Origin of the sequence: Candidatus Poriferisocius sp. (assembly GCF_965219775.1) — a bacterium.
GTDB lineage: Bacteria > Actinomycetota > Acidimicrobiia > Acidimicrobiales > Bin134 > Poriferisocius.
Genome location: NZ_OZ244793.1, coordinates 1,545,867 through 1,776,552, shown reverse-complemented (window position 1 = coordinate 1,776,552; position 230,686 = coordinate 1,545,867). Strand labels below are relative to the sequence as shown.

The following is a 230,686-nucleotide window of genomic DNA, read 5'->3' as shown; positions in this document are numbered from 1 at the left end:
GGCTGGGCAGGCTGTTCACTTCCAACACGTAGAGGTTGCCCTCGTCGTCGAGGCGCAGATCCACCCGGGCGCAGTCGTACAACCCCAGGGCGCGAAACGACCGCACGGCGATGTCCTGAGCTTCGGCGGTGAGTTCGTCGGAGATCGGTGCCGGACAGACGGGCTCGATGCTGCGCCCGCTGCGGCCCGTCTTGTCCTCGTAGGTGTAGATTTGGGGACCGTCGACGCCGAACGACAGCTCGACCGGGGGGAAGGGCTCCGGGGGGCAGTTGCCGAGGATGCCGACGTTGATTTCGCGGCCCTCGATGAAGCGCTCCACGAGCACCGGCTGGTGGTAGGCCTCGAATATCACCCCGGCGCCTTCTCGGAGTTCGTCGTCGTTGTTGACCACGCGGAGGCCGAAGGAGACCGCTTCGTTCTTGGGTTTGACGATGGCCGGGTAGGCCACATCGCCGGGGATGGGGGCTTCGGGGGTTTCCAGCACGGTGAACTCCGGGGTCGGGATGTTCTGCTGGCGCAGGATCATCTTGGTGACCACCTTGTCCAGGGCCAAGGAATGGCCGAGCGGCCCGGAGGCGACGTAGGGGATGCCCACCATCTCCAGGATGCTGGGCACGTGGGTGTAGCGGGCTTGGCCCTGCAGCCCATAGGACACGTTGAACACCATGCCGGGCTGTTCGCCCTTGATCACCCGGGGCATGAACTCTTCCAGTCGGTTGATGAGTTCCTTGTCGGCCTCGAACGCCTGCACCTGGTTCCCGCCGCTGGTCAACGCCTTGGTCAGGCGTCCGATGGTGCGCATGCCGATCTTCTCCTGGTTGGGCGCACCGAAGAGGTTGATGACGTTCTTGCTGTCCCGGTTGTAGACGACCGCTACCTTCACGGGTCCACCCTATCCCTTGGGCCCCAACGTCCTTTGGGCGCTGTCACTCGGGGCCGCCCGTGATCGAGCAGGTCAGGGGCAATGAACCAGCGGCGGTTTCGGCCGGGGGACCGTGCGGCAACGTTGATGGGTGCCAGGATGCCTCGGTCGACCAGTGCCGTCAGGGCGCCGTGGGCGGTGCGCTCGCTGACGCCGAGGAGCTCGGCCACGTCGGCGGCGCTGATCAGCGGGTGGGCAGGCAGACGAGGGAGCAAGGCTCGAGCGGAGTGGTCCGCGCGCAGGCCGGCTGTCGCCTCTGCCCAACGGGACAACAGTGCTTCGGTCTCCTCGATAGTCTCCATCGTGGTGGACGCGGCCTTTTCGGCGGTTTCGGCGAACCACCTGACCCACTGGTCGAGCGATCCGAGTTCGAAGAAACGGAGCCCGGCCAGATATCCGCCGGGATCGCGAGCAATGGCCATGCTCATGGGAGCGGTCGAGCGGTTGGCCACGCCCAGGCGACGAAGGGTTCGGCTGATCAACGCCCGACCCAGGCGCCCGTTGCCGTCGCCGTAGGGATGGATGGCCTCGAACTGGGCATGAATGATGGCCGCATGGGAGACCGGATCGAGTTCTTGGGGCTCCCGGTCGGCGAAGGTGATCAGGTCGTCCATCAGGTCGGAGATTGCCGAGGGGGGTGGGGGGACGTAGGCCGCGTTCCGGGAAGTCTGACCGCCCACCCATCCCAGTGAGGGTCGGAAGACCCCTACCAGGTCGGGTGGCAGCGTCCCGTGTTGCATCAACTGCCGATGCCATGCGTTCAGCAATTCCACCGTCAACGGTTCATGGGCGGTGTTCAGGGCCCAGTCGATGACGGCCAAGTTGTCGGCCACCCAGCCTGCAGTGCCGCCCATTCCGGTGCGGCCTGCGATCAACACCGCCTCCATGGGTTCACGCAACCCCTCGATTCTGGAGGAGGCCACTCCCTCGCTCCGCAGCAGGAGCCGAGCGAGCGGTTCCCAGCGCTCGGGCAGCCGGGCGTCGGCCAGGCTCAGAGCAGCATGCGCCCTTTCGCCGGCTCGTGCCGTGGAGGCCGATACGTCCAATGGGCGATCTCGAAGGCGGGCCGGAACCCACGCCTCAACGGGATGCCCGTTCCACTCGACAACGACCGTGTGCCCGGCCACACCCGGTGTGTCTTGGCTCATTTCCGAAGGATAATCCCCTAATCTTCAGAATCAAACCTCATTTCAGAAGGATAAGCTCATAAAGTTCAGAAATAGGGCCAATTTCGGAAGGAAACCGGGATTGCGCTCTTGTTGCCCCGCAATGGCTACGGCGCTTGGGCTGAGGCCGCTCGTAGTGGCTGATTGCCGTGGTGGTGGGTGGCTGGGGGTGTGGGTCCGCGTCGGTGCTTCTTGGGGTGGCCGTGGTGGTGGTCGTGGCGGTGGGTTTTGCGGTGGCAGGTGGGGCAGAGGAGGACGAGGTTGTCGATGTTGGTGGGGCCGCCGTGTTCCCAGGGTTGGATGTGGTGGATGTCGCAGGCTTGGGCGGCCAGCCCGCAGTCGACGCAGGCCTGGTCCCTCGCGTACAGGGCGAGGCGTTGGGCTTGGTTGGGGGCTCGTTGGGTGCGGCCGAGGTAGAGGGGTTGGCCGTCGGTGCCGAAGATGGCCGGAATGATGTCGGCGTCACAGGCCAATCGGCGGAGTTCTTCGACCTCGATGGGGGTCCCGTCGATGAGTTCGGCGTCTTGGAGCACCCCGTAGATGGGATCCCATTCGGCGGTGACCACCAAAGTCGTCTTCTGCGGGGTAGGCCCGCAATCGGCTCCGCCTGCAGACTCCCCCTCGGTAGCGGGGCGGCTTGCTGCGGGTTGTTGGGTGATGAGGGCGACGAGGGCATCGGCGTTGCGTTGCTCGAACGACCGTTCCTGGCCGACTTGGCTGTCGTGGTGGAGCAGCCGGGTGCTCATGGCCCCCAGGGCGGTCTTGACGCGTTGGCCTGCGATGGCGTCCAACTCGGCGTGGACGATGACCATGTCGTTGTCCCCCTCGAACACCTTGGCGGTGCGCCGGGCGTGTTGGCGTTCGGTGCGGGTCATCCCACCGGCGGCCAACCGTTGGTTCTCCATGGTTGCCAACGACCGGCGGAACTGGTCGAACGACTGGGTGAGGGCCAGCTTGACCAACTCGTACCCGTCCCCATCACGCAGGGGGGCGCGTTCGTGGGAGGCGGCGATCAACTCGGCGTGGTCCATGGTGATGAACCCGTCGCGGGCGGCATCCAACACATCCGGCAGTGCCCGCAACCCCTTGGCCGTCTTCGCCTGACGCTTGGCCTTGCGGGAAGGCAAACCGAACTGCTGGCACACCGCCTCCACGGTGTCGTCGCCGGCGAGTTCACCCAACCGGACCAACAACCCGGCCAGGTGCGCCTCGACCTGACGGCGCACCATGTCGGCTTCCAACACCCTCTTGATCACCCCAGGGGCGTCCAACTCCGAATAATCCTGCAACTCGAACTCAGCAACCATCGCCGCCACCGCATCCCGAACCCCGCCCGGCGGGCCAGAACTTGTGCTGGTGGAAGAATCAAACTCCATGCATGCAAGTATACCGGGCCGGGTGACATAACCGGACAAGAAATCCTACAATAGAGCGATTATTTCAGGATTATTTCAGCAAATGTAGAGCATCGAGAAAGCTGTAACGATACGTGGTCCAAAATGTACTCAGAAGTGCATCGAGGTTGATTTCAGAGAAGCGTTCCATCCTGATCGCTCCTTCCAATTGATTCATGGGAGCAGCCGCTCGGGGAGGTGGTCAGGGCGGGGTTTGGCGGGGGTCGGTGTGGCCGAGGATGTTGACGTGGCGGAGCTCGCGTACTTGGTCGGAGGGGAAGGCCTCGCGCTGGTGCATCGTCTGGGTGTTGAGCCAGAGTGCGGCGTCGCCCACGGTCCAGTGGTGCTCGTAGACGTATCGGTCCTGGGTGCAGTGAGCGAACAGGTCGGCCAACAGGGCGTCCCCTTCGTCGGGTTCGCAGCCCGTGACCTCGGCGGCGAAGTCGGGGCCGGTGTTGGGCCACACGCTGCGGCGACCGTTGCGGGGGTTGGTCTGCACCAGGGAGATGCAGGTGCGGTCGGCCAGCAGAGCCTGGCCGTCGGTGGCCTTGAAGTAGCTGCCGAAGTCGAGTCCGTCCCGAAGCCGGTAGACCACACCCAGGTCGTCGATTTGGCCCTTGGTGGCGTCGTCGAGATCACGGTAGGCGGCCACCAGGTTCACCCACTTGGTGGTGCCACCCGATGACGGCAACCGCACCGCGTCCAGATACAGGAACTCGATGAGCGGTGGGGTGAAGCTGAGATCGGAGTGGTAGGTCACCACGTCGCTCCCGCCGGTGCCGACCACGCCGTCGACGTCCACGTTGGACACCCGGTTGATGCCGGGGAAGCCGGGCAGGCGGGATTTGTCGGCCAAGGTGGGTCGCAGCGGTCCGAACCGCTCGCAGAAGTTGGTGATCTGGGCCGGGGTGGGTGGTTCCGGGTTGCGAAAGAGCAGGAGCAGGTGCTCGTCCACCGCGCCCTGGAGTTGGGTGGTGATCTCGGGGTCGGCGGGGGCGGCGAAGTCGAAACCGGACACCTCGGCGCCCAGCGGGGCATCCAGTGGCGTGATGACCAGGCTCATCGGGGGCTGCCGATCAGCTTGGTGCGCTCCACTTGGGGGTAGCCCTCCACCCAGGTGGACGGGTCGTCCCATCGACCCAGCGGCGGCGGGTACTCGTCGGGGTCGAGCTTGTCGTAGGGGCCGAGGCTGAAGAAGAGGTACTCGCAGCCGTCGGGCCCGGCCCGCTCCGGCCCGTAGGCGAACCCGCCCCGCACCCACCGCAGGTCGCCCGTCCGGTAGGGCTCCTCGCCCTCCACGATGAACTCACCCTTGGTCACCAGATAGACGGTGTCGGACAAGTGCCAGTGAGCCGCGGCGTTGCGGCCCGCCCACGACTTCACGTGCATCACCCGATTGCCCGAGGCCGGGTCCACCAGCCACCGCACCAGCGGCCCCGGCGCCCGGCCCGGCTCGTTGGGATCGGAGTAGTCCTCCCACGGGACATCCTCGATGCGGATCGGCCGCCGCTCCCCGATCGCCTCGCTGCCCTCCGTATCCCCCATGGAATTGCCGCTCACGGGCCTCACGCTACCCGCGGGCGACATCCCCGTCGGGGGCCGGGCCGTGAACAGCCGCGATGAAGTCCAGGATGCGGCTCGGGGGAAGGTACTGCTCGGTGATGGTGGCACCCCAGGGGGCCAAGGCGTCCTCGATGGCGTTGCACAACGCCGCAGGGGCACCGATGGCGCCGCCCTCACCCACACCCCGCCAGGGCACGTCGCCCTGAGAGGGGCCCTCCAGGTGTTCGATGTCGATGCGGGGAATCTCGGCGGCGGTGGGCAGCAGGTAGTCCATGAACGTGGAGGTCAGGCACTGGCCGTCGCCGTCGTAGACGATGCGCTCGAACAGCACGCTGCTGATCCCCTGGGCCACCCCTCCCCGGATCTGTCCCTCCACCACCGCGGGGTGGATCATCTCCCCGCAATCCTCCACCACCAGGTAGCGGGGGACGGTCACTTGGCCGGTGCCGGGGTCCAGCTCCACCCAGCACACGTGGGTGGACTGGGTCCACCCACCTGCCGGCGTCTCGAAGTCGAACGAGGCGTCGAAGCCGTCCCCCAGGTCTTGGTGGAGGGTGAACGGCGCCAGGTAGGACAGCCGGGCCACCTCGGCCACGGTCCTGTGGCGATCGGGGGAGCCCCGCACGGCCACCACGCCGTCGGTGATCTCCAGATCGGCCGGGTTGGCCTCCAGTAGGGCGGCCACCACCGACAGCAGTTTGTGGCGCACGATGCGGGCCGCTCCCTGGGCGGCCCCGGCGCCGAGGGTGGCCGCCCGGCTCCCGCCGGTGCCCACCATGTTGAACGGCGCAAGATCGGTGTCGCCGACTGCCACCCTCACCTTGTCGATGTCCACCCCCAACTCGTCGGCCACCACTTGGGCCAAGGTGGTCTCGTGGCTCTGGCCGTGAGGCTGCTGGCTGGTGTACACGGTGACCGCCCCATCGGGCTCCAGCTTGACCCGGGCCCGTTGGAGGGAACGCTGTTCGTAGGTGAATCCCAGGGCCTGCCCGTAGTCGGTGGGGCCGGGGCCGGGCTCCAGGTAGGTACACAGCCCGATGCCCAGATGCCGGCCCTGGCCCCTGGCCTCGACCTGAGCCTGCCGGAAGCCGTGGTAGTCGGCCAGCTCCACGGCCCGGTCCAGGGTCTGGTTGATGGTCATGTACTCCAGCGATGGTCCGGTGAGCATGGTGCCGGGGAATTGGTCGTCGCCCCGGTAGTTGCGGCGACGGACCTCCAGCGGGTCGAGGTTGAGACGACGGGCGATGAGATCCATGAGCCGCTCCCGCACCCAGCACTCGATCTCCCACGGCCCCCGGTAGGCCACGTACGACGCCTTGTTGGTGGCCACCACCGACCCCCGGAAGCGGTAGTGGCGCACCCGCAGCGTGCCCGGCAACAGCACCTTCACGATGTTGGCGAACAGTGACAGCGGCAGGTTCAAGAAGGGGTAGGCCCCGTGATCCATCACCAGCTCGGCCTGTAGTCCGGTGACCACCCCGTGTTCGTCGAGGGCGGCCTGCACCCGCACCTGTTCCTCGCGGGCGTGGCCCCCGGCCACCAGGTTCTCGGCCCGGTCGGCCACCCACCGCACCGACCGGCCCAGGTGCCGGGCGGCGGCGCACACGGCCACGTCCTCCCGGGTGGGGTTGGACTTGAGGCCGAACGACCCGCCGATGTCGGGGCAGGTCACCCGCAGTTGGGAGGCGGCGATGCCCAGGATGGCGGCGAGGTGAAGCCGCAGGGCGTGAGGGTTCTGGTGTGACACCTCGTAGTGGAGGTTTCCGGTGGACGGGTCGAAGTGGGCCACCCCGGCCCGGGCCTCCAAGGGGGCACAGGTGTGGCGGTGCTGGGAGAGGGTCTCGGAGATGACGTGGGCGGCCGAGGCGAACGCGGTGTCCGGGTCGCCCCAGGTCGCCTCATCGGACCAGAGCACGTTGTCGGGGGCTTCGTCCCAGACCGGCACTGCGCCTTCGGCCCTCTCAGCGGTGGTGGTCACCGGGGGTAGGGGGTCGATGTCCAGCACCACCGCGTCGGCCCCGTCCTCGGCGCCCGCCCGGCTGGTGGCGATGACCAGGGCCACGGGGTCGCCCACGAAGCGAACCCGGTCGCCGGCCAGGGGATGGTGAGCAGGCACGATGAGGGGCCCCGCGCTCGCCGACGCCATCGGGGCGCAGCTTCGGGCCAGGTGCTCGGCGGTGAGCACGGCTACCACCCCGTCGACGGCGGTGGCGTCGTCGGTGGTGACCGACAGGATCCGACCGTGGGCCACCGGGCTGCGCACGAAGGCGGCCTCCAGCAGGCCGGGCCGGTCGATGTCGTCCACGAAGCGCCCGGCACCGGCCAACAGGCGGGGATCCTCTCGGCGGGCAACGCGGGCGCCGGTGAACCGCATGGCCGCCGAGCGTAACTTGTCGCCGATGCCGGCGGTCAAAGTTCACCGGGCGGCCACTTTGGGGCAATGTCCGGTAGCTCGGGCGTTTCCCCAGGTCACATAGTCTTTTGACTGTGACATACGCCTGATCCCCACGACGCTGTTGCTTATCCCTTCCGGCGCAGCGTCCCACTGGACCTTGGTGGGGTGCCTGTGACACCCTCCACCAGCACCCCGCCAAGGTTCCCAGTCCTGTTTCGATCGCGGCAAGGACCAACCTGTTGACATGGCGGGCAATCTGACCGAACCAAACAGAACATGGCCGGTGGAGTGTGACGTCACCCTTGCCTCGAGGCGGGGGAAGTGAACGGCACAACGTGACTGAAGTGGTGAAGGGAATGGAGTTGTCCCGCAAGCTGGTGGCCGAGTTTGTCGGCACGGCACTGTTGCTGATCGGGGTGGTGGGGTCGGGGATCATGGCCGAGCGGTTGTCGCCCACCGACGTGGGGCTGCAGCTCCTCCAGAACGCGGCAGCCACCGCGGGGGTGCTCTACGCCATCATCTTGATGTTCGGCCCCGCCTCGGGGGCCCATTTCAATCCGGCGGTGACGGTGGCCGACTGGGTGTTGGGCGACTTTCCCGGGCGCCGTATCGCCCCCTACGTGGCCGCCCAGGTGGCCGGAGCGGTGGTCGGGACGGTGTTGGCCAACCTCATGTTCGACTTGGGGGCGGTGGACTGGAGCACCAAGGACCGTTCCGCCGGTCACCTGTGGCTCGGCGAGGTGATTGCCACTGCCGGGCTGGTGGCGCTGATCTTCTCGTTGGTGCGCACCGGGCGGCTCCGGTTCGTGGCCGGGGCGGTGGCCGCCTACATCGGCGGGGCCTACTACTTCACGTCGTCCACCAGCTTCGCCAACCCGGCGGTGACCGTGGGACGTATGTTCTCCGACACCTTCACCGGCATCCAACCTTCCTCGGCCCCTCTGTTCATCGTGATGCAGGGGACAGGCCTGGTGGCCGGAGTGCTCCTGATTCGACTGGTCTATCCCACCCCCCAGGCCACCGGCGGTGGCTCGCCCTCGTCGGAGGCACCCGAGGAGGCCGGGTAGCCTCAACCCGTGACCCGGCGACGGACGTGCCAGGCCGGGTTCGAGCCGGGCGCTTGGGTAACCTCGGCCCGTGAAGATCGAGTTGGGTGGCCCGGTGCTGGCGGTGGATATCGGTGGCACCAAGGTGGCCGCCGGCGTGGTCGGGCCCGACGGCCGGGTGCGGTGCCATCGCCAGGCGCCCACGGCATCGCCCGACGGGGAGGCCCTGTTCGCCAAGTTGGTGGCGTTGGCCGAGGCCACGTTGGCCGAGCACGACGGGCCGGTGGGGGCTTGCGGGGTGGGCAGCGGGGGACCGGCCCGGGACCATCACCGGCTGCTGTCGCCCCTCAACATCGACGTCTGGCGGGACTTTCCCCTGCAGGAGCGGCTGTCGGCGGTGCTCGGGCTGCCGGTGGCGGTGGACAACGACGCCAAGGCCCTGGCTTTGGCCGAGGGATGGGTGGGGGCCGCGGTAGGGGAGGACAACTACCTGGCCATGGTGGTGTCCACCGGGGTGGGGGGCGGCATCGTGTTGAACGGACGGCTGCTCGACGGCGCCGACGGCAACGCCGGCCACATCGGCCATGTGTTCGTGACCGAGGGCGGGCGGGCCGACGCCGCCGGGGCGGTGGGCCTGTTGGAGGGTCAGGCCTCGGGCACGGCCATCGCCGACCTGCTCGACGGCGTCGCCCCGGCCGAGGCCCCGCCGGAGACGCGCCGCCGGGTGGGCACGCTGGTGGGCCGAGGGGTGGGCTCGGTGGCCAATCTGTTGGACTTGCGCCTGGCCGTGGCCGGTGGATCGGTGGCGCTGGGCTACGGCGATGACTTCTTCTCGGCCGCCCAGGCCGAGATCGACCACATCTGCCGGTTGATCCACTCTCGGGGTACCCGCATCGTGCCCAGCCCCCTCGGCCCTCACGGTGGCCTCATCGGCGCCGCCGCCGTCGCCGCCCGACTCCTGGGGTGAGCCCGGGCCCTCTACTGAGCAAACTCGCAGCTCGCTACTGAGCAAACTCGCAGCTAGCAACTGAGCAAACTCGCAGCTCGCAACGTGACAAATTCGCAGCACACGCCCACGGGTGTCGATGTCCATGGGTGGGGAGCGGCTAGTCGCTGAAGGTCTGGATGCGGAGGTGGCGCGCCATGGCGGAGCCCGCGGGGCCGAGGAGCATCTGGGCCCGCAGGTTGCGCTTGTGGAACAGCGTGACCAGGGCCTCGTCGAATCGGTCGGTGTCGGCGTTTGCCAGCACGAACTGCTCCAGCTCGGCCTCCCCGGTCAGCCACGACTCGGGGCGGTGGCCCAGCAGCTCGTGCAGGTCGTCGAGGTCGGCCTCGGACACGGCGTCGCCGATCTCGTCGATGCGGGCCGCGTGGCGGGCCATGCGGAACATGGTGCGCAGCTTGTAGCGGAGGTACTCGTCGTCGATCTGCACGGTGCGCAGATTGCGGACCAGATGGTCGAGCACCACCTCGGCCCGGGACTCCCGGGGCTCGGGCAGCTCCACGGTGGGCAATTCCACGTCGAGGATCTCGGCCAAGGCCTCGGTGGCGAACAGGTTGGTCTCATAGCACCACTGGAGGTTGGTCATCAGATCGGAATCGGGGGTGGGCCGGCGACACGCAGCCCCCAGCGGTAGCTGGTTGGAGAGCGTGAACATGAAGTGGTGGCGCTGGATGGCCTCCAGGTCCACCGGCTCCCCGGCCAGCTCGCCGTAGCGGTCGTAGAGCTTGGCGAAGTTGCCGAACCCGAGCACGGTGTCACGCTGGCGCCAGGCGGCCAGATCCATCATCGGGTCGCCGATGTGGCCGATCTCCACGTCGAGCACGGCCAGGATGCGGTTGTTGTCGTGGTGGAACTGCCCGGTGTCCCACACGATGACCGACTCCCGTCCCCGCGAGAACGGGGGGTTGCGCCTCAGCCAGCCCAAACAGAACTCCAGGAACGGGTCGGGAAGTTCCTTTTGGCTGCGATACAAGTCCTCGTAGCGTCGCAGGCCCAACAAGCCCGACTCTTCGGGCCGTTCGGCTCGGCTGATGCCCGCGGCGGCGAAGGGCTCCACGTCCAGGGCGTGCATGCGGGCCAGGATGTGCAGGTAGTCGTCCACCACCGCGTCGCGCTCGGCGTCGGTGGAGTTCTCGAAGTGGTTCTCACCGGGCACCCGGTCCATGACGTAGGCCATCGGGTCGTCGATCCACCCGTAGACCTGCGCCACCGGGATGCCGTGTTCGCCGAGCAGTTTCTGCAGGCGCATCTCGTGATCCAGCGGGAATACCAGTCGCATGTCGGTGCGGTCCCCCCGCACGCACAGCTCCAGCCGCTCGCCGTTGCGCTCCAGGTCGGCGAACCACACCGGCCGCCAGCGGGCCTGTCGGGAGATGTCGGTGACCGTGCCCCCCAGGTTGGCCTCCAGCCAGGCCACCACCTTCTCGGTGGCGGCGTCGGTGTCCATCGGATCCTTGGTGAGGGTCATCGGTGGTCTACTCCTTTGTCAAGCCAAGTCGGTTGGCGATGTTGTTGCGCTGAATGGCCGACGAGCCGCCGATGATGGGCATGGCCAGCACGTCGCGCACGTAGCGCTCCATGTCGAAGTCTTCCACGTAGCCGTAGGCGCCCATCACCCGCTGCATCGACAGCACGATTTCGGTGGCGGTGTCGCACACGAACAGCTTGGCCATGGAGGTCTCCACCCCGGCCGGCTTGTCCTCATCCAGCAGGCGGGCGGCGTGGTAGGTCATCAGGCGGGCGGCCAACAGCCGGGTGCGGCCCTCGGAGAGCATGTGGCGGATGGACTGGTGGCTGCTGACCGGCCTGCCGAACTGCACCCGCTCCTGGGCGTAGGCCCAGGCGTCCTCCACCGCCCCGGTGGCGATGCCCAGCGCCATGGCGGCCACCTCGATCTTCTCCACGTCCAACCCGGGTCCGGCCAGCTTGGCCCACCCCTGGTTCCAGCCCTGGTCGCCGCCCACGATGTTGGTGGCGGGCACCTCCACGTCGGTGAAGGTCACGTCGGTGGTCATCGAGCCCTTGAGGCCCATGGCGTGCTGGGGCTCGATGGTCACCCCCGGCGACCGGGGCGGGATCAGCACGAACGAGAGGTTGCGGTAGCGCTCGCCGTCGGGGTCGGAGTTGACCAGAGTGTAGATGTAGTCGGTGAAGGTGGTGCCCGAACAGAACCGCTTCGCCCCGTTGATCCGCACCACCTCGCCGTCGCGCACCGCGGTGGTGGTCACGCCGGCCAGATCGGAGCCCACGTCGGGTTCGGTCAGGCCGTAGGAGAACAGCATCTCGCCACGGGCCACCAGGGGCAGCCACTCCTGGCGCTGGGACTCGTCGGCCGACTCCACCAGGTTCATGCCCGCGTAACAGGCGCCGTAGATGTAGGCGCTGCCGATGGCGGTGCTGCGCCGGCAGAGCTCCTCGATCACGATCATGGTGGCGGTGATGTCCCGACCCGACCCGCCGTAACGCTCGGGGATGGTGATGCCGAACAGGCCGAGGTCGGCCAGCTTGGTCAGCACGCTGCGATCGATTTGATTGTTGCGATCCCACTGGCGGGCCAGCTCCCGGGGCATCTCCGCCTCCACGAACCGCCGGACGGTGGATCGCAACAGCTCGTGGTGCTCGGCTTCGGGAAGATGGTCCACGGTGGTGCCTGGGGTCAGCGCCGGTTGGGCGCGGTCGTCGGGGCGGGGGGAGTCTCGGTCACGACCGGTCAGCGGCCCACGAAGGTGGGAGGTTCCTTGGCCAGGAAGGCGTCGAGGGCGATCACGAAATCCTCCGACATCATGGTGAGCCCCTCGGTGGAGGCGGCCCGGTCGGCCACTGCCACTGCGGCCTGGCGCAGGCCGGCGTTGATGGACGCCTTGGTGAATTTGATGGCCATGCGGGCCCCGTCGCGCATGCGCTCGGCCATGGCCTGGGCGGTGTGGTCGAGTTCGTCGGCGGCCACGCACTCGGTGATGAGCCCGATGTCGGCGGCCTCCGGCGCCGGGATCAGATCGCCGGTGAGCAGGTAGCGCCGGGCCCGGGCGTAGCCCACGAGTTGGGGCCACAACAGAGCACCCCCGTCGCCCGCCACCAGGCCCACCGATACGTGGGGATCGCCGAACACCGACCGCTCCGAGGCGTACACGAAGTCGCAGAACAGCGCCAGCGTGCATCCCAGGCCCACCGCGGGCCCGTTCACCTTGGCCACAAGGGGCTTTTCCAGGGCCAGCGCCGACTCGGTGATGCGCCGGTCGGCCCGGATCACCCGCTCCACCTCGGTCAGATCGCCCGCCAGGCTGCGCAGCCATGCGATGTCGCCACCGGCACAGAACGCCCCTCCGGCCCCGGTGAGGATGGCCACCTCGGTGTCGGGATCCTCGTCGAGGTCGGTGAACACCCGGGTCAAGTCGGCGTGGAGCACCGGATCGATGGCGTTGCGGTGCTCGGGCCGGTTGAGCACCACCGTGGTGATGCGATCGACGGTGGACACCTCCAGGGCGCCGTAGTCGTCGGGGTTCATCAGCACCTCCTCCAGGTCTTGGGGTGCATCGGCGGTTTGATACCGAATTTTCCCGCTCCACAGTGCATCGGCCCAGCAATAGTGCCAGACTTCGAGCAAGCCCGACGCTTTCAAGGAGGAGAGGCCAATGGCGACCTGCCAGCCGGCAATTTTCGACGAAATGGGCAAGTACCAGTGGTACGTGCATCTCAGCCGGGGCGACGGCGCTGACCTGGGCGCCATCAAGTCGGCGATCTCCGACTGTCGCAGCAACTGCGCCGCTCAGGGGATCAACCTGGTCCTCGGACTGGGCCCCACGCTGCTGGCCGACTTGACCGACGACATCCCCGACGACTTCCAGCCGTACCACACGGTGGAGTCCATCGACGGCAGTGGCCGCGAGGCCAAGGGCACCCAGGAGGAATTGCTCCTGTGGATGACCCACGACGAGAAGGACCTGGTGTGGAAGGCCCAGTGGGACGCCCGCCAGGCCCTGCAGGCGGCCGGGATGAGCGTGGCCCGGGAGACGCCCACGTTCATTTACGGCGAGAGCCTGGACATGACCGGGTTCATCGACGGCACCGGCAATCCCGCCGATGAGGATCAGCCGGCGGTGGCCATCATCCCCGACGGCCAAGCCGGAGCGGGCGGCAGCTTCATCATCGCCCAGCGCTGGGTACACGACCTCGAGGCCTGGGAGCAGCTCGACGTGCCCACCCAGGAGGTGAACTTCGGTCGCACCAAGGCCGACTCCACCCGCCTGGCCAACCAGGCCCCGCATTCGCATCTGTCCCATGTGGAGTTGCGCGACGGCGAGACCGCCGACGACTCCAAGCCCAAGCGTGACGAGATCGCCCGCCGGTCCACCCCCTACGCTTTCCACGACGGCACGGTGGGGCTCTACTTCATGGCCTTCTGCAGGACCCAGGCCCCGTTCCGGGAGCGGATGGACGCCATGTACGGCCGCAACGGCCAGGTGCGCGACATGCTCACCGACTACTCCAACCCGGCCTCGGGCAGCTACTACTTCGCCCCGTCGGTGGAGTGCCTGGACGCCTCCCTGGCCTAACCGGCCTCAATTGACCTGAATCCGGGTCAACTGATCTGAGCCCCGTCAACCACCGTGCTCGTGGTTGACGCCATGAACGTGATCGGAAGCAGGCCCGACGGTTGGTGGGCCGATCGCGACGGCGCGCTCATCCGGCTGGTGGACGACCTGGTCGACGCCGGGGTGACCGCCATGGTGGTGGCCGACGGTCGGCCGGTAGCTGAGTTGCCCGCCGGGCGCCACGGCCCGGTCGAGTTGTTGTACGCGTCCCGCCGGGGCCCCAACGCGGCCGACGACCGCATCGCCGCCGAGGTGGCCGCCATGGACGACCCGTCCTCGGCCACGGTGGTGACCTCCGACGCCGAATTGGCCCGTCGGGTTCGCCGCCACGGCGCGGTGGTGGTGGGCGCCCGAGCCTTCCGTACCCGCCTGGACCGCCGCCTGGGCTGAGTTGCGGGGGCTCTCCGGCACCGGCCCCGTGGCGGTGGCAGCGACCGCTCCCTCCGGTGAGTAGGGTTGGCACTCTCGATCGAAGCCCAGGGGAGGAGGCCCGGTGTTCCCGTCACGATTCGAATTCGTCGCGGCCACCACCGTCGCCGAGGCGGTGGAGGCCAAGGTGGCCGCAGGAGAAGGGGGTCGGTTCCTGGCCGGGGGCCAGAGCCTGCTTCCCATGATGAAGATGCGGGTGGCGTTCCCCGACACCCTCATCGACATCAACGGCGTCGCCGGTCTGGATGCCATCGGGCGATCCAACGGCCATCTGCAGGTGGGGGCGCTGGTGCGTCACGCCGACGTGGTGGCCTCGGATGCCACCTTCGGCGCCGTTGCCGCCGCCGCTCCCTGGGTGGCCGACCCCTTGGTGCGCAATCGGGGGACCATGTGCGGCTCGGTGGCCCACTGCGACCCCGAGGGCGACTGGAACTCGGTGCTGTTGGCCACCGGGGCCGAGGTGATGGCGCAGGGGCCCGGTGGTCAACGTTCCATCCCCATCGGCGAGTTCGTGGACGGGGCGTTCACCTCCACGTTGGCCGAGGATGAGATGGTGGTGGGGCTGCGCATCCCCGTGCCCGCGGGCCGCGCCGGGGGGGCTTACCTCAAACTGGAGCGCAAGATCGGCGACTACGCCACCGTGGCGGTTGCCACCCACCTGGAGTTGGACGACGCCGGGGCCATCGCCGGGGCCGGGCTGGCCCTCACCTCGGTCAATCCCGTCAACACCAAGGTGACCGATGCCGAGGCGCTCCTGGTGGGCCAATCGCCCTCCGAGGAGCTGTTCGCCGAGGCGGCCGAGTTGGCCGTAGCCGCCGCCGAGCCCCGTGACGATGTTCGGGGAACCGCCGCCTGGAAGCGCCAGGTGGTTCGCACCTACACCCGCCGGGGGCTGGCCGCCGCCGCCCAACAGGCCAACGAGAACCAAGGGAGCTGAGATGGAAATCACCGTCACCATCAACGGCGCCGATCACGCCGCCGACGTGGAACCCCGCACCCTGCTGGTGGACCACATCCGGCGCACCGTCGGACTCACCGGCACCCACGTGGGCTGCGACACCACGAGCTGTGGGGCTTGCACCGTGCTGCTCGACGGCAAGCCGGTCAAGTCCTGCACCATGTTGGCCGTTCAGGCCGACGGGGCCACGGTCACCACCGTGGAGGGCCTCAAGACCGCCGAGGGACTGCACCCCATCCAAGCGGCGTTCTCCGAGGATCACGGCCTGCAGTGCGGATTCTGCACGCCGGGCATGATGCTGGTGGGGGCCTCGCTCATCGCCGAGAATCCCGACCCGTCCGACGACGAGGTGCGGTGGGCCATCTCGGGCAACCTGTGCCGGTGTACCGGCTACATCAACATCGTCAAAGCCATCCGCACGGCTGCCGGCCGCGTGGCCGCCGACCAATCCAACGGAAGCTGAGGAGTCCCCATGACCGAACCAACCACTCCGGCGGAAATCGGCGGCATCGGCCACAGCGTCCAGCGCAAAGAGGACGCCCGGCTCATCGAAGGCCAGGGCAACTTCCTCGACGACATCGAGCTGCCCAACATGTTGCACATGGCCATCCTGCGCTCGCCGCTGGCCCACGCCCGCATCAACGGCATCGACTCTTCGGCGGCCCAAGCCGTGGACGGAGTGGTGGCCGTGGTCACCGGGGAGCTGATGGACCAGCACGGGCTGGCGTGGATGCCCACCCTGTCGGGCGACACCCAGGCGGTGTTGGCCACCGACAAGGTGCGCTATCAGGGCCAAGAGGTGGCCGCGGTGATCGCCACGGATCCTTACATCGCCACCGACGCCCTGGAGCTGATCGAGGTGGACTACGACGAGCTGCCCCCCATCACCACCCCCCAGCAGTCGCTGGAGCCGGGGGCGGCCATGATCCGGGACGAGAAGGAGGGCCAGACCGACAACCGGGCCTACACCTGGGAGACCGGCGACAAGGCCGCCACCGACGAGGCCTTTGCCCGGGCCGACCGGGTGGTCACCCTGGAGACCCACTACCCCCGCTCGCACCCTGCGCCGCTGGAGACGTGCGGCGTGCTGGCCGACGTGAACTCGGTGACCGGACAGGCCACCATCTACCTCACCTCCCAGGCCCCCCACGCCCACCGCACGCTGTTCGCCATGGTGGCCGGGCTGCCGGAGCAGAACATCCGCATCGTCAGCCCCGACCTCGGGGGCGGATTCGGGAACAAGGTGCCCATCTACCCCGGCTACGTGGTGGCCACCGCCGCCTCGCTGCTGTTGGGCCAACCGGTGAAGTGGGTGGAGAGCCGCACCGAAAACCTCATCTCCACCGGGTTCGCCCGCGACTACTACATGAAGGGCGAGCTGGCCCTCACCGACGAGGGCCGCATCCTGGGCCTGCGGGTGGACATGCTGTCGGACCAGGGCGCCTTCTACTCCGACGCCCAGCCCACCCAGTTCCGCGCCGGGCTGTTCCACGTGGTCACCGGCAGCTACGACTTCCCGGCCGCCCACATCAACTGCGAGGGGGCGTTCACCAACAAGGCCCCCGGTGGGGTGGCCTACCGGTGCTCGTTCCGCATCACCGAGGCCTCCTTCCTGATCGAGCGGCTGGTGCAGAACGCGGCCTACGAGCTGGACATCGACCCGGCCGAGATGCGGCTGAAGAACTTCATCCAGCCCGAGCAGTTCCCCTACGAGACGGCCACCGGGTTCGTGTACGACTCCGGCGACTATCCCACCGCCCTGCGCACCGCCCTGGACGAGGTGGGCTACGAGGACCTGCGCCGCCAGCAGGCCGAAGCCCGCGCCGAAGGGCGGCTGATCGGCATCGGCATCGCTCACTTCACCGAGGCGGTGGGGGCGGGACCGTCGCGCACCTACGACATCGCCGGGCTGAAGATGATCGACTCGGCCGAGCTGCGGATTCACCCCACCGGCAAGGCCATCTTGAAGCTCGGGGTGAAGACCCAGGGCCAGGGCCACGAGACCACCTTCGCCCAGATCGTGGCCGAGATCCTCGGCATCCCCGCCACCGACATAAAGGTGGAGCACGGCGACACCGACCACACGCCCTACGGCCTGGGGACGTATGCGTCTCGGTCCACCCCGGTGGGGGGCGCGGCCACCGCGGTGGTGGCCCGCAAGCTGGCCGACAAGGCCCGCAAGATCGCCGCCCACCTGCTGGAGGCGGCCGACGACGACATCGAGTTGGCCTCCGGGGTGTTCTCGGTGGCGGGCAGCCCCGACCGGTCGGTCACCATCCAGGACGTGGCCCTGGCCGCCTACACAAACCTGCCCGAGGGCATGGAGTACGGCCTGGAGGACGTCACCTACTACGACCCGCCCAACCTCACCTACCCCTACGGGAGCTACATCGTGGTGGTGGAGGTGGACCCCGACACCGGGGAGTGGGAGGTGCAGCGCATGGTGGCGCTGGACGACTGCGGGGTGCGCATCAACCCGATGATCGTGGAGGGGCAGATCTGCGGTGGCCTGACCGAGGGGTTTGCCATGTCGTCCATGCAGTGGATCACCTTCGACGACGACGGCAACTGCATCGGCTCCAACTTCATGGACTATCTGGTGCCCACCGCCTGGGAAACCCCCCGCTTCGAACTGCTGGCCACCGAGGTGCCCTCCCCCCACCATCCCATCGGGGCCAAGGGGGTGGGTGAGTCGGCCACCGTGGGGTCGCCCGCCGCGTTCGTGAACGCGGTGATCGATGCGGTGGCCCACCTGGGGGTGCGCAACATCGACATGCCGGTGATGCCCGACCGGGTGTGGACCGCCATCGACCAAGCCGGGTAGCGGTGCCCGCGGTGCTCTCACCGGGAGCGTGAGCCCGTGAACGTGGAGGTGATGGCCCGGGCGGTGGCGTTGCGATCGCAGCGCCGGCCGTTCGTGCTGGCGTCGGTGATCTGGCGGCGGGGGCCGTCGTCGGGCCAGCAGGGTTCGCAGGCCGTCATCCTGGCCGACGGTGCGGTGCGGGGCTGGCTGGGTGGCGCGTGCGCCGAGCCCACCGTGGTGAGCGAGGCGTTGCGGTGTCTGGACGACGGGGAGCCCCGGCTGCTGTGCCTGGGCTCGTCGCCGGGGAGGGAACGCTTTCGGGATTCGGACGGAGGCCACGAAGGCGACGGGACTGAGAACGGCAACGGGATGCGGGTGATGGCCATGAACTGTGAATCGGAGGGGGCGATGGAGATCTACCTGGAGCCCAGCCTGCCCGCCCCCCAGGTGGTGGTGATCGGCCGCACCCCGGCGGTGGACGCCATTGCCCAGGTGGCGGAGGCCATCGGCTGGGACGCGGTGGTGATTGACGACGGCGGGGTGGCCGACGACCACGCCCGACCGGAGCTGGTCCGCACCCGCTTGGACCTTGACGGTCTCACCGTGGATCGGGCCACCGCGGTGGTGGTGGCCACCCAGGGTCACTACGACGACGTGGCCCTGGCCGCGGCCCTGGGCACCGACGCCGGCTACATCGGCCTGGTGGCGTCGGCCAAGCGGGCCGACGCGGTGCGCGAGCACCTGCAGCGCCAGGGGTTCGGCGCCGACGACCTGGCTCGCATCAGCGCCCCGGCCGGGCTGGACCTGGGCCGCATCCCCAACCGGGAAATCGCCGCCGCGATCATGGCCGACCTGGTGGCCCGGCGGGCCGACGGCACCCTGGCCGCCGACGCCGCCCCAGGCGCCGAGGATCGCCCGGTCGAGGCCATCGACCCGGTGTGCGGAATGACCGTGATGGTGGCGAGCAGCCGCCACCGCGCCACCCACGAAGGGGTCGACTACCACTTCTGCGCCCCCGGCTGCCGGGAGCGCTTCGACGCCGATCCCGGTGCTTATCTGGCGGCCACCGATTCGGCCAGCCACTCCTCGTAGCCCGGACCGCAGTGGCTGAGCGGTAGGGCCGCGATGGCCGGGAGGTCGTAGCTGTGCAGCTCGGCAATGGCTGCGCAGACGGCCTCGAAGCAGGCGTCGGTGGTCTTCATGAGCACCAGGTGCTCCCGGTCGTGGTCGATGTCGCCGTCCCAGCGAAAACAACTCTCGATGGGCCAGGTCTGAGCGCAGGCGGCCAGCCGCCGCCCCACCACCGCCTCCATGATGGTGCGGGCCTCATCGGCCGTGGCGCAGGTGACGGTGACCTCGATGGGGTTCACGTCAGGCCGCGGGGTGCAGCACCACGTCGAGGGTGACCGGCGAGCGGAGCACGATGCCGGTGTCGGGGGGCACGTCGCCCGCGAACTCGAAGTGGTCGAACCGTTCCAGCAGGTATTCGAGGGTGCGCTCCATCTCCAGTTTGGCCAACAGCGAGCCGGTACAGGTGTGGGGGCCGCCGCCGAAGGCCCGCACCGGTCCGATGGGGGTGTAGTTGGGCCGCTCCTGGCCCTGGAAGCGGCCCACGTCGAACTCGTCGGGGTTGTCGAACCGGGACGGGTCGTGGTTGGCGCTGGACACGAACGACATCACCTTGCTGCCCGCGGGGATGGAGGTGCCGTCCACGGCCAGATCGTGCTTGGCCATCCGGATGGTGACGTGGACGGCGGGCCGGTAGCGCAGGATCTCGGTGACCGCCGAGCTGACCAGCTCGGGATCGGCCCGGAGGCGCTCCCACTGCTCGGGCTGCAGGATCAGGTGTTTCACCAGGTTGGCCAGGGCCCGGTCGGTGGTCTCGATGCCCGCCGACAACAAGAAGGCGGTGAAGCTGCGCACCTCGTCGTCGGACAGTCGCTCGCCCTCGTACTCCATGGAGCACAGGTCGGACAGCAATTCGTCGCCGGGGCACGTCCGCCGCTCCTCGATGCTCGGGGTGACGAAGGCGTAGAGCTCGTCGCGGGCGGCCTCGCCCCGGGCGTGGACCACCGGGTCACGGGTGACGTTGGAGGTGCCGGCGGCCACGATGTCGTTGTACCAGTTGCGAAAGTTGCTGGCCTCGCCCATGTCCATCAGCTCGGCGATGGCGCCCAGCGGCACCGGCTCGGTCAGCCCGGTGCGCAGGTCGGCGGCTTCGGGGGCCACCGGCAAGCGTTGGCCGTACTCCTGGACCAGTCCCGAGACGATCTCCTCGATGGTGGAACCGAGCTGGCGGGGGCTGCGCAGGCGCTTGGCGATGATGGCGTCCTTGCGGCGGTGTTCGTCGCCCGACATCTGCAGGATGGCCCGTCCGAAGATGCTGGAGGTGCCCGGCTGGTTCATCAGCGGACCGAACGACTCGCCGTCCTCGAGCATGTTGGTGATGTCGTCCCAGCGGGTGAGCACCCATGCCTGGAGGGGCTCGACCCACAGGGCCGGGGCGTCTTCTCGCATCCGGGCGAAGATCGGGAAGGGGTCGGCCCCCTCGTTGTCGGCCAGGTAGGCGGTGAACTGCTCGGTGATCGAGTTGACATCCGACATGTGGTGTACCCCTTCTGCGGTTCCTTGGGAGAATAACGCAACCGGCCGCCGACACCGCCCCGATGAGGCAGTGCCGGCGGCCGGCTCGAAGAGTTCAGTTGGTCAGCCGCGGGCTGCGGCCGAGGGGGCTAGCCGATTTCGATGCCGTACTCGCCGTCGAAGCCAGCGCCGTAGAAGTCGAACGGGTTGGCCGCAACCATGCCGCCGGTGCCCGCGTCCAGCGAGAACGCCGCCCCGCACGGGCTGTGGTAGGGCGCCGAGGTCCAATCGATCGGGCAGGTGATGCCCATGGTGTCGTAGGTGCCCTTGAGCGCCTCGGTCAGGCTCTCACGGCTCAACTCGCCGGTCTCGGCGGCCCGCAGTACGGCCTGCTCGAACACGTAGCCGTTCAGGAAGCCGTGGGCGAAGTTCAAGGTGAGGTGCTCACCGTCGTAGCCGGCCAACGAGGCGCAGCGCTCCATCTCGGCGGCGGCCTCGATGTCGTTGTTGGCGGTGAGGAACGAGTGCATGCCGAAAGTCTGGTCGCTGACCGACTCCGGTCCCTCGGTCCAGATGGAGTTGGCGGCGATGCCGTGGATGCCGATGATGGGGAGGTCGGTGATGCCCGCGTCGGCCATGCCCTGCATCACCACCAGGCCAGCGGCGGGGGAGCCGTGCAGGGTCACGTAGTTCACGCCTTCCTCGTCGATTCCCCGCTGCAGAGCCACCATCTGGGCGGTGACCTCGGTGGCGCCCGGGGCCACGTAGAGGGTGTCCAGGTAGGTGCCACCTCCGTTGGTGACCGACTGCTCCACGTAGGCGGCGAACTCGGTGCCGGAGGGCACCTCGAGGCTGATGCCCATGACCACGGCGTTCTCGATGCCGCCCACGGAGGCGGCGATGTGCCCGGCGGCCAGGTCGGCCTGGTCGCCGTAGTGGGCCAGGTTGTTGAAGTACTGGTCGCCCTCGAGCTGGATGTCGATGGTCTGGGGCGGGCCGATCACCGGCAGGTTCAGAGTCTCCACGTCGGGCTGGAGCTGGGTGCTGATGTGCGAGCCACCCAAGCCGACGAGGGCCAGGACTTTGTCGTCCTCGGTGAGCTTGGTGAAGTTGATGGCCGCGGCCTCGGCACCGAACTGATCGTCCTCGGGCAGGTACTCGAACATGCGGCCCAGCACGCCGCCCCGCTCGTTGGCGCACTCGAAGTAGGCCTCGCTGCCGTGGCTGTTGAAGGACTGCGACGATGCCGTCGGGCCGGTCAGGTCGCCCATCCAGCCCACCTTGATCGAGCTGGAGGTGACGCCGTTGTCCGGGTTGTCGGGCACCGTTATCTCAGCCGGTGCATCCTCGGCCGGGGCTTCTGCGTCCGGGGCGGGCGCATCCGCGGCTGGCGCATCTTCTGCAGGGGCTTCCTCTGCAGAAGCCGGAGCTTCGGTGTCGGCCTGATCAGTTGAGTCCGCCGGGGCGGGCGCAACATCAGCATCATCGTCGTTGCCGCACGCCATGGCGATCAGTGAGATCGCGACTAGGGCGACGACAAGTTTCATCCAGCGTCGGGACATGGGTTTTCCCCTCCTGTTGTCAGCAGTTGTCGGCTTGAAAGGCAATCACGTTCGCTACAAGCCGGGGCTCACCGTAACCCACGGTGCCTGCCGGGGTCTACCTTTGGCCATCACCGACCGTCGGCGGCGAGTTCGGTTCCCAGGTAGGCGGCGACGACCCGCTTGTCCTGTTGCATGGCCGCCGGCGTCCCTTCGGCGATCTTCTGGCCGAAGTCCAGCACCATCACGTGGTCGGCAATCGACATCACCACGCCCATGTCGTGCTCGATGAGGAACACCGTCATGTCCAGTTCTGCCTGGGCGGCGTAGATGTAGCGGATCATGGCCTGCTTCTCGTCCACGCTCATGCCCGCCATGGGCTCGTCCAGCATCAACAGCTCGGGCTCCATGGCCAGCACCCGGCCGAACTCGATGCGCTTCTGCACGCCGTAGGGCAGATCACCCACTGGCTCCCGGCGAACCTCCCGCAGGTCGAGCAGGTCGACCACCCGTTCAATGGCCGCCCGAGCGGCCAATTCCCGCTTGACCGCCCGACGGGTGAACAGGCCGCCCTCCATGAGCCGGGTGTGCTCATGGACATAGCGGCCCATCAACAGGTTGGTGAGCACGTTCTCGCCCATGAACAAGCCCAGGTTCTGGAAGGTGCGGGCCACCCCCAGCCGGCTGATCTGGTAGGGGCGGTACCCCAACAGATTCTCGGTGGCCTTCCCGTCGGGGTGAAAGTCCACCCGTGAACCGGCCAGGGGCTTGTAGACGCCAGAGATGGCGTTCACCAGGGTGGTTTTGCCCGCGCCGTTGGGGCCGATCAGGGCGAACAACGATCCTCGTTCCACTTGACCGCTGATGGCGTCGCACGCCCGCACCCCGCCGAACTGCACGGTGACCTCGTCAAAGCTGAGGATGACGTCGCTCATGACTCCGACCCCGATGGCGACCGCCGTTGGGAAGAAGCCCGGCGCTGGGCGGGCCTCGGGATGGCCGCGTAGGAGTTTTGGGCCTCATCCCCGCCCCCCAGATACAGCTCCTGCACCATGGAGTTGCCCCGCAACTCGGCCGCGCTGCCCTGGATCAGCACCCGGCCCAACTCCAGCACGTAGGCGTTGGCGGCGTGCTGCAGGGCCAGGTTGGCGTTCTGCTCGATGACCAGGATCGACGTGCCCCGGGTTTCGTTGATCTCGGTGAGCAACTCGAAAAGCCGGTGGACGATCCTGGGGGCCAGCCCCAGCGACAGCTCGTCGCAGATGAGCAGGGCCGGTTGCGACATCAGGGCCCGGCCCACGGCCACCATCTGCTGCTCCCCTCCCGAGAGCAGCCCGGCGGTCTGGTTCAACAGGGGGCGGAGCTGGGTGAACAGCTCCAGATTCTGCTCCAGCGACTCATCGATGCCGCTGATGTCGTTACGGCTGGCCGCCCCGCACAGCAGGTTCTCCTTGACGGTGAGATTGGGGAAGAGCTTGCGCCCCTCGGGCACCTGGGCCACCCCGGCCTGCACGATCTCGAAACTCTTCTTGCCCAGGATGGACTGGCCGCCCAGCGTGATGCTGCCGCGGCGCACCCGTCCCTTGTGCAGGTAGAGCAAGCTCGTGATCGACCGCACCAGGGTGGTCTTGCCCGCCCCGTTGGCCCCTAGCACCGACACGAACCCCCCGGCGGGCACGGTGATGTTCACGTCGGCCAAGGCGGTGACCCCCCCGTAGGCCACCTCTAGGCCGGCAACCTCTAGCTCGAGCCCGGCCGGGTTCATGTTCGGCTCCCGGTCAACGATCGGCTCACCCAGGCCTTGAAGTCCTTCCATATGCCGGCCAGCCCCTCGGGCTTGAACACCAGGATGATCACCACCAGGACACCTCTGATGGCCACGTCAATCTCAGATGCGTAGGTGCTGAGGAAGTCGATGTCGCGAATCAACCAAACCTCTTCGCGGGCCCACTCGAACCACTCCGGCAGCACCCAATAGAAGATCGATCCGAAGATGGCGCCCTGGATGCTGGAGAAGCCCCCCACCACGATGATCACCGCGTAGTTGAGCACCGTTTCCACGTTGAAACTGTTCTCGTCCCGGGCGCCGATGTAGAACGAGCCCAGCACGCCCGACATGGATACCACCGCCGAGGACAGGGCGAAGGCCAAGAGTTTGGAGCGGGCCACGTTGATGCCCATCAGCGAGGCCGACACGTCGCGGTCGCGCACCGCGGCGAACGCCCGCCCTTCCCGGGTGCGGATCACGTTGACCATGAACAACAGCGAAACCACGGTGATGGGCATGATGACCCAGTACCAGCGAAACTGGCCGGTGATCACGAACTCGCCGTTGGCGTCGGCCTCGATGTTGGGCAGCCAGTGCAGCCACGAGGCGATGCGGGGGGAGGCCTCCCCCTTGAAGCGGATGCCGACGAAGCCGAAGTACTTCTGCAAGTACTCCCGCCATGCCAGCATCATCACGAAGTGGAACCCGAAGGTGACCAGCAGCAGGTAAAGGTGCTTGAGCCGCAGGGCGGGAAGTCCCACCACGGCACCGATCACCGCCCCGGCCACGGCCGCGGCGGGCAGGGCCAACCAGAAGTTCCCCCCGCTCCACTGCACTCCGACGACGCCCCCCACGATGCTGCCCAGGGCCAAGAAGGCCACGTGGGCCAGGCTGATCTGGCCGGAGTAGCCCACCAGCAGGTTGAAGGCTGCCGCGCCCAACGCAAATATCAGCACTTGGTTGGTCACGGTGAACCAGGTGGCCCACGGGAAGTCCATGGGCGGGGTGAAGTCGGACGCCAGCACGAAGGGCAGCACCAGCAGCCCGAAGGTGGTGACCGCCGCCCAGGAGCGGTCGCTGGGCGTGCGCCACAGACGCATGTCCTCGCGATGGGTCAGCTCCCCTCGGGGCGTCCAGCTCCAGGCCATCCGGGCCACGACCGCCATGACGGCCGCAATGATCAGGGCCTTCCACCCAAACCACATGTTCTCGGTCATCGATCCCAACACGAACGGGATGACAACGGCGATGGCAAAGGGCAAAAGACGCTGCAGCGTCGTCGGTCGGTAGGTCTCGGTCATGCCCAGGGGTGCGGGGTGGTCGGTGGCGGTCACACCCGCTCCAGATCCTTGCGGCCCCACAAGCCAGTGGGGCGTACCAACAGCACCACTGCCATCACCGTAAAGGCCACCGGTTCCCGCCACTTGGTGCCCAGGTGCAAGCCCGCGAACTGCTCGATCACTCCCACCACCAGACCCCCGACAATGGATCCACCCAGCGAGGTGAGGCCCCCGATAACCGCGGCGGGGAAGGCCCGCAGACCGATAGCGGCCAGATTTTGGTCGATGGACCCGGTAACGTGGCCGAACAGCACCCCCGCCAGCCCGGCCATGGCCAGGGCGGCGGCCCAGGTCATGGCGTAGACCTTGTCGGGGTCGATGCCCATGGCGGCGGCGGCCTCGATATCGTCGGCCACCGCCCGGATGTGCAGGCCCCTCCGGGTGTACTGGAAGAAGGCGAAGAAGGCCAGCACGCACAGCGCCACCACGCCGAGGCTGATCATGTCCACATATTCCACTCTTGCCCCGCCGATCCAGAATTTGCCCTGGGGCAAGACGGATAGGCGGCCCCGCTCGGTGGACCCGTAGAAGATCCGCAACAGGGCGCGGATCACCGTGGCAATGCCGATGGTGGCCAGCACGATGGCGAAAAAGCCCTGGCCCACCATGCGGCGCATGATGCCGTAGTGGAGGAACAGGCCGAACACCAACATGACGGCCAACACCACCACCAATCCCAGGAAGAAGTTGAGGCCTTCCGACACCAGGAACGTGACCGCGAAGTAGGCCCCCAGCATCACGAACTCCCCGTGGGCCAGGTTCAACACGGCGGTGCTCTTGTAGACCAGCACGAAACCCAGGGCCACCACGGCGTAGATGGCTCCCAGGGCCACCCCCTCGATCAGCAGTTGCAGGTTTTCGCTGGGATCAGCGGTGAAGTTGCCGACAGCAAAGAGCATGGCCCCCCTTGGGCCGGCCGGGGATTGCCGACCAGCGCACGGCGACGGTAGTTTTCTCGGGCCGATGCGCGCAAGTGGCCACCGGTTGGGCGGGCAGGCCCAGTCCGGTTCGGGCCGCCTGATCGCCGCAGAGAAGGGGTGCTGTATGTCGATGAGTTCTTCGCCATCGCCGGACTTGTCCGAGAGGATTGCCCAGCTTGAGGCCCGCGAGGCCATACGGGACTTGGTGGCCCGCTACGGCATGGCCGTGGACGACCGGGACATCGATGCCGTGGCCGACATGTTCACCTCCGACGCCGAGTTCGGCCTGGCCGACGGCATGGTGTCCAACCAGGGGCGCCAAGCGGTGATCGACTTCTACACCGAGCGCCTGACCGCGTTCGGGGCCACTTACCACTATCCCCACAGCCACCTGATCGAGCTGGATCCCGACCGGCCCGACCACGCCACCGGCACGGTCAACGCCCACGCCGAGTTGGCCCTGGACGGGCGCACCCTGGTGACCGCCCTGCGTTACGACGACCGATACCGAGTGGAGGACGGTTGCTGGCGGTTCGTGGAGCGAAAGGTGGCCATGCTCTATTACATGGACATGGCCGAGTTGGTGGACGGCGGCCTGTGCGAGCCCGACCGCAAGCGGTACTTCGGCACGGTGGGACCTTCGGAGTTGCCGGAGAGCCTCGATACCTGGAGGCGGTTCTTCGCCGAGGCCGGCTGAACGGCGGCTTGCCCAGGCCGCCGGTTTGGCCTGGCCTGCTCAGGCGGCCGACATGCCGCCGTCGATCACGATGGCGGTGCCGGTGGTCCACGACGACTCGTCGGAGGCCAGGTGCAGGGCGAGCTGGGCGATGTCGGTGGTGGTTCCCAGCCGCCCGATGGGGTGGCGCACCTTGGCGGCGTCGATCAGCTCGTCGACGGTGGCGTCGGCGGGCGCGTTGGCCGTGGCCGAGAATCCCCCCCGCTTCTCGTAGGTGGCCCGCACCAGCGGGGTGGGCACCGTGCCCGGGCAAATGGCGTTGACCCGGATGCCGTCGGGCCCGTAGTCCACCGCCATCTGGCGGGTGAGGCCGATCACCCCCGCCTTGGCTGCCGCGTAGGAGGCGATGCCGGGCACGCCGATCACGCCGCCCACGCTGGCCTGGAGTACCAGCGATCCGCCCCCGGCGGCGATCAGGTGGTCGATGGCGTACCTCACCGACAGCCACACCCCGGTGAGGTTCACCCCGATGACCCGGTTCCACTCGTCGATGTCGAGGTCGCCCGCTCGCCCCGGTCCGTCCACCCCGGCGTTGGCGTACACCGCGTCGAGGCCCCCGAAGGCGGACACGGTCTGGTCCACCATGGCCTGGCAGTCGGCGGGCCGGGACACGTCCACCGCTAGGCTGATGGCTCGCTCCCCGATGTCGGTCGCGGTGGCTGCGGCGGCGTCGCCGTTGATGTCGGCGCACATGACGTGGGCCCCCTCGGCGGCAAACAGCCGGGCTGCGGCCTGGCCGATGCCCGATCCGGCCCCGGTCACGATGGTTCTCTTTCCTGACAGTCTTCCGGTCACGGTTGCGAACTCTAGTGGCGGCTCCAGCCCTTGTTGTCCTGTGCCCTCCGGTCCCCTTGGGCGGGCGGGCCGGAGGTGGGCCGAGATACGGTCAGGCCATGGCGCAGGAGTTGGTGTTGGACCAGGCCGACGTGCAGGAGGAGTTCTTCGCCCGGGGATGGACCGACGGGCTGCCGGTGGTGCCGCCCACCGGTGATCTGGTGGGGGCCATGCTGGACCACGCCGGGGTGGTGGCGGGCGACATCGTGGGCACGGTGCCGGAGCGTTCCCGGGAGGTCACCGCCGAGAAGGCGGCCGTCAACGCGGTGATGGCCGGGTGCCGCCCCGAGTACTTCCCGGTGGTGTTGGCCGGGTTGTCGGCCATGTTCGATCCCCGGTTCGGCTGCCACACCGTGGTGACCAGCACCGGCGGGGCGGCTTTGTGCGCCGTGGTCAGCGGCCCTCTCACCGCCGAGTTGGGATTCAACTCCGACCGCAACGCCTTGGGGCCGGGGAATCGGGCCAACGCCACGGTGGGGCGAGCCCTGCGGCTGGTGGCCATGAACGTGCTGGGGGCCCGGTCCGACAGCTTGGACGGCTCGTCGCTCGGCCACCCCGGCAAGTTCACCATGGTGATCGCCGAGGAGCCGCCCCCCGAGGGCTGGCCGCCGTTGCGAGTGGAGTTGGGCCATGGCCCCGGCGACACCACCGTCACCGTGTTCCCTTCCGAGGGGCCCCACCAGGTGGCCAACCATCTCAACGGTGATCCCGAGGGCATCTTGTTGACGTTTGCCGCGGCCATGACCAACCCGGCCACGTTCGGGGTGGGCAAGAAGCACCAAGTGCTGCTGGTGCTCGGCTACGAACATCGCCGGATTCTGGCCGAGGGCGGGTGGACCAAGCAGGCGGTGCGGGAGTTCTTGGCCGCCCACTCCCGGGTCACCCCCGAACACCTGGCCGCCGCCGGGGTGTTGTCGGAGTTCACCGCACAAAACGACATGACCCCCGACGCCGACGGCAAGCTGGCCACGGTGCCGGGTCCCGACGACATCTTCCTGGTGACCGCGGGCAGCGCGGGCGCCGGGTGGTCGGCCTACATCCCCAACTGGGCCCCGGCGGTGCACTCGGTGGCCGTCACCCGCAGGGTGGCCGCCCCCGGCGCCGGCCTCCCCGTGGTGTGAGCCACTGCCACTCTGCCGCCAGGTGCGCTACTGTGGGATTCGAGGAGGTCGTGCTGTGTCGTCAGTAACCGTCTTGTCTCCTGAGTACGAGCAGCCGCAGGTGGCCGAGGTGGCCATGGCCCCTCGGATGATGCCCACCGAGCCGGTGGTCATCGGGGTGATCGACAACGCCAAGGCCAACGCCAAGGAGTTGCTGACCTACGTGGCCGAGGGCCTGCGTGCCCGCCTGCCGGTGTCCGACGTGGTGGTGCACTCCAAGTCGGCTGCGGGCAAGCCCATCGACGCCGATGCCGCCGAGGCGCTGGCCGCCCGGTCGCATCTCATCATCTCCGGGCTGGGTGATTGAGGGGCCTGCACCGCGTGCAGTTTGCACGACGCCGTCCACATGGAAGGCCGGGGCATCCCGTCAATGCTGGTGATCACCGAGCCGTTCCAGCCGGTGGTGGACGCTTTCGCCCCCACGGTGGGCATGGACGCCTATCCGGCGGTGGCCGTGCCCCATCCCGTCTCCACCCTGGACGACGAGGCCCTGCAGAAGCTGGCCACCACCATCATCGACCAAGCCGTCACCCGCCTGACCACGCCTTAGCGCCCAGATGGTTCGGCCACGAGCGGGCCGGTTATTTCCAGGGGTCGCGGAGGAAGGCTTCGAATTGGGTGGCGAGGTCGTCGCCGGTGGGCAGTAAGTCGTCGGCTTCGTCGATCTGGCGTTCGAGCTGCGCCACGTAGTTCTTGAGATCGTCGTCACCGGCCACCGCGGTGTCCACCCGCTCCCGCCAGGCGGCGGCGGCCTCGTCGAGTTCTTCGTGGTCGGTGATGATGCCGGTGATCAGCTCGAAACGCTTGAGCAGCGACCGGGTGGCCTCGGGATTGGGCGGTCCGGGCACGTAGTGGGGAACCGACACCCGCAGGGAGATGACCGGAACGCCGGCCTGGTCGAGGGCGTCGTGCAGCGCGCCCACCAGACCGGTGGGGCCTTCGTAGGAGGGTCGACCCAGCCCGAACATCCGGGCCAGTTCGGCGTTGGTGGAGCTGCCCACCACGCCCAGGGGTCGGGTGTGGGGAGCGAGGCCGACCATGGCCCCCAGGGTGACCACCAGCCCGGCCTGGCATGCGTGGGCCACGTCCACCAGGTGGCGGGCAAAGGACCGCCACCTGAGGTGGGGCTCTACTCCGTCCACCACCACCAGGGGGTGCTTGGCTCCCATACGATCCACGTGGGCCACCTCGGTTATGGGCCAGTCGATGACCCGTCGGCCACTGTCGTTCATGCGCACCTCGGGCCGGCGGTCCTGAAAGTTGAAGAACTCCTCGGGGTCGATGCGGGCCAGCGGCTCCACCTTGAAGGCGGTCTCCTTCATGAGCCGCACCGCGGTGGTGGCCGCGTCGGCGGCGTCGAACAGCCCCTCCAGGGCCACCACCATCACCGGTTTGGTCTGGGCGGGCTCATCCACCAGCCATTCCAGTTCCGCCGCCATGGGCCCAGATTCACACCTGCCACCGTGCGGGGCAAACTCGGTTGCGGCCGGTGGAGGACGATGCGCTCGTGGCTGTTGGCCCAGTGGTAGCGCACCGGGGGGAGCCGTGCGACAGACTGGGCCGGTGGAGGGGCTCGGAACCTTTGACCTGATCGGTCGCGCGGCGTGCATCACCGGAGCGGCCGACGTCATCGGCGAGGTGGCCGAAGTAACCCTGGCTGCCGTAACCGCCTGATGAGGGCCACGCAACCGGTTCGGCTGCGGGCCAACGGGGTGGACTACACCGGCGAGGCGGAACCCCGCACCACGTTGGCCGACTTCCTGCGCCGTCAATGCGGCCTCACCGGCACCCACGTGGGTTGTGAACACGGGGTGTGCGGCACGTGTACCTTGCTGGTGGACGGTGCCGCGGTGCGCTCGTGCCTGTTGCTGGCGGTGCAGGCCGACGGGTGCGAGGTGACCACCATCGAGGGGCTGGCGGATAATTCCGATCGGGCCAACCCGGTGCTGGGGCCGGTGCAGCAGGCGTTTGCCGACGCCATGAGCTTTCAGTGCGGCTTTTGCACGCCCGGCATCGTGATGTCCACGGTGGCCTGGCTCGACGCCCGACCGGAGGGGTCCGACGCGCCCACCGATCACGAGATCCGGGAGTTCCTGGCCGGCACCCTGTGCCGCTGCACCGGCTACACCAGCATCGTCGAGGGCGTCCGCCTGGCCGCCGCCCGCTACTCGGCCTCGGAAGCGTCGGCAGCGGCGCCGTGACCCCCGCCTCCGGGGGTGGCGATCTCGAGGACGTCGCCGGGGGCCACCTCGGTGCGGAACACGCCGGGCAGGGTCTCTGTCGTGCCGTCGGCTCGCAGGATGCGGTTGATCCCTACCTCGCCGGGTGAACCACCCTGGATGCCGTAGGGGGCCACCATCCGCCGGGACGACAACACGTTGAGGCTCATGGGTTCGCAGAACCGGACCCGGCGCACCACCCCGTCGCCCCCTCGTCGGGCACCGGGGCCGCCGCTGCCTCGCCGGACGGAGAAGTCCTCCAGCACAACCGGGAAGCGTTCCTCCAGCACCTCGGGGTCGGTGAGCCGGGAGTTGGTCATGGCGGTGTGGACGGCGTCGCACCCGTTCCGTCGGGCGGTGGCCCCCGCCCCGCCGCAGACGGTTTCGTAGTACTGGTGGCGCTGGTTTCCCCACACCACGTTGTTCATGGTCCCCTGGGAGGCGGCTACCGTGCCCACCGCCCCGAACAGTGCGTCCACCACGAGTTGCGACGTCTCCACGTTGCCCGCGAACACGGCTGCCGGGGCCACCGGACTGAGCAGGCTGGGCGACGGCACCACCAGTTCCACCGGGTCCAGGCACCCGCTGTTGAGGGGGATGGCGTCGTCCACCAGGCAGCGCAGGACGAACAGCACCGCCGCCCGGCACACCGGCAGCGGGGCGTTGAAGTTGCCCGGATGGGGGCCGCTGGTGCCGGTGAAGTCGACGGTCAAGGCCCGGCGACGGCGGTCGATGCGCAGAGCCACCGCCACTTTCGACCCGTCGTCGGCGTCGGCGGTGAAGGAGGTATCGGTGAGCCGGTCGATCAGGCGGCGGACCGAATCGGCGGCGTTGGCCCGGACGTGGCCCATGTAGGCGTGGACGGTGTCCAGCCCGTAGTGGCCGATGACCTCGGCCAGGGTGGTCGCTCCCTGGTGGCAGGCGGCGAGCTGGGCCTTGAGGTCGGCGATGTTGACGGCAGGGTTGCGGGCGGGCCACGGGGCTTCGGTGAGCAGGGTCCGCAGCTCCGTCTCCCGGAAGCGCCCCTTTTGGGCCAGCACCTCGGCGTCGAGCAGCACGCCCTCCTCGGCGATGTCGGTGGAGTCGGCCGGTGCCGAGCCGGGGGTGGTGCCGCCGATGTCGGCGTGGTGGCCCCGGGCGGCGGTGAAGAACAACACGGTGTCGCCCTCGGAGTCGAACACGGGCATGACCACGGTCACGTCGGGTAGGTGGGTGCCGCCGTCGTAGGGGGCGTTGGTGACGAAGGCGTCGCCCGGGGCCATGTGGGGGTGGCGGGCGATGATCGCCTTGACCGCCATGTCCATCGAGCCCAGGTGTACCGGCATGTGGGGGGCGTTGGCCACCAGCTCGCCGTCGGGGTCGAAGACCGCGCAGGAGAAGTCCAACCGCTCCTTGATGTTCACCGAGGAGGCGGTGTTCTCCAGCGCCACCCCCATTTGCTCGGCAACGTTGGAGAACAGGTTGTTGAAGATCTCCAGCATCACCGGCTCCACCTCGGTGCCGACCGCGGCCCGGTGGCGGGGCACCCGCCGACGCAGCTCCAGTTCGCCGGCGGGGGCCACCGTGGCCGCCCAACCGGGCTCGACCACCGTGGTGGAGTGGGGATCAACGATCACCGCGGGACCGTCCAGGCGTGCGCCGGGCCGGAGCGCGCCGCGGTGATGGAAGGGGGTCGACCGGGTTGTGCCGTCCACCCAGGTCTGATGCCGAGCCGCCGGGTGTGGTGTGGCCGATGGGCCGGTGGGGGGCCGATCCGAGAGGTCGGTTGCTGTTCCGGTGGGGGGCCGATCCGAGAGGTCGGCCAACAGCGTGGTTTGGCCGACGGCTTCGACCTGGAGGGACTCCAACACGACGGTCGCTTCGGGTGAGACGAAGCCGAATCGTCTGCGGTGGGCCTCCTCGAACGCGGCCACCACTGCTCGGCATCGGTCGGCGGTGCTCTCCGGGTCGGAGCCGGCGCCGGGCTCCGCCACCGTTCCCGCAGCTACCTCCAGGGCGGTATCGGTCCCCTCGTAGCGCAGGAACAGCCCGAGATGCACGGTGACGGCGGACAGGGCCTGATCGGCGGCCACCTCGGCCCGGGTGGAGGCCGCCAGCTCGGCGACGGCGGGAGCCGCATCGGCCAGCACCTCCTCGGTGAGCGGGCGGCCCACGGCCCGTTCGGCCACCGATCGCACGTCGGCCAAGCCGATGCCCAGCGCCGAAAGCACCCCGGCTCGGGAATGGATCAGGACCGTGGACATGCCCAGTTCGTCGGCCACCCGACAAGCGTGCTGGCCGCCGGCGCCGCCGAAGCAGGCCAGGGTGTAGGCGCTCACGTCGTGGCCTCGCTGCACCGAGATGGTCTTGATGGCGCCGGCCATGTTCTGCACGGCCACGGCCACGAAGCCCTCGGCGGCCCGCTCCGGTGTCCACGGTTGACCAGTGGCCTCGGTGATGGTCCGGGCCAGGGCATCGAAGCCGATACGGGCGGCGGCGGCGTCGAGGGGCTGGTCGCCGTCGGGGCCGAACACCGCGGGGAAGTGGTCGGGGTGCAGCCTGCCGAGCACCACGTTGGCGTCGGTCACGGTGAGCGGCCCGCCGTTGCCGTAGCAGGCCGGTCCGGGGTCGGCCCCGGCGGAATCGGGGCCGACGCGAAAGCGGCTGCCGTCGAACGACAGGATCGAGCCCCCTCCGGCGGCCACGGTGTGGATCAAGATCATGGGGGCCCGCACCCGCACGCCGGCCACCACCGCGTCGGTGGTGCGCTCGAAGCGGCCGTGGTAGTGGGAGACGTCGGTGGAGGTGCCGCCCATGTCGAACCCGATCAGGCGGTGGTGGCCCGCGGCCTCGCCGGTGCGGGCCATGCCCACCACTCCGGCCGCCGGACCGGACAACAACGCGTCCTTCCCCCGGAAATGGTCGGGGTGGGCGAGGCCCCCGTTGGACTGCATGAACTGCACTCGCGGCTGTGGTCGGGGTGGTTTTCGCGCGGGCTCGCCAGTGCTGGATTCCCTTTGTGGGAGCGCTGAGTGCTCGGGGGCGTCCATCCGGTCTTGCAGCGAGCGGATGTGGCGGCGCAGCACCGGGGTGAGGTAGGCGTCGGCCACGGTGGTGTCGCCCCGAGGTACCAGACGGATGAGCGGGTTCACCTCGTGGCCGGCCGAGACGTGCTCGAAGCCCAAGTCGGTCGCGATCTCGGCCACGCGGGCTTCGTGGTCGGGGTAGCGGTAACCGTGCATGAGCACGATGGCCGCTGACCGCAGGCCGGCCCGGTGGGCCTCGGCCAGTTGTTGCCGGGCGTCGTCGGTGTCGAGGGGGCGCTCCACGGTGCCGTCGGTCCGGATCCGTTCGTCCACGGCGATCACCCGTTCGTACACCATGTCGGGCAGCACGATGTCGAGGGCGAACAAGTCGGGGCGGGCCTGGTAGCCGATGCGCAGGGCGTCGGCGAATCCCCGGGTGGTGACCAGCACGGTGGGCTCGCCTTGGCGCTCCAACAGGGCGTTGGTGGCCACCGTGGTGCCCATCTTCACTTCGGCGATCTGATCGGTCGGGATCGGTTGGCCGGGGTCGAGGCCCAGCAACCGCCCGATGGCCTCCACCGAGGCGTCGGGGTAGCGGGGGCTCTGCGACAACAGCTTGGCGGTGGTGACGGTGCCGTCGGGCCGGCGGGCCACCACGTCGGTGAAGGTGCCCCCCCGGTCGATCCAAAAGCTCCATCCCGCCGGTGGGGGTCCGGCCGCCTCGGGCCCGCTGCCTCCGGTTCCCGCGGTGGGTATGGGGGGTGGCGCTGGTGGGTCCACGGCGGGTCAGCCCGCCAGATCGGCGGCCACCCGGTCGGCCACCGCCATGGCGTCGGCGATGGCCTCGTCCTGGTTGATGTAGCGGTAGGTGGCCAGCCGCCCGGCGAAGTAGACGGGTATGGGCACCCGTTCGGCGATGGCGGCGGCCAACTCGGCGTTGCGGCGCTCGTTGGCCCCGTCGGCAGTCAGCACCGGATAGTGGCGGTGGGGGGCGCCGGGCATCTCCTGGCTGACCACCGTGCCCCCGATGTGCTGGCCGGTGGCGTGCTTGGTCTCCACCGTTCGTGTGTAGGGCACCCGCAGCGACGGCCGGTTGGTGACGTAGGCCGGGGTGACCACCCCGGCGGGATCGTCGGTGGGGGAGTAGTGGGACACCATCTCGATGCCCCGCCACTCCAGCTCGCCGGGACAGCGGGCGAAATCGTCCAGCGCGGCGGTGACGATCACCGCGTTGTAGTCCCGGGCCAGGTCGTCGGCGTGGTCCACGGAGACTTCGGTGTTGAGCGTGACCGCCACGGTGGACAGCACCGACTCGATCACCTCGTTGATGCCCTTGGGCGGGAAGTACTGCCACCGGTCCCGGAACAACCCCCGAACGCCGTCTCGGCGCAGCTCCACCCGTTTGGGGGCGAAGCGGGCGGACAGCTCGGTGGCCGGGCGTCCCCACTGCTTGGCGGTGTAGTCGCGGATGAACAGGTCGTACAGGGTGCGGCCCATCATCGACACCACGTAGTCCTCGAAGTTGTCGCCGTTGGGCGTCGGCGGCAGGTCGGCCAGCTCCCGCTCCACCGTGGGCCACACCGGCAGCGCTTGGAGTTCGGCCACCTGCGGGGGCCACGACAGCAGTCGGCCCTCGTGCTCCTCGTCGTCGGGCGAGAGGTACACCTCGGTGAGTACCTGGTGGTCGTAGGGTCGGGTGAGGCCGTGGGAGTTCACGAATCGGTTCACCGCCGGATCGGAGGTGTGGAAGATGTGGGCCCCGTTGGGCTCGTAGACCACGCCGTGCAGGGTCTCGGCCCGGGAGTGCCCGCCCACCACGTCGGCCTTCTCCAGCACCTCCACGGCCATTCCGGCGTCGGTGAGCAGGCGACCGGCCACCGCACCGGTCCACCCGGCCCCCACGATGCCCACCCGGTGCCTCACCGGGCATTCCTCGATGGGATTGGCGCCACGGTGCACTCCAGTCGAGCGCCTCGGGTAGGTGGGGGCCGGTCGGAGAACACCGAAAACCGACGATAGCCCAGGAGTCGCCCATATTGGACTACGGGATCACCCCGCCCCCGTGGTCGCCCATGGGGCTTGTAGCTTGGGGAGATGGCACCGAAGCCCGGCGTCGCCGCCGATCACCCGCCTCCCTTCGATGCAAGCGACGATTCTGCGCAGGTCTGGCCCGACTTGCCGGATTTCGAACTCTACAACCACACCTACATCGAGAGGAGCGGTCCATCGCGTTACCGCTCCAAGGAACAGCGAGGGCCACTGTTCGACAAGTTGCGCTGGCCCAGGCTCTTTCGGCGTTCAGCGTCCGTCTCGCGTTGATGTGTCCTGGCTCACGGCTCGTCAGCAAGCCTGAGAATTCAAGGGTCGGAAGGCGACTGTGCTGGAACCGATTGCACTGGTGAGGGAGGGCGGGCTCCACCGGTGGTCGGCAATGCCGTAGGTGGATCAGGAGACGCTTCTAATGGTCCTCCGGGGTGATAATCCGAATTGACAAACCGGGCGTGGCGGCAAGCCGTTGGTCGAGGGTGGCCAGCACAACGTCGCTGCGTCGATCGTCTGACATGAGGCGCTCGACGAGTGCCACATACGCGGCGTCGTAGGCAGTGACGTTGAATCGCAGTTCCCAGATTCGACGGGCCATTGTCTGAGTGATCTCACGGCGTCGGGTAGGTAGCTGAAGAAACATGTCGATGGCGTGAGCAGCGAGATCGTTGGAGATTGCGTCTTTGGCGTTCAGTTTTCGCAGCGCACTGATGACTTCGAGGTAGGTAAGATTGCGGACAGTCTCTACCAATTCACCATTGGCGAGTTCGGTCAGCCAAGAGCGGTACCGGTCCCCATCTGGGCCGGTCTTCGTAAGTGCTTCGACAAGCAGTGATACATCGGCGACGACCAACATGCTCGTCGGACCGCTCAGAGGTTGCTGGCGTCGCGGTCCTTGCGCACGGCGTCGACCACTTCTTCGGTGGTGGCGGTGGATGTCCCCGGAGCGGTCGACTTCACCCGTTCGAAGAACTCCGCCAGGGTCTCATCGCGATTCTCCGGTGCCGCCGTAGTCGTCTTCGCCACCCGACAATCAAACCATACCTGTGTCATTTGACGCAACGGTTGACGATTGGTGGCGACCCTCCCCAGTGGGCAGGGAGTTGCGGCGCGGGGGTTGCGGCAAGGGTGCAGGGGACTCCAGTTGGGCGTCGGGGGATCGTTGTCCGCGCTGCGTTGGCTGCGGGGGCTTGTAGGTTGGGGAGATGGCACCGAAGCCCGGCGTCGCCGCCGATCACCCTGGCCAGGTTTCTGATGGGGAGGCGTTGGAACTGTCGGCGGTGGAGCGGCGGATTTTACAGGCGTTGTCCAATCGGCCCTTGGGACTGTGCAGGGCGTCGTCGGTGGCGGTGGCTGCCGAGGTGGGCCGTGATGAGGTGCAGCCTGCCCTGGACCGGCTGGTGGAGTTGGGTTTGGTGTCGGGCACCGAGGAACCGATCCGTTCCCTACCGGTTCGACGTGAGGTGGTGTGGCGCTTGGAGGTGGTCGAGGCGTGGTGGCGGGTGCCGGAGGTGCTGAAGTGGGCTCCTCGGCCCAAGATGAAGTCCGCGCCCATGCCCGATTGCGTGCCGGACAGGTTTCGTCACTTGTTCTGGTGGGGTGATCCCAAGCTGTGCAAGCTGCCTCGCGATGCCGTGTTTGTGGCGGAGCAGATTCTCACGTCCGATGACGTCACGTCATGGAATTGGGCGCTGTCCCGGCTGCCGTGCGAGGCGCTCGAACGGGTGGCCGAGCGCCCCCACGTGCCCGAGGACCGCAAGCAGGTCATTCGCTCGACGTTGGCGAGGCGGCGTGACGAGCCTGTCAGAACTCTCTGACGTCATCGCCACCCTCGATCTCATTCTGGGTGAGGAGTAGTTTGCTGCCGGCCGCAGAGAGCGGTGGAGCCGAAGCCGAAGGCGGTGAGCACTATGAGCCGGGCTGGTTCCCCGCGAGGTTCGACTAGCCATGTTCACCCTACACCAGACGAATTGGGGGTGTACTCCAGTTGGCACACAAGCCACACTCCACTTTGCAGGGAAGTCACACTCCACTTTGCAGCAAAATCACACTCCATTTTGCAGACTGTGGAACACCAGGTTTCAAGGGCCGCAGGGGGGCTGAAGCAGACGGAGGGGCAGGCGGGGGTGATCAGCTCACTTCGAGTTCCATGACCAGGTCGCCGTGGTGGTGGGATTCCACCTCGAAGATGCCGGGGATGTCGGACTCGAAGGTGAGGATGCCAGGTCGGCCGGGGGCGAACGGCACCACCAGGTCGTAGCCGTGGATGTGCAGCTCGTCGGTGGTATCCCCGTTCACGATGATGGTGACCGTGTCCCGGGCCTTGATCCGGACCCGCCGCACCCCGTTTACCGGCTTGCCCCCGGCCAGTTCCACTTCGATGGTGGTGCCAGCCGTGGCAATTGGTGACGCCTCCGGGGTGGGCTGGATTGTCGGCTCGGGGGAGGGCGCAAGGGTCGCTTCCGGCGTGGGTTCGAGCGTGGTCGCGAGTGCCGGTGTTGGGACTGCCGTCGGCTCGGGGGAGGGCGCAGCAGTTGGGGACGGCTCGCTGGTGGGCTCCGGGGTGGTCGTGGCCGGCTCCGGGGTGGTCGAGGGTGTGGAGGTCGCTGTCGGTGGGGGGACGGCGGCATCGTCGTCGTTTCCGCAGGCGGCAATCAGCAGGCAGAGTGCGGCCAGCATCCCGAGCATGAGGCGCGGGCCAAGGGTGGATTTCATGGAGACTCCTCTCGACAGAACGCGTTCAGGTCAGATGGTCAGAGCACGTAGAGCGGGAGGACCGCCAGGCGACGGGAAGAGGCCGATGAACGGTTCCATACATCGCCCCAGCCGGGCCAGCGCCCATGGCCAGCGAGCCATAGCCAACGAGCCGCTCCGAGCGCACCGACCCAACCCATCCGATCAACTGGGAAGTTGCGGCGCGGGGCTGTCGAACACCACGGGGTAGCGGGCGAAGTACGGGCGGGTGGTGGAGGCGTCCATTTCCGGGGGGTCGTCGGGGTCGGGGCGACACCCGTGGTCGAAGAGGGTTTGCACGGCGACGGGCACCAGTCCGAAGAGGTGGGCGTTGGGGTCGTCGCCGTCCATGAACGTGACTCCGGCCGCCAGGTCCTGGCCGATGCAGGCGTGCATGCCCTGCCCGAAGCTGAGCCCCCAGGGAGCCACCCCGTCGGCCAGCTCCCGGTCCGGGTTGAACTCGGTGGCGTCGTCGCCGAACACCGAGGGATCCCGGTTCACCGCCAACAGATCCAGGGTGACCCGATCGCCCTGGGCAATGGCCACGCCGCTGGACAACCGGGCGTCGGCCTGAGCCCACCGCATGCCGGTGGGGCTGGAGGGCTGCAGCCGAATGGTCTCGTGGGTGCATCGCTGCACGAACAGGCGGTCGTCGCGCACCCGGTGCTCGTCTTCGGGATGCTCGGCCAGCCAGCCGAAGATGTTGTGAACCACCCGGTTGAACGCGGTGGCCGAGGTGTGGGCTCCGGCCAGCAGGTAGAAGGCGATTTCCCGGCGAATGGTCTCATGGGTCAGTTCCAGCCGGTCCTGGTTGTGCATGAGCACCATCAACACGTCCTTGGGCAGATCATCGGCCGTGAGTTCCTCGGCCTCGTGCTGTTCGAGCAGCTCCCGACGCCGAGCCATGCCAGGGGCGAGGAACTCGGCGTCGAACGCCTCAAGCGCGGCCAGGACTTCGGCCGCCTTGGCCTCCTTGTCACCCGTGTAGTGGGCCAGGGTGGCGCCCTCGATGAACGTGGTCAGGTAGTCGTACAGCCGGAAGGTCTCCTCGGGGGTGCCCTGGGGCCGGTCCACCCCGGCGGTGAGCGCAGCCAGGTTCATCATGAGCTGGTGTCCCAGCGTGACCAGCTCGGCCTTGCCCTCGGCCAGGTAGGGGGCCAGGGTCGATTCAATGATGGGTGGGAACAGGTCCTGCTCGTACAGGGTGAAGGTGTCGCGGCGGAACAGGCGGTTCTCCAGGCGGCGGCGGTCCCGGTGCTCGGCTCCGTGGAGGTTCACCACCACATCGCTCATGATCACCTCGCCGGCGTCGTACAGAGCCTGGCGCAGATCCCGGTTGCGGTAGCAGTCCCGGGCATCGGCGAACGTGGTCACGGTGATCTCTGCCATCGCCAATATGTTGCCACAGTGAGAATCTCTGTTAGGGTCTCGAACTTGTGAACGTCCATTGGATGGAGGGGAGTCCATGTCCAAGTTCCTGAAACTCTTGGCGCTGCTGTTCGCAGTCGCCCTGATCGCCGCCGCCTGCGGCAACGACGACGATGACGCCGCAGGTCCCGCCGGCTGTGGTTACGCCACCGACGGTGACGTGCGCGGGGTGGACAAGGACGCCGGCGTGATCACCATCGGCACCTCCCAGCCGTTCACCGGCCGAGCTGCCCCAGCTGGGGAAGGCCTGCTAGGTGGCTTGCAAATGGCGGTGGACGAGGTAAACGCCAAGGGCGGCATCGATGGCTGCACGTTCGAGTTGGCCTGGGAGGACGACCGCTTTGAGATCGAACAGATGGTTATCAACGTCCGCAAGATGATCGAACAGGACAACGTGTGGGCCTTCGTGGGTACTGCTGGTTCGCAAGCCATCCCGTCCACCTATCCCGACATCGAGGCCGCGGGCACGCCCTTGTGGGGCCCGGTGTCCCCCGCCGACCAGGACATCCAAGAGGTGTACCTCACCAACCCCACTCGTACCGAACAGGGTCGTATCTGCATCGACTACTTCGCCGAGCAGGGGGTGACCAAGGTGGCCGCCATCGGCCAGGACAATGAGTTGGGTGAAGAGGCGTTCAACGCCATCGACCAGCAGGCTCCCGTCCATGGCATGGAGATCACGGCCAAAGAAGAGGTTGAGGTGCTCTCCGACGTTGTGGGCCCGGCAGTGCTGGCCGTGATCGACTCCGGTGCCGAAGCCGTGTTGACTGCGCTCGACAACGCACAAAACGCATTGGTACTAGACCGATTCCTTGAGGCTGGCTTCGACGCCCCAGTCTGTTCTGACGCCGGTTCCTCTGGTGCTGGAGGCCCGAACACGGTGAGCTTGGCCAATCCTGAGGCCGCCAATGGGTACCTCGGTGCTTTGCAGGTTGCACTGCCCGACTCCCAGGCCCCGTTCGTGCAGAACTGGAGCGCCCTTTGGGATGCTTACGACGGCCCTGGCAAGGAGGGTGGGGCTCCCAACTTCAGCCTCCAGACCTATTCCATAGCCGCGGCCTTCTTCGAGTTGGTGGATCGGCTGGACGGCGACTACTCCTATGACAACTTCCACGCCACCGCAGAGGCCCTGGCCGGTGATCCGATCTTGGTACCCTCGATCCCGCCAATTGCCTGCCGGCCCCTCCCCAGCGGGCACAGTTGCGCTTCCGGCGCAGGCGTGGCCCAGTACAACGCCGAAACGGATTCTTGGACTCAGGTCCGGGACTTTCTGCAGCCGGCGAGCTGAACGAAGCCCAGGCCTGGGGCGGGGACCGCTCGCCTAAGGCCGAGGCGCCGATGTAAACCAGCATCTTAGCGTCTAGGGCTTGCAGCATCTGAGGGGGAACCGGAGTGGATCAACTCCTCGACCAAATTGTAGTCGGCCTTGAGGCCGGATCGGGTTACAGCTTGATTGGCTTGGCCATCGTGGTCATCATGAAGGCCACCGACGTGCCCAACTTTGCCACTGCGACGATGGGCTTGCTGGCCGCATACATGGCGTGGTTCCTGTCCACCGATCCGGAGAGGGGCGGAGTGGGTTGGCCGTTCTGGCTGGCCATCGTGATCGGCCTAGCCTTTGCCGCAGCATTTGGAGCTGTGACCCAATTCCTTGTTATTCGACCGTTGACCGGTCTATCCAACCAGCCTCTGGCAGTAGTCGCTTCCCTGGGGTTAGGAGCGTACAGTGTAAAGTTCTTGAGAGGCGAGGGCTTACCTTCATTTCTAGACTGGTTCCCGGTCACTAGCGAGGGTTTTCCTTTGGTGGTGGCAGTCATTTTGGCCATCATCACTGCAGTATTGACCTACCTTATGCTCCGCCACTGGGTGAAGTCCTTGGCCAAAGTAGATCACTTTCCGCTGCTCTTACTGACCATCGGGTTGACCTATGTCTTGGAGGCATCAATTGAGCTTGGATGGACTGCCAACCCGAAACGCTTTGACGCCCCCTGGTCGGGAAAGACCTTCGAATGGGGCAACACTACAATTGGCTGGGATGAGGTGATCACCATTGCAGTGGGCTTGACTGTCGCCTCAGGCTTGGCTTTGTTCTTCCGCTCCACCTGGGGAGTGCGAATGAGAGCCATCGCCGAGGACGGCCCCACCGCCCGGATGCTGGGCATCAACGCTGGTGCGGTGTCGCTCATTGCCTGGGCGATCGGCATCTTTGTGGCCGGAGCGGGCATGATTCTCAAGACCAGCTCTACAGTACTGGAAGCAACCGGCGGTGAGAGGTTGATCCTTCTAGGCTTTATTGCTGCCGTGCTCGGTGGATTCACCTCTCTAGGGGGGACTTTTGCTGGTGGTCTGCTGGTGGGCCTGGGCGAGGCCCTAGCAGGCGGGCAGATAAGCACTAGCCTGCAGCCCACCATTGCCCTGCTCGTGGTAGTGGTGGTGTTGTTGGTGGCTCCTGGCGGCTTCAGTCGCATCGCCCGGACCCGAGAGGTGTAGTCGATGTCTGTGGCAATGGACTCTTACCGCCCGCTCTATCCCCCCAAGCCAGCTGGCCTGCGCCGGTACCATGAGCAGTTCGCCACCGTGGCCATCTTCGCGTTTATGGCGCTCTTGCCCTGGGTTCCCATCTTGGGTTGGACGGACATCTTTGACAGCAGCGGTGACTACGGACGCGGTAACTTGGCACACGTCTTTGCATTTGGTGTCGCAGCGGTGGGCTTCAACCTCCTGGTTGGCTACTCGGGAACCCTGGGTCTGGCTGTGGCCGGTCTCTTCGCTATAGGGGCGTACGGCACGGCCGTGCTGACGGGCCCAAGTGATGCCCGAGAACAAATAGTGGGTTACGACTGGCCATTCTTCCTGGCCCTGCCGGTGGTGTGTTTGGCCGCTGCCATCATTGGTGTACTGGTGGGCTTTCCCGCCGCCCGGCTGAAAGGCTTCTTCCTGGCCATTGCCACCTTGGCTCTGGGCTTCTTGATCATTGACATAATCCGGCTCGATGACAAAGTATGGAGTGGTCTTAAGACGAATGGGGGTACGGGCAAACAGGTGTCCCTGTTCTTGATACCAGGTCTGGATCGTGTGCTCAGTGTCTACATGCTCTCCCTTGGTGCATTCATGCTCATAATGGTATCCTACGTCATTTTGACCAAGAGTCGCTTGGGGCGCACCCTGAAGGCAGTGCGCGACATCGATATCGCCACCGGCCCCCTAGGAATATCCTCCACCTACTACAAGCTGGTGGCCTTCGGTCTGTCGGCATTCGCCGCCGCGTTGGGCGGGGCCATGTGGGCCCAGAACTACGCGTTTGCCAATCCGAGCTCTTTCAAGACCCGGATGCTGGTCTATCTGCTCGTGGTGCTGATCGTGGGTGGCTTGGGCCGCAAGTGGGGTCCGCTGATCGGAGCATTGTTTTTTGTTTACTTGCGCCAGAGGCTACAGGAAACCCAAAAGTTGCTGTTCTTGTTGTTGGGCATAGTCCTGATGCTTACTGTGCTTGTCCTACCCAGTGGTCTTGCGTCATTGCCCAAGCGCATACGGGACAGCCGAGGAGTCAAGGATCTCCAGCGACGCTTGGAGAGTCTTATGAGTCTTTCGCCATGGGCGTGATCGACCCCTCTGAATGGGTGGCGGACAAAATCCCGCCAGGTACAGCATCTTTAGCCATTAGCGACCTGCATGTCGCTTTCGGTGGTAACCAGGTGCTCGAGGGGGTTGACCTGCACTTCACCCCAGGCTTCAACGGGCTCATCGGTCCCAACGGAGCGGGCAAGACCACAGTGTTTAACGTGATCTCCGGTTACGTGCGCAGCAGTCGAGGAACGGTTCGCCTGCACGGTGAGGACGTTCTGTCCAAGTCTCGCACTCAGCGGGTGAAGGCCGGTATCGGCCGCACCTTCCAGTCACCCCGGCTCATCCTTGATGCCACCGTCATGGAGAACACCCTGTTGGGACGGCATCACTTGTTCCGGTGGGGGCACCTGGCCGAGCTTCTGTTGTTCCCCCCGCAGCGTCGCGAGGAGACCGAGGCCCGACAGATCTGCATGGACATGCTCCACCGATTCGGGCTGGCCGACGCCGCCCACGAGGAAGCCGGGGCGCTGTCGCTGGGTTCGCAGAAATTGGTGGAGGTGGCCCGAGCCTTGGTGGCCGATCCCACCGTGGTGCTACTGGACGAGCCGGCCGCTGGCCTCGGTGCCGATGACGTGACCGTGCTGTTGCGGGGGCTGCGAGGGATCGTGGCCGAGCGGAAATTGTGCGTCATCATCATCGAGCACGATCTGCAGTTGGTCACCAGCCTCTGCCCGAAGATCAGCGTGCTGCACTTCGGCAAGATCATCTCCGAGGGCAGCCCCGAGCACGTGACCTCCGACCCGGCGGTCATCGAGGCCTACCTCGGTCACGGATTCAAGATGGAGGCGGGAGGGCCGGGCTGATGTTGCTCGAGATCGACAACCTGGTTTCGGGTTATGGCCGCCTCGAAGTACTACACGGGGTGTCGCTCACCGTGGATGAAGGCGAGATCGTGTCGGTGTTGGGGGCCAACGGAGCGGGCAAGACCACTTTGTTGCGTACCATCTCCGGCGTGCTGGACACCTGGTTGGGGTCGGTGGTCTTTGACGGGGAGAACCTGGGCAGTCTGGCCATTGAACGCCGGGCCAAGCGGGGGCTTGGTCACCTACCGGAGGGGAGGGGCATCTTCCAGAACCTGTCGGTGAGGGAGAACTTGGAGCTGGGCTTGGGGCTGCGAACCGATGGGGCCGCCGCCATCCGCCGTGACCGTGACCGGCTGTTCGACTTGCTGCCCGCTCTGGCCGAGAAAGTCGGTGATCCCGCTTCCTCCCTGTCGGGGGGTCAGCAGCAGATGCTGGCCCTGGCCCGGGCCATGATCACCCGGCCCAAGCTGCTGATGATCGACGAGCTGTCGTTCGGCTTGGCCCCCAACCTGGTGGGCCAGCTCTTCGACTTGGTGGTGGATCTCCGCGCCGAGGGCGGCACCACGTTCTTGCTGGTGGAGCAGAACGCCGGGGTGCTGGAGGTGTCCGACCGAACCTACGTGCTGCGCACCGGCAACAACGATATAAGCGGGCCGTCGGCGGAGTTGCGGGCCTCCCACGATTTGGTCCGTTCCTATTTCGGCCACTGAGCGGTGATACCGCCTCGGGTGCTGGTGACCGGTGCCGCCTCGGGCATAGGAGCCGAGACGTGCAGGGTGCTGGCCGAGAATCACTGGAACGTGGTGGCTGCCGACGCGAACCCTGACGAGGGTGCCCTTGAGCTGGACGTGACCGAAGAGGCCGCCTGGGACCACGTGCTCGATGAGGTGGGTTCGCTGACCGGATTGGTGAATTGCGCCGGTATTCGCACTCGGGGTGCCATTGTGGATGTCCCGGTGTCAGAATTTGAACGCCATCTCCAGGTCAACGTGGTGGGCACGTGGCTGGGCATTCGGGGATTCCTGCGTCGCCACCGGGAGGGCGCAATCGGGGCCATCGTCAACGTGTCGTCGGTGAACGCCGAGATCGCCGTGCCCGGGCAGGCTCACTATGTGGCCTCTAAAGGGGCGGTCTCGGCGCTGACCCGGGCGGCGGCCGTGGAGGCGGCTCCCCAGGGGGTGCGGGTAAACGCGGTGGCTCCCGGTCCGGTGCGCACCCCCATGACCGCCGAGCGGCTGGGCGATCCCGACCAGGCGGCCTGGTTGGACGCCCGGGTGCCCATGGGTCGGGTGGCCGAACCTGCCGAGATCGCCGAGGCGATCGCCTACTTGTTGAGCGAGAAGGCGTCGTATATCAATGGGGAAGTTCTGTTCGCCGACGGGGGGTGGCACGGTCATGCCTGAATCGAATCCCGGCTCTGGGGCCGGGCCAGCGGGGGAGAAGCTCCAAGGGTTGTTGCCGCTGGATGACTTCTACCACTTCGGGGTTGTGGTCAATGACCTGGATGCGGCCATGGCCGAGTGGAGTGCTGTCCACGGGATGCAGTGGGCCGCACCGCAGCACCGGCAATTCCTGGTGCGCCAGCCCAACGGCGTGGTGCAGGCCGACTTCCGGTTCACCTACTCCATCGACGGGCCGCCCCACATCGAGTTCATCACCGGCACTCCCGGCACAGTGTGGGATCCGTGTACGGCGGGCGGCGTCCACCACTTGGGCTACTGGAGCCACGACCTGGTGGCCGATGCCCAGCGCCTGGCCTCCGGCGGCTTCGAGCCCCTGGCCTCCTACGACGCCCCCGACGGCCGCCCCTTGGGTTTCACCTACCACTGGCTCCCTGCCACCGGCCTGCGAGTGGAATTGGTCGACGCCGCCCGCCGCCAAGCCTTCCTCGACTGGCTGGCCGGCGCCGACTTCCCCGCCGCCACCGACCCCGGCGGTATGTCCGGCTGATACACCACTAGCCGTGCCGAGAGACGACACGGCCAACACGGTCGAAGGCTCACCCGCTTGGGGCCTCTCAGGATTGATCAGGTTTGGCCGAGGCCGAGGGCGTGCTCAACGCTGATCTGTCCGAAGCAGAACGCTTCCGACAGGTTGGATCCGTCGCCGGGGTAGAGCAGGCCGGTGGCCTGACCCAGTTCCCCGGCGCCGTAGAGACCGGGAATCGGCTGGCCGAAAGCGTCCAAAATCCGACCGTGTCGATCCCGTCGGGGCCCACCGGTGGTGTTTGACCCCCCGGGCCACAAGGGCACGCAATGGAACGGTGGCTGCTCGATGGCCACCATGGTGCTGGGGGGCCGTCCCCAAGAGTCGGGCTCCCCACTACGACACAACCGGTTTTAGTCAGCCACAGTTGCTGCCGCCCGAATGGCGGCAGTCGGGCTCATGCCGGCCGCCTCCCCAGCCTCGGCGATGGAATCGCCGGAGGCGATCCAGCCCCGGTTGATCTCAGCGGAGTTGTCTTCGCTCCAGTCGTACAGGCCAACCGCCACCGCGCCGAAATGGGTGTAGGTGAGCGGCCCGGCTTGCCGCCGTGACTCGTCGAAGAACCAATAGCACGGCACCCGGGGCTGAGAGTTGGTGGCCGGGTCATAGGCCAGCAATTCGTAGTAGAAGTCGTGGCGCAACTGGGCTTGGTGGTGCTCGTTGGCAAACCGATGGCCCGCCCGGTCGCAAATCACATAGCCGGGTGGGTCGATGCCGATGATGAAATTGACCGGTCGGCCGTCGAGATCGAAGTGGCCGATCGCCCGGCCGATCATCTGATTCATGTGCCAGAGGGACGCCCCCGCCTGCTGAGCCATGCGCACACCGTCGCCGGTGTTGTTGGGGTTGCCGTAGAAGTGGACGGGGTAGGTCCGCAAGTGGTCCCGCTTGAGTTCTTCGTCGAACTCGTAGCCCCCGCAAGCCAACACCACTGCGTGTCGTGCCCCCACCGACACCGACCGACCGTTGCTCGATGCGGTGAGTCCTGTTATCCGTCCGTGGTTGTCTTGGGTCAGCCGGTCCCCGGCCGTACCCCAAAGAATGGGAATGCGGCGCCGAAGCACCGCCGCCGACAGGCCCTCGAAGAGTCGGGGCCCTGCGCCGGCCGCCGCGGCCAGTCGCTCGCCCACCCCGCCCGGTTGCACGGCCACGATGGCTTCCGCCCCTTCGAAGTCCGGGTGCTCAGCGCCTGCGGACGGCACCATGTCCAGACCCCCGATGACCTCTTGGAACCACCAAGGGAGGTGGGTAGCCCGCTCCGCCCAGGCCTGGGATACGTCGAAGGGGACCATGCCTGACGCGCAAGCATCCAGATAGCGGGCCGCCGCGGCCCCGTCGGTCGCCGTCATCACCATGCCCCCCGACATCCGGGTCGACGGGGTGTGTTGGTGTTCCGGGTTCTTGTCCAGAAGCACAACGGAGGCTCCGCCGTCGTGGGCGGTGATGGCTGCCGCCGCGCCCGCTGCCCCGAATCCCACCACCACGACGTCGACGTTCATGTCCACCCCGTCGGGGCCCACCGGTTGTGGACTCATGGGGTTGCTGCCCCCCTTGACTTCATCCCGTCGGATCGACCGGGCATCAGAAGTCGGGGGTGTTGAGGGTGACGGTTTGGCGGGTGATGAGGCCGTTGGTCACCTCGAAGCGGTCGGTGCCGGAAGTGCCGTCACCCGGGCCGCCAACCAATCTCCAGGCCACGGCCACCTGGTCGCCGTCGAGTCGGGGCTCGGCAAACTCCACCTGGCCCTCGCCCAGCCGGTCGGGCACGGTGGCGAAGTATCCGGCGATGGCGTCACGGCCCTCGTAGGTCACGTCCCGCACCAACACGGCGTCGGCGGCATAGTCGGCGGCCATGGCCTCGGGATCGCCGGTGGCGACCGCGCCGAGATGATCGGCCACCACCGCCAGGGCCTCCCGATCCCGGGGCTCACCCACGGATCGCCGCCGCCCTCGGGCCGGTCGGATCCGGCGAGGCGGGAGGATCAGGCATTGGTCACCCCCAGGCTCAGACCGCCGTCCACGGTCAGCACCGCGCCGGTGGCCCACTCGGCCCGCAGGAGGTACTCGAACGCCTCCGCCACCTCCTCCACGGTGCCGATGCGGCCGAGGGCATGGGCGGGCCCCAGTCCCTCCAGCCGAGCCAGGGCCTCGTCGTCGGCCATGAGGCCGGCCCGTTGGTTGATCTCGGTGAACACCGCCCCCGGTCGCACGCACCCCACCCGCACCCCCTGAGGACCCAATTCGGCGGCCAACACCCCGGTGAGGGCCTCCAGCGCCCCCTTGGTGGCGGCGTAGGGGGCCACACCGGGAAACGCCCGCTGGGTGTGTACCGACCCCACGAACAGCACGCACCCCTGACGCTCCCGCAAGAGGGGCAGCGCTTCGCCCACCAGCATCATGCCCCCCACCACGTTGGTGTGGAACACCTCCAGCAGGGCCTGCTCGTCCAGCTCGTCGATCGGGCCCCGGTACATGTTCCCGGCGTTGCTGATCACCCCGTCCAACCCGCCTCCGTGGGCAGCCGCCGCTCCGATCATGGCCGAACGATCAGCAGCCACCGTCACGTCGCCGGCCACGGCCCGCACCCCCGACCCCAGCCGGGCAGCCACCGCTTCGATGCGATCCGGTCGCCGCCCGGTGATGGTCACCCGTGCCCCCCGACCGGCCAGATGTTCGGCCGCCCCTGCGCCGATGCCCGAACCCCCGCCGGTGATCAGCACGGACATCCCTTCGACAGCTCTCATCGCTCTGCGACCTTACCGGGCCTCGCCCGCCCCGCGGCGACCACGACACGCCACTAAGTTGGTGCCATGGGTTACCGGGTGGAGATCGACCAGGACGAGTGCATGAGTTCGGGCCGCTGCGTGGCCGACTACCCTGCGGCGTTCGGCTTTGACGACGACGAGCTGGCCACCGTGTTGCCCACCGTCGGCAACCTCACCGACCAGCAACTTCTGCGGGCTGCCCGCAACTGTCCGTCCCGGGCCATCAACGTCCTGGATACCGACGGCAACCCCGTGGAATAGCGCCGACGCTCCACGCACCACGAACGACCGTCACGACCGCGGCGCTGCTCGGGCGCACTACAGTGAGCCCTCGTGGCCAGATCAATCATCGTGACCGGAGCGGGAACGGGCATCGGCGCCGAGATCGCCCGGCAGGCCGCTGCCGGCGGCTACCGGGTGGGAGTGCTGGACCTCGACGAGGCCGCCGCCCGAAGCACCGCCCAGTCGCTGCCCGACGCGGAGGCCCTGGTGGCTTCCACTACCGACGCCCAAGCGGTTGACGGAGCGCTCGATGCCTTCGGCACCCCCGACGTGTTGGTGAACAACGCCGGCATCGTTCGCTTCCGCCCGTTGCTCGAACACCCCGAGGCCGACTGGCGGGCAGTGGTGGACGTGAACCTCACCGGGCCGTTCATCTGCGGTCGGGCCGTGGCCCGCCGCCTCATCGCCGAAGGGCGAACGGGGTCCATCGTCAACATCTCCTCGATCAACGGCATCGCCCCCGGCCCCAATTCCGGGGCCTACAGCCCCACCAAGGCGGGGGTGATCCAACTCACCCGGCAGATGGCCATCGAGTGGGGACCGCAGGGCATCCGGGTCAACTCGGTGGCCCCCGGCATCATCGACGACGGCATGTCCGCCCCCGTTCTGGCCGACCCCGAGGTGCGGGCCACCCGATCGGCCCGCACCCCCAGCCAGCGGTTGGGCACCGCCGCCGACATCGCCCAGGCCGCCCTGTGGCTGTGCTCCGATGACGCCGACTACGTGAACGGCCACACGCTGGTGGTGGACGGCGGGGTGGTGTCCACCGTGCTGGCCGGTATGCCCCGCCCGGCGTCCATAGACGGCGTTGCTGCAGGCAACTGAGTCCCACAGCCCACCGAGGAGGAAGCCCCCAATGACCGAGATCACCCTCACCCGATTCGACGATGTGCGCGACGCCTATCGCCAGAAGGGACTCAAGCAGGCTCTGTACGACGCGGCCGGGGTGATCATGGCCGACACGCTGCTCACCCTGTGGGGTGACGATCACCGGAAGCGACGCCGGCTGGAGAACCGGCTGTTCCGCCGGGACACCTTCGAGCACTACGAGCGGGACCTGCTTCCCGGCGCGGTGGACGAGGTGCTCGACCCGGCGGCCGCCGCCGGTCGGGGCGACGTGGTGCCCTTGGCCCGGCGCATCGTGGTGAACCTCACCGCGGCCGCCGCCGGTGTGGATCGACCGGAGGGAACGCCCGCCGAAACCGACCGCCTGTACTCCTACGGAGTCAAGTTCAGCGAGGGGGCCACCGCCGTCCACAGCACCCGGGATCCCGAGGAGCTGAAGGCCGAGGTATCCGACGCGCTGGACCGCTGGGACGAGGACTTCTTCGCCCCCTCCCTGGACCGCCGCACCGAAATGTTCAGCCGATTCGCCGCCGGTGAGATCACCGAGGACGACCTGCCCAGAGACGTCCTCACCGTGTTGGTGCGCAACCAGGACGCCCTGGACCTGCCCCGAGACGTGATCCGCCGGGAGGTGGCCTTCTATCTCCTGGCCGGCATGCACTCCACCGGGGCGGCCACCACCCACGCCGTCCACGGCGCGTTCGGCTGGTTCGAGGACCATCCCGACGACCGCCGCCGCATCATCGACGACCCCGTGTTCCTCCAGCAGTGCGTCCACGAGTCGATGCGGCTGCACCCGGCCAGCCCGGTGGCCCGCCGGGAGGCGATGGAACCGGTCACCATGCGCGACGGCACCGAGATGGCCGTGGGCGACACGGTGGTGATGGATCTGTGGTCGGCCAACCGCGACCCCGAAGTGTTCGGTGACGATGCCGACCGCTTCAACCCGCTCCGGGAGATTCGAGACGACGTCCCCCGGTGGGGCCACACCTTCGGCGGGGGACGCCACGCCTGCATCGGCATGGAACTCGACGGGGGTGTGCCCGCCGACGAGGCCACCGGCGCCCCCATCTTGTTGGGCACGGTGGCGCTCATCCTGCGGGGTCTGTTGGCCCGCGGCGCCCAACCCGACCCCGACGACCCCCCCGAGCAGGACCCCAACATCACCCGGGTGTGGTGGGGACGCTACCCGGTGCGGTTCTGAGCACCCCGCCCCGAGGCGACAACATGACGGGTGACGAGCGCACCGAACGGCCACTCACCGGGCCGTTCTGGGCGGCGGTGAACCGCCACGAGCTGGTGCGCCCGGTGTGCGGTGCCTGCGGGGTCAGCTTCTTCGTCCCCCAGTTCGCCTGTCCCCGGTGCCAGAGCACCCGCTGGACTTTTGAGCCCAGCAGCGGGAGGGGCCGCGTCCACAGCCACACCACCGTGTACCGGCCTCCCACCCCCGAATTTGTCGGCCCCTATGTGTTGGCCGACGTGGACGTGGAGGAGGGGTGGCACCTGCTCACCTGGATCGTGGACTGCGAGCCCGACGAGGTGTACATCGACATGGCGGTGGCCGTGCGGTTCGTCCCCGGCCCCGACGGTCGGGACCTCCCCGCTTTCGCCCCGGCGGCCCCGGAGTCCGGAATGCCCGCCGAAGGGACGGCTCGGTGAACGTCGGCTTGGCTTTCGCCCGCAATGCCGCCCGCCATCCCCACCACCCCGCGGTGTTCGGCGAGCGGGAACTGACCCACCGGGAGCTGGACGAGCGCACCAACCGTCTGGCCAACGCCCTGGTGGGGGCCCATCGACTGGCCAAGGGGGACCGGGTGGCGGTGTTGACCGCCAACCGGCCCGAGGTGGTGGAGGTGCTCGGGGCCATCACCAAGGCGGGGGGCTGCTACGTGGGGCTCAACTTCCGCCTCGGTCCGGTGGAGCTGGATCAGGTGTTCGACAACGCCGACCCGGTGCTGGCCGTCACCGACGCCGAGCACCGCGACCAGCTCGACCGGTTCGATCTCCCGGTGCTCGACATCGACCGCGACCTCGACGCCTTGGCCGAGGCCGCCTCGCCCGCGCCCCCCGACACGCTGCATCAGGTGCGCCCCGGCGACGACTTCTGCATCGTCTACACCAGCGGCACCACCGGGAGGCCCAAGGGGGTGCATTTCGACCACGCCCGGGTCCTGCAGCACGCCACCGTGGCCTGCCTGGAGTACGAGATCGACCGGCACAGTCGCTACCTCATCCAGATCCCCCACAACTCCAGCGTCAACATCACCATCGTCCCGTGCCTGCTCATCGGCGCCGCCCAGGGATTCGCCGACAGCCGCCACTTCGACGCGGTGGGATTTGCCCGCCTGGTGGAGGACCACGGGGTGAGCCACTCCTTTCTGGTGCCCACCCAGCTCATGCGGCTGCTCGACCGCCTGGATCGCTCCGACGACCACCGGCTGGGGTCGCTGCGCACGCTGGGCTACGGCTCCTCCCCCATATCGCCCGACCGGCTGGGCGAGCTGGTCGAGCGCTTCGGCCCGGTGTTCAATCAGCTCTACGGCATGGCCGAGATCGCCTCCATCGGCACCATCCTGCGCAAGGAAGACCACGTGCGGGGCCTGGAGCACCAACCGCGGCTGCTGTCGTCGTGCGGACAGCCCTCCTACGCGGTGGACGTGCGGGTGGTGGACCCCGAGGGCCGGGACGTGGAAGTGGGCGAGCGGGGCGAGGTGATCTTCGGCGGCCCCCACGTGATGATGGGCTACTTCCGGGATCCGGAGCGCACCGCCGAGGCTCTGCGGGACGGATGGATGCACAGCGGCGACGTGGCCGAGGTGGACGACGAGGGCTTCATCTACATCGTCGACCGGATGAAGAACCTCATCATCCGGGGCGGGCTGAACATCGCCCCCACCGAGATCGAGAACGTGCTCTACCGCCACCCCGCGGTGCTGGAGGCGTCGGTGATCGGGGTGCCCGACCCCGAGTGGGGCGAGGCCATCGTGGCCGTGGTGGCCCGCAAGCAGGGGGCCACCGCCGACAGCCAGGAGCTGCGCCAGTGGTGCCGTCACTCGGAGCTGTCGTCGATCAAGGTGCCCGAGCGGGTGGAGTTCGTGGACTCCCTCCCCAAGAACGCGGTGGGCAAGATCGCCAAGGAGGAGTTGCGGGCAGCCCACTGGGGCGAGGGTCGCCGGGTGTGAGCACCTCCGGGGGCCAGACCCATCCGCTGCACCGGGTGGCCATCGTCGGGGTGGCGACCACCGAGATGGCCCGCCGTCTCGACACCACCTCGGCGGAGATCTCGCTGCGGGCGGCGTTGACCGCCCTCGACGACGCCGGTTTGACCCCGGCCGACGTCGACGGGGTGGTGGCCCGCTGGCCCGGTCCGGGGGGCACGGTGTTCCAGCCCGGATCGGCCGACTGGGCCGAGGTGTTCGGCCAACCGTTGCGGTGGGTGTGCGACACCTACCCCCAAGGGGTGCCCGGGGCGCTGGACGCGGCCGCCGCGGTGGCCGCCGGGCTGTGCGAGGTGGCCCTGGTGTTCGGCGGCCAAGCCGGGGTGATGGGGGCTGCCGGGGTGGCCGACTACACCCGGCCCGACAACGAGTTCCTGGCCTGCTGGGGGTCGCTCACCGCCGCCCAGTTCGCCCTGGTGGCCCAGGTGTACCGGCACCGCTTCGGCCCCGACCCCGAGCAGGTGGCCGCGGTGGCCGCCACCATACGCAACGCGGGCCACCGGAACCCGGCTGCGGTGATGGCCGGCCGAGGGCCCTACACCGCCGCCGACGTGTTGGCCTCCCCCCTGGTGACCGAGCCCTTCCGATTGCTGGACTTGTGCTTGGCCACCGAAGGGGCCGCGGCCATGGTGATCACCTCCATCGAGCGGGCCCGGGATCTCCCCCGGCCGCCGGTGACCATTCTGGGCGGGGGTGCGGAGTGGCACCGCCAGCAGTACGTGAACCCGCCCCGCTACGAGGAGGTGTGGCCGCTGGGAGCCGACGCCGCCCGCCGGGCCTTCGGGTTGGCCGGGCTGACCCCCGCCGACGTGGACGTGTTCGGGCTGTACGACATCAACACCTACGAGGTGATCCGCCAGTTCGAGATGCTGGGCCTGTGCGGCGAAGGTGAAGGCGCGGCCTACCTGGCCGAAGTGGGCATCGGCCTCGGTGGCGGTCATCCCACCAATACCGACGGCGGGCTGCTGAGTTACGCCCACATCGGCTGGGGCGGCCCCACCCTGAAGGTGGTCGAAGCGGTCCGGCAGCTTCGGGGCACCGCCGGGGGCGGTCAGGTGCCCGGTGCCGAGGTCGCCCTGGTCACCGGGGCCGGCTCCGGCGCCCAGTACCACAACGTGATGATCCTCGGACGGGGGTGATCGGTCGGGAGGTCAGCGCCGGGCCCAGTCCAGTTCGGTTCGCATGGCCTGTTCGCCCCGGCGGCCGATGGTGAGCAGGCGGGGGTCGTCGGAGCGACCGTCGAGCCAGGCCCGCAGGGCCCGCATCGATGCGGTGAACGAACGGACCCGCTCGAAGCGGGCGGCGTAGGCCAACCGCTCCTCGTCCAGCGGCCGGCCGTAGTCGGCGTCGTCGTCCTCCACGGCGCACCAGCCGGAAAAGCGGCGGGTGAAGGCCACATCGCACATGGGGTCACCCGCCCAGGCCCGCTCCCAGTCCAAGACGCCGCCCAGTCGGCCCGGTCCGTCCCAGCTCAGATTGGCGAACCGGAAGTCACCGTGGCACCACACCGCCGGTTCCTTGACGTCGGGGCGATGCGCCCGCAGCCAGCTCAACGCGGCCTCGAACTCCCGGTGACGGTCGGGGGCCGCCCGCCGGTAGGCCGCCTCGGTACGGTCCAACTCGGCGTCGTAGGCCTCGGCCACCGTGACCGGTGCGGTGAGCTCGTGCAACCTCCCCAGAGCCCGGGCCGCGGCCGCGACGTATCGCGGGCGGGTTCCGGTGGCGATCCCCTCCTTCGGCGCGGGATTGCCTTCCTCGTCGGGGCCCTCGGCATCTTGTGCCGGTTGCTCGGCCACCTCGTCGAGTCGCAGCACCCGACCGGGCACTCGGGTGTGGACGCCGAAGGGCCGTCCGATGGGATTGGCCGACTCGGGCTGCACGGCCAGCACCCGGGGAGCGGGCACCACCCCATCGACCCGGCGCAGATTGGCGGCCTCAACGGTGGGGTCGTAGGGATCGAGCGGTCCGCCCCGAGGGGCCACCCGCACGATCACCTCGGTGGTGCCGTCGTCGTCGGCCGACTCGAAGGCCACCATCAACGTCACCCACGAGAACCCCCGATCCAGCCGCTCCACCCGAGCCACCACAGCCCCATCCGCCACCACACCGTCCATTTCGCCACCCAGGACCTCGGCCACCGCCCGGCCCACCGCGTCCGGCGACAAATCCACCCCCCGAGCGTACCGGCCCACCCCGAAATGACCGGGCCGGAACCGCCGAACGGTAACGTCGCTCGCAGTGTCAGGTGAGGGAGCCGGATGAGGGGAGCTGCGGGCGCGGGTCGGGGCCCGGCGGTGGTGGCGGCCAGCATGATGGTGGTGGGCGTGGGGTCGAGTCTGGGCTTCTTCCCCGGCTACTTCGCAGCGGCGGTGCGCGACGATCTGGGAATCTCCCGGGCCCAGGTGGGACTGCTGGTCAGCCTGCACTTCGGTTGCACCGGTCTGGGGTCGGTGATCGGCGCCCGGGTCACCGAGAAGGTCGGCACCCGGACCGCGGTGGTGGTCGACCAACTGATGGTGGCGACGGCGGCGTGGACCGCCGCGCTAATCGGCAACTACGCGGCCTTGCTCGGCGCAGCGGTGTTCGCCGGATTTGGCTACGCCCTGGCCAACGCGGCCACCAACGAAGCGGTGGCCGCCGCGGTGCCGGAGTCCCGGCGCACCTTGGCGTTGTCGGCCAAGACCTCGGGGGTGCCGTTGATGGCCACGGCGAGCGCCCTGCTGGTGCCGTGGGCCTCCGACCGCTGGAGTTGGAATCTCATCTTGATGGCGGCCGGGACGGTGGCCGCGGCGGGTGCTCTGGTGTCGGCGGCGGTGATTCCCGACATCCGTACCGTTCACCGGGGCCGTGGAGGCGGCGGGTCGCCCCTCCCCCGGGGGTTTTGGTGGTTCGCGGTGTCGGCCTTCTTTCTGATCGGCTCCGCCCAGCCCCTGTTTTCCTGGGCGGTGCCCTACCTGGACGAGGGGTTGGAAAGCTCCAAGGCAGTGGCCGGTGCCATCGCCGGGGCGGCCACCGGGCTGGGCGCCGTGTGCATGTCGCTGACCGCTCTGCGGGCCGACCACCTGGGCCGGGCCCGACGGGTGCCCCTCATCGTGGGGCTGTGCCTGGTGGTGGTGGCCGCCAACCTGGTGGTCATGGGCGGGCTGACCCTGGGCCTGATCGTGGCCACCATCGGGCTCCTGGCCGGTTTCATCGCCCAGTTGGCCGCCATCGGCATCATGCACGCCGCAGTGGTGGACCGGGCGCCCCATGCCGTGGCCCGAGCCACCGGCGTCACCATGACCGGCTACTACCTGGGCGCGCTGGCCACCCCGGTGAGTTTCGGTGCCCTGGTGGACTGGCTGGGCACCTACACCTGGGCCTGGTTGGTGATGGCGGTGGGCAGCGCAGCGGCCGCCGCCTGCTTTGCTCGCGCCAACCACGTCGGCGAGGGTTGACCCTCAAGCCATGCGAGGTCGACGTCCCTGGCGGCCACCGTTCGGCAGGCCACCGACATGACCTACGAACACGTCCTGGCGCCGATCGAGATCAATGGGCTGGTGGTCAAGAACCGGGTGGTGCGCACCGCCCACGGCACCAACATCGGCGGGGGGCGGATCACCGACGAGCTGATCGCCTACCACGAGGCCCGGGCCGCGGGTGGATGCGGGCTGACCATCTTGGAAGCGGCCTCGGTGCATCCCACCGACCTTGGAACGCTCCGGTTGCACGATCCGTCGGTGGTGGACGACTACCGACGGCTGATGAGCCGATTGGCCCCCTCCGGCATGGCGGTGTTCCAACAACTCGGCCACCTGGGCTACGAGGGGATCACCGCCGATGGCGGTCCCCCGTGGTCGGCCTCGGCGGTGGCCGGGCCCAGTGTTCGGGTGCCGGCCAAGGCCATGACCATCGACGACATTGCCGAGCTGACCGACGCGTTTGCCCAGGCGGCCCGGTGGTGTGCCGAGGGGGGCCTGCACGGGGTGGAGATCCACATCGCCCACGGATACCTGTTGCAGCAGTTCATGTCGCCCGCCACCAACCAGCGCACCGACCACTACGGCGGTTCCTGGGAGAACCGTATTCGGCTGGCCTGCGAGGTGGTGGGCGCGGTGCGCGCCGCGGTCGGCCGGGGGATGGTTGTGGGGGTGCGGATCGGGTCTGAGGCCGTAGGTGAAGCCGGCGTGACCGAGCACGACTGCGCCGAGTTGGTGCGGACCCTGGCCGAGGACGGCCTGATCGACTACGTGAACCTCACCTACGGGAGCTGCCTGCGCCCCCACAAGATCATCGGCGGCATGCACGAGCCTCCCGGCTACGAGTTGGAGGCCGCCGCGCCGGTGGTGGCGGCCACCGGGCTGCCCGCCATCGTCACCGGTCGGTTCCGCACCCTGGCCGAGGCCGACGAACTGATCGCCGCCGGGGCGGCCGATCTGGTGGGGCTCACCCGAGCCCACATCGCCGACCCTGACCTGGTGGCCAAGAGCGTCGCCGGCCGTGAAGGCGAAGTGCGCCCCTGCATCGCCGGTAACGACGGCTGCGTCGGCGGCCTCAACCGGGGCCGGTTGTCGTGCGCGGTGAACCCGCTGGTGGGACGGGAAGCGGAGAATGCCGGAGGGCCGCCACGGGTGGGGGACGCGAGCGCCGATCACAACAATCGCCATCCCGAAGGAGCCCGTCGGCGGGTGGTGGTGGTCGGAGGCGGCCCCGGCGGCATGGAAGCGGCCCGCCTCGCTGCGTCGGCGGGCCATGAGGTGGTGGTGTTCGAGGCCCGTGATCGCCTCGGTGGGGCCGTTCGCCAGGCTCAGCAGTTGCCTACCCGAGGCCTCTTGGGCGACATCTGCGACTGGCAGGAGCGCGAGCTGAAACGCCTCGGTGTCGACGTGCGTCTGGGCCAAACCGCCGATGTCGGGGCGGTACGGTCGGCCCGCCCCGACACCGTGGTGGTGGCCACCGGGGCCACTGGGGCCGAGCTACCCGATCTCGACGGGGTCACCTCCGGGACCACCGCCGTGGTCCACGACCGATTCGGCGGCTACGAAGCATTGGGGTTGGCCGAGTGGCTGGCGGTCCGGGGTGTGGCGGTGACGGTCACCGCTCCAGGGCGCCGGGTGGCGGCCAACGCCCTGCTCGACCTGGTGGTCCAACCGGCCCTGGAGCGTCTTCAGGCCCTGAACGTGAGCGTGCGCACCAACGTGGACGAGCCGCCGGATGCCGATGTGCTGGTCATCGTGGACAAACAGACCCACGACCCCCTGTCGGCCGACCTGCGGGCCGCCGGCTTCGACGTGCAGCTCATCGGCGACGCAAGCCAACCCGGCACCATCCTCACCGCCATCGCCGACGCCCACAACCTACGCCTCCCCACTCCCGCCCGCTGATGCCACCCGCTGAGCCCGGCGGGGGGCAGCGTCAGGTGAGGATGGTGGGGTCGATGTCGTCGAAGCGGCGGCGGCCGATGAGGGCCAGGGTGCGGTCGATGTCGGCTCGGAAGATGTCGAGCATTCGGGCAACGCCGGGTTCGCCGGCTACGGCCAATGGCCAGAACCAGCTCCGCCCGCCCATGGCCGCTCGTGCGCCCAGGGCCCGGGCCTTCACCACGTCGGACCCCCGTTGGCATCCACCGTCCACCAAGACCTCCACACGATCTCCCACCGCTTCGGCGATGCGGGGAAGCACCGAGAAGGCGCCCGGCACCGAGTCGAGCTGGCGGCCACCGTGGTTGGACACGATCACCCCGTCCGCTCCCCATTTGGCGGCCGCCTCCGCGTCGGCCACGGTGATCACCCCCTTCACCAGCAAGGGCCCCTCCCACTCCCGACGGAGCCAGGCCACGTCTTGCCACGTGCGGGCCGGATCGGCCAGCTCCCGGTCCACGTAGGCGCCGATAGCGCTGGCGTCGTCGCCGATGCCCAGCTCCACCAGGCTGCCGAAGGTGATGTCGGGTCCGGTAACCATGTGGTGCAGCCAACCGGGCCGCCGGGCGGTGTCCAGGGCGCGGTTCCAGCGAATGCGGGGAGGAAGCGACATTCCGTTGCGCAGGTCGCGCTCCCTCTTGCCCACCACCGGCACGTCCACGGTCAGCACCAGGGCCTCGTAACCGGCGTCACGGGCCCGGTTCACCAGCGACCGCACTACCTCGGGGCTCTTCCACAGGTAGAGCTGGAACCACCGGCGGCCGTCGGGGGCGGCCTCGGCGATGTCCTCCAGCGAATAGCCCGAGCCGGTGCTCACCGCGAACACGGTGCCCGCGGCGGCGGCCGCCCGGGCCGCGGCCAGCTCCCCTTCACGATGGACCAGCGTGGCCAGCCCCGCCGGGGCCAACAGGTACGGCATCGACACCGGGGCGCCGAGCACGGTGGTGGACACCTCCCGGTCGGCCACGTCCACCAAGTAGCTCGGGGCGAGTTCCACCGCGTCGATCGACGACCGGTTGGCCGCCACCGTCACCTCGCCCTCCGCTCCACCCTCCACGAAGTCGAACACCATGGTGGGCAACCGCCGCCGGGCCGCCTGCCGGAAGTCCTCATAGGTGTGCCACCGGGCCGCCCCCTTCGGGGTCCGGGCCAGCATCCTGGCCATGTCCCGTACCTTCATCGCCGTATCACCTCTGTCTCATCTCCTGCCTCATGCGGTTGGCCCAGGGCCGCCCGGCATGGCTGCGGTCAGCAACCGGGTGACGGTTCGCAGCACCGGAACGGCCAGCCCGTGGCCGTCGGCAATGGCCACCAGGTCGCCGAACACCGCCTGCAGCTCGAACGGACGGTTCCGGTCGATGCTCTGCAGGATCGACACCCGCACGTCGGTCTCGCCCGCAGCCTCCATGCGCTCGCCCACCGCCCGGAGCCGCCGGTGGGCCGACGCCCGGTCCTCGGCCACCAGCGATCGAATCTGGAAGGGGCCGTGCCCGTCGATCAGGGCCACCCCCTCGGCCGAGGCAATGGCCGCCCCCTCACGGGCCAGGTCGTAGAACACGTCCCGGGCCTCGGGGATCAGAAACACCCGGTGGTACACCAGCCGGGTGAGGCCCACCACCCCCATGGCCGCCGCGGCCAGCACCGCTTTGGACCACAGCGCCGGGGCGATGTCGTCGTGGACTTCGACGGGATGCCCCGGCAGGATCCGGGCGATGGACTCGGCCGTGCCCGGTGCGGTGGTGGCCAGATCGCCCAGCAGGGTGGGGCCGTCGAAGGAATGGTGGGCGTGGCCGGGTGAGCCCAGCGTGCCGCCCACCAGCGACACGCAGCCCACCGCTGCCGAGCCGAACCGGGCCACCAGCGGCTCGGCCTGGCGCACCCCGTTTTGCACCGAGAAGGCGGCGTCGGGCGAACCCTGGTAGTCGGCCAGCAGCCCGTCCACGTCGAAGGCCTTGGCCGCCACCAGCACGATGTCGCCGTCGCCCGCCTGCCGGGGATCAACCACCGCCCGCACCGCCATCGGGGGTCGGTCGTCGATCCGCAACCCACCCCGATTCACGGCCTCGGCGTGAGCCGGGCGGGCCACCAGCGTCACCTCGGCGCCCGCCTCGGCGAACCACGCCCCGTACACCGACCCCAGGGCCCCGGCCCCCAACACCACGACGCTGGTCACCGGTCAGCCCCCCGATGGACCCGTTCGCCAACCGCAGGCCCGCCCCCGAATCGCGCGGGTCGGCAACCCATATGCCCGGCCACCCGTGCCGTCCACCGGCCAACAGTCCTCATCGGTGACGTACTCTAGAGCCATGGCAGTGGCAGAGATCGTTCAAGACATCGTGTTGGCCAGTCGGGCCTTGGCCGCCCGGGGGTGCGACACCGGCATCGGCGGCCACGTGAGCGTGCGCGCCCAGGGTGAGGACGCCTTTTGGATCAACGCCTTCGACCGCACGCTGGGCGAGATCACCGTCGACGACGTGATGAAACTCGACTACCACGGGAACCTGCTGGAGGGCAGTCGAGAGGTGAGCCTGGGCTTCGAGTTCCACGCCGGGGTGTACCAGCACCGGGCCGACGTGAACGCCATCGTCCACAGCCACGGTCGGTGGATCACCGCGCTGGCCTCGCTGGCCCGCCCGCTGAAGATGCGCCACAACCTGTGCTGCATCTTCCACGACGACCAGGTGCTCAGCCCCGACGACCGGTTCGAGTCCATCGGTCCGGCCATCGAGACCAACCACACCGTGATCATCCCCTGGCACGGGGCCATCACCGTGGGGGCCACTCTGGCCCGAGCCGCCGCCCTGCACGCCACCCTGGAGGACCAGGCGCAGCTCGACGTGCTCCTCGAGCCCACCGACGCTCCCGAGATTCCCGAGCACCTGCGCCTCGGCCTGAAGAAGCTGGTGGACGACCAGGCCGGCTACCTGGAGCAGACGTGGACCCTCATGCGTCGCCAGGGTGAGTGCCACCTGGAGGACCACCCGAAGGGTTAGCCGAGGGCCAGTTCCCCCATGCCGGCGAGTCGGTAGGGCTTGGCCGCCAGCCACTCCCGCCACGAGTCGGTGCCGAAGATCCGGTACTCGTCGGTGCGAACGTGGTGGAACTCGGGCTCGATGGCCTCCACCTCGGCCCCGCCCGGCGCACACGGATGGAAGGCGCAGTAGACCAGGCCCTCGTCGAGGTCGCTCAGCATGGACGGGTAGTCCGGGGGCGTGTGGCGGGGTCGGCCGAAGTCGGTCTCCAGCACTCGGTCGAACACGGGCATGCCCGCGGCCGCCGCCGTCCGAGCCGCCGCACCGATGGCCTCGTCGGCCCCAGGGCGCTCCTCCTCGCCTGCGGTGAGGTGCCCGTTGGGGCCATAGGCGGCCAGCGTCGAGGTGATCAGCACCGGCACGCCGTAGTCGATGCCCACCGCCACGTAGCGGTGGCACCACTCCGGGGCCAGCGCCGAGCCCATGTGGGCGTCCAAATGGGTGACGTTGATGCCCATGGCCAGCGCCCGGTCGATCTGGGCCCGCCACTCCTGCTCCACCGCCTCGGGGTGGGCCCGGCGGCGCACCGAGGTCACGTCGGGCCACAGGAAGCCGTGATCGTCGAGCAGCCCCGACGTGGGGCCGACTCGGCTCAACGGGCCCCACCGGTAGTGGGCGTGCTCGGAAGTGAGGGTGAGATGCACCCCGCAGTCGAGGGTGTTGTCGGAGGCGGCCGCCTCGGCGATCTCGCTGAACCAGGGGCACGGCACCATGACCGACCCCGAGGTGATGGTGCCCACGTGCGACAGCTCCACGAAGGCTCGATTGGCCCCGTGGCACATCCCCACGTCGTCGGCGTGGATCACCAACGTGGTCATCACCGGAACCCTACTTCTTCCACCCACCACTACCATCGAGCCGTGGCTCTGACGCATCTGCCGCCCACCACCGACCCGGCCGAGGTCAGCGAGCACCTGAGCCGCCACGGCTACGCCATCGTCGACGATGTGGCCGACGGCCCTACCATGGACCGATTGGACGCCGAGGCCGTGCCCTTCATCGCTGCATCGGCTCCCGGGCGCGACGACTACGACGGCACGTTCACTCGCCGAACCGGGGCGCTGATCGCCCGTTGTCCCACCGCTCGGCGACTGGTCATGGATCCCCTGGTGGTCGGGGTGGTGAGCCACTTCCTGGGCCACGCCACCGCGGTGCAACTGCACCTCACCCAGATCATCTCGGTGGAACCGGGGGAGACCGACCAGAAGCTGCACCGCGACGAGATGGCCTTCGATTTCTTCCCTTTCGGCCCCGACTACCACGTGCAGTGCAACACCATGTGGGCCCTCAGCGACTTCACCGCCGACAACGGGGCCACCCGCATCCTGCCCGGTACCTCCACCATGAGCGACGCCGAGGCCCAGCGTGTGCCCGCCGCCCAGGCCGAAATGCGCCGGGGCAGCGTGCTGTTCTACGACGGCAAAGTGCTCCACGGGGCCGGGGCCAACACCAGTATCGGGGTGCGTCGGGGGGTCAACATCACCTATGCGGTGGGCTGGGTCCGCCAGGAGGAGAACCAGTATCTGGCCTGCCCGCCCGACATCGCCCGCACCCTCGACGACGACCTGCTGCGGATGATGGGCTACACCCAAGGGGCCTTCGCCCTCGGCTACGTCGGCGACCAAACCGATCCCCTGGCTGCCCTGCGCGGCGAAACCGCCAAGGCCAAGACCATCACCGCCGTCGGCGAACACAACGAACAGGCCCGCCGGTTCGCCACCGACGTGACCGAAAATCGCTAGCGGGCTACGGTGCCGCCATGGCGTTGCTCACCGACCCGTTCCATGCAGGCATCATCGTGGCCGACGTCGAGGAGGCCATGGCCCAGCTCTCGGCATCCGACGGGCTGAGTTGGCATTCCGTGCAGGGCTTCGACCTGAATCTGTTGGTGGACGGCGAGGTGGTCACCACCAGCGTGCGCTTCACCTACTCGGTGGAGGGACCCCTCCAGATCGAGTTGGCCCAAGGCCCGCAGGGTTCGTTCTGGGATGCCAATCAGTACGGCGGGTTGAACCATTTGGGCTATTGGACCGAGGACCTCCACGGTGACATTCGGGCGCTACAGGCCGGGGGGTGCGAGGTGATCTACGGAGGGGCGAGCGATGATGGCGGCCTCGAAGGGTTTGCCTTCCTGGCCCCTCCGACCACCGGCCAGCGGATCGAGTTGATCGACGTGGCCATGCGGCCCGCCTTCGACCGGTGGTTCGCCGGCGGCGACTTCGCCTGATCGGCTTCCGGGGAATTCCGCTATGGTCGCTACGCTTGATCGGGTGAGCACGCCCGTCCCCTTCGATCAGATTCCGGTGGTGGATCTCGGTCCCCTGTCGGGTACGCAACCGCAGCGGGAGGAACTGGCCGAGGAGTTGTGCCGCATCTGCCACGAGGTCGGGTTCTTCCTGGTGGTCAACCACGGGGTGGACGATGGATTGCACGACGGCATCTTCGAGATGATGCACCGGTTCTTCGCCCTGCCCCGAAAGCAGAAGATGCTGATCGACAAGCGGGTGTCCCGCCATTTCCGGGGGTGGGAGCCGATCGGGGCCGAATACACCAACAACCGCCCCGACATTCGGGAGCAGATCGACTGGTGGACCGAGTGGCCCGCCCATCCCACCGACGTGGAGCCCTACTACCTGCGCCTGCTCGGCCCCAATCAGTGGCTGCCCGACGGGGTGCTGCCAGGGCACCGGGAGCTGGCCCAGCAGTGGTTCGACGAGTTGGGGGGCTTGGCCAACCGCCTGATGGGGGCCATTTCGCTGGGACTCGGATTGGCCGAAGACCACCTGGAGCGGCTCTTCGGGTCCCAGACCATGTCGTTGGCCAAGTTCATCCATTATCCCCCCACTCCCGAGGGGGAGGCCGGGGTCAACGCCCACCACGACACCGGGTTCCTCACCGTTTTGGATCCCGGTCCCACCGCCGGGCTGCAGGTGCAGAACCAGGCGGGTCAGTGGATCGACGTGCCCTCGGTGGAGGATTCGTTCGTGATCAACCTGGGGGAGACCCTGCAGGCCATGACCGGCAACTACCTGGTGGCCACCGCCCACCGGGTGATCACCACCGAGGAGCGCTACTCCGCGGGCTACTTCCACGGCCCTTCCCTCGACGTGTGCCTGGCCCCGCTTGAATTGTCCCCCCGCTTTGCCGAGGCAGTGGCCGCCAGCCCCCATCACACCGGCGCCGGGTTCATGGCCAGCATCGCCGAGACCGAGGCGGGCGTGGCCGACATGTCCAGCTCGCACCGCCCGGCCACCTACGGCGAGCAGCTCTGGAACTACTTCTCCCGCAGCTACCCCGAAAACGTCGCCCTCCACTACGGCTGAGGTCACCGGGGCCAGCCGCCAGGTTCAGTGCTTTCAGGGGTCAGGTTGGGGCCGCAGGCTGACCGGGGGCGGAAGTCTCGACCGGGTGCTGTCGCTGAGATGAACTGGTGTGGTCGGGGGATCTGGGTCGGTGGCGGTGGCTGTGCCACTTGGGGTAGCCGTGGTGGTGGTCGTTGCGGTGGGTTTTGCGGTGGCAGGTGGGGCAGAGCAGGACGAGGTTGTCGATGTTGGTGGGTCCGCCGTGTTCCCAGGGGAGGATGTGGTGGATGTCGCAGGCTTGGGCGGCGAGGCCGCAGTCGACGCAGGCCTGGTCCCTGGCGAACAACGCCATCCGTTGGGCTTGGTTGGGGGCTCGTTGGGTGCGCCCGAGGTAGAGGGGTTGGCCGTCGGTGCCGAATATGGTGGGGATGATGTCGGCGTCGCAGGCGAGGCGGCGGAGTTCTTCGATGTCGATGGGGGTGCCGTCGATGAGTTCGGCGTCTTGGAGCACCCCGTAGATGGGATCCCATTCGGCGGTGACCACCAACGTCGTCTTCTGGGGGTTTGGTTCGCACTCGGCCCCACCCTCACTCTCAGCCGGGCGTCCGGGTTGTTGGGTGATGAGGGCGACGAGGGCATCCGCGTTGCGTTGCTCGAACGACCGTTCCTGACCGACGGTGGAGTCGTGGTGGAGCAGCCGGGTGTTCATGGCTGACAGGGCGGTTTTGACGCGTTGGCCTGCGATGGTGTCGAGTTCGGCGTGGAGGATGACCATGTCGTTGTCCCCGTCGAACACTTTGGCGGTGCGTCGGGCGTGTTGGCGTTCGGTGCGGGTCATCCCATCGGCGGCCATGCGTTGGTTCTCCATGGTTGCCAACGACCGGCGGAACTGGTCGAACGACTGGGTCAGGGCCAGCTTGACCAGTTCGTACCCGTCCCCGTTGCGCAAGGGGGCGCGTTCGTGGGAGGCGGCGATCAACTCGGCATGGTCCATGGTGATGAACCCGTCACGGGCGGCATCGAGCACATCGGGCAGTGCCCGCAACCCCTTGGCCGTCTTCGCCTGACGCTTGGCCTTGCGGGAGGCCAAACCGAACTGTTGGCACACCGCTTCCACGGTGTCGTCGCCGGCGAGTTCACCCAACCGGACCAACAAGCCGGCCAGGTGCGCTTCGATCTGGCGGCGGACCGTGTCGGTTTCCAACACCCTCTTGATCACCCCAGAGGTGTCCAACTCCGAATAATCCTGCAACTCGAACTCGGCAACCATCGCCGCCACCGCATCCCGCACTTGGTCCGGTGTGTCAGAAGTTGTGCCGTTGGAAGAACCAATCTCCATGCACACAAGTATACCGGCATGGGTGACAACATCCCCCCTGATTTCCAAAGAGATTTCAAAAGTCAGAAGCGAAGGTGCCCTGCCATCAGCACAGGTAGTGCCTCACTTCTGAAGAACAGAAAGTCGGGCCAGCCAAACCAGTCACAGATGATGTAGGTGTCGAAGTCTTGGTTGGGCTATTGGTCGCCAACATGCTTGTTTCGAGCTGCTTGGATGGCTCTGGCCATGTTCTGGGCCTCTGTAGCGAGAGCTGTTACACATATGTCTGCTAGACCTGGCCCCACAAGCTCCAAGGTGCCGAGCCGTCGCTTGATTTCAAGGTCAACAGAAGAGATAGACTCCAGTGGTATTCCTTTCTGCTTCATTTTGCTTCTCGATACATTCAGAAGCAAGACTCTTCTATTCGTGCATATTGCAAGTCCAGGACTCTTGAGCACCATTCCACCCGTAGCACCCTCAATGTGCTCATCATCCTCCAAGATGTGAACGAGGGCCGCGATTTCCCGACGCACAGCCTTGAGCCGGGCAATTCCTAGGGCCTGCAGGCGTTGTGTGACCTCTTCAATCGTTGCTGTCATGAGGACTCTCCTGTCTGGTCAGCTCCAGGTGGTGTGGGTGGGGAGGGGGGCGTAGGCGAGGTTGGCGGGGAGTGGGGGGTAGTGGTGGTCGGCGACCGGGGAGAGGGCCGCCACCTTGTCGAGCAGGGTTTCGATGGCGGTGACACCTTCGAGGCGGGCCAGGCTGGCACCGGGGCACACGTGGGCTCCGGCGCCGAAAGCCACGTGGTTGAGGGGATCGGGGCGGTCCAGGCGGAAGCTCTCGGGGTCGTCGTAGTGGGCCTCGTCCCGGTTGGCCGACGCCAATCCCACCTCCACCCAGTCGCCCCGAGCCATCTCCACCCCGCCCAACGTGGTGTCGGCCAGGCACCGCCTTGCCACCCGGGGGGCAGGAGAATCATGGCGCAACGATTCCTCCACGAACACCGGGATCAACTCCCGATCGGCATCCAGCGTGGCCCACAGGTCGGGCTCGGCGATCAGGCGGTGTACGCAATGGGCCAACAGTCCCCGGGTGGTGTGTACGCCGCCCAGCACCATGGTCTGTAGCTGGTGGGCGATCACCGTGTCGCTCAGGGGTGCACCGTCGATCTCGGCACCCAAGAACACCTCGAAGGTGTGTGAGGAGGGCTCCTCGGCCGCCCGCTGCTGGGCCACCAGCTCGGTCAGATAGCCGGTGATGGGCGGACCGTCGGGGGCGTACCGGGGGCACACGGGCCGGAACATCACCGAACCGTCCAAAGACCACTCTTTCAATTTGTCGGCCCCGTCTTCGGGGAGCCCGATGATGTGGGCGATCACCTCGCAGGGGATGGGCACCGCGTAGTCGGCGTGCAGGTCGACGGTGTCCCGGCCCGCCAGTGAGTCCAAGAGCTCCTCGCAGGTCTGGCGCACGAAGGGCTGGATCCTGGCCGTACGGTGCGGTCCGAGGGCCGAGTTGTACAACCGGCGGATCTGCCCGTGGACCGGTTCGCCGATCTCGGGAAGGAACAACTGCTCGGTGGGCACCTCCTCCACGCCGCTCAGCCCCGTGCCCGGTGTCATGTCTGATCCGTAGGTGTCCACCGCGAACAGCAATTCGTCGGCCTCCTGGCGGCGGGTGAGGTAGTAGCCCAGTGGAGTCTTGGCCACCGGCCCCTGCCGACGCAGCTCGGCCAGCAGGTCAAAGGGCAACCCCCGCTCCAGGTACTCCGGATTGTGAGGATCAAACGCGGCCAACGCGTCGGTCATGGTTTCGCCCTCCGGTTCACCGCACGGCGCCGGGTGCCACCGGCGGGGCGGCGGGCACGGTTGCCGGACCTGGCGGTGGGCCGCTCACTCGTCGAAGTGCTCTCGCCAGGGGCCGGCCAGGTGGCCGCCGTCGATCACGAATTGGGCCCCGGTGATGTAGGAGGCTTCGTCGCTGGCCAGGAACAGGGCCAACGAGGCGATCTCGTGGGGCTCGCCCATGCGCTTGATGGGTTGCATGTCCATGAGGCGGTCGAGCCGGGCCCGGGTCTCGGGCGGCGCCTCCTGCACCATGGGACTGTTGATCACACCGGGGTGGATGGAGTTCACCCGCACCCCCAGCGGCCCCAACTCAATGGCGGCGGAGCGGGTCATGCCGGTCACGGCGAACTTGCTGCCCGCGTAGCTGGTCATGCCCAGCACACCGACGATGCCGTCGATGGAGGAGATGTTGATAATGGCCCCGTTGCCGGTGGCCACCAGCGCGGCCTTGGCCGCCCGCATCCCCAGGTACACCCCGTGGAGGTTGATGTCGATGATCTCGTGGTGGGTCTTGAGGTCGAGCCCCTCCAGCGTGCCGAACGCCCCGATGCCCGCGTTGTTGACCAGAATGTCGAGCTTGTCGAACAGGTTCACGGCGACGGCCACCGCCGCATCCCAGTCGGCCTCGCGGGTGACGTCCAGCCGCTGGTAGCAGGCGGCGGCCCCCAATTCGGCGGCCAATTGCTCGCCGGGATCGTCCCGCACGTCGGTGATCACGACCTTGGCCCCCTCGGCCACGAACCGGCGGGCCTCCGCTTCCCCTTGACCCCGGGCCGCGCCGGTGATCAGGGCCACCTTGCCGTCGAGCCTTCCGCTCATGGGTGCCGCCTGCCTTCTCGACTCGACGGTCGTCAGGCGACCGTCAGAGGAGCGGCTTCGTAGGCATCCTCATCGATGGCCGCGGTCTGGTCCTTGAAGGTGGTCATGTTGTGGGGCCACTGGGTGACGACGCGACCGCTGGGGCTGCGGTAGTAGCCGTTGCAGCTCGCATTCCACGGCTCGATCCCGTCGATCCCCTCCTGCACCCACTGGTTGTAGTCGGCCATGGCGTCGGACTTCACGTCGACCCAGGCCAGGCGCTGGGCGGCCAGCCGCCGGATGTGGGCCAGCGTGTATTCCACCTGGTACTCGATCATGGTGATGATGGAGCCGTTGTTGGTGTTGGGGCCGTACAGCATGAACAGATTGGGGAAGCCCGCGGTGGTGATGCCCATGTAGGCGGTGGCCCCGTCGTTCCACGCGTCGGCGATGGGCAGGCCGCCCCGCCCGATGACCTCGATGGCCGACAGGTACTTGGTGGTGGAGAACCCGGTGGCCAACACCATGGTGTCCAGCACCCGCTCGGTGCCGTCGGTGGTGCGAACCCCCTTGGGGGTGATCCTCTCGATGGCGTCGGTCACCAACTCCACGTTGGGGCGGTTGTAGGTGGTGAAGTACTCGTTGTGGAACAGGGGCCGCTTGCAGCCCCACATGTGGGTGGGGGTTAGCTTGGCCCGCAACTCGGGATCGGTCACCGCCTCCAGCGCCCGACGGCCGATGGCCTCCATCTCCGCCCGCCGGTTGGGATCCTTGAACGCCATGCCGGTGTCCACCTGCTCGAACAGCTCCTGACGGCGGGCCAACACGATGGACGGATCAGCCTGGCGGGCGGCCATCTCCTCGGCGGTGTAGGGGTCGTCCTCTTTGGGGAGCACCCAGTTGGCGGTGCGCTGGAACACGTGGAGCCGGTCCACCTCGAGGGCGATCTCGGGGACGAGCTGCACGGCGCTGGCCGCCGAGCCGATCACCCCGACGGTCTCCCCGGAGAGGTCGTGGCTCCAGTCCCACCGGGCGGAGTGGATGGTGGTGCCCTCGAAGTCACCGAGGCCCTCGATGTCGGGCAGGGGCACGTCGTTGAACATACCCAGCGCGCTGATCACCACGTCGGCGGTCACCTCGAAGCCCGACTCGGTGGTGACCGTCCAGGTGGCGGAGTGGTCGTCCCAGCGGGCCGATACCACCGCGTCGTTGAACCGACAGTGGGGGAGCACCCCGTACTTGTCGGCGCAATGCTCCATGTAGCGGAGGATCTCGGGTTGGCGGGCGTACGGGCGGGTCCACTCGGTGTTGATCTCGAACGAGAAGGAGTACAGCTCCGACTGGATGTCGCAGGCACAGCCGGGATAGCGGTTGTGGTACCAGGTGCCCCCCACTCCGGCGCCCTTCTCCAGCACCACGAAATCCTCGAAGCCCGACTGACGGAGCCGGATGGCGGCACACAGCCCGCCCGGCCCTGCCCCGATGATGGCGATCCGCAGATTCCTGCGGCCATCGTTGGTGGTGGTTTGTGCAGAAGTCATCGGTCAGGTCACCTCGTATTGGACGGCGGCTCGGGCGCTGATGGCCGGTCGGATCACCTCGGTGATGATCCGTCGGTGCTCGGGGTGGTCGCGGTAGGCCTCGTAGGCGGCCCGGTCGGCGAGGTCGGCGACCACGGCGAAGTCGTAGTTGTCCTCCCCCAAACCCAGGTCACCACCGATGGCATAGGCCTCGGTCACCCCGGTGGCCTCGGGCATGGTGGCGATGGCGTCGTGTACGGCTTGACGCTGGGCGGCGTCGACGTCGTCTCGGAAGCGGAACAGCACCACGTGTCGGATCACGTCAGGCTCCTTTCCCTCGGGCGTCCCTCAAGTTTCCCTCAAGTTTCCCCCATGCTGGCCTCACGGCAGGCCCGCTCACTGCAGCCCGCCGTAGAGCCCGCCGTCCACGGGGATGGCGGCCCCGTTGATGAACCGGGCGTGTTCAGAGCACAAGAAGGCGGCAATGCGGCCGAAATCGCCGGGGTCGCCCACCGATCGGGTGGCGGAAGTGGCCTCCAAATCGGCCATCCGCTCGCCGAAGAGCTGGCGGAGTCGATCGGTGCCGTGATAGCCGGGCTGGAGGGAGTTGACGGTCACCCCGTCGCCCGCCACCTGATTGGCCATGGTCTTGAGGTAGCCGGTGGCCCCGGCCCGAGCCGTGTTCGACAAGATGAGCGTGTCCAGCGGTTGGCGCACCGATATGGAGGTGATGGCCAGCACCCGACCCCAGCCCTGGGCCTGCATGGCGGGCACCGCCGCTTTGGTCATGGCCACCACCGACAGAAGGTTGAGTTCCAGCGCGGCCGGATACTGCTCGGTGTCGGTGTCGGCCCAGTTGCCTCCGGGCGGTCCGCCGGCGTTGGTCACCAGGATGTCGATCCCTCCCAGGGCGTCGGTGGCCGCCTCCACCAGCGTGGTGGCGCCAGGGGCGTCGGACACGTCGCCGGTGATGGGGATGGCGCCGGGCACCGAACCGGTCGCGGCCTTCAGGCGGTCGGCATCCCGACCGTTGATGACCACCCGGCACCCGGCCTCGGCCAGTGCCACCGCGGTGGCCAGCCCCAGACCCGCCGAGGAGGCGGCCACCAGGGCCCGTCGTCCCTCTATGCCGAGATCCATGGGCTGAGGTTACCCGAGGCTATGACACCGGGGTCAGGCTGCCGTCGTCCACGTCGTACACGTAACCCTCCAGGCGGGCGGTGTTCACCAGGGTGGACTGGCGGAGTTGGCCGAGGGCGGCCCGCACCCGCTCGTAGGGGTCGATCACCGGTTGGACGTCCCAGGTGGGCGACGTGCCGGTGCCGGCTTCCACCAGGGCCCGGTAGCCCTCGGCGGTGTCCTCCGACGCCTTGCAGTTGGTGTGGTGCATCACCAGAATCCGCTCGGTGTCGGCCAGTTGCTGCGACAGACACAGCGACCGGATGGCGTCCTCGGTGACGTAACCCCCGGCATTGCGGAACACGTGGGCCTGGCCCTCGGCGAGGCCCAGGATGGCCACGGGGTCGATCCGGTGATCCATGCAGGTCAGCACCGAGGTGTCCAATTCGACTGGTGGTGTTGCTGGTTGGCTCATGGGTGGTTCCTCGTCAGGCGGTGATTCGGTGGGTCGTCAGGCGGGCAGGTCGTGTCCGATGGGGGTGGTCACCCCGGCGGCCTGCAGCCGGGCGATCTCGTGATCATCCATTCCAATTTCACCCAAAATGGCCGCCGTGGCCCAACCGAGAGGCAGGGCCGGGGGCTGCGGCGCGGGGGCGGAGGAGAACTGCAGGGCGGGCCCGGCCCGCCAGTAGGCACCCAGGTTGCTTTGTGCGGCACGCACCGCCACGCTGGCGGCCCGCATGTGGCTTTCGCCGAGCATGTTGTGTTGGAAGTTGCCCCGGTCGGCCAGGGCTGCCGGCACCCCCACCGCCAACAAGCGGGCTTCCCAGGCCTCCGCTGTGTTGGTGGCCAGCGCCTGGGCCACGAGTGTCGCCGTTTCCGGGGTCGGGGTCTCGGGAAGCCGGGTGCCCAGCGCGGCCCCCAGCGCTTGACGCTCGCCGTCGGTGTGGACGTCCACCACCAGCCACCCCTGGGCTGTCTCGTAGAGCCGCTGGTAGGCGTTGAAGCCGTACTGTCCGGCGTCCACCACCGGGGCGGCCACGCCCAGGGGCTGCACGCTCCACTCGGCCACCGCGTAGGCGGTGGCGGTCAACATGGTGGTCTCCAACGTCTGGCCCCGCCCGGTGCGACGGCAGCCCAACAGTCCCGCCATGATGGCCGCGGCGGTGGCCAGCGCCGCGGTGGGATCGCCGTAGGTGCGATTGCGGGGAGGGTTGGTGTGGCCCGACTCCACCACGCCCGCTCCGGCGATGGCGTTGGGCGACGAGTGGAAGCCGGCCTTGGCCGCCCACGGTCCCCGGCTGCCGAAGCACGAGGCGTACACATAGAGCAACCGGGGGTTGCGGGCCCGCACGGCGTCGGCGTGGATGCCCAGCCGCTCGGGGGTACCCGGTCGGAAGTTGTGGAGGAACACGTCGGCCCGCTCCACCAATCGGAGCAGGATGTCGAGACCCTCAGGGGTCTTGAGGTCCAAGACGATGGACTCCTTGCCGATGTGCGACTTCACGTAATCGGTGGTCCAGTTGCGCCGGCCGGGATCGCCGGTGGGCGGCTCAACCTTGATGACCCGGGCGCCCGCCTCGGCCAAGAGCGTGGCCGCGAACGGGCAGGCGTAGAAGTAGCCCACATCCAAAACGGTCACATCGGCCAGGGGCAGCCGGCCTGGGGCCGGGCCCGCCACCGGTTCGTGGGACTGATCGGACAGCCACCCGCCGGACGGATCAGCCTGCCGGCGGGCCGCCACCTCGTCGGTGTGCTCGCCCAGGAGGGGTGCGGGCGGGCCGACCACCGACGGCGTGTCGGAGTACAACCCCAGGGGGCCGATCTGGACGGTGGGGCCGGCCTCGGGGTCCACCACCACCTGGCGACGCCCGTTCTCGACGCACTGGGGATGGTCGAGGAACTCCGAGGGTGCCAAGAAGGGATCACCGCCGATGTCCTCAGCCGAGAACACCTCCATCCACTCCTCGGCGGTGCGCCGGGCCATGGCGTGGCGAATGGCCTCGATGGCCTCGGCCAGTCGTTCCTCGCTGGGCCACAGATCGGGGGCGTTGACCAACTCGGGGTCGTCCAGCAGCGCCTCCAACCCCAGCACCGTCAGCCACCGCCGATAGTGGTGGGCCTGGCGGCTGCACATCTGGATGAAGCGGCCGTCGCTGGTGGGAGCGGTCATGAACGGCACCCGCATCACCCCGTACACCCGTCCCGGCTCGGGGGGCAGGTGGGTGCGGTTGCCGTGACCGCTGGTCATGTCGTACACGCTGAGGGCGTGCAGCAGGCTGGTGTGGACGGCTTGGCCCCGTCCGGTGCGGCGGCGATCCCAGAGTCCGGCCATGAGCCCCACCGCAGCCAACATGGCAGCGCCGTAGGAGGCGATGGGCACCGGCGTGTACACCGGGCCGGGCCGCACCCCGTCGTAGCTGGTCATGCGCCCGCTCTTGGCGGCCACGATCTGTTCGTAGCCGGGGAGGTCGCGCCACGGCCCGGTCCGGCCGAAGCCGGTGACGGCGGCGTACACCAATCGGGGGTTCACGGCCCGCAGGGTGTCGTCGTCCACTCGCAGCCTGGCCACCGTCGAGGGGCGAAGGGCCACGATCACCCCGTCGGCCGCTCGGACCAGCTCGAGGAACCGGCGGTGGCCGTCGGCGTCGGCCAGGTCGATAACCGCGCTCTTCTTGCCCCGACCCCACACGGCGAAGCCCGCTCGGCCCCGGCACCGATCCCCATCGGGAGGTTCGATCTTCACCACCTCGGCCCCGTTCTCGGCCAGCACCATTCCGGCGATGCCCGCGGCCACCCCCGAGCCCAGCTCCAGAACCCGCATTCCCGCCAACGCCCCGGCCATGTGGAGATTCTGGTGCCTGGCCAGGCCTTCAGCCCACTGCCATGGGTATTGCGCCGCGGAGCCTCAATTCTCGGCCGGCTATGGTCGGCGACGTGTCGGGATGCTCAGGAGTCGCTGATGTCGATGGCGCGGTCGTCGGTGCCGAGGTAGCTGGCGATCACCAGGGGGTCGTTGCGTACGTCGGTGGGGGAGCCCTCGGCGATCACCCGACCCGCCTCCAGGCAGTACACCCGGTCGCTGATGCTCATGATGAGGGGCATGTCGTGCTCGATAATGAGCATGGCCGCCTCCAGCTCCCGACGGATGTTGACGATGAGGGGCCCGAAGGCCTCGGTCTCCCGCTGGGCCACCCCGGCGGTGGGCTCATCCAGGCACAGCACCCGGGCACCCAGAGCCAACAGCCCGGTGATCTCCACGATCCGCCGGGTGCCGGTGGACAGATCGCTGATGAACGAGTCGGCGTACCGGCCCAAGCCCATGAAGTCGATCAGCTCGTCGGCCTCGGTGCGCCGCCGCCGCTCCAGGGCGAACGTGTGGGGCAGGTGCAGGGCGGTGCTCACCAACGGCGTGCGACCCCGGGCCTCCAGGGCCACCTGCACGGTCTCCCGCACGGTCAGCTCGGGGAACAGGGCGGCGGCCTGGAAGGTGCGGCCCAGCCCGGCCCGGGCCCGGCGGGGGGCCGACAGCCGGGTGATGTCGGCGTCCAGCAACTCCACCCGTCCGGTGGAGGCCACGTAGCCACCCACCGCGTTCATGAAGGTGGACTTGCCCGCCCCGTTGGTGCCGATGAGGCCCACGATCTCGTCGGGGCGCACCAGCACGGTGGCTCCGTCCACCGCCCGGACGCCGCCGAACCGAACGGCGATGTCGCGACCGGCCAGCATGGGATCGGCCGCGGGCCGAGGATCGTCGGGCCGATCCGGACGACGGGGGGCGGCGTGGACGGTCTTGGCCCAGTCGCCGGGGCCGAGTCGCCGCTCGGCCAAGCCGATGAGGGCGTTGCGGGCGCTGTAGCCGATCTGCACCAGCCCGCCGGGGAAGTACATCAGCACCACCAGCAACCCGATGCTGGAGGAGAACAGGGCTACGGTCTCGGCGTTGTCGAACAGGTTGGGAAGCCCGTACACCCAGATGGCGCCCAACACCGCCCCCACCGATGACCCCAGCCCCCCGATGACCACCATGCCCACCAACTGCAGCGAGTCGCCCACCAGGAAGAACCGCTCGCTCACCGGGACGCTTTGCACGAGGCCGCCCAGCATGGCCCCGCCCAGCCCGGCGATGCCCCCGGCCAGGGCGAACGACGAGAGCTTGGAGCGCACGGGGCCGATGGTGTAGCCCGAGGCGCTGTCGCTGTTGTCTCGCACCGCAATGGTGGTGCGCCCGATGCCCGATCGTCGCAGCTTGGCCACGATCAGCACCACGATCAGAAGCAACACCAGGCAGAAGTAGTAGTAGGACTTCTGGGAGGAGAGGTCCAGGCCGAACAGCTCACCCCGGCGAAACGCCACCGACGAGGAATTGCCCCCGGTGAAGAACGGTCTCCGGAAGAGGTACTGCTGGGCGGCCAGGGCGAAGACGAACGTGGTCACCGCCAAGGTGAGGCCCCGAACCCGCAGCGACCCCACCCCGATCACCGCAGCCACCAGGGCCGAGAACAGGGCGGCCAGGGGTAAGGCCACCATGAAGGGGATCCCGGAGGCCTCGAAGCGAACGTCGAAGAAGTCCACCGACAGGGCATCGCCGGGCAGGAATCCGGTGCCCACGGAGAAGTCCATGGACAGGCCCCGGGCCAGTGCGGCTGCGAACAACGCCCCCATGCCCGCGAAGGTCATCTGGGCCAAGGAGAGCTGGCCGGCCCACCCCGTGATGATGGTGACCGACAGGCCGCACACCGCAAAGCACAGCACGGTGGCGTACAGCAACTGGCGTGACGGGAGGTCGGCGATGCCGGGAAGCTGCACCAACACGACGCCCAGCACGGCCAGTGCCCCCAGGGAGATGCGGCTCAGGTGGCGCAGCCACCACACCTCCCGGAGGCGCTCGGGGATGGGTCGCACTTTGGGGGTGAACGAGAAGGTGACGGTCTCCCCCTGGCGGCGGCTCTGGAAGTAGGCGGCCACCAGCACGGCAAGGAACACCACGAAGTCGATCAGCCCCGGATCGGCGAAGAAGTTGAACCGCAAGAGGGCCTCGAAGAAGCCGATCAGCACCCCGGCCAGCATGGCCCGCGGGAACGACACCATGGCGGCCAGCACCGCGGCCACCATGGCCTTGCCCAGCGTCAGCGGTCCCAGGTTGGCCAGACCGGCGATCTGTCCGGTGGTTCCCGACAGCATGATCATCGACACCGAGGCCAAGAGCCCGGCCATCACCCACACGAAGGTGGACACCGTCTTGGGGTTGATCCCCGACAGTCGGGACAGGTCGGGATTGTTGGCCGACGCGGCCACCGACTTGCCGAACGACGTGTGGTTCATGAGCCAGCCCAACAGCAGGGCCAGCACGGGCACCACGATGAGGATGGTCAGTTGCGGTCCCCGCACCCGAATGTCGGTGCCCAGGACGCTTTCCCAGGTGCTGCCCATGACCACCGGGTACCTCTTGCCTGCGGCCTCGATGTCGGGGAGCTGCACGACCACGAGCTGCGCCAATTGGGCGATACCCACCGTGGCCACCAGCACGATCACCCGGGGGGATTTGAACAGGCGGCGGATCACGGTCAACTCCACGGCGGCGGCGAAGAGCACCCCCAACAGCAACGAGAGGGCCAGGGCCAACCAGAATCCCCAGCCGTAGTTCAGCATCAGAAGCGCCATCATCGACGTGGCGATGAGCCCCATGTTGCCCACGGCGAAGTTGATGACGCGGGTGGACCGGTAGATGAGCACGATGCCCATGGCCACCAGGCCGATCACCAAGCCGTTGACCACCCCGTTGAACGCCAATTGCTGGGTGATCCACGTGCCCAGCACCGGAACAGACGCGATGCCCATCATCGGTCCTCGCGGTCCAAGGGCCCGACCGTGCCCATCATCCGCCCTCTCGGCCCAGGAACACCGCCCGGGCCAGGTCGTCGCGCTCGGCCAGTTCTCGAGCCGAACCCTCGAAGCGCACGTGCCCCTTTTCCAGGAACACCGCCCGATCGGAAATGGCCAGGGCCACGTTGAGGGATTGCTCGACGATGATCATCGTCTGGCCCTGAGCCTTGAGCCCCTCGATGGTCTCCAACAGCGACTGCACCACCACCGGGGCCAGCCCCAGTGACAACTCGTCGATGATGAGCACCTCGGGCTCGTGCAGCATCACCCGGGCCAGGGCCAGCATCTGCTGTTGGCCACCGGAGAGGTTCCCGGCCCGCTCGTTGGGTCTCCGGGCCAGGTCGGGGAACATCTCCAGCACCTTGGCGATGCGCCGGTCGCGATCGTCACGGTCCTTGCGGTAGGCGTAGGCCCCCATCAGCAGGTTGTCGCCGATCGACAAATCGCTCCACACCCCGGCGCCGCCGGGCAGCATGTGGACGCCCATGGCCGCCCGCTGCTCGGGCGTAGCGAAAGTGATGGTCTGACCGTGCAGGCGCACCACCCCCCGCTCCGGGGTGACCAACCCGGTGATCACCTTCAGGGCGGTGGACTTGCCCGCCCCATTGGTGCCCAACAGCGCCAGCGTCTCCTGGCGGCGCACCTCCAGGCTGAGATCGAAGAGCACCTGCACCTGGCCGTAGCTGAAGTCCACGTCGGCCACCTGGATGGCGGGGAGGTCCTCGGGGGCGGTCTCGGCCTGGCGACGCTCCTCGGCCTGCTCCTCCTGCAACTCGCTCACGATCAACGAGAGATCACGGCGCAGCCGTCCCGCCCCCCGCAGCACGAAGTAGGCGCCGACGGGCATGGCGGTGGCGGTGATGATGGTGATGGCCGTCTGCTCGCCCAGTTCGTTCTGCAGGAACCCGGCGATCAGGCTGCCCCCCACGCCCCCCACCATGACCATGAAGAACGTCAAGAACGCAGTGCCCATGCCCCGCAACCGGTAGGGGAACACCGCTTGGATGGACGGTTGCACCATGGCGAACGCCCCACCCAACAGGGTGGAGTTGAGGGCGGAGAACGCGATGAACAGGCCGAGGTTGCCCATGGCGTACTGAATGGGCACCAGCACGCCGATGGGCACCAGCAAGATGCCGATCAGCCGCATGGCCCGGTCGGGATCGCTGCGGAAAGTGGCGTCGAAGCGACGCCCCACCACGGGCAGGAACATGACCAGGCCGATGCCCGCCGGGGCCACCGCCAAACCCCTCTCCAGGGCGTCGAGGCCGAACTCCTCCTCCAGGAAGAACGACTGGATGGACCCCGCCGGGAACAGGGCGAACCCCATGGCGGCAAAGGCAATGGTCATGTTGCGGATGGTGTCGATGTTCCAGATCCGGGTGAAGGCGGCCTCCACCGACATGGGCATCTTGCGGTCCTGCTTGAGGCCGGAGCCCAGCACGTGCTTTTGCTCCCACTGGCCCCGAGGCGGCTCTCGCAGGAAGAAGGCCAGCACGGCCAGGGCGGCGGTGGGCAGCCCCAGCAGGTAGAAGGCCCAGCGCCAACCGTCGTCGCCCCCCACCCACACGGCGATGCCCCCGGCCAGGATCGGACTGAGGGCGGCGAACACCCGCCCCACCCCGGCGTTGGTGGCGTACATGCGGCCCCGGGTGGACAGGGGGTAGGTGTCGGCCAACATGCTCGGGTGCACGGTGATGGTGTTGGCCTTGGACATGCCCGCAAAGAACCGCATGAAGAAGAACATCAGGGCGTTCACCGCCGCCCCCGACAGGGCGCTGAAGGCGGCGAAGGCCGCGCTGGCGACGCCCACGATGGGGCCCCGCCGCAGCCGGTCGGCCAGCCATCCCATGGGGCCCGCGCCGAGCACGAAGAACATCAGCGACGCCGTGCTGATGGCGGTGATGGCCCCGTCGCTCACCCCGAAGCTCTCGCCGATGTCGGGCCCCAGGATGGCCACCGCGCTGTTCTCCAGCTCGTCCAGGCTGTTCAGGGCCAACAGCACCAAAAACGTGCGGAAGCCGCCCTTGCGCAGGCCCTCCATGAGGGTGGACTGTTCACCGCCCACGCCGGGCAGCAGGTCGTCGGGAAAGAGCACGTCGGCGGACTGGGCGTCTCGCCGGGCAGCTTCCCCTTCGAGCACCGTGGTGGCCAGTGCGTCGATGGATTCGCCCTGATCCGGCTTCTCGTCCAATGGCCCCCCCGGTGTGTCCAGGCCCGTGCAGCCTGGGCCGGCTCCAAAGAGTAGCGTGGGAGCCCGGTTGGGTTGCAGAAAGTGTCACGGAAGACAAGGAGGGGGAGTCGATGGACACACCGGCCAACGTTGCGGTGGTGCTGCTGGACTCGCTGAACCGCCACTTGCTGGGGTGTTACGGCGGCGCCGAGTTCGCCACCCCCAATTTGGACAGGTTCGCCAAAGAGCGGGCCACCCGGTTCACCCGGCACGTGACCGGCTCGCTGCCGTGCATGCCCGCTCGCCACGACATCTTGTGCGGGGCGCTCGACTTTCTGTGGAAGCCGTGGGGGTCGATCGAGCTGTGGGAGGAGCCCATCACCCGGGTGCTGCGCCACCAGGGCGTCACCACCGCGCTGATGACCGATCATCCCCATCTGTTCGAGACCGGCGGGGAGAACTACCACACCGATTTCCATTGCTGGGACTACCTGCGGGGCCACGAGGGCGACCCGTGGCGCACCTACTACGACCCCTCCTGGGCGGGGTCGCCGGCCATGCCCGCCCGGCGGGGCGGATGGTGGTGGTCCAAGATGTGGGGACTCGACGAAATCGACCGGGGCTACGACCGGTCACGCACGTTCTTCCGTGCCGAGGACGACTACCCCGGTCCCAAGACCATGAGCGCAGCCGCCCAGTTCCTGGCCCAGGCCACCCCGCACCACGACCGGTGGTTCCTGTTCGTGGACGAGTTCGACCCCCACGAGCCCTTCGACACCCCGCCGCCGTGGGCGGGCCGCTACCACGACCAGGCCTGGGACGAGGAGTGGATCATCTGGCCGCCCTACGCCGACGGGGCCATCGCATCGGGCAGCCTCACCGAACAGGAGGGGCGGCACATCCGCGGCAACTACGGGGCCAAGCTGTCGATGATCGACCACTGGTTCGGGCGCATCCTCGACCGGTTCGACGAGCAGGGCCTGTGGGATACCACCGCCCTCATCGTGTGTACCGACCACGGCCACTACCTGGGGGAGCAGCGGGAGGGCCGCGACATCTGGGGCAAGCCGGGGGTGCCCCAGTACGAGCCGTTGGGGCACACGCCGCTGTTGGTGTCGTGGCCGGGAACCCCCGGCGGAAGCCGGTGCGATGCGCTGACCACCAACGTGGACATCTTCGCCACCATCGCCGACGTGTACGACGCCGAGGTCACCCAAACCACCCACGGGCGGTCGATGGTGCCGCTGCTGAACGGGGAGGCCGACGCCATCCGGGACTGGGCCCTGGGGGGCGTGTTCGGCGGCTGGGTGCAGGTCACCGACGGGCGACACAAGTACGCCCGAGGGGCGGCGGGCGAGAACTTCCCGCTGTCGATGTGGTCCAACCGGTGGTCCACCATGCCCTTCGGCGACATCGGCATGCCCGGCCTGCCGCCCCCCGACCACCGGGCCTGGCTCGACCGGATGCCGGGGTCGGAGGTGCCGGTGATCCGCCAGCCCTACGAGCCGGGTGACACCCTTCCGCTGTGGGTCACGGTCAGCGCCAGCAACGACCGCCACTTTCTGTTCGACCTGGATGTGGACCCCGACGAGCAGGAGAACCGCAGCCAGGAGGCACGGTCGGCGGAAATGCTCGACCTGCTGCACACCGCGCTCACCGAGATTTCGGCCCCCGACGAGCAGTTCACCCGGCTGGGCCTGGGATGACCGGCGAGCGTTGTCCGATCCACGAGGAGGACACATGAAGCCAACACGATTGGGCCGCACGGCGGTGTTCCTTTGGTGCCTGGCGGTGTTGGCCCTGGTGGCCAGCGCCTGCGGCAGCAATGACGACGACAGTACCGGTGAGGGCGTGGTCACCGCGCCCACGGCGGCGGCCCCCACCGCCCCGGACGAGGGGGACGGCGGGGCCCAGGGCGAAGACGCCTCGGCGCCGTCGGCCGAGGATGCGGACCGGGAGCCGGCGCAGGCCCCATCCGAGGGCGACGCCGACGACGCCGATGGGCCGGCGGACCAACCGGCGCCGGCCGAGCCCGACACCACGGCCGAGCCGACACCGACACCCACCCCGGTGGTGCTCACCGCCAGCTATCAGGGGGTGACCGAGTCGGAGATCGTCATCGGCGTGGCCGCCATCGACCCGATCCAGATCAACGAGATGTTCGGCATCGACATCGGCATCTTCCCGGTCGACAAGCTGTACCAGGCCCTGTCCGACGACCTGAACAGCCGAGGCGGCATCAACGGTCGCAACGTGATCACCCACGTGGTGTCCTTTCTGCCCATCGGGGCCGCCGACAGCGAGCGGGTGTGTACCGAGCTGATCGAGGACAAGCGGGTGTTCGTGGTGATCGGCCAGTTCATCGAGGACAACGCCCTGTGCATCACCGAATTGCACGGCCATCCCTATGTGGGCCATTTCGGCGAGAACGCCGAGCGGCAGGAGCGGTCCGACGGGCTGTTGTTCGCCACCGAGATGGAGCAGACCCGCCAACGGGTGGGCGGGGTGACCGAGATGATCCGGGCGGGCGACCTCGACGGCTACAACGTGGGCCTTTACTACGAAGCCCCGCCCGACAAGGCCTACGTGGAGGCCGTGCGGCCCCTGCTGGAGGAGGCGGGCATCAACGTGGTCGGCGAGTATTCCCCCGGCGCCCCCTCCACCGACACCGTGGCCAACGAGATCGCCACCGACTCCATCACCCAGCGCATGGAAGCCGACGGGATCGACATGATCCTCAACGTCTCCAACGTGTACGGCGTGATCCAGTCGGTGCAGCGCATCGGCTGGGAGGTGCCCATCGCCATGACCAACGGCCAGGCCGCCGACCGTCTGTCGGTTCCCGACGATCAGAACATCGAGGACGAGGTGCTGGCCCGCACTTTCGCGGTGACCACCAACAAGCCCACCCGCGAAGAGGCCCTGGCCGACCCCGGCGTGGCCCGGTGCCTGGCCGCCTTCCAGGAGCACCACCCCGACGAGCCCCTCGATCTGACCAGTAGCGACGTGGTCAACGGCCTCACCAACCACTGCCGGGCTTTTGCCCTCACCGTGAAGATCCTGGAGGCCGCCGGCGGCAACATCACCCCGGAGACGTTCCGGGCGGCGGCCGAGGGCTTGGGTACGTTCGACCTGCCCGCCATGGTGAACGCCTCACTGTCGCCCGACAAGCACTCGGCCGGTTCGCTGGTGCGCCGCTACGAGTACTTCCCCGAAGCGAGAACCTGGTTGCCGGTGGGTGAGCCCATCGCCACCGAAGCGGTCGGGTAGGTGTCGTTGGCCGGGGCCAAGGAGGTCGTCCCATGATCGTGCATCCCAGTCCGCTCCCCGACGAGCCTCTGAGCACGCAGCCCGTCACCGGCTTCGTGCTGCAGCGGGCCGCCGAGTTGGCCGATCAGCCTGCGGTGATCGACGGGGTGGGGGAGTGGTCGCTCACCTACGGCCGGCTCCAGGAGTTGGTGGCCTCGTTGGCCGGTGGCCTAGTGGCCGGCGGATTCCGACCGGGCGACGTGGCCGCCCTGATCGCCCCCAACTCGCCGTGGTACCCGGTGGTGTTCCACGCGGTGGCCACCGCGGGCGGCGCGGTGACCACCGTCAACCCCACTTACGGCCCCGAGGAGATCTCCTATCAGCTCACCGACTCGGGAGCGAGCCGGGTGTTCGCCGCCGAGATGTTTGCCCCCGCGGCCCGGACGGCCATGGACCAGGCCGGCGTGGCCGGCGACGTGGTGGTGATCGACGCGGAGCAACCCGCCGAGGGCGTTGCGTTGGCGTCGGTGATGGGGGAGCCGATCGCCCAGGTGGCGGTGGATCCCGGCGACCACGTGGTGGTGCTGCCCTACTCGTCGGGCACCACCGGGCTGCCCAAGGGGGTGATGCTCACCCACGCCAACCTGGTGAACAACATCGAGCAGTGCGCCTCCACCGTTGCCTCCCGGGCCGACGACGTGGTGCTGGCCGTGCTGCCGTTCTTCCACATCTACGGCATGCAGGTGCTCATGAACGATCAGCTCCGCCACGGGGCCACGCTGATCACCATGCCCCGCTTCGACCTGGCCCAGGCCCTTTCGCTCATCGAGCGCCACCGGGTCACCCGGTTCTTCGCCGTGCCCCCCATCGTGCTGGCGCTGGCCAAGCACCCCGTGGTGGCCGACCACGACCTGTCGTCGCTGCGCCAGGTGCTGTCGGGGGCCGCACCCCTGGGGGCCGAGTTGGCCGCCGAGGCCTCGGCCCGGATCGGTTGCGAGGTGGTGCAGGGCTACGGCATGACCGAACTCAGCCCCATCACCCACGCCACCCCACCGGGGAACGCCAAGCCGGGGTCGGTGGGGGTGACGGTGGCCAACACCGAGATCAGGATCGTGTCGCCCGACGCCGGCGACGATTTGCCCGCCGGCTCCGAAGGGGAGCTGTGGATTCGCGGCCCGCAGGTAATGAAGGGCTACCTGAACAACCCGGAAGCCACGGCTGCCACCATCGTGGCCGGCGGCTGGCTCCGCACCGGGGACATCGCCCGGGTGGACGACGACGGCCACGTGTACATCGTCGACCGGCTGAAGGAGCTCATCAAGGTCAAGGGGTTCCAGGTGGCCCCGGCCGAGCTGGAGGCGTTGCTGGTGGATCACCCCGAGATCGCCGACGCCGCGGTGGTGGGCCGACCCGACGACGAGAGCGGTGAGGTGCCGCTGGCCTTTGTGGTGGCCGCGCCCGGTTCCGCCCTGGACGAGGAGGCGGTGAAGGCCCACGTGGCCGAGCACACCGCCACCTACAAGCACCTCGGCGAGGTGCGCTTCACCGACGCCATCCCCAAGTCGGCCTCGGGCAAGATCCTGCGGCGGGAACTGCGGGCCGCATCGGAACCGGGCGATGGCTGAGGACCCGGGCCGGCCCCGCGACCGGTCGGAGGCTCGGCCGGCGGGCAGGCCCACGGTGCGGATGACGCCGGAAGAGTGCTGGGAGATGCTGGAGACCTCGGTGAACGGCACCCTCACCACGCTGCGGGCCAACGGCCAACCGGTGGCCCTCCCGGTGTGGTACGTGGTGCTGGACCACAAGATCTACGTCGTGACCAGGGGCAAGAAGGTCACCCGGGTGCGCAACGACTCCCGGTGCTCGTTTCTGGTGGAGTCCGGTGAGCGGTGGGCCGAATTGCGGGCCGTCCACGTGGAGTGCGCGGGCGAGGTGATCGAACCGTCGGAAGAGTTGGCCGGGCGGATCACCTTGGCGCTCGACGAGAAGTACGCCCGCTACCGCACCGCTGGCGACGAGATGCCCCGGCAGACTCAGGACTACTACCGCAAGAACCTGAACGCCGTCATCCAGCTCACCCCGGTGGGCAAGATGCTCAACTGGGACAACGCCAAGCTGCTCTAGTGGTGGCCGCGGCCGCTACTCCCACTTGAAGTCGGGGTCGCGCCGTTCCCGAAAGGCCCGACGGGCCTCCCGGGAGTCCTCGAAGCGCAGCAGGCGGGCGGTGTAGTCCTGCTCGGTGCGGTAGGCCTCCCGCAGCGACAGGTGCTCGGTGCGGTTCATCGACTCCTTGGCCAGGCGCATGGCGATCGGGCTCTTGGACGCCAACACGCCGGCCAGCTCCCTGGCGGTGTCCATGAGTCTGTCGGGGTCGGTCACCTCGCGAACGGCCCCGATCCGGTGCATCTCGGCGGCCGACACCGCCTCGCCGGTGAGGAACATCTCCCGGGCCTTGTGGCGGCCCATCATCGACAGCAGATGGGCGCTGGCCCCCAACAGGCCGACGTTGATCTCGGGGGTCCCGAACGTGGCGGTCTCCGAGGCCACCAGCATGTCGCAGCAGGCGGCCAGGGCCAGACCGGCTCCGAGGGCGGCGCCGTTGACGGCCCCCACCACCGGCACGTCGCAATCGATGATGGCCCACATGGCCTCTCGGGCCACCCGCCCGGCGTCGGTCAGCTCCTGGGGGTGGCGTTCGGCTCGGGGTTTGGTGCGGGTGGGTTTCAGGTCGGCTCCGGCGCAGAACGCCTTGCGGCCCGCCCCGGTGAAGATGGCGGCCCGCACGTTTCGGTCGTCCCCCAACCCGGAGAACACCTCGTGGAGCTGCCCGAAGACCTCGTTGTCCACCGCGTTGACCGGGGGGCGGTCGAGGGTGACGGTCACGATGTGGTCGCGCTGTTCAACCTGGAGATCGGACACGGGAGGCTCCGGGGGTGGCGGGCGGTCGGGCGGTGCCCCCACAGTACCGGGAGGGCGGTGGCGGGGTTCGGGCCGGAGCTGGTCCGGGGCCGGTCGGGGGGTCGTGCTTCCTCTCAGCCGGGGGCTCAGCTCTGCCAGGGGCTTAGCCTCAGCCCAGTCGGACCCGGGCTTCCTTCTTGGCCGCGGCCAGCCGGAGGCGTTCCTCCCGCTGGTGGTAGAAGTCGTCCAGCGGGTAACAGCCCGAGATCATTCCGTGGCGGGGGGCGGTGGTGCAGTCGGAGAAGGTGCGGCAGATGAGCCGCCGGTCGAGTTCGCGCCCGCTGAGCACGTCGGCCGGCATCCGGGGGTACGACAGGATCATGCGGCCCAGGCCGACGGCGTCAGCCGCTCCTCGGTCCACCAGGGTCTGGCCGACGTTGGGCAGCCACTCCTGCAGGTACGACAGCCCGGCGGCCACCACCTGCAGTTCCGGGTGGCGGCGGGTGACCTCGGTGGTGGCGGCGATCAGGCGGGCTACCCCCACCAGAGGATCCTCGGGTGGCCGGTAGCCGTCGGAAGGTGGGAAGTAGGCGGGCCGCTGGATGTGGGGCACGTAATAGGGGCTGCCCGCGGTGGCGCACACCAGCCCCACGCCGAGGTCCCTCAGCATGGCCAACAGCCTGTGGGTCTCGGCGAGGTCGACCCCGAGGCCGGTACCGTCACCGCCGAAGGCCCACCGGTAGGGGCCCTGGGTTTCGGGAATCCCCCGGCCACCGGGGCCGGCGGTGTGGGGCACGAAATCGAACAGCGACAGGCGCACCGCCACCCCCAAGTGCGGGGCGCGGCGGCGGATGCCCTCGATCGCCGACCGCAGGAAGCGGGTACGCCCCTCCAGGTCACCGCCGTAGGGGCCGGGCCGGTCGAGGGCCGAGAGCAGCTCGTGGCCCAGGTAGCCGTGGCAGGCCTTGATGTCCACCAGGTCGAACCCGGCGTCGGCGGCCAGCACGGCCCGGTCCACGAACAGCTCGACCAACTCGTCCAACTCCTCGTCGGTCAGCACCTGGTCGGCCCCCGACCCCACCCGGTCGTCCAGCAGCGGATGGGGGTAGGCCGTTTTGGGCGCCTGCCCGGCGGCGGTGGGCCGGGCGTAGCGTCCGGAATGGGTGAGCTGCAGCACCGTGACCTGGGAGGGATCCAACCGGGCTCGCAGGGCGGCCATGTCGTCCACGGTGGTTTCGTCCAGCACGAGTTGGCGGGGGTTGGCCCGCCCGTCGGGTCGCACGGCGGTGGCTTCCCCCCACACCAACCCGGCACCGCTGGCGGCGAACCGGTCCCAGCGGCGCCGCACCAGGTCGGAGGGCCGTCCGTCGGTCTCGCCGTCCCAGCCCTCCATGGGCAGCACCGCCCAGCGGTTGGGCGCGGTCATGGCGCCGGCCGAACCGTCGACCACGGTCAGCGGCCGAGCCAGCGCCCCGGCGGAATCCACGTCGGCGTCCATCGGGATGTGGACGCCCAGGGTCTCCAGGTGGGCCTGCAGGGCGGCCGGGGTGGTCAGCTTCTTCACCTGGGTGATGCGGGTCATGGCGCTACCGCACCCCGAGCCGCTCGGCGATGTGGCGAAGTACGGGGAGGTCGCTGTCGGGGCGGCGGGGCGCGCCCGCCGGTACCGCCGGGGCGGAGGCCCAGCCTCGCAGGTGCAGGAACACGGCCGCGCTGTGGCGATAGGCGGGCACCGGGGGGCGGAAGGTGAAGTGCCCCAGAAACTGCAACACGTCGTTGATCTCATGGAAGCCGGGGTCGCCCGCGGCCCACAGGCGGTCTCGCTCGGCGAACTTGTCGGGCGCGAAGGTGGACAGGCCCAACAGGTAATCCGAGCCGTACATCACCATGTCGATGGCCAGGTCGTTGCCGGTCAATACCAGGAAGTCGGGGCGCACCTCATCCCGCAGGGCCAGCCGGTCCCACTCCTGGCTCCGGTCCAACGAGGAGTGCTTGGCCCCGATGCACGGGGGCAGCGCCAGCAGGCCCCGGTAGTGCTCCAGCGACACGATGCGGCCGTAGGGCACGAACATGGGGCCCAGCTCGAAGCCGATGAAGCGGTCCAGGTGGTCGGCCAGGCGACCGTGGGCGTCCAGCCAGGCGTCGTCGCCGTGTTCGTTCAGACCGTGCGACGGGAAGATCACCGGCAGTCCGCTCCGGTCGGTGATCTCGTCGGCCGCGGCCCGGTAGGCGTCGAGGTCGAAGGCCGCTCCCGGTTCGTCGTCCACGAACGCCCCGGCCACGAAATTGCCGCCGGTGAGGGCCGAGGCCCGGTCGAGCACTTGGGTGCGGGTGTCGGCGTCCAGCAACTGCACATAGCCGGTGTCCATGTTCACCGCCGGGGTGAGCCCGGCCTCGTGGGTGCGGGCGATGTGGGCGTCCAGAGCGGGCCAGTCCACCGTGGTGGGGTCGAGGTGGGGCAGAAGAATGGCCGACATTCCGGTGATGGCCCGGCGGGGTTTGATGGCCTTCAAGAGCCAACTCCTTGCACATAGCCCATGGCGGCGACAAGCTATCTGACAAATGCCGAACGGTGAAGGCGCTCTTCGAGCCATCGGAGAAATGCCGAGAAGAAATGCCGAACGGCACAGACGAACTCCTGGGAGGGGCCATGTCGAAGCTGCTCGAGGGTGTTGATCAGAGCAACGCCCCCTACATCATCGTCTCGTCGGACACGCACGCCGGTCTGTTCGTGGAGGACTACCGGGAGTACCTGGAGACGGCCTATCACCCGGAGTTCGACGAATGGCTGGTCACCCGCCACCAGCACCGGGCCATGGTCGAGGAACTGAACGGCGAGTACGTGGAGCAGTGGGAGCGGGAGAACGAGGTCGGCCTCAAGGGGGCCTACGACCCCGACATCCGCGACAAGACGCTGGACGCCGACGGCGTGGCCGGCGAGATCATCTTCGCCGACGGCGACGCCGTGACCGGCATGGAGTCGCCCCCGTTCGGGGCCGGACTGTCGGCCGGGATGATCACCGACTCCCGCCTGGCCTGGGCCGGCGCCCGGGCCCACAATCGCTGGCTGGAGGAGTTCTGCGCCACCAACCCGCCCCGGCGGGCCGGGGTGGCGCTGGTGCCCATCACCCACGGCGTGGACGAAGCGGTGCGGGAGATCGAGGCGCTGGCGGGCAAGCCGGGCATCAGGGGCATCATGATCCCCACCCGGTGGCACGACAATCCGTCCTACGGCCACGGCTCCTACGACCCGGTGTGGGCCGCCTGTGCCGACGCCGGCCTGGTGGTCCACACCCACTCGGGGGAAGCCGACCCCGAGGCCTACAACGACAACATGGCCCAGTACATGCAGGAGGTGCCGTTCTGGACCCACCGCCCGCTGTGGCAGTTGCTGTTCTCCGGGGCGTTCGACCGGTTCCCCAACCTCAAGTACGTGCCGGTGGAGTGCGGCTCGTGGTGGCTGGGCGACCTGCTCTACAAGGCCGACGCCATGTTCGGGGGCCGCAACTGGAAGGTCAAGAAGATGAGTTCACGCACCAAGGGGCTCATCCAGCGCCTGCCGTCGGAGTACGTGGGCACCAACGTGTTCATCGGGGCGTCCACCATGAGCAAGGTGGAGATCCGCCGCCGCTACTTGAACGGCATCGACGCCCTGATGTGGGGCACCGACTATCCCCACCCGGAGGGTTCGTGGCCCAACACCGTCACCCGGCTGGAGACCGACTTCCAGGCCGTGCCGGTGGAGGAGACCCGGCTCTTGTTGGGCCTCAACGCGGTGCGCTGCTACGACCTCGATCTGGACGGCCTGGTGGACATCGCCCGGGAGATCGGACCGACTCCCGAGCAGCTCAACCAGGATCTGGGCCTGCGGACCGAACCCAACGCCATCCGGGAAGCCCGCTTCTGGTTCGACGACTACGACATCGAGTGGAAGGGCTGACGGACCCGTCAGCCGAGATCGGCCACGTTCACCAGCCTGGTGGTGATCTGCGGGGGTGATTCGGGCTCCACGAAGCGCAGCCCCATGACCCCGTGGTCACGGCCCGCGGTGTCCACCCACACCCCGGAGGGGGGCTGCTCGGCCGACACCACGATGCGCACCACCCCGTCGGGGTCGGCTTCCACGTCCTGGGAGGACGCGTATCCCTGCCCGGTGAGGTAGTTGGCCAGGTTCTCCATCCAGTGGTTGCACAACTGGAAGTTCCAGTGGCGACACACCGGCGGGCTGAACTCCACCACCAGGGCTTGGCCGTCGCCCACCCGCCAGTAGCCGAACTCGAAGTGGCGGTCGTCGGGGGAGCCGCCCACCCGGAGGTAGTGATCGTTGGTGAGCTGGAGCTGGTTCTCGTTCTCCAGCAGCGTGTCGGTCCAGTCGGCGTAGTCGGACTGCACCGACAGCACCATCTGGCCGGCGATGGAAAGCCGCTTGGACATCTCGGCCGCGCCGGGCGTGAGGTTCAGGGCCATGGGCTCGAGGGGTTCGATCATCAGCCTCGGGGTGGACTGCGTCTTGCGGTCGTCGTACACGACCCGCATCATCAGCTCCCGGGTTTCCGGGGCGATCTGCATCCAGTTGTCCTCGCCGGGGTCGTCCACCGACAACACGAAGTCCACGTTGCCCGCGCCGTCGGTGAACTCGTCCAACAGGGCGGTGAACGGTGTGCTCGACCAGCTCGGGTTGAACTCCTCCAGCACCGCCACGGCCCGTTCGCCCACCGACTCCACGCCCACCCACTCGGGCACCTTCGGCGTCCAGGCCGACATGTGGACGTAGGGGGCCGAGCCCCGCTGGCCGGTGACCCGGTAGCGCTTGGTGGCGTCGATGGCCTGGACCACGTGGTCCTGGTCGGGGGACTGGACGCCCTGGCCCCCCACCGGGGGCGGCTTGAGCACCCGGATGGGCATCTTGACCATCGGGGGGAGGTTCTCGATGCAGCGGCCGTAGGCCATCACCGACATGCGGGTGACGTAGCGGAACCCCTCCACCCTGTCCTGCTCGTCGGCGTTGGGCGTGCGATCGATCACCACCTGGCCTGCGGCCCGCAGGGTCTCGCAGAAGTCGTTCCAGGCCTCACCGTCCATCAGGCGCCGTTGCGCCCTTTCGTCTTGAGTCATGCGGGCACACTACTCAACGCCGGCCCCCGCCACAGAGGTGCCTTCACTACAGTCCGGTCTGTGGGAGACGCCGGCGCGATCACCGATGAGGCCATTGCCCGGCTGCGGGCTCGGATCGGGATTGCCCAGCCCCATCCGCAACCCCCGTGGTATCGCCGCCCCGACACCGACGCCTTTCGCCACGTGGCCGAGGCCTTCGGCGACGACAACCCGTTGTGGTGTGATCCCGACTACGGCGCGGGCACCGTGTGGGGTGGTCCGATCGCCTCGCCCAACATGAACGGGGGCGACACCCTCATCGGTGAGAACGAGGTACACCGGCTCGACCCCGACACCAAGGCGCTGCTCAAGGGCGATCCCCTCAAGGGGGCCCACGCCTACTACTCGGGCAGCTTCCGGGAGTGGTGGGCGCCGTTGCGACCGGGGATGCGGGTCACCCGCCGCAACGCCTTGGTCGGGGTCCACGACAAGTCGAGCGAGTTCGCCGCCCGCACCGTACACGAGTGGACCGCCGAGGTGTTCGCCACCCCCGGCACGGTGCTGTCGGCCCAGTATCGGTTGATGATCCGCACCGACCGGGGGGCGGTGGAGCGTCGGGCCGATAAGGGTGGGGGCAAGTACGACGGTGTGGTGATCGACCCCTACACCGACGAGCAGATCGAGGATATCGCCGAGGCGGTCCGGGGCGAGGCCGAGCGCCGCCGGGGGGCCGAACCCCGGTGGTGGGAGGACGTGGCCGAGGGCGACGAGCTGCCCCCGCTGGTCAAGGGGCCGCTGCGGGTGACCGACATCGTGGTGTGGCACACCGGCATGGGCATGGGCCTCTACGGGGTCAAGGCGCTGCGGTTGGCTGCGCAGCAGCGTCGGCGGGTGCCGGGGTTCTTCCGGCCTGACGATCTCAACATCCCCGACGTCCACCAGCGGGTGCACTGGGATCCCGAGTGGGCCCGTCGGGCGGGCAATCCCGCCATCTACGACTACGGCAGGATGCGGGAGACGTGGCTGGTGCATTTGTGTACCGACTGGATGGGCGACGACGCCTGGCTGGCCGCGCTCGACGTGGAGTTCCGCCGGTTCAACTACGTGGGGGACACCCACTGGATGCGGGGGACGGTGACCCGCAAGTACCGCACCGACCAGGGGGCCCCGGCGGTGGATCTCGACGTCTTCGGCGAGAACCAGCGGGGGGAGATCACCTGCCCCGGCCACGCCACCATCTTGCTGCCCAGCCGGGAGCACGGACCGGTCCGCTTGCCTGCACCCCCCGGCGGGGCGACCACTGCCGCCGAGGCATTGGAGGCGCTGGTGCAGCGGTTCGAGGCCATGTCGGGGTCATGAGCCCCGACCGGAAGGGGCGTCACCCCTGATGGGCCAACGGGACGAACGGCGACCCAACCTGACCGATCTGGTGCTGGACCATCCGTTCGACGACGAAGAGCCGCTGCTCCATGACCTCGACCGCACGTGGCGGGCGGGCGAGGTCCGACGTGAGGTCCGCTCGATGGCCCGGCGGCTGGCGGACCTGGGCTGCCGGGAGCGAGGCGTGGCCGTCAATCTCGAGCGGGGTGCCGAGGTGGTGTTGGCCATGGCGGCGGTCTGGGAGGCCGGGGGGGTGTTCGTGCCGATCAACCCGCGGCTCCCCGATCAGGCGGTGTCCGAGGTGGTGAGTCGACTTCGCCCTGCTTTGATGATCGACGCCGAGGGCATTCACCCTGTCGACCTCGGCCCCGTGAAGGGCCGGGACGCGGCTTGCACGGTGTACGACCAGGACGCCGCCTTTGTGCTGTGGACGTCGGGCACCAGTGGCGATCCCACGCCGGTGCTCAACACCCACGAGGGCTACCTGGAGATCATCGACCGGGTGCTGGAGCCTCTGCGGGGCAAGCGGGCCACCGGCGAAGGCCCGGCCAAGCGGCCGACACCCAACTTGATTCCGGTGTCGATGGCCCTCAATGCGGGCATCTACAACGCCCTGTTCGGTCTACGGGCCGGGGCGGCGTTGGTGGTGATGGACCGCTTCACCACGGCCGACTTCGCCACCTTGGTGCGCCGCCACCGCATCCGCTCCACCATCCTGCCGCCGGCGGCCATGGCCATGCTCAACGACGATCCCGACATTGCTGATCTGGGGGAGCTGAAGTACGTGCGGTCGGTGACGGCCCCGCTGTCGCCGTTCCAGGCCCGGCGGTTCGCCGACCGGTTCGGTGTGGTGGTGCTCAACGGCTACGGCCAGGCCGAGATGGGCGAGGTGATCGGCTGGACGGCGGCCGACGCCCGGGAGCATCCCGACAAGATCGGCGCGGCCGGGCGTCCCCACCCCGGCGTGAGCGTGCGCATCGAAGCTCCGGACGCCAACGGCGTGGGGGAACTCGTGGTACGGCCCCCGCTGGTGTGGGACGACACCCGGCGAGCGGCTCTGGCCGGGCGCCTCACTGCCGACGACCACATCCGCACCGGTGATCTGGCCCGGCTGGACGACGAGGGGTTTGTGTGGATCGAGGGCCGGTTGGGCGACGTGATCAACCGGGGCGGCAACAAGGTGGTGCCCACCGAGGTGGAGGAGGTGCTGGCCGCCCTGCCCCAGGTGAGCGAGGCCGCTGTGGTGGCCGAGCCCGATGATCGGCTGGGCCAGGTGCCGGTGGCCTTCGTGGTGGAACGGGCGCCGGTGACCGACCAGGAACTGGAGCAGGCCTGCCGAGCCGCCCTGGCCCCCTACAAGGTGCCCGTCCGCTTCGAGCGACGCCCCACCCTCCCCCGCAACGAAGTCGGCAAACTCCTCCGCCGCTCCCTCGACCCCCGGTAACGGCCACCTGGTGAATGAATTAGGGGTTGGGAAACACCGGTGAGTGCCGGCCGGCGGCATCCGTCAATGGTGGCGCAGACGCTATGCAGGTTATCGCCGTTTCGTCTGACGGCCTGGGCAATCGGTGCAGGGTTTGGACTGCCGTTGGGAGGAACGGGCGTCGACCGTCCACGTCTTCAGGCAGACCGGACACTCTATGGATTTGCGGGCGCCTTCGACCGTACGAGCGGGTATCTCCTTGCCCGGCGCAGCCGTCAGAAAGTCATCGATCGCCGCGATGGGTATCCCGTACTTCCGTGCCTTCTTTGCTTTGCCAGAATTGGTCTCAGGCTCCAGCGCCGCGACCAGGCTGGTCTGCTTCGTGACGTTCTTCTGGACCTCAAGCCCGAAGGAGACAGCATGAGCTTCCAACTGGTCGCGGTCGTATATCGGATGGTCACCTGTGAACACGACGCTCATGCCGGCCTCGATCCGGATGGAGCCTGACCGCTCTCTCCATTGACGCAATCGGGTCTCGATGAGGCTTTGGTCGACGTCCAATGCCCTTCCGACCCGAACCAGAGCGTCGTACTCATCTGATGTCAGCACATGGTCGGCCAACGCGGCATCGATCAACTCATGGACGAACCGGCGGTGCGCCTGACCGACATGGGCGTCATCGAGTCCGACCGTTCGGGCAATGTCGGCCAGTTCGGCCCGTTCGTCGCGATCGAGGTGAAGATCCTCTACCGCTCGAGCCAGTACTTCGAGATACGCCAACACGGCGGGCTCGGCGCCGTCATGGGCAAGGTGGGCGGCCTGGTTCGCGATATAGGGAGAAGCCGGAAGCCGAATCGGCGCCGCGTCTTCACGGCGAAGCACCCGGCCTGTCGGGCGCAGTCTGACCCGTGCCGACGCAGGTGCTCCGGGGTGGCACGCCGGTGCCACCGAGCACAGCAGCTCTGCGGTGGCCAGTGCATCATTGCGGGCGCGGTGCTCCTCTCCAAGGTCAATGCCGTGGACGGCGCACGCGGCCGAGAGTTTCGCTCCAGTTGCGCGAAGGGTGTCGATTCCAGCGTGGACATCAAGCAACCCACCAATCCGACTGAACTCGTAGCCGAGCATGCGATGGTCGAACGGGAGGTTGTGCGCGGCCACGGCCGCGCCGTCGAGGCGCATGGCGACATCCGCGGCAACATCATCGAAGTTCGGCGCTGACTCAACCATGGCGGCGGTGATGCCGTGGATGTGGGTGGCCGAGATCGCACGTCCGGGCTGGATGAGCGAGTCCCACACGTCCACGATCTCCCCGTTGGGGGACATCGTGACCAGAGCGATCTCAATCACTCGATCCGCCGAGTAGACGCCAGTGGTCTCGGTGTCCACCACCACCAGGCGATCAGCCCCACCGAGAAGCGCACGCAAAGCCGCCGTCATCACCCCACGCTAACTCACCAATTTCGCGTAGGTGTTCAGCTACTGCCCACCATGGTGAGGTCGTCGTTACACCGTCGTGATGGCTGATGTCTGGTCAGTACAGTACTGCCTGAGGTGCCTTTAGGGATTGGCAAAACAGTACTGTAAACAGTACGCTAGTGACAATGACCCAGGACAGCAGTGCCCCAGTGGTCCGCTTTGCCGCCCATGCTGACTTGATGGTCACCGAGGGCGGGGCCATCGGTCGAGAGCTGGAGCGCATGCAGGCCCGGCTGGGTGAGGTGCTTGATCCGTTGCTTGCCGAGGCGACCAAGGGCATGCAGGATCGGCTCGCAACGATGATTGCGTCCCGCCTGGAGGAGGTTGCCCAGTCCGAGGGGTTTCGGGAAGCGATCTCCGAGGCGGCGCGAGAGATCACTCTTCGTGCCAGCGTCGTGGAGGCGATGGACCGTTCGGGATACCGGTCTGCGCTTTACGCTTTGGCGGCCAATCATCACGGCTTCCTCACAACCGAGATGGCCAGGTCCGTTGGGGTGCCGGCCGTAGAGGTGCGGAAACTTGCGGCACGCGGAGGCATGTCCAACGTCGCCAGAGGGCTGTATCGCGTCGAGGGGATCGACGGAGGCGACCATGCACCGTTTGCAGAGGCGGTTCTGAGAGTGGGACAAGAGGCGCACCTTGTCGGCGAAAGCGTGCTTGCCCTCCACGATCTGGCTTTCGTCAATCCACGCCGAATCAAGGTCGGCACGCCCCGCCGCGTGCGGCGAGAACTCCCCGCACACATCGAACTCGTGCACACCCGAACCGACCCAGCAGACCTGACCGAGTACTACGGCATCGGTTCCTTGACGGTCGCCGCTGCCATTCGCGATTCCATCGGCGCAGTGATGCCTGAGCGGCTCACGGAATCGGTTGAACGGGCTACTGAAGAAGGCTTGGTGCGACGGCGTGATGCCAGCGCCCTACTCGCAGAGATCGCAGCGGCGGAATGAGCCCACCCCTCAATGTCAAGGGCCGCCGCTCTAGGCCGGAGCGTTCGCAAAACAGGGTGGGCAAGTCTCTCGACTCTGTTGCGAGTGCAGGCGGGAGAGGTGCAGCGCGTAGCGCAGAACCGTGGATTGTGAGGAGTTGAGAGCCGTGCTGGATGCACTCGGCGGAGTCAACGCGCTGCGGAGGGAGATGCTGGCTGCGGTCACCGAGGAGGTGTGCGAGGAGGCCCGCGCCGGATTCGGCGACCCTGACCTCGCCACCGAGTGATTTCGCCGCCCGACGCTCCGCTCCCGCCCGTACAACATCTCGCCTTTGCATCCTTCCTCGCCTTCAGCAGGCACTCGGCTGTGACGGCAGCCTTGGCATTGGACTGGTTCCTGAAGATTCGCCCATTTCTGCTATTGCGAATATTGCGGATAATGGTAGCCTGACGCTAGCGGGGCTCGACAGAACCCCGCACAAGATGAATCGCCATACTGCCATAAGGTCCGAGCAACGCTGTGAAGGAGTGATCTGAGATGGCCAGCGCACCTGTTCTTGACCACCGCTTGGCGGTCCCGGACGACGATACAGTTGCCAAAGCCGCCGAAGCGGTCGACATCTTGGGTCGTTTCCTCCGCGACCCAGCGCCGCTCACCGCCACGACGCTTCTGCTCACAGCCAAGGGTGAGGATCCGACAACGATCGAACTGCCCGCCCCGGCGCTGCATCTGCTGGCTGACATCCTTGTCCAGATAGCAAATGGCCATGCCGTCACCGTCGCACCCGTCCACGCTGAGCTCACCACGCAGCAAGCAGCTGACCTGATGAACGTGTCTCGCCCATACCTTGTCGGCCTCCTTGAGGCCCGTAAAATCCCCCACCGTCGTGTCGGCAACCGCCGACGCGTTCTCCTGACTGATCTTCTCGAATACAAGCGCCGTGACGATACTGACCGTCTTGCTGTGGCTAGCGAACTCGCTGCCGAAGCACAGCGACTCGGCTTCGACTACTAGCCGCGGTCTGAAGCTGCCGTGGCGTTCACTGCGATCTACGACGCATGTGTGCTGCATCCTCAGGGCCTGCGCGATCTGCTCGTCCGCCTGGGCATGACCGGCCTCTTCCGTGCCCGGTGGACCGACCAAATCCTCGATGAAATGGTTGGATCAGTCCTCCGGCGCTATCCGGACCTCTCCCACGCGGACCTCGCTCGCACGCGTCAGCTGATGTGCGACGCAGTCCCGGACAGCCTCGTAACCGGTTACGAAGGCCTCACCGAAGTGCTCGCCCTACCAGACCCCGACGACCGACACGTGCTCGCAGCCGCGATCGTTGCGGGTGCAGAGGTCATCGTGACCGATAACGCGACCGACTTCCCGCCCGATGCGCTCGCACCCTTCAACATCGAAACACAGACCGCAGACGACTTCGTCCTACACCTGGTTGACCTTGCCCCAGCAGCCGTCTCGACCGTCGTGAACCAACAGGCCGCAGACCTCAGGAACCCGCCCATGACAACTGAAGAGGTCCTTGATCGCCTTGCAGTTTCCGGACTCCGGAGATCTGTTGCAGCACTGCGCCATCTCTGATGCACAGGCGGCGGACCTGAATCAGGACGCTGCCGGCTCTATGGAGTCGAGAATCCTCATGAGCAGGCTCGCCGTTGTCACAGCCTCGGCCGCCTCTGCCACATTGTCGTAGTTCACATCTCGGTGACCAGCGGGATTCCGCAGAACCGCGTAGGCCCCCGCGAACAAGGCTCGGCGACCCTCGCGTTCACCTGTGACGGCATTGCCATCAACCAGCACACCATCATTGCCAAATGCCTGATTGATGAGGTCAACCCCAACGACGTTATCGCCGAGGTCGCTCAATTCCCGTACTCTGACCTCGACGGCTTTCAGTGACACGAATATCGCCTGCTCGTACTCCCCCAACAAGAACTGGGGCCGGGCTCGGCGCTCGATCTCGGGATGTAGCCCCTCAGCAAGCCGATGCTCTGCCCGCACGCGGTCGATTCCCTCAGTTATGGCAAGCTTGCCGGCGCGACTCACGGCAATGGAATGCAGATTGTGTCGGTCCAAATCGGGCACCAGCAGGCCTCTGCTCATGAGCCAGGCGAGGGCCTCCTGAATCGCTTGTGGCACGGCTGTTCCCGCATAGACGTTGCCATTGCCGTAGTTCAGCCAGTAGTCGTGGGCGTCTCGTACATCTGAGGAGTGGATGTCCTCGAGTATGAGAAGTCCCAGCTCATCAACCGGTAGTTCCTCGATTTGGGCAATCTCGAGCTGGAGCACTCTAGAATCTTGCACTACAAGGGCACGAAAGTCGAGGCAATTCCGACAAGGCTATTGTCCTCGAAGATACGAGCATCCCGACTGCCACGGCGTGATTGTTGCTCCGGAGAGCTTGACGGGCCGGTTAGTACATGATCGTTTGGGTGAGGTGGTGGGGCCAGAAGGTGGCGTGGAAGGCCTTCCACAGCCGGTAGTCCACCTGGGGGATGATCAACTGGAGGCTTGGGGGTCGCAGCTCGTTGATGGCGTCGGTCAGCAGGGCGGTGGCGTACAGCGTGTGGGCCCGGATCTCGATCTCCTCCTCGGAGTCGCGAAGCAGCGGGACGCCGGCGTTGATGTCGGCTTCCAGCTCGTCGGTGTAGCCCAGGATGCCCATCCGCCGCAGCGCCACCGGCACGATGTAGTCGGCAAAGGCGGTCATCCGGTCGATGTCGCTCACCTGCCAGCCATGGCCTCGTAGCGCGATGTGCAGCGCCCACAGGGCCAATTGGGCGAGCTTGTAGAGCCGCACCTGGTGGCCCCGGTGGACGCTCATGTCGTCGAACCGGGGGAACTCGCCGATCAACCGCTCCATCAGCCCGTCTCCGTCCGCATACATGGCCGGTTGGCAGTCTCGAACGAACCGGTGGAACTTCCCGTCGTAGTTTTCGGTCAGGGTGGCTCCCACGTCGTGGAGGATCTTCACCCGCTCGTCGAGCATGGGCATCTCGATGTTCCCGTGGAAGATGTCCTCGAGGTCGCGGCGGCTGATATCGGCCAGGTAGGCACCGTCGAGCAGCGGGATCCCCGCGTCCAGGGCATCCATCACCCGGGCGAACATGGCCTCGGTGTCCGAGTAGGTCGTGCCGTGGCGGTCGGCCTCGAACTTCACTCCGGTGTCGAAATCGCTGAAGGCAAAGTTCTGTGTGGCGATGAACATGGTGATGTCGATCACGCGGTCGGGGTCTTGGCCCAAGGGGAAGGGGCCGCCGATGCCGCCCGTCGGAAAGACGAACTCCTCGTAGGCCATCCAATCTGCAACCTGGCCAATGCCCTCCGGCCGGGTCTCCACGTGACGTGATGTTTCGACGACGGGAAGCACGGAGCGAAGAACGGGTGCGTCCCAGTAGCGACCTCGTGACACGTCGGCGACTCCTGTGGCTTGTTCGATTCAGGGGACTCGGTCCACTCCATTGGAGTGTTGGCGACCAACGGTAGAGCACGGCGAATCGGCTCTGTCGGTCGAAACCGTATGCTGGCACCGACAGACCGCTATGTCCGGCAGATAGAGGGAGGCTCCACCATGGGACAGGCGTCCGCACCGTGCGTGGTCGTCATCGGTTCAACGATGATCGATCTCGTCACTTATGCCGACCGTCTGCCGGAGTCCGGCGAGACCGTGGTGGGCAGCCGGTTTCAGATGGGCTTCGGGGGCAAGGGCGCCAACCAGGCGGTGATGGCCCGCCGCCTCGGGGCCCAGGTGGCCATGGTCAATTGCCTGGGCAACGACGGCTACGGCGACATGACCGTGGACAACTTCGTCTCGCTGGGCATCGACATCTCTCAGGTGCATCGGGTGGAAGGATCGAGTGGGGTGGCCCCGATCTGGGTCGAGCCCGACGGGTCGAACCGGATCATCATTGTGCCCGGAGCCAACCACGCCATGGAGCCCGAGCAGGCCCGGCGAGGTGTTGAGGCCTTCGAGGCCCAGGTGGTGGTGGGCCAGTTGGAGATTCCCCAATCGGTCACCACCGCAGGCTTCGAGGCGGCTCGCAGTCGGGGCGTGCCCACCATCCTCAATCCGGCCCCGGCCGCCTCGCTGGAACAGGAGCTGCTGGCGGCCACCGATTGGCTGGTGCCCAACGAGGTGGAGTTCCGAACGCTGACCGGGTCCTCGGCCGACGACGATGTCGCCCTCGCTGAGTTCTCCACCGCTACGGACGCTCGCCTGGTGGTCACCCTCGGCGAGCTTGGCGTGGCGATCGTGGGAGCTGACGGCACCGTCACGCGACTGCCAGCGCCCGCCGTCGACGCGGTGGACACCACCGGCGCCGGCGACGCCTTCGTGGGGGCATTTGCCTACGGTGTCGCCGCTGGTCTCGACGACGATCAGGCCGTCCGCCTGGGCATCACCTGCGCCAGCCACTCGGTAACCCGAGCCGGAACGCAATCCTCATTTCCCGATCCGGAGTGGTGCGCTCAGCAGCTTTCCCGCCCTTGAGCCTCAACCGGGGTCGGTAGTCTGGGCGAGCTGGGCCCGGGTGGCGGAATAGGCAGACGCAGGGGGCTTAAACCCCCCGGCCCCCACGGGGGCGTGTGGGTTCAAGTCCCACCCCGGGCACCTCGACCAGGGGCATGGAGGCCTGAACAAGACAAGTGACCGCCTGGTGAAGTTCCGGGGGAGCTTTGTCGGTGGTGGCGATCGGTGCGGACCGGCCGTTGCGATAGTGGCAGGAAGGAGTGGGTCCACATGAGTGTCAGCGTGTCCAGGGTCAGTTCGGGCCGCGAGGCTGAACTGTGGGCGATTGAAATGGCGAGCGATTCGCTCACCGCGACGTTGCTCAACGTCGGCGCCTCACTGTGGAAGTTGACGGTACGGACGGGTGGCGGTGAACGCTCCGTTTGCCTCCACCATCGTGACGTCACCAGCTACTGGTCCAATCGCCCCTACTTCGGCTGCACCGTCGGGCCGGTGGCAAATCGGATTCGAGACTCCCACTTTGAGCTGGACGGAACTGTTCACGTCCTGGAGCCGAACGAGGGTCCCCACCACCTCCACGGCGGCCCGCGAGGTCTCGGCACACGAGCCTGGGACTTTGATGTCGACCGCCAAGCTGCCGCCGTGACGTTCGCAACGCGCCACGAAGCCGGCGATGGCGGCTACCCCGGCAACCTCGATGTCGCAGTGACGTGGCGACTGGGCGGCAACACGCTGGCATTCGAGTGGATCGCGGTTGCTGACGAGGCGACGCCGATTTCCCTGACCACGCACCCCTACTGGAACCTCGGTACGACCGACTCGGTTGACGGTCACGCCCTCCGCATCGATGCCTCGCACGTTGTCGAGGTGGACGAGGGGAAGATACCAACAGGTCGCCTGCTACCCGTGTCCGCCCTCGGGCTCGACTTTCTCGGCGGAGCCATGCTTGGTGACACCGCCCAAGTTCGCCGCGAGGTGGACCACTGTTTTGCCCTCGACCAGGGGGGAACGGTCGAACTCGCGTCTCCGAGCCGTGATCTCGTCATGACAATGGAGACCGATCTACCCGGCCTTCAGGTCTATACGGGAGATCTCCTGGATGGCTCCGCCGCCAGCGGTGGCTACGGTCCTCGAGCAGGTGTCTGTCTCGAGCCCCAGTACTTTCCGAACGCCGTCAATGAGCCGTCCTTCGAGTGCCCCATACTGTCGCCCGGTGTACCACTGAAGAGCCGAACGGTGTTCAGCTTCACCCCGACCGACCAAGGCTGAACCGACCGAATGCCGCAGTGCCGCGGGCGTGCGGGTTGGAATCCCACCCCAGGCCCTCGATCAGGGACCAGTAGGCCCGCAAATGACAAGAGCCCGCCTGGTGAGGCGGGCTCCGAACTCAGCCACCGTAGCGCTGAGTAGGTATGCGCCTAGTATCCCCGACCTGAGCACCGAATTCAACTCTCTTGTGGATGGCAGAGTCGGTCCTCTCGAGAATTTCTCAGGCAGGGTGCTGCAGGATCTCGCTCAGCGGGCGGGTCGGCACCCCTTATTGGCAGCTCACGGGGGCTCGGGGTGTGGGTCTTCGGCGGTGTCCGGTGGGGTGGTGGTTGCGGTGGGTTTTGCGGTGGCAGGTGGGGCAGAGCAGGACGAGGTTGTCGATGTTGGTGGGTCCGCCGTGTTCCCAGGGGAGGATGTGGTGGATGTCGCAGGCTTGGGCGGCGAGGCCGCAGTCGACGCAGGCCTGGTCTCGGGCGTATAGGGCCATGCGTTGGGCTTGGTTGGGGGCGCGTTGGGTGCGGCCGAGGTAGAGGGGTTGGCCGTCGGTGCCGAATATGGTGGGGATGATGTCGGCGTCGCAGGCCAGGCGGCGGAGTTCTTCGATGTCGATGGGGGTCCCGTCGATGAGTTCGGCGTCTTGGAGCACCCCGTAGATCGGATCCCACTCGGCGGTGACCACCAACGTCGTCTCATGCGGCACCGGCCCGCAATCGGTGCCATTGGAAGCCTCACCGTCGGTGTCGGGGCGGTTGCCTGCGGGTTGTTGGGTGATGAGGGCGACGAGGGCATCCGCGTTGCGTTGCATGAACGACCGTTCCTGGCCGGTCTTGCTGTCGTGGTGGAGCAGTCGGCTGCTCATGGCCGAAAGGGCGGTTTTGACGCGTTGACCGTTGATGGCGTCGAGTTCGGCGTGGAGGATGACCATGTCGTTGTCCCCGTCGAACACTTTGGCGGTGCGGCGGGTGTGTTGGCGTTCGGTGCGGGTCATCCCATCGGCGGCCATCCTCTGGTTCTCCCGGGTGGCCAGCGACCGGCGGAACTGGTCGAACGACTGGGTCAGGGCCAACTTGACCAGTTCGTACCCGTCACCATCGCGTAAGGGGGCGCGTTCGTGGGAGGCGGCGATCAACTCGGCATGATCCATGGTGATGAACCCATCCCTTGCGGCATCCAACACATCCGGCAGTGCCCGCAACCCCTTGGCCGTCTTCGCCTGACGCTTGGCCTTGCGAGAAGCCAAACCGAACTGCTGGCACACCGCCTCCACGGTGTCGTCGCCGGCGAGTTCCCCCAACCGGACCAACAACCCGGCCAAGTGCGCTTCGATCTGACGGCGGACCATGTCGGTTTCCAACACCCTCTTGATCACCCCAGAGGCATCCAACTCCGAGAAATCCTGCAACTCGAACTCAGCAACCATCGCCGCCACCGCATCCCGCACCCCGCCCGGCGAGCCAGAAGCTGTGCCCGAAACTGTGCCGTTGGAAGTGTCAAACTCCATGCATGCAAGTATACCGAGCCGGGTGACAATAGCCCCCTGAATTTCTGGAGAAATAGCTATATTCTGAGGAAATTTGCGGTAGGTAGAACGGCACAACGGCCATTTGCAGGTGCTACACCCAAGATCTAACTCAAGGTCAGCTCATTTGTCCGCAAAGGAAGGGTACGGTATCCGGCTTGAAGGCCATGAGGCACTGGCGGGTCTTGGGGTTCAACGTGTGGTGCTTGCGAGACACCACTAGGCAAGTGCTAGCGCCGACCCTCGGAACTCATCGTCAAGTCCCAGTGGACCAGGTGTTGGGCTCTGTGGCGGCCATTGGGTCATCACCTTCGTTGGTGATGGGAGGGTTTTGGGGGGTTGGGTTGACGAGAGGCACGGACGGCAGTTGTTCGGCCTCGTCGGGCTCGGGTTGGGGTCGGAGTTTCGGCGCTTTGGGCTGGTAAGAGGTGAGGTCTTGCAGGACATCGCCGTAAAACGACTCGATGGCGGCAGTCACCGATTCGACGAAGCCGCGGCCTTTGCCGCTATGGCGATTCGGTCCGAGTTCCGTGCGGGCGATCAGGCGGAAACGGTGCGGGGGCTTTCCGTCGGCGCCCACCAGCAACGAGGAGTCCTCGGCCACCGCCGACAGGGTTCCGGCAATTCCTGAGGATGCGTTCTTGGGGTAGGCCTCGATGACCAGGTTCGGAGGACAGTCGCGAAGCTGGCGGGTGAGCCAACTCACTCTGCCCCGTGCGCCCTTGTCGGAGGGGGCGTCGAGCTGCACGGTCGTGACGCATTGCCGAGCCTTGAGGTTGACGGCGATCTCAAGGTCTCCCGCGGTGTTGGGGATGCGCAGCGTGCCTTCCAGTTGGCCGTTGGCGCACAAGGTGTCGACGATGTGCTTCGTGCGTAGCTTCGGATCGTTGCGCTCGGAGCGGGGGATCACCTCGGTCACGTCGGCGCCGATGTCGGCGCCGAGTCGCAGCGAGATGTAGCCCAGGAGCTGGTCCCAGCGCTGGGCGATGTCAACCACTGCATCGTCGCGACTGTTGAGCGTCCCATCACGGGCTCCGTCGCGAACGGTTGTCCAGTTTGTGCCCATGTCGTCGAAGTCCACGACCCCGGACGCCGGGTGGCGCAGGTATCGGATGAGTTCGCCCAGGATCCACTCCTGCTCGGGATCATCAATGCCTCGGTGCGTCTTCTCCTTTACCGCTTCGGTGAGCAGGCGAGTCCAGGACGAATGGTGGACCTGGACCCTGGAGTTCGACCGGACTCTCAGGCCCTCGGTGGGATGCACGCCTGGCGACGGTGCAATCTCATTGGAAATCGTGAGCACGCAGTCGAACCCCTCGGAACGAGCAACGTCCCAGTAGGCGTTGACCTGCTCTGCCTCGAGTCTCGAAGCCCCGGTCTTGACCTCCACGAGGGCCACCCACGGGTCTCTTGATCCATGTGTCACCCGGATCAGACCGTCAGGCCGGATCCTTGTCCCCGACTCGGCCTTGATCTGGGGCTCGACGAACGCCTCCACGAGAGCCCGGTCCGCCTTCGATGCCCCAAGCGGTGTCAGCAACGCCTTGGAGAACGGGCGAACTATTGTCAGGACCGCAAGCACCGCCGACGTGGCCCGTTGTTCCGCCTCCCGGTCGCCGCGAATGCCCGAGATGGGGATGATCCTCGCTCGTTGCCAGCTCTCGCTCATGTTCCCCCTCCTGTCTTTGCCGAAGCGCCAAAGATAGCTCTATGCGTTCCAGAAGCTGTGGTGGGCGGGGGTGGCTTCGTGGGAGAGGAAGGGGCCGAGCACTTCGATGGGGCGGTGGCCGGTGGCCAGGATTGCTCGGCATCCGATTTCGAGCATGGTCTGGTTATCGGGGTCGGCCATGTTGACGATCTGCATGAGGTCGGCCTGGCTCATGGCGTACACAATGCGGTTCACACCCGCCCAGTAGAGGGCCCCGGCGCACATGGCGCACGGCTCGCAACTGGTGTAGACGGTGCCGGCGGCTATGACTTCGGGAGCAAGCCTCAACCCGATCTCGCGCACGAGATTGGCTTCCGCATGCCCGGTGACATCCCCGGTGGTGACGACGCTGTTCAGTCCTTCGGCCAGAACGTTGCCGGCGGCGTCGACAAAGGTGGCCCCGAAGGGGTGGTCACCCCGCTCACGGGATGTGAACGACGCGGCTATCGCCTCACGAAGGAATCCCTCGTCGGCGTCGGTCAGGGTCGTGGGCATGGCACCTGGACAGGCTCCGGCACCCCAGAACGGCTACTTGCCCATGAAGGCGGGGGAGGTGGCGTCGGGGGGGATTTCGGAGAGGGGTTCGGCGATCTCGGCCACGGTGGGGCCGTGCTCGGCGGCCAGGGGGGCCAGGGCGTCGAGGTCGAAGTTGTACACTTCGGCGGCATTGCCGGCCAAGATGCGGCGCATCGACTCTTCGTCGCGGTCGTGCAGGGCGTAGCGGATGCCCTCCCGGCTGTAGGGGTAGGTGCCCTCCCGGTGGGGGTAGTCGGAGCCCCACATCACCTTGTGGTCGCCCACCTGGTCGAGCACGCGCATCTCGTTGGGGCCGGGGAAGCTGATGCCGATCCAGATGTTGCGCTCGAAGTAGAAGCTGGGCTTCTCGGGTAGCACCGCCTCGGCGGAGAAGCCCAGTTCGCCGCTGCGCCCGGTCTTGGCCATCTGGGCGTGCAGCCCGTCGAGGCGGCGCAGCACGTCGGGCACCCAGCCGAAGCCCTGTTCGGTGAACACCGCCTTGAGCCGGGGATAGCGCTCGAACACCCCACCCATGATGAGGTGCCACATGGACCGATTGGAAAAGAACGGGGTTTCGATCACGAACATGGGTCCCGCGGCCGGGGCGTCGCCGTAGTCGGGCATCCCGGTGCCCCCGGAGTGCAGGGTCATCACCACGTCGTGTTCCTCGCAGGCGGCCCACACCGGGTCGTAGCGGGGATGGAAAAGGGGCGGCAGGTCGGAGTTGGGGGCGATGCTGGGGATCAGCGCGCCGCCCCGCAGGTTGTGCTCGGCGATCCAGGCCACGTCGGCCACCGCCTCGTCGATGTCGTTCAGGAAGATCTGGCCGATCCCGGCCCGACGCTCGGGGTACTCGGCGCAGAAGTCGGCCACCCAGCGGTTGTGGGCCCGGATGCCGGCCAGGCGGCGGGGCAGGTCCTGATCGGTGGGCTGGGGGGCGATGAGGGTGCCGGTGGGGAAGAAGGGGGGCACGGTGTTGGGGAAGGTGATCTCGGCCACCACCCCGTCTTGGTGCTGCTCGGAGATGCGGCGGTCATTGTCCCAGTTGCGGGACCGCCCGTCGTCCTGCAGATCGCGGAACGGGTTGCGGTACTTGCCCCGCCAGGCGTCGAACTCCTCGTGCCAGCTCGACTCAAGGTACTCCCGGTAGGTGGCGTGGTTGGCCCCGGCGTGGCAGTCGGACGAGATGATGGTGTAGCGGTCAGCGGTGGCAGTGGTCATGCCGCCCAGGTTACCGGCCCCGATGTGGTCGGCACCGATTGGCCTGGACGACGGGGGTGGCCCCCTGGGAAAAGAGCGGAGGGGGTGGTTGGGGGTTAGTCGGGGGGTGGTTGAGGGGGTGAGTGGGAGTCCAGGAGTTGGTCGCGGACGAGGCGTTTGAGGTACTTGCCGGAGGCGTTGCGGGGCAGGGGGGAGTCGAGGAACCAGATTCGCTCGGGGATCTTGTAGGCGGCCAGACGACCGTCGAGGTGGGACCTGAGAGCGTCGGCATCGAGCCCCTGGCCGGGACGCAGCACCACCGCCGCGCCGGGCACCTCGCCGAGGCGATCGTCGGGCACGGCGAACACGATGGCTTCGGCCACCGCGTCGTGCTGGTAGATGGCGTTCTCCACCTCGGCACAGGCGATGTTCTCCCCACCCCGGATCACCAGGTCCTTGGCCCGGTCCACGATGGCGATGAAGCCGTCGGAGTCGATGACGGCGATGTCGCCGGTGCGCAGCCAACCGTCGGTGATGGCCTCGGCGGTGGCCTCCGGGCGGTTGAGGTAGCCCCGGATGACGATGGGCGACCGCACCAGCAACTCCCCCGGTTGGCCGGTGGGCTGCTCGGCACCGTCGTCGTCCACCACCTTGGCCTCGACGGTGGGCAGCGGCCGGCCCACGGTGGTGGGTTTGGACCGGTAGATGGGCCCGATGTTCATGGTGACAACCCCGCTGGTCTCGGTCAGGCCGTAGCCGGTGCCGGGGTTGCCGCTGGGGATGCTCCGGGCGATCTTGTCCACCAAATCGGGGTGCAGCGGCGACCCCCCGCCCCCCAGCGACCCCAGGCTGGAGGTGTCGTAGCGGTCGAAGTCGGGATGCAGCACGATCTCCCGGGACATGGCGGGCACCGCGGCCAACGTGCTCGGCCGCTCGGCGTCGATCAGCCGGAGGGCCTCGGTGGCGTCCCACCGGTACATGAGCACCAGCTTGCCGCCCACCACGGTGGTGGGGTGCAGGTAGCAGTTGCACCCGGTCACGTGGAACAGCGGCACGCAGATCAACCCGGCAGGCTGGTCGTTGCGGTCCCGAGGACCCGACGCCTTGTCGTTCACCAGGCCCAGCACCGACGAGTAGAAGCCCATGTTCATCACGTTGTGGACCGCCCCCCGGTGGGTCATCACCGCCCCCTTGGGGAACCCGGTGGTGCCCGAGGTGTAGAACACGCACAGGTCGTCGTCGGGGCCGATGGCCACCTCGGGCAGCCCCGGCGGGTCGGGGTCGCCCACCACCTCGGCCCAATCGACCGCCCCGTCGGGCAGCGGCCCGGGGTAGCGGGTGAGCAGCACGGGGATGTCCGGTCGGTCGTCCAGCGACACCAGCCGCTCCCACCGCTCACCGTCCACCGCCAGCACCTTGGGCGCGCTGTCGCCGAGGCCGTAGGCCATCTCCGCCGCCGTCCACCAGGCGTTCATGCCCACCACCACCGCCCCCAGCGACACCGTGGCCCAGTAGGTCACGATCCACTCGGGATAATTCCGCATGGCCACCGCCACCCGGTCGCCCGGTCCCACCCCGCCGTGGTCGGCCAGCCACCGGGCCATGGCCCGCACCTGGCGGTGGACCTCGGTATACGACAGGCGCTCGGTGCCGTACACCAGGTAGTCGGCCGATCCGTGGACGGCGGTGGCGGCGAACAGCTCCGTCAGGGAACCGGGGGCGTTGTCGAACACCCGCAGGGGGATGCCGTCGACCTCTCGGACCGACCAGGAGAACGGCGCGCCGGGCGCGCTCAGTTGCGCGGCAGCCTCGTTCCAGGCGTCGAGGGTCACGACGAGGTCAGGTCCCAGCTCTCGATGATGATGGGGATCAGCTCCCGGACCAGCTCGCCGATATCGGGATCGGGGGGCAGCAGGTTGGTTGACGCGGCCACCGACAGATCCAGCTCGGGGAGGTACATGGCGATGGAGCGGAAACCGGGGACGCCACCGCCGTGGCTCAAGACCGCATGGCCGTCGGCCTCGCCGATACCCACACCGAGGCCGTAATCGGGGTTGACGCCCGCGGTGGTCATCTCGGCCAGGGAGTCTGCGCCCATCAGCCCGCCGGCGAACAGGCCCCGAAACAGCCGGGGGAGGTCTCCGATCTGTCCCTCCAGGCCGCCACCGGTCCAGCCCGCCGATTGCACGAACTCCTGGGGGAAGCCCACCGAGGAGATGTAGTCGCGACCCATGAAGCTGGCCCGGGCCTCGTCGGGCACGGTGGTGAGCGTTTCGTAGGCCATGGCCAACATCCCCTGGTTGTAGCCGACCACCACCGGTTGGGGCGGGAACTCGCCGGGCGTGAGGTAGGTGTTGCGTACGCCCAGCGGCTCGAATATGCGGGCGCGGAGCTCCTCGTGGGCGAGATTGCCGGTGACTGCCTCGATGACCATGCCCGCGATCACGTGGCCGGCGGTGCTGTAGTTGTACTCGGTGCCGAAGTCGGCCACCGGGCCGTAGTTGGTGGTGAACCGCACGATCTCCTCGGGAGTGATGGGCACGCTCAGGCGGGCCGAGGCCAACACGAAGAATCCGGGATCGAAGGCGTACTCCACGAACCCGGCGGTGTGGCCCATCAGGTGGCGCAGCGTGATGTCGGGGCCGTGCTCGTAGTCGCCGTACCAGTCGTCGCCCAGGTAGGCGGTGACGGGAGTGTCCAGATCCAAGACGCCCTCGTCCACCAGCGACATCACCGCCGTGGTGGTGACCGGCTTGGTGATCGAGCCGATGCGGAAGTAGTCCTCGGTGCTCAAGGGCTCGCCGGTGACCACGTCGTCGGTGCCCCAACTGAACGCCCACGGGTCTTCGTCGCCGTGGGCCACGGCCAGCACCAGCCCGGGGGTGCGGACCTGTTGCATCCAGGCGGCAGCGGCCGTCTCGATGGCGGCCATGTCCAACCCCGACGGGTGGGGCCCGTCGCCGTACTTCAGAGGGGGCGACGGCGTGGAAGCAGGGGTTGGTTCCGGGGTCACCACCTGGTCCGGCGTTGCCGCCGCGGTCGGACTCGGGGTCGGCTCCGGGGTGGCCGGAGCAGTGGGCTCCGGGGTGGCTGTCGGGGCGGTGGGGGCCGGGGTGGCTACCATCGTCGCGCTCGGCGACGCCGCCGGGGTTGGCACCGCCGTGGAGGTGGCCGCCGCCGTCGGCGCGGGCTCGGTGGTGGTGCCCCCGTCGCCACCGCAAGCCGCCGCCACCAGGGCGAGGGCCAAGAGCATCCCGAGCAACCTCAAGGCCGATGTTCGTGTCATCGCCTCAGGCTACGCTTCACCATGGCCTCAATGCGTTTCAACCACATGGAGCTGACGCTTCCCATCGGAACCCTGACCGACGACTACCGCGCCGAAGTGCGGGAGTTCTACGGCGACGTCTTCGGGTGGACGGCCACCGACACCCAGATTCTCAAGCAGACCGCGCTGTTGCTGTCCACCGATGCCGCCACCAGCCAGTTCATCCTGCTGGCCGAGCACAAGCAGCCCATGGCCCCGCCCCCGTTCGACCATCTGGGCCTGCTGTTCGAGACCCGCGACGAGGTGGATACCGCCCTGGCCAAGTGTGAGGCCTGGCAGGAAAAGGACCCCCGGGTGGAGATCAAGCGCTACGACGACCTGGTGATGCCCACGGTGACCGTGCATGCCTTCTACGTGCGCCACCTGCTGCCCATCCATCTGGACGTTCAGTGCATGGAGCGTCCTGCCGGAGTGGCCGGGCCGTCGGGTCGCTGGGTTTGGGTCGAGGACGAATAGGCGACCACCGGCCGTTATCCTCGGCCCCGTGGATTTCGGAGACACCCCGGCGGAAGCGGCATTCCGGGCCGAGGCCCGGGCGTGGCTGGCCGACAATGGGCCCGTCCGGGGCACGTCGGACGCGTTCGACCTGCTGAACAGTCCGGGCCAGAGCGCGGGCATCGACGAAGAACTGGCCGGCCGAGCCCGCCGCTGGCAGGGACGGCTGGCCGAGGCGGGCTGGGCCTGCCTGGAGTGGCCCCCGGAATACGGTGGGCGGGGGGCCACCACTGCGGAGGCCATCATCTTCGACCAGGAGCAGAGCCACTACGGCGTGTCCACGTCGATCTTCATGGCGGCGTTGTCGATGGCCGCCCCCACGCTCATGGCCTGGGGGACCGAGGAGCAGAAACAGCGGTTCCTGGATCCGATCCGCCGGGGGGAACTGATCTTCGCCCAGTTGTTCAGCGAGCCCAACGCCGGCTCCGATCTGGCGGGCCTGCAGACCAGAGCGGTCCGAGACGGCGACGAGTTTGTGGTCAACGGCCAGAAGGTGTGGAACTCCTATGCCCATTTGGCCGACTGGGGCATCCTGTTGGCCCGCACCGATGTCGATGTGCCCAAGCACCAGGGGCTCAGCTACTTCCTCGTGGAGATGGACACCGAGGGGCTCGAACCCCGTCCCCTGCGTCAGATGACGGGCGGGGCCGAGTTCAACGAGACCTTCTTCGACAATGTGCGCATACCGGTGGACAACGTGATCGGCGGCATCAACAACGGCTGGGCGGTGGCCCAGACCACCCTGAACAGCGAACGGGCCGCGGTGGGTGCCCAGTCCAACGCCATCGACGTGGATGCCCTGGTGGACCTGGCCCGCCGCCAGGGCCGGGCCGACGATTCCGGGGTGCGCCAAGCCCTGGCCGGAGCCTGGATCCGAGCCGAGGTGCTCCGCTACCTGAGCATGCGGGTGTACACCGCGCTGAGCAAGGGCACCGAGATCGGCCCCGAGGCGTCGATCATGAAGATCCTCACCGGGGACCACATCCGGGCCACCAGCCAGGCCGCCATGGAGCTGCTGGGACCGGCAGGGATGCTGGACGACGATCCGTGGGCCCAGCAGATGGTCGGACACTTCGCCTTCAAGATCGGTGGGGGCACACCGGAGATCCAGCGCAACGTGATCGGCGAGCGCATTCTCGGTCTGCCCCGAGAGCCCCGAGCCGACAAGGGCATCCCCTTTCGCGACCTCCCCAGGTGATGATCCGTCCTGGGGTCGCGCCGGTGACGTTCGGCGCGTTGGCCCTGATGTCGCTGGTGGCGTTGACCGGGTGCGGCCTGTTCAGCCAGGGCACGGTCATCAGCCCGGCACCGGTCACCGAGGAGGGGCAACCCCTGGCCGACACCTCGCCCGCGCCGGTGGCCACCCCCGACGGGGTGCCGTTGGCCGACGATGCCATCGTGATCGGGGCGCTGATGGCCACCGCCGGTTTCCTGGCCACCTACGATGAGCCCGCCCTGGTGGCCGCCCGCAACCGGATCGACGCGGTGAACGAGGCCGGCGGTCTGTTGGGGCGGCCGGTGGTGCTGCGCCACGTCGACAGTTACACCGAACTCTCAGCCATGAAGGGAGGGGCCGAGCAACTCCTGCTGGACGGCGTGGACGTGGTGCTCATGACCTGCGACGCCGCCTATGCGGCCCCGGCCCTGGAGGTGCTGGCCGGTTCGGGCGCCCTGGTGATCAGCCCTTGTGGTACCGACGACGCTTGGGCCATCGGGGCCCTGGGCGAACGGGTGTTCTCCATGGGCACGCCGGTCAGCACCGAAGCCGCCCTTGTGGCCTCGCTGGTGGCCGACCGGGGCTTCACCACCGCGGCGGTGGTCGTCGACCAGACCAGCACCGAAGCAGTGGCGGTGTGTGATGCCTTCATCCCGGCGTTCGAGCAGGCCGGGGGCCGGGCGTTCGGGCCCTACCGCTATCAGCCGACCGATCCCGGTCTGCTCGACCCGATCCTGGCCGGCCTGATCAACCGGGGCCCCGAGGCCATCGTGTTCTGCGGGACCCGGCTGGTGGCCCCCGAAGTCCTGGGGCCGATTCGGGCCGCGGGCATCAGCCGTCCGATGTTCGCCAACTCCACCATGGACGGCGACTTCTGGCTGGGCCGGGTTCCCGGCCTGGGTGATTTCACCATGCTGTCCTACGCCTCGATCTACTCCGACACCCCCGATCCCAACCCCGCGGTCCAGCCGATTCTGGACGACTATCGGGCCGTGACCGGCCACGTGGCCCGCGACGGCCGGGTGGTGACCGGGGCCGATGCCGTCGAGGCCTACGTTCGGGCGGTGGAGCGGGCGGGCACGGTGGAGCCGGGAGCGGTGGCCGCCGAGTTGGCGCGCTTCGACGGCGAGGAGTTGGCCGCGGGCCCGGTCACGTTCGCCACGGGCAACCGGGCCGCGGTGGGACGTCCCATGCGGGTGATCACCGTGGTCGAACCCTACGCCCGGTTCGAACGCATCGTCGGTCCTTAGACCGACCAAGGGAATCATCGGTCCTTAGACCGACCAGGGGCATCGTCGGTCCTTAGACCGACCAGGGGCATCGTCGGTCCTTAGACCGACCAGGGGCATCGTCGGTCCCTGAACCGACTCGGCAGAGCCCAGCGGCTCAGTAGCCGAGCTCCACGTCCACCGGCCCCAGCAGGTCTTCGCCCGCGATGTAGCGGCGGAGGTTCTCGGTCACCCGGCGGGCCAGGAGCTTCAGTCCCATTTCGGGGGTGTTGGCCACGTGAGGGGTGATCAGGCAGTTGTCCAGGGTCCACAACCGGTGGCCGTCGGGGAGGGGTTCGGGGTCGGTCACGTCCAGGGCGGCACCCCCGATGGACCCTGCCTCCAGGGCGGCCACCAGGTCGTCGGTGACCACATGGCCGCCGCGCCCCACGTTGATCAACCACCCGTGGGGGGCCATGGCCCCGAGCGCAGCCGCGTCGATGATGCCGGTGGTTTCCGGCGTGAGGGCCAGGGCCACCACCACCACGTCGGCGTCGCCCAGCGCGTCGTGCAGGCGGTCGGGCCCGACCACCCGGTCGACGCCGTTCATGGACACCGGGTGGCGACGCAACACCGTGACGTGGCAGTCCCACGGGGCCAGCAGCCGCACCAGCGACTCGGTGATGCCCCCGCCCCCCAGCACCGTCACCCGAGCGCCCAGCAGGTTGCGCCCTTGGGGTGGCAGCCAGCTCTGGGCCCTGGCGTAGGAGCCCATCCCCCGCAAGCCGGCCAGGGCCATCATCAGCACGTGTTCGGCCACCGGCTCGGCGTACACCCCCTTGCCGCAGGTCCACCGGTGCTGGTCGTCCAGCAGATGGATGAGATTCTCGATGCCCGCGTAGGGGAGCTGCACCCAATCGATACCGGGGCCCTGGGCCAGCACGCCGGGCAGCAATTCGGGGGCGGCGGGCTCGGCCCACACCAGCGCCTCGGCTTCGGGCGGCTCCACCACCCGGCCCCCGCCCGCCACCACGGCGTCGACCAGGGCGGGGCGCCGCCAGCAGTCGGGGGCCACCGCCACGTGGGGCGGGCCGGCGGTGGGGCCGTTCACGGCGAGGGTCCCAAGACGGGTGGCGGGGGGATGGCGGGCCGGTGCATGTCAACGGGTACTTTATGGGCGTGGAGGTCGCCGACTCGATCCTCGATCTCATCGGGGACACGCCACTGGTGCGGTTGCGCCGCATCGCCGACGGGGTGCCGTGCGACGTGCTGGCCAAGCTGGAGATGCTGAACCCCGGCGGCAGCGTGAAGGACCGCCCGGCAGTGGCCATGATCGACGCCGCCGAGCGGGAGGGGCTGCTGCAACCCGGCGGCACCATCATCGAGCCCACCTCGGGAAACACCGGCGTGGGGCTGGCCCTGGTGGCCGCCCAGCGGGACTACCGCTGCATCTTCGTGATGACCGACAAGGTGAGTCAGGAGAAGGTGCAGCTCCTGCGGGCCTACGGGGCCGAGGTGGTGGTGTGTCCGGTGGCGGTGGACCCCGACGACCCCGAGTCGTACTACTCCACCGCCGAGCGGCTGGTGGCCGAGACCCCCGGCGCCTTTCGCCCCAACCAGTACTTCAACCAGGTGAACCCCCTGTCGCACGAGCAGACCACCGGCCCCGAGCTGTGGCGCCAAACCGACGGTCGCATCACCCACTTCGTGGCCGGGGCGGGAACCGGCGGCACGCTCAACGGGGTGGGCCGCTACCTGAAGCAGCAGAACCCGGCCGTGCAGGTGATCGCCGGCGACCCCGAGGGGTCGGTGTTCAGCGGCGGTTCCGGTCGCCCCTACCTGGTGGAGGGGATCGGGGAGGACTTCTGGCCGGAGACCTACGACCCCGCCGTGGTCGACCGGGTGATTCCCATCTCCGACCAGGACTCCTTCGACATGGCCCGGCTGGTGACCCGAAGGGAGGGCCTTCTGATCGGTGGGTCGGGGGGCACCGCGGTGGTGGCCGCCTTGGCGGTAGCCGAGGACTGCGGCCCCGACGACGTGGTGGTGGTGCTGTTGCCCGACGCCGGGCGGGGCTATCTGTCCAAGGTGTTCAACGACGACTGGATGGCGTCGTACGGCTTTTTGATCGGCGAGCACCCCTGCGTCAAGGACGTGCTGGACGCCAAGGCCGGCGCCCTGCCCCCGCTGGTGTACGTCAACCCCGAGGATCCGGTGAGGTTGGCCGTGTCCCGGATGCGCGACCACGGCCTCAGCCAGCTCCCGGTGGCCAAGGGGGAGATGCCCCTGGCCGCCGCCGAGGTGATGGGGTCGGTTCACGAGCTGGCCCTGATGGAGTTGGCCTTTGGCGGCAGCCTGCTGAGCCAACCGGTGGAGAACGTGATGAGCCGCCCCCTGGAGCAGATCGGGGTGGGGGAGCCGGTGGCGCTGGCGGTGGCCAAGCTGGAGCACTACCCGGCGCTGTTGGTGCTCGACGGTGGCCGCCCCCGAGCGGTGATCACCAGCACCGACGTGCTGGGCTTCCTGTCGGCGGGGTCGTCGGGGTCCACGCCATGAGCGGCGACGAGTGGCAGAACTGGGGCTTTGACACCCGGGCCATCCACGTCGGCCAGGAGCCCGACGAGGCCACCGGGGCCATCACCGTGCCCATCCATCTGGCCACCACTTTTGTGCAGGCCGCCCCCGGCCGGCACCGAGGCTTCGAGTACGCCCGCACCTCCAACCCCACCCGGGTGGCGCTGGAGCGGTGTGTGGCCGGCCTGGAGGGGGCCCGCCACGGCCTGGCCTTCGCCAGCGGCATGGCCGCCGAGGACGCCCTGGTGGGCATGATGCACCCCGGCGACCACGTGGTGCTGGGCACCGACGCCTACGGGGGCACGTTCCGGCTCATCCACCAGGTGTACGGCGAGCGGGGCATCGAGTGGTCGGCGGTGGACCTGGCCGATCCCGACGCCTTGGCCGGCGCCATTCGCCCCGAGACCCGTCAGGTGTGGGTGGAGACGCCCACCAACCCGATGCTGGCGGTGGTGGACATCGCCGCGGTGGCCGACATCGCCCACGCATCAGGGGTCGACGTGGTGGTGGACAACACCTTTGCCACCCCCTACCTGCAGAACCCGCTGGCGCTGGGGGCCGACGCGGTGGTGCACTCCAGCACCAAGTACCTGGGGGGCCACTCCGACGTGGTGGGCGGGTTCGTGGCCGTCAACCGTGACGACCTGGCCGAGCGGTTGGCCTTCGTGCAGAACGCGGTGGGAGCGGTGCCCAGCCCGTTCGACTGCTACCTGCTGTTGCGGGGGGTCAAGACGCTGGGCGTGCGCATGGACCGCCACTGCGACAACGCCCAGGCGGTGGCCGAGTTCCTGGCGGGTCACCGGGCGGTGGAGCGGGTGCTCTACCCCGGACTGGCCGACCACCCCGGCCACTCGGTGGCTGCCGCCCAGATGCGGGGTTTCGGCGGCATGGTGTCGTTCGTCCACGCCGGGGGGGAGCCCGCGGCGGTGGCCGCGGCGTGCGCCACCCGGGTGTTCCGTCTGGCCGAGTCGTTGGGGGCGGTGGAGTCGCTCATCGAGCAGCCGTCCACCATGACCCACCTCTCGGTGGCCGACTCCCCGCTGGCCGTCGATCCCGGACTGGTGCGGTTGTCGGTGGGGATCGAGTCCGTGGACGACCTGTTGGCCGACCTGGATCAGGCCCTGGCCCGGAGTCAATAGTCGCCCGAGCCTGCGGGGGCTCAGTCCTGCAGGGGCAGCAGATCGGCGCCCAGGGCTTCGAGTTCGGCCTCCCAGTGGGGTGGTTCGTCCAGGGGCATGACCACGAACTTGGACGCCCCCGCCTCGATGAACGCCTCGATCTTGGGGCGTAGCTCCCGTCGGTTGGACGCCACCAGTTCTTCGGGCTGCTTGTCGGGTTGGCGCAGCGCGATGGCCCGCATAAAGCGGTCGGGCAGGGGCCCCGAGCTGTAGGCCAGCAGCACGCCGTAGTGCTCGGGGTCGATGGTCCGCCCGGCCTCCTCCGCGTGGCGGCCAACCTCGGCGATGCCGGTGCGTACGTCATCGGGGGTGACGAACGAGGGCAGCCAGCCGTCACTGAGGCGACCCACCCGGCGCAGTTCGGACGGGGCGATGCCCCCCATCCACACGTCCAGGGGTTGCTGGACGGGCTTGATCTCCACGCGGGCGGCGTCGAGGTGGAAGCGGTGGCCGTGATGCTCCACCACCTCTTCGGTCCACAGTCGGCGCATGAGCGGCAGGGCCTCGTTGAACCAGGCCGCCCGGTCCATGCGGGCCACCCCGAAGGCCTGGTGCTCGGCGGTGTCGGCCACCCCGAGGCCGAAGGCGGGCAGCAGCCGACCGTTGGAGATGCGGTCGAGGCTGGCCATAGTTTTGGCCAACAGCACCGGATTTCGGCCGGGGAGCACCATCACGCTGGGCCCGAACTTGAGCCGGGTGGTGCGGGCCGCGGCAAACGTCATGGACACCACCGGGTCCAAGGTCGAACCGCCGGCTCGCTCGGCCACCCACAACGAGTCGAACCCCAACCGCTCCAGCCCGTCCACCACCGTGGCGAACGCCTCCGGGTCACCCGAAGCCGCCCCGCCCCCCACGCCGACGCCGATCCTGACTCTCATGGCCTGCCCCTCGTGGCCTGCGCTCCTCGGCAGTTACGAGTCGGCGGCCAGGCGGGAGACGTCGAAGTCGTAGAGGGCGGCGCAATTGTCCCGGACGATCATCTGCTGCTCGACGTCGGGCACGTCGGCCAACGTCTCGGCCACCACCTCCCGGGACCGGGGGAAGGTGGACTCGGTGTGGGGGTAGTCGGAGCCCCACATCAAGGTGTGGGTGCCGAAGGTGTCCCGGACCCGCACGCCCACGGCGTCCTCCTGGAAACTCACGAAGCAGTTGGAGCTGAAGAAATGACTGGGGCGGGCGTCGGGATCGGTGAAGCGGTGCCAGTCGCCCCGCAGCGGGCGGTCGGTGTAGCAGTAGTCCATCTGGAACAGCCAGAAGGGGATCCACCCCACCTCGTGTTCCACCGACCCCACCCGCAGGTCGGGGTGGCGCTCGAACACCCCGGAGAAGATCATCTCCCCCAGTGACTTCCGCACGAAGTGGTCCTGCAGGTAGAAGGCCGCCTCGGTCACCACCCGGACGTCGTTCTTGCCCTGCCCCGAGGCGCTGGTCAGGGCCCGGCCGGTGGCCACGTGCATCGACAACGGCACGTCCAGATCAACCGCCGCCGACCAGAAGGGTTCGTAGCGGGGCTGGTCGTAGCCCTGGCCCGCCGGGGGCATCACGCTGACCATCGCCCCGGCCAGGCCCATGTTGCGACAGCGGGTGAGTTCGGCGACGGCCTCCTCGATGTCGTCCAGGTTGATGAGGGCGATGCCCTTCAGTCGCATGGGGTCGTGGGCGCAGAACTCGGCGATGAAGTCGTTGTAGGCGGCCATGGTCACCGAGCACAGCTCGGGGTCGGGGATGCTGTAGGCCAGAAGGGCCTCGCTGGGGTAGATCACCGAGGCGGCCACCCCGTCGGTGAGGTTGTCGGCGATGAACTTGGCCGGGTCGTAGGCGCCGGGGCGCACCTCGTCGAAGGAGGCCTCGATGCGCAGCTTGGTGGGGTCCTGGTCGAACCGGTTGCCGGTTTGGAACCCCAGAAACGACATGGACCGCTGCCCGTCGATGTACCACCAGTCACCCCCCGGCTCCCGGCGGACCTGGGGCACCCGCTCGGCCATCGGGCCGGTCACCCTCTCGGTCCACAGATCGGGGGGTTCGATGATGTGGGAGTCCGACGAGATCATCATCGTGTTCGGGTTCATGGGGCGCTCCTTCTTCGGTTTCGGCTTCTCCGGTTTCAGCGGTCGAAGGGCAGCGACAGCATCTTGATGGCGTTGCCCCGCATCACCTTGTAGATCACCTCGTCGGACAGCCCCTCGCACATTTTCTCGGCCACCGCCTTGGTCTCGGGCCAGGAGCTGTCGTTGTGGGGGTAGTCGGTCTCGAAGGTCACGTTGTCCACCCCGATGGCCTCGATGTTGGCCAGCCCGAACCGGTCGTCGAAGAAGCACCCGTACACGTGGTCGGCGAAGTAGTTGCTGGGCCGCTCGGGGATCACCCCCCACACCCGGTTCCATCCCCGGTTGTGCTCCCACACCACGTCGGCCCGCTCCAAGATGTAGGGAATCCAGCCGATCTGGCCCTCGCTGTAGGCGATCTTTAGGTCGGGATAGCGCACGAAGACCCCGGAGAACAGCCAGTCGGCCAGTGATCCCATGGCGTTGTTGAAGGTGAGCGTGGACATCACCGCGGGCGGGGCGTCGTCGGAGGTGGTGGGCATGCGCGACCCCGAGCCGATGTGCATGCACACCACGGTGCCGGTCTCCTCGCAGGCGGCGAAGAACGGTTCCCAGTGCCCGTCGGCGTCGTGGATCGACGGCAGCCCCAGGTTGGTGGGCAGCTCGGTGAACGACACCGCGTGCGCCCCCCGGTCGGCGTTGCGCCGGACCTCGGCGGCGGCCAGGGTGGGATCCCACAGCGGGATGAGCGGCAGGGGGATGAGCCGCCCGGCGGTGCCCCCGCACCACTCGTCGATCATCCAGTCGTTGTAGGCCTGCACGCACAGCAGGGCCAGGTCCCGGTCGGCGGCCTCCAAGAAGGTCTGGCCGCAGAACCGGGGGAACATGGGGAAGCACATGGCCGCCTCCACGTGGTTGATGTCCATGTCGTCGAGGCGGGCCCGTTGTTGCCAGCAGCCGGGGCGGATGTCGTCGTAGGTGATGGGTCGGGGGCCGACGTCGTCCTTGGGGTAGCCCGACGCCGCGCTCAACCGGATGAGGGGTTGGCTGAGGTCCTCGTACTGCCAGAAGTCCACCGTGCGCTCGGTGTCACCGTCCACCCACACCGCGGTGTTGTTGATGAAGGCCCGGTCCTTCTTGATGGTCTTGCGCACCACCCGGGGTCCGGTCTCGGCGTACTGGCGGGGCAGGCGGTCGGTCCACAGGGTGGGCGGCTCGACCACGTGGTCGTCCACCGAGATGATCTTGGGGATCTCGGGCATACGCCGAGCGTACCCTGCGCCTCGCCCTTCCTGGCTGCCGGGGGCCCGCTGGGGCCGGGCCGGCCGGATGCCGGTAGGGTGATCCCATGCTGGATGTGATGATCAAGGGCGCAACCGTGGTCGACGGCACCGGTGCTGCCGGAGCGGTTGGCGACGTGGGGATCAGCGACGGGAGGATCACCGCCGTCGGGGCACTCGACGGGGGCGCCGCCCATGTCATCGACGCCGACGGGCTGGTGGTGGCGCCGGGCTTCGTCGACGCCCATACCCACTACGACGCCCAGCTCTTCTGGGATCCGCTGGCCTCGCCGTCCAACGAGCACGGGGTGACCACCGTGCTCGGGGGCAACTGCGGGTTCACCCTGGCCCCGCTCAAGGCCGATGATGCCGACTACATCCGCCGGATGATGGCCAAGGTGGAGGGGATGCCCCTGCCCGCCCTGGAGCAGGGGCTGCCGTGGAGTTGGTCGAGCTTCGGTGAATACCTGGATGCTCTCGACGGCAACCTCGGGGTCAACGCCGGTTTCCTGGTGGGCCACTCCGCGCTGCGCCGCTACGTGATGGGCGCCGAGGGCACCGGCAACGTGGCCTCGCCGGAGCAGGTGGCCGACATGGTGCGGCTCCTGCACGAGGCGCTGGACGCCGGCGGCTTGGGCTTCTCGTCGTCGCAGTCCACCACCCATTCCGACGGCAACAACGATCCGGTTCCCTCGTTCTTCGCCGACCGGGCCGAGATGCTGGCGCTGTGCGAGGCGGTGGCCGATCACCCCGGTACGTGGTTGGAGTTCATCATCACCGGCTGCCAGGGCTACTTCAGCGACGAGGAGATCGACCTGATGACCCAGATGTCGGTCCGGGCCCAGCGGCCGCTCAACTGGAACGTGCTGACCCACGCCTCCAGCGCCATGGACCGCACCCGGCACCAGCTCGGGGCGTCGGATGCCGCCGCCCGGGCGGGCGGGCGCATCGTGGCTTTGTCCATGCCCTCGATCGGCGGGCTGAAGATGAGCTTCGCCACCTACTGCGCGCTGTACCTGCTGCCCAACTGGGGCGACGTGTTGTACCTGGATCACGACGAGAAGAAGGCCAAGCTGGCCGACCCCGCCGTGCGGCGGTGGCTGGACGAGCAGGCCCACAGCTCGCAGGGGGCGTTCCAGTTCATCTCGGAGTGGTCCAACATGCAGATCGGCGACACCTACGCGCCCGAGAATGCCGGGCTCACCGGGCGCACCGTGGGCGAGATCGCCGCCGAGCGGGGGGTCGATCCGTTCGACGCCCTGTGCGACATCGTGGTGGCCGACGACCTGCGCACCGCGCTGTGGCCGTTGTCGTCCGATGACATCGACTTGGCCTGGGAGCAGCGGGCCGAGTTGTGGCGGGACCAGCGGGTGCTGGTCGGCGGCTCCGATGCCGGGGCCCACCTGGATCGCATGTGCGGGGCCCGGTATCCCACCGAGATGCTGGCCGAGGCCGTGCGGCGGCGGGGTCTGCTGTCACTGGAGGAGTGCGTCAGCCTGATGACCGACACGCCTGCTCGTCTGTTCGGGCTGAAGGACCGGGGCCGGGTGGCCGAGGGCTACTGGGCCGACTTGGTGGTGTTCGACCCCGACACGGTGGCCTCCCAACCCATTGTGGAGCGGGCCGACCTCCCCGGTGGTTGCGAGCGGCTCTACGCCGGGGCCGTCGGGGTGGAGCACGTGCTGGTGAACGGCACCGAAATCATCTCCGACGGCCAACCCACCGGCGCCACCCCCGGCACCCTCCTACGCTCCGGCCACCACACCCAAACCGTCCTCCCCTGACTGGTCAGGTGGATCGGCGGGCGGTTGAGACCGATACGTTTCCGGAGGGGGAAACAATCCTCTGGGCACCCCTTCCTCTCCCACTGAGGCACCAGGGGAGTACCCGTACTTCCGTCGGATCTGACGGTCAACTCCTGCGTGGCGGCCTGGTCGGTCTTTCTTGCGCATGACTCTTCACCTCCCGAGGTGGGGCTGCTGCTCTTAGCGGTAGGAAGTCTATTGTCTCAATTTCGTCGGCCTTGACGTACAGACCACCTGAGGTCCAGGCGTAACTGCCGCCCTTCCAGAGCACTGCACCATTGCTCTGATCGAACTCTACCGCTGACCCAATGTAGATGTCCCTTGAAGCGTTGCCCTCCGACGCGAAGGAAGCGACTGGGTCGGCGAGGTCGTAACGCCCCCCGACCCACCGTCCGGACCGAAGTCTGCACCTCACCAATCCAGGCTGGCCCGAATCGAAGAGGTGGTCCCATGCTGTCGGTGACTTCGACGGCCCGAGGACCCTCAAGACCAACTTGTCGGACTTGGCCGCAATCCACCGTCCTACGATCGGGGCCAGCCTCGTCTCCAACCACTGCCCTTCACGCCGGATGTTCTCTGCGGCCCATCCCAGGCCCCGCCCGGCAATGAGCGGCAGGAAGACGTAGGCAACCGGGAACGAATAGACCATCCACGGCAGTGTTCTGCCTGCTGCCAAGTCCTCCCAGTAGGAGGTGAAGAACCAGTGCAGTGGCCAAGCTCCCACCGCCAGGCATCCAGCCGATAGGCCCGCCAACCACAACACCCAGTCCTTGAGCCTTCTGCTGTGAAGCGGTCGGTACCTCTCGAACCCTGCAGTGAAGAACACTCCAGGGAACAAGAACACAAACACAAGAGCCGCAGCGTCGAATCCCGACATCAGGTTGTGCTCCTTCTTCCGTCAGGGGTGTGATTTGGGCAGTTGGCCTGGTCGTCTGTCCCCGGCCGCGTGAGGGATGGGCGCGGCCGGGGACAGAGTGGGGTTCAGGCGGCGAAGTATTTGGCTTTGGCCTGGTAGTACTCGTCGAGGCCGGTGAGGGCGGGGTGGCGGAGTTCGGAGGGGCGGAAGCGGACGGATTCGCCGATGCGGTAGGCGGGTATGAATCCGTCGTTGATGGCTCGCAACAGGGTGTGGGATTGGATGCCGAGGAGGTGGCAGGCGGCGGCGGGGCCGATGAGGTTTTCCACAAGCTGGGTCATGGTGTTGCTCCTGTCGTGTGTTGGGTCTCGGCCCGGTTTCGACGCCGAGACGAAAGTGAGGCCGGCATTGTCGCGGGGCAAACTCTCAAATCATTCCCAACTTCGACGGTTTTCCGGGGGTCTGAGTTGGTAATTTGGCGGTTGTCGTGCTGCGGAGGCCGCCGACTGTCGGAGAAGGACTTCCGCGCAGGCCTGTGACCAGGGGTTTTGCCGGCCGGACCCGCGGAGGGGACCTGATGGGTCCGCTCAGCAGCGAAATCTGAATTTCGCGGAAAAATCTGGCTTCCGGGCCGGAATCGCCCCTTTCGGGCCCATCGAGACCCCCACCGTGCGCGTCAGAGGCGGGCACGGACCCCTCGTCGGACGCCAAAGAGGCCCTCAACCCTGGCTTCAGGGTCTGGATGAAGGGTTCACAGGGTGGTGATCTCCAGGTTGAACACGGAGGTAGACGAACGCCGAAGCCGCCATCTCCAGTCGGCTTTGTGAGCGCTGAACGGCGGTCAGCACCTCGGTAGCCAAATCGTGGTGGATGTCGTTGGTATCGAGGAACCCGATGAAAGCGCTGGCGTCAAGGGTGGATCAAGCCCATTCGTCGCGAAGGGCGTCGAGTTCACCGTCGGCGTAGACACTGGTCAATGTCCCGGCCAACTCGGTCAGGACGTCGTTATCGCGCTCAAGCACTCTCCGTACGGCATCAGCCAGTTCTGTATCCAGGGACACGGTCAAACGTTCCACTGCCACGGCACCATCGTATTTCTTCATGGCAAGAGTTCCTGGCTCAATTGGGACTTCGACCAACCTGCCGGTACCTGCCAGCGCTCCGACCACCACACTGAGACCGTCCCCTCCCATAGGACTCTGCGCTACAGGCTTCCCAGCGTCTCGGAATCACCGTGGATGTGGATTACCGCCCCAGTACCCTCGACGATGTGTTCCCATTTGTCCATGAAGTTCCTCACATGGACATGGACTGCGGCACCATGCCGGATCGCTGTTGCCAGCATCCCTGCAGGCAACAGTGGGATGCTGTGCGAAATCGACAGGCTGGCCGCGTCAGCGGTGTAGGGCCTTGGATCCAAGACCTGCAAGACGTCCGAAGGGGGGTTCAGCGCAGCTTCTAGGGCCCCCTCGAAGGCTTCCCTGGAGAGACTGCCTGTAGTAGAGCTTCCCAGCAGGGCCCGGAGCAGCCTGGCATGGGCCAGCCAGGAAATTGACGGGGTCTCGAAATCCCAAGCGGGCGAACGCCAGCCTTGCAGGGCCTTCAAGGCCAACCTGTCGTCGACGATCTGCAAGTCAGCGGTTCGGAGGGCTACTGAGGCTCGAGCTGCTTGCTTGCCTGGTAGCTGAAGACGGGATCGTCGGCACAGAGCCGGTCACATAGCTCGTCGTATTCCTCGTCGAGCAATGCGAAGACGCGGCGCGTGGTCTCATCGATTGGAGCGGCGGAGCCCGAACACACCGCTCCCGCCGAACTCTCGTTGGCGTCCATGGTCACGTCCTCCACGTCGTCCACCCTATCTGAACCTATCCGAACCCGGGAGCCTGCCGCAGCAACCAGAGGGGGCCTGGTTGTCTGTCCCCGGCCGCGTGAGGGGTGGGCGCGGCCGGGGACAGAGTGGGGTTCAGGCGGCGAAGTATTTGGCTTTGGCCTGGTAGTACTCGTCGAGGCCGGTGAGGGCGGGGTGGCGGAGTTCGGAGGGGCGGAAGCGGACGGATTCGCCGATGCGGTAGGCGGGGATGAATCCGTCGTTGATGGCTCGCAACAGGGTGTGGGATTGGATGCCGAGGAGGTGGCAGGCGGCGGCGGGGCCGATGAGGTTTTCCACAAGCTGGGTCATGGTGTTGCTCCTGTCGTGTGTTGGGTCTCGGCCCGGTTTCGACGCCGAGACGAAAGTGAGGCCGGCATTGTCGCGGGGCAAACTCTCAAATCATTCCCAACTTCGACGGCTTTCCGGGGGTCTGAGTTGGTAATTTGGCGGTTGTCGTGCTGCGGAGGCCGCCGACTGTCGGAGAAGGACTTCCGCGCAAGCCTGTGACCAGGGGTTTTGCCGGCCGGACCCGCGGAGGGGACCTGATGGGTCCGCTCAGCAGCGAAATCTGAATTTCGCGGAAAAATCTGGCTTCCGGGCCGGAATCGCCCCTTTGGGGCCCATCGAGACCCCCACCGTGCGCGTCGCGTGCGAATGGCAGCCCCCCGTTGACCGCAGAAACGGCCCACTCTCTGCCGGTGGATTTGCTTCCGCTTCGAGTTTTGCCGAGGTTTTCCACAGGCCCGATGGTGTTGCCCAATGGGTACCGTCTCACCGGCGGAGTCGCCCTAGGGTGGTCGGGCCATGTCTGCCTCACCGGTCCTCGGACAGTTCATGCCCGCGACGGGCGATCCCGACGACCTGCTCGGAGCGTTCTGCCACTGGGCCGACACCGCCGGACTGGAGCTGTACCCCCACCAGGAGGAGGCGATTCTGCGGTTGTTGGCCGGGGACAACGTGGTGCTGGCCACCCCCACCGGCTCGGGCAAGTCGCTGGTGGCGATTGCGGGGGTGTTCGCCGCGCTGGGTCAGGGGCGTCGGTCGGTGTACACCGCGCCGACCAAGGCTCTGGTGAGCGAGAAGTTCTTCGAACTGGCCGCCGCTTTCGGCGCGGAGCGGGTGGGAATGGTCACCGGCGACGCCACCGTGAACGGCGATGCTCCGGTGATCGCCTGCACCGCCGAGATACTGGCCCAGCGGGCCCTGCGTTCGGGGTCCGACACCGATGTCGATCTGGTGGTGATGGACGAGTTCCACTACTACGGCGACCGCGACCGGGGCTGGGCCTGGCAGGTACCCCTGCTGGAACTGCACCGCCCCCAGTTCCTGTTGATGTCGGCCACCCTGGGAGACACCACCGCCCTGCGCCGTGATCTCGGCGAGCGCACCGGCCGGTCCACCGCCCTGGTGGCCTCCGCCGAGCGACCGGTACCGCTCGATGTGGTGTACCGGGAGACGCCGCTGCACACCTCCATCGCCGAGCTGTTGGCCACCGATCGGGCCCCGGTGTACATCGTCCACTTCACCCAGCGGGAGGCCACCGCCCAGGCCCAGAGCCTCACCAGCCTCGACGTGTTGCCGCCCGAGGCCAAGGCCGCCCTGAAGGAGGCGGTGGGCGGCTTCCGTTTCGACACCCCCTTCGGCAAGGACCTGCGCCGCTTCGTCCTGGCCGGGATCGGCGTCCACCACGCGGGACTGTTGCCCAAGTACCGGCTGTTGGTGGAGAAGCTGGCCCAACAGGGGCACCTGCGGTTGATCTGCGGAACCGACACCCTGGGCGTGGGGGTGAACGTGCCCATCCGCACCGTGTTGTTCACCCGCCTCTACAAGTACGACGGCCGCCGCACCCGGGTGCTGTCGGTGCGGGACTTCCAGCAGATCGCCGGCCGGGCGGGTCGACGGGGGTTCGACGAGGAGGGCAGCGTGTGGGTGCAGGCCCCCGAGCACGTGATCGAGAACCGCCGGGCCGAGGCCAAGGCGGCCGCCAACCCGGCCAAACGGCGCAAGGTCACCAAGAAGAAGCCGCCCGAGCACAACTACGCCCATTACGACGCCGACACGTTGTCCCGTCTGTGGCACGGGCGCCCCGAGACCCTGGAGTCGAGCTTTGCGGTGACCCACGCCATGATGCTGAACGTGCTCGACCGACCCGGTGACGGCTGTTCGGCCATGAAGCGCCTGCTCACCGACAACCACGAGCCCCGGTCCCGGCAACGCACCCACATTCGCCGGGCGGTGGGGGTGTACCGGTCGCTGCTCGACGCCGAGATCGTGGAGGTGCTCGGTGAGGCCGACGACCGGGGCCGCCCGGTGCGGGTGAACCTCGACCTCCAGGACGAGTTCCGGCTCAACCAGCCGCTCGGGCTGTTCGCCGTCGAAGCCCTGGAGGCGCTGGACCGAGACGCCCCCGACTACCGCTTCCAGGCCCTCAGCGTGGTGGAGGCGGTGCTGGAGGATCCCACCGTGGTGCTGTTGGCCCAGCTCGACAAGGCCCGCGACGATCTCATGGCCCAGCTCAAGGCCGAGCGGGTGCCCTACGAGGAGCGACTGGAGCGGCTGGCCGAACTCACCTGGCCCCGCCCCGAGGCCGAGTTCATCGAGCCCGCCTTTGCCGTGTTCGCCCGCCACCACCCCTGGGTGGGCCACGATCGACCCAGCCCCAAGTCGGTGGCCCGCGATCTGCTGGAGCACGGCGACACCTTCAACCAGTACGTCTCCCGCTACGGCATCAAGCGCGCCGAGGGCGTGCTGTTGCGCTACCTGTCCGACTGCTACAAGGCCCTGGTCCAGACCATCCCCACCGCCGCGGTGACCGAAGCCCTGGCCGCCCTGACCGCCGACCTCCGCGCTCTGTTGCGCTCTACCGACTCCAGCCTTCTCGACGAATGGGAACGCCTCCGCCAAACCTGACCCAACGCCCACCCACCGCATTCCAAGGGGCTCCGGGATGGTCCCCTGAGGTGGGGGATTGCTTGGTGGTGGAGGGCGGGGTGGGGATAGGTTGCTGGATTCGTGGGCGACGATGCGGTGTTCTATCTGGAGGGCGACATCGTGGTGCCCACCATCTATGCGCAGGGGCCGTGGGATCACGGGGCGCAGCACGGCGGGGCGGTGGCCGGCATCCTGGCCCGGGCGGTGGAGCAGGTGCCCACGCCGGTGCCCATGCGGGTGGCCCGTCTCACCCTGGACATGTTGCGGCGGGTGCCGGTCAAGCCGCTGGGCGTCACCACCGAGGTGCTGCGCACTGGCAAGCGGATTCACACCGTCCAAGCCTGGCTGCACGACGGCGACCACAGGGTGGCCACGGCGGTGGCCATGTCGGTACGGACCGGTGCCGATATCGACGTCGCCGGCTACCGACAGGCCGAGGCGCCGCTGCCCCCGCCGCCGGGCAGCGCGGGACCGCCGCGAGAACTGGCTCCCCGGGCGGTGATGCCCGAGGGCTTCCCCCACGTGGTGGAGTTCGACCGGGTGGAGGGCGGAACCGCAGGCGGTACCCCCAGCAAGACCTGGGTTCGACTGGAGGTGCCGTTCGTTCGGGGGGAGGAGACTTCGCCGCTGGTCCGTCTCATGGCCCTGTCCGACTTCACCAGCGGCCTGGGGTCGTTTCTGCCCTACGACCGGTACGTGTCCATCAACCCCGATCTCACCATTCACGTGCTGCGGTATCCCAACAGTGACCGCATCGGCATCGACGCCGAGACGTGGATCGACCCCGACGGCATGGGCCAATCCCGGGCCCGCCTCTACGACGAAACCGGCCTGTGCGCGCTGTGCTCGGCCTCCCTGTTCGTCGAATCCCGCAGCCGCTACTACCCGGCTTGAGCCACGGGGCCGGAGCCCGGCCGAGCCCACTGCGACCTGCCCGCAGCCGCTGCTACCCGGCTTGAGCCACGGGGCCGCCGGCCCGTTGCCGGTCGACCAGCACCAGCAGGCAGGGGAGGATGACCATGGCGGCCAGCATCGACAGGACACCGGTGATGGCCACCAGGATGCCCAACTGACTCACCACCAGCAGGGGCGCGAAGGCCAACACGACAAACCCCAGAGCGGTGGTGGTGGCCGATCCGAACAACGCCCCGCCCACGCTGTTGGCGGTTGCCGTCAGCGCGTCGATGGTGGGGGCGCCGTGTTGGCGTTCGTGCAGGTAGCGGTGGGTGAAGTGGATGGTGTAGTCCACGCCGATCCCGATGGTGAGCGCGGTCAACAGGGCGGTCAGGGCGTTGTAGTTGATGCCCAGCACCCACATCAGGCCGAGCAGCAGCACCAGCACCACCACGATGGGCACCACGGTCACGACCCCCAGCAGGGGGCGGCGATGGGCCCGCCAGAAGAAGGCGGTGAGCAGGGCCACGGCGGTGATCACGGTGATGAATGTGGCGGAGGTCTGGCTGCGGGTCACGGCGTCGCCGGTGACCACCGGGCTGATCTGCGACCCGGTCAGGGTGAAGGTCCCGCGGGCGTCATCGCCCCACAGGTCGTCCCCGGCGTGATACAGGTCGCGAACCTCCCACTCTTCTCCCAGGTGGGCCTGGATGGCGATGATGGTCACGTCGTCATCGGAGGTGTCCGACCACGACGCCACCGAGGCGAACTGGTCGGGGGCGGCTCGGGCCACCTCCCGGTACAACGCCGCCAGCTCGTCGGGAGAGCCCCCGGTCAGCACCGCCCGGGCGTCGGGCACGGTGTCGACGGCCAGCGACACCAACGAGGGGCCCACCACGCCGCGGATTTGCGGAGGGCGATCCACCCGCGAACCCATGTCCACCCCGGAGGGCAGGTCCTCGGCACCGGACGGGGACACGGCACCAGCGTCGCCGGTGGGCCCGCGCAGCAGGTCGTCCAGGGCCACCAGGGCCGACGCGGCCGACGGATCGTCCAGATCGGTGATGAGCACCCCGGTGATGGTGGTGCTCAGGCCTCCGGTCTCCCGGCTGGTGAGACGGATGTCCTGGACCACCTCGGAGTCCTCGGGCAGGAACTCGTCCTGGTTGAACTCGGTGTCCACGTTGAGGGCCCCGGCCACCGCCGCGCCCGCTACCGCCCCCACCGCCACCAGGGTCACCATCGGTCGCCGGGCGCACCGGGCCACTGTCGGGGCCAGGATTCGACGCACGCCGGGGATGGATTCCACCACCGCTCGGGTCGGCAACCGCCGCCCCCGGCCCAGGCGACGCCGATCACCCAAAATCCGAACCGCGGGCACCAGCGAGGTCATGATGAAGAAGCCGGAGACGATGCCGCAGGCCGCCAGGATTCCGAAGTCCTGAATGGGCGACAGCGGGCTGGCCAGATTGGTCAGAAAGCTGAGCGCGGTGGTCAGCGCCCCCAGCCCGATGGCCGCCCCGGTGACGGCCACGGCCCGCTGGGTGGCCCGGCCGGGGTCGTCGTGGCACTCCTCCCGACGGCGGGACACCACCTGCAGGGAGTAGTCCACGGTCAGGCCCACCAACAGCACCGGCACGATGATGCTGATGGGGGTGATGCCGTTGATCTTGTCGAGGCCGTTGGGTCCGAGATAGCCCGACAGGCCGATCTGCCACAGGGCGGTGAGGATCACGCCGATGATGGTGGCCACGGTGTCGGCCACCGAGCGGAACAGCACCAACAGCACCACCACCATCACCACGATGGCCGCCGGGAACAAGATGCCGCTGTCGGCCAGGGCCTGCTCCGCCCCCTCCTGGAACCGGGCGCTGGACAGGGTGCGGGCCGAGGCGTCCGGCCCGTAGTCGCCCGCCGCGATCACGTCGTGGGTGGCCAGCAGGGCGTCGTTCACGTGCCACTCCGGGTGGTCGATGCGCTGCAGCCGGATGTGTCCGGTGCCCACCCCGTCGCCCAGAAGCTGGTCGAGTTGGACGGCCCGAGGGTCCACTGTCGGGTCGGTGGCCAGCACCCGGGTCACGTCGTCGGCGGTGAGGCGGTCGGGCGGCACCCCGGCCATCGCCAGGATCAGGTGGGCGTAACTCAATGCCGGGGGTTCCCCGGACGAAGGGACGAAGGGCGCCACCGTGGGGTGGCGCAGGGCCATCTCCGATCGGGCGATCACCTCTCGAATGGCCGCCGGGGAGGTGGCATCGCCGCGGACCACGAGCTGGGCGCTGGCAAACGCCCCGGTTTGGGGAAACCGGTTTTCCAGTTGGTCGATGGCCCGTCCGAGGTCGCTGCCGCGGGGGACGAACGAGGCGATGGCGTCGGGCTCCTGGGTGGTGAGGGCCACCCCCGGCAGCAGGGCGGCGGTGATGAGCGCGATCACCGCGATGGTCCGCCCGGGGGAGCGGGTCACCAGGCGGGCGTAGCGGTTCAGCACGGAGGATCAGGAGGCGACGTCGCCGACCGAACAATCAGCCCGCCGAGCCGGGGCTGTCGGCCGCCGCCGGGTTTGCCGACGGGCCTGGGCCGTCGGCCGGCGCCGAGCTTGCCGACGGGCCTGCCGCCGAGGCCATGGCCGCGCCGACGATGCCGGCGTTGTTGCGCATCCGGGCGGGCAGTACCTCGGTGTCGAGTTCCAGCAGCGGCCCCCACTTCTCGAATCGCTTGCTGATGCCGCCCCCGAGGATGAACAAGCCGGGCGAGATGATCTTCTCCAGATGCTGCAGGTAATCCCGGACCCGGCCGGCCCACGTGGGCCAGTCCAAATCGTCGCGTTCTCGGGCCTTGGCCGACGACCACACTTCCACGTCGTCGGTGTGGCCCTGCAGATACATATGGCCGAACTCGGTGTTGGGCACCAGGGTGCCGTCCACGAACACCGAGCTGCCGATGCCGGTGCCGAAAGCGGTGAAGCACACCGTGCCCCCCCGACCGACCCCGGCACCGTGGTGCATCTCGGCGGTGCCCGCGGCATCGGCGTCGTTGATGATGGTGACCGGCGCCCCGATGCGGCTGCTGAGCAGCCCGGCGATGTCCACCCCGGCCCAGGAGTCGTCCAGATGGGCCACCCACTTGACGGTGCCCCCCACGATGGGCGCGGGGTAGGCACACCCCACCGGGCCGCTCCATCCAAACGATCCCACCAACTCGGCCACCACCTCGGCCACCTGCTCGGGGGTGCCCGGCTTGGGGGTGGGAATGCGGTTGCGGTCGCCGAGCAGCTCGCCGCTGGTCACATCCACCGGCGCGGCCTTCATGCCGGTGCCCCCGATGTCGATGCCGAATGCTGCGCTCATGGCCGCCCTCAATATTCCGGCAGGTGAACGTACCAGCGCACCGGCACCGTCGGGGAGTCGAGTAGCCGTGGCCCGTCGCTTCGGCGTGACCCTGGGCGCGGGCGACCTCCTTTTGACGTGGGTACGCGAACGCCCGCGTCGGTAACGCCCGGGCGCGGGGCCACCGGCCCGTTATCGTCGTGGGCACCATGGTCACAAGCGGCGGCACCCCAGCAGGGATCGGCATTGCCGAGGTACTGGCCGACGCCGGCATCACTCACGTGTTCGGCGTGCCCGGGGGTTACACCATCAAGGTGTTCGACGGGTTGCGGACGGTGGCCGACCGGGTCCGCAGCGTGCGGGCGGCCCATGAGCACCAGGCATCGGTGATGGCCGAGATGTACGGACGGCTCACCGGGCTTCCGGGGGTCTTCAGCGGGCAGGGCCCCTTCGTGGCATCTTCAGGCGGATTCGGGCTGATGGAAGGGCATGCATCGGGCACCCCCATGGTGGCGATCACCGACACCACTGACCACGGCATTCCTCAGCATGCCCCAACCCAGAGCACCACCGGCGACCACGGGTCGGTGGATGTGCCTCGCATCCTGTCGGCGATGACCAAGTACGTCGGCGTGGCCACCACCCCCAACGAGGCCGTCCACGCGGTGGAGCTGGCTGTCCACCACGCCACCTCGGGCCGGCCGGGTCCCGCCGCAGTGGTGCTGCGCCTCGACGCCATCTTCCGGCGTACAGACGAGTCTCGCCACCCCCGTCTGTACGGGCGCCCTCGGGTGGGGTCGGCGGCCCCTCCCCGGCCGGACGCGTCCGCGGTGCAAGCCCTGGCCGATGTGTTGGCCACCGCCCGGCGCCCGGTGATCGTGGCCGGCAACGGCGTCCACCAGGCCAGAGCCTATAAGCAGTTGGCGGCTCTGGCCCGGCGGGCGGCCACCCCGGTGGTGACCACGGCCAAGGCCCGCGGGGCGATCGCCGACGACCATCCCTGGGCTGGTGGGCCGCTCAGCCCGTTCGGATGGCAGGGTGCGTTCGAGCTGTTGGCCCGAGCCGACGCCGTGGTGGTGCTGGGATCGCGCTTGAACCCCCACGACACCCTGGTGGAGTCACCCACGTGGCTCGACGCCGACCACCGGCGACTCATCCAGGTGGATATTGAGGCCACCAACTTGGGGGTGAGCTTCCCCGTGGAATTGGGCATCTGTGCCGATCTGGGCGCGTTGCTGGACGAGTTGGTGCCCGCGGTGGGCGTGGACGAAGACCTGGCCGTCGACCGCTGGTCCGACCTGGCCGAGATCAAGGCCTCACGAGACGAGCCCGCGGTGCTGCACCAGTCGGCCCGCCCCGTACCGCCCCAGCGGGTGGTGCAGGTGGTCAACGAGGTCTGGCCGCCCGAGGGCCGCATCACTCTGGATGCGGGCAACAACCGTATTTTCGCCTTCCACCACCTCAACATTCGCACCCCCGGAAGGCTTCACCTTCCCGGCGGCCAACTGGGCATGGGTTGGGGCCCGCCCGCGGCGCTGGCCGCGGCCATGGTCCACCCCGGCGAGCGGGTGCTGTCGATCAGCGGGGACGGCGGATTCTTGATGTCGCTGCACAACCTGGCCACCGCGGTGGAACACGACCTGCAGGTCACGTTCTTGGTGCTCAACAACAGGCTGCTGGGCAACGTGTACGACTTCCAGGGCCCCGACCGCCGCTCCGCGGTGGACATCGGCGATCACGACTTCGCCGCCGTGGCCCGGTCGTTCGGCCTGGACGCCCACCGGGTGGACGACGACGGTGCCCTGGCCGAGGCCCTGGCCGAGTCGTCGGCTGCCGACGGACCGACCCTGATCGAGGTGGTCACCGACCCCGACCAGTCGTCGGATCTGGTGCGGGTCCGGGATTCAAGGTCGCCGTGAAGGTCACGCTCGAAGCCGAGATCAGCCCCGGCATGAGCACCGCCGAGGCGGTGGCGCTGGCCCGGTTGGCCGAGGAGGCCGGGTTCGCCCGCCTCGGCATCTCCGACGTGGTGTTCTGGCCCGACTGCTTCATGGTCCAGGCCCTTTGCGCCCAGGCCACCAACAGGATCGCCATCGGGGCCATGGTCACCAACTCCTACACCCGCCATCCGGTGGTGCTGGCCGGGGCCTTGGCCACGCTGGACGACATCGCTCCCGGCCGGGCGTTCTGCGGCCTCGGCGTGGGGGCCGGGCTCGAGCCGCTGGGCATCGACTACCCGTCGCCGGTGGCCACCCTCCGCCGGGCGGTGGCCGACATCCGTACCCTGTTGACCGGCGAAGCGGTGGGCGGCGAGCGGCTCGTTCGCCCGCCCGACCACCCGGTGCCCATCTCCATCGGCACCCGCAGCCCCCAGGTGATGCGCCTGGCCGGCGAGGTGGCCGACATGGCCCTGGTGGGCGGTCGTTTCTTGTCGGCCGATCTGGCCCGCACGTACCGCCACTGGCTGGCCGAAGGCGCGGCCCGAGTCGGGCGCACCCTGGACGACTTCGAGATCGCCCCCCGCCTCACGCTGTGCTGTTCGGAAGACGGCGACCGGGCCCGGCGCAGCGTCAAGCGTTACGCCGCCCATTATCTGAACATCATCCGCCCGCCCGACCTCGATGTGGACCCCGACCTCATGGCCGCCGTCGAGACCGCCTTGGCCCGCAGCCGCGGCTGGTACTTCGACCACCACCGCCACGACGACCCCGCCCTCGACAGCCTCATCGACGACCGCCTGGTGCAGGCCTTCACCATCGTGGGTACCCCCGACGAGTGCGCCCAACAGCTCGGCGCCGTGCTGGACATGGGATTCACCAGCGCCAGCTTGAACTTGGCCGCCACCGACCGCCCTACCGCGGCCGAGGGGTTGGCGGAGACGATCACCAGTTTTGCCCCGGTGGTGGGCTCGCTCGCCGGGTAGGAGTCTGGTGCTGCCCGAGGCTTCGGGTGGGGGGAGCCGGTAGAGTCTCGGCGGACGCCACGGGATTCCGACAAGGGGATTTCGACCACAGGGAGGTCAGTGATGGGCAGATTGGACGGCAAGGTTGCGTTGGTGACCGGTGGCGGGGGCGGGCTGGGCACGGCCATCAGCACGCTGTTCGCCTCAGAGGGCGCCCAGGTGGTGGTGCAGGATCTGAACGAGGCCGCCGCCGCGGCCACCGCCGAGTTGGTGGCGGCCAATGGCGGTGAGGCCATGAGCGTGGCGTGTGACGTGTCCGACAGCAAGGCCATCGAGGCCATGTTCGCCGACATCGACGCCCGTTTCGGGCCGGTGACGGTGTTGGTGAACAATGCCGGGGTGGACCGCACCCCCGGTGACGGCTCCGGTGAGGGCAACACCGTCAACGAGCGGCAGGTTGTCGACATGAGTGACGACGGGTGGCAGCGGATGCTCGACATCCACCTCAACGGTGCCTTCTACTGCACCCGGGCCATGCTGGCCCGGCTGTTGGGGACAGGCATCAAGGGTTCCATCGTCAACATGTCGTCCATCGCCGGCCTCGCCGGTTGGGGGCCGATTCACTACGCCACCGCCAAGGCCGGGCTGTTGGGCTTCACCCGGGCCATGGCCCGCTTCTCGTCGGCGGCAGGTATCCGCACCAACGCGGTGTGCCCCGGTGTGATCGACACCCCGATGACCCAGTCCATCGGTCAGGACATGGTCGAGGGCCTGAAGATGCTCACCCCGGCCGGTCGGGTCGGCACCCCCGACGACATCGCCCACGCCGCCCTCTACCTGGCCTCCGACGAGAGCGACTTCGTCACCGGCGAGTACATCACCCCCAACGGCGGCCTCGTCATCGGCTGACCCCACCAGGGTTCCGTCATGGCTTAGGGCAGGGGACAGCCACGCCAAACAACCGACGTCGGGTTGCCCAACGCCGAGTGGGTTAGGTGTCGAGGGGGATTTCGAGGGCGCCGAGGGTGATGAGGCGGGTGACTTCTTCGGGGGGGATGCCGAGGTCTTGTTCGCAGATTTCTCGGGTGTGTTCGCCGAGTAGGGGGGCGGGGGCGATTGGGGGGGTGGGCATCTCGCTGCCGTAGAAGCAGGGGCCCTCGAGGATGAGGGTGCCGGCACCGGGTTGGTCCACTTCCACCTGGAAGCCGCGGGCGGCGAGCTGGGGGTCGGTGAGGTGGTCCAGGGCGGTGAGCATGGCGGCACCGGGGACTCCCTCGGCCTGGCAGGCCTCTTGGGTCTCTTGGGGGGACAGTCCGGCGGTCCAGCGGGCCACCCCTGCGTTGATGGCCACCCGGTCGGCCAGGCGTCCGGCGGCGGTGTCCCACCGTGGCTCATCGGCCCAAGCCGGGTTGCCCATGGCCTGCTTGATGGCCACCCAGTCGGCGTCGTGGCGCACGCAGATCACGCACCACTGCTGCTCCCCGGCGCACTGGAACACCCCCCAGGGCGCTCCCTGGTCGGAGTCGTTGCCCACGGGCTGCACCGAACCGGGGCGCAGCGACTCGGCCATGAACAGATCGCCCAGGGTGTTGACCAGGGCCTCGGCCTGGCTGATCTCGGCGTGGGCCCCTGCTCCCCGCTCATCCCGGCCCAACAGGGCGGCCAGCGCCCCGAGGGCGCACAGTCGTCCGGCCAGGTGGTCGGGGTGGATGGCGTTGGACCCCGGCGGGGGGTCGCCGTCGGTGAAGTTCCACAGATACTTGATGCCGCCCACCGTCTGAATGGTGGGCCCGTAGCCGATCCAGTCGGCGTAGGCCCCGGTGGAGCCCATGAGCTGGCTGCTGGCCATGCAGACGTTCGGGTTCAGCTCCTTGAGCGTCTCGTAGCCCACGCCCATGGCGTCCATGGTGCCGGTGGAGTTGTTCTCGATCACGATGTCGGCGGTCTTCACCAGCTCCTTGAGCACGGCCAGCCCCTCGGGAATCTTGGAGTTCACCCCGAAGCTGCGCTTGGTGCGGCTGGACGAGGCGAACGACGGGGTCATCTCGGTGCCGGTCACCAGTCGCATGAAGTCGGGATAGGTGCGGGTCTCGATCTTGATGACGTCGGCCCCGTACTCGGCCAGCATCCGCCCGCCCTCCACGCCCACCCCGCCGTGACCGAAGTCGAGCACCCGCAACCCGGCCAGGGGTTGGGCCTCAGGCCCCGCGCCGGTTGCGGCCTCGGAGGCCGGGGGGCCGGCGGGGGAGCCGGGGGCGGTCTCGCCGGCCACATCGGCATCGTGTTGGCCCACCGCGGGGGCGGGGAAGCGGAAGCCCTGGCGGTGGCGGTTGATCTCCATGAACCCCGACGCCACCGACGCCGAAGCACCGGCAGCCACCTCCACGGGCACGAACGTGTCGCGGGACACGTAGTGCTCGTTCACCAGGATGTCCGACGGCTTCAGCATGGGGGTGACCACCACGCCCCGGCGCTGGGCCTCCGCCGCGGCCTCCTCCATGCCCATGGTGGCGAAGTGCTCGGCGATCACCGGGTTGAGCACGTCGCCGTTCATCATGCGGGTGAGGGCCTGGCTCCACATCTCGTCGGCGAACGCCTCGGGGCGGCCCAGCCACTCCCACATGGCGTACCACTGGCGGGGGCTCAGGATCACCATGGTGATGAAGCCGTCGGCCGTCTCGAACAGGGGGTAGACCACGGTGGTGCCCGACCGCACGATGGGGGGGTCGAGCCCGGCGTCCAGGGTGGGCCGCATGTTGGCGAGCTGCCAGGTGTTGAGCTGGATGGCGGCCTCCAACGCCGACAGGTCGAGGTGCTGGCCCCGCCCGGTGCGGCGTCGGGCCACCAGGCCGATGAGCACGGCCAGCGCCCCCACCACCCCGGCGGCGTCGTAGGCGAACGCACCGGGTATGAGCAGCGGCGGCTTCTCGGGGATGCCGGAGGCGGCCAGGTGCCCGCTCATGGCCTGGATCACCTCGTCGGTGGCCTCGAACCGGGCGTAGGGCCCCTCCTGGCCGAAGTCGGTGACCGACAGCACCACCAGGTGGGGGAACCGGTCGGACACCGCTCGGGGATCGAGCCCGAAGGGGGCCAGCGATCCCGGCTTGGACGACTCGATCCACACGTCGGCACCCGCCAGTAGCTCCTGCAGGCGGGCCTGGCCCTCGGCGGTGGCCACGTCGACGGTGATGCCCCGCTTGTTGAAGTTGCGGAAGGCGAAGTAAAGGCTGGTGTCGCCGTCGGGGGCGAACGGGGGCAGGCGGCGGGAGGCGGCCCCGCCGGGCGGCTCCACCCGGATCACGTCGGCGCCGAAATCGGCCAGCAGCCGCCCGGCCAGCTCGCCCTTGACGTCGGCCGAGTCGATGACCCGCAAGCCCTTCAGCGGCAATTCATTGGCAGACACGACCGGCACCCTACCGCCACGGAGTGACAGGTCACGAAAGGACGTGGCCCCCGCCAGGATCGGGCCGGGGACACCAGCCGGAGGCCGAGCGCGTGGTCAAGAACGGCGAAACGTGGTCAACTGGGGCCATGAGCGCTCCCGACAATCAGGCAATCCTCCGGTCGGTGTTCGACGCCATGGGCGACGCCGACGCCGTGGTGGCCCACTACACCGACGACTACGTGATGGAACTGCCCTACGCCCATCCCGACGGACCCGACCGCACCGAGGGCAAAGAGGCGGTTCGGGAGCGGCTGGTGGGGGCCTTCAAAGTGTTGCGATTCACCCTGCACCTGACGGACGTCCACCCCTGCGTCGATCCCGACCTGCTCATCGCCGAGTACACCAGCGAAGGTGAGGTGATCCCCACCGGGCGCCGATACGCCAACCGCTACATCGGACTGTGGCGGTTCCGCGACGGCAAAGTGTGCTTCACACGGGAGTACTTCAACCCCGACCTGGCCCGGGCCGCACTGTCAGAGTAGGGGCCACCTCCGCCGGGGTCGCCGCCCCGAACCCGCCGAGTCTTGACTCGCCCCCCATGCTCGTCAACGCGGTGGTGCAGCAGCACTTTACTGTCGCCCTGCTGCAAACAAACTGACTATTTCAGCGTAAACTTGCAAAATCGCTGCTTTGCATGCAGAATATAACCCCAAGGAGGCATCATGCTTCTGCGCTTCTCAGTGGCCAACCACCGCTCGATCCTGGATCCCGTGGAACTCTCCTTGATCGCAGTGGACGAAGATCGCCCGGCGACCCGGGCATTCGATCGACTGTCCCAGCGAGTCTTGCCGGTTGCCGGGATCTTTGGTCCCAATGCCTCAGGCAAGTCGAACGTGCTCGATGCCGTAGCCTGGCTGGCCACGGCGGTGGGCACCTCGTTGTGGCTTTGGACCGACACTATACCGCGAGACCCTCACCGATTTGCCGGTGGCCAAGGCATGCCCACCGAGTTCGACCTTGATCTGATGGCTGAGGGCGTCAGGTACAACTACCAATTGAAGCTAGATGACACCGCTGTCCTGTCGGAAAGCCTTCACAGCTATCCGGAGAGACGACCGCGGCAACTCTTCACGCGAGTGGGTAGGGATTGCAAGTTTCGCCGAGGAGTTCAATCTGTTGGGGGAATTCAAGAACTTCTCACTCCGACGACGCTGGTCTTGTCAGCGGCAATGCGCCTCAGAGAACCCACGATTGCCCCTGCCGCCAGAAAGCTCACAGAGATGAGTGCTATCTGGCGGCAACTCAAGGGGCGAACCGGGCCGTTGTTGTCGAATGCCCTGTCCCCTCTGGCGCTTACTGGACAGTCAACAATTCGCCTGTTCGAGGAACTACAAGGAGCTTCTGAGGGATTGCCATTTGTGGTGAATGACTTTCGACCACAACCACTAGAATTGCTCCGACTTGCTGATCCAAGCATTAGCAATGTCAAAGTCTCCTCGAGTAGCGACCCTGAAGAGAGCATGCGTCGGCTGGAACTCTTCTTTGTACGCAAAGATGGTCCTGATGATGCTCTGCTCAATTTTCTCGAGGAGTCTCTTGGCACACAGAGATGGTTTCAAACGATTGGCCCAGTTGTTGATGCACTGGAAGGTGGCAAGACAATGCTCATAGATGAATTAGATGCAAGTCTACACCCAAAGCTCTCTTCACGTTTGGTTGAGCTATTCCAAGATCCTACAACGAATCCACACAATGCCCAACTCATTTTCACTAGTCACGACATGCATCTCTTGAGCCAGTTGAATCGCGATGAAATCTGGCTAACGGAAAAGTCTCAGGATCTGAAAACCAAATTGGTGGGTCTGGCAGAGTACAAGGGGGAGAGGGTTCGAAAGTCACTAAATCTGGAGCGAGCATATCTCCAAGGTCGATTTGGTGCCGTACCGGACATAGACCATCATGATGTAAGCCGAGCCCTTGGTCTCGTGTAGGGTCCATTGCTGTGGCCAAGGGAAAGAAGGGTCGTGGACTAAACAGGCGATCCGCCTATCGTACAGAAAAGAGAATGTTTCACATCTACACCGAGGGCGAGCGAACCGAAAAGGATTATATTAGACTACTAAAGCAGATTGATAGAGTATCAGAGTCAGCAGTGTTGAGGCTCAAGGCAAGTGTTCCGCAGCCCCTGAGGCTGGTCCAGCGTGCTGCAAGAGATCTAGAGAGGTTGGACCGTGATGAAGCACGAGATCAGGTGTGGTGTATCTTCGATGTCGAAAGTTCCAATGAGCCCAATGAGCCCAATAAGTGCAAGAACCTCTTGGAAGCTAGAAACTTGGCACGCAAAAATGGGATAAAGGTAGCTACTTCAAATCCATGCTTTGAGTTATGGTTGGTGCTCCACTTTCAGGACCATACAAAGCCTGTCTCAACAAGTGATATCCAGAAAGTGCGGCACGGGTGCGATGGTAGTACTGGGAAAGAGGTTAACGCGGCACAGTACATGGATGTCCAGAGGATGGATGAGGCAGTTGCTCGGGCCAAGAGGCTGCAGGAGAGACACAGAAGAGAACAGAGGCCCTTCCCAGATGACAATCCCTCTTCTGGCATGTACCTGTTTCTCGAGGCGATTGGTTACCAGGGTGAGCCCAAGGCATGAGGCTCCCGTCAGTTCATGGCCATATGCTCCCAAGGGAGGGGGCCACTGTTGCTTTCAGACTCTGTCCTTCGGAAGAAGAAGCTGACTCCGGGTTCACGCTCGAAGATGCCCGAGCCGGAGAGGCTGGTGCCGCGTACCCGATGGGGCGCTACACCTGGCCGGAGTTGCGCGAGCTGATGCACGGGGGTCCGGTGGCAATCCCTGTTTCGGGTGGAGACTGAGGGCCAGCAAGGTCGGGTCTCGGGGCCGTCCACGCGGAGGGAAAATGGGTACGGCCGGGGCTCAGTTATGCGCGTTGCGCATAGTTATGCGCGTTTTCGCAAAACTTTTCACACGCGCATAACGTGCCGCGCATAACTTGGGGCCAGGTGGTGGGCGACGCATCGGTCGACCACCACCACGGCCCGGCTCGATCTCGACGCTGGTCTCCTTGCGGACGCCGACGGCCCCACCGCAACCTGGGGCTTGGCGGAGGCCATCTCCAGATTGGTCCCGGTAGTGGCCTCGCTCTCCGGTCCTGCCGTCGCCCGAGTGGGGAACAGATAGGGTTGCGGCAGGAGGTGCGCTCGTGGCCAAGACAGAAATGATTCGAGCACGGGTTGAACCGGAATTGAAGCGGGAGGCTGAAGAGGTGCTGGGCAAGCTCGGCATGTCCGCGACAGAGGCGATCACCTTGTTCTATGCGCAGGTGGCCATGCGGCAAGGACTGCCGTTTGACGTGAGGATTCCCAACACCGAAACCGTCGAGGCCCTGCAGCAGGCCCACGCTGGAACCAATCTGGTGGAGCATTGCACGCTGGAAGATCTGAAGGCCCGGGCGTAGACGCCTGCGGGTCTCTCGGCTGGGAATGCCACATCGAGCCGGATCGGCTGCTGATCTGGGCACACCAAGAAGACGCGCTCACGTTGGTGAGAATCGGGACGCACGCCGACCTGTTCGGTTAGGAGTCTGCGGCTTGGCGGCTCTACGCGACCAAGCCCATCCCCGAAAGGGCACGCTAGACCTGGTCCGGGCCGCAGCGTCCCCATGGGGCGGGGTTGGAGGGGTTGCAGGTCCGTCCCTGCGGTGGTGGAGCGGGTCCGGACGGGCCCCACTTATGCGCGTTGCGCATAGTTATGCATGTTTTCGCAAAACTTTTCTGACGCGCATAACTCCATACGTATAATGGGGGGATGGATCACGACGAGCTCAGAGCCGCTCTCCGCGGCGGTGAGACCTTCACCGTGGAGTTCAAGCGAGACCCACTCAACGATGCGGAGTTGGTCGAGGCCGTCGTGTGCTTGGCGAACGGGGATGGGGGCACGCTGATCATTGGGGTCGATGACGACGGGAGGGTGCTCGGTGCGAAACACCGACACGGCACGTCGACTCACCCGAACCGCCTGGATGCCCTGATCGCCAACCGGACCCAGCCACCGGTGACGGCTCGTAGTTCCGTGGAGGAGATCGATGAGCAGCAGGTCATCGTGGTGACCGTGCCCGCCGCCGACACCGTGGTGGCCACGACGGACGGAAAGTACCTTCGACGGGCCATCAACGTCAATGGCCGCCCGGAGTGTCTACCCATGGCACCGAATGACGTGCTGTCCCGCGCCGGCGCGATTGGTGCCAAAGACTACTCAGGCATTGCCATACCTGAACTCGCCGTTGAAGATCTGGCGGTAGCCGAACTGGAGCAATTTCGTGACATGGTGAGGGCTGGCGGTGACCACAGCTTGCTCAGGCTTTCTGATGTCGAACTTCTGCGAGCACTCAACCTGTTGACTCCCAGTGGGGATATTACCCTTGGTGCAATTCTGCTATTTGGGTCACCCACCATGATTCATCACTATGTTCCAACTCATGAAGTTAGGTTTCGTGTGCTTGAGGGATCGGAAGTTCGTGTCAATGAAGGGGGGTACACCCCACTGTTTCGAGCAATGCAGCAGTTGGTAGACCGAGTCAAGGTGAGGAATCAAGAAGAGGAAATTGATCTCGGTATCTTGAGGGTTTCGTTGCCACAGTATGCTGATGTTACGACGCGAGAGTTGATAGCCAATGCCCTCGTCCATCGCGACTATGCCGCCATGGGAGCAACTCAGGTGGAGATCACTCCTGAAGCCTTGAGAGTATCCAATCCAGGAGGATTTCCGAGCGGAGTCAGATTGTCCAACCTGCTCACCACACCACCTCTGCCGCGCAATCCGCTGTTGGCAGAGGCATTCACTCGCGCCGGTCTGGTAGAACGGACGGGCCGAGGCATCAACAGAGCATTCGAGAGCCAGCTTTCCTTGGGGAGACCTGCACCTGACTACAGCCAGACCGTACCCAACACAGTCATTGTACGTGTGCATTCAGGAGCAGCGGACAAGGGTCTTGCTGCCTTCATCGCCGAAGCCCACCAGAGTGGCCACAGATTCGACTATCAGCATCTCTTGGCCCTCCACGAAATCCGCCAAGAACGTCGCATCACCAGTGACAGGGCAGCGGAACTCTTTCAGGTCGGAGTTGCCGATGCGAGAAATGTTTTGAACCGATTGGTGGAATTGGGATGGGTGGAGTCACGAGGAGAGCGAAAAGGGCGCACCTACCATTTGTCAGCGGCTGTGTACGACAGGTTGGGGGAGTCAATCCAATACCTGCGTACCCGCGGATTCGATGACATCCAGCAGGAGCAAATGGTTTTCAGTTATCTGGAGAGATTTGATTCCATTTCACGCCATCAAGCCGCTGAGCTGTGCCACATCAGTCCTGACCAAGCCAGCCGACTGCTCCGTAGCCTGCGCGATGAGGGAAGGCTCGTATTGGTCGGTTCCAAGCGCGGTGCGCGCTATGTGCTCCCCGATGTGGAGCCCCGGGTTAGAAGCGGGGGGATTTGAAGCGGGACATTAGGGGGCCTTGGGAGCGTTCGTGGAAGGCGTCGTTGATGCCGGAGGTCTCGAAGCCCATGGGGATTTGGCCGGTGGTGGCGTAGAGGTAGAGGGCCATTTGGAAGATGGCGGTGAGCGTGCTCATAACCACGGCCACCAGGGCGATCCAGGCCACGCCCACGGCGATCCCCACAACGGCGGCCACCGATCCGGCCGACGCCCCGATCACGGCGATGAGGATGCCGGGGATGGCGACCAGCAGTCCGATGAAGCCGAACCCCACCTGGGCGATGAGGTTCTCCCCCCACGTGGTGCGCAGCAGCTCCCCCGACCGGCTCACCGACCGGAACGGTCCGGTCTGCTCCACCACCAGGATCGGCACCACCAAGAAGGTGAGCACCCCCCAGGCCATGTCCAACAAGCTGCCCAGGATGCGGGCCACGATGTTGTCGGAACTCTGGATGGCCCGCAGCACCAACCCCACGGTCAACGCCAGAATCGCCCAGGGCACGATCACGTGCAACCGGGCAAAGGCCCCCTTGATGGCGCTCGAAATGGTGGGGTCGCCCCCGCTGAACCGTTCCCGGGCACCCGAGACCACCGCGGCGTTGAAGAAGATGGAGATCACGGTGATGGCGAACAAGATGATGATGCCGCCGATCCACATCATGGGCTCGCTGCCCGCGCTGCTGCCCCCGTCGTCGATGCCGTCGGAGGACAACCACATGGGGATGCCCACCGCCGCGATCACCACCAGGGAGGCCAGAGCCCCCAAAACCGGCAGGACGGCCAGCTCTCGATCGTGTTGCAGGACCTTCCAGGATGCTCTGGCGGTCTCCAATGTGCGGCGAAATCTACCCATAGGCGGCAACGCTACCAGCGAGGGCGACCACTTGTGGGCAAATCTCAGGAGACCGCAGCCGCCACCCCAGGCACCTCGCAGGCCTGGTCCAAGTCGATCTCCACGGTCACGTGGCCGTTGCCGTGGGGTCCTGCCCCCCAGGAGGGCATGACTGCGGAGTACAGACCGGTGCCCCCGGCCACCAGGATCAACAGGGCCTCCGGGCCGGACACCGCGGCCACCACGGCCTCGGCGTCGGCCCCTTGGTCACGCTGTTCTCGGTTGATGCCCGAACCCCTCGACCGCACGGTGGCCAGCTCGGCCCACGTGCGAACGGCCCGCTCACACAGCACCAGGGCCACCGCAGCCCGGTCGTAGCCCACGTCGGCCAAGGCCACGGCGTGATCGGGATTGAGCACCACCACCTGGGTACCCCGAGCGAAGTGGGTGTTGTTGGCCCCCAGCCCCGACAGCGAAGCGGCCAACACGTTCAAGAGATGGTCGGCGTACACCTCCGGGTCGTCATCCGGGAAACACAACACCGAGTGCGGCCCCTCGGTGCAGGCCACCGTCACCGCGCTCTGATCGGCCCCGAAGCCCAACGAGGTGTGCAGCGGGGGCCAGGGGCTGGACTCCTCGTCCTCCCCCAAACAGAACGTGAACTTGCCGGGATGGCCGAGCAGGGCCATGTCGGAGGTGCCGGGCCGCCCCCCGCCGATGTTGATCATGGCCAGCCGCACGGCCCGACCAATGGAAGCGTTGGCCCGGTGGCCGGGACCCAGCGCCCCGAACCCCACGGCCAGCCCGCAGGCCCCCACCGCCGGGCCGTTCACCACCACCAGCGGGCCCAGGTTGTGGGTGGTGGACTGCACCTCGGTCATGTCCAAACGGGGATCGCACACCGCCCGCACCGCAGCCACCACCACCGGGAAATGGTCGGGCAGACAACCGGCCATCACCGCGGCCACGGCGGCCTTCTCCACGGTGGCCTCGCCCAGGTTGGGGCCGAGCCGCCCCAGCGACCGGTCGCCGTCGAGGCCCGAGGCCAGCACCATCCGCTCCACCCGAGCGGGGGTGGGCACCACCACCGGCAGCCCGTCGGTGCAGCCGGCCTCGTGGAGCTGTTCGAGGGCGGCCTCCTCGGAGGCGGCGGCCAGCCGACGGCTCATCCGGTGGCGCCCAGGGCCCGGAACACCTCGTCGGCAATGTCGTCGGCCACCATCTTCATGGCCTTGGCCCCGGTGCCGGCCACCGGATGGGGGAGCAGCACCCGGGGGATGTCGGGCATGCCCGCGGCCCGGGCCACGTAGTCGCCCTGAGGGGAGAACTTGGTGGTCACCAGGGCCACCGCCGGTGTATGGCGGCGGGCGGCGGCGATGGCGTCACGCACGGTGCCGCTGGTACAGCTCCCTCAATGGCCGTAGGCGGCCACCACGGCGTCGCAGCCGTCGGTGATCTCGCCCATGAGCCGGTCGTCGGCGATCATCGAGGCGTTGCCCTTGTTCCAGGCCCGCACCTGCACGTCGGGGCGCACCCGGCGCAGGCTCTCGCCCACGGCGTCGAGGAAGGGCACCGAGTCGGGAAAGCCGTTGGCCAGAAGCCCGATGGTGAGGGCACCACCCCCCGCCGACAGCTCGTAAGGGGTCTCTCGCTCGGCCGGTTCGGCCCGTGGGTCCAAGTATTCGATGGCCATGGCTCTACGGTAGTACGAGTGCGGGCGTGGAGGGCGTGGTGACGGGGACGGCGGCGGTGGCGGCGGCCGCCGGTATCGCGGCGGCGGTCGACGTGAGGATGCGGTAGTGCGCGTGCGGGCGTGGAGGGCGTGGGCCGGGCTGGCGGTGGTGGCGGCGGCCGTCGGCATTGCCGCGGTGGTGGCCGACGGGGAGCTGTTCGACACCGACGAGCCCGAGCTGATCACCTCGGCCATCCCCATGCCGCTCACGCCCACCCCCGACACCACCCCGACCCCGGCCCCCACGCCCGCGACTCCGACGGCAACCACGCCGCCGCCGGCCTCCGAAACAACCGAACCCACCGCCACGCCCTATCCGGGGTGGGTGGACCCGGCCTCCGAGGGCAAGCCCCACGGCTCGGTTCCCGGCCTGCTCACCTTTCGGGGCAACCCCACCCGCACCTTCTACGGCACCGGCCCCGTCCCCCAGTCCCCGGAGGTGCTCTGGCGGTTCACCGGCAGCCCCGAGCGGGACCTGTGCTCGCTCACCTCGTGGGCGGGGGGCACCACCCTGTGGTGCGGCAGCGGCTGGACCGGCCAACCGGCGGTGGTGGAGTGGGACGAGCGCACCTGGGTGGTGGTGGGCACCTTCGCCCCGGCGGTACATTTCCTGGACGCGGCCACCGGCGAGCCCCTGCTCGGCGAGTTCCTGGTGGGCGACCTCATCAAGGGGTCGGTCACGGTCGACCCCGACGGCTACCCCCTGGCCTACTTCGGCTCGCGTGACGACTACTTCCGCATCATCGCCTTCGACCGAGACCAACCCGAAGAGCTGTGGTCGCTGCACGCCTACGACGTGGCGCCGGTGCTGTGGAACAACGACTGGGACGGGGCCGCCCTGGTGCTGGACGACTACCTGTTCCAGGGCGGGGAGAACAGCCACCTGCACATCGTCAAGCTGAACCGCGGCTACGGCCCCGACGGCCGGGTGACCGTGGACCCCGAACTGGTGTTCACCGCTCCGGGCTGGGACGAGGAGCTGCTGAGCGTCCTGGGCGACAACAACGTGTCGATCGAAACGGGCATCACCGTGGTGGGCGACACCCTGTACTTCGCCAACTCCGGGGGCCTGGTGCAGGGGTGGGACATCGCCGGGCTGGCCGACGGCCGAGACCCCGAGCGGGTGTTCCGCTACTGGGCGGGCGACGACGTGGACGCCACCGTGGTGGCCGACGCCGCCGGCCACCTGTACGTGGGGGTGGAGTACGAGCGGGGCACCGCCCGCAGCCAGGCCCAGGGCCAGGTGCTCAGGCTCGACCCCAGCGCCGACGATCCCCTGGTGTGGGGCGCCGACCTCCGCAACGCGGCGGTGGACGGCGTGTGGGCCACCCCGGCGCTCACCGACGAGATGGTGTACGTGCCCACCAACGCGGGATTCCTCTACGGGCTGCGCCGCGACACCGGTGAGGTGGTGTGGTCGAAGCGGCTGGCGGGCCCGGTGTGGTCGTCGCCGGTGGTGATCGACGGGGTGCTCATCCAGGGCGACTGCGCCGGGGTGATCCGGGCCTACGACGTGTCCCTGCCGTGGGTGGACCCCCCGGAGCTGTGGCGGGTGACGCTGGACGGCTGCGTGGAATCCACCCCGGCGGTGTGGAACGGGGTGATCTACGTGGGGGCCCGCGACGGCGGCTTCTACGCCATCGGCGACCGCTGAGCCGCCACCTCGCCGGGCAGCGGCTACGACCGATGCGCAAGAGGAGACGCAAGAAGCACCGACGCGGCCGGCAGCGGAAATCCCGACTTGGGGTGACAGGGGCTGTTATGGTGCCCCGTTGATGGGTGTTCCCCAGAGTCGGTTGCCCGCGACTCCGCGGCTGGCCACACCGGGGCACGCCGCGGCCGGACCCGGCCCGTGGGGGGCGCGGCTGAAGTCGTGGTTGAGCCTCGGGCTGGCCATCGCCCTGCTGGGCGCAGTGCTGACGTTGGTGCCAGTCAAGGTGGCGGAGGCCGGCTTGAGCAACCTGCGGCTGAGCGCCGGGCGGGAACGCGAGGGTGGTAGTGATCCACACCGTGGATGGCTCAACCTTTCGCTTCGGTGGGACTGGAACAGGAATACCGGCATCAACAAAATGGAAAGCAAGATCACGCCCATCGGCGATGATTGCGTGGGTTCAGGCTGGGGGGGCGTCAAGAAATCAGACATCTTGAGGGAGTCCCTCAAGGCGTTGTGGTCTCCGGGCTGTGGCGACAACACGGGCTGGGACGAACTGAGAGAAAACCAAGAGTACGAGATGAGGCTGCGGCACAAAGGTGCCGGCATAGGCGACAAGTGGCAGTACACCAGCAAGCCGCGCGCCACCACCGGCTACCGCATGAACAGCGCGCCGAAGATGCTCACCTACGAAGGCAACAAGACACACAAGGCAAGCTCCACTTCGTTCACTGTCAAGTGGGAACGCGGCACAAAGGGGGATACGGGGGCAGACTATTCCGGTTATCTGGACAGATATGAATACCGTTACAAGAAAACAAGTTCTTCCTCCTGGAGTAGCTGGAAGGACAATGGTCTCACCACCACGGCCCAGATCACTGGGCTGACAAAGAGAACCTCCTACCAATTTCAGGTCCGGGGTCGCAATGGAAGTGGCGGTGGCCACATCACAACCCTCAGCAATATCGATACGATCCCGCCGGAACCCAATCCGCCGACCAATTTGAGAGGGTTTCGCGGCGATGGGCTCATTGAGATTCGTTGGCAAGCGCCCTCAGGAACTGACGACAGCGGCGGTGAAGTAGAACGGTATGAGTACCGGTACAAGCTCCAAGGTGAAAATGACACTGCCTACAGCAGTTGGGTCATCATCCCGGGAGGGGGGGGTATCCGATCGGTCGACATCACCGGGCTGGGAGACGTAAGTAGCAAGGTCTACACTGTGCAGTTGCGGGCATGGAATACCGCCGGCCACGGAAGCCCGGCGAGTGTAGACGTCTCGACGGCGCCTCCAGACCCACCGACCAAGACACCGGTGTTGAAGCTCGACGGCAGCATCCCCACCGACAAGGAGGCGACGGTCCATCTGACCTGGGCCGATACCGGGGAAAACGTGAGGGAGTGGGAATACCGTTTGCAGTGGTACAGACGCAATGGTTGTTGTGACAGTGCAGGGTGGTTTGATTTGAAGGCCACTAGACATGTAGACGAGAACGCCAAAGTGACTTGGAAGGCGACCATCCATTCCGATGCTTCCAAGGGTCCCGATCTGGTGGCCTCCGGTCGTGACTACGGATTCGGCGTACGACCCAAGGGTGCCACAGGTCTCGTTCCCCATTATGACTTTTGGGCTCCCCATGCGTTCAAGGCCAATATGGACGCCTCCTTGGTGTCCGTGGGTACGAAAACCGAGACCAGTGTCCAGCTCAATTGGACTTTGCCCGAGGCGGACGAGGCCAAGAAGATCACCAGATTCTGGGAGGTTTTTTCGGGGCGCTATCGCAAAACAGGCTCCAGTTCGTGGGAGGGCTGTGGTGGCGGCGAGAAGTGGTGTGAATGGCGCGGAAGCACCCGCTCCCATACGTGGACGGGGTTGGACCCGAGGAGCATCTACGAATTCGAGTTGCGGGCGTCCAACGGCCACGGAGGGGGATCCAGAAACGCAGGAGCCTGGGGGGATACGGTCTCGATACGCGCGTTCCCGAAAATGAATACGCCGGCGCCGCCCGGCGATCCGCCACCCGAGGAGGTGACCACCTCGGTGGACGGACCCCATTCGGTGACGATGAGGTGGTCGGCACCCACCAATACGGTGGTGGTGGACTACTACGAGACGCGTTACCGAAAGACGCCCTCGGACGATGACGATGATGACGACGACATCTCAGAGAATGAACAGGTCGATGCGTCTCCGTGGGACAAGGGAACCGACGACCCGAATCACCCGTGGTCGCGAGTAGGGGGCCGGGGCGGCGACGGGACGCTCCGCAGCCACACCCAAACGGGCCTGGATGACAATACCGAGTACGAATTCCAGGTCCGGGCGGTCAACAAGACGTTCAGTAGCATCACCAGCAATCGCGACGTCGTGCAGAAGAGCCTGCCGCAGGACTACACGGCCTCGACCCCGGTGGCGGTGCCCGACTCTCCGATCGATCTGGCGGCGGCGGCAGGCGACGGCGTGGTGGACCTCTCGTGGAAGCCGCCGACCAACTCAACCGTGTTGGATTGGTTCGAGGTTCGCTACCGCCCGGTGTTGGGAACCTGGGGGGATTGGGCGGTGGTGCCCGGCATCGGAGAGGCGACGGCCCACCAGGTGCAGGGTCTGACCAACGGCACCACCTACGAGTTCCAGGTGCGGGCGGTGAACTCGGCGGGATCGGGGGTGGCGGCGCAGGCCAGTGCCATGGCGAGCTTTGTGCCGGCGGCGCCGTCGGGGTTCACGGCGTCGGGGTCGGGGGTGGCCGGGCAGGCGGCCCTGCGGTGGACCGGCCCGAGCGACGACCGCATCACCGGTTGGGAATACGAACTGGCCCAGACCGGACGAACGGGAACCTGGCAGACGCTGCAGGGGGCGGCGGGCACGGCCCGCGCCGGGGTGATCACCGGCCTGCAACCCAGCACCCCGGGGAGCGTGACCAACTACGACGTGCGGTTGCGGGCGGTGGCCGGGACGGTCAAGGGACTGGCCTCACCGCTGGTGACGGTGGCGAGCTACACGGTGGCGAGCCCCTGGAAGTTCGCGGCGGGGGCGGTGGTGCCCGACATCGACGGGGTGGTGGGGGAGTCGGTGCAACTGGGGCCGTTCGCGGCAACCGGTGGCGACCTGAGCCGGGGCTACACCTTTGAGTTGGTGCCGTCGGTGCAGGGGTTGACCGTGACCTCCACGCCCAACCCGGATGACGGCACCATTTCGGTGACCATTGCGGGAACGCTCGGCGGGGCCTTCGACGGCTCGGTGGAGCTGGTGGCCGAGACGCAGCCTGCGGGAGGGAGATCCACCGATCGGACGCGTACCGATGCGCGGCGATTCAGCGCCCGGGTGGTGAGCAACTCCGCCCCGTGGTTCAGCAGGGACTCTTCGGTGGCCGACCAGGTGTTCTTGGTGAGCGAGCCGCTGACCCCGGTGGTGCTGCCGGAGGCGACCGGCGGAAACGGGGCACTGGTCTATACGGTGCTGGCCGCCGACGGTAGCGGCCTCCCGGCCGGGCTGACCTTCGACGCCGCCACCCGTACGCTGTCGGGCACGCCCCAGGCGACGGCGGCCGAGAAGTCGTTCACGTACAAAGTGGTGGACTCCGACCGGATCACCGGGTCGCGTGACGAGGCGACGTTGACGTTCAACCTGGCGGTGCGACACCGGGCGGTGGCCCTGACGTTCCCGGCGGGAGCGTCGCTGGATGTGTGGGCCACGGAGGGCGATTCGGTGTCGGCAGGGCCCGTGTTGCTGACGGGGGCGGCGGGGGCGCACGACTACGGGGTGAGGTTGGCCGCGGGTGATTCGTTGCCGAACGGATTGAGTCTGACGACGACCAAGGACGAGACGGCGGGCACGGTGTCGGTGTCGGTGACGGGTAGGCCCAACTCGGCCACCCAGGGCACCGTGGACGTGGACCTGGTGGCCTACACCAAGGCGACGGCAAACGGAACCGAGGTGGAGACCGACCGGCTGACGGCGCGGATGGAAGTCGAGGCCAACAGCCGACCCAGATTCGAGGATCGGGATGCGGTGGCGCTGAACTGGGAGGTGGGGTTGCCGGTGTCGGTGACGCTGCGGTCGGCCACCGACGGAAACGGGCCGCTGAAATACAGGCTGCTGTTGCAGAGTGCATCGGTGCCCGCAGGAATCACTTTCGACCCAGCGACGCGGACGTTCTCGGGCACACCCACCGCCGCGCAGTCGAGGGCGACTTACCTCCTCCATGTGGACGATTCCGATCAGCGCACGGGCACCGATGACGCAACGAGCTTGACCGTCTACATCACGGTGGCCGCCCAGCAGGTGAAGCTGCGGTTCAAGCCGGGGTCGGCGGTGGCCGACATCTCCACGGTGGTGGGCGAGCCGGTGAGCTTCGGGCCGGTGGAGGCCTACGGGGCGCCGGGGGCGGCGGAACTGGAATTGGCGGTGGTCCCCAAGACGGCCGCCGATCCGGCGTGGCCCACCGAACTGGCGTTGACCACCACCTACGACCGGGACGCGGGCACGGCGTCGGTGAGCGTGGCGGGCACCCCCACGTCCGCGGTCTCGGGCGACTATCAACTGGAGGCGCGGACCAAGGCCGCGGCCGACGACCCCAGCGCGCAGGTAACCGACACGCTGGACTTCTCCCTGACGGTGGAGGCCGTGACCGTGCCGGTCAACACCGTGCCGGCGTTCGACGAGGATGCCGCGATCGAAAACCAGACCCTGGTGAAGGGCACGCAGTTCTCGCTGGAATTGCCGGCGGCGACGGGGGGCAATGGCACGCTGGTGTACTCGCTGGCGGCGGCCGACGGGAAGCGTCTGCCGGCGGGGTTGGTGTTCGACCCGGCCACCCGCACGCTGTCGGGTACGCCGTGGGCGGTGTCGGCGGCCCGGTCGTTCTCCTACACGGTGGCCGACTCGGACAACATCACGGGCTCAGCAGATGAGGCGGCGTTGACGTTCTCGATGACGGTGGGGGAGGCGGCGTCGCCGGTGCCCGCGTTGGTGTTCGGACCGGATGCGACGTTGGGCGACGTGACGGCGGCGGTGGGGGAGTCGGTGACGGTGGGGCCGGTGTCGGCGTCGGGGGCGTCGGGGGCGTTCAACGTCGAGTTCCGGGTGTCGCCGGCGTTGCCCAAGGGGTTGTTGGTGTCGTCGTCGTTCAATGTGGTGGCGACGGGAGACGGTCGGGTGAGCATCAAGGGGCGGCCGCAGGAGCTGTTCGACCAGGTGGTGCGGTTGTCGGCGTACACCCAGGCCACGGAGGACGCGTTGCCCGAGGAGACGGACTGGTTGGAGTTCCGGTTGACGGTCACGGGAACGGCCAACCGGGTGCCGGGGTTCGGCACCCAGTCGGTTGACCCCCAGGTGTTCGGGAAGGACAGCACCGTCTCGTTGGTGTTGCCGGCGGCTTCGGGCGGTGACGGGGCCCTGGTGTACTCGTTGACGGGGGTGGGCAACGGCCTGTCGTTCAACGCGGCCACCCGCACGTTGTCGGGCACGCCGGTGACGGTGGCCACGGAGACCGACTACGTGTACACGGTGGGAGATTCCGATGTGTTCGGGGCGGCCGACGGGGACACGTCGTCGTTGACGTTCGGGGTGACGGTGCTGGCCAATCGGTCGCCGGTGGTGGCTCGGACGCTGGGGGACCACACCGTGCTGGTGGGGGTGCCGCAGCGGGTGTCGTTGGCGCCGGGCGGTCGGGAGATGTTCACCGATCCCGACGGGGACGACTTGGTGGTGTCGGCGGTGTCCTCCAATGCGTCGGTGTTGTCGGCGGTGGTGTCGGGCACCACGTTGACGTTGACGGGGCTGGCGTCGGGGACGGCCAAGGTGACGCTGTCGGCCGATGACGGCTTGAGCAAGCCCGCGTCCACCGAGTTCGACGTGGTGGTGAACAGTGCGCCGCGGGTGGTGGCGCCGGTGGCCGACCGGGTGGCCACCGTCGATCAAACGTTCGAGGTGGTGCTGTCGGGCACGGGCGGGGTGTTCGCCGACGCCGACGGCGACCCCCTGACGTTCGAGGCGGCGGCCAAGGACTCTGCGGTGGTCACGGTGTCGGTGGCGGGTTCCGAGCTGTCAGTGACGGGCAGGAGGGCAGGGACGACCACGGTGACGGTGTGGGCCCGAGACGGGCGAGGGGGTTCGGCGTCGGAGACGTTCACGGTACGGAGCAACACCGCACCGAAGACCGTGGCGGGGAAGACACCGGGTGACGTGAACGTGGCGGTGGGCGGTACGACGGCGGTGTCGGTGGCCGAGACCTTCACCGACGATGAAGGAGACGCCATGTCGTATCTGGCCCGGGTGTCGGACACGGCGGTGGCCACGGCGTCGGCGTCGGGTTCGGTGGTGACGGTGACCGGCGTGGCGGTGGGGTCGGTCACGGTAGCGGTGCGGGCTCGGGACATCCACGGCGGGCTGTCCCCGGAGGTGACGTTCACCGCGGTGGTCACCACGCAGCTCGCCCAGTTGAAGTTCGAGCCCAACAGCACCATCAATGACATCTCGGTGGTGACCGGCGTCCCCATCAGCACCGGGGCCAAGCGGGCCTTCGGCGCCGACGGTGCCCTCGAATCCCGGGTGGCGCTGGTGCCCGCGCCGAGCACCCTTCCGCAAGGGGTCACGTTCGTCACCACCCCCTACTCGGATGGGGCCCGCACGGGGATTGAGGCGAAGCTCTCGGGCACCCCGACGAGAACCCTGGCCAAGAAGGACTACGCCTTCGTGGCCTACACGAAGTTGACGGCGGACTCCGACGAGGTGGAGACCGATCGGCTGGCGTTCTCGTTGGAGGTGGTGGCCGATTCGTCGCCGTCGTTCGGGAGGGACACGGTGGCCGATCAGACGTGGGAGCAGGGGTACACGTCGGTGGATCTGACGTTGCCGGCGGCGTCGGGGGGCAACGGGGACGTCGTGTACTCGTTGGAGGGGCCGTTGGTGGACGCGTCCGATCCGTCGAAGGGCCGGGTGCCGTTGCCCGCGGGGGTGACGTTCGACACTGCCACGCGGAAGCTGTCGGGGACGCCGACGGCGGTGTTGGCGACCACCATCTTCACCTATCGGGCGGTCGACTCCGACCGGCTGACCGGTAGCAGGGACGAGGCCAGCCTGACGTTTTCCATCACGGTGGAGGCGGCCAAGGTGGAGCTGCGGTTCGAAGAGGGGGCGTCGATTTCCGACATTACGGCGGTGGCCGGCGAGCGGGTGTCGTTCGGCCCGATCACGGCGGCGGGGGCGCCGGGGGCGGCGGCGTTGGAGTTCGTGATGGAGCCGGACACCAGTGACGACGACCCGTGGCCGACCCAATTGGCGTTGACCACCAGCTACAACCTGACGGCCGGTACGGGCACGGTGTCGTTGGACGTCGAGACGGACATGGCGGCGAGCGCGGTCTCCGGCGACTACGAACTGGTGGCGTACACGCAGGCCACGTCGGACGTCGCTTCCCGCACGGCGACCGACACTTTGCCCGCGTTCCGCCTGTCGTTGGCGGCCAACCTCAAGCCGGGGTTCTACCCGGATGACACGGTGGACGACCAGACGCTGGTGCGGGGTACGGCCATCTCCCCGGTGGTGTTGCCGGAGGGGTTCCTGGATGACGACGACGAGCCCTACGGCAACGGCGTGGTGGTGTATTCCCTGGAGGGGCCGGGGGGGCAACGGTTGCCCGCGGGGTTGGCGTTCAACCCGGCCACCAGGACGTTGTCGGGCACCCCCACGGCGGTGCTGCCGGAGACGACCTACACCTACACGGTGGCCGATTCGGACGGGAACACCGGGGCGACCGACGAGGGCAGCCTGACGTTCACCATCACGGTGACCGAGAACGCCGCCCAACCGACGGCACTGGTGTTCGCGCCGGACGCCTCCATCGGCGATGTGTCGGTGGCGGTGGGCGACGTAGTGTCGGTGCGGGTGAACGCGTCGGGGGCGGCCGGGGCCAAGGGCTTGGCATTCACCCCCACCCCGACCGGTCTGCCCGACGGGGTGACGGTGACCACGGAAAACATCGATCTGGTGGCGGGTACGGCCACGGCGTTGATCAGCGGGCGACCCACCGAGCCGTGGACCACCACCTCCTACCTGCTGAACGCCCGGACCTGGCCGTCGGACGAGGCCACCGAAGCCTATGAGACCACCGACACGCTGGCGTTCAACCTCACGGTGACCGGGGAGGCCAACAAGGTGCCCTCGTTCGGGACAGCCTCGGTGGCCAACCAGCGGGCCATCCGGGGCATTCCCTTCCGTGTGGAGCTGCCGGTTGCGTCCGAAGGGGACGGAACCTTGACCTACGCGCTGGCGGGGCCGTTGGTGGACGCCACCGATCCGTCCAAGGGGCGCCGGCCGCTGCCCGCGGGGTTGGCGTTCAACGCGTCCACCCGCACGCTGAGCGGGACGCCCTCGGCGGTGACGGCTCCGGCCACCTACACCTACACGGTCAAGGACAACGACGTGTTCGCGGGCGATTTCGTGGATGACTCGCTGACGTTCGCCCTGGTGGTGATGGAGAACAACGCCCCCACGGTGGCCAACGCCACTGCCGACGTGACCGTGACCACCGGCGGCACCGAGACGGTGGCGCTGGAGGCCGACGGAGCGGCGGTGTTCACCGACGCCGACACCGGTGACCAGCTCACCTACACCGTGGCGGTGGCCCCCACCGGGGTGGTCGCCGCCACCGTGGACGGGGCCACCATCACCCTGACGGCGGCGGCCACCGCGGGGACGGCCACGGTCACGGTCACCGCCACCGACCTGGGGGCCAACACCGTTGCCGACGAGTTCACCGTTACCGTCAACGAACCCACCAACCAGGTCCCCCGAGTTTCCCGACCGATCGGGGACACCTCCGTGGCGGCGGGGTCGGCGGCGGTGGTGGACCTGGAAGCCGACGGTTCGGAGGTGTTCACCGATCCCGACGGCCACCCGCTCAGCTACACGGCCACCACCAGCGCGGCGGGGGTGGCGGCGGTGACCCTGGCGGGCAGCTCGTTGACGGTGCGGGGGGTGGCCGGAGGGACGGCCACCGTCACGGTCACGGCCACCGACAGCAGGGGAGGCACGGCCACCGACGACTTCGGGGTGACCGTGACCGAAACCCCGTCGGCGGGCAACCAGTCGCCCCGGGTGGCCCGTCCCCTGCCCGACGCGGCCATCGACGCCGATCGGGCGGTCCCCTCCACGCTCACCCACCGGGTGTTCCTCGAACTGGCCAGCGGGGACGTGTTCACCGACCCCGACGACGACCCCCTCACCTACACGGCCACCACCAGCGACGCGTCCAAGGCCGCCGTAGTAATCGACAGCGCCACCACGGCGGTCACCGTGACGGCCAAGGCACCGGGCACGGTCACGGTGACGGTGACGGCCACCGACCCGGACGGGGCCACCGCGGCTGACGCCTTCAGTGTCACCATCACCGAGAAGGCCAACCGGCCCCCCGAGTTTGCGAACCACTCTGCTGTCATTCCCCCGATCGAACGCGGTAAGAAAATTGAGAACCTTTCCCTTCTCAAGGCCATTGATCCCGAAGGGGACACGGTCACCTACTCCGTGACCTCGACCAACCCGGCCGTGACCACCGGCTCTTGGTTGCAGGATCCGGATCAGGCGACGCGCATTCGAATCACCCTGTTCGGCCACGCCAAGGGGCAGGCCACGGTGAAAGTCACCCCGGTGGATGACCGGGGAGCAGCGGGGCGGCCACTGGAAATCCCGGTGTGGGTGCGAAACTCGGCGCCGGTGCTCCTGGCCAACTTCCCCGACGTGGCGGTGGGGCCGTCCCCGGGGATGTCGATCGACCTGAACGAGTGGTTCTCCGACCCCGACAGGGACGCCCTGACCTTCACCGCCACCTCCTCTGACGTCCTTGACATCACGGCCACGGTCAGCGACACCGGGGTGCTCACCCTCATCGGCATCGGCAATCGCTCCTCCACCATCGAGGTGACCGCCACCGACACTCCAGGCGTTCGCGGGAGCACCGCCTCCGACAGCTTCACGGCCACCAACATCACGGCGACCGACGTGTACTTCCGGGCGGTCATTCCCGACCAAAGCTGGGTGGTCGGCCAGGCCATCACCCCGCTCGTTTTGCCCGAAGCCCTCGGGGGCACCTCGCCCTACACCTACACGTACGCCGCGGTGGGTACCGGCTCCCTCCCGGCCGGGGTGAGCTTCAACGCCGCCACCCGCACGCTGTCGGGCACGCCGACCACCGCCCAGGCCGCCACCGAGGTCCGCTACCAGGCCACCGACTCGGCCACACCCACGGCGGCCACGGCCTCGCGTACCTTCTCGGTGACCGTGGAGGCCACCGGCCCGACCCAGCCCAACCGGGCCCCCACGGTGGCCAACGCCCTGAGTGCGAGCCAGGTGAACGTGGGGGCCGCGCTGGCCATCGACCTGGAGTCGGCCGGGGCGCCGGTGTTCAGCGACCCCGACGGTGACACCCTCACCTACACGGCCTCCCTGGCCTCCCAGGGGGCCACCGCGCCGGCCAACGCCACGGTCAGCGGCACCAACCTGACGGTGAACGGCCTGGCGGCGGGCACGGCCACCGTCACGGTCACGGCGGCCGACTCCTCGGGGGCCACCGCCACCAGCTCGTTCACGCTCACCGTGGTGCAGGCCAACCGGGCCCCGTTGGTGGCCAGCCCCCTGGCCAACGGCACGGTGGAGGTGGCGGGCACCATCACCCGCTCCCTGGCGGGCGCGTTCACCGACCCGGACGGCGACACCCTCACCTACACGGTGGCCTCCTCCAGCATCGGGGTGGCGGCCGCCGCTCGCACGGCCAACTCGGTGACGGTGACCGGGGCCCGAGCGGGCACGGCCACCATCACGGTCACGGCCACCGATCCCTCCGGGGCCACGGCCACCTCACCGTTCACCGTCACGGTCACCGCGGCCAACCGGTTCCCCACCGCCGATCGAACCATCCCCAACGCCGGCCTCTACGTGGGCGGCAGCACCACCCGCTTCCTGGTCGGCGTCTTCTCCGACCCCGACAGCGACCCCCTTTCCTACACGGCGACGTCGTCCAGCGTCGATACCGCCACCGTCAGCCGGGTGGGCACCACCATCACCGTCACCGCCGTCCGCCCCGGCACGGCCACCATCACGGTGGCGGCCTCCGACAATCGGGGCGGTCAGGCCTCCACCACCTTCACCGTCACCGTTTCGGTGCCCAACAACCCGCCGGTGCTGGTCACTCCCCTCGCCGACGGCTCCCTGCGGGTCGCGGGCTCCCTCAGCCGAAGCCTGGACGGCGTGTTCTCCGACCCCGACAGCGACGACCTCACCTACACGGTGTCGTCGTCCAACAGCAGCATCGCCACCGCCGCCCTCCAGGGCACGGCCGTGACGGTGACGGCGGTGGGCGCCGGTAGGGCCGACATCACCGTCACCGCGTCCGACGGACGGGGCGGCCGCGCGTCGGACACCTTCGCCGTGACCGTGGCGTCCACCAACCAGCCGCCCACAAGGGTCAGCGAGATCGCCGATGGCAACGTCGGGAACGGGGAAACCCTCCGGCGGTCCCTCATCGGCGTGTTCTCCGATCCCGACGGGGACCCCCTCACCTACACGGTGACCTCCTCCAACCCAGCAGCGGCGGCGGCCACCGTCTCCGGCACCCTGGTCAGCGTCGCCGCCCGGGCGGTGACCCAGGTGACGATCACCGTCACGGCCGCCGACGGCAACGGGGGCACCGCGGCAGACGATTTCAACGTGACCATCCAGGCAGGATCGCCGGGCAATCAGGATCCGCTGGTGGCCAAGGCCATCGAGGACGGCCGGTTGGTGGTGGGCAACGTGCTCACCCGGTCGCTGGTCGGCGTGTTCACCGACCCCGACAACAACCCCCTCACCTACGTGGTGAGGACATCGGACCAGAACGTCGCCACCGTCGACTGGACCGACACCGCCATCAGCGTCACCGGGAGGGGCGGGGGCACGGCCACCATCACGGTGACGGCCAACGACGGAAGACTCGGCACCACCAACACCTCGTTCACCGTCACGGTAGCGGCGGTGGCCAACCAGGCCCCCACGGTGGCGGCGGCCATTGCCGACCTCTCGCTGGTGACCGACGACATCAAGACCCAGGCGCTGAGTGGCGTCTTCGCCGACTCCGACGGCGACACCCTCACCTACACGGCGACGTCCTCCGACGCGGCGGTGGTCACCGCCACGGTCACCGGGGCCACCCTGACCATGACCGCGGTGGCCGCAGGCACGGCCACCGTCACGGTCACCGCCACCGACCCGCAAGGGGCCACGGTGTCGGACACCTTCTCCGTGACCGTGCAGGCCACCAACCGGTCGCCGGTGGTGGACGCACCCATCACCGACGGGGCGGTGGAGACCGGCGGCACCCTCTCTCGCTCCCTGACCAGCGTGTTCTCCGACCCCGACGGCGACGCCCTTACCTACACCCAAGCCTCCTCGAACGGCTCGGTGGCCACCGTGGAGCGGGAGGGCACGACCCTCACCGTGAACGCGCTGGTGGCGGGCACGGCCATCGTGACGGTGACCGCGGCCGACGGACGGGGGGGCACGGCCACCGACCAGTTCACCGTCACCGTCACCACCGCGCCTCCCCCGAACCGACCGCCCACCGTGAACGCCCCGGTGGTGGACGGCACGGTGACCACGGGCGGTACGCTGACCCGGTCGCTCACCGGTACCTTCACCGACCCCGACGGCGACACCCTGGCCCTCACGGCGGCGTCGCTCAACCCCTCGGTGGCCACCGTGGCCCTGGAGGGCACGCAGCTCACCATTACCGGCAGGGCCGTGGGGTTGGTGGTCATCACCGTCACCGCGGCCGACGGCAAGGGCGGCAGCATCAATACTGCCTTCGCGGTGTCGGTCACCGCCGCCAACCGGGCGCCCACCGTGGCCAACCCCATTCCCGACGGCACGGTGACCGCCGGGGCCAATCTCACCCGGTCGCTGGCCAGCGCGTTCGCCGACGCCGACGGCGACACCCTGGCCTATTCGGCGTCAACGTCCGACGCGAACGTGGCGGGCGTGGCCCGCAACGGGACCACCCTGACCATCAGCGGGGTGGCCCCCGGGACGGCCACCATCACGGTGACCGCCGACGACGGCCGGGGCGGCAGCGTGAGCGACACCTTCACCGTGACGGTGACGGGGGCCAACCGGCCGCCCACGGTGGCCGCCCCCATCGCCAACGGGTCGGTGGCCGCGGGGAGCCGGCTCACCCGCTCCCTGGTGGGAGTGTTCGCCGATGCCGACGGTGACACCCTGGCCTACTCGGTGGCCACCTCCGACGCAACGGTGGCCACGGCCACCCGGTCGGGCACCACGGTGACCGTCACCGGGGTGGCGGCGGGCACCGCGGCGATCACCGTGACGGCGAGCGACGGCAGCGGGGGCAGCGTCAGCACGGCGTTCACCGTGACCGTGCCGGCGGCCAACCGAGCCCCGACGGTGGCCAACCAGATCGCCGACGGCACAGCGGCGGTGGCGGGCACGCTCACCCGCTCGCTGGTGGGGGTGTTCGCCGATGCCGATGGCGACACGCTGACGTACGCGGCCAGTTCGGGCGACACCCGGTTGGCCACGGTGGCCGTGGCGGGGACCACGGTGACCGTCACCGGGGTGGCCGTGGGCACCGCGGTCATCACGGTCACCGCGGCCGACGGCAACGGGGGGGAGGGGTCCGACACGTTCAGCGTGAGGGTGGCCGCCACCGCGCCGACCAACCGGAGCCCGCTGGTGGCCACGGCGCTGGCCGACGGTTCGCTCTTGACCGGGGGCACGCTCACCCGTGACGTGGCGGGCACGTTCACCGACCCCGATGACGACACGCTCACCTACTCGGTGACCACCTCCGACCGATCGGTGGCCACGGCCACCCGGTCGGGCACCACCGTCACCGTGACCGCGGTGGGGGCCGGGTCGGCCACCATCACGGTGACGGCCAGCGACGGCAACGGCGGGTCGGTCTCCACCGGGTTCACGGTGACCGTCACGACCCCCAACCGCAGCCCGTCGGTGCCCAAGCCCTTGGCGGGAGGAACGGTGGTGGTGGGGGGCACGCTCACCCGCTCGCTGGTCGGGGTGTTCTCCGACCCCGACGGCGACACCCTCACCTACACCGTGGCGTCGTCCAGCTCGTCGCGGGCCTCGGTGGCCATCGACGGCAACACGGTCACCGTCTCCGGTAAGGCCGCCGGGAGCGTGGCCGTGACCGTGACCGCCAAGGACGGCAAGGGCGGGGCGGTGTCCGACGAGTTCACCGTGACCGTTTTGACCCAGGCACCGGTGAATCGGCCGCCCGTTCGCTCGAAGCAGATCGACGGCGGGTCGCTGTTGGCCGGGGGTACGTTGGAGCGGTCGCTGGCCGGGGTGTTCAGCGACCCCGACCGCGACCGATTGACCTACACGTTGCAGACCTCGAACGTGGCGGTGGCCACCGCCACCCACACGGGCACCAACGTGACGGTGAGCGGGGTGGCCCCCGGTACGGCCACCATCACGGTGACCGCCTCGGACGGCAACGGCGGTGCGGCGTCGGTGTCGTTCGTGGTGACGGTGACGTCGGCCAACCGGGCCCCGGTGGTGGCCAACCCCATCGCCGGTGGCATCGTGGAGACCAACGGCAAGCTGTCGCGGCTGCTGATCGGGGTGTTCGCCGACGCCGACGGCGACACCCTGGACCTGAGCGTGGCGTCGTCGGACACCGCGGTGGCCACCGCGGCCAAGGCGGGCAACACGCTCACCGTGAACGGGGTAAAGGAGGGGGCGACCACCATCGCGGTGACCGCCGAGGATCCCCGCCAGGCCCGGGTGACCGACGCCTTCACGGTGACGGTGGTCACGCCCAGGGTGCAGAACCGGGCACCCCTGGTGGCCAGCGGGCTGGGCAACAGCAGTGTGCAGGTGGGGGGATCGTTCAACCGCTCGCTGACCGGGGTGTTCAGCGACGCCGACGGCGACACGCTCTCGCTGCAAGCGGTGTCGTCGGCCCCCTCGGTGGCCACGGTGTCGCTCACCGACGAGGTGTTGACGGTGAACGGGGTGGCCACCGGCACCTCCATCATCACGGTGACGGCCGACGACGGCAATGGCGGCTCGGTGGCCGAGACCTTCGTGGTGACGGTGTCCACCACCGCGCCGACCAACCAGGCGCCCACGGTGGTCAGCGGCATTTCCGGGGGCTCGGTGGAGGTCGGGGGCACGTTCACCCGGTCGCTGTCGGGGGTGTTCAGCGATCCCGACGGGGACGTGTTGTCGTACGCGGTGTCGTCGTCGGCCCCCTCGGTGGCCACGGTGTCCCGCACGGGTACCACGTTGACGCTGCGGGGGGTGGCCGCCGGTACGGCCACCATCACGGTGCGGGCCTCGGACGGCGAGGGGGGCAACGCCCAGACCACGTTCACGGTCACGGTGGGGTCCGGGGGCAGTGGCGGCGGTGGCGGCATCGGTGGTGGAGGCGGTGGGGGTGCGCCCGCCGGTCCGCCCGCGCCGGGCGAACTGGAGTTCGCCCCGGGAGCGTCGGTGGCCCCCGTGCAGTTGGTGGTGGGCGAGTCGGCCGTGGTGGGCCCGGTGGTGGCCACCGGGGCCCGGGGAGCGTTCGACCTGCGGGTGCGGGTGGAGCCCGCCCTGCCCAAGGGCCTGGCGCTGACCGCGGTGTACAACGCGGCGTCGGGGGTGGCCACCGCCTACATCGTGGGCATCCCGCGGGAGCCCGCGGCCAACCGGCAGTACGAGCTGGTGGCGCTGACCCGGGAGCTGTCGAGTTCCCGCTGGGAGGAGACCGACCGGCTGGTGTTCACCCTGGCGGTGGAGCGGGACGTGGCACCCCGGTTCGCCCCGGCCACGTTGCCGGCGCAGACCTGGCGGGCAGGCGGCGAGGCCATCGCGTGGGTGCTGCCCGCGGCCTCGGCGGGGAACTACGGGGTGCGCTACTCGGTGGTGGGCCCCCACAACCGTCCGCTGCCCACCGGAATCCAGTTCGACCCGGCCACCCGCATCGTGTCGGGCCGACCGCTGGTGGCCCAGCAGACCACCACGTACGCCCTGTCGGTGGTGGACGGGGACGCCAACACCAGCCCCGGCGACGCCGACGTCGTGTACTTCGACATCACCGTTCTGCCCCCGTTGTGAGCCCGCAATGCCGACCGCCAACCAAGGTGAATGACTGATGGAAAACAGGAAGACCGCAGAGGTCGATTCGGCGACCGGAATGGCCCAGAACCGAACGATGAGGCTGCTATTTTGGCCACGAGTGATCGGGAAATCGACCGGGCTGCGCCTGGTGGCGGCGGTGGCCGTGCTGGCCATGGGATTGGCCACGAGTTCGGGGGTGAGCGCCCAGACGGGCGGGGCCGGGTTCTTCTCGGGGCCGGTGATCACCGGGCCGGACTTCTGCCTCAACCTCAGCCTGGGTGGCCCGGTGACGTACCCGTTCGACAGCAACGGCGACGGGGTGGCCGACGTGTGCTCGCTGCCCCGCACCCGCCGGGCGGCGGTGGCCCGCCAGCACGCCCTGGAGCGGCTGGGCAGCGGCCAGACCGCGGTGTTCGGCCAGCTCTTCGCCGAGGAATGCCGCAAGGTGACCGAGAGCTACGGCGAGGTCAACCAGGAACCGTTCGACGAGTGCGCCGCCCCCCGGGCGGCCGCTCCCGGCAACGTGCCCGCGGTGCCGGTGAGCACCCAGGCGGGGGCGCCCGGCGTGGAGGCGGTGACCTTCTACTCCGGCGGGGTGATCACCGGCCCGGACTACTGCCTGGTGGCCAGCTTGGGCGGTCCGGTGACGTACCCGTTCGACAGCAGCGGCAACGGGGTGGCCGACGTATGCTCGCTGCCCCGCACCCGCCGGGCGGCGGTGGCCCGCCAGCACGCCCTGGAGCGGCTGATCCAGAGCCATGCGGCGGTGTTCGAGCAGCTATTCGCCGAGGAATGCCGCAAGGTGGCCGAGACCTACGGGGAGCCCGCGGTGGAGCCGTCGGACGAATGCGCCCCCCACCGGGCGGCCGGGCAGCGTTACACGCAGTTGGCGGTGGGCGGCACCCACGTGTGCGGCCTGACGGAGGGCGGGCTGGCCGAGTGCGTGGGCGGCAACGACTTCGGCCAGGCGTCGCCCCCCACCGGCCAGGTGTTCACCGCGCTGGCCGCCGGGGTGTTCCACACGTGCGGCCTGCGGCCGGACGGCGGGGTCACCTGCTGGGGCAACAACGCCGACGGGCAGGCCCAGGCGCCCCCGGTCGGATCGTTGACGCAGGTGGTGGCCGGCGGGGCCCACACCTGTGCGCTGCGCTCCGACGGGGTCGCGGTGTGCTGGGGCAACAACGAGTTCGGCCAGTCCACCCCGCCCGCGGGCCAGATCTTCACCTCCCTGGCCGCGGGCGACGTCCACACCTGTGGGGTGCGGTCGGCCAACGGGGCGGCGAGGTGCTGGGGCTTCGACGGGGACGGCCAGGCGGACCCCACCACGGTGCAGGCCTTCTCCCAGGTGACCACCGGGGCCCGGCACTCCTGCGGGCTGTGGGTGGCCACCGGCGGGGTGCAGTGCTGGGGTTACGACGGGGACGGCCAGTCCACCCCGCCGGCCGCCGGGACCTACACGCAGGTGGTGGCCGGGGGTTGGCACACGTGCGGGTTGCGGGCCGACGGCACCGCGGTGTGCTGGGGGTTGAACGAGCAGGGCCAGGCCTCCCCGCCGGCGAGGCTGAGCTTCGTGCAGTTGTCGGCCGGGGACGGGCAGACCTGCGGGCTGAGTGCCGAAGGGGTCCGGACGTGTTGGGGCGGCAGCGTGCCGCCGTCAGGTCGCTAGCAGTGCGGGGCGAGGCCGGGCTGATGGCACGGAGGGCGAGGGCGTGGTGACGGCCTTCTCGTGGGTGATGCGGCCGGTGAAGGTGGCGTTGGCCCTGGTGGCGGCCACCGCGGTGTTGAGCACCGTCTTGTTCGTGGTGGTGCAGCCCGAACCGGCCTCGGCGCAGTTGGTGAACATCCGACTCTCCCAGAACGGCGAGGAACGGCTCCGGCTGTCGACGGGCTCGTCCGTCCCGTGGAAGTCCCGCTGGCGGTTCAAGCAGGTCGGCGACGATTGCAGTGACCATGGCTGGAATGACTTCGAGCAAGCTGACTTCGACAGGGGCTACATCAATCTCACCCACGCACCGGGATGCGGAACCGACAACAGCAACGTCCCTCTGCAGGAGGAAACCGAATACACGGCACGGGTGTCGTGGCGAATATCCATCTGGAGAGAGTGGACATACCGGTCCTGGATCACACAGTTCACACAAGCCAACCTCAACAGCGCCCCCCGGAACATCGAGTTCATCGTGGGCGACGACGACCGGCACCAGTACTTCACCGCGACCTGGGAGCGAGGTCAAGAAGCCGACGGTGAACCCAACTCCAGGTTCTTTGATTCCTATGAGTATCGCTACCGGCCCAAGTCGGGGGGCGAGTGGACGGCGTGGGAGAACAATAGCCAGAGGACCTCCGCCAACGTGCAAGAGCTCACCCGCGGTGTCCTGTACGAGTTTCAGGTTCGGGCCAGGAACAAGCAAGGGGCGGGGGCGATCGCCACCGCCGACGTGGTGCAGGTGGCCCCCGGTCGGCCCACCAATCTGACCGGCACCTCCGGTGACAAGAAGGTGACCGTGGGCTGGGAGCCTCCGGCGAACACGTCGGTCGTCTCCTATTACCAATACCGCTACAAGTTGGAGGGTCAGAGCTTTCCGGCCGGGTGGACCCAAATAAGCGGCGGGGGGGACGCGAGGTCGGTGGTCATCTCCGATCTGCAAAACGTGGCGGGCAAGGTGTACACCGTGGAGCTGCGGGCGACCAACGTCGGGGGCACCGGCCCGGCGGCGTCGATCGACATCGACGCGGGCAACCCGTCGCAGCCCACGGCGAAACCGACGCTGACGGCCACCAGACTCAACCGGGAAACCGTGGTGGGGTTGCGGTGGACTCAGTTGGCCGCCAGCGAGGGGGTCTCCGCTCACGACTACCGCTTCCGTTGGAAGAAGGCCGACAACACGTGGACCGAGTGGACCTCGCCCGGCGAACTGGATACCCGGGTGAGCACGAACACCGACGGTTCGCGGTTCGAGGTTGCGTACGTGGCCAACCGGGCGAGTGACTGGACCCCGGGATCGGGGGAGCGGACGGCGGACGATCCGCCGATCACCAACCCGGGTCGCGAGCATGAGTTCCAGGTGCGGGGCAAGAACGACGCCGGCGCCGGCCCGTGGTCGAACAGCGCATCGGTGACGCCCAACGTGAGCCGACCCTCGGTGAGCAACCTGCAGGTGCGGTCGGTGGGGGAAGCCAGTGTGGAGCTCGGCTGGAGCCTGGGGGGCACCCGGTACATCGGCGACGTCGAGGGCCGATACAAGGCGTTGATCGGGGGCACGGGAGAGCAGTGGGCGGGCTGCGACGACGATCCGGGTAAGTGGTGTCGGCTGGGTGGCAACATCCGGACGTACAACTGGACCGGCCTGAGTTCCAAGGTCAGCTACGAGTTCGAGATACGGGCCCGGAACACGTCCGGGCAAATCAGCTCCTCGGCCAGCGTCCGGGGATATCCGGTCCCGAACACCCCGGTGCCCCCGCAGAACCTCGCCACCACCGCGGTGACCGTGGATTCCGTGGCGTTGTCGTGGACCGCGCCCACCAACACCAACCTGCTCGAGTTCTACCAGTACCGCTTCCGGCCAACACCATATGGAGAAAACGCCGATTCGGACGTGTGGCCCAACGCCTGGGTACGGGTCGGGGGTGATTCAGGCGATGAGGACGATCTGACGTACGAGCAGATGGGGTTGACCGACGGCACCAGCTACGACTTCCAGGTGCGGGGGGTGGTAAAGCGGCTGCGGCGGGTGAACACCCTCGCTGTGGACGATGTGCCCGGCGCGCCCGACGATCTTTCGGTGACGACCGTGGTCAAGCTGGCCGACGCGCCATCCGGGTTGGCGGCGCAGACCGACGACCACGAGGTGCGGCTGTCGTGGGGGCCACCGGCCAACACTGGCAATATCGATGGGTACGAGTACCGGTATCGCCAACAGGCGGGCGCGTGGCAGGCGTGGAGCACGGTGGTGGGGGGCGGCGCGGCGTCGAGCCAGACGGTGGCTGACTTGACCAACGGGGTGACCTACGAGTTCGAGGTGCGGGCGGTGAACAGCCAGGGCAAGGGAGAGGCCGCGTTCGTCTCCGCCGTGCCCCAGTACGTGCCCGCGGCCCCGACCGACGTGTCGGGTTCCCCCACCGGGGTGGCGGGAGAGGCCCGGTTGCGGTGGCGGGGGCCCACCGACGAGCGCATCACCGGGTGGGAGTACAGGGACGAGACGGCCGGGACGGATTGGACGGCGGTACCGGGTACCACGGGGAGTTCGCGCTCGGGGGTGGTGACCGGGCTGACCGAGACCTCCGGAACGGCGAACTATCTCCGGTTGCGGGCGGTGGTGGGCACGGTGAAGGGAGCCGCGTCGGACCAGTTCGGGGTGTTGGCCACTGCGCTGACCTCGCCGTGGCGGTTTGCCGACGGGGCGGTGGCCGAACCCATCCAGGCGGTGGTGGGAGAGACGGTGAACGCGGGACCGTTCGTGGCCACCGGCGGTGACCTGGATCGGGCGTACCGCTTCTTCCTGGACCCAAGTCTGCAACGCAGGGGGCTGACCGCGACGGCGACCGAGGATACGGCGGCGGGCACGGTATCGGTGTACGTGACGGGCACCACCGTCGACACGTGGAGCGATCCACCGGTGAAGCTGGTGGCCAGCACGCAGTCGGGGGAGACGCCGACCAATCTGGTCCGTACCGATGCCCTGTCCATTCCCGTGCAGATCAACCGGAACTTGGTGCCCACGTTCAAAGGGGCCACGGTGGCCGATCAGGTGTTCGTGGTGAACGAGCCGGTGACCCCGTTGGTGTTGCCCGCAGGGTCGGGCGGCAACGGCACGCTGGCCTACTCGCTGGCTGCGACCGGGGGCGGCGCCCTGCCCGCGGGGCTGTCGTTCGACCCGGCCACCCGTCGGCTGTCGGGGACCCCGCAAGGGGTATCGGGGCCGGTGGAGCTGACCTACACGGTGACCGACTCCGACGGCGTTCCCGGGTCGGGCGACCGGGCGTCGCTGACGTTCGACGTGTCGGTGATCCAGCGTCCGGTGGGGTTGCGGTTCCCGGCGGGGGCGTCGCTGGACATCACCGCGGTGGCGGGGGAGACGGTGTCGGCGGGCCCGGTGGTGTTGTCGGGAGCGGCGGGGGCGTCCTCGTTCCGGGTGGCGGTGGCGCCGGGTTCGTCGCTGCCCGCCGGTCTGGACCTGGTGTCCACGCCCCGGACACCGGACACGGCAGCGGGCACGGTGTCGGTGTCGGTCACGGGCACCCCCACCCGAGCCGCCGACGTGACCAGGAATTTTGTGGCCTACACCCGGGCGACGGCGAACAGCCGGGAGGTGGAAACCGACCGGCTGACGGCCACGATACGGATTGCGGTCAACAGCGTGCCGTCGCTGGGGCGCCAGTCGGTGGCCGATCAATCCTTGGAGCAGTCGATACCCATGTCGCTGCAGTTGCCGGAGGCCACCGGGGGCAACGGGGCGCTGGTGTACTCGCTGACGGGCCCCAACGGGGGTGCCCTGCCGGCCGGGTTGGCGTTCGATGCGGCCACCCGCACGCTGTCGGGGACGCCGACGGCGGTGTCGGCCGGGCAGACGCTGACCTACGTGGTGGCCGATTCCGACCGGGTGACCGGTTCGGGCGACGAGGCGACGTTGACCTTCCGGGTGTCGGTGGCCGTCCGGGACGTGCGCTTGCGGTTCAAGCCGGGGGCGGCCATGCCCGACATCAGCGCGGTGGTGGGCGAGCAGGTGAGCGCGGGCCCGGTGGAGGCCTACGGAGCAGGGGGCGCGGTGTCGTTCGACATCCGGGTTGCCCCTCCGTTGCCCGACGGTTTGGCCCTGCGGGTGGTGGAGAAGGATCAGACGGCCGGGACCATGAGCGTGCGGGTGGAAGGGGTGCCGTCGGGGGCGTCCGCCGCGGCCACCTACACGTTGAGCGCGGTGACCCGTGAGGTGGGGTCGCCGGGCGAGTCCACGGACACCAACACGCTGACCTTCACGGTGGAGGTGACGGCCGACAGCGTGCCGTCGTTCGGCAACGCCACGGTGGGCGATCAGACGCTCGTGAAGGGAACGGCGTTTTCCCGGGTGTTGCCCGCGGCCACGGGGGGCAATGGCACGCTGGTGTACTCGTTGACGGCGGCCGACGGGGAGCGTCTGCCCGCGGGGTTGGGCTTCGATGCGGCCACCCGCACCCTGTCGGGCACGCCGTGGACGGTGGCGTCGGCGCGGACCTTCCGGTACACGGTGGCGGACTCCGACAATTCGACGGGATCGGCCGATGAGGACGTGGTGGCGTTCTCCCTAGCGGTGGGGCCCCCGGCGGCGCCGGTGCCGGCGCTGGTGTTCAGCGCGGATGCGTCGGTGGACGATGTGTCGGTGAAGGTGGGGGACGCGGTGTCGGTGGGGCCGATCTCGGCGTCGGGGGCGGCCGGGGCTGATACGCACCGGTTCCGGGTGACGCCCCCCATGTTGCCCGAGGACCTGTTGTTCTCCTCGTCGATCAACGTGGTGGAACCGGGCGACGGGCAGGTGCGCGTGTCGGGACGGTCGAAGGTGCCGTTCGATCAGGTGGTGCGATTGTCGGCCGAAACGCGGGTCACCGCGGACGGGGCGTTCGTGGAGACGGATTGGCTGGAGTTCCGGTTGACGGTGACGGGGACGGCCAACCGGGTGCCGGGGTTCGGGTCGGCGACGGTGGACAACCGGTTGTTCCGACAGGGGGGCTCGGTGTCGCTGGAGTTGCCCGCGGGGACAGGCGGGGACGGGGCGTTGGTGTACTCGTTGTCGGGGGTGGGCAACGGGTTGGTGTTCGACCCGGCCTCCCGGGTGTTGTCGGGCACGCCGGTGGCGGTGGCCGCCCAGACCGATTACGTGTACACGGTGGGGGATTCGGATGTGTTCGGGGCGGCCGAGGGGGATGTGTCTTCGTTGACGTTCGGGGTGACGGTGGTGGCCAATCAGTCGCCGGTGGTGAGCCGGCCGATGGGGAATCACACGGTGTTGTTGGGGGTGCCGCAGCGGGTGTGGTTGGCGGCGGAGGGTCGGGAGGTGTTCTCCGATCCGGACGGGGACGACTTGGTGTTGTCGGCGGTGTCGTCGGACACCTCGGTGGTGTCGGCGGTGGTGTCGGGCACGGGCTTGACGTTGACCGGGGTGAAGGCGGGCACGGCCAAGGTGACGGTGACGGCCGATGACGGGGTGAGCGTGCCCGCGTCCACGATGTTCGACGTGGTGGTGAATCAGGCCCCCCGGGTGGTGACCCCGGTGGCCGACCGGGTGGTGACGGTGGGCTCCTCGTTCGAGGTGGCGTTGTCGGGGTCGGGCGGGGTGTTCGCCGACGCCGACGGGGACGCTCTGACCTTCGAGGCGTCGGCTTCCAAGTCGGCGGCGGACACCGATGTGGCCACGGTGTCGGTGTCGGGGTCGACGCTGACCGTGACGGGGGCGGGTCCGGGGTCGGCGCAGGTGACAGTGTGGGCCCGGGACGGGAAAGGGGGCTCGGCGTCGGAGGTGTTCACGGTACGGGGCAATCGCAAGCCGGTGGCGGTGGCCGGCAAGGCCCCCGACGACAGGAACGTGCTGGTGGGCGGTACCGAGGCGGTGGGCTTGGCCGGGGTGTTCACCGACCCGGAGGACGATGCCCTGACCTACGAGGCCACGGTGTCGGACGCCACCAAGGCCACGGTGTCGGTGTCGGGGTCGACGGTGAGCGTGCGGGGGGTGGCCGCGGGCACGGCCACGGTGTCGGTGCGGGCCAAGGACGTCCACGGCGGGCTGTCGGAGGCGGTGACGTTCGAGGTGGTGGTGACCGCCCAGTCGGCGCTGTTGAAGTTCGAGCCGGGGACTTCCGTGGACGACATCTCGGTGGTGGTGGGCGAAAGAATGGACACCGGCCTCATAGAGGCCCTGGCCTGGCCGGGGGCGGCGTCCACCAGCCTCAAGTTCGTGCAACTCGCCACACCCAACAGCACCCCCCGCTACCCGGGTGGAACGCTGCTGGTGGGCCGGCCGGTCAGCGACTTCTTGAGGAAGGGGTACAGCTATAGGCTGGCAGGCAATCCCAATCGGACCTGGTCGAAGCAGGACTACGCCTTCGTGGCCTACACGAAGTTGACGGCGAACTCCCCCGAGGTGGAGACCGACCGGTTGGAGTTCTCGTTGGAGGTGGTGGCCGACTCGTCGCCGTCGTTCGGTGCGGACACGGTGGCCGATCAGACGTGGGAGCAGGGCTACACGGCGGTGGAACTGACGTTGCCTGCGGCGACGGGGGGCAACGGGAACCTGGTGTACTCGTTGGAGGGGCCGTTGGTGGACGCCGACGATCCCTCCAAGGGCCGGGTGCCGTTGCCCGCGGGGGTGACGTTCGACGCCGCCACCCGAAAGCTGTCGGGGACGCCGACGGCGGCGTTGGCGACCACTCGGTTCACCTATCGGGCGGTGGACTCCGACCAGTTGACCGGCAGCAGCGACGAAGCCAGCCTGACGTTCTCCATCACGGTGGAGGCGGCCAAGGTGGAGTTGCGGTTCGAAGAGGGGGCGTCGATCCCCAACATTTTCGTGGTGGCCGGTGAGCGGGTGTCGTTCGGGCCGATCAACGCGGCGGGGGCGCCGGGGGCGGCCGCGTTGGAGTTCGTGGTGGAGCCGAACACAGTCGGCGCCGACGACCCGTGGCCGACGGAGTTGGCCTTGACCACGAGTTACAACCTCGCGGCGGGAACGGGCACGGTATCGTTGGACGCGGCGTCGGACATTTCGCGGGGCCGTAGCGGCAGTGCCTACAACTTGGTGGCGTACACGCAGACCACGTCGGACGTGGCCACCCGCAAGGAGACCGACCGCTTGTCGTTCACCCTGGCTTTTGCGGCCAACAGTGTGCCGAGGTTCAACGACCGCGATTCGGTGGCCGACCAGACGCTGGTCAGGGGTACGGCGTTGAGGCTGGTGTTGCCTGCGGCCGTTCGCGACACGGGCAACGGTACTCGGGTGTATTCCCTGGAGGGGCCAGGGGGCCAGCGGTTGCCCGCGGGGTTGGTGTTCAACCCGGCCACCAGGACGTTGTCGGGGACGCCCACGGCGGTGTCGCCGGAGACGACCTACACCTACACGGTGGCCGATTCCGACGGGAACACCGGGGCGACCGACGAATCGAGTCTGACGTTCACCATCACGGTGACCGAGGACGCCGCCGAGCCGACGGCACTGGTGTTCGCCCGGGGCGCGTCGATCGACGATCTGTCGGTGGCGGTGGGCGACCTGGTGTCGGTGCGGGTGAACGCGTCGGGGGCGGCCGGGGCCAAGGGTCTGCGGTTCACCACCAGCCCGGCGTTGCCCGCCGGGGTGACCCTGTCGACGGAGAACATCGACCTGGTGGCGGGCACGGCCACCGCGGTGATCCGCGGTCGGCCCCGTTCGCCGATGGCCGCGACGGCCTATCGGCTCAACGCCCAGACCTGGCCGTCGGACGAGGCCACCGAAGCCTACGAGACCACCGACACGCTGGCGTTCAACCTCACGGTGACCGGTGAGGCCAACAAGGTGCCCTCGTTCGGGACGGCCACGGTGGACAACCAAATGGCCATCCGGGCCGTTCCCTTCAGCGTGGTGCTGCCGGCGGCGTCCGACGGCGACGGGGCCTTGACCTACGCGCTGGTGGGGCCGTTGGTGGAAGCCACCGACCCGACCAAGGGGCGCCGGCCGCTGCCCGCCGGGTTGGCCTTCAACGCGGCCACCCGCACGCTGAGCGGCACGCCCTCGGCGGTGACCGCGTCGGCCACCTACACCTACACGGTGGCCGACACTGACGTGTTCACCGGTGACTTCGACGAGGCCGCGCTCACGTTCGCCATCGAGGTGGTGGAGAACAAGGCCCCCTCGGTGGCCAACGCTATCGCCGATGTGACCCTGGCCACCGGCAGCACCCGGACGGTGGCGTTGGAAGCCGAGGGAGCGGCGGTGTTCGCCGACGCCGACACCGGGGACGACCTCGCCTACACCGTGGCGGTGGCCCCCACCGGGGTGGTGACCGCCGCCGTGGACGGGGCCGGCGTCACGCTCACCGCCACCGCCGCGGGGACGGCCACGGTCACGGTCACCGCCACCGACCTGGGCGGCAACACCGTGAACGACGACGTCACCGTCACCGTCCCCAACCGGGCCCCGCAGGTTGCCCGTCCGTTGGCCGACGCCACCACCGAGGTGGACCGATTCCTCACGGTGGCCCTGGCCACCAGCGGCGCCGAGGTGTTCACCGACCCCGACGGCCACCCGCTCACCTACTCGGCCACCAGCAGCGCCGACCGGGTGGCCACCGTGACCGTGAACGGTTCGACCCTCTCGGTGCGGGGGGTGGCGGCCGGGGTGACCACCATCACGGTCACCGCCTCCGACGGCCGGCAGGGCACGGCCACCGACGAGTTCGCCGTGACCGTGACCGAGAGCCCCACGCCGGGCAACCAGTCGCCCCGGGTGGCCCGGCCCATCCCCGACCAGACCATCTTGGCGGTGTGGAAGGACAGCTCCTCGCTCACCAAGAAGGTGCTGTTGAAGCCCGCCGCCGGGGACGTGTTCACCGACCCCGACGGCGACACCCTCACCTTTTCGGCCACCACCAGCGACGCCGCCCGGGCCACCGTGGCCATCGACACCGTGGCCGGCGCGGTGGACGTGACGGCCAAGGCCGCCGGGACGGTCACCATCACGGTGACGGCCACCGACCCCGATGGGGCCACCGCGGCCGACGCCTTCACCGTCACCATCACCGAGCGTCCCAACCGGGCGCCCGCATTCCCCTCCGGTGTCGACCTCTCGGACCTTGAAGTGCCGCGGGGGACGATGGAGGAGCGGTTGCTCGCCCAGGCCACCGATCCCGACGGGGACTCCGTCACCTACACGGTCGCGTCCAGTGACGCCTCGGTGGCCACCGCCACGTGGTCGATGGACGGGACCGACGTGGAGGTGACCGTCACCGCTCACCGCAAGGGCACGGCCAACGTCACGGTCACCCCGGTGGATGACCGGGGCGCGGCGGGGCCAACGGCGGAATTCAAGGCAACGGTGCCGAACTCTCCGCCGGTGCGCAGCGCCGAGTTGCCCGATGTGGACGTGTGGCCCGCGCCGGGGCGCACCATCGACCTGGTGGGCTCGTTCACCGATCCCGACGGTGACGCCATCACCTACTCGGCCACCTCTGCCGACAGCGACGAGGTGACGGCGGCGGTCAGCGACGCCGGGGTGCTCACCCTGGTGGGGGTCAGCGATCGGGCGACCACCATCACGGTTACGGCCACCGACGCCGACGGAGCCACCGCCACGCACGATTTCGTGGCCACCAACACCTCGGCGGCCGCTTTGCACTTCCGGGCGACCATCCCGCATCAGTCGTGGGTTGCCGGGCAGGCCATCACCCCGCTGGTGCTGCCCGAGGCCCACGGCGGCACCCCGCCCTACACCTACTCCTACGGTTCGGTGACGACCACGCCGGCCCCGACGGGGGTGACCCTCAACGCCGCCACCCGCACGCTCTCGGGCACCCCGACCTCGGCCCAGGAGGCCGCCCAGGTCCGCTATCGGGTGGAGGACGCGGCCAACGCCGAGGCGACCATCTTCTTCAACGTGACGGTGGCCGCGGGCGATCCGACCCAGCCCAACCGGGCCCCCACGGTGGCCAACACCCCGGCGGCCCAGACCATGGCTGTGGGGGGCTCCGTGACCGTCGACCTGGAGGAGCAGGATGCGGCGGTGTTCGCCGACGCCGACGGGGACACGCTCACCTACCTGGCCACCATCGGCCCCTCCATCGACGTGGCCACGGTGTCGATCACCGGGACCGAGCTGAGCATCACCGGGAGCACGGTGGGCACCGCCACCGTGACCGTGACCGCCACCGACCCCGACGGGGCCAACGTGTCCACCAGCTTCGGGGTGACGGTGGAGGCCCTTCCGGCCACCAATCGGGCCCCGCTGGTGGCCAGCCCGTTGGCCAACGGCACGGTGGAGTCGGGCGGTACCATAACCCGGCTCATCGGGGAGGTCTTCACCGATCCCGACAACGACACCCTCACCTATGCGGTGAGTTCCTCGAACACCGGAGTCGCCACCGTCTCCCGGACCGGCACCAGGGTCACGGTGACCGGGGGTCGACCGGGCACGGCCACCATCACCATCACCGCCACCGACCCGTCGAAGGAGTCGGCATCGTCCACCTTCACGGTGACGGTGACCACCGCCAATCGGTTCCCCACCGCCGACCGGACCATCGCCGACGTCGCCATCAACGTGGGCAACTCCACCACCCGGTCCCTGGTGGGCATTTTCTCCGATCCCGACAACGACACCCTTGCCTACGCGGTGTCGTCCTCGGACGCCACGGTGGCCACCGCCGAACGGGCCGGGGCCACCATCACCGTCACCGGGGTCCGTTTCGGCAGCGCCACCGTCACGGTGGTGGCCACCGACGGTCGGGGTGGGCAGGCCACCACGTCGTTCACGGTGACCGTGGCCGCACCCAATCAGCCCCCGGTGGTGGGCAATCCCATCGCCGACGGCTCGGTGGTGGTGGGCAGCAGCCTGACCCGCAGCGTGGCCAGTGTGTTCGCCGATCCCGACGGGGACACCCTCACCTACACGGTGTCGTCGGGGAGCACCTCGGTGGCCACCGCCACCCTGAGCGAGACCACCGTCACCGTGACCGGCGCGGCCGTCGGCACGGCGACGATCTCGGTGACCGCCGCCGACGGGAACGGAAACGCCACGTCGGACACCTTCACGGTCACGGTGGTGGCCGCCAACCGGGCCCCCACGGTGGCCAACCCCATCGCCGACAGCAGCGTGGGGGTGGGCGGCACCATTGATCGGCCCCTGGGCAACGTGTTCACCGATCCCGACGGCGACACCCTCACCTACACCCAGGCGTCCTCGGACACCACGGTGGTCACCGTGGCCCGCGACGGTGACACCCTGCAGGTGACCGGGGTGGCCGTGGGTTCGGCCACGGTCACGGTGACGGCCGCCGACGGCCAGGGCGGCACGGTGGACGACGTGTTCACCGTGACGGTGGCGTCGACCGCGCCGAGGAACCAGCCACCCCTGGTGGCCACGTCCATCGCCGGCGGGACCACCGCGGTGGGGGGTACCCTGACCCGGTCGCTGGTGGGGGTGTTCACCGATCCCGACGGCGACGAGCTCACCTATACCGGGGCGACCTCGGACGAGACGGTGGCCACGGCGCAGATCACCGGGGAAACCACGCTCCTGGTCCGGGGCGTCAGCGCCGGTACCGCCACCATCACGGTGACCGCCAAAGACACCGCCGACGCTTCGGTGAGCACGTCGTTCACGGTGGTGGTGGAGGCGGCCAACCGGGCCCCCACCGTGGTGGCGGGCGTCCCCGATCAATTGCTGGCGGTGGGTGGCTCCACCACCGCGTCGTTGACGACGGTGTTCTCCGATGCCGACGGCGACACGCTCACGTACGCAGCGTCGTCGGGGAAGACCTCGGTGGCCACGGTGGCGCTGGACGGGGCGTCACTCACCATCACCGCGGCGGCCATCGGTTCGGCCACCGTCACGGTGACCGCTTCCGACGGTCGGGGGGGCTCGGTGATGGACACCTTCAACGTGGAGGTGACCGCCGCCAATCGGGCCCCCGTGGTGGTCGCGCCCATCGCCGACAGTTCCATCGAGGCGGGTGGCACCTTCACCCGGTCGCTGGCGGGGGTGTTCTCCGATCCCGACGGCGACACCCTCACCTACACCCAGACCTCCTCGTCCACCTCGGTGGCCACGGTGACCCGGCTGGGCTCGGTGGTCACGGTGAGCGCGTTGGCGGCGGGCACCACCACCGTGTCCATCACCGCTTCGGACGGGAGCGGTGGGCAGGCCACCGATCAGTTCACCGTGACGGTGACCGCCTTGCCCGCGGCCAACCGGACCCCGGTGGTGGCCAACCCCATTGCCAGCGGGTCGGTGGCGGCGGGCAACACCCTCACCCGGTCGACCGCCGGGGTGTTCACCGACGCCGACGGCGACACCCTGACCATCACGGCGTCGTCGTCGAACCCGGCGGCGGGCACCGTGGCGGTCTCGGACACCACCATCACCGTGTCGGCGCTGGCCGCCGGGGCCACGGCCATCACGGTGACGGCCAACGACGGCCGGGGCGGCAGCATCAGCACCTCCTTCGTGGTGACGGTGGCCGCGGCCAACCGGGCGCCGGTGGTGGCCCATCCCATCGCCGGCGGGTCGGTGCAGACCGGCGACGCGCTGACCCGGTCGCTGGTGGGCGTGTTCTCCGATGCCGACGGTGACACCTTGACCTACTCCGTTTCGTCGTCGGACACGGCGGTGGCCACCGTGACCCTGTCGGGCACCACCGTGAGCGTGTCCGGGGTGAGCGAGGGGACGGCCACGGTGACGGTGACCGCGGCCGACGGCAACGGGGGCAGCGTGGACGACACGTTCACGGTGACGGTGGCCGCCTCGGTGCCCCGCAACAAGGATCCGCTATTGCTCTTGGTGGTGGGCGACGGGTCGGTGTTGCCCGGCAATACGTTCACCCGCTCGCTGGTGGGGGTGTTCACCGACCCCGACGGCGACTCGCTCGTCTACTCGGCCACCTCGGCCAACACCCAGGTGGCCACCGTGTCGGTGAGCGGCACGACCCTGACCGTGACCGCGGTGGCGGTGGGCACCACGTCGATCACCGTGACCGCCTCCGACCGTCGGGGCGGGGCCATCAGCACCTCGTTCGTGGTGTCCGTGGTGGCCGCCAATCGGCCGCCGACCACGGCCAACCCGCTCTCCGGTGGGGTGGTGGAAGCCAAGAGGTCGCTCACCCGGGTGTTGGTGGGCGTGTTCTCCGATCCCGACGGGGACCCCCTCACCTACGACACGGAGTCGTCGGACATCAAGGTGGCCACCGTGGCCCAGGCGGGCAACTTCTTGACGGTGACCGGGGTGTCCGCCGGGGATTCGTCCATCAGCGTGACCGCCTCCGACGGCAAGGGCGGGGAGAGCACCGACGCCTTCACGGTGACCGTGCTCACCCCCGTGGCCGACAACCGGCCGCCCACGGTGAGCACACAGCTCGCCGACGGTTCGGCCAAGGTCAACGAGACGCTCACCCGTTCGGTGACCGGGGTGTTCTCCGATCCCGACGGGGACACCCTCACTTATTCGGTGGCGTCGTCGGCGACGGCGGTGGCCACCGCGGCCCTGACCGGAACGACCATCACCGTCACCGGGTTGAGCGCCGGTACCGCGGCCATCACCGTGACCGCCTCGGACGGGAGCGGGGGATCGGTGTCCACGGTGTTCACCGTGACCATCACCTCCTCGAACAACCCGCCCACCGTGGTGGCCGCCCCGGCGGCGGGGACGGTGACCACCACCGGTACGCTGTTCCGCTCGCTGGTGGGCACGTTCGTCGATCCCGACGGGGACACCCTCACCTACTCGGTGTCGTCGTCGGCGCCGTCGGTGGCCACGGCTTCTCTGAGCGGCACCGACATCACCGTGCGCGGGGTGACGGTGGGGACGGCCACCATCACGGTGACGGCCAGCGACGGGGTCAACAGCACGCCGACCACCTTCGTGGTGACGGTGACGGGGGCTTCGCCGACCAATCGACCGCCGGTGGTGGCCAACGGCATCGCCGACGGGTCGGTGGAGGTCGGGGGCTCGGTGACGCGGTCGTTGGCGGGGGTGTTCAGCGACGCCGACGGGGACACGCTGAGCTACGGGGTGGTGTCGTCGGCGCCGTCGGTGGCCTCGGTGACCCGGTCGGGCGCGGTGGTGACGGTGACCGGGGTGTCCGCCGGGTCGGCCTCGGTGATGGTGACCGCCTCCGACGGCAAGGGCGGTTCGGTGACCGACAGCTTCACGGTGACGGTGACGGCCGGTACCGGCGTGAACCGCCCGCCCACGGTGGCCAGCGGGATCTCCGGGGGCTCGGTGGAGGTCGGGGGCACGTTCACCCGGTCGCTGACGGGCGTGTTCAGCGACGCCGACGGGGACACGCTGACGTATTCAGTGGTGTCGTCGGCGCCGTCGGTGGTGGCGGCGACCCGGTCGGGTGTCGTGGTGACCGTGCGGGGGGTGTCGGCCGGGTCGGCCACGGTGACGGTGACGGCGTCGGACGGCAACGGCGGCAGCGCCTCCACCTCGTTCGCGGTGACGGTCACGTCGACCTCCGGTGGTGGCGGCGGTGGCGGAGGCGGCGGCGGTGGGTCCGCCCCGTCGGGTGGGCCGTTGGCCGGGCGATTGGAGTTCTCGCCGGGTGCGGAGATTGCCCGGGCCCGGTTGGTGGTGGGTGAATCGGCGATGGTCGGCCCGGTGGTGGCCGGCGGGGCCCGGGGGGCGTTCGCCATGCGGGTGCGGGTGGTACCCGAGCTGCCGCGGGGGCTGGCGTTGACCACGGCGTACGACGCCACCACCGGTACGGCCTCGGTGTCCATCGTGGGCATTCCCCGGGTGGCGGTGCCGTCGACGCAGTACGAGCTGGTGGCCATGACCCGCAGGTCGGTGATCACCCGCTGGGAGGAGACCGACCGCTTGGTGTTCGAGCTGGCGGTGGAGCGCGACAGCGCTCCCCGGTTCGATCAGCCCTCGGTGCTGTCGCAGAGCTGGACGGTGGGCATGTACCCCATCTCGTTGCAGCTTCCGGGGGCCACCGGCGGGAACTACGGGCTGACCTACACGCTGGTGGGCCCCCACAACCGGCCGCTCCCCGCCGGGCTGACGTTCGACCCCCTCACCCGCATCGTGTCGGGACGCCCGGAGGTGATCCAGCAGGCCACCACCCACGCCTACACCGTGGTGGACGAGGACTCCAACACCACCGCGGGCGACTCCCACACCCTCTACTTCAACATCACCATCCAACCCCTCTTCTGAGTTCGGGGGCGCGGGCCGGGTTGGGCTGCGCCGGGAGTTCCGGGGAGCGGGGCAGGGGGCCACCATGACACGACTGGGGATCATCGGGCTGGGCGAGATGGGGGGTTCCATCGCCGCCGGGGTGCTGGGCGGCCCCTGGGGCGACGAGGTGACGGTGGTCGGTTGCGACGTCTCCGAGGAGGCTCGGGAGCGGTTTGCGGCGTTGGGCGGGGTTGTTGCGGGGTCGCCGGGCGAGGTGGCCCGGCAGGTGGATCTGGTGGCCGTGGTGGTGGTGGACGACGCCCAGGTGCGCCTGGTGGGCGGCGGTGACGACGGGGTGATCGCCGGGGCGGCCGAGTCGGGGGCGCTGGTGGCCGTTCACGCCACGGTGCGACCGGCCACGGTGGTGGGGCTGGCCGACGAGGCGGCCGGGGCCGGGGTGCGGGTGATCGACGCCCCGGTGACCGGGGGCATCCAGGGGGCCAGGAGCCGGGATCTGGTGGTGCTGTGCGGGGGTGACCCCGGTGACGTGGAGCGGGCGCGCCCGCATTTGGCCCGTTACGGCTCCCTGGTGATCCACGTGGGGCCGTTGGGGGCGGCCCAGCGGGCCAAGGTGGCCCGCAACCTCATCACTTACGCCGAGCTGGCGGTCGCCCAGGAGGCCATCGCCCTGGCCGCCGCCGCCGGGGTGGACCTGGGGGCGTTTGCCGAGATCGTGAACCATTCCGACCGCACCATCGGCCCCCACGTGGGGACGTTCACCCGTCCCATCGTCCACCCGCCCCCGCCGATGGGCGGCAGCTACACCGCCATCGCCCACAAGGACTTGCAGGGGGCGCTGGCGTTGGCCGAGGAGTTGGGGGTGGACCTGCCCATCACCGCGCTGGTGGACCAGCACATGGACGCCGCCTTCGGGGAGTGAGCCGGAGGTGTAGTGGGGGCGCCCCCTGGGGGCAACGCCCCTGTCCGCCCCGGTCAGCTCACCGTCACCGTGCCGGCGTCGAGCACCACCCGGTCGCCCACCCGGGTCTGGAAGCGGGCGGGGCCGTCGGCCTGCTCCCAGATGTGGACGTCGAGGGTCTCGCCGGGCAGCACCGGCGAGGAGAACCGCCCGTGCATGGCCCCGAAGCGGGTGGGGTCGCTGTCGCACAGGGTGTGGAGCAGGGCCCGTCCGGTGAACCCGTAGGTACACAGGCCGTGGAGGATGGGGGTGTCGAACCCACCGGCCGCGGCGAACGAAGGGTCGGAGTGGAGGGGGTTGCGGTCGCCGTTGAGCCGGTAGAGCAGGGCCTGGTCGGGGCGGGTGTGGTAGGTGACCACGTGGTCGGCGGCCCGCTCGGGCACCTTCTCGGGGCCGGCCGGTCCCCGGTCGCCGCCCCAGCCCCCTTCGCCCCGGATGAACAGGGAGCTGGAGGTGGTGAACAGGGGTTGGTCGTCGGCGGTGTCGGTGGCCTCGGTCTCCAGCACCACCAGGGCGGCCTTGCCCTTGTCGTAGATGCCCGCCACCCGGCTGACCGAGCTGACGGTGGCGGCCACCGGGAGCGGCTTGTGGAGGGTGAAGCCCTGCTCGCCGTGGACCAACAGGGCCGGGTTGTAGGTGCCGATCTTGGCCAGGGGGCTGTCGGGGCCGGCCAGGCCGCCGCCCAGCACCACGCACATGGTGGGCAGGGCCTTCTGGGTGACGCCGTTGGTGTTCTCGGTGGTGAACTCCAGCTCGAACCCGGTGGGGTCGGTGGTGCCCGCGCCCACGCCCAGGGCGTAGAGCAGGGCGTCCTTGGAGTGCCAGCTCGAGGTGCGGGGCTCGCTGGTGGTGCCGACGGCGGTGGGATCGAGGGGCATGGGATCTCCTTGCGGGTTGGTGTCGGTGTTGGGGGCGTTCCTGGCGGTTCGGTTGCGCCGAGGTGCTGATAGCACCATACCGTTGCCGTCGTGGCGCACATCAATCAGCCCGGCGGGCCGTTCCAGGCCATCGAACACCCGGCGGTGTCGGGGCGGGAACGGGAGCTGCGGTCGCTGGCCGACGGGGTGCGGCGCCTGGTGGCCGCCACCGTGGCCCACGTGGCGACGCCGGCCGAGACCGCGGCGTTGGCCGCCGAGGTGCAGGGGCTGGCCGACCGGTTGGAGGGTCTGGTACCCGCGGAGCCCTTGCCCCGGTTCGGGACCGTGGACCCCCAGTTCGACGGCCCGCCGGTGACCCACAAGCGGGCGCCGTTCGATCTGGTCACCGGCATCTGCAACCCCGCCGCGCTGCCGGTGGAGATGGTGGTGGACACCGAGGCCGACCCGCCGGTGTCGCGGGGTCGGGCGGTGTTCTCCACGGTGTACGAGGGGCCGCCCGGCTGTGTCCACGGGGCGGCCATCGCCGGGGCGTTCGACATGGTGTTCACCAGCGCGTGCTCGGTGGCCGGGGCCAGCGGTCCCACCATGATGCTGTCGGTGCGCTACGTGGCCCCCACGCTGCTGCAGACCGAGACGGTGTTCGAGGGGTGGGTGGAGAAGGTGGGGCCGAAGACCACCCGGGTGAAGGGCTGTGCCCGCCAGGGCGGCCACGTGACCGCCGAGGCCGAGGGGGTGTTCCGGCGGTTGGACCTGGAGGCCATGCGCAAGCTGTCGCAGCAAGCGGCCGAGCGGCGGGGGGTTTAGCTCGACTGGGGCTTGGCGGGGGCTTGGCCGGGTCGGCCGGCTACCGGGTGGGCTTGGCGGGGGTGAAGGCGGCGGGCAGGTGCTTGATGCCGTGGATGAACGCCGACGACAACGGGTCGGGTTCGCCGGTGGCCCGGATGTCGCCCAGGCGGCTGAACAGCTCCCGGTACATGACCTTGATCTCCCGGCGGGCCAGGTGGGCCCCGAGGCAGAAGTGGGGGCCCGGTCCGCCGTAGCCCACGTGGGGGTTGGGGTGGCGGCGCACGTCGAAGGTCTCGGGGTTGTCGAACACCGCGGGGTCGCGGTTGGCGCACAGGTAGTTCATGACCACCATGTCGCCCTCGTCGATCTTCTGGCCCTCCAGCTCGGCGTCGCACAGGGCGGTGCGGCGCATGTAGGTGACCGGGCTGGCCAGGCGTACGATCTCCTCCACCGCGGTGTGGGCCAGGCCCTCGAAGTCGTCGGTCCACAGGGCGCGCTGCTCGGGGTTGTCGGTCAGGTACAGCAGGCCCCAACTGATGGCGTTGCGGGTGGTCTCGTTGCCCGCGATCACCAACAGGATGAAGAAGCTGGCCAGCTCGGCCCGGGTGAGCTGCTCCCCGTCCACCTCGGCGTTGACCAACAGGCTGGTGAGATCGCCCTCGTCCTTGCCCACCTTGGACTCGGCCACCTCGTCCATGAGCCCGGCCAGGGCCTGGCCCGCGGTGAGGATGGCGGTGATGAGGTCGCCGATCTCGGGCACGTACTCGGGGTCGGCGGCGCCGAGGATCACGTTGGTCTGGTCGAACACGAAGTCGTGCTCGGAGGCGGGGATGCCCATGAGGTCGCACACCACCCGCAGGGGCAGGCGGGCGGCCACGTCGGTGACGAAGTCGCATTCGCCCCGTTCGCACACCTCGTCGACGATGAGGCGGGCCTGGTCGACCACCGAGTCCTCCAGGCGGGCCAGCATCCTTGGGGTGAAGCCGGCGGACACCAGCTTGCGAAGGCGGGCGTGGCGGGGGTCGTCCATGGCGATGATGGAGTTGAAGTACTCGTTGAACTCCGGGGGGAAGTCGTTAATGGTGACCCCGGCCAGCGAGGAGTAGACCTGCGGGGTGCGGGACACTTCCAGGATGGTGGCGTGGCGGGTGACCACCCAGGCGCCGGGGGTTTTGATGGCGCCGAGGTCGCCGGTGAACTCGAAGCCGGGGTAGTAGGTGAGGGGGCGGGCGCTGAGGGTGCGGACGTCGTGGTCCACCTCGGTGCGGGGCCGCTTCCAGAAGAGGTTGTGGATGATGTTGTGGGGGTCGGGCTCGTTGGCCGGTGGGGGTTTGGTGCCCGGTTCGGGCGGGGTGACCGTGTCGGTCATGACGGGGTGGATGCGGCCAGGCTGGGCTCGACCACGGTGGCGAGGCTGCCCTCGGGGGCCGGGCCGGGGTTCACCTTGGGGCCCGGGGTCCAGGCCACCGGCAGGTGCTTGACCCCGCCGATGAAGTTGGACCGCAGCCATTCGGGCTCGCCCACCCGGTGGATGTCGGGCATGCGCTCGATGATCTCCTGGAAGATGAGCCGCAGCTCCATTTTGGCCAGGTTGGCCCCCAGGCAGTAGTGGGCGCCGCCCCCGCCGAAGGCGATCTGCTCGTTGGGGGTGCGGTTGACGTCGAAGGTGAAGGGGTCGTCGAACACCTCCTCGTCCCGGTTGGCCGAGATGTGCCACATGACCACCTTGTCGCCCTCGTCGATCTGTTGGCCCCGTATTTCGGTGTCGGCGGTGGCGGTGCGGCGGAAGTGCAGCACCGGGGTGGCCCAGCGGAGGATCTCGTCGATGTGGGTGTCGGTCACCCCGTCGGGGGAGTTCTTGACGATCTCGAACTGCTCGGGGTGGTCCATGAGGGCCAGCATCCCGTGGGCGGTGGCGTTGCGGGTGGTCTCGTTGCCCGCCACGGTGAGCAGCAGCATGAACATGTCGAACTCCAGCTCGCTCAGCCGGTCGCCGTCGATCTCGGCGTTGATGAGCTTGGTGACGATGTCGTCTCGGGGGTTGGCGGCCCGGTCCTTGGCGAGCTGGTTGCTGTAGGCGTAGAGCTCCATGGCGGCCAGGGTGCCCTCGTCGCTCTTGCCCGAGTACTCGGGGTCGTCGATGCCGATGAGGCGGTTGGACCACTCGAAGAGCTTCATGCGGTCTTGTTGGGGGACGCCCATGATCTCGGCGATGGCCTGCAGGGGCAGCTCGGAGGCGATGTCGACCACGAAGTCGGCCTCGCCCTTTTCGATCACGTTGTCGACGATGAGGATGGCCCGGTGGCGCAGGTACTGCTCGATCAGGCCGATCATGCGGGGGGTGAAGCCCTTGTTCACCAGGCGGCGGTAGCGGGTGTGCTTGGGGGGGTCGGTGGTGAGCATCATCACGCCCCGGGTGTCCATGGCCCCCTCGTCGTCGCGGCTCTCGTAGTCGGGGATGGAGGTGCCGCCGATCTCCGAGGAGTAGCGCTCGGTGTCGCGGTTGACGTCCACCAGGTCGGCGTGTTTGACCACGTTCCAAAAGGACGGTCCCTTGGGGTCCTGGTGGAGCATGACCGGGGCCTGGTCGCGCAGGATCTTGAACATCTCGTGGTGTTCTTGGCGCACGAAGCGGTCGGGGTCGAGCAGGTTGACGTCGGTGAGCTTCACGATGGCGTTCCTTTGCTTCGTTCCTTGGCGGCGTTCCCAGTGTACGGGAAGCGCCGATGCGGCAGAATACCCCCGTGGCGAGCAATGGTGACGTGGTGTCGGGCGACAGAGTGTCGGGCGTGGCTTCGGGCGACGCGGTCATGGGTGACAGAGTGTCGGGCGTGGCTTCGGGCGTGGTGTCGGGGGACGGTGTGTTGGAGCGGGGCTCGATGCTGGCGGGCATTCGGGTGGTGGATTTCTCCGTGGGGGTGACCGGGCCGTACGTCACCAAGCTGTTGGCCGACGCCGGGGCCGACGTGATCAAGGTGGAGGACGCCGACGGCGGTGGCGACCCGGTGCGGCGGTGGTCGGCCACCCGGGCGGAGTTCGAGGGCGACAGCGCCTTGTTCAGTCTGCTCAACGCCTCCAAGCGGGGGATCGTGGGGCGTCCCGGTGACCCCGAGATCGAGGAGTTGGTGGCCGGGGCCGACGCGGTGGTGGAGTCGTTTCCCGCCGGGTCGGGGGTGGGGGCGGCGTGGGCCGAGCGGCATCCGCATCTGGTGGTGCTGTCGGTCACGCCGTTCGGGCAGAGCGGGCCGCTGGCGTCGCAACCGTCCACCGAGTACACCGTGCAGGCGGAGACCGGGGCCATCGCCTGCCGGGGGCGGCCCGACCAGCCACCGATTCACGCCGGAGGGGGGATTGCCGATTGGACCGCGGGTGCCTACGGGGGCCCCGCGGTCCTCTCGGCTCTGTTGCGGGCCGGGCGCACCGGGCGGGGTGAGCACATCGACCTGGCCGTGGCCGACGTGATCGCCATCGCCGCCACCACGTTCAGCGACCTGGCCCATTCCATGCGGGGCGGCGGCCATGAGTTCGACCGGGTGGCCCGGTCGGTGGAGGCGCCGTCGATCGAGCCCGCCCTGGACGGGTGGGTGGGGTTCAACACCAACACCGCCCTGCAGTATCAGGGGTTCGTGTTGATGATCGAGCGGCCCGACCTGATGGACACCGAGTGGAGCCAGATCGGGGAGCGGGCCGGTCGGCTGGACGAGTGGAACGCCATGGTGCATCCGTGGACGTCGCGCCACACGGTGGCCGAGATCATCAAGGCGGCCTCGGAGTTGCGGGTGCCGGTGGCCGAGGTGAACGACGGGCGCAGCGTGCTGGACAACGAGCAGTTCGTGGCCCGGGGGGTGTTCGTGCGCAACCCGGGCGGGTTTCTGCAGCCCCGCCCGCCCTATCTGATGGACGACGGCGGCGAGCGTGGGGCGGCGACGCCCGCTCCCCGGCTGGGCGAGCACACCGGCACGGTGGAGGCGCGTACGCGGCCGGTGGTGTCGGGGGGTGGCGCGGCGTCGTCCTCCGGTGGCGGTGGTGGGGTTGGTGCCGGCGCGGCGGCCGGGGCGTCGTCCTCCGGTGGCGGAGGTGGCCCCGAGGGGGATCCCGAGCGGCCGTTGGCCGGGATTCGGGTGGTGGACCTGACCAGTTGGTGGGCCGGTCCGTCGGCCACCGGCACGCTGGCCATGCTGGGGGCCGACGTGATCCACGTGGAGTCCACCGGTCATCCCGACGGGATGCGCATGACGGGGTTCATGTTCGGCGCCGAGGACTGGTGGGAGTGGGGCTCGATGTTCGTGGCCGTCAACGCCAACAAGCGGGGCCTCACCCTGGATTTGGACACTGACGCCGGTCGGGATTTGCTGTGGCGGCTCATCGACGGGGCCGACGCCGTGGTGGAGAACTTTTCGCCCCGGGTGGTGGAGAAGTGGGGGTTGAGCTGGGAGGCCGTCTCGGCCCGGAACCCCCGGGCGGTGTTCATGCGGATGCCCGCCTTCGGTCTGAGCGGACCGTGGCGGGAGCGGGTGGGGTTCGCCCAGACCATGGAGCAGCTCACCGGCATGGCCTGGGTGACCGGCCACGTGGACGACCAGCCCCGCATCATGCGGGGGCCGTGCGACCCCATCGCCGGGATGCACGGGGCGTACGCCCTGATCGTGGGGCTGGCCGTGCGGGAGCGCACCGGTCGGGGGGTGTTCGTGGAGTCCACCATGGTGGAGGCGGCGTTGAACTGCTCGGCCGAGCAGATCGTGGAGTACACGGCCTACGGGAACGTGATGGAGCGGGCGGGCAACCGGGGCCCCTACGCCGCTCCGCAGGGGCTGTATCCGTGTCGGGGCCACGAGCAGTGGTTGGCGTTGGCGGTGGCCTCTGATGCGCAGTGGGAGGCCCTGGTGGGGGTTCTGGGGCGTCCGGGGTGGGCCGACCGGGCCGAGTACGCCACCGACGCCGGTCGCCGGGCGGGCCACGACGCCATCGACGAGGGCTTGGCCGCCTGGGCCGCCGGGCAGGATGTGGGGGAGGCGGTGGCCGTGCTGGTGGCCGCCGGGGTGCCCGCCGCCCCCGCCAGGGATCCCCGGCTGCAGCACGAGCATCCCCAACTGGCCCACCGGGGCCTGTTCGAGACGGTCGAGCACCCCGCGGTGGGCACCCACCCCATGCCGGGAATGCCCTACCGGTTCGCCTCGCTGGACCGCTGGATCACCTCACCGTCACCCACACTGGGCCAGCACAATGGGGAGATCCTGGCCGAACTGGGCCTCTCCCCCGCCGACATCGCCACCCTCGAGGCCAACGAAGTCATCGGCACCCGCCCCAACGGCCTCTAAAGCTCTCTCGCCCAACCAACCAACCGCCCCTCCTGCCCCATCAGGGTCGTCCTCGAACTTTAGCTGAGGTGGAGGGTAGGGTCGGAGTGTGATGGGGGAACGGGGGGTTCCTGGGGAGCTGTTGGATCTCACGGGCCGGGTGGTGGTGGTGACCGGGGCGGGGGGTGGTATCGGTGCGGGCATAGTGGCCCGGATGGTGGCGGCGGGGGCTTCGGTGGTGGCCCACACCCGTCACTCACCGGTGGACCAGGCCGGCGGCGGCGTGAGCGAGGTGCGGGCCGATCTCACCGGCGAGGATGGTCCGGCGGCGGTGGTGGGGGCGGCTTTGGATCGTCACGGGCGGATTGATGCTCTGGTGAACAACGCCGGGATTCAGCCGGTGGCCCCGTTCACCGAGTTGGCCGATGAGCAGTGGACCGAGATGATCGACACCAATCTGACCGCCGTCCATCGGCTGACGCAGGCGGCGGCCACGGCCATGGCAGGCCAGGAGTCCGGCGGGGCCATCGTGCATGTCGCCTCGATTGAGGCCCGCCATCCCACCCCGGTTCACGGTCATTACGCCACGGCCAAAGCCGGTGTGGTCATGCACGCCAAGGCCGCCGCTCTGGCTTGGGGGCCTCACGGGATTCGGGTGAACTCGGTTTCGCCCGGTCTGATCGACCGCCCTGGTCTGGCCGAAGACTGGCCCGAAGGGGTGCAACGGTGGCTGGCGGCGGTGCCGCTGGGGCGGCTGGGCACCCCCGACGACGTGGGTGACGCCTGCGTGTTTCTGTGCTCCGACCTGGCCCGGTGGATCACCGGGGTCGACCTGGTGGTGGACGGCGGTATCCTCACCAACCCCACCTGGTGACCGGGTAGGGCCGGCGGTGGCCAGTGCCCAAGGTGTCATCGGCACCCGCCCCCACGACCTCTAACCCCCCGCCGCCAACCGCTCCTCCGGCATGGTCAAGGTTGTCCTCCAACCATGACGGTCTTCGACAGTCAACTTGGTTGCAGCGGCTACTGGGTGATTGCTGTGCTGGCGGCCTGAGGGGGAGACTTGGGGCCGATTTGGAGTGATACCGGAGGGGAATCCGGATAGGTGACAATGAGATGGAGGTCGCCGCCTGTTGCTTGGATGAACGAGCGGAGTGTGGACAAGAGGATGTCACTTCGGTGTTCCAGGTGCGACACCGCTGATTGATCCATGTTGAGATTCGTCCCGATCACCTCTTGAGTAAGCTTGCGGGCCTTTCGGACCTGCGCCAGGGTGTCTTGCCGGGCAGAGATCTCTTCAGCGAGTCTGTTGAAGGCCTCCATGGCTACGGGAGACTCGGCCAGCATGTCGTAGAACTGCGCCATGCCGTCGTCTTCTTGCCAGGCGCTGTCGGGTACGTCTTCGATTTTGGCATCGTCAACGGGAACGGCTGGTCTGCTCGGGTTGCTCATCTTGGTCCTCCGCTCTTGCGAATGGGCTTGTAACCGGGGTGATTTCGACACCACTGATCGATCCTCGCCTCGGCTTGGGCAATGTTGGCCGGATACCAGTCATTGCCGAGACGGCTCTTGTCGCCGCCTAAGGCCAGGACTGCCACTTCTTGACCAGTGTGGTCTCGGACGTAGCCGTAGAGGAGCCGTAACACGGGCGGCCCGTCGGCAAACGGCGTGGTCTGCGTAGGAGGGTTGCGCCGAAGGGCGTGGAGGTCATAGCGGGTGCTGTACACCGGGTGTGACTCGTCCCCCTCGAGTTCGCGGCCTCGGTCTTCCAGTGCATTGATCAGGGCCATGACCTCGCCGAATACCTCTTGGGACTCCTCAGTGCGCCCTTGCTGCTCGAGCCAGGTCCGAAAGAGAGGGTGCTGGCGAACCTCCACAAATATGAAGCGTACATCATATTCTGCTCAGAGGGAATTGACGCAGGTTGGCGCCGGGCGTGCCTGCGGCGGGGAAGTGAATCGGTGGGCGGGTTAAGGTTGGGGGTTGGTCAGGGGGGGAAGGCGTCGTCGGCACCCGCCCCCACGGCCTCTGGGGGTATTCCCTGACGGCTTGTTGGCGTTCGTGAACACATGGATTGTTGTTGATGTTCGTGAACATTGGGCGTAGTGTTCACGTTCATGAACTTTGGGGTGATGGGCACTTGGGGGCCGGGGTCGGCGTCGGGGCGGGGTGGACGATGAGGCCGACGGTGGTGCCCAGTGCCCCTCGGTTGGGGCGTCTTGTGGGGGCGGTTCGGGCCAATGCGGGGATCACGCAGGCCGAATTGGCGGAGGCGGCCGGTGTTTCCCGTACCTGGCTGATCCACTTCGAGGCGGGCAAGAAGCGTCGGGCCCAGATGGACACCGTGTTCAAGGTGCTGCGGACCCTGGATTGCGAGATGGTCATCCAACCCCGACGCCGCCGTGACTTTTGAGGGCCACCGATGGATGAACTCTTCGTGTTGATGGGCGGTGAGTCCGCCGGGATCCTGCGTCGGGATCGGGGTGTCATCAGTCTTGACTACGACCTCGACTACTTGGAGCATCAGGAGTCGACCCCTCTCTCAACGTCCATGTCCCTGGATTCCCGCCATCATTCCGGGGAGCATGTCGCGGCGTGGCTGGATGGGCTTCTTCCCGACGACGACCGCGTCCGGTTCCTCTGGGCCAGCGAGTTCGGCGTCAATGAGTACTCGCCGTTCGACCTGCTGAGCACCAAGATCGGTCACGACTGTGCTGGTGCGGTGCAGTTCTGCCGTCCGGAGGAGTTGGACGCCTTGACGGCAAGGGGCGGATCGCAGCACCCGGTGACCGAAGATGACATTGCCGGTCACCTGCGCGTCTTGGCCGGGGACAGTGCCCAATGGCATCGACGGGGCGTCGTGGGCGGGCGGTTCAGTCTGGGGGGCGCGCAGGCCAAGTTCGCCTTGCATCGAGACGAATCGGGCCGGTGGTGGCAACCAGAGGGCGATGCGCCGACCACTCACATTTTCAAGCCGTCGATTCGGGGATTACCCGATCAGGCCCTGGTGGAGCATCTGACCATGGAGACGGCCCACCACTTGGGGTTGCCGGTTGCCCGAACCCGGATCGCCGAGTTCGACGGTCATCAGGCGATCATTGTGGAGCGCTACGACCGGCGGCGTTCCGATCGGGGGGTGAGGCGGCTTCATCAGGAGGACATGTGTCAGGCGCTGGGTTTGCGGCCCCGGTTGAAGTATCAGCGGACGGGCGGACCCTCGCCGTTTCAGATCGCCGACCACCTGTGGGATTGGGCCACCGATGCCGACCTGGATGTGGGGCGGTTTGTCGACGCGTTGTTCTACAACTGGTTGATCGTGGGCCCCGACGCCCACGCCAAGAACTACTCGATCAGGCTTGAACCCGACGGGGTTGCGCTTGCACCGTTGTATGACGTGTGCTCGTTTCTACCGTGGCTGGTCGACGAGGAGGCGACGGATCGCCAGCCATTGTCCATGAGCGTCGGTCGGGGTTACTCGGTGGGTGATGCGGCCCACGTGACGGTGTGGGAAGCGGCGGCGGAACAGATGGACCTGGAGCCCGGTGATTTGGTCGAGCGGGCGGTGCAGATGGCGGAAGACTTGGAAGCGGCGATGCACGCCGCAGTCGACGGGTTGCCCGCTGAGTATCGGGGGAAGCCGGTGGTGGGGGAGTTGGTGGACTGGGGTGTCAGTCGTTCTGCCCGCTGCTGGGAGATTTTCGTGGGAGGATGACCCTATGGATGACGTCATGAGAGCGGTTCGGTGTGTGGACGGGCGGGCGACGGTGGCTGAGGTTCCGGTTCCTGTTGGTGAGGGGGTGCGGATCAAGACGGCGTCGGCGGGGGTTTGTGGTTCTGATCTGCACATGATGGAGTTGGGTTTTCTCGGCCCCTTCACGGTGGGCCATGAGTTCGCCGGTTGGTTGGACGACGGTCGTCCGGTGGCGGTGGAGCCGATCCGGGGGTGCGGGGCGTGTGGGCTGTGCCGGGCGGGGCATTACAACCGGTGTCCGGCCACCGTGGGTGAGGTGGCCGGGGTTTCCCGTGACGGTGGGATGGCCGATGAGGTGCTCATGTGGCCCGAGGCGGTGGTGCCGTTGCCTGCGGGGGTGGATGCCCGGGACGCTTGTTTGGTGGAGCCGTTGGCCATTGCCGTTCACGGCTTCGCCATGGTGGGGCTGCGGGGTGATCTGCGGGTGGCGGTGATCGGGGGCGGCACCATTGGTCAGACCGCGTTGGCGGTGGCGGCGTTGGCCGGTTGCGAGGTGGGGTTGGTGGCCCGTCACGATGCCCAGAAGGAGGCGGGGGCCCGGCTGGGGGCGGTGCCGATGACCGAGGAGCCTTACGACGTCGTGGTGGAGGCGGCGGGCACCACCTCGGCGTTGGCCGATGCTGCCCGGGTGTGTCGGCCCGGCGGCACCATTTTGGTGCTCGGCACGTACTGGGAGGGGATGGAGTTGCCCGGTATGGATTTGTCCATGAAGGAGATCACGGTGGTGCCGTCGTCCATGTACGGGCGCAGCGGTGCCGGTCGGGACTTCGACCTGGCCGCCGCCGCGTTGGCCCGGCTGCCTGATTTGCCCGACGCCATCATCACCCATCGCTTCCCCCTCGACGCTTGTGCCGACGCCTTCGCCACCGCCGCCGACCGCTCCTCCGGCGCCATCAAAGTCGTCCTCGAACCCTGAAGGGGTTGAAGTTAGGGTCGGGGTGATGGGGGGAGACGCGGTGGCTGGGAGTTCTGGGGGGATTAGTGGGGATGAGGTGGTGGCGTTGTTGGGGTTGGTGCCGTTGCCGGAGGAGGGGGGGATGTGGCGGGAGGTGTGGCGGGACGAGCACAGTACCGCCATCTACTTCCTGGTTCGGCCCGGCGACTTTTCGGCCATGCACCGGTTGGACGGTCCGGAGATGTGGCATCACTACGCGGGGGCGGCGGTGGAGATGTTGTTGTTGGGCCCGGACGGGTCGGTGGCCAGGCCGGTGTTGGGGGATGACTTGGCGGCGGGGGAGCGGCCGTGTGTGCCGGTTCCTGCGGAAACCTGGATGGGGGCTGCCACTCGGGGGGAGTGGTCGCTGGTGGGGACGACCATGGCGCCGCCGTATCACCACGACGGGTTCGAGTTGGGCGACGGCGACCGGCTGGCCGCCCAATACCCGTCGGCAGCCGCCGACATCACCCGGCTGGTGCGGTAGTGACGGGGGTAGCGGCGACGCCTGTGTGTTTCTGTGCTCCGACCTGGCCCGGTGGATCACCGGGGTCGACCTGGTGGTGGGCCCCGAGTTCTTTGATCCCCTTCCGGACGAGGAACTCGATGCGTGGGAAGGCTCGTGACCGGGCTGTTGCTCGACACCCACGCCCTTCTTTGGTGCTGGTCAGATGACCCGGCGCTGTCGCCGTCGGCTCGGGAGGCGGTCTCCGATACACAAACCGTGGTCTACGTGAGCGCGGCGAGCGCCTGGGCAATTGCCTCCAAGGTCCGATTGGGCCGCCTCCCGGAGTTCGTGGGTGCTCTCCTGCGATTCCACGAGTTGATCGCAGCGGGGGCGATGCGGCACCTTGCCGTCACCTACATGCACGGGCTGCGGGCCGGCCGGTATCCGGCGAAGCACCGGGATCCCTTCGACCGAATGCTGGCAGCCCAAGCAGAACTGGAATCGCACTTATTGGTTACCAGAGACGCGGCCTTTCAAGAGTTCCCCGTGCAGACTTTGTGGTGATGGGTGAGGACGGGGGTGGTGGAGGAGCCCTTCGACAATGGGCGGGGTAGGGTCGGAGTGTGATGGGGGATGTTGGGGGGCCGGGGTGGGCGGTGGGGTTGGTGGGGACGGGGGTTATCGGGGCGGGGTGGGCGGTGCGGGTGCTGGCTCGGGGGTACGACGTGGTGGCGTGGGATCCCGGCGAAGGGGCAGAGCGCAGGTTGCGGGAGGCGGTGGAGCGGGCGTGGCCCGCGGCCACCGAGTTGGGATTGTTCCCGGGGGCCGATCCGGGGCGGCTGGCCTGGGCCGACTCCCCGGAGGCAGTGGCGGCCGCCGCCGATTGGGTGCAGGAGAGCGCCCCCGAGGACGAGGCCCTCAAGCGGGCTCTGCTGCGGCGAGTGGCCGACGCCGCGCCCCCGGAAACGGTGATCGCCAGCAGCTCGTCGGGGCTGTTGCCCACCCGCTTGGCCGAGGGGTGCCGCCACCCGGAGCGGGTGCTCATCGGCCACCCGTTCAACCCGGTGTACCTGCTCCCGCTGGTGGAGGTGGTGGCCGGGGAGGCCACCGACCCCGACGTGGTGGCCGCCGCAGTGGCGCACTACGACGATCTGGTCATGCACCCGCTGGTGGTGCGCACCGAGATCGCCGGTTATCTCTCCGACCGCCTCCAAGAAGCCCTGTGGCGGGAGGTGCTGCATCTGGTGAACGACGGGGTGGCCACCACCGCGGAGCTGGACGACGCCATTGTGTACGGACCAGGGCTTCGTTGGGCGGCCATGGGCACGAACCTCACCTTTCACCTGGCCGGCGGCGACGGGGGGATGCGCCACATGCTGCGCCAATTCGGCCCTGCGCTGAAACTCCCGTGGACGCACATGGAGGCCCCCGAGCTCACCGCGGAGCTGATCGAGGCGATGGCCTCGGGCTGCGAGGACCAGGCGGCCGGGCGAACGGTGGCCGAGCTGGAGCGCCGGCGGGATGAGAGCCTGATCGCGGTGATGCGAGCCCTCGGCGCCACCGGGATCGGGGCGGGAGAGCTGGTCACGCAACGAGAGGCCCGCATCCGGGCGGCGACCCAAGGGGCCGACGCCACCGACTGACCTGGCGGCAGAGTTGGATCAGGTGCCGACGGCGGCTTTGTCCCGGAGGCGGTACTCCGGGACGAGCACGGCCAGGATCACGGCCAGCGCAGCCATGGGGACGGTCCACCAGTAGAGGTCGGCGATGGCCCGGGCGAACGACTCCACGATGCCCGCCCGTACCTCGGTGGGCTCGATGGCGTCGATGCGGGTGGGCACGGCCACCAGCGCGTCGATGTCCAGTCGGTCGCTGCCCGGCACCAGCCGGAACAGGTAGTGGTCGAGGCGGGCGGTGAAAATCACTCCGAGCACGGCGGCCCCGAACGTCTGGCCCAGGGAGCGGAAGAAGTTGGACGCCGAGGTGGCCGCCCCCAGATCGCCGTGGGGAACGATGTTCTGTACCGCCACCAGCAGCACCTGCATGATGCCGCCCACCCCGCAGCCCACGGTGAACAGGTAGGCCATGGCGGTCCACGTGGTGGTCTGGGCGTCCATGGTGGACAGCAGCCAGCACCCGGCGGTGAGCACGCAGGCCCCGGCGATGGGAACCGCCTTGTAGCGGCCGGTGCGGGTGAGGATCTGCCCGCTGCCCACCGAGGTGATCAGCATTCCCATGGTCATGGGCACCAGCAACAGCCCCGACCGGGTGGCGTTCACGTTGGTCACCACCTGGAGGAACAGCGGTCCGAAGATGCCCGCCCCGAGCATGGCCGCCCCGGTGATGAACTGGAGCACGCTGGAGATGTTGAACAGCCGCAACCGGAACAACCGGGGCGGGAGCACCGCCTCGGCGGTACGCCGCTGATGCACGATGAACAGCCCCAGCCCGACCCCGCCCACGGCCAGCAGGCCGAGCGACGGGAACGACACCCAGGCCCAGGAGTCGCCCCCCAGCTCGAGGGCCAAGATGATGGCGATCACCCACACCACAAGCAGCCCGGCGCCGGTGTAGTCCACCGCGCCGCGGCGGCGGGTGAAGGCCAGCTCCAGGTGGGTGACCGACATGACCAGGGCGATCACCCCCAGGGGCAGCACCATGAAGAACACCCACCGCCAGTGGGCGTAGTCCACCAGCAGACCCCCGACCAGGGGCCCGAGGATGGTGGCCAGCGCGAAGATCCCGCCCATGTACCCCTGGTAGCGGCCCCGCTCCCGGGGAGAGATCACGTCGGCCAGGATGGCCATGGACAACGAGAACAGCCCGCCCGCGCCCAGACCCTGGATGGCCCGGACCACGACCAGCGAGGTCATGGTCGACGACACGCCGGCGGCCACCGAGCCCACCATGAAGATGACGATGGCGGCTTGGTAGAGGCCCTTGCGGCCCCACAGGTCGGACAGTTTTCCCCACAGCGGGGTGGAGGCGGTGGAGGCGATGAAGTAGGAGGTGAACACCCAGGTGTAGAGGTCGCGTCCTCCCAGGTCACCGATGATGGTGGGCAGCGCGGTGGAGACCACCGTACCCTCGACGGCGGCCATGATCTGGGCTAGCATCAGGGTCAGGATGATGACCAAGACCTGGCGTTTCGGCAGGCCGGTCACCTCCGAGGATGGACTATCTCGATTGGAGATAGTTTTATCGAAACTATTCATATCGGATATCGTGACGAGCGCTATTCGAGCGTCTAACTTTTTGTAGAGAGAGTACGCGGGGTAGTGGGCTTTCGCCTGGTATCCTGGCTGCTGTAGCACAAGCTAAACGAAGAGGAGCCCCCGGACTCGAACGGGAGGCAATGGGTGGAGATGGCAATGGAGCCTCGTCCTTGGTGGATGGAAAACGCGAATTGCAAGGGGAAGAGCGAACTGTTCTTCCCCCCGGCCGGCGAGCGCCCGTCGGCCCGTGAGCGTCGGGAGAATGCAGCCCGGCGCATCTGCGGTGAGTGCGTGGTGATTCGGGCGTGCCGAAACTGGGCTCGCGACCAGCGCGAACTCGGTTTCTGGGGCGGCGAGTCGGAGATCGAACGGGCCGAGGCGGGCTTTGCTCCCTCAACCCCGGTCATCGGTCTGCGCCGTCACCGCACCGAGCGGGAATCGGCCTGAGCAAACCGCACTGAATGGGCGCCCCCTCCCGAGGGCGCCTTCGGGCATTCGTGGTCGGCGTCGGCGTGGTCAACGCAGGTGGCGCCGGATGAACTCGACGATGGCCTCGGTGCCCTCGACCGCCTCGGGGTAGTTGGGATACATGATCTGAAAGTCGTGGATCATCCCCGGCCAAATCCGGTGGTCCACCTCCACGCCCGCCCCCTCCAGCAGGGCGGCAAATTCCGTGGCGTCGTCGAGCAGCACCTCGTGGTCTCCGGCGTGGACCAGCATGGGGGGCATGCCCTCCCAGGAGCCGAACAGCGGGGAGGCCAACGGATCCCGAGGATCGTGGCCGTCGAGGTACCAGCGGGCCGCGGTCACGGCGTCGTCATGACCGAACATCACGTCGAGGTGGTCGCGCTCGGTGTGGCTGGCCGACGAGTTGGTGAGATCGACCCACGGTGACAGGCACACCCCGGCGCCGGGCAGCGGCCACTGTCTCCGGTCGGCGCCGAGCAACACCGAGCCCACCAGGCCGCCGCCCGCGGAGTCGCCGATGAAGGCGATGCGGTCGGGTTGGATGCCGGTGTCCAGCATCCAGCGGTAGGCGGTCAGGGAATCGTCGAGGGCGGCGGGGAAGGGGTGCTCGGGGGCCAAGCGGTAGTCGATCAACAGCACCCGGGCGGGGATCAGTGCGGCCAGGTGGGAGGCGAAGCCCTGGTGGGAGATGATGGAGCCCACCCGGAAGCCGCCCCCGTGGAAGAACAACAGGGCGGACAATTCCTCGGGTTGGGGGGCTTGGGGTTGCAACCAGGCGGCGGCGGGAACGCCGGGTACGTCGACCGATTGCTTGACGACCCCGTCGGCCAGCGGTGTGCCCGAGGCGTTGGCGTCGAGGCGGGCTCGGCGTTCGGCGGGGGACTCGGACGGGTCGGGCGGGGGGGCGGCCGCCAGCATGGATCGGACCGCTTCGAATTCTGGGCTCGCCATGCCCGGAGGATATCGGCTGGTCGGCGGTCGACCGGACACCGGGTGCCGGTGGCCGACTCTCCGGCACCGGTTCTTGGGCCGGTGGGGGCGTCGGACATTCCGGCCCAGGTTCTTGGGCCGGTGTGGGCGGGGTTAGCCTGGGCGGGCGATGACCGGCGACCGTCGACTGCTCACCATCCATGCCCACCCCGACGACGAGTCCTCCAAGGGCTCGGCCACGGTGGCCATGTACGCCGACCAGGGTGTGGCGGCCAGTTTGGTGTGCTGTACCGGCGGGGAGGCGGGCGACATCTTGAACCCGGCCATGGACCGCCCCGAGGTGCGGGAGAACATGGACCAGGTCCGCCGGGATGAGCTGGCCGAGGCCGCCGACGTGCTCGGTTACCACCGGGTCCACTGGCTGGGCTACCGGGACTCGGGAATGCCCGACAGCGAGGCCAATGCCCATCCCGACTGCTTTGCCCAGGCCCCCCTGGACGAGGCGGTGGAGAGGTTGGTGGCCTTCATCCGCCAGGAGCGTCCCCAGGTGGTGGTAACCTACGGCGAGGATCAGCAGGGGTACCGCCATCCCGACCATCTGCGGGTGGCCGAGATCAGCGGCCCGGCCTTTGACGCCGCGGGCGACCCCGAGGCCTATCCCGATGCCGGCCGGGCGTGGCAGCCGCTCAAGATGTACTACGTGACCTGGTCACGCCGACGGATCAGCGCCCTGCACGCCAAGTTCGGGGAACTGGACCTGGAGTCGCCCTACGACGAGCGTTGGTTCAGCCGTCCGTCCAACGACGACGCCATCACCACCCGCATCAACTGTGCCGCCTACTTCGATCGCCGCTCCAAGGCGTTGCTGGCCCACCGGACCCAGGTGGACCCCGACTCCAAGTTCTGGTTCGGCCTGCCCGACCACCACATGGCCGAGGCCTATCCGTGGGAGGACTACGTGCTGGCCCGCAGCCTGGTGGACACCGACCTGCCCGAGACCGACCTGTTCGCCGGTCTGGAGGCCAGTTGACGAATCACGCTCGGTACCTCAGCGAAGCGTGGTTCGGGTTGAACCTGGCGGCGGCGTCGGGGTGGCCGGAGCGGCCGGGGGTGGACTGCACGGCCAACGTGGAGGTGACCGGGGCGCCGGAGGGCAAGGTGCGCTACCACCTGGTGATCCGCGACGGCCGCCTGGTGGAGATGGCCTTGGGGAAGCTGTCCGAGGCCGACGTTGCCATGGTGTACAAGTACGCCGACGCCCGCGACGAGGTGGCCGAGGGCAGCCATCCCGACCTGGCCTACATGACGGGCCGCATGAAGCTGGAGGGCGACTACGCGAGGTGGGTGTTCGGCCTGCGGGAGCTGCTGGATTCCGCCGAGTACGCCGACTTTCGGGCGGCGGCGGCCGAGTTCACGGAATTCTAGGAATCCTCCTCAGGCCCCGGCGCCGTCGCGCTGAGCCTCGCGGAGGTCGGTGTAGGTCAGCATCGTGACCCCGGAGCGCTGGATGACCCCGGCCAGAGCGGCATCGTGGGCCACCAGCAGATACTGCTCCACCCGGCTGAGCCAGCCGGGATCCATCTCCCGCAGCTCGGGGGTGTCGATGGCCGGGGAGATCACGATCTCGGTCACCCCTGGTGCCAGGTCGGCCACGGCTTGCTCCAACGTGTGCCGGGCCGGGCGACCCCGAAGGTGGACCACGTGGTCGGGGGCCAGGACCCCGGCTTCCTCGGCCAAACGCCGAAACGGGAAGCCGGCCCGCCGCTCCTGGTCGGCGCCCCCCAGGCGGACGGGCAGGGCCATCTCGGTGGCCAACTCCAGGTAGACGTCGAAGAACTCGGGGCGCAACAGCAGGGTGTCCAGGTGGGGGCACAGATGGGTGAGATCGCTGCCCCATTGGCCGGCCCGCTCGATCTGGGCCCGGCACTCCCGGTGGACCTCGTCGAGATCGCTGTGTTCCCAGGCGTCGGCCGGGGTGCGGGGGAAGCCGCCGTCGCCGTCGAGCAGGGAGGGGGCTTGGGTGATGGGTGCCCAGCGGTAGTTGTCGAATTCGGCGTTGAGGGTGAGGTCGACCCCCACCGGGGTTTGGGCGAAGCGCCGGGCTGCGTCGCGGGCCCAGGGACAGGGGACCATGAGGCTGGCGGCGGTGGCCACGCCGATGTCGAGGCACTCGGCGATGGCCGCGTTGGCGGCGTGGGACTGGCCCAGGTTGTCGCAGGTGATGATGAGGCCGCGACCGTCGGGGGCGCCGCCCAATCGTTCCAGAAGCTCGCTCACAGGTAGGGCCAAACTATCGCCCGCGGCGGTGGGGAGGTCACTGGATCACCACGTCGGCCGAGCCGCAGGCGGTCCACAGGCCGAGCCCCCGGTCGCGGGCGGCGGCCTCGGCGGAGCGGAAGGCGGCGGCGTGGATGGTGTTGGGTTCGATCGACAGGGCCTCGGCGTAGCCCTGGGCGGCGATCTCGAGGTTGACGAACAGCCCGTCGTCGGTGCGGTGGAGGTAGGCCAGCAACCGTCCGTAGCGGTCGCGGGCCTCGGTGTCGCGGGTGAGGCTCACGGCGGTACCGGCGGGCAGCAGCGATCGGGTGAAGGCGCTGGCTTCCTCGCCGTAGCACTCCTCCGGCAGGAAACCGCCGGGGGTCTCGGGGGTGTCGATGCCGATGAGGCGCACGTGCTCGGTGTGGTCGGCCACCCGTACCACCACGGTGTCGCCGTCGATGACCTCGACCACGGTGGCGATCCCGTTGCCGCCCACCTCCCCGTTGCCGCCCGCCTCCCCGGCGTCGGGGCCGGATGGGGATCCACAGCCGACGGTGATGAGCAACCCGACGAGCAGCAGCCCGGCCCGCCGTCGGCCCCGCTTTCGGCCCCGGCGGGGCCGGGGGGTGGATGGCCGGGGGAGCACGGGGCTCAAGCGGCGCGGGGAACGGGGCCGGCCGGAGTGCGGTTGGCGGGGGCCGGGGCCGGCTTGGGGGCGGCGGGGGAGTGGCGCTGGAGCACGGCGCGGGCCTGGGCCAAGCCCCGGCGGCCGATCTCGATGGTGCGCTCGTCGATGCGCCAGTCGGGTGGGGTTTCGAGGAGGGTGAGTTGTTGCTTCATGTCACCAGTATCTCGGGGGTGGTGACGGTTTGTGGGGGGAGGGGGTGGGGGCGGCCTTCAGGGAGTGGGGCTGTCGCTGGTCATGCTGCGGTAGACCTCCAGCAGGGCCGCCTTTTGCTCGTCGGAGAGGTTGGCGTCGGCCCGAATGGACGAGGCGGTGTCGGAGCCGTTGGAAGGGCCGGTGCCGTTGACGTCGTCAATGCCCGCGGCTTGGGCCAAGAGGGTCTCGGCCGACAGATTCAGGGCCTTGGCCAGGGACTTGATGACCCGCACCGAGGGCTGGTGCATACCCCGTTCGAGTTGGCTGAGGTAGGGGTTGGAGACTTGGGCCAGGTCGGAGAGTTCCCGCAGGGTGAGCTGGGCCAGTTTGCGCTGGCTGCGCAGGTAGCTTCCGAAGGCCTCGATGGCGGTGTTGTCCATGGGGGCGCCTCAGCCGTACTCGTAGAATCCCCGGCCCGTTTTGCGCCCGAGATGGCCGGCGGCCACCATGCGCCGCAGCAGGGGCGGGGGGGCGTTGTGGGAGCCCTTGAACTCTTCGTAGAGAACGTCGGCCACCGCCTCCACGGTGTCCAGCCCGATGAGGTCGCACAGCGACAGCGGGCCCATGGGGTGGCCGCAGCCGTGCATCATGCCGCTGTCGATGTCGGCTGCGCTCACCTTGCCCTCGTCGAACATGCGGATGGCGTCGAGCAGGTAGGGCACCAGCAGGCGATTGACCACGAAACCGGCCCGGTCCCGACAGCGGATGACCTGCTTGCCCAGAACCTCCACCACGAAATGGTCGGCCCGTTCCATGGTCTCGGGGGCGGTGCCCAGCGATCGCACCAACTCCACCAGGGGCTGGACCGGGGCGGGATTGAAGAAGTGCATGCCCAGCACCATGTCGGAACGGCTGGTGATGGAGCCGAGCGTGATGATGGGGATGGACGAGGTGTTGGTGGCCATGATGGCGGTGGGGCTCATCACCTTGTCCATGGCCCGGAAGACCGAGAGTTTCTCCTCCAGGGACTCGATGACCGCTTCGATGGCCAGGTCGCGGTCGGCCAGGTCGCCCAGGTCGGTGCTGAAGCTGATGGAGTCCAGGGCCAGGTCTCGGGTGTCGGCGGCCAGCTTGTTGCGGGACACGGCCTTGTTCAGGGACTGCTCGATCTTGGCTCGGGCGTTGTTGACGGCGGCGTGGTCCACCTCGATGACCAGGGTGTCGAGCCCGGCCCGGGCACACACTTCGGCGATGCCCGATCCCATCGTGCCCCCGCCCACCACGCCGATTCGATGGATCGGCGACGAGGGCGTCGCGGGTTCTTGGCTCAGCAGCTCGGTGCTCATTGCGTCCCTCCCGTCCGCCCTTGGTGGCGGCCCCTTGGAGTTGTTCACAATAGTTCGCAAGTGGGAGGAATATGAAACGGGGCCGGTCATTGACCGGCCCCGTTGACGGAGAAGAGCGGAGGGGGGAATCAGCTCTTCTTGCCGACTGGCTCGTTCGCACTCGAACCGTTGGTGCCGACGGCGGCCAACAGGTTCTGGGCGAACTCCTTTTGGGTGTTGAGCAGGGCCTCGGCGAACCCGAAGCTGACGTCCATCAGCTCCTTGGGGTCGGGCAGGGCGTCGAGGCCGGGAATGGCCTCGGTCTTCATGCTCTCGGGGGTGATGTTGCCCACCGTGTCGGTCCAGGTGCGGACACCTTCAACAATGGCCGTCTGGCCAACCTTGAGTGCGCTGAGCACCTGCTCCTGCACGGCTTCGGTGATTTCTTTGGCATCGGTCATGTTGCAAACTATACCTAGCAAACGCTTGGCGGGCAACTCATGGGCCGGATTTCTTTGGGATAATTCCCGGCGGCTCCGGCGCGGCGGTCGGAGTCTCAGGCGGCCAGGGAGTCGCCGGGGCGCATCTTCACGTAGAGGCCGGGGGCGTCGTCGGCGGGCGGGAAGTCATCGCTGCCGAGGTGCGGGGGGGCGTCCACCTTCTTGCCCGCACGCTCGCCGATCCAGCGGGCCCAGTCCTCCCACCAGGTGTCCTGGTGCTGCTCGGCGCCCTCCAACCATTGGTCGGGCTCCTCGGCGATGTGGTCGTTGGTCCAGTGGCGGGCCTTGGGGCCGGGAGGATTGACGATGCCGGCAATGTGCCCCGAGGTGCTGAGCACGAACCGGTTGTGGCCCCCCAGCAGGGTGGCGGTGCGGTAGGCGGCCGTCCACGGCACGATGTGGTCGTCGATGGCCGACAGCACGTAGCAGTCCTGGGTGATGTGGCCGGGGATCACCGGAGTGCCGTCGATCTCGAAGGCGTTGTGGGCGAACTGGTTCTGGAGGTAGCACCGCCGCAGGTAGCTGCTGTGCATGCGGGCGGGCATGCGGGTGCTGTCGTTGTTCCAGGCCAACAGGTCGAACGCCGGGGGGTCCTCCCCCAGGAGCCAGTTGTTCACCACGTATTGGAAGATCAAGTCGTTGGCCCGGATGGCGTCGAAGGTGCGGGCCATCTCGCTGGCCTCCAGGTAGCCCTGGTCGGCCATCTTGCGCTCCAGGCCGGCCACGGTGGGCTCGTCGGTGAACGCCCCCAGCACGCCGGGGTCGGAGAAGTCGGTGAGGGTGTTCAAGAAGGTGGCGGTGCCGACGGGCTGGTCGTCGATGGCCGCTCCGTAGGCCATGGCGATGGCGGTGAGCGTGCCCCCCAGGCAGACGTTCACCGTGTTGACCTTGGGCCGCCCGGTGATCTCCCGCACCACCCGGAGGGCGTCGAGGGGCCCCTGGTGCAGGTAGTCCTCGAAAGTGGTGTTGCGCATCGACTCGTCGGGGTTGCGGTAGCTGATGGCAAAGCAGGTGTGACCGTGTTGTACCGCCCACTCGATGAGGCTCTTTTGGGGGGCCAAATCCATGATGTAGTACTTGTTGATCCACGGCGGGCAGAACAGCAGCGGGGTTTCGTAGACCTGCTCGGTTTGGGGTTGGTACTGGATCAGCTCGATGAGGTTGCTGCGGTACACCACCTGGCCGGGGGTCATGGCCATGTTCAGGCCGGGCTCGAATCCCGAGTCGTCCACTTTGGACGGCCAGCCGTCGTTGTGCTGCACGTCGCGGAGGAAGTTGGCCGTCCCCTTGACCACGCTGGCCCCGCCGGTGGCCACCGCGGTGGACAGGGCGTCGGGGTTGGTGATGAGCAGGTTGGTGGGGGCCAGGGCGTCGAAGGCGAAGGAGGCGGCGAAGGTGGCCTTGCGGTGCTCGGCCTCGTTCAGGTTGGCGGCGTCGATGATGTCGTCGACCAGTTTCCGGGACAGGAGGTACGTCTGCTGGAGGCCGAAGAAGTAGGGGTTGTCGCGCCATTGCTGGTTGGTCCAGCGGTGGTCCTTGGGCTCGGGGGCCACGGGGGGCGGGGCGTCGGGATCGGCGGTGTTGGCCGCTTTGGCCATGGTGGCCGCCCCCACTCTCATGGCGGTGGCCCCCGCCTTGAGCAGGGCCGAGGTCACCCCCACCGGGTTGGTGGCCGCCCGCAGGCCGGTGTGGACCAGCGTGCGGGCGAAGTGTGCGGGATCGACGGAGTCGAGAATGTGGTCGCTCACGGTTGGGAAGGATATCAAGCAAGGATGCTCGATCCGTCACCCGGCGGCGGGTAGAGCGGCCGCCGCCGGCGGGTGGTGGTGGGTCGGGGTTCCGGAGGGTCGTAGAGTGACGCCATGGCGCAACGACGTGACGGGATGACCGTGCCCTTGTTCGGCCCGCTGGACCAGCAGGCCCAGCGCATGGCGGAGCTGGTCGAGCTGGGCTACACCGACGCATGGTCGTCGGAATCCAACGCCCACGATGCCTTCACCCCGCTGGTCCTGGCCTCGCAGTGGGCGCCCACGCTGCGGCTGGGCACGGCCATCGTGCCCGCCTACACCCGGGGGCCGGCCCTGGTGGCCCAATCGGCGGCCACCCTGGCCACGCTGGCGCCGGGGCGGTTCCTCCTGGGGGTGGGCAGCTCCTCGGACGTGATCGTGGAGCGGTGGAACTCGATCCCGTTCGACTCGCCCTACCAGCGGGTGCGTGATCTGGTGCGGTTCCTGCGGCCCGCGCTGGCGGGCGAGAAGGTGAGCGGCGAGTACGAGACGTTCTCGGTGCAGGGCTTTCGGCTGGGCTTGGTGCCCGACCAACCTCCCCCCATCCTGGTGGCCGCCCTGCGGTCGCAGATGCTGACGCTGGCGGGCCGGGAGGCCGACGGGGCCATCATCAACTGGTTGTCGGCTCACGACACCGCCCGGGTGAGCGAGATCGTTCACGCCCAAGGGCCCGACAAGGAGGTGGTGGCCCGCATCTTCGTGTGCCCCAACCCCGACCGGGACACGGTGATCGACCAGGGGCGACGGGCGGTGGCCGCCTACCTGAACGTGCCGGTGTACCGGGCGTTCCACCAGTGGTTGGGGCGGGGAGACCTGTTGGCCGAGCACTGGGAGCGGTGGGCGGCCGGGGATCGGGCGGGGTCGCTGGAGGCCATTCCCGAGCAGGTGGTGGACGACCTCATCGTCCACGGGACACCCGAGGAGTGCCGCCGCCACATCGACCGCTACTTCGACAACGGGGCCACCACCTCGTCGCTCATGGTGATGCCCCTGGGCGGCATCGACCCGTGGGAGGCGGTCCGGTCGCTGGCGCCGGGGCCTCGGTAGCCGGTCAGCGCAGCGGCCAGATCTTCTTGAACAGGCGGGCCAGCACGGCGCCCACCAGCGCGCCCACCACCACGTCGGAGGCGTGGTGGATGCGCACGTGGACCCTGCTGGCGGCCACCACCGCCGTCGCGGTCCAGAACGGCCACCGGCGGCGTCGGGGCTCCGACAAGAGGGCGGCGGCCACCACCGCGGCGCTGGCGTGGCCGCTGGGAAAGCTGCTGGTGAGCGGCTGGCGCAGACGGTGGGGATGGTCGTGCTGGACCAAGGGTCGGGAGCGGTTGAACTGGGCCTTGATCGGGCCGTTGACCAGGGCCGACTCCACGGCCAACGCCACCGACACCCGCAGGGCGTTGCGGCGTTGGCGGGGGGAGCGCGCCCCCGCCCAGGCCAGGGCGTGCCACAGAATGCTGAAGTTGCCCAGCTCGGAGGCGGTGTAGAAGATCCGGTCGGCCACGGGATTCCCCCGAAGGCGGGCGAAGAGCTGTTCGGCGGCCTCGTCGAAGGCCTCGACCGCAGCCGTGGCGTCCGGGTTGGCGTCGCTCTCGTCGCCCTGGTCGTCGGGGTTCGTGGCGTCCGGGTTGGCGTCGCTCGCGTCGCCCTGGTCGTCGGAGGCTTCGACCGCGGCGGAGGCGTCCGGGTTGGCGTCGGCCTCGTCGCCGTGGTCGTCGGGGGTGATCATTCGGCGGCGGCCCGGATGGTCTTGTAGGCCAAGCCGACCTCGTGGTTGGCGTCGTCGAGCACCAGGTAGCCGGTTTCGTCGCGGATTTGGTCGAAGTTCTCGGCCACGTCCTCGGCGGTGAGGTCGGCGTTGTAGTAGCCGACGGTGCGACCCACGAAGAACCGGGACACGGTGCCCCCGGCCGCCGAGTACACCTCGCCGGAGACCGGGCAGTCCTCATGGGCCAGAAAGCACACCGCCGGGGTGACCAACTCGGGCCGCAGGGCTTCTTTGATCTCTTGGCCGAAGATGGACTCCGTCATGCGGGTGGTGGCCATCGGGGCGATGCAGTTGGCCTTGATGTTGTACCGGGCCCCCTCCAGCGACAGGGTGTTGGCCAGGCCCACCAGGCCCATCTTGGCCGCGCTGTAGTTGGACTGTCCGAAGTTGCCCAGCACGCCCGCGTTGGAGGTGGCGAACACGATGCGGCCGTAGCCCTGCTCTCGCATTTGGCGGAAGGCGGGTCGGGTCACGTTGAAGGCACCCCGCAGATGGACGGCCAGCACGGGGTGGAGTTGGTCGTCCTCCAGCTTGTGGAAAGTCTTGTCGCGCAGGATGCCCGCGTTGTTGATCACGATGTCCACCTGGCCGAACGCTTCCATGGCGGTGGCGGTGATGGCGGCCCCGCCCTCGGAGGTGGCCACCGAGTGGGCGTCGGCCACCGCTTCGCCCCCCTGCTGGTTGATCTCGTCGGCCACGATCTGGGCCGGTCCCTCGCTGCCCCCGGTGCCGTCGGTGGCTCCGCCGAGGTCGTTCACCACCACCCGGGCGCCCCGCCGGGCCAACTCCAGGGCGTACAGCTTGCCCAGCCCGCCCCCGGCCCCGGTGACGATGGCCACCCGATTGTCGAAAGTCAATGTCATGGCCGACAGGTTAGGGCCGTGGGTTCGGGGAGCGGTAAGCGCCGGGGGAGGCGAGGTTGGTGCGGCGTCAGCGGGGCAGGGGTGGAATGTCCAGGTTCAGGGTGTGATAGTCCGAGGCGTCCTCGGTGAACAGGGCGTATTGGGTGTGGAGGCCGGTGGGCGGCTCCAGCGTGCCGGCACAAATCGAGATCGTGTCCGAACCGACCACGGTCCAGAACAGCGAGCTTCCGCACCGAACGCAGAACCCGTAGGCGACCTGCGGGTACTCCTCGGGATGATGCCACCGCAGCGCCTCATCACCGAGAATCCGGATCCGTTCACGGTCACAGCCGGTGGCCGCGATGTGGTGCCCGGTCCAGCGGCGACAGCGCACGCAATGGCAGTCCCACACCGGGCGCAGAACCCCCTGCACACGGTAGGAAACGGCGCCGCACAGGCACCGCCCCCGCATCGGAGGTTGAGGGTCGTTGCTGTCGTCCTTGGCGTTGTTTTCGCTGCGGATCTGGCTGCGAGGCTGGTTCTTGGTCATGGCTTGGCTCCTCGTTGCCGGTTCCACCCGATGTGTACCACTGCGAGGCCACAGTCAACGTCAGGGTCGGCAGGTTAGGGCTGTGGGTTCGGGGAGCGGTAAGCGCCGGGGGAGGCGAGGGTGGTGCGGCGCCAGCGTCGGGGGGTGGTGATGATGGAGCGGGGGTAGTCCTCGAACAGCCAGCGGGCGAAGTTGCGCCGGGTCCAGGGGGTGAGGCCGGCGATGCGGACCGCTCCCCGGGCGCCGGGACGCGACGCCAGGATGCGTCCGAGGCGGCGGGCCATGCGGTGGTCGGCGAACAGCTCCCGGCGCACGAACTGCCGGTATCCGGCCGTCACCCGGCGGGCGTCGGGGCCGCCTTGGGTGATGGCGTGGGCGGCGCCGATGCCGGTGAGCAGGGCCTGGGCGATGCCCTCGCCGCTCATGGGGTCGCAGGCGGCCGCCGCGTCGCCCACGAACAGGGTGCGGCGGCCGGTGAGGGTGACCCGGTCGATGCGGGCGGGGATGGGCCAGGCCCGGTGGGCGGCTTCGGGGGTGGCGTGGTGGCCGAGCACGTCCCGGATGTGGGGCCGGGCCAGCAGCTCTTGCCACAGGGATCCCATGTCGCCCACCGCCACCGGCCCGCCCCGGCGCACCCCGAAGCCCACGTTGGCCCGACCGTCGGGCAGGGGGAACGACCACACGTAGCCGGGCAGGATCTCCTCCTCGAACCACACCCACAGGGCTCCATTGGCGGGTGGCGCCACGTTGGCGAAGTACTGGCGGAAGGCGTGCCAGTCGCCCCGGTAACCCCGGTGGGTGAGCCCGAGGAAGCGACGGGTGGGCGACCACATGCCGTCGGCGGCGATGGCGTAGCGGGCCCGCAGCGGTCCGACGTCGTCCACCTCCAGCACGACGTGGTCGTCGGCCTCGGTGGCCCCCTGGCATCGGGCCCCCTCGTGCAGCACGGCGCCCTCGTGTTGGGCTTGGGCGGCGAGGCCGTTGTCGAGGTCGTCGCGCTGGACTACGGCGGCGAACTGGCCCCCCGTCCGGGGCAGGGGAAACTCGACCGTTCGCCCGGAGGGGGAGCGGATGCACACGTCTTCCACCGGCATCCACGAGGCGATGGGGGCGGGGTCCAAACCGAGAGACTCCAGCAGCCGCAGCGCCCCGGAGGTCAGGCCGTCGCCGCAGGCCTTGGGCCGGGGGAAGCGGGCCCGGTCCACCAGCACCACCCGTTGCCCGGCCCGGGCCAGGGTGATGGCCGCCGCACAGCCCGCCGGTCCGGCGCCCACGATGGCGGTGTCCCAGAGGGGGTTCACGGGCGGCTCAGGCGGCTTGGGTCGGCGAGGCCGGATCCAGGGCTTGGGGGGTGCCCGATTCGGTGTCGGGGTCCGAGGAGTCCTCGGGGTCGTCGGCGTCGTCGGTGTCGGGGTTGGGGTTGGGGTCGGCTTCGTCGTCAGGGTTGGGGTCGCCGGGGTCCGGGTCGGGGGCGGGTGGGGCCAGGGTGCAGAGGTCGGGACGCAGGTCGTCGTTGGTGTCGACCGGGGCATGGGTGTCGATGCAGTCCTCGGGCAGGACGCACTCCATGGGCAGCCCCTCGTCGTCGAGGTCGGTCTCGCCGTCGCCGTCGGCGTCAAGGGGCAGCACCGAGGAGGTGCAGCGGCCGTCGCAGTTCAGGCCCTCTCGGGGTTGGTAGAGGGCGGTCACGGAGTCCCGCAGCACGGTGCCGTCGGCGTAGGTGCGGGTGCGCTCGGTGGTCCGCAGCGTGCAGAACCGCCTCGGGGTGTCGTAGCGGTCGGTCCACTCCACCTCGGCGTAGGCGGTGGAGTACACGCTCACGGTCACGCTGGCGTCGGTGGTGGTGGGCCACAGCAGCACGGCGTAGGGGTGGGGGTTGCGGAACTTGAAGTCGGGTTTGGGCCAGGAGATGGTGGCGTCCACGCCGTCGCGGTAACGGGGGATGTCGATGCTGTGGGCCTGGTACTCGGGGAACTCCATGCCCGCGTTGAAGGTGGCGGTGAACAAGGTGGTGATGAACTGGGAGATGCCCCCGCCCACGTCGTCGTCGTACACCCCGTCGTAGATCACCCCGGCGGACACGAACCCCTTCTCCTCGGTGCGCTCCCCCACGTGCTCGTTCACCGAGAAGGTCTCACCGGGGTAGACCACCACGCCCTGGTGCAACTCGGCGATGCGTTGGATGTTGAGCACCCGGTCCTGGGCGGGCTGGAAGTGGGTGGTGAAGCGGCCGGTCAACTCGACGATGCCCCGGTTCTGGAGCCAACTCTGGTCGTTGATCTCGTCGGATTCCCGCAGCTCGAGGGTCACATCGGGCTGTTCGGTTTCGAGGGCGGTGGCGATGGTGTCGAGGGCGGTGTCCTCGCAGCAGACCAGGGCGGGGACCTCGCTGACCAGCACCGGGCGGTCGTTCGTGATCGTGAGCACCGGCTCGGAGGCCACCGTGGCCACCTCCAGGAACAGTTGGGCCAGGTCGTCCTCCAGTCGCCCGCGGTCGATGCTGTAGGAGGGGGTGCGGCCGGGGGCGGCCACGGTGAGCCAGGTGCGCAGTTGGGCCGGTTGCACCCGCTTGGTGACCTCCTCCACGGTGACCAGCAGGCCCTGGCCGGTGCGCCGGTTGAGCTCCCCGGTGATCCGGTGCAACTCGCCGTCGGCCAAATCGGGGGGCACGAGACGCACGTCGGCGGCCACGGTGAGGGGGTTCTCGCCTCGATTGGCGGCCTCCAGCAGTTGGGGGGCGGCGGCGGCCAGGTCGGCCACCTCGCCGGGCACGCCGGGGATCACCTGGAACAAGCCGTTCTCCAGCACGATGGTGGGGTCCGTGGAACGGCGGCGCAGCTCCTGCTCCAGTTCGCCGATGCGCCCGGGGTCCATCCGCAGGGTGTAGGCCGGGGTGGCCTGGGAGTCCTCGAAGAACGAGGCCGTCCACCCGAAGGGATTTCCCTGGCCGCTGTCCAGGCCCATGACGACGGCCACGGTGGCCTCCACGTCTAGGGCCAGCCCGAGGTCGGCGGCGGTGACGGTGAGGGCTCGGCTCGGGGTGGTGATCTCCACCGGGGTCTCACCGAAGCGCTCGGCCAACTCGGTTACCACCGCGGTCACGTCGTCTCGGCTCATCCCCCCGATGTCCACGCTGATGTCAGCGTTGGCGGGGCTCTCCAGCGTGAGGCCTCGGGGGGTTTTGTCGCTGTTGGCGGCCGAGTCCACCAGCCAGAACACCAGCCACACGGCCAACACGATCACCGGGGTCACCATGAGGGCCCAGACCCACGGCGGGCGGGGCGGTCGGCGCAGGCGGAGAGGGGGGTGCGGATCCATGCCGATCAGGGGATGGTAGCGGGGCCGGGGGCCGTTTCCGACGCAGGTTGGGGGTGGAGCCGCTTCGGACCTGGAACAGTGTGACGTTCAGAAGAGCTTCGGACTCAGAACAGCACGGTGTTCAGTGGAGTCTCGCCCTCAGAACAGCCGGTGCTGGTCGGGCTGGATGCCCCGCAGCAGGTCGTAGTCCACCTCCACGCACTCGATGCCCCGGTCGGCGCTGAGGGCCCGGGCCTGGGGTCGAACCACCTGGGCGGCCAGCAGGCCCCGCACCGGGGCCAGCACCGGATCTTGGTTGAGGAACTGGAGGTAGCGGGTGAGCTGCTCCACCCCGGCGATGTCGCCCCGCCGTTTGACCTCCACGGCGATGGTGGCCCCGTGGGCGTCCCGGCACAACAGGTCGACCGGTCCGATGTCGGTGGGATACTCCCGGCGGACCAGGCGGATGCCGTCGCCCAGCACCTCGGGGGAGGCGGCCAGTAGTTCCTGGAGGTGGGCCTCCACGCCGTCCTTGTCGAGGCCGGGGTCGACGCCCAGCTCGAATGTGGTGTCGGAGATCAGCTCGGCGATGGTGATGGTGAGCTTCTCGCCGGCGGGGTTGACCACCGTCCACACTCCGTCGCTCTCCGACAGCCGGTTGGGGGCGTTCATCCAGTTGAGCGGCTTGTAGGCCCCGCCGTCGGCGTGGATGCAGACGCAGCCGTCGGCCTTGACCATGATGAGGCGGACGGCCTCGGGCAGGTGCGCCGACAACCGCCCCTGGTAGTCCACCGAGCAGCGGGCGATGACCAGTCTCACGGCCTGCTCGGGCTCACGGGGGCGGCGGTGGCGACGTTCATCGGGCGATCACCGGTGTCACGGCGTGATGACGGCGGGGGCGAGGTCGGGGTGGCAGATCACGAAATCGGACACGTAGGTGTCGGGTTGGTTGAACCGCAGTGGTGCCCCGCTGAGGCGGGAGACGTGCAATCCGGCGGCGGCGGCCACCGCGGCGGGGGCGCACAGGTCCCACTCGTACAGCCCGGAGGCGTGGGCGTACACCTCGGCGTGGCCACCGATGACGGCGGCGGCCTTGGCCCCGGCCGAGCCCATCTGCACGATGGAGGCCCCGAGGGCGTCGGCGATTTGGCGGGACCGTCGACCGGGGCGGCTCCTGCTGGTGATCACCCGGGGTGGGACGGCGGCGGGGGGCCGGGGCGGGGCCGGTTCGGTGGCCAGGGTGATGCCCTGGGCGGGCAAGGCCACCGCGGCGGCCACGGGAACCTCATCGGCCACCAGGGCCACGTGAACGGCCCAGTCGGTTCGACCGGGGACGGAGAACTCGCGGGTGCCGTCCAGCGGGTCCACGATCCAGACGCGGGAGCGGTCGAGCCGCCGCCGGTCGTCCACCGACTCCTCCGACAGCACCATGTCGTCGGGCCGGTGACGGGCCAGGGCGTCCACGATCACCTCGTGGGCCACGGCGTCGCCGCGGGCGCCCACGGTGAACGGGGCCACCCGCCGGGTGCTCATCTCGGTCCGCAGGGCCAGCAGCTCTCGGCCGGCCGCGGCGGCGACGTCGGCAGCCACCTGGTGGTCGTTCACTGCTTCCAACGGCGAGCCGACGGCGCCACGACTACCAAGCGGCGGGGATCCGCCTGCGCCACGAGGGGGCGGAGGATCATGGTCGGGCGGGGATGTCGAGCAGGCGCAGGACCGGGGCGAACAGGCCGGGGGCGGTGGCGATGAAGCCGCTCATCAGGGGGTCGGGCCGATTGAACACCACGTCGGCCCCGCTGAGGCCGGCCACCCGGCCACCGCCTGATCGGACCAGGGCGGCCCCGCCGGCCACGTCCCATTCGTTCTTGGGCACCAGCGTCCAGGTGGCGTCGGCCAGGCCGGCGGCCACCAGGCTCAGCTTGTAGGCCACCGAGCCCATGTTGCGCACCGCCACGGGGGTGGCGAAGAAGCGCTCCCACTCCCCCCGCTTGACCTCGCTGCGGGAGGCCAGGATCAGCGCCCCCCGTATGTCGGTGGTGCTGGTGGTCCGGGCGGGCGCCCCGTTGCAGGTCACCCCGGTGTGGTCGGACCCGACGATGAGGTGCCCGTTGGGCGGGCTGAGCACGCCACCGGCCACCGGCACCCCGTCCTCCACCAGGCCCACCGACACGCACCATTCCGGGATGCCGTCGACGAACTCCCTGGTTCCGTCGATGGGATCGACCACCCACACCCGCCGGCAGCCCAGCCGCTCGCCGCCGTCGGCGCTCTCCTCCGACAGCCACCCCTCTTCGGGGCTGCGCAGCTCTCGGGACAGCACCTCGTTCACCGCGGTGTCGGCCGCGGTCAGCGGGTCGCCGCCCTCCTTGCGTTCGGCCTCGATCTCGCCGGGGGTGAACCGCTGGAGTACTTCGTCGGCGGCGGCCAAGGCGTCGGCGATGCGGGCCACGTCGTGGGTGCGCGACATGTGGGTGGCCTCGATCTCCGTGGCCTCAGGGGCGATGCCGGGCCACCTCGGCGGGGCGGGTCACTCGGCCTCGATCGGTACGAGATAACCCGCGGCTTCCAGGTGGTCGATGATGGTCTGGGCCGACTGGTCGGGGGTCTGATCCACCGTGGGCAGGGTGATGTCGGCGTCGATGGGCACCTCGTAGGGGTCGGAGATGCCGGTGAACTCCTTGATGATGCCCGCCCGGGCCTTGGCGTACAGCCCCTTGCGGTCGCGCTCCTCGCACACCTCCAAGGGGGTGGCCACGTGGACCAGCACGTAGCCGCCGTTGGCCGAGATGGCCTCCCGGTTGCGGCGGCGGGGCTCGGCGTAGGGGGCGATGGGGGCGCACAGGGCGATGCCGCCGTGCTTGGTGATCTCCGAGGCCACGTAGCCGATGCGGGTGATGTTGATGTCGCGGTGTTCCTTGGAGAAGCCCAACTCCGAGGAGAGGTTGGTGCGCACCACGTCACCGTCGAGCAGGGTGACCGGTCGCCCGCCCCGCTCCAGCAGCATGGACATGAGGGCGTTGGCGATGGTGGACTTGCCCGAGCCGCTCAGCCCGGTGAAGAACACGGTGAAGCCCTGCCGGGACTTCTGGGGGTGGGTGCGGCGCAGTTCGGCCACCACTTCGGGGTAGCTGAACCACTCGGGAATCTCCTCGCCGGAGGCCAGCCGGTCCCGCAGCTCGGTGCCGCTGATGCTGAGGGTGGTGGTGGACTCGTCCACCTCGTCCACCGGCTGGTAGGTGTCGCCGTCGGGGACGTACACCATCATCTTGAACGGCACCATGGTCACGCCCAGCTCCTCGGTGTGGTCCTGGAGCATGTCCTGGGCGTCGTAGGGGCCGTAGAAGGGGTTGCCGGCGGCGTCGGACCCCGGTCCGGCGTGGTCTCGGCCCACGATGAAGTGGGAGACGCCGTGGTTCTTGCGGATGATGGCGTGCCACACCGCTTCTCGGGGGCCGCCCATGCGCATGGCCAGGGGGAGCATGGCCAACATGGCCGAGTTCTCAGGGTAGCGCCGGATGATGTGCTGATACACCCGGCCCCGGGTGTAGTGGTCGACGTCGCCCGGTTTGGTCATGCCCACCACCGGGTGGATCAGCAGGTTGGCGTCGGCCTCCACCGCGGCCCGGCGGGTGAGTTCCACGTGGGCCCGGTGCATGGGATTGCGGGTCTGGAAGGCCACCACCCGGTGCCATCCCCGCTCGTCGAAGGCGGCGCGGAGGTCGGCGGGGGTGCGGCGCAGCTCGGTGAAGTCGTAGTGGACGGGCAGTTGCAGGCCCTGGAGGCTGCCGCCCAGGTACCAGGGGGCGGTGGAGCGCAGCAGGTGGCCGACGCCGGGATGGTCGGGGTCGGTGCTGGCGAAGACGGCCTCGGCCTCGGCGGTGGGGTCGGGTTGGTAGGCGTCGGTCACGGTGAGCACGGCCAGCATCACCCCCTCCACGTCCCGCAGGGCCAAGCGGCCGGCGCTCTGGGCGGCCTCGGCGGTGTCGGCGTCCACATCCAGGGTGATGGGCATGGGCCACAGCGTGCCGTCGGCCAGCCGCATGTCGGCGCACACCCGCTGGTAGTCGGCCTGGTCCATGAACCCCCGCAGGGGGGAGAAGCCGCCGTTGAGCAGCAGCTCCAGGTCGCAGAGATGGCGGGGCTGGAGGGTGAACGACGGGAGGTCGCGCGATTCGGCCTTGAGGTCGGCGGCGACGGTGTCGTCGACCATGACGTCGACCAGCTCGCCGCCGTGGGGTTGGATCAATAGGGAAGCCACAGCCGTACTTCCTATCGCAGGGAAGCAGCCCGTACCCACTACTGCCCGGCTCCGCCTTTGGACTATCGGGCGCCGACTGGAGCGTGCCGACTTGAGCGCGCCGGCTACAGCACGCCGGTGGCCAGGTCGGCGGCGTGGGCCAACATGGCGTCCACCCGGCGGCCGATGTCGTGGACGTCGCCGGTGGTGGCCATGCCCCCGCTCATTCCCTGCAGGCGGCGGGCGTAGGCCCCCTCCACGATGCAGGCCTGCTTCCACCAGCTGAACACGGTGTAGTAGGCCAGGTCGGACAGGTCGAAGCCCGACTGGGCGGCGTAGCGGTCGGCCACTTCCTGGCGGCGGACGAAGCAGTCCAGCACGGTGGGCGGGTCGCTGAGGAAGCTCATGTCGTCGCCGGGATCGGCCCAGTACTGCAGCGACCAGGCGAAGTCGGCGATGGGATTGCCGGTGGTACACAGCTCCCAGTCCAGGACGGCGGCGATCCGCCACTGGTCGTCGAGCACGGTGTTGTCGAAGCGGTAGTCGCCGTGGGCCAAGGCGGGCGGGGCGGTCTCGGCGGGCTTGGCCGCGCTCAGCCGCTCGTGCAGCTCGATCAAAAGGGGCACTTCTCGCACCCCGGCGGCCTCCACCTGGCGACGCCAGCGCTTGAGCTGGCGGCCCACGTAGTCGTCCCGGCGGCCCAGATCGCCGAGCCCCACCTCGTCGAGATCCAGGGTGTGGAGGGCGATCTGCACGTCGAGCAGGCTCTGGGTGGCGATGTCGGCCTGTTCGGTGGTCATGTCGGAGGCCGAATGACGATCCCGCAGGATGCGCCCCTCCACGAAGCTCATCACGTAGAAGTCGGCGCCGTTCACCGAGTGGTCGTCGCAGAAGGCCACCGTCTCGGGGACGGGCACGTTGGCCACCGGTCCCAGGGCGGCCATGATGCGCCACTCCCGGCCCATGTCGTGGGCGGTAGCCAGGGCCGATCCCACCGGGGGCCGGCGCAGCGCCCACTGCCGACCGGCGGCGTCGGTCAGGCGGAAGGTGAGGTTGGACCCGCCCGCGGCGATCAGCTCGAACGCATAGGGGGGCTCGCTGGGGGTCACGTAGTCGGCCAGCCAGGCGGTGACCGGCGCCTCGTGGATGCCGGTGATCTGCTGGGGCTCGTCGCCGGGCGGGTTTGGTGGCGTGTGGCTTGGCGGCGGGCTTGGTGGCGGCGGCGGGGAAGAAGGAGATGGCGGGCCGGATTGCGGCGGCGGGGAAGAAGGAGACGGCGGGCCGGATTGCGGCGGCAGGGAAGAAGACTCCACGGCGTCAGTCTGGCGTTCCGCTACGGTCTGTGCCATGTCTGCGATTGCGCTGCAAGAACGCCCGGGTGCGGCCCGCGGGGAGTCCGACCGGTTGGAGGTGGCCCTGGGGTCGCGGGAGACGCCCATCGGGGTGCTGCACCTGGCGGCCACGGCCCAGGGGGTGGTGCGGATCGGCTTCGGATCCCAAGAAGCGCTCGACGACATGGCGGTCGAGCTGGGCTTTGGGCCGGGCTCCGATGGCGCAGGCGACCCGGCGTGGTTGGAGGAACCGGCCCGACAGCTCGACCAGTACTTCACTGGTACCCGCCGGCGGTTCGACCTGGCGCTGGACCGGCGGTTCAGCCACGGCTTCTATCGCCGGGTGTTGGACACCCTCATCGGGGTGGCCTACGGCACCACGGTGTCCTACGGGGAGTTGGCTCGCCTGGCCGGGGCCCCGAGGGCGGCTCGAGCGGTGGGTACGGCCATGTCCACCAACCCCATTCCGCTGATCGTGCCCTGCCACCGGGTGGTGCGAAGCGACGGCTCGGTGGGGGAGTACGGGGGTCGGCCCGAGGTGAAATCCTGGCTACTGGAGCACGAGCGCTCCCACCTGGGTTCATGACCCGGCTCAGCAAGCTGAACCGCTCGGTGGCCGGTCGGGTGGCGGTGGTGACCGGGGCCGCCGCGGGCATGGGTCGGGCCACGGCCTGGCTGTTGGCCGACGAGGGGGCCAAAGTGGCGGCGTTGGACGTGAACCGTGCGGGGGTGACCGAGACGGTGGCCGCCATCACCGATGCCGGCGGCACCGGGCGGGCCGTGGTGTGCGACGTGTCCGATGCCGATGCCATCGACCGGGCGGTGGCCGAGGTGCGGGAAGAGCTGGGGCCGGTGGACATCCTGATCAACAACGCGGGCATCACCGCGGCGGTCACGGTGGACACCCCCGACTTCGAGGACGTGTGGGCGGCCGCGCTGGAGGTGAACGTGACCTCGCAGGTGCGGATGGTGCGGGCCTGCCTGGACGACCTGAAGCGCAACGGCGACGGTCGCATCGTGAACGTGGCCTCCACCGAGGGGATCATGGCCACCGCCGAGATGTCGCCGTACTCGGTGAGCAAGCACGGGGTAGTGGGGCTCACCCGGTCGTTGGCGGTGGAGTTGGGGCGCCACGGCATCACCGTCAACGCGGTGTGTCCCGGTCCCATCCGCACGGCCATGACCGATTCCATCCCCGAGAAGGACAAGCAGACCTACGCTCGCCGACGGGTACCGGCCCGTCGCTACGGGGTGCCCGAGGAGGTGGCCCAGATCACCTTGTCGTTGGTGCTGCCGGCGGCCTCGTTCATCAACGGGGCCATCGTGCCGGTGGACGGCGGCCACCACGCCAAGTCGAACTGAGCTACTGCTCCAGGCGCTTCGGTTGCTTCAGGCCGATCTGAGCCGTCGAACTGACTTGTCGGCTCAGGCGGTGCGGCGCTTCTTCTCGTTCCAGAAGACGGCCTGCAACTCGAACTCGTCGATCTCGTGGTTCTGGTCTTCCCTCTCGGCATCCCAGAACGAGTGGGTCTCCACGAAGGCGGTGTACTCGGCGAGCTGCCGGGGCTCGGGGAGGTCGGGCACGTTGCGGAAACGGCCGAACAGATCCTGCGCCACACCGGAGGCGCGCAGGAGGTAGGCGCCGAGCAAATGCACGACGAGATAGGCCCCTACAGCTATTCCCAAAGTCATGCCTGAACCGGCACTATAGAGAGCCGCAGGCCGGACTACAACTGTTTCGCGCGAATTTCGTCGCGGCCGCTGTTGCCCCGTCCGGGCTCGGAGCGGGGCAATTTCCGTTCCCGGTGGCCGGCCCGTGCGCCGTCGGGTGCCCTCGAGCCGTAGAGTGACAGCCGTGACGGCATCATCCACCGTGGAGGTCGAGCACCCCGAACCGGGTGTCGCCCTGATCACCCTGTCGCGTCCGGAGCGGCTGAACGCCATCAGTGCGGAGCTCATCGCCGACCTGCACGGGGCCTTGGAGGAGGTGGAGCGGGACCGAGCCCAGCGGGTGGTGGTTCTCACCGGGGCCGGCCGGGGCTTCTGCTCGGGAGCCGACCTCAAGGCCTCGGCCGACGGGGAGCTGACCGAGGGTGCCGGCCAGAGCCGGCTGGGGGCGATCTACGACATGCAGTTGGATCTGGCCAACCTCATGCTCAAGATCTACGAGCTGCGGGTGCCGGTGATCGCCGCGGTCAACGGGGTGGCCGTGGGCGGGGGCTTGGCCATCGCCCTGCACTGCGACGTGCGGGTGGCGGCGTCGTCGGCCCGCTTCGGCTCGGTCTTCATAAAGGTGGGGCTGTCGTCGCTGGACGTGGGCAACAGCTACCTGCTGCCCCGGTTGGTGGGGGTCGGCCGGGCCCGGGAGCTGATGCTCACCGGACGGATCTTCGACGCCGAGGAGGCGGAGCGCATCGGGCTGGTGCTGCGGGTGGTGCCCGACGACCAGGTGGTGCCCGCCGCCCTGGAGGTGGCCCGCCAGATCGCGGCCAACAGCGAGTACGGGGTGTGGATGACCAAGCTGGGGGCCAACGCCGCCCTGGACGCCCCGAGCCTGCGCCACGCCATGGAACTGGAGAATCGCACTCAGGTGCTGGGTACCTTCACCGGCAACATGACCGAGGCGTCGGCGGCCTTTCGCGACCGCCGCGAGCCCCGTTGGAACCCCCTGTAGAGCGGGAGAGGACCGGAGCCGATGCTGCGAATCGACGACCAGGGACGGGTGCGGGTGCTGACCCTCGACCGGCCCGAGGCCCTGAACGCCTTCAGCGAGGCCCTGTACGACCTCGCCGCCGACGCCCTGATCGACGCGGCGGCCGACCCCGACGTGGCGGTGGTGGTGATGACCGGGACCGGGCGGGCGTTCTGCGCCGGTACCGACCTGGTGGAGATGGGGGCTCGGAACCCGGGCGGGGGCGGCGTGGAGCCGGGCCGGCACGGCTTTCCCGGGATGATCGACCAGATGGACTCCTTTCCCAAGCCGTTTCTGGTGGCGGTGAACGGGCTGGCGTTGGGCGTGGGGGCCACCATGCTGGGCTTCGCCGATTTGGCCTTCATGTCGTCGGAGGCCCGGCTGCGGTGTCCGTTCTCCAGCCTGGGGGTGGCACCGGAGGCGGCCAGCAGCTACACCTTCCCGCTGCTGTTGGGCCGCCAACAGGCCATGTGGACGTTGCTCAGCGCCGAGTGGATCGGGGCCACCGAGGCCCAGGAGATGGGCCTGGTGTGGAAGGTCTGCCCGCCCGAGGAGCTGATGGACACCACCTTGGCCCACGCCCAGAAGCTGGCCGTGCTGCCGGTGTCGTCCCTGGTGGAATCCAAGGCGCTCATCACCCACGGTTGGCACGACGGGGTGGCCGCCGCCCGCGAGCGGGAGAACGCCGCCTTCTCCCGGCTGATGGGCGCGCCCGCCAACGCCGAGGCCGTCGCCGCCTTCATGGAGAAGCGGCCCCCCGACTTCACCGGGCTCTGATCCCGGTTGCGGCCCTTCGGACCCCCTCGCCTACCATCCATCGGGCCCGAGGGTGACCGGTTCCGGGAGGGCCGCGGCGCCCGATTGCCGGGCGGCCCGCCACCACGGGGGAGTTCGAAGGGGAGGATGAATGGCTGAGACCGACGCACTGGGATTCTGGAGGATAGCCGAGGCCGACCCCTCCCGTTTGGCGGTGGTAGACCCCGACTACCAGGAGATCACCTACGGGGAGTTGGCCGAGCTGACCAACCGCATCGTCCACGGCCTGCGGGCCGCCGGCCTGGGGGTGGGGGATCAGGTCACCACCGTTTTGCCCAACGGCATCGAGCAGGTGGCGGTGTCGCTGGCCGCCTACCAGGGCGGCTTCTACCTCACCACGGTGAACTGGCATCTGGCGGGCCCGGAAATCGCCTACATCGTGGACGACAGCGAGACCAAGGCCTTCGTCGTCCACGAGGACTTCGCCGACCAAGCGGCCAAAGTGCTGGAGGAATGCGAGGTACCGGCGCAGGGACGCTTCTCGGTGGGGGCCATCGACGGCTTCCGGCCCTTCTCCCAAATGGCGGGCGACCAGCCGGCCACCCGGCCCGACGACCTCACCACCGGGTCGTTCATGTTCTACACGTCGGGCACCACCGGGCGGCCCAAGGGCGTGCGGCGGGCCTTGCCCGGGACCCATCCCGACGAGACGGCCGCCTCTTCGGGGGGGCTGTTCATGCTGCTGGGCATCATGCCCCACCAGGACAACGTCCACATCACGCAGGCCCCGCTGTATCACACCGCGGTGAACATCTGGACCACCACCTCTTTGCACATGGGCCATCCCGCGGTGCTGATGGGGCGCTGGACCGCCGAGGGCGCTCTGGAGCGCATCGACCGCTACCGGGTGACCCAGAGCCACATGGTGCCCACCATGTTCCACCGCCTGCTGCAGTTGCCCGACGAGGTGAAGGCCCGCTACGACGTGTCGTCGCTGCGGCGCATGATCCACGCCGCGGCCCCCTGCCCGGTGGAGACCAAGCAGAAGATGCTCGACTGGTGGGGCGACTGCATCTGGGAGTACTACGCGGCCACCGAGGGGGGTGGCACCTACATCCCGCCCGACGAGTGGCGCCGCTATCCGGGCACGGTGGGCCGGCCGTGGCCGGGGTCGGAGGTGATCGTGGTGGACGCCGACGGCAACCGGCTGCCCCCCGGTGCCAGCGGCACCATCTACATGAAGATGCCCGCCGGGCAGACCTTCGAGTACTACAAGGACAAGGACAAGACCGACAAGGCCCGCCTGGGGGACGAGTTCTTCACCGTGGGCGACGTGGGCTACTTAAACGAGGACGGCTACCTGTTCCTCAACGACCGGGCCAACGACATGATCATCGTGGGGGGCCTGAACATCTACCCGGCGGAGATCGAGGGGGCGATGCTGCAGAGCCCGCTGGTGGGTGACGTGGCCGTGTTCGGGGTTCCCAACGAGGACACCGGCGAGGAGATCAAGGCGGTGGTGGAACCCGCCGCGGGCGTGGCGGCCGACGACGACACCCGGGCCGCCATCATGGGGTTCCTCCGGGAGCAGATCGCCAAGCAGAAGTGGCCCCGGTCCATCGATTTCACCGACGAGATGCCCCGCGATCCCAACGGCAAGCTCTACAAGCGCCGGTTGCGGGACCCCTACTGGAAGGGCAAGACCCGAGCCATCTGATCGGCAGGGTGAACGCCGTGGGGCAACAGCGCGAGAAGGACCGGCCGACATGACGGCCCGCCTGTTTCGGCGTGATCTGGTGGAGCCCGAGGATCTGGCTCCCCGCCAGGTCCACATCATCATGATCGCCTTGATGACCGGCATGTTCCTGGCCGCTCTGGACAACTCGGTGCTGGCCACCGCGGTGCCCACCATCGCGGGCGAGCTGGGGGGCCAGGACCAGGTGGCCTGGATCCTCACGTCCTACTTGCTGACCGGCACCATCGCCACCCCGCTCATCGGCAAGCTGAGCGACATCTACGGCCGCAAGCTGGTGTTCCAGCTCACCATCGGCTTCTTCATCGTCACCTCGGCGTTGGCCGGTCTGTCGCAGACCATGCTGCAGCTCGTGCTGTTCCGGGCGCTGCAAGGGCTGGCCGGGGGCGGACTGCTGGCGTTGCCCATGGCCATCGTGGGCGACGTGGTGGCCCCCAGCGAGCGGGGCCGCTATCAGGGGTACATCGCGGCCACCTTCGGGTCGGCCAGCGTGGCCGGGCCGCTCATCGGCGGGTTCTTCGTGGATCACCTGAGTTGGCGGTGGGTGTTCTACGTGAACATTCCGGTGGGCCTGGTTTCGATGGCGGCCATGGCGGTGCTGTTCAACGTGCGCTTGAGCGCCGCCCCCCGCCCGATCGACTGGCTCGGTGCCGGGCTGCTCATCGCCGGGTTCGGTCCCCTGTTGATCGCCCTCAGCCTGGGGGGCGACGAGCTGGGATGGACGTCGTCGGGTATGGTTTTGGTGCTGGTGGCCTCGGCGGTGTTGCTGACCGCCTTTTTCTGGTGGGAGACCCGGGCCGAGGATCCGATCCTCCCGCCCCGGCTGTATTCCAACGACATCGTGCGCTGGTCGATGGTGGTGATGCTGCTCATCGGGTTGGTGATGTTCGGCGCCACCCTGTTCATCCCCGTGTTCCTGCAGGTGGTGACGGGGGTGAGCGCCACCGGCTCCGGCCTGAACATGATGCCCATGTTCATCGGCATCACGCTGACGTCGGTGGGGTCGGGGAGATTGCTCACCCGGTTCGGGCGCTACAAGGAGTTCCTGGTGCTGGGGACCGCGCTGATGGCCGTGGGCATGGTGATGTTGGCCGTGCTGTTGGATCGGGGCACCACCCAGGTGGAGGTGGGCTTCATGGTGTTCGTGATCGGGCTGGGGTTGGGGATGACCATGCCGGTGCTGGTACTGGTGGTGCAGAACGCCTGCGCCCACCGCGACATCGGCATGGTGACGGCGGCCACCAACTTCGTGCGCTCGCTGGGGGGGACGATCGGAGCCGCGGTCATGGGGGCCATCTACGCCGGTGGGCTGGAATCCTCCCTCGGTTCCAAGGTGACGCCGGAACAGCTCGCGGCCCTGCCCGATCCCGAGAGGCTGTTGGGCAGCCCCGAGCAGATCCGCGCCATCGGTGATCCCTCCACGCTCGAGGCGGTGCTGGACTCCTTCACGGTGGGGGTGCAGCGGTGCTTCGTGGTGGCGGCGCCGGTGATCGTCTTGGGCATCCTGGCCGCGGTGTTCATCCGGCAGATTCCCCTGCGGGGGCGAATCCAGTCGGAGGACGACGAGGACGGTGAGGTGGCAGGGGCCCACGGTGGGGCGCCGATGGGCTGAGGGGCGCGGGGTGGAGTTGGTGGTTGCGTGCTGAGGGGCACGCGTTGTAGTTGGTGGTTGCGTGCTGAGGGGCACGGGGTGGGTGCGCTGGGCTAGACACTCGGGTATGGGATGTTTGGAAGGTCGGGCGGCCATCGTGACCGGGGCGGCCCGGGGCCAAGGCGAGGCCGAGGCCCGCAAGTTCGTGGCCGAGGGCGCCTTCGTGGTGATGGGCGACGTGCTCGATGAGCAGGGTGAGGCGGTGGCCGCCGAGTTGGGCGAGCAGGCCGTGTATCGGCACCACGACGTGTCGTCGGCCGAGGATTGGACCCGGATGGTGGCCGAGGCGGTGGACCGAGGGCCGCTGCGGGCGTTGGTGAACAACGCCGCCATCCATTGGACCGCCCCGATCGCCGAGGAGACCCCGGAGAGTCTGCGCCGCATCTGGGAGGTGAACTACCTGGGGACGTTCCTCGGCATCCAGAGCGTGGCCGAACCCATGGCCGCGGCCGGTGGTGGGGGGATCGTCAACGTGTCGTCCATTGCCGGGATGACGGGGATCGCGCACCACGCCGCCTACGGGGGCACCAAGTGGGCGGTGCGGGGGCTGACCAAAGTGGCGGCCGTCGAGTTGGGGCCCCAGGGCATTCGGGTGAACTCGATTCACCCCGGTCCGATCGAGACGGCCATGCTGGCCGCCGAACGCCACGGTCGCCCCGAGCTGTTCGGCCATGTGCCGCTGCAGCGGGCCGGGGTGGCCGACGAGGTGGCTGATTTGGCCTGCTACCTGGTGTCGGACGCGGCGTCGTACCAGACCGGCCACGAGTACATCATCGACGGCGGCTCCACCGCCGGCATCCCCCTCCGCCCCCCACCCCAAAACTGACCACGGCACCTCTCCCCGCTTGCGGACGGGTGGCGAAGCCCTTGGCTCTGGGTCCGCGTCTGTGCCTGCTTGTGCCTAGAATTGCTTTTTGTCTGTTGCAAGCAAATTGCTAATCTAGGCAATTACCAGCTACTTGCTGTGCGCTTGACCGGCAAAATCGGATTGGGGGTTCTTCCTTGGCCCGCAAACAAGTTCCTCGGGCACCTCGACGGCTCTTCGAGGGAGCCGGCGCTGCGCTCGGAGCGCTCATGCCGCCAGGGTGGTCCCTAGACGTCGGGCGTTGCTCCGAGGCGGGGGGAACGATCCGAGTGACTTCACCTGATGATGGCACTGCCGACATTGCCGTGATTGTTCGCGAGGGCATCTCACCTCGTGAAGCAGTGGAAATCGACGGGCCTGAAGGCCAGGCACTGGTCGCGGCGAGCTGGCTGAGTCCCCGCACACGGGAGCTGCTTGGTGACCAGGGTCTCGGATACCTCGACCTGACGGGCAATGTACACCTCGTGGTGGATCGACCGGGCTTGTTGATCCGTACTGAAGGGGCGTCCCGCAATCCGTCTCCTGAGCCGACCAAGGGGCCCGGACTTCGAGGCCCGAGGGCCTGGGCCCTCATGCGGTCCCTTGTCGAGGTGCAACCGCCTTATGGCGTTGGCGAATTGGCCGCCGAGATCAATGCCGACCCTGGCTACACGTCTCGACTACTCACTGCGCTCGGTGAAGAGTTGTTGGTCAGCCGTGCCCCACGAGGCCCGGTGGAACGTGTCGAGTGGGATGCGCTGCTGCGGCAGCTTGCCCTGAGCTACTCCTTGCTGGAGAGCAACGGCATCACGAATTGGGTCGCGTCGGCGGGATCCGAGCAATTTCTTCGAGACCTGGTGGCCAGCCAAACCCCCAATTGGGCGGTCACCGGATCGTTCGGGGCCAGCGAACTCGTTTCGGTGGCCGCTCCGGAGATCACCATGGTCTACGCCGACGATCCCGATGGGATTGCCGCGCTCACCCGGCTGCGACCGGTCCGCCGAGGGGGCAATGTTGTCATCGCCCTTCCCTACGATGACATCGTGTTCGATCGCACCTGGCACCGCAACGGCATTACCTACGCCTCCCCGGCACAGCTCTGCGTTGACTGTTTGACCGGCCCTGGTCGCATGCCCGCCGAGGGGGAAGCACTGCTCGACTGGCTCCGCGCCCGCGCTCCGAGTTGGCAGGCCCCCTCCCTCATTCAGCCGGCGGATGCCCCATGACCGAGAAGCCACCCCGGATCGAATACGTCGAAGCCCGCCGTGTGCTCCTGGATGCCCTCGTTGCGTTGCGGCCGCACCTGGGAGCGGTTGTGCTCGTCGGTGCCCAGGCTGTCTATCTCCGCACTGACGGGCGGCTTCCCACCTACCAGGCCTTCACCACCGACGCTGACCTCGTGATCACTCCTGAACTGCTTGCCGGTGCCCCCCTCCTGGGCGCAGCCATGGAGACAGCCGGTTTTGTCTACACCGGTGAACCCGGCATCTGGGAACGGCGTGTTCATCGGCATGGCTTCGATGGCGCATTGGCGGTGCCGGTCGATCTCATCGTCCCGTCACAAATTGCGCCCGAGGCCGGTAGTCGCGGGGCCCGGCTGCCGGGAGGCCACGGCAAGACCACGGCCCGCAAGTGCGATGGCGTGGAAGGCGCTGTGGTCGACTTTGACCCGTTTGAAATTTCCTCGCTCGAGTCTGACGACCACCGGAGAATCGTGGTCAACGTGGCCGGACCTGCTGCGCTCCTTGTCGCCAAGTCCTACAAGCTCGGAGAGCGACTCGAGACGCCCCGCCGACTCCTGGCAAAGGACGCCGGAGACGTCTACCGACTCATTGACGCGACGGCAACCACCGACATGGCCGCAGCCACTATGCGGCTACTCAGGGACGACCGGACCGCGGCGACGGCTCGACGGGGACTCCTCCACTTGCGAACCCTGTTCCTCACGCCGCGAAGCACAGGCATCACGTTGGCAACCCAGGCGCTTGCGGGGGTCGTTGATGAACCCACGGTCACAACGGTGATGACCGGCTACATCCGAGAGCTACTCGAACTGGTGGATTCATGAAGGCCACTGCGCCCCAGAGTGCTCGATCTTCGGATGCTCATTTGGGCGGGGTGGTTTCGGGGATGGGGGGAGGTTGGGCCTGCGTGGATTCGGGGGGTGGGAGAGGCCGCATCCAATGGGGCCAAGTACGAGCAACGGGAGCTGGCTTCGGCCCGACATGGGAAGGGTCACGGTCTGGACGCAAGCGGTACCATCGCCGCTGAAGTACTGAGCCGACGAACGGGAGACGGGCATGGAGGGCATGGAAGGGGCAACGGCTGGCTCCTCTCAGCAAGCGGACTACGAATCCGCACTAAACGTCCGCTTGGCCAGTCTGCTCCGTCAGGAAGGGCTGCAGGTCATACGAACTGAGCAGCATCAGCCCGGATCGGCGCGCAGGAGACTTGACATAGAACTCAAGGTCGGCGGCATCATCGTCGCAATAGAGGCTGAGATTGACAACCGTCGCGGCGCGCTTCGCGATGCCAACAAGCGGCTGCAGGAACACGCTCAGGATGAAGCCGTCGTCCACGAAGCAGTGGCTGTGAGTTACCCAGAGGGCTTGCGTGTTGACGTGTTTGATGAGGAGACGGTGCTGGAGTGGGCGGTTCTTCCGTCAGAGCAATTTCATTCTGGGCGACCTTCAGACCTGGCCAGTGCCGTCCGCCTGATGCCTGAGCAGAGGGGCGACCCTGAGGCCGTAGCGAGGATCCTGGATGATGCACTGACGCAGGCCTGTGAGGAGTTGTCCACGAACCAAATGCAGGAACTTGCGGAATCCCTGGATCTCCCGGTGTCTCAGACCGTGAAAGGCAAATCAAAAGACACCACCGCCCCAACCGCCAAAAGGGGCCTCTTGACGGTGATGGCGGCAGCGATGTTCCATTCCCGGCTTGACGATCATCTTCGTGCCATGCGGCCTTTGGTTGATGCCCGCTCCGGACAGCCCTACCAGGGCGGGTGGCCACCGGGCAAGCTCGCAGTATGTATCAGCCAGGACGAACCTGTAGGTGCTCTCCACGATGCCTGGCAGAAGATTCTGGCCGTGGACTACCGGCCCATCTTTGAGGCTGCCTGTCGAGCTCTGATGGCCCCATCCCGCAACGAGGGTTGGACCTCTGCGGTCCGAAGAGTGGCCACAGCCGCCCTCTCGGCCGCCGCTGCCCCCTCGGCAGGCAGCCACGATCTGATCGGTCGGATATTTCACAGACTGCTGGACTCCGCTCGCTATGACGGTTCGTTCTACACCAGCACAGCAGCAGCGGTTCTCCTGGCGGGGCTCGCCATCCGAGATCGTGACCTGCCCGAAGACTTGTCCAACTTTCGGGTGATTGATCCAGCCTGTGGAACGGGCACCTTGCTGATGGCCGCTGCAGAGCGAATCCGCGAGCTGCGATCACCCGCCAACCGTGAGAGCGACGCGCAGACGCTGATCCAGGATGTGATCTGGGGCTTGGATGTAAACCTCACCGCATGCCACATGGCTGCTACCACGCTCGGACTGATGTCACCGTCCACCACCTTCAAGAATATGAACATCCACTTGATGCCACTGGAGACCATTGACAGAACTGGAACAGCGGGCTCTGGTGGAGCCCAAAGTATCGAGGCAAGAGTTGGATCGTTGGAACTACTTGCTGGCCTAGGTGCTGAGGGTGATGATGGGCAACGCCGTTTGGCAGTTGGCTGGTCGGCGGGCAGACAGGTGGACACCGAGACCGAGATTGAAGCTGACCCTAACTCCAATGACCTCGTCATCATGAACCCACCATACACCCGTGACTCGCTCCGACATGACCAGTTCGGAAGGGCCGAAAAGAGATTGCTGAAGAAAAGAGAGAAGCAATTGTTGTTCGGAACTGCAGCAAGGGGTGAGAGCGGTTCGACAGCTTTCTGTGTCCTCGCTGAGCATCTTGCTAAGCTAGACACGGGGACAGTAGCCAGCGTATTGCCATTGTCGGCTGCGGGTGATCCTTCTGGCAAAGAAGTCCGAAAACTCCTAGCTGAGTGGTTCCATATAGAGTGGGTGATTGCTAGCCATGATCCTGATAGACATTGTTTCTCAGAAAACACTAGTATCTCTGAAATGCTGGTAGTTGCACGGCGCCATGCTGAATCCGACCCATCTCAGCGACCTGCGACAAAATTCGTATGCCTGCGTCAGAACTCCCCTCTGTCAACCGATGCCCTCGCGCTTTCTGTGGCGCTGCAAGATGGCTCATTGGATGAGTCCATTGGAAGTGTGTCAGAGTGGCCAGCGGCTCAGATGGCTGATGGCAAGTGGCGACCACTTGGGTTACAGTCAAACGTGTTGGTAGAAGCCACAGAAGCAATTTCTCGCAGTAAGACATTTCCATCTATCCTATTGAGTAGCATTGCCAGTGTGGGCCCAGCCGGGCGGCGGATACGTGATGTGTTCACCAAACATGAAGTTTCAGACTCCCTTGGATGGAGAGCGCTGTGGCACAATGATACCAAACACATCCGTAGCCTTGAGGCAAAGAGTGATGTGTACATACATGCCAAACCTGGAGAGAGAGAGGATCGACTTGCCAAATCCTATTGGGCGCAACGATCAAGATTGTTCTATTGTGAAAAAGCCCGTCTGAATACATCAAGGATTTTCGCGGTTCGGACCCCAGATAGGACTCTTGGCTCGCATTGGATTCCTGTGCAGATAAATCGTTCAGAGGAGGGCGACTCATTGGAGAAAGCTATCTGCCTGTTCTTGAACTCTACACTCGGGGTTGTCTGTGCCGTGGCCGTTGCCGCTCCCAACATCCTGTCCCGAGTGAATTTCTCGTTGGATGCCACTGGTTCCATCCCGGTTCCTGATCTGACAGATGAGCAGGCAGCGAAACTTGCTGATGTGTTCGATGTTTACGCGAGCGAAGAGCTCTTGCCACTGGCGGAAGCGGCGGAAGACTCTGTCCGAGAAGCACTT

General features: G+C 68.3%; 186 protein-coding genes, 1 tRNA gene and 1 pseudogene (2 of these 188 only partly in view). 91 read left to right on the top strand and 97 right to left on the bottom strand.

The window, feature by feature from the left end; translation table 11 throughout:
• From ACOQPQ_RS07940 to ACOQPQ_RS07915, 6 genes are all read right to left on the bottom strand, one after another.
• Positions 1–883 carry the beginning of an ATP-grasp domain-containing protein gene (locus ACOQPQ_RS07940; protein ID WP_420638903.1) on the bottom strand. 1,265 nt of this gene lie to the left of the window's left edge, so 883 of the gene's 2,148 nt are visible here — the first part of the coding sequence; it begins with the start codon at positions 881–883; the stop codon falls past the left edge of the window.
• A complete protein-coding gene (locus ACOQPQ_RS07935; protein WP_420640377.1) occupies positions 880–1,776 on the bottom strand; it encodes a Fic family protein in 897 nt (298 codons plus the stop codon). Before ACOQPQ_RS07935 ends, ACOQPQ_RS07940 begins: the two co-directional genes overlap by 4 nt.
• Positions 1,777–2,195: 419 nt before the next feature.
• Entirely contained in the window at positions 2,196–3,464 is a 1,269-nt protein-coding gene (locus tag ACOQPQ_RS07930) for a DUF222 domain-containing protein (protein ID WP_420638902.1), read from the bottom strand.
• A 220-nt stretch (positions 3,465–3,684) separates the two neighbouring features.
• Positions 3,685–4,545, bottom strand: a complete 861-nt coding sequence (locus ACOQPQ_RS07925; protein ID WP_420638901.1) for a TauD/TfdA dioxygenase family protein — start codon at positions 4,543–4,545, stop codon at positions 3,685–3,687.
• Positions 4,542–5,042: a cupin domain-containing protein gene (locus ACOQPQ_RS07920; RefSeq protein ID WP_420638900.1), complete on the bottom strand. Its 501-nt coding sequence runs from the start codon at positions 5,040–5,042 to the stop codon at positions 4,542–4,544. The genes ACOQPQ_RS07925 and ACOQPQ_RS07920 overlap by 4 nt, the downstream gene beginning before the upstream one ends.
• 10 nt (positions 5,043–5,052) lie before the next feature.
• Entirely contained in the window at positions 5,053–7,419 is a 2,367-nt protein-coding gene (locus tag ACOQPQ_RS07915) for a xanthine dehydrogenase family protein molybdopterin-binding subunit (protein WP_420638899.1), read from the bottom strand.
• A gap of 356 nt (positions 7,420–7,775) precedes the next feature.
• Here ACOQPQ_RS07915 and ACOQPQ_RS07910 point away from each other — a divergent pair, with 356 nt between their 5' ends.
• On the top strand, positions 7,776–8,507 hold the full coding sequence (locus ACOQPQ_RS07910) for an aquaporin (protein WP_420638898.1): 732 nt from the start codon (positions 7,776–7,778) through the stop codon (positions 8,505–8,507).
• 70 nt (positions 8,508–8,577) lie between these two features.
• On the top strand, positions 8,578–9,453 hold the full coding sequence (locus ACOQPQ_RS07905; RefSeq protein ID WP_420638897.1) for an ROK family protein: 876 nt from the start codon (positions 8,578–8,580) through the stop codon (positions 9,451–9,453).
• A 139-nt stretch (positions 9,454–9,592) separates the two neighbouring features.
• On the opposite strand, the gene ACOQPQ_RS07900 is transcribed toward ACOQPQ_RS07905, so the two are convergent.
• The 3 genes from ACOQPQ_RS07900 to ACOQPQ_RS07890 all read right to left on the bottom strand — a co-directional run bounded on the left by ACOQPQ_RS07900 (position 9,593) and on the right by ACOQPQ_RS07890 (position 12,994).
• Positions 9,593–10,957 carry a phosphotransferase family protein gene (locus tag ACOQPQ_RS07900; protein ID WP_420638896.1) on the bottom strand — a complete coding sequence of 455 codons (1,365 nt, stop codon included), beginning with the start codon at positions 10,955–10,957 and terminating at the stop codon, positions 9,593–9,595.
• 7 nt (positions 10,958–10,964) lie between these two features.
• Positions 10,965–12,131, bottom strand: a complete 1,167-nt coding sequence (locus ACOQPQ_RS07895) for an acyl-CoA dehydrogenase family protein (protein WP_420638895.1) — start codon at positions 12,129–12,131, stop codon at positions 10,965–10,967.
• A gap of 68 nt (positions 12,132–12,199) precedes the next feature.
• Positions 12,200–12,994, bottom strand: coding sequence for an enoyl-CoA hydratase/isomerase family protein (locus ACOQPQ_RS07890; RefSeq protein ID WP_420638894.1), 795 nt, complete (start codon positions 12,992–12,994; stop codon positions 12,200–12,202).
• A 127-nt stretch (positions 12,995–13,121) separates the two neighbouring features.
• Between ACOQPQ_RS07890 and ACOQPQ_RS07885 the strand changes: the two genes are divergently transcribed.
• The 6 genes from ACOQPQ_RS07885 (at position 13,122) to ACOQPQ_RS07860 (ending at position 19,363) form a co-directional block, all read left to right on the top strand.
• Positions 13,122–14,042, top strand: coding sequence for a Dyp-type peroxidase (locus tag ACOQPQ_RS07885; protein WP_420638893.1), 921 nt, complete (start codon positions 13,122–13,124; stop codon positions 14,040–14,042).
• A 54-nt stretch (positions 14,043–14,096) separates the two neighbouring features.
• Positions 14,097–14,471 carry an NYN domain-containing protein gene (locus ACOQPQ_RS07880; RefSeq protein WP_420638892.1) on the top strand — a complete coding sequence of 125 codons (375 nt, stop codon included), beginning with the start codon at positions 14,097–14,099 and terminating at the stop codon, positions 14,469–14,471.
• A 103-nt stretch (positions 14,472–14,574) separates the two neighbouring features.
• A complete protein-coding gene (locus tag ACOQPQ_RS07875; protein WP_420638891.1) occupies positions 14,575–15,447 on the top strand; it encodes an FAD binding domain-containing protein in 873 nt (290 codons plus the stop codon).
• Position 15,448: 1 nt separating this feature from the next.
• The gene (locus tag ACOQPQ_RS07870) at positions 15,449–15,931 is read left to right on the top strand and encodes a (2Fe-2S)-binding protein (RefSeq protein ID WP_420638890.1); all 483 of its coding nucleotides are present in this window, start codon (positions 15,449–15,451) and stop codon (positions 15,929–15,931) included.
• A 9-nt stretch (positions 15,932–15,940) separates the two neighbouring features.
• Positions 15,941–18,292 (top strand): aerobic carbon-monoxide dehydrogenase large subunit, encoded by a 2,352-nt coding sequence (locus ACOQPQ_RS07865; protein WP_420638889.1) that lies wholly within the window; start codon positions 15,941–15,943, stop codon positions 18,290–18,292.
• A gap of 36 nt (positions 18,293–18,328) precedes the next feature.
• A complete protein-coding gene (locus ACOQPQ_RS07860; protein WP_420638888.1) occupies positions 18,329–19,363 on the top strand; it encodes an XdhC family protein in 1,035 nt (344 codons plus the stop codon).
• On the opposite strand, the gene cutA is transcribed toward ACOQPQ_RS07860, so the two are convergent.
• From cutA to ACOQPQ_RS07825, 7 genes are all read right to left on the bottom strand, one after another.
• Positions 19,324–19,641 (bottom strand): divalent-cation tolerance protein CutA, encoded by a 318-nt coding sequence (gene cutA, locus ACOQPQ_RS07855; protein ID WP_420638887.1) that lies wholly within the window; start codon positions 19,639–19,641, stop codon positions 19,324–19,326. The two genes, ACOQPQ_RS07860 and cutA, sit on opposite strands and share 40 nt — an antisense overlap.
• Position 19,642: 1 nt before the next feature.
• A complete protein-coding gene (locus ACOQPQ_RS07850) occupies positions 19,643–20,875 on the bottom strand; it encodes a cytochrome P450 (protein WP_420638886.1) in 1,233 nt (410 codons plus the stop codon).
• A 128-nt stretch (positions 20,876–21,003) separates the two neighbouring features.
• Positions 21,004–22,179, bottom strand: coding sequence for an ABC transporter substrate-binding protein (locus ACOQPQ_RS07845; RefSeq protein WP_420638885.1), 1,176 nt, complete (start codon positions 22,177–22,179; stop codon positions 21,004–21,006).
• Between the two features lie 347 nt (positions 22,180–22,526).
• Positions 22,527–23,330 carry an ABC transporter ATP-binding protein gene (locus ACOQPQ_RS07840; protein ID WP_420638884.1) on the bottom strand — a complete coding sequence of 268 codons (804 nt, stop codon included), beginning with the start codon at positions 23,328–23,330 and terminating at the stop codon, positions 22,527–22,529.
• Positions 23,327–24,160 carry an ABC transporter ATP-binding protein gene (locus tag ACOQPQ_RS07835; protein ID WP_420638883.1) on the bottom strand — a complete coding sequence of 278 codons (834 nt, stop codon included), beginning with the start codon at positions 24,158–24,160 and terminating at the stop codon, positions 23,327–23,329. The genes ACOQPQ_RS07840 and ACOQPQ_RS07835 overlap by 4 nt, the downstream gene beginning before the upstream one ends.
• On the bottom strand, positions 24,157–25,497 hold the full coding sequence (locus tag ACOQPQ_RS07830) for a branched-chain amino acid ABC transporter permease (RefSeq protein WP_420638882.1): 1,341 nt from the start codon (positions 25,495–25,497) through the stop codon (positions 24,157–24,159). Before ACOQPQ_RS07830 ends, ACOQPQ_RS07835 begins: the two co-directional genes overlap by 4 nt.
• Positions 25,494–26,402, bottom strand: coding sequence for a branched-chain amino acid ABC transporter permease (locus ACOQPQ_RS07825; protein ID WP_420638881.1), 909 nt, complete (start codon positions 26,400–26,402; stop codon positions 25,494–25,496). Before ACOQPQ_RS07825 ends, ACOQPQ_RS07830 begins: the two co-directional genes overlap by 4 nt.
• A gap of 145 nt (positions 26,403–26,547) precedes the next feature.
• Here ACOQPQ_RS07825 and ACOQPQ_RS07820 point away from each other — a divergent pair, with 145 nt between their 5' ends.
• Positions 26,548–27,120, top strand: coding sequence for a nuclear transport factor 2 family protein (locus ACOQPQ_RS07820; protein WP_420638880.1), 573 nt, complete (start codon positions 26,548–26,550; stop codon positions 27,118–27,120).
• A gap of 39 nt (positions 27,121–27,159) precedes the next feature.
• Here the strand turns inward: ACOQPQ_RS07820 and ACOQPQ_RS07815 are convergent, their stop codons facing one another.
• Positions 27,160–27,954 carry an SDR family NAD(P)-dependent oxidoreductase gene (locus ACOQPQ_RS07815; RefSeq protein ID WP_420638879.1) on the bottom strand — a complete coding sequence of 265 codons (795 nt, stop codon included), beginning with the start codon at positions 27,952–27,954 and terminating at the stop codon, positions 27,160–27,162.
• 98 nt (positions 27,955–28,052) lie between these two features.
• Between ACOQPQ_RS07815 and ACOQPQ_RS07810 the strand changes: the two genes are divergently transcribed.
• The gene (locus ACOQPQ_RS07810; RefSeq protein ID WP_420638878.1) at positions 28,053–29,114 is read left to right on the top strand and encodes a hypothetical protein; all 1,062 of its coding nucleotides are present in this window, start codon (positions 28,053–28,055) and stop codon (positions 29,112–29,114) included.
• Between the two features lie 22 nt (positions 29,115–29,136).
• Positions 29,137–29,703 (top strand): UGSC family (seleno)protein, encoded by a 567-nt coding sequence (locus ACOQPQ_RS07805; RefSeq protein ID WP_420638877.1) that lies wholly within the window; start codon positions 29,137–29,139, stop codon positions 29,701–29,703.
• A gap of 31 nt (positions 29,704–29,734) precedes the next feature.
• Here the strand turns inward: ACOQPQ_RS07805 and ACOQPQ_RS07800 are convergent, their stop codons facing one another.
• Positions 29,735–30,592 (bottom strand): PAC2 family protein, encoded by an 858-nt coding sequence (locus ACOQPQ_RS07800; protein ID WP_420638876.1) that lies wholly within the window; start codon positions 30,590–30,592, stop codon positions 29,735–29,737.
• 234 nt (positions 30,593–30,826) lie between these two features.
• Between ACOQPQ_RS07800 and ACOQPQ_RS07795 the strand changes: the two genes are divergently transcribed.
• Positions 30,827–31,354 (top strand): (2Fe-2S)-binding protein, encoded by a 528-nt coding sequence (locus tag ACOQPQ_RS07795; RefSeq protein ID WP_420638875.1) that lies wholly within the window; start codon positions 30,827–30,829, stop codon positions 31,352–31,354.
• On the opposite strand, the gene ACOQPQ_RS07790 is transcribed toward ACOQPQ_RS07795, so the two are convergent.
• The 4 genes from ACOQPQ_RS07790 to ACOQPQ_RS07775 form a co-directional block, all read right to left on the bottom strand.
• Positions 31,318–35,133, bottom strand: a complete 3,816-nt coding sequence (locus ACOQPQ_RS07790) for a hydantoinase B/oxoprolinase family protein (protein ID WP_420640376.1) — start codon at positions 35,131–35,133, stop codon at positions 31,318–31,320. The two genes, ACOQPQ_RS07795 and ACOQPQ_RS07790, sit on opposite strands and share 37 nt — an antisense overlap.
• Before the next feature lie 30 nt (positions 35,134–35,163).
• Positions 35,164–36,300 carry a UDP-galactopyranose mutase gene (locus ACOQPQ_RS07785; protein WP_420638874.1) on the bottom strand — a complete coding sequence of 379 codons (1,137 nt, stop codon included), beginning with the start codon at positions 36,298–36,300 and terminating at the stop codon, positions 35,164–35,166.
• Between the two features lie 535 nt (positions 36,301–36,835).
• Positions 36,836–37,276 (bottom strand): type II toxin-antitoxin system VapC family toxin, encoded by a 441-nt coding sequence (locus tag ACOQPQ_RS07780; RefSeq protein ID WP_420638873.1) that lies wholly within the window; start codon positions 37,274–37,276, stop codon positions 36,836–36,838.
• Positions 37,277–37,290: 14 nt separating this feature from the next.
• Positions 37,291–37,446 carry a hypothetical protein gene (locus tag ACOQPQ_RS07775; RefSeq protein WP_420638872.1) on the bottom strand — a complete coding sequence of 52 codons (156 nt, stop codon included), beginning with the start codon at positions 37,444–37,446 and terminating at the stop codon, positions 37,291–37,293.
• 179 nt (positions 37,447–37,625) lie between these two features.
• Here ACOQPQ_RS07775 and ACOQPQ_RS07770 point away from each other — a divergent pair, with 179 nt between their 5' ends.
• Positions 37,626–38,237, top strand: a complete 612-nt coding sequence (locus tag ACOQPQ_RS07770; protein ID WP_420638871.1) for a hypothetical protein — start codon at positions 37,626–37,628, stop codon at positions 38,235–38,237.
• A gap of 313 nt (positions 38,238–38,550) precedes the next feature.
• Here ACOQPQ_RS07770 and ACOQPQ_RS07765 read toward each other — a convergent pair whose 3' ends face one another.
• The gene (locus ACOQPQ_RS07765; protein ID WP_420638870.1) at positions 38,551–39,135 is read right to left on the bottom strand and encodes a hypothetical protein; all 585 of its coding nucleotides are present in this window, start codon (positions 39,133–39,135) and stop codon (positions 38,551–38,553) included.
• A 183-nt stretch (positions 39,136–39,318) separates the two neighbouring features.
• Positions 39,319–40,542, bottom strand: a complete 1,224-nt coding sequence (locus ACOQPQ_RS07760; RefSeq protein ID WP_420638869.1) for a cytochrome P450 — start codon at positions 40,540–40,542, stop codon at positions 39,319–39,321.
• 76 nt (positions 40,543–40,618) lie between these two features.
• Between ACOQPQ_RS07760 and ACOQPQ_RS07755 the strand changes: the two genes are divergently transcribed.
• The 7 genes from ACOQPQ_RS07755 to ACOQPQ_RS07725 all read left to right on the top strand — a co-directional run bounded on the left by ACOQPQ_RS07755 (position 40,619) and on the right by ACOQPQ_RS07725 (position 46,961).
• Positions 40,619–41,869, top strand: a complete 1,251-nt coding sequence (locus tag ACOQPQ_RS07755) for an ABC transporter substrate-binding protein (RefSeq protein WP_420638868.1) — start codon at positions 40,619–40,621, stop codon at positions 41,867–41,869.
• Positions 41,870–41,973: 104 nt separating this feature from the next.
• Positions 41,974–43,071 carry a branched-chain amino acid ABC transporter permease gene (locus tag ACOQPQ_RS07750; protein WP_420638867.1) on the top strand — a complete coding sequence of 366 codons (1,098 nt, stop codon included), beginning with the start codon at positions 41,974–41,976 and terminating at the stop codon, positions 43,069–43,071.
• A 3-nt stretch (positions 43,072–43,074) separates the two neighbouring features.
• Positions 43,075–44,184: a branched-chain amino acid ABC transporter permease gene (locus ACOQPQ_RS07745; RefSeq protein ID WP_420638866.1), complete on the top strand. Its 1,110-nt coding sequence runs from the start codon at positions 43,075–43,077 to the stop codon at positions 44,182–44,184.
• Positions 44,185–44,276: 92 nt separating this feature from the next.
• Complete coding sequence (locus ACOQPQ_RS07740; RefSeq protein WP_420638865.1) at positions 44,277–45,011, top strand: ABC transporter ATP-binding protein; 735 nt, start codon at positions 44,277–44,279, stop codon at positions 45,009–45,011.
• Between the two features lie 2 nt (positions 45,012–45,013).
• Positions 45,014–45,721 (top strand): ABC transporter ATP-binding protein, encoded by a 708-nt coding sequence (locus tag ACOQPQ_RS07735; protein WP_420640375.1) that lies wholly within the window; start codon positions 45,014–45,016, stop codon positions 45,719–45,721.
• Positions 45,722–45,739: 18 nt separating this feature from the next.
• Positions 45,740–46,414, top strand: coding sequence for an SDR family NAD(P)-dependent oxidoreductase (locus ACOQPQ_RS07730; protein WP_420638864.1), 675 nt, complete (start codon positions 45,740–45,742; stop codon positions 46,412–46,414).
• Positions 46,407–46,961, top strand: coding sequence for a VOC family protein (locus ACOQPQ_RS07725; protein ID WP_420638863.1), 555 nt, complete (start codon positions 46,407–46,409; stop codon positions 46,959–46,961). The genes ACOQPQ_RS07730 and ACOQPQ_RS07725 overlap by 8 nt, the downstream gene beginning before the upstream one ends.
• Before the next feature lie 77 nt (positions 46,962–47,038).
• Here ACOQPQ_RS07725 and ACOQPQ_RS07720 read toward each other — a convergent pair whose 3' ends face one another.
• The 4 genes from ACOQPQ_RS07720 to ACOQPQ_RS07705 are packed head-to-tail and all read right to left on the bottom strand — an operon-like array spanning position 47,039 to position 49,741.
• Positions 47,039–47,296 (bottom strand): FAD-binding protein, encoded by a 258-nt coding sequence (locus ACOQPQ_RS07720; protein ID WP_420638862.1) that lies wholly within the window; start codon positions 47,294–47,296, stop codon positions 47,039–47,041.
• A gap of 54 nt (positions 47,297–47,350) precedes the next feature.
• The gene (locus ACOQPQ_RS07715; RefSeq protein ID WP_420638861.1) at positions 47,351–48,532 is read right to left on the bottom strand and encodes an FAD-dependent oxidoreductase; all 1,182 of its coding nucleotides are present in this window, start codon (positions 48,530–48,532) and stop codon (positions 47,351–47,353) included.
• A gap of 46 nt (positions 48,533–48,578) precedes the next feature.
• On the bottom strand, positions 48,579–48,932 hold the full coding sequence (locus tag ACOQPQ_RS07710) for a nuclear transport factor 2 family protein (RefSeq protein ID WP_420638860.1): 354 nt from the start codon (positions 48,930–48,932) through the stop codon (positions 48,579–48,581).
• Between the two features lie 47 nt (positions 48,933–48,979).
• Positions 48,980–49,741: an SDR family NAD(P)-dependent oxidoreductase gene (locus ACOQPQ_RS07705; protein WP_420638859.1), complete on the bottom strand. Its 762-nt coding sequence runs from the start codon at positions 49,739–49,741 to the stop codon at positions 48,980–48,982.
• Positions 49,742–49,807: 66 nt separating this feature from the next.
• Here ACOQPQ_RS07705 and ACOQPQ_RS07700 point away from each other — a divergent pair, with 66 nt between their 5' ends.
• The 6 genes from ACOQPQ_RS07700 (at position 49,808) to ACOQPQ_RS07675 (ending at position 55,247) form a co-directional block, all read left to right on the top strand.
• Positions 49,808–50,023, top strand: coding sequence for a ferredoxin (locus ACOQPQ_RS07700; protein ID WP_420638858.1), 216 nt, complete (start codon positions 49,808–49,810; stop codon positions 50,021–50,023).
• Between the two features lie 72 nt (positions 50,024–50,095).
• On the top strand, positions 50,096–50,869 hold the full coding sequence (locus ACOQPQ_RS07695; RefSeq protein ID WP_420638857.1) for an SDR family NAD(P)-dependent oxidoreductase: 774 nt from the start codon (positions 50,096–50,098) through the stop codon (positions 50,867–50,869).
• Between the two features lie 31 nt (positions 50,870–50,900).
• Positions 50,901–52,094: a cytochrome P450 gene (locus tag ACOQPQ_RS07690; RefSeq protein WP_420638856.1), complete on the top strand. Its 1,194-nt coding sequence runs from the start codon at positions 50,901–50,903 to the stop codon at positions 52,092–52,094.
• Positions 52,095–52,117: 23 nt separating this feature from the next.
• Positions 52,118–52,549, top strand: coding sequence for a Zn-ribbon domain-containing OB-fold protein (locus ACOQPQ_RS07685; protein ID WP_420638855.1), 432 nt, complete (start codon positions 52,118–52,120; stop codon positions 52,547–52,549).
• Entirely contained in the window at positions 52,546–54,072 is a 1,527-nt protein-coding gene (locus ACOQPQ_RS07680) for a class I adenylate-forming enzyme family protein (protein ID WP_420638854.1), read from the top strand. Before ACOQPQ_RS07685 ends, ACOQPQ_RS07680 begins: the two co-directional genes overlap by 4 nt.
• On the top strand, positions 54,069–55,247 hold the full coding sequence (locus tag ACOQPQ_RS07675; protein WP_420638853.1) for a thiolase family protein: 1,179 nt from the start codon (positions 54,069–54,071) through the stop codon (positions 55,245–55,247). Before ACOQPQ_RS07680 ends, ACOQPQ_RS07675 begins: the two co-directional genes overlap by 4 nt.
• Before the next feature lie 12 nt (positions 55,248–55,259).
• Here the strand turns inward: ACOQPQ_RS07675 and ACOQPQ_RS07670 are convergent, their stop codons facing one another.
• On the bottom strand, positions 55,260–56,279 hold the full coding sequence (locus ACOQPQ_RS07670) for a phosphotransferase (RefSeq protein WP_420638852.1): 1,020 nt from the start codon (positions 56,277–56,279) through the stop codon (positions 55,260–55,262).
• Between the two features lie 87 nt (positions 56,280–56,366).
• Between ACOQPQ_RS07670 and ACOQPQ_RS07665 the strand changes: the two genes are divergently transcribed.
• Together ACOQPQ_RS07665 and ACOQPQ_RS07660 are read left to right on the top strand one after the other, a co-directional pair.
• Positions 56,367–57,545: an MFS transporter gene (locus ACOQPQ_RS07665; protein ID WP_420638851.1), complete on the top strand. Its 1,179-nt coding sequence runs from the start codon at positions 56,367–56,369 to the stop codon at positions 57,543–57,545.
• A gap of 57 nt (positions 57,546–57,602) precedes the next feature.
• Positions 57,603–59,471: an FAD-dependent oxidoreductase gene (locus tag ACOQPQ_RS07660; protein ID WP_420638850.1), complete on the top strand. Its 1,869-nt coding sequence runs from the start codon at positions 57,603–57,605 to the stop codon at positions 59,469–59,471.
• A 31-nt stretch (positions 59,472–59,502) separates the two neighbouring features.
• Here the strand turns inward: ACOQPQ_RS07660 and ACOQPQ_RS07655 are convergent, their stop codons facing one another.
• On the bottom strand, positions 59,503–60,687 hold the full coding sequence (locus ACOQPQ_RS07655; protein WP_420638849.1) for an alpha-hydroxy acid oxidase: 1,185 nt from the start codon (positions 60,685–60,687) through the stop codon (positions 59,503–59,505).
• 30 nt (positions 60,688–60,717) lie between these two features.
• Positions 60,718–61,680, bottom strand: a complete 963-nt coding sequence (locus ACOQPQ_RS07650; protein WP_420638848.1) for a ketopantoate reductase family protein — start codon at positions 61,678–61,680, stop codon at positions 60,718–60,720.
• A 133-nt stretch (positions 61,681–61,813) separates the two neighbouring features.
• On the opposite strand from ACOQPQ_RS07650, the gene ACOQPQ_RS07645 reads away from it, so the two are divergent.
• Complete coding sequence (locus ACOQPQ_RS07645; RefSeq protein WP_420638847.1) at positions 61,814–62,500, top strand: class II aldolase/adducin family protein; 687 nt, start codon at positions 61,814–61,816, stop codon at positions 62,498–62,500.
• Here the strand turns inward: ACOQPQ_RS07645 and ACOQPQ_RS07640 are convergent.
• Positions 62,497–63,357 (bottom strand): polysaccharide deacetylase family protein, encoded by an 861-nt coding sequence (locus ACOQPQ_RS07640; RefSeq protein ID WP_420638846.1) that lies wholly within the window; start codon positions 63,355–63,357, stop codon positions 62,497–62,499. The two genes, ACOQPQ_RS07645 and ACOQPQ_RS07640, sit on opposite strands and share 4 nt — an antisense overlap.
• 42 nt (positions 63,358–63,399) lie before the next feature.
• Here ACOQPQ_RS07640 and ACOQPQ_RS07635 point away from each other — a divergent pair, with 42 nt between their 5' ends.
• Genes ACOQPQ_RS07635 through ACOQPQ_RS07625 form a run of 3 tightly spaced genes read left to right on the top strand, consistent with a single transcriptional unit; the run spans position 63,400 to position 65,862 of the window.
• Entirely contained in the window at positions 63,400–64,281 is an 882-nt protein-coding gene (locus tag ACOQPQ_RS07635; protein WP_420638845.1) for a phytanoyl-CoA dioxygenase family protein, read from the top strand.
• A 17-nt stretch (positions 64,282–64,298) separates the two neighbouring features.
• Positions 64,299–64,766 carry a VOC family protein gene (locus ACOQPQ_RS07630; protein ID WP_420638844.1) on the top strand — a complete coding sequence of 156 codons (468 nt, stop codon included), beginning with the start codon at positions 64,299–64,301 and terminating at the stop codon, positions 64,764–64,766.
• Positions 64,767–64,809: 43 nt separating this feature from the next.
• Positions 64,810–65,862 carry an isopenicillin N synthase family dioxygenase gene (locus ACOQPQ_RS07625; protein ID WP_420638843.1) on the top strand — a complete coding sequence of 351 codons (1,053 nt, stop codon included), beginning with the start codon at positions 64,810–64,812 and terminating at the stop codon, positions 65,860–65,862.
• 40 nt (positions 65,863–65,902) lie between these two features.
• Here the strand turns inward: ACOQPQ_RS07625 and ACOQPQ_RS07620 are convergent, their stop codons facing one another.
• The 11 genes from ACOQPQ_RS07620 to ACOQPQ_RS07570 all read right to left on the bottom strand — a co-directional run bounded on the left by ACOQPQ_RS07620 (position 65,903) and on the right by ACOQPQ_RS07570 (position 80,523).
• Entirely contained in the window at positions 65,903–67,180 is a 1,278-nt protein-coding gene (locus ACOQPQ_RS07620) for a DUF222 domain-containing protein (RefSeq protein ID WP_420638842.1), read from the bottom strand.
• 176 nt (positions 67,181–67,356) lie between these two features.
• Positions 67,357–67,758 (bottom strand): PH domain-containing protein, encoded by a 402-nt coding sequence (locus tag ACOQPQ_RS07615; protein ID WP_420638841.1) that lies wholly within the window; start codon positions 67,756–67,758, stop codon positions 67,357–67,359.
• 18 nt (positions 67,759–67,776) lie between these two features.
• Positions 67,777–68,967 (bottom strand): cytochrome P450, encoded by a 1,191-nt coding sequence (locus ACOQPQ_RS07610; RefSeq protein WP_420638840.1) that lies wholly within the window; start codon positions 68,965–68,967, stop codon positions 67,777–67,779.
• Between the two features lie 84 nt (positions 68,968–69,051).
• Positions 69,052–69,825: a glucose 1-dehydrogenase gene (locus tag ACOQPQ_RS07605; RefSeq protein ID WP_420638839.1), complete on the bottom strand. Its 774-nt coding sequence runs from the start codon at positions 69,823–69,825 to the stop codon at positions 69,052–69,054.
• Between the two features lie 32 nt (positions 69,826–69,857).
• Positions 69,858–71,345, bottom strand: a complete 1,488-nt coding sequence (locus ACOQPQ_RS07600; protein ID WP_420638838.1) for a flavin-containing monooxygenase — start codon at positions 71,343–71,345, stop codon at positions 69,858–69,860.
• Between the two features lie 3 nt (positions 71,346–71,348).
• Entirely contained in the window at positions 71,349–71,645 is a 297-nt protein-coding gene (locus ACOQPQ_RS07595) for a Dabb family protein (protein ID WP_420638837.1), read from the bottom strand.
• Positions 71,646–71,720: 75 nt separating this feature from the next.
• Positions 71,721–72,464: an SDR family oxidoreductase gene (locus ACOQPQ_RS07590; protein WP_420638836.1), complete on the bottom strand. Its 744-nt coding sequence runs from the start codon at positions 72,462–72,464 to the stop codon at positions 71,721–71,723.
• A 19-nt stretch (positions 72,465–72,483) separates the two neighbouring features.
• The gene (locus ACOQPQ_RS07585) at positions 72,484–72,918 is read right to left on the bottom strand and encodes a beta-class carbonic anhydrase (RefSeq protein WP_420638835.1); all 435 of its coding nucleotides are present in this window, start codon (positions 72,916–72,918) and stop codon (positions 72,484–72,486) included.
• A 36-nt stretch (positions 72,919–72,954) separates the two neighbouring features.
• Positions 72,955–75,288, bottom strand: a complete 2,334-nt coding sequence (locus ACOQPQ_RS07580) for a CoA transferase (protein ID WP_420638834.1) — start codon at positions 75,286–75,288, stop codon at positions 72,955–72,957.
• Positions 75,289–75,392: 104 nt separating this feature from the next.
• A complete protein-coding gene (locus ACOQPQ_RS07575) occupies positions 75,393–78,284 on the bottom strand; it encodes an ABC transporter permease subunit (protein WP_420638833.1) in 2,892 nt (963 codons plus the stop codon).
• Between the two features lie 37 nt (positions 78,285–78,321).
• On the bottom strand, positions 78,322–80,523 hold the full coding sequence (locus tag ACOQPQ_RS07570; RefSeq protein WP_420638832.1) for an MFS transporter: 2,202 nt from the start codon (positions 80,521–80,523) through the stop codon (positions 78,322–78,324).
• A gap of 110 nt (positions 80,524–80,633) precedes the next feature.
• On the opposite strand from ACOQPQ_RS07570, the gene ACOQPQ_RS07565 reads away from it, so the two are divergent.
• Genes ACOQPQ_RS07565 through ACOQPQ_RS07550 form a run of 4 tightly spaced genes read left to right on the top strand, consistent with a single transcriptional unit; the run spans position 80,634 to position 85,875 of the window.
• The gene (locus ACOQPQ_RS07565) at positions 80,634–82,208 is read left to right on the top strand and encodes a sulfatase (protein WP_420638831.1); all 1,575 of its coding nucleotides are present in this window, start codon (positions 80,634–80,636) and stop codon (positions 82,206–82,208) included.
• A gap of 34 nt (positions 82,209–82,242) precedes the next feature.
• Positions 82,243–83,772 (top strand): ABC transporter substrate-binding protein, encoded by a 1,530-nt coding sequence (locus ACOQPQ_RS07560; protein WP_420638830.1) that lies wholly within the window; start codon positions 82,243–82,245, stop codon positions 83,770–83,772.
• Positions 83,773–83,804: 32 nt separating this feature from the next.
• A complete protein-coding gene (locus ACOQPQ_RS07555) occupies positions 83,805–85,376 on the top strand; it encodes an AMP-binding protein (RefSeq protein WP_420638829.1) in 1,572 nt (523 codons plus the stop codon).
• Complete coding sequence (locus tag ACOQPQ_RS07550; protein ID WP_420638828.1) at positions 85,369–85,875, top strand: pyridoxamine 5'-phosphate oxidase family protein; 507 nt, start codon at positions 85,369–85,371, stop codon at positions 85,873–85,875. The genes ACOQPQ_RS07555 and ACOQPQ_RS07550 overlap by 8 nt, the downstream gene beginning before the upstream one ends.
• A gap of 15 nt (positions 85,876–85,890) precedes the next feature.
• Here ACOQPQ_RS07550 and ACOQPQ_RS07545 read toward each other — a convergent pair whose 3' ends face one another.
• The 3 genes from ACOQPQ_RS07545 to ACOQPQ_RS07535 all read right to left on the bottom strand — a co-directional run bounded on the left by ACOQPQ_RS07545 (position 85,891) and on the right by ACOQPQ_RS07535 (position 89,162).
• Entirely contained in the window at positions 85,891–86,670 is a 780-nt protein-coding gene (locus tag ACOQPQ_RS07545) for an enoyl-CoA hydratase-related protein (protein ID WP_420638827.1), read from the bottom strand.
• A gap of 148 nt (positions 86,671–86,818) precedes the next feature.
• Complete coding sequence (locus ACOQPQ_RS07540) at positions 86,819–88,231, bottom strand: NADH:flavin oxidoreductase (protein WP_420638826.1); 1,413 nt, start codon at positions 88,229–88,231, stop codon at positions 86,819–86,821.
• 4 nt (positions 88,232–88,235) lie between these two features.
• On the bottom strand, positions 88,236–89,162 hold the full coding sequence (locus ACOQPQ_RS07535) for a dihydrodipicolinate synthase family protein (protein ID WP_420638825.1): 927 nt from the start codon (positions 89,160–89,162) through the stop codon (positions 88,236–88,238).
• A gap of 137 nt (positions 89,163–89,299) precedes the next feature.
• Between ACOQPQ_RS07535 and ACOQPQ_RS07530 the strand changes: the two genes are divergently transcribed.
• A complete protein-coding gene (locus tag ACOQPQ_RS07530; protein WP_420638824.1) occupies positions 89,300–90,589 on the top strand; it encodes an amidohydrolase family protein in 1,290 nt (429 codons plus the stop codon).
• An 8-nt stretch (positions 90,590–90,597) separates the two neighbouring features.
• Here the strand turns inward: ACOQPQ_RS07530 and ACOQPQ_RS07525 are convergent, their stop codons facing one another.
• Positions 90,598–91,764 (bottom strand): DUF1214 domain-containing protein, encoded by a 1,167-nt coding sequence (locus tag ACOQPQ_RS07525; RefSeq protein ID WP_420638823.1) that lies wholly within the window; start codon positions 91,762–91,764, stop codon positions 90,598–90,600.
• Positions 91,765–91,824: 60 nt separating this feature from the next.
• On the opposite strand from ACOQPQ_RS07525, the gene ACOQPQ_RS07520 reads away from it, so the two are divergent.
• Both ACOQPQ_RS07520 and ACOQPQ_RS07515 read left to right on the top strand, forming a co-directional pair.
• Positions 91,825–93,102: a hypothetical protein gene (locus ACOQPQ_RS07520; protein WP_420638822.1), complete on the top strand. Its 1,278-nt coding sequence runs from the start codon at positions 91,825–91,827 to the stop codon at positions 93,100–93,102.
• A 28-nt stretch (positions 93,103–93,130) separates the two neighbouring features.
• Complete coding sequence (locus tag ACOQPQ_RS07515; RefSeq protein ID WP_420638821.1) at positions 93,131–94,567, top strand: class I adenylate-forming enzyme family protein; 1,437 nt, start codon at positions 93,131–93,133, stop codon at positions 94,565–94,567.
• A gap of 90 nt (positions 94,568–94,657) precedes the next feature.
• Here ACOQPQ_RS07515 and ACOQPQ_RS07510 read toward each other — a convergent pair whose 3' ends face one another.
• A complete protein-coding gene (locus ACOQPQ_RS07510) occupies positions 94,658–95,983 on the bottom strand; it encodes an exonuclease domain-containing protein (protein ID WP_420638820.1) in 1,326 nt (441 codons plus the stop codon).
• Positions 95,984–96,147: 164 nt separating this feature from the next.
• On the opposite strand from ACOQPQ_RS07510, the gene ACOQPQ_RS07505 reads away from it, so the two are divergent.
• The 3 genes from ACOQPQ_RS07505 (at position 96,148) to ACOQPQ_RS07495 (ending at position 98,541) form a co-directional block, all read left to right on the top strand.
• On the top strand, positions 96,148–96,975 hold the full coding sequence (locus ACOQPQ_RS07505; protein ID WP_420638819.1) for a type IV toxin-antitoxin system AbiEi family antitoxin domain-containing protein: 828 nt from the start codon (positions 96,148–96,150) through the stop codon (positions 96,973–96,975).
• A gap of 516 nt (positions 96,976–97,491) precedes the next feature.
• Entirely contained in the window at positions 97,492–97,968 is a 477-nt protein-coding gene (locus ACOQPQ_RS07500; protein ID WP_420638818.1) for a helix-turn-helix domain-containing protein, read from the top strand.
• Positions 97,969–97,986: 18 nt separating this feature from the next.
• Positions 97,987–98,541 (top strand): PIN domain-containing protein, encoded by a 555-nt coding sequence (locus ACOQPQ_RS07495; protein WP_420638817.1) that lies wholly within the window; start codon positions 97,987–97,989, stop codon positions 98,539–98,541.
• A 21-nt stretch (positions 98,542–98,562) separates the two neighbouring features.
• Here the strand turns inward: ACOQPQ_RS07495 and ACOQPQ_RS07490 are convergent, their stop codons facing one another.
• Together ACOQPQ_RS07490 and ACOQPQ_RS07485 are read right to left on the bottom strand one after the other, a co-directional pair.
• Positions 98,563–99,249: a TIGR02391 family protein gene (locus ACOQPQ_RS07490; RefSeq protein WP_420638816.1), complete on the bottom strand. Its 687-nt coding sequence runs from the start codon at positions 99,247–99,249 to the stop codon at positions 98,563–98,565.
• A 124-nt stretch (positions 99,250–99,373) separates the two neighbouring features.
• Positions 99,374–100,300, bottom strand: a complete 927-nt coding sequence (locus tag ACOQPQ_RS07485) for a queuosine salvage family protein (RefSeq protein WP_420638815.1) — start codon at positions 100,298–100,300, stop codon at positions 99,374–99,376.
• A 231-nt stretch (positions 100,301–100,531) separates the two neighbouring features.
• Here ACOQPQ_RS07485 and ACOQPQ_RS07480 point away from each other — a divergent pair, with 231 nt between their 5' ends.
• The 3 genes from ACOQPQ_RS07480 to ACOQPQ_RS07470 all read left to right on the top strand — a co-directional run bounded on the left by ACOQPQ_RS07480 (position 100,532) and on the right by ACOQPQ_RS07470 (position 102,697).
• Positions 100,532–101,449 (top strand): ribokinase, encoded by a 918-nt coding sequence (locus ACOQPQ_RS07480; RefSeq protein WP_420638814.1) that lies wholly within the window; start codon positions 100,532–100,534, stop codon positions 101,447–101,449.
• A gap of 34 nt (positions 101,450–101,483) precedes the next feature.
• Positions 101,484–101,569 (top strand) — tRNA-Leu (locus ACOQPQ_RS07475).
• Positions 101,570–101,698: 129 nt separating this feature from the next.
• Positions 101,699–102,697 (top strand): aldose epimerase family protein, encoded by a 999-nt coding sequence (locus tag ACOQPQ_RS07470; protein ID WP_420638813.1) that lies wholly within the window; start codon positions 101,699–101,701, stop codon positions 102,695–102,697.
• A gap of 268 nt (positions 102,698–102,965) precedes the next feature.
• On the opposite strand, the gene ACOQPQ_RS07465 is transcribed toward ACOQPQ_RS07470, so the two are convergent.
• The 6 genes from ACOQPQ_RS07465 to ACOQPQ_RS07440 all read right to left on the bottom strand — a co-directional run bounded on the left by ACOQPQ_RS07465 (position 102,966) and on the right by ACOQPQ_RS07440 (position 110,926).
• The gene (locus ACOQPQ_RS07465) at positions 102,966–104,198 is read right to left on the bottom strand and encodes a DUF222 domain-containing protein (RefSeq protein ID WP_420638812.1); all 1,233 of its coding nucleotides are present in this window, start codon (positions 104,196–104,198) and stop codon (positions 102,966–102,968) included.
• 274 nt (positions 104,199–104,472) lie between these two features.
• Positions 104,473–105,885, bottom strand: coding sequence for a hypothetical protein (locus ACOQPQ_RS07460; RefSeq protein ID WP_420638811.1), 1,413 nt, complete (start codon positions 105,883–105,885; stop codon positions 104,473–104,475).
• A 39-nt stretch (positions 105,886–105,924) separates the two neighbouring features.
• On the bottom strand, positions 105,925–106,419 hold the full coding sequence (locus ACOQPQ_RS07455; RefSeq protein WP_420638810.1) for a nucleoside deaminase: 495 nt from the start codon (positions 106,417–106,419) through the stop codon (positions 105,925–105,927).
• Positions 106,420–106,452: 33 nt separating this feature from the next.
• Positions 106,453–107,661, bottom strand: a complete 1,209-nt coding sequence (locus ACOQPQ_RS07450) for an amidohydrolase family protein (RefSeq protein WP_420638809.1) — start codon at positions 107,659–107,661, stop codon at positions 106,453–106,455.
• A 95-nt stretch (positions 107,662–107,756) separates the two neighbouring features.
• Positions 107,757–109,472: a class I adenylate-forming enzyme family protein gene (locus tag ACOQPQ_RS07445; RefSeq protein ID WP_420638808.1), complete on the bottom strand. Its 1,716-nt coding sequence runs from the start codon at positions 109,470–109,472 to the stop codon at positions 107,757–107,759.
• The gene (locus ACOQPQ_RS07440; protein WP_420638807.1) at positions 109,469–110,926 is read right to left on the bottom strand and encodes a serine hydrolase domain-containing protein; all 1,458 of its coding nucleotides are present in this window, start codon (positions 110,924–110,926) and stop codon (positions 109,469–109,471) included. Before ACOQPQ_RS07440 ends, ACOQPQ_RS07445 begins: the two co-directional genes overlap by 4 nt.
• Positions 110,927–110,956: 30 nt before the next feature.
• Here ACOQPQ_RS07440 and ACOQPQ_RS07435 point away from each other — a divergent pair, with 30 nt between their 5' ends.
• From ACOQPQ_RS07435 to ACOQPQ_RS07425, 3 genes are read left to right on the top strand one after another with little or no spacing between them, the layout of a single operon-like run.
• The gene (locus ACOQPQ_RS07435) at positions 110,957–111,421 is read left to right on the top strand and encodes a VOC family protein (RefSeq protein WP_420638806.1); all 465 of its coding nucleotides are present in this window, start codon (positions 110,957–110,959) and stop codon (positions 111,419–111,421) included.
• Positions 111,422–111,449: 28 nt separating this feature from the next.
• Positions 111,450–112,658, top strand: coding sequence for an acyl-CoA dehydrogenase family protein (locus ACOQPQ_RS07430; protein WP_420638805.1), 1,209 nt, complete (start codon positions 111,450–111,452; stop codon positions 112,656–112,658).
• Between the two features lie 23 nt (positions 112,659–112,681).
• A complete protein-coding gene (locus ACOQPQ_RS07425; protein WP_420638804.1) occupies positions 112,682–113,926 on the top strand; it encodes an ABC transporter substrate-binding protein in 1,245 nt (414 codons plus the stop codon).
• Positions 113,927–114,062: 136 nt separating this feature from the next.
• Here ACOQPQ_RS07425 and ACOQPQ_RS07420 read toward each other — a convergent pair whose 3' ends face one another.
• On the bottom strand, positions 114,063–114,995 hold the full coding sequence (locus tag ACOQPQ_RS07420; protein ID WP_420638803.1) for a D-isomer specific 2-hydroxyacid dehydrogenase family protein: 933 nt from the start codon (positions 114,993–114,995) through the stop codon (positions 114,063–114,065).
• 68 nt (positions 114,996–115,063) lie between these two features.
• Here ACOQPQ_RS07420 and ACOQPQ_RS07415 point away from each other — a divergent pair, with 68 nt between their 5' ends.
• Both ACOQPQ_RS07415 and ACOQPQ_RS07410 read left to right on the top strand, forming a co-directional pair.
• Positions 115,064–116,440, top strand: a complete 1,377-nt coding sequence (locus tag ACOQPQ_RS07415) for a cystathionine beta-synthase (protein WP_420638802.1) — start codon at positions 115,064–115,066, stop codon at positions 116,438–116,440.
• The gene (locus ACOQPQ_RS07410; protein WP_420638801.1) at positions 116,437–117,597 is read left to right on the top strand and encodes a cystathionine gamma-synthase; all 1,161 of its coding nucleotides are present in this window, start codon (positions 116,437–116,439) and stop codon (positions 117,595–117,597) included. The genes ACOQPQ_RS07415 and ACOQPQ_RS07410 overlap by 4 nt, the downstream gene beginning before the upstream one ends.
• Positions 117,598–117,617: 20 nt before the next feature.
• Here ACOQPQ_RS07410 and ACOQPQ_RS07405 read toward each other — a convergent pair whose 3' ends face one another.
• Genes ACOQPQ_RS07405 through ACOQPQ_RS07395 form a run of 3 tightly spaced genes read right to left on the bottom strand, consistent with a single transcriptional unit; the run spans position 117,618 to position 120,943 of the window.
• The gene (locus tag ACOQPQ_RS07405; RefSeq protein WP_420638800.1) at positions 117,618–118,514 is read right to left on the bottom strand and encodes a TIGR03854 family LLM class F420-dependent oxidoreductase; all 897 of its coding nucleotides are present in this window, start codon (positions 118,512–118,514) and stop codon (positions 117,618–117,620) included.
• 33 nt (positions 118,515–118,547) lie between these two features.
• The gene (locus ACOQPQ_RS07400) at positions 118,548–119,705 is read right to left on the bottom strand and encodes an amidohydrolase family protein (protein WP_420638799.1); all 1,158 of its coding nucleotides are present in this window, start codon (positions 119,703–119,705) and stop codon (positions 118,548–118,550) included.
• 35 nt (positions 119,706–119,740) lie between these two features.
• A complete protein-coding gene (locus ACOQPQ_RS07395; protein ID WP_420638798.1) occupies positions 119,741–120,943 on the bottom strand; it encodes an amidohydrolase family protein in 1,203 nt (400 codons plus the stop codon).
• A gap of 86 nt (positions 120,944–121,029) precedes the next feature.
• Between ACOQPQ_RS07395 and ACOQPQ_RS07390 the strand changes: the two genes are divergently transcribed.
• Complete coding sequence (locus ACOQPQ_RS07390; protein ID WP_420638797.1) at positions 121,030–122,745, top strand: N-acyl-D-amino-acid deacylase family protein; 1,716 nt, start codon at positions 121,030–121,032, stop codon at positions 122,743–122,745.
• A 127-nt stretch (positions 122,746–122,872) separates the two neighbouring features.
• Here ACOQPQ_RS07390 and ACOQPQ_RS07385 read toward each other — a convergent pair whose 3' ends face one another.
• From ACOQPQ_RS07385 to ACOQPQ_RS07360, 6 genes are all read right to left on the bottom strand, one after another.
• On the bottom strand, positions 122,873–123,643 hold the full coding sequence (locus ACOQPQ_RS07385) for a DUF6338 family protein (RefSeq protein WP_420638796.1): 771 nt from the start codon (positions 123,641–123,643) through the stop codon (positions 122,873–122,875).
• 104 nt (positions 123,644–123,747) lie between these two features.
• A complete protein-coding gene (locus tag ACOQPQ_RS07380) occupies positions 123,748–123,963 on the bottom strand; it encodes a helix-turn-helix domain-containing protein (RefSeq protein ID WP_420638792.1) in 216 nt (71 codons plus the stop codon).
• A gap of 579 nt (positions 123,964–124,542) precedes the next feature.
• Positions 124,543–124,725 (bottom strand): hypothetical protein, encoded by a 183-nt coding sequence (locus ACOQPQ_RS07375; RefSeq protein ID WP_420638795.1) that lies wholly within the window; start codon positions 124,723–124,725, stop codon positions 124,543–124,545.
• 101 nt (positions 124,726–124,826) lie between these two features.
• Positions 124,827–125,255 carry a hypothetical protein gene (locus tag ACOQPQ_RS07370; protein ID WP_420638794.1) on the bottom strand — a complete coding sequence of 143 codons (429 nt, stop codon included), beginning with the start codon at positions 125,253–125,255 and terminating at the stop codon, positions 124,827–124,829.
• 17 nt (positions 125,256–125,272) lie between these two features.
• A complete protein-coding gene (locus ACOQPQ_RS07365; RefSeq protein ID WP_420638793.1) occupies positions 125,273–125,476 on the bottom strand; it encodes a hypothetical protein in 204 nt (67 codons plus the stop codon).
• 109 nt (positions 125,477–125,585) lie between these two features.
• A complete protein-coding gene (locus tag ACOQPQ_RS07360) occupies positions 125,586–125,801 on the bottom strand; it encodes a helix-turn-helix domain-containing protein (protein ID WP_420638792.1) in 216 nt (71 codons plus the stop codon).
• A 495-nt stretch (positions 125,802–126,296) separates the two neighbouring features.
• Here ACOQPQ_RS07360 and ACOQPQ_RS07355 point away from each other — a divergent pair, with 495 nt between their 5' ends.
• Both ACOQPQ_RS07355 and ACOQPQ_RS07350 read left to right on the top strand, forming a co-directional pair.
• Positions 126,297–128,402 carry a DEAD/DEAH box helicase gene (locus tag ACOQPQ_RS07355; RefSeq protein ID WP_420638791.1) on the top strand — a complete coding sequence of 702 codons (2,106 nt, stop codon included), beginning with the start codon at positions 126,297–126,299 and terminating at the stop codon, positions 128,400–128,402.
• A gap of 102 nt (positions 128,403–128,504) precedes the next feature.
• Positions 128,505–129,317 carry a thioesterase family protein gene (locus ACOQPQ_RS07350; RefSeq protein WP_420638790.1) on the top strand — a complete coding sequence of 271 codons (813 nt, stop codon included), beginning with the start codon at positions 128,505–128,507 and terminating at the stop codon, positions 129,315–129,317.
• A 52-nt stretch (positions 129,318–129,369) separates the two neighbouring features.
• Here the strand turns inward: ACOQPQ_RS07350 and ACOQPQ_RS07345 are convergent, their stop codons facing one another.
• Entirely contained in the window at positions 129,370–131,802 is a 2,433-nt protein-coding gene (locus ACOQPQ_RS07345) for an efflux RND transporter permease subunit (protein WP_420638789.1), read from the bottom strand.
• Between the two features lie 34 nt (positions 131,803–131,836).
• Positions 131,837–132,661: a polyphosphate--glucose phosphotransferase gene (gene ppgK, locus ACOQPQ_RS07340; RefSeq protein ID WP_420638788.1), complete on the bottom strand. Its 825-nt coding sequence runs from the start codon at positions 132,659–132,661 to the stop codon at positions 131,837–131,839.
• 188 nt (positions 132,662–132,849) lie between these two features.
• Here ppgK and ACOQPQ_RS07335 point away from each other — a divergent pair, with 188 nt between their 5' ends.
• From ACOQPQ_RS07335 to ACOQPQ_RS07325, 3 genes are all read left to right on the top strand, one after another.
• Positions 132,850–134,559 (top strand): thiamine pyrophosphate-binding protein, encoded by a 1,710-nt coding sequence (locus ACOQPQ_RS07335; protein ID WP_420638787.1) that lies wholly within the window; start codon positions 132,850–132,852, stop codon positions 134,557–134,559.
• Positions 134,556–135,563, top strand: a complete 1,008-nt coding sequence (locus tag ACOQPQ_RS07330) for an LLM class flavin-dependent oxidoreductase (protein ID WP_420638786.1) — start codon at positions 134,556–134,558, stop codon at positions 135,561–135,563. The genes ACOQPQ_RS07335 and ACOQPQ_RS07330 overlap by 4 nt, the downstream gene beginning before the upstream one ends.
• 102 nt (positions 135,564–135,665) lie before the next feature.
• Positions 135,666–136,451 carry an SDR family NAD(P)-dependent oxidoreductase gene (locus ACOQPQ_RS07325; RefSeq protein ID WP_420638785.1) on the top strand — a complete coding sequence of 262 codons (786 nt, stop codon included), beginning with the start codon at positions 135,666–135,668 and terminating at the stop codon, positions 136,449–136,451.
• An 82-nt stretch (positions 136,452–136,533) separates the two neighbouring features.
• On the opposite strand, the gene ACOQPQ_RS07320 is transcribed toward ACOQPQ_RS07325, so the two are convergent.
• The gene (locus ACOQPQ_RS07320; protein WP_420638784.1) at positions 136,534–138,945 is read right to left on the bottom strand and encodes a CaiB/BaiF CoA transferase family protein; all 2,412 of its coding nucleotides are present in this window, start codon (positions 138,943–138,945) and stop codon (positions 136,534–136,536) included.
• Between the two features lie 128 nt (positions 138,946–139,073).
• On the opposite strand from ACOQPQ_RS07320, the gene ACOQPQ_RS07315 reads away from it, so the two are divergent.
• The 6 genes from ACOQPQ_RS07315 (at position 139,074) to ACOQPQ_RS07290 (ending at position 144,442) form a co-directional block, all read left to right on the top strand.
• Positions 139,074–139,469, top strand: coding sequence for a nuclear transport factor 2 family protein (locus tag ACOQPQ_RS07315; protein ID WP_420638783.1), 396 nt, complete (start codon positions 139,074–139,076; stop codon positions 139,467–139,469).
• Positions 139,470–139,649: 180 nt separating this feature from the next.
• Positions 139,650–140,918, top strand: a complete 1,269-nt coding sequence (locus ACOQPQ_RS07310) for an AAA family ATPase (RefSeq protein WP_420638782.1) — start codon at positions 139,650–139,652, stop codon at positions 140,916–140,918.
• Positions 140,919–140,929: 11 nt separating this feature from the next.
• Positions 140,930–141,583, top strand: a complete 654-nt coding sequence (locus tag ACOQPQ_RS07305) for an RloB family protein (RefSeq protein WP_420638781.1) — start codon at positions 140,930–140,932, stop codon at positions 141,581–141,583.
• A gap of 568 nt (positions 141,584–142,151) precedes the next feature.
• The gene (locus ACOQPQ_RS07300) at positions 142,152–142,406 is read left to right on the top strand and encodes a type II toxin-antitoxin system RelB/DinJ family antitoxin (protein WP_420638780.1); all 255 of its coding nucleotides are present in this window, start codon (positions 142,152–142,154) and stop codon (positions 142,404–142,406) included.
• Entirely contained in the window at positions 142,373–142,528 is a 156-nt protein-coding gene (locus ACOQPQ_RS07295) for a type II toxin-antitoxin system YafQ family toxin (protein WP_420638779.1), read from the top strand. The genes ACOQPQ_RS07300 and ACOQPQ_RS07295 overlap by 34 nt, the downstream gene beginning before the upstream one ends.
• 228 nt (positions 142,529–142,756) lie before the next feature.
• On the top strand, positions 142,757–144,442 hold the full coding sequence (locus ACOQPQ_RS07290; protein ID WP_420638778.1) for an RNA-binding domain-containing protein: 1,686 nt from the start codon (positions 142,757–142,759) through the stop codon (positions 144,440–144,442).
• Here ACOQPQ_RS07290 and ACOQPQ_RS07285 read toward each other — a convergent pair.
• From ACOQPQ_RS07285 to ACOQPQ_RS07275, 3 genes are all read right to left on the bottom strand, one after another.
• Complete coding sequence (locus tag ACOQPQ_RS07285; RefSeq protein ID WP_420638777.1) at positions 144,423–145,274, bottom strand: DUF6159 family protein; 852 nt, start codon at positions 145,272–145,274, stop codon at positions 144,423–144,425. The genes ACOQPQ_RS07290 and ACOQPQ_RS07285 overlap by 20 nt on opposite strands.
• A 65-nt stretch (positions 145,275–145,339) precedes the next feature.
• On the bottom strand, positions 145,340–146,443 hold the full coding sequence (locus ACOQPQ_RS07280; protein WP_420638776.1) for a hypothetical protein: 1,104 nt from the start codon (positions 146,441–146,443) through the stop codon (positions 145,340–145,342).
• Positions 146,440–146,967 (bottom strand): UGSC family (seleno)protein, encoded by a 528-nt coding sequence (locus tag ACOQPQ_RS07275; RefSeq protein WP_420638775.1) that lies wholly within the window; start codon positions 146,965–146,967, stop codon positions 146,440–146,442. Before ACOQPQ_RS07275 ends, ACOQPQ_RS07280 begins: the two co-directional genes overlap by 4 nt.
• A gap of 106 nt (positions 146,968–147,073) precedes the next feature.
• Here ACOQPQ_RS07275 and ACOQPQ_RS07270 point away from each other — a divergent pair, with 106 nt between their 5' ends.
• From ACOQPQ_RS07270 to ACOQPQ_RS07245, 6 genes and pseudogenes are all read left to right on the top strand, one after another.
• A complete protein-coding gene (locus ACOQPQ_RS07270; protein ID WP_420638774.1) occupies positions 147,074–148,660 on the top strand; it encodes a PQQ-binding-like beta-propeller repeat protein in 1,587 nt (528 codons plus the stop codon).
• Positions 148,661–148,781: 121 nt separating this feature from the next.
• Positions 148,782–150,584 (top strand): annotated as a pseudogene (locus ACOQPQ_RS07265) (fibronectin type III domain-containing protein); the annotation flags it as partial.
• A 60-nt stretch (positions 150,585–150,644) separates the two neighbouring features.
• A complete protein-coding gene (locus ACOQPQ_RS07260) occupies positions 150,645–164,768 on the top strand; it encodes a putative Ig domain-containing protein (RefSeq protein WP_420640374.1) in 14,124 nt (4,707 codons plus the stop codon).
• Positions 164,769–164,889: 121 nt separating this feature from the next.
• Entirely contained in the window at positions 164,890–166,437 is a 1,548-nt protein-coding gene (locus ACOQPQ_RS07255; RefSeq protein ID WP_420638773.1) for an RCC1 domain-containing protein, read from the top strand.
• Between the two features lie 43 nt (positions 166,438–166,480).
• Entirely contained in the window at positions 166,481–181,639 is a 15,159-nt protein-coding gene (locus ACOQPQ_RS07250; RefSeq protein ID WP_420638772.1) for a putative Ig domain-containing protein, read from the top strand.
• A 64-nt stretch (positions 181,640–181,703) separates the two neighbouring features.
• Positions 181,704–182,540 (top strand): NAD(P)-dependent oxidoreductase, encoded by an 837-nt coding sequence (locus tag ACOQPQ_RS07245; RefSeq protein WP_420638771.1) that lies wholly within the window; start codon positions 181,704–181,706, stop codon positions 182,538–182,540.
• Between the two features lie 53 nt (positions 182,541–182,593).
• Here ACOQPQ_RS07245 and ACOQPQ_RS07240 read toward each other — a convergent pair whose 3' ends face one another.
• Positions 182,594–183,457, bottom strand: a complete 864-nt coding sequence (locus tag ACOQPQ_RS07240) for a MaoC/PaaZ C-terminal domain-containing protein (RefSeq protein ID WP_420638770.1) — start codon at positions 183,455–183,457, stop codon at positions 182,594–182,596.
• Between the two features lie 90 nt (positions 183,458–183,547).
• Here ACOQPQ_RS07240 and ACOQPQ_RS07235 point away from each other — a divergent pair, with 90 nt between their 5' ends.
• A complete protein-coding gene (locus tag ACOQPQ_RS07235; protein WP_420638769.1) occupies positions 183,548–184,261 on the top strand; it encodes a PaaI family thioesterase in 714 nt (237 codons plus the stop codon).
• Between the two features lie 40 nt (positions 184,262–184,301).
• On the opposite strand, the gene ACOQPQ_RS07230 is transcribed toward ACOQPQ_RS07235, so the two are convergent.
• Positions 184,302–185,612: a cytochrome P450 gene (locus ACOQPQ_RS07230; protein WP_420638768.1), complete on the bottom strand. Its 1,311-nt coding sequence runs from the start codon at positions 185,610–185,612 to the stop codon at positions 184,302–184,304.
• On the bottom strand, positions 185,609–186,913 hold the full coding sequence (locus ACOQPQ_RS07225) for a cytochrome P450 (RefSeq protein WP_420638767.1): 1,305 nt from the start codon (positions 186,911–186,913) through the stop codon (positions 185,609–185,611). The genes ACOQPQ_RS07230 and ACOQPQ_RS07225 overlap by 4 nt, the downstream gene beginning before the upstream one ends.
• A 74-nt stretch (positions 186,914–186,987) precedes the next feature.
• On the opposite strand from ACOQPQ_RS07225, the gene ACOQPQ_RS07220 reads away from it, so the two are divergent.
• Positions 186,988–189,561, top strand: coding sequence for a CaiB/BaiF CoA transferase family protein (locus tag ACOQPQ_RS07220; protein ID WP_420638766.1), 2,574 nt, complete (start codon positions 186,988–186,990; stop codon positions 189,559–189,561).
• A 91-nt stretch (positions 189,562–189,652) separates the two neighbouring features.
• Positions 189,653–190,414, top strand: coding sequence for an SDR family NAD(P)-dependent oxidoreductase (locus ACOQPQ_RS07215; protein WP_420638765.1), 762 nt, complete (start codon positions 189,653–189,655; stop codon positions 190,412–190,414).
• A 149-nt stretch (positions 190,415–190,563) separates the two neighbouring features.
• Here ACOQPQ_RS07215 and ACOQPQ_RS07210 read toward each other — a convergent pair whose 3' ends face one another.
• Together ACOQPQ_RS07210 and ACOQPQ_RS07205 are read right to left on the bottom strand one after the other, a co-directional pair.
• Positions 190,564–190,992 carry an XRE family transcriptional regulator gene (locus ACOQPQ_RS07210; protein WP_420638764.1) on the bottom strand — a complete coding sequence of 143 codons (429 nt, stop codon included), beginning with the start codon at positions 190,990–190,992 and terminating at the stop codon, positions 190,564–190,566.
• The gene (locus ACOQPQ_RS07205; RefSeq protein WP_420638763.1) at positions 190,989–191,417 is read right to left on the bottom strand and encodes a hypothetical protein; all 429 of its coding nucleotides are present in this window, start codon (positions 191,415–191,417) and stop codon (positions 190,989–190,991) included. The genes ACOQPQ_RS07210 and ACOQPQ_RS07205 overlap by 4 nt, the downstream gene beginning before the upstream one ends.
• 299 nt (positions 191,418–191,716) lie before the next feature.
• Here ACOQPQ_RS07205 and ACOQPQ_RS07200 point away from each other — a divergent pair, with 299 nt between their 5' ends.
• From ACOQPQ_RS07200 to ACOQPQ_RS07175, 6 genes are all read left to right on the top strand, one after another.
• On the top strand, positions 191,717–191,953 hold the full coding sequence (locus ACOQPQ_RS07200) for a helix-turn-helix transcriptional regulator (RefSeq protein ID WP_420638762.1): 237 nt from the start codon (positions 191,717–191,719) through the stop codon (positions 191,951–191,953).
• A 9-nt stretch (positions 191,954–191,962) separates the two neighbouring features.
• The gene (locus tag ACOQPQ_RS07195) at positions 191,963–193,252 is read left to right on the top strand and encodes a HipA domain-containing protein (protein ID WP_420638761.1); all 1,290 of its coding nucleotides are present in this window, start codon (positions 191,963–191,965) and stop codon (positions 193,250–193,252) included.
• Positions 193,253–193,256: 4 nt separating this feature from the next.
• Entirely contained in the window at positions 193,257–194,207 is a 951-nt protein-coding gene (locus ACOQPQ_RS07190) for a zinc-dependent alcohol dehydrogenase (RefSeq protein WP_420638760.1), read from the top strand.
• Between the two features lie 79 nt (positions 194,208–194,286).
• Positions 194,287–194,712 (top strand): cupin domain-containing protein, encoded by a 426-nt coding sequence (locus ACOQPQ_RS07185; protein WP_420638759.1) that lies wholly within the window; start codon positions 194,287–194,289, stop codon positions 194,710–194,712.
• 135 nt (positions 194,713–194,847) lie between these two features.
• Positions 194,848–195,237 carry a type II toxin-antitoxin system VapC family toxin gene (locus tag ACOQPQ_RS07180; protein WP_420638758.1) on the top strand — a complete coding sequence of 130 codons (390 nt, stop codon included), beginning with the start codon at positions 194,848–194,850 and terminating at the stop codon, positions 195,235–195,237.
• A 62-nt stretch (positions 195,238–195,299) separates the two neighbouring features.
• Positions 195,300–196,316, top strand: coding sequence for a 3-hydroxyacyl-CoA dehydrogenase NAD-binding domain-containing protein (locus ACOQPQ_RS07175; protein WP_420638757.1), 1,017 nt, complete (start codon positions 195,300–195,302; stop codon positions 196,314–196,316).
• An 18-nt stretch (positions 196,317–196,334) separates the two neighbouring features.
• Here the strand turns inward: ACOQPQ_RS07175 and ACOQPQ_RS07170 are convergent, their stop codons facing one another.
• Positions 196,335–197,837: an MDR family MFS transporter gene (locus ACOQPQ_RS07170; protein WP_420638756.1), complete on the bottom strand. Its 1,503-nt coding sequence runs from the start codon at positions 197,835–197,837 to the stop codon at positions 196,335–196,337.
• 228 nt (positions 197,838–198,065) lie between these two features.
• Between ACOQPQ_RS07170 and ACOQPQ_RS07165 the strand changes: the two genes are divergently transcribed.
• Complete coding sequence (locus ACOQPQ_RS07165; RefSeq protein ID WP_420638755.1) at positions 198,066–198,335, top strand: WhiB family transcriptional regulator; 270 nt, start codon at positions 198,066–198,068, stop codon at positions 198,333–198,335.
• Positions 198,336–198,404: 69 nt separating this feature from the next.
• On the opposite strand, the gene ACOQPQ_RS07160 is transcribed toward ACOQPQ_RS07165, so the two are convergent.
• The gene (locus ACOQPQ_RS07160) at positions 198,405–199,307 is read right to left on the bottom strand and encodes an alpha/beta hydrolase (protein WP_420638754.1); all 903 of its coding nucleotides are present in this window, start codon (positions 199,305–199,307) and stop codon (positions 198,405–198,407) included.
• A 148-nt stretch (positions 199,308–199,455) separates the two neighbouring features.
• Between ACOQPQ_RS07160 and mca the strand changes: the two genes are divergently transcribed.
• Together mca and ACOQPQ_RS07150 are read left to right on the top strand one after the other, a co-directional pair.
• Positions 199,456–200,316, top strand: coding sequence for a mycothiol conjugate amidase Mca (gene mca / locus ACOQPQ_RS07155; protein ID WP_420638753.1), 861 nt, complete (start codon positions 199,456–199,458; stop codon positions 200,314–200,316).
• Complete coding sequence (locus ACOQPQ_RS07150) at positions 200,313–200,711, top strand: hypothetical protein (protein ID WP_420638752.1); 399 nt, start codon at positions 200,313–200,315, stop codon at positions 200,709–200,711. The genes mca and ACOQPQ_RS07150 overlap by 4 nt, the downstream gene beginning before the upstream one ends.
• 9 nt (positions 200,712–200,720) lie before the next feature.
• On the opposite strand, the gene ACOQPQ_RS07145 is transcribed toward ACOQPQ_RS07150, so the two are convergent.
• From ACOQPQ_RS07145 to ACOQPQ_RS07115, 7 genes are all read right to left on the bottom strand, one after another.
• Positions 200,721–201,563 carry a ChbG/HpnK family deacetylase gene (locus ACOQPQ_RS07145; RefSeq protein ID WP_420638751.1) on the bottom strand — a complete coding sequence of 281 codons (843 nt, stop codon included), beginning with the start codon at positions 201,561–201,563 and terminating at the stop codon, positions 200,721–200,723.
• A 37-nt stretch (positions 201,564–201,600) separates the two neighbouring features.
• The gene (locus ACOQPQ_RS07140) at positions 201,601–202,191 is read right to left on the bottom strand and encodes a thermonuclease family protein (RefSeq protein ID WP_420640373.1); all 591 of its coding nucleotides are present in this window, start codon (positions 202,189–202,191) and stop codon (positions 201,601–201,603) included.
• Between the two features lie 5 nt (positions 202,192–202,196).
• Complete coding sequence (locus ACOQPQ_RS07135) at positions 202,197–202,385, bottom strand: hypothetical protein (RefSeq protein WP_420638750.1); 189 nt, start codon at positions 202,383–202,385, stop codon at positions 202,197–202,199.
• A gap of 57 nt (positions 202,386–202,442) precedes the next feature.
• Positions 202,443–202,805, bottom strand: a complete 363-nt coding sequence (locus tag ACOQPQ_RS07130) for a helix-turn-helix domain-containing protein (protein WP_420638749.1) — start codon at positions 202,803–202,805, stop codon at positions 202,443–202,445.
• Positions 202,806–202,814: 9 nt separating this feature from the next.
• Positions 202,815–203,711 carry a 3-hydroxybutyryl-CoA dehydrogenase gene (locus tag ACOQPQ_RS07125; RefSeq protein ID WP_420638748.1) on the bottom strand — a complete coding sequence of 299 codons (897 nt, stop codon included), beginning with the start codon at positions 203,709–203,711 and terminating at the stop codon, positions 202,815–202,817.
• A 128-nt stretch (positions 203,712–203,839) separates the two neighbouring features.
• Positions 203,840–204,151: a hypothetical protein gene (locus ACOQPQ_RS07120; RefSeq protein WP_420638747.1), complete on the bottom strand. Its 312-nt coding sequence runs from the start codon at positions 204,149–204,151 to the stop codon at positions 203,840–203,842.
• A 95-nt stretch (positions 204,152–204,246) separates the two neighbouring features.
• Positions 204,247–205,938, bottom strand: coding sequence for a PHA/PHB synthase family protein (locus tag ACOQPQ_RS07115; protein WP_420638746.1), 1,692 nt, complete (start codon positions 205,936–205,938; stop codon positions 204,247–204,249).
• Between the two features lie 114 nt (positions 205,939–206,052).
• Here ACOQPQ_RS07115 and ACOQPQ_RS07110 point away from each other — a divergent pair, with 114 nt between their 5' ends.
• Positions 206,053–207,024, top strand: coding sequence for an LLM class F420-dependent oxidoreductase (locus tag ACOQPQ_RS07110; RefSeq protein WP_420638745.1), 972 nt, complete (start codon positions 206,053–206,055; stop codon positions 207,022–207,024).
• A 4-nt stretch (positions 207,025–207,028) separates the two neighbouring features.
• Here the strand turns inward: ACOQPQ_RS07110 and ACOQPQ_RS07105 are convergent, their stop codons facing one another.
• The 10 genes from ACOQPQ_RS07105 to ACOQPQ_RS07060 all read right to left on the bottom strand — a co-directional run bounded on the left by ACOQPQ_RS07105 (position 207,029) and on the right by ACOQPQ_RS07060 (position 217,981).
• Positions 207,029–207,703: a phosphatase PAP2 family protein gene (locus tag ACOQPQ_RS07105; RefSeq protein WP_420638744.1), complete on the bottom strand. Its 675-nt coding sequence runs from the start codon at positions 207,701–207,703 to the stop codon at positions 207,029–207,031.
• Positions 207,700–208,605, bottom strand: a complete 906-nt coding sequence (locus ACOQPQ_RS07100) for an SDR family oxidoreductase (RefSeq protein WP_420638743.1) — start codon at positions 208,603–208,605, stop codon at positions 207,700–207,702. Before ACOQPQ_RS07100 ends, ACOQPQ_RS07105 begins: the two co-directional genes overlap by 4 nt.
• 67 nt (positions 208,606–208,672) lie before the next feature.
• A complete protein-coding gene (locus tag ACOQPQ_RS07095; RefSeq protein WP_420638742.1) occupies positions 208,673–209,134 on the bottom strand; it encodes a GFA family protein in 462 nt (153 codons plus the stop codon).
• A gap of 74 nt (positions 209,135–209,208) precedes the next feature.
• A complete protein-coding gene (locus ACOQPQ_RS07090; RefSeq protein WP_420638741.1) occupies positions 209,209–210,435 on the bottom strand; it encodes an NAD(P)/FAD-dependent oxidoreductase in 1,227 nt (408 codons plus the stop codon).
• 7 nt (positions 210,436–210,442) lie between these two features.
• Positions 210,443–212,452 carry a VanW family protein gene (locus ACOQPQ_RS07085; RefSeq protein WP_420638740.1) on the bottom strand — a complete coding sequence of 670 codons (2,010 nt, stop codon included), beginning with the start codon at positions 212,450–212,452 and terminating at the stop codon, positions 210,443–210,445.
• Positions 212,453–212,590: 138 nt separating this feature from the next.
• On the bottom strand, positions 212,591–213,250 hold the full coding sequence (gene nucS / locus ACOQPQ_RS07080) for an endonuclease NucS (RefSeq protein ID WP_420638739.1): 660 nt from the start codon (positions 213,248–213,250) through the stop codon (positions 212,591–212,593).
• Between the two features lie 57 nt (positions 213,251–213,307).
• Positions 213,308–214,036 carry an inositol monophosphatase family protein gene (locus ACOQPQ_RS07075; RefSeq protein ID WP_420640372.1) on the bottom strand — a complete coding sequence of 243 codons (729 nt, stop codon included), beginning with the start codon at positions 214,034–214,036 and terminating at the stop codon, positions 213,308–213,310.
• 76 nt (positions 214,037–214,112) lie between these two features.
• Positions 214,113–214,898 (bottom strand): 3'(2'),5'-bisphosphate nucleotidase CysQ, encoded by a 786-nt coding sequence (locus ACOQPQ_RS07070; protein ID WP_420638738.1) that lies wholly within the window; start codon positions 214,896–214,898, stop codon positions 214,113–214,115.
• 60 nt (positions 214,899–214,958) lie between these two features.
• Positions 214,959–216,689 (bottom strand): bifunctional sulfate adenylyltransferase/adenylylsulfate kinase, encoded by a 1,731-nt coding sequence (locus ACOQPQ_RS07065; protein ID WP_420638737.1) that lies wholly within the window; start codon positions 216,687–216,689, stop codon positions 214,959–214,961.
• Positions 216,690–216,793: 104 nt separating this feature from the next.
• Positions 216,794–217,981 carry a phosphotransferase family protein gene (locus tag ACOQPQ_RS07060; RefSeq protein WP_420638736.1) on the bottom strand — a complete coding sequence of 396 codons (1,188 nt, stop codon included), beginning with the start codon at positions 217,979–217,981 and terminating at the stop codon, positions 216,794–216,796.
• Between the two features lie 34 nt (positions 217,982–218,015).
• Here ACOQPQ_RS07060 and ACOQPQ_RS07055 point away from each other — a divergent pair, with 34 nt between their 5' ends.
• Entirely contained in the window at positions 218,016–218,585 is a 570-nt protein-coding gene (locus ACOQPQ_RS07055) for a methylated-DNA--[protein]-cysteine S-methyltransferase (protein ID WP_420638735.1), read from the top strand.
• Entirely contained in the window at positions 218,582–219,361 is a 780-nt protein-coding gene (locus ACOQPQ_RS07050) for an SDR family NAD(P)-dependent oxidoreductase (protein ID WP_420638734.1), read from the top strand. Before ACOQPQ_RS07055 ends, ACOQPQ_RS07050 begins: the two co-directional genes overlap by 4 nt.
• Before the next feature lie 63 nt (positions 219,362–219,424).
• On the opposite strand, the gene ACOQPQ_RS07045 is transcribed toward ACOQPQ_RS07050, so the two are convergent.
• A complete protein-coding gene (locus tag ACOQPQ_RS07045) occupies positions 219,425–219,655 on the bottom strand; it encodes a hypothetical protein (RefSeq protein ID WP_420638733.1) in 231 nt (76 codons plus the stop codon).
• Positions 219,656–219,872: 217 nt separating this feature from the next.
• On the opposite strand from ACOQPQ_RS07045, the gene ACOQPQ_RS07040 reads away from it, so the two are divergent.
• From ACOQPQ_RS07040 to ACOQPQ_RS07005, 8 genes are all read left to right on the top strand, one after another.
• The gene (locus ACOQPQ_RS07040; RefSeq protein ID WP_420640371.1) at positions 219,873–220,673 is read left to right on the top strand and encodes an enoyl-CoA hydratase/isomerase family protein; all 801 of its coding nucleotides are present in this window, start codon (positions 219,873–219,875) and stop codon (positions 220,671–220,673) included.
• A 21-nt stretch (positions 220,674–220,694) separates the two neighbouring features.
• Positions 220,695–221,468 (top strand): enoyl-CoA hydratase/isomerase family protein, encoded by a 774-nt coding sequence (locus tag ACOQPQ_RS07035; protein WP_420638732.1) that lies wholly within the window; start codon positions 220,695–220,697, stop codon positions 221,466–221,468.
• A 130-nt stretch (positions 221,469–221,598) separates the two neighbouring features.
• Positions 221,599–223,164, top strand: coding sequence for an acyl-CoA synthetase (locus ACOQPQ_RS07030; protein ID WP_420638731.1), 1,566 nt, complete (start codon positions 221,599–221,601; stop codon positions 223,162–223,164).
• 49 nt (positions 223,165–223,213) lie between these two features.
• On the top strand, positions 223,214–224,812 hold the full coding sequence (locus ACOQPQ_RS07025) for an MDR family MFS transporter (protein WP_420638730.1): 1,599 nt from the start codon (positions 223,214–223,216) through the stop codon (positions 224,810–224,812).
• Positions 224,813–224,918: 106 nt separating this feature from the next.
• On the top strand, positions 224,919–225,677 hold the full coding sequence (locus ACOQPQ_RS07020; protein ID WP_420638729.1) for an SDR family oxidoreductase: 759 nt from the start codon (positions 224,919–224,921) through the stop codon (positions 225,675–225,677).
• Positions 225,678–226,429: 752 nt separating this feature from the next.
• The gene (locus ACOQPQ_RS07015; protein ID WP_420638728.1) at positions 226,430–226,921 is read left to right on the top strand and encodes a hypothetical protein; all 492 of its coding nucleotides are present in this window, start codon (positions 226,430–226,432) and stop codon (positions 226,919–226,921) included.
• Positions 226,918–227,763 (top strand): hypothetical protein, encoded by an 846-nt coding sequence (locus ACOQPQ_RS07010; protein WP_420638727.1) that lies wholly within the window; start codon positions 226,918–226,920, stop codon positions 227,761–227,763. Before ACOQPQ_RS07015 ends, ACOQPQ_RS07010 begins: the two co-directional genes overlap by 4 nt.
• A 241-nt stretch (positions 227,764–228,004) precedes the next feature.
• Positions 228,005–230,686 carry the 5' portion of an N-6 DNA methylase gene (locus tag ACOQPQ_RS07005; protein WP_420638726.1) on the top strand. Its footprint extends 93 nt past the window's final position, so only the first 2,682 of its 2,775 coding nucleotides appear in the window; it begins with the start codon at positions 228,005–228,007; its stop codon lies beyond the right edge, outside the window.

Bases quoted from the DNA above. Each gene is read 5' to 3' on its own strand.
- ACOQPQ_RS07215 (WP_420638765.1), top strand. From the start codon at position 189,653: ATGGGGGAACGGGGGGTTCCTGGGGAGCTGTTGGATCTCACGGGCCGG.
- ACOQPQ_RS07565 (WP_420638831.1), top strand. From the start codon at position 80,634: ATGGACACACCGGCCAACGTTGCGGTGGTGCTGCTGGACTCGCTGAAC.
- ACOQPQ_RS07525 (WP_420638823.1), bottom strand. From the start codon at position 91,764: ATGACTCAAGACGAAAGGGCGCAACGGCGCCTGATGGACGGTGAGGCC.
- ACOQPQ_RS07630 (WP_420638844.1), top strand. From the start codon at position 64,299: ATGGCGTTGCTCACCGACCCGTTCCATGCAGGCATCATCGTGGCCGAC.
- ACOQPQ_RS07780 (WP_420638873.1), bottom strand. From the start codon at position 37,276: ATGTTGGTCGTCGCCGATGTATCACTGCTTGTCGAAGCACTTACGAAG.
- ACOQPQ_RS07885 (WP_420638893.1), top strand. From the start codon at position 13,122: ATGGCGACCTGCCAGCCGGCAATTTTCGACGAAATGGGCAAGTACCAG.
- ACOQPQ_RS07480 (WP_420638814.1), top strand. From the start codon at position 100,532: ATGGGACAGGCGTCCGCACCGTGCGTGGTCGTCATCGGTTCAACGATG.
- ppgK (WP_420638788.1), bottom strand. From the start codon at position 132,661: ATGAGCGCAGCATTCGGCATCGACATCGGGGGCACCGGCATGAAGGCC.
- ACOQPQ_RS07375 (WP_420638795.1), bottom strand. From the start codon at position 124,725: ATGAAGAAATACGATGGTGCCGTGGCAGTGGAACGTTTGACCGTGTCC.
- ACOQPQ_RS07890 (WP_420638894.1), bottom strand. From the start codon at position 12,994: ATGAACCCCGACGACTACGGCGCCCTGGAGGTGTCCACCGTCGATCGC.
- ACOQPQ_RS07800 (WP_420638876.1), bottom strand. From the start codon at position 30,592: ATGGCGGCGGAACTGGAATGGCTGGTGGATGAGCCCGCCCAGACCAAA.
- ACOQPQ_RS07810 (WP_420638878.1), top strand. From the start codon at position 28,053: ATGGCGCAGGAGTTGGTGTTGGACCAGGCCGACGTGCAGGAGGAGTTC.
- ACOQPQ_RS07825 (WP_420638881.1), bottom strand. From the start codon at position 26,402: ATGCTCTTTGCTGTCGGCAACTTCACCGCTGATCCCAGCGAAAACCTG.
- ACOQPQ_RS07355 (WP_420638791.1), top strand. From the start codon at position 126,297: ATGTCTGCCTCACCGGTCCTCGGACAGTTCATGCCCGCGACGGGCGAT.
- ACOQPQ_RS07930 (WP_420638902.1), bottom strand. From the start codon at position 3,464: ATGGAGTTTGATTCTTCCACCAGCACAAGTTCTGGCCCGCCGGGCGGG.
- ACOQPQ_RS07500 (WP_420638818.1), top strand. From the start codon at position 97,492: ATGGCCAGCGCACCTGTTCTTGACCACCGCTTGGCGGTCCCGGACGAC.
- ACOQPQ_RS07555 (WP_420638829.1), top strand. From the start codon at position 83,805: ATGATCGTGCATCCCAGTCCGCTCCCCGACGAGCCTCTGAGCACGCAG.
- ACOQPQ_RS07655 (WP_420638849.1), bottom strand. From the start codon at position 60,687: ATGAAGGTACGGGACATGGCCAGGATGCTGGCCCGGACCCCGAAGGGG.
- ACOQPQ_RS07900 (WP_420638896.1), bottom strand. From the start codon at position 10,957: ATGACCCTCACCAAGGATCCGATGGACACCGACGCCGCCACCGAGAAG.
- ACOQPQ_RS07435 (WP_420638806.1), top strand. From the start codon at position 110,957: ATGCGTTTCAACCACATGGAGCTGACGCTTCCCATCGGAACCCTGACC.
- ACOQPQ_RS07095 (WP_420638742.1), bottom strand. From the start codon at position 209,134: ATGACCAAGAACCAGCCTCGCAGCCAGATCCGCAGCGAAAACAACGCC.
- ACOQPQ_RS07315 (WP_420638783.1), top strand. From the start codon at position 139,074: ATGAGCGCTCCCGACAATCAGGCAATCCTCCGGTCGGTGTTCGACGCC.
- ACOQPQ_RS07380 (WP_420638792.1), bottom strand. From the start codon at position 123,963: ATGACCCAGCTTGTGGAAAACCTCATCGGCCCCGCCGCCGCCTGCCAC.
- ACOQPQ_RS07715 (WP_420638861.1), bottom strand. From the start codon at position 48,532: ATGAGTCCACAACCGGTGGGCCCCGACGGGGTGGACATGAACGTCGAC.
- ACOQPQ_RS07700 (WP_420638858.1), top strand. From the start codon at position 49,808: ATGGGTTACCGGGTGGAGATCGACCAGGACGAGTGCATGAGTTCGGGC.
- ACOQPQ_RS07685 (WP_420638855.1), top strand. From the start codon at position 52,118: ATGACGGGTGACGAGCGCACCGAACGGCCACTCACCGGGCCGTTCTGG.
- ACOQPQ_RS07660 (WP_420638850.1), top strand. From the start codon at position 57,603: ATGACCTACGAACACGTCCTGGCGCCGATCGAGATCAATGGGCTGGTG.
- ACOQPQ_RS07450 (WP_420638809.1), bottom strand. From the start codon at position 107,661: ATGACCACTGCCACCGCTGACCGCTACACCATCATCTCGTCCGACTGC.
- ACOQPQ_RS07590 (WP_420638836.1), bottom strand. From the start codon at position 72,464: ATGGATCTCGGCATAGAGGGACGACGGGCCCTGGTGGCCGCCTCCTCG.
- ACOQPQ_RS07405 (WP_420638800.1), bottom strand. From the start codon at position 118,514: ATGAGAGTCAGGATCGGCGTCGGCGTGGGGGGCGGGGCGGCTTCGGGT.
- ACOQPQ_RS07755 (WP_420638868.1), top strand. From the start codon at position 40,619: ATGTCCAAGTTCCTGAAACTCTTGGCGCTGCTGTTCGCAGTCGCCCTG.
- ACOQPQ_RS07770 (WP_420638871.1), top strand. From the start codon at position 37,626: ATGGCACCGAAGCCCGGCGTCGCCGCCGATCACCCTGGCCAGGTTTCT.
- ACOQPQ_RS07515 (WP_420638821.1), top strand. From the start codon at position 93,131: ATGGGCCAACGGGACGAACGGCGACCCAACCTGACCGATCTGGTGCTG.
- ACOQPQ_RS07025 (WP_420638730.1), top strand. From the start codon at position 223,214: ATGACGGCCCGCCTGTTTCGGCGTGATCTGGTGGAGCCCGAGGATCTG.
- ACOQPQ_RS07020 (WP_420638729.1), top strand. From the start codon at position 224,919: ATGGGATGTTTGGAAGGTCGGGCGGCCATCGTGACCGGGGCGGCCCGG.
- ACOQPQ_RS07260 (WP_420640374.1), top strand. From the start codon at position 150,645: ATGAATACGCCGGCGCCGCCCGGCGATCCGCCACCCGAGGAGGTGACC.
- ACOQPQ_RS07605 (WP_420638839.1), bottom strand. From the start codon at position 69,825: ATGAGCGGAAGGCTCGACGGCAAGGTGGCCCTGATCACCGGCGCGGCC.
- ACOQPQ_RS07575 (WP_420638833.1), bottom strand. From the start codon at position 78,284: ATGGGCATCGCGTCTGTTCCGGTGCTGGGCACGTGGATCACCCAGCAA.
- ACOQPQ_RS07030 (WP_420638731.1), top strand. From the start codon at position 221,599: ATGGCTGAGACCGACGCACTGGGATTCTGGAGGATAGCCGAGGCCGAC.
- ACOQPQ_RS07835 (WP_420638883.1), bottom strand. From the start codon at position 24,160: ATGAACCCGGCCGGGCTCGAGCTAGAGGTTGCCGGCCTAGAGGTGGCC.
- ACOQPQ_RS07085 (WP_420638740.1), bottom strand. From the start codon at position 212,452: ATGGATCCGCACCCCCCTCTCCGCCTGCGCCGACCGCCCCGCCCGCCG.
- ACOQPQ_RS07035 (WP_420638732.1), top strand. From the start codon at position 220,695: ATGCTGCGAATCGACGACCAGGGACGGGTGCGGGTGCTGACCCTCGAC.
- ACOQPQ_RS07850 (WP_420638886.1), bottom strand. From the start codon at position 20,875: ATGTCGGATGTCAACTCGATCACCGAGCAGTTCACCGCCTACCTGGCC.
- ACOQPQ_RS07440 (WP_420638807.1), bottom strand. From the start codon at position 110,926: ATGACACGAACATCGGCCTTGAGGTTGCTCGGGATGCTCTTGGCCCTC.
- ACOQPQ_RS07705 (WP_420638859.1), bottom strand. From the start codon at position 49,741: ATGAGAGCTGTCGAAGGGATGTCCGTGCTGATCACCGGCGGGGGTTCG.
- ACOQPQ_RS07640 (WP_420638846.1), bottom strand. From the start codon at position 63,357: ATGACCACGTTGGTGATCCACGCCGACGACGTGGGGATGTGCCACGGG.
- ACOQPQ_RS07560 (WP_420638830.1), top strand. From the start codon at position 82,243: ATGAAGCCAACACGATTGGGCCGCACGGCGGTGTTCCTTTGGTGCCTG.
- ACOQPQ_RS07245 (WP_420638771.1), top strand. From the start codon at position 181,704: ATGACACGACTGGGGATCATCGGGCTGGGCGAGATGGGGGGTTCCATC.
- ACOQPQ_RS07505 (WP_420638819.1), top strand. From the start codon at position 96,148: ATGACCCAGGACAGCAGTGCCCCAGTGGTCCGCTTTGCCGCCCATGCT.
- ACOQPQ_RS07510 (WP_420638820.1), bottom strand. From the start codon at position 95,983: ATGACGGCGGCTTTGCGTGCGCTTCTCGGTGGGGCTGATCGCCTGGTG.
- ACOQPQ_RS07540 (WP_420638826.1), bottom strand. From the start codon at position 88,231: ATGACCCGCATCACCCAGGTGAAGAAGCTGACCACCCCGGCCGCCCTG.
- ACOQPQ_RS07290 (WP_420638778.1), top strand. From the start codon at position 142,757: ATGGATCACGACGAGCTCAGAGCCGCTCTCCGCGGCGGTGAGACCTTC.
- ACOQPQ_RS07055 (WP_420638735.1), top strand. From the start codon at position 218,016: ATGTCTGCGATTGCGCTGCAAGAACGCCCGGGTGCGGCCCGCGGGGAG.
- ACOQPQ_RS07820 (WP_420638880.1), top strand. From the start codon at position 26,548: ATGTCGATGAGTTCTTCGCCATCGCCGGACTTGTCCGAGAGGATTGCC.
- ACOQPQ_RS07125 (WP_420638748.1), bottom strand. From the start codon at position 203,711: ATGAGCACCGAGCTGCTGAGCCAAGAACCCGCGACGCCCTCGTCGCCG.
- ACOQPQ_RS07410 (WP_420638801.1), top strand. From the start codon at position 116,437: ATGAGCGGCGACGAGTGGCAGAACTGGGGCTTTGACACCCGGGCCATC.
- ACOQPQ_RS07615 (WP_420638841.1), bottom strand. From the start codon at position 67,758: ATGACAGCAACGATTGAAGAGGTCACACAACGCCTGCAGGCCCTAGGA.
- ACOQPQ_RS07645 (WP_420638847.1), top strand. From the start codon at position 61,814: ATGGCAGTGGCAGAGATCGTTCAAGACATCGTGTTGGCCAGTCGGGCC.
- ACOQPQ_RS07240 (WP_420638770.1), bottom strand. From the start codon at position 183,457: ATGCCCCTCGATCCCACCGCCGTCGGCACCACCAGCGAGCCCCGCACC.
- ACOQPQ_RS07865 (WP_420638889.1), top strand. From the start codon at position 15,941: ATGACCGAACCAACCACTCCGGCGGAAATCGGCGGCATCGGCCACAGC.
- ACOQPQ_RS07720 (WP_420638862.1), bottom strand. From the start codon at position 47,296: ATGGTGGCCATCGAGCAGCCACCGTTCCATTGCGTGCCCTTGTGGCCC.
- ACOQPQ_RS07795 (WP_420638875.1), top strand. From the start codon at position 30,827: ATGAGGGCCACGCAACCGGTTCGGCTGCGGGCCAACGGGGTGGACTAC.
- ACOQPQ_RS07530 (WP_420638824.1), top strand. From the start codon at position 89,300: ATGTCGAAGCTGCTCGAGGGTGTTGATCAGAGCAACGCCCCCTACATC.
- ACOQPQ_RS07915 (WP_420638899.1), bottom strand. From the start codon at position 7,419: ATGCGGTTCACCGGCGCCCGCGTTGCCCGCCGAGAGGATCCCCGCCTG.
- ACOQPQ_RS07925 (WP_420638901.1), bottom strand. From the start codon at position 4,545: ATGAGCCTGGTCATCACGCCACTGGATGCCCCGCTGGGCGCCGAGGTG.
- ACOQPQ_RS07470 (WP_420638813.1), top strand. From the start codon at position 101,699: ATGAGTGTCAGCGTGTCCAGGGTCAGTTCGGGCCGCGAGGCTGAACTG.
- ACOQPQ_RS07175 (WP_420638757.1), top strand. From the start codon at position 195,300: ATGGGGGATGTTGGGGGGCCGGGGTGGGCGGTGGGGTTGGTGGGGACG.
- ACOQPQ_RS07200 (WP_420638762.1), top strand. From the start codon at position 191,717: ATGAGGCCGACGGTGGTGCCCAGTGCCCCTCGGTTGGGGCGTCTTGTG.
- ACOQPQ_RS07280 (WP_420638776.1), bottom strand. From the start codon at position 146,443: ATGAGCCGTCGGCTGGCCGCCGCCTCCGAGGAGGCCGCCCTCGAACAG.
- ACOQPQ_RS07840 (WP_420638884.1), bottom strand. From the start codon at position 23,330: ATGAGCGACGTCATCCTCAGCTTTGACGAGGTCACCGTGCAGTTCGGC.
- ACOQPQ_RS07400 (WP_420638799.1), bottom strand. From the start codon at position 119,705: ATGAACCCGAACACGATGATGATCTCGTCGGACTCCCACATCATCGAA.
- ACOQPQ_RS07120 (WP_420638747.1), bottom strand. From the start codon at position 204,151: ATGACCGATGCCAAAGAAATCACCGAAGCCGTGCAGGAGCAGGTGCTC.
- ACOQPQ_RS07130 (WP_420638749.1), bottom strand. From the start codon at position 202,805: ATGGACAACACCGCCATCGAGGCCTTCGGAAGCTACCTGCGCAGCCAG.
- ACOQPQ_RS07455 (WP_420638810.1), bottom strand. From the start codon at position 106,419: ATGCCCACGACCCTGACCGACGCCGACGAGGGATTCCTTCGTGAGGCG.
- ACOQPQ_RS07580 (WP_420638834.1), bottom strand. From the start codon at position 75,288: ATGGCCGGGGCGTTGGCGGGAATGCGGGTTCTGGAGCTGGGCTCGGGG.
- ACOQPQ_RS07760 (WP_420638869.1), bottom strand. From the start codon at position 40,542: ATGGCAGAGATCACCGTGACCACGTTCGCCGATGCCCGGGACTGCTAC.
- ACOQPQ_RS07725 (WP_420638863.1), top strand. From the start codon at position 46,407: ATGCCTGAATCGAATCCCGGCTCTGGGGCCGGGCCAGCGGGGGAGAAG.
- ACOQPQ_RS07325 (WP_420638785.1), top strand. From the start codon at position 135,666: ATGGGCAGATTGGACGGCAAGGTTGCGTTGGTGACCGGTGGCGGGGGC.
- ACOQPQ_RS07335 (WP_420638787.1), top strand. From the start codon at position 132,850: ATGGTCACAAGCGGCGGCACCCCAGCAGGGATCGGCATTGCCGAGGTA.
- ACOQPQ_RS07870 (WP_420638890.1), top strand. From the start codon at position 15,449: ATGGAAATCACCGTCACCATCAACGGCGCCGATCACGCCGCCGACGTG.
- mca (WP_420638753.1), top strand. From the start codon at position 199,456: ATGACCGGCGACCGTCGACTGCTCACCATCCATGCCCACCCCGACGAC.
- ACOQPQ_RS07385 (WP_420638796.1), bottom strand. From the start codon at position 123,643: ATGTCGGGATTCGACGCTGCGGCTCTTGTGTTTGTGTTCTTGTTCCCT.
- ACOQPQ_RS07165 (WP_420638755.1), top strand. From the start codon at position 198,066: ATGGAAAACGCGAATTGCAAGGGGAAGAGCGAACTGTTCTTCCCCCCG.
- ACOQPQ_RS07610 (WP_420638840.1), bottom strand. From the start codon at position 68,967: ATGACCGACGCGTTGGCCGCGTTTGATCCTCACAATCCGGAGTACCTG.
- ACOQPQ_RS07210 (WP_420638764.1), bottom strand. From the start codon at position 190,992: ATGAGCAACCCGAGCAGACCAGCCGTTCCCGTTGACGATGCCAAAATC.
- ACOQPQ_RS07690 (WP_420638856.1), top strand. From the start codon at position 50,901: ATGACCGAGATCACCCTCACCCGATTCGACGATGTGCGCGACGCCTAT.
- ACOQPQ_RS07135 (WP_420638750.1), bottom strand. From the start codon at position 202,385: ATGAAGCAACAACTCACCCTCCTCGAAACCCCACCCGACTGGCGCATC.
- ACOQPQ_RS07465 (WP_420638812.1), bottom strand. From the start codon at position 104,198: ATGGAGTTTGACACTTCCAACGGCACAGTTTCGGGCACAGCTTCTGGC.
- ACOQPQ_RS07050 (WP_420638734.1), top strand. From the start codon at position 218,582: ATGACCCGGCTCAGCAAGCTGAACCGCTCGGTGGCCGGTCGGGTGGCG.
- ACOQPQ_RS07460 (WP_420638811.1), bottom strand. From the start codon at position 105,885: ATGAGCGAGAGCTGGCAACGAGCGAGGATCATCCCCATCTCGGGCATT.
- ACOQPQ_RS07935 (WP_420640377.1), bottom strand. From the start codon at position 1,776: ATGGGCGGCACTGCAGGCTGGGTGGCCGACAACTTGGCCGTCATCGAC.
- ACOQPQ_RS07105 (WP_420638744.1), bottom strand. From the start codon at position 207,703: ATGATCACCCCCGACGACCACGGCGACGAGGCCGACGCCAACCCGGAC.
- ACOQPQ_RS07070 (WP_420638738.1), bottom strand. From the start codon at position 214,898: ATGTCGCGCACCCACGACGTGGCCCGCATCGCCGACGCCTTGGCCGCC.
- ACOQPQ_RS07010 (WP_420638727.1), top strand. From the start codon at position 226,918: ATGACCGAGAAGCCACCCCGGATCGAATACGTCGAAGCCCGCCGTGTG.
- ACOQPQ_RS07195 (WP_420638761.1), top strand. From the start codon at position 191,963: ATGGATGAACTCTTCGTGTTGATGGGCGGTGAGTCCGCCGGGATCCTG.
- ACOQPQ_RS07100 (WP_420638743.1), bottom strand. From the start codon at position 208,605: ATGACATTGACTTTCGACAATCGGGTGGCCATCGTCACCGGGGCCGGG.
- ACOQPQ_RS07160 (WP_420638754.1), bottom strand. From the start codon at position 199,307: ATGGCGAGCCCAGAATTCGAAGCGGTCCGATCCATGCTGGCGGCCGCC.
- ACOQPQ_RS07745 (WP_420638866.1), top strand. From the start codon at position 43,075: ATGTCTGTGGCAATGGACTCTTACCGCCCGCTCTATCCCCCCAAGCCA.
- ACOQPQ_RS07230 (WP_420638768.1), bottom strand. From the start codon at position 185,612: ATGACCGACACGGTCACCCCGCCCGAACCGGGCACCAAACCCCCACCG.
- ACOQPQ_RS07395 (WP_420638798.1), bottom strand. From the start codon at position 120,943: ATGCCCGAGATCCCCAAGATCATCTCGGTGGACGACCACGTGGTCGAG.
- ACOQPQ_RS07390 (WP_420638797.1), top strand. From the start codon at position 121,030: ATGCTGGATGTGATGATCAAGGGCGCAACCGTGGTCGACGGCACCGGT.
- ACOQPQ_RS07110 (WP_420638745.1), top strand. From the start codon at position 206,053: ATGGCGCAACGACGTGACGGGATGACCGTGCCCTTGTTCGGCCCGCTG.
- ACOQPQ_RS07620 (WP_420638842.1), bottom strand. From the start codon at position 67,180: ATGGAGATTGGTTCTTCCAACGGCACAACTTCTGACACACCGGACCAA.
- ACOQPQ_RS07310 (WP_420638782.1), top strand. From the start codon at position 139,650: ATGCTTCTGCGCTTCTCAGTGGCCAACCACCGCTCGATCCTGGATCCC.
- ACOQPQ_RS07360 (WP_420638792.1), bottom strand. From the start codon at position 125,801: ATGACCCAGCTTGTGGAAAACCTCATCGGCCCCGCCGCCGCCTGCCAC.
- ACOQPQ_RS07585 (WP_420638835.1), bottom strand. From the start codon at position 72,918: ATGAGCCAACCAGCAACACCACCAGTCGAATTGGACACCTCGGTGCTG.
- ACOQPQ_RS07665 (WP_420638851.1), top strand. From the start codon at position 56,367: ATGAGGGGAGCTGCGGGCGCGGGTCGGGGCCCGGCGGTGGTGGCGGCC.
- ACOQPQ_RS07765 (WP_420638870.1), bottom strand. From the start codon at position 39,135: ATGAAATCCACCCTTGGCCCGCGCCTCATGCTCGGGATGCTGGCCGCA.
- ACOQPQ_RS07600 (WP_420638838.1), bottom strand. From the start codon at position 71,345: ATGACTTCTGCACAAACCACCACCAACGATGGCCGCAGGAATCTGCGG.
- ACOQPQ_RS07550 (WP_420638828.1), top strand. From the start codon at position 85,369: ATGGCTGAGGACCCGGGCCGGCCCCGCGACCGGTCGGAGGCTCGGCCG.
- ACOQPQ_RS07190 (WP_420638760.1), top strand. From the start codon at position 193,257: ATGGATGACGTCATGAGAGCGGTTCGGTGTGTGGACGGGCGGGCGACG.